This is a genomic window from Synechococcus sp. MU1617, from assembly GCF_020514235.1.
In the GTDB taxonomy this organism is placed as follows: domain Bacteria; phylum Cyanobacteriota; class Cyanobacteriia; order PCC-6307; family Cyanobiaceae; genus Parasynechococcus.
This window is the reverse complement of record NZ_VTLB01000004.1, coordinates 1-210,046: the sequence shown is the minus strand read 5'-3', so window position 1 is coordinate 210,046 and position 210,046 is coordinate 1. Positions and strand designations below refer to the sequence as shown.

267 protein-coding genes, 6 tRNA genes, 1 other RNA gene and 1 pseudogene (1 of these 275 cut by a window edge) are annotated in these 210,046 nt (G+C 59.7%); 134 read left to right on the top strand and 141 right to left on the bottom strand.

Going from position 1 to position 210,046, the window contains the following annotated elements; genetic code table 11:
* The 5 genes from ubiE to FZZ90_RS10075 all read left to right on the top strand — a co-directional run.
* A protein-coding gene (ubiE, locus tag FZZ90_RS10095) for a bifunctional demethylmenaquinone methyltransferase/2-methoxy-6-polyprenyl-1,4-benzoquinol methylase UbiE (protein ID WP_226425652.1) crosses the window boundary here: on the top strand, nucleotides 1–511 show its 3' portion. 191 nt of this gene lie to the left of the window's left edge; the window shows 511 of its 702 coding nt (coding positions 192–702); its start codon lies beyond the left edge, outside the window; the stop codon is at nucleotides 509–511.
* A gap of 78 nt (nucleotides 512–589) precedes the next feature.
* Nucleotides 590–940, top strand: coding sequence for a hypothetical protein (locus FZZ90_RS10090; RefSeq protein WP_114988475.1), 351 nt, complete (start codon nucleotides 590–592; stop codon nucleotides 938–940).
* A 42-nt stretch (nucleotides 941–982) separates the two neighbouring features.
* The gene (gene glyQ / locus FZZ90_RS10085; protein WP_115008732.1) at nucleotides 983–1,873 is read left to right on the top strand and encodes a glycine--tRNA ligase subunit alpha; all 891 of its coding nucleotides are present in this window, start codon (nucleotides 983–985) and stop codon (nucleotides 1,871–1,873) included.
* 6 nt (nucleotides 1,874–1,879) lie between these two features.
* A complete protein-coding gene (locus tag FZZ90_RS10080) occupies nucleotides 1,880–3,775 on the top strand; it encodes a ComEC/Rec2 family competence protein (RefSeq protein WP_226425701.1) in 1,896 nt (631 codons plus the stop codon).
* A gap of 25 nt (nucleotides 3,776–3,800) precedes the next feature.
* A tRNA-Ser gene (locus FZZ90_RS10075) sits at nucleotides 3,801–3,887 on the top strand.
* A 62-nt stretch (nucleotides 3,888–3,949) separates the two neighbouring features.
* On the opposite strand, the gene FZZ90_RS10070 is transcribed toward FZZ90_RS10075, so the two are convergent.
* Complete coding sequence (locus FZZ90_RS10070) at nucleotides 3,950–4,540, bottom strand: CpaF/VirB11 family protein (protein ID WP_226425651.1); 591 nt, start codon at nucleotides 4,538–4,540, stop codon at nucleotides 3,950–3,952.
* 124 nt (nucleotides 4,541–4,664) lie between these two features.
* The gene (locus FZZ90_RS10065; protein ID WP_045172942.1) at nucleotides 4,665–4,934 is read right to left on the bottom strand and encodes a hypothetical protein; all 270 of its coding nucleotides are present in this window, start codon (nucleotides 4,932–4,934) and stop codon (nucleotides 4,665–4,667) included.
* A 65-nt stretch (nucleotides 4,935–4,999) separates the two neighbouring features.
* Between FZZ90_RS10065 and FZZ90_RS10060 the strand changes: the two genes are divergently transcribed.
* Nucleotides 5,000–6,229 carry a glycosyltransferase gene (locus tag FZZ90_RS10060; protein ID WP_226425650.1) on the top strand — a complete coding sequence of 410 codons (1,230 nt, stop codon included), beginning with the start codon at nucleotides 5,000–5,002 and terminating at the stop codon, nucleotides 6,227–6,229.
* A gap of 31 nt (nucleotides 6,230–6,260) precedes the next feature.
* The gene (locus FZZ90_RS10055; RefSeq protein ID WP_226425649.1) at nucleotides 6,261–7,019 is read left to right on the top strand and encodes a sugar transferase; all 759 of its coding nucleotides are present in this window, start codon (nucleotides 6,261–6,263) and stop codon (nucleotides 7,017–7,019) included.
* Between the two features lie 6 nt (nucleotides 7,020–7,025).
* Here the strand turns inward: FZZ90_RS10055 and cbiB are convergent, their stop codons facing one another.
* The 5 genes from cbiB to FZZ90_RS10030 form a co-directional block, all read right to left on the bottom strand.
* Nucleotides 7,026–8,045, bottom strand: coding sequence for an adenosylcobinamide-phosphate synthase CbiB (gene cbiB, locus FZZ90_RS10050; protein ID WP_226425647.1), 1,020 nt, complete (start codon nucleotides 8,043–8,045; stop codon nucleotides 7,026–7,028).
* A gap of 119 nt (nucleotides 8,046–8,164) precedes the next feature.
* The gene (ilvC, locus tag FZZ90_RS10045) at nucleotides 8,165–9,160 is read right to left on the bottom strand and encodes a ketol-acid reductoisomerase (protein WP_226425645.1); all 996 of its coding nucleotides are present in this window, start codon (nucleotides 9,158–9,160) and stop codon (nucleotides 8,165–8,167) included.
* Between the two features lie 62 nt (nucleotides 9,161–9,222).
* The gene (locus tag FZZ90_RS10040; protein WP_226425644.1) at nucleotides 9,223–9,825 is read right to left on the bottom strand and encodes an ATP-dependent Clp protease proteolytic subunit; all 603 of its coding nucleotides are present in this window, start codon (nucleotides 9,823–9,825) and stop codon (nucleotides 9,223–9,225) included.
* A 53-nt stretch (nucleotides 9,826–9,878) separates the two neighbouring features.
* Nucleotides 9,879–10,547, bottom strand: coding sequence for an ATP-dependent Clp protease proteolytic subunit (locus FZZ90_RS10035; RefSeq protein ID WP_226425643.1), 669 nt, complete (start codon nucleotides 10,545–10,547; stop codon nucleotides 9,879–9,881).
* Nucleotides 10,548–10,571: 24 nt separating this feature from the next.
* A complete protein-coding gene (locus FZZ90_RS10030; protein ID WP_226425642.1) occupies nucleotides 10,572–11,729 on the bottom strand; it encodes a PIN/TRAM domain-containing protein in 1,158 nt (385 codons plus the stop codon).
* A 39-nt stretch (nucleotides 11,730–11,768) separates the two neighbouring features.
* Between FZZ90_RS10030 and hemW the strand changes: the two genes are divergently transcribed.
* Nucleotides 11,769–12,950, top strand: coding sequence for a radical SAM family heme chaperone HemW (hemW, locus tag FZZ90_RS10025; protein ID WP_226425641.1), 1,182 nt, complete (start codon nucleotides 11,769–11,771; stop codon nucleotides 12,948–12,950).
* Here the strand turns inward: hemW and panB are convergent.
* Nucleotides 12,886–13,701, bottom strand: a complete 816-nt coding sequence (gene panB, locus FZZ90_RS10020) for a 3-methyl-2-oxobutanoate hydroxymethyltransferase (RefSeq protein WP_226425640.1) — start codon at nucleotides 13,699–13,701, stop codon at nucleotides 12,886–12,888. The two genes, hemW and panB, sit on opposite strands and share 65 nt — an antisense overlap.
* A gap of 43 nt (nucleotides 13,702–13,744) precedes the next feature.
* On the opposite strand from panB, the gene ffs reads away from it, so the two are divergent.
* Nucleotides 13,745–13,842, top strand: an RNA gene (ffs, locus tag FZZ90_RS10015) — signal recognition particle sRNA small type.
* A 41-nt stretch (nucleotides 13,843–13,883) separates the two neighbouring features.
* Here ffs and ftsZ read toward each other — a convergent pair.
* From ftsZ to miaB, 5 genes are all read right to left on the bottom strand, one after another.
* Nucleotides 13,884–14,993 (bottom strand): cell division protein FtsZ, encoded by a 1,110-nt coding sequence (gene ftsZ, locus FZZ90_RS10010; protein ID WP_226425639.1) that lies wholly within the window; start codon nucleotides 14,991–14,993, stop codon nucleotides 13,884–13,886.
* A 117-nt stretch (nucleotides 14,994–15,110) separates the two neighbouring features.
* Nucleotides 15,111–15,956, bottom strand: coding sequence for a cell division protein FtsQ/DivIB (locus FZZ90_RS10005; protein ID WP_226425638.1), 846 nt, complete (start codon nucleotides 15,954–15,956; stop codon nucleotides 15,111–15,113).
* A complete protein-coding gene (locus FZZ90_RS10000; RefSeq protein WP_226425635.1) occupies nucleotides 15,944–16,354 on the bottom strand; it encodes a hypothetical protein in 411 nt (136 codons plus the stop codon). The genes FZZ90_RS10005 and FZZ90_RS10000 overlap by 13 nt, the downstream gene beginning before the upstream one ends.
* Before the next feature lie 23 nt (nucleotides 16,355–16,377).
* Entirely contained in the window at nucleotides 16,378–17,430 is a 1,053-nt protein-coding gene (locus tag FZZ90_RS09995; RefSeq protein WP_226425631.1) for a D-alanine--D-alanine ligase family protein, read from the bottom strand.
* 51 nt (nucleotides 17,431–17,481) lie between these two features.
* Entirely contained in the window at nucleotides 17,482–18,876 is a 1,395-nt protein-coding gene (gene miaB, locus FZZ90_RS09990) for a tRNA (N6-isopentenyl adenosine(37)-C2)-methylthiotransferase MiaB (protein WP_226425630.1), read from the bottom strand.
* A 74-nt stretch (nucleotides 18,877–18,950) separates the two neighbouring features.
* On the opposite strand from miaB, the gene FZZ90_RS09985 reads away from it, so the two are divergent.
* Together FZZ90_RS09985 and FZZ90_RS09980 are read left to right on the top strand one after the other, a co-directional pair.
* Entirely contained in the window at nucleotides 18,951–20,042 is a 1,092-nt protein-coding gene (locus FZZ90_RS09985; protein ID WP_226425700.1) for a dipeptide epimerase, read from the top strand.
* Nucleotides 20,039–21,121, top strand: coding sequence for a DUF1611 domain-containing protein (locus FZZ90_RS09980; RefSeq protein ID WP_226425628.1), 1,083 nt, complete (start codon nucleotides 20,039–20,041; stop codon nucleotides 21,119–21,121). The genes FZZ90_RS09985 and FZZ90_RS09980 overlap by 4 nt, the downstream gene beginning before the upstream one ends.
* A gap of 4 nt (nucleotides 21,122–21,125) precedes the next feature.
* Here the strand turns inward: FZZ90_RS09980 and FZZ90_RS09975 are convergent.
* A tRNA-His gene (locus FZZ90_RS09975) sits at nucleotides 21,126–21,198 on the bottom strand.
* Nucleotides 21,199–21,282: 84 nt separating this feature from the next.
* Here FZZ90_RS09975 and FZZ90_RS09970 point away from each other — a divergent pair.
* The 3 genes from FZZ90_RS09970 to FZZ90_RS09960 are packed head-to-tail and all read left to right on the top strand — an operon-like array spanning nucleotide 21,283 to nucleotide 24,317.
* On the top strand, nucleotides 21,283–21,672 hold the full coding sequence (locus tag FZZ90_RS09970; protein WP_226425699.1) for a DUF4359 domain-containing protein: 390 nt from the start codon (nucleotides 21,283–21,285) through the stop codon (nucleotides 21,670–21,672).
* A complete protein-coding gene (locus FZZ90_RS09965) occupies nucleotides 21,672–22,949 on the top strand; it encodes an amidohydrolase family protein (RefSeq protein WP_226425627.1) in 1,278 nt (425 codons plus the stop codon). The genes FZZ90_RS09970 and FZZ90_RS09965 overlap by 1 nt, the downstream gene beginning before the upstream one ends.
* Nucleotides 22,950–22,967: 18 nt before the next feature.
* Nucleotides 22,968–24,317, top strand: a complete 1,350-nt coding sequence (locus tag FZZ90_RS09960) for an FAD-binding oxidoreductase (protein WP_226425624.1) — start codon at nucleotides 22,968–22,970, stop codon at nucleotides 24,315–24,317.
* A 3-nt stretch (nucleotides 24,318–24,320) separates the two neighbouring features.
* On the opposite strand, the gene FZZ90_RS09955 is transcribed toward FZZ90_RS09960, so the two are convergent.
* From FZZ90_RS09955 to murA, 5 genes are all read right to left on the bottom strand, one after another.
* On the bottom strand, nucleotides 24,321–24,794 hold the full coding sequence (locus tag FZZ90_RS09955) for a pentapeptide repeat-containing protein (RefSeq protein WP_226425623.1): 474 nt from the start codon (nucleotides 24,792–24,794) through the stop codon (nucleotides 24,321–24,323).
* Between the two features lie 68 nt (nucleotides 24,795–24,862).
* Nucleotides 24,863–26,077, bottom strand: a complete 1,215-nt coding sequence (locus FZZ90_RS09950; RefSeq protein ID WP_226425622.1) for a Mur ligase family protein — start codon at nucleotides 26,075–26,077, stop codon at nucleotides 24,863–24,865.
* Nucleotides 26,078–27,259 carry an aspartate aminotransferase family protein gene (locus tag FZZ90_RS09945; protein ID WP_226425621.1) on the bottom strand — a complete coding sequence of 394 codons (1,182 nt, stop codon included), beginning with the start codon at nucleotides 27,257–27,259 and terminating at the stop codon, nucleotides 26,078–26,080.
* A 13-nt stretch (nucleotides 27,260–27,272) separates the two neighbouring features.
* Nucleotides 27,273–27,355: transfer RNA gene (locus FZZ90_RS09940), tRNA-Leu, on the bottom strand.
* 33 nt (nucleotides 27,356–27,388) lie between these two features.
* Nucleotides 27,389–28,690, bottom strand: coding sequence for a UDP-N-acetylglucosamine 1-carboxyvinyltransferase (gene murA / locus FZZ90_RS09935; RefSeq protein ID WP_226425620.1), 1,302 nt, complete (start codon nucleotides 28,688–28,690; stop codon nucleotides 27,389–27,391).
* A gap of 149 nt (nucleotides 28,691–28,839) precedes the next feature.
* Here murA and FZZ90_RS09930 point away from each other — a divergent pair.
* The 6 genes from FZZ90_RS09930 to FZZ90_RS09905 all read left to right on the top strand — a co-directional run bounded on the left by FZZ90_RS09930 (nucleotide 28,840) and on the right by FZZ90_RS09905 (nucleotide 33,152).
* A tRNA-Leu gene (locus FZZ90_RS09930) sits at nucleotides 28,840–28,923 on the top strand.
* A 32-nt stretch (nucleotides 28,924–28,955) separates the two neighbouring features.
* Nucleotides 28,956–29,204 (top strand): hypothetical protein, encoded by a 249-nt coding sequence (locus FZZ90_RS09925; protein WP_226425619.1) that lies wholly within the window; start codon nucleotides 28,956–28,958, stop codon nucleotides 29,202–29,204.
* A gap of 62 nt (nucleotides 29,205–29,266) precedes the next feature.
* Nucleotides 29,267–30,064: an RNA methyltransferase gene (locus FZZ90_RS09920; RefSeq protein ID WP_226425617.1), complete on the top strand. Its 798-nt coding sequence runs from the start codon at nucleotides 29,267–29,269 to the stop codon at nucleotides 30,062–30,064.
* Complete coding sequence (gene lpdA / locus FZZ90_RS09915; protein WP_226425616.1) at nucleotides 30,061–31,503, top strand: dihydrolipoyl dehydrogenase; 1,443 nt, start codon at nucleotides 30,061–30,063, stop codon at nucleotides 31,501–31,503. The genes FZZ90_RS09920 and lpdA overlap by 4 nt, the downstream gene beginning before the upstream one ends.
* Before the next feature lie 39 nt (nucleotides 31,504–31,542).
* Complete coding sequence (gene trpC, locus FZZ90_RS09910; RefSeq protein ID WP_226425611.1) at nucleotides 31,543–32,430, top strand: indole-3-glycerol phosphate synthase TrpC; 888 nt, start codon at nucleotides 31,543–31,545, stop codon at nucleotides 32,428–32,430.
* A gap of 53 nt (nucleotides 32,431–32,483) precedes the next feature.
* The gene (locus FZZ90_RS09905) at nucleotides 32,484–33,152 is read left to right on the top strand and encodes a hydantoin utilization protein A (RefSeq protein WP_226425610.1); all 669 of its coding nucleotides are present in this window, start codon (nucleotides 32,484–32,486) and stop codon (nucleotides 33,150–33,152) included.
* Here FZZ90_RS09905 and sodX read toward each other — a convergent pair.
* From sodX to FZZ90_RS09885, 4 genes are all read right to left on the bottom strand, one after another.
* Entirely contained in the window at nucleotides 33,135–33,437 is a 303-nt protein-coding gene (sodX, locus tag FZZ90_RS09900) for a nickel-type superoxide dismutase maturation protease (protein WP_226425698.1), read from the bottom strand. The two genes, FZZ90_RS09905 and sodX, sit on opposite strands and share 18 nt — an antisense overlap.
* A gap of 80 nt (nucleotides 33,438–33,517) precedes the next feature.
* The gene (gene sodN, locus FZZ90_RS09895; RefSeq protein ID WP_114988428.1) at nucleotides 33,518–33,991 is read right to left on the bottom strand and encodes a superoxide dismutase, Ni; all 474 of its coding nucleotides are present in this window, start codon (nucleotides 33,989–33,991) and stop codon (nucleotides 33,518–33,520) included.
* A gap of 42 nt (nucleotides 33,992–34,033) precedes the next feature.
* The gene (locus FZZ90_RS09890; RefSeq protein ID WP_226425609.1) at nucleotides 34,034–34,633 is read right to left on the bottom strand and encodes an FKBP-type peptidyl-prolyl cis-trans isomerase; all 600 of its coding nucleotides are present in this window, start codon (nucleotides 34,631–34,633) and stop codon (nucleotides 34,034–34,036) included.
* A gap of 51 nt (nucleotides 34,634–34,684) precedes the next feature.
* Complete coding sequence (locus tag FZZ90_RS09885) at nucleotides 34,685–35,014, bottom strand: phasin family protein (RefSeq protein ID WP_226401159.1); 330 nt, start codon at nucleotides 35,012–35,014, stop codon at nucleotides 34,685–34,687.
* Nucleotides 35,015–35,067: 53 nt separating this feature from the next.
* On the opposite strand from FZZ90_RS09885, the gene FZZ90_RS09880 reads away from it, so the two are divergent.
* Entirely contained in the window at nucleotides 35,068–36,483 is a 1,416-nt protein-coding gene (locus tag FZZ90_RS09880) for an apolipoprotein N-acyltransferase (protein WP_226425608.1), read from the top strand.
* Here the strand turns inward: FZZ90_RS09880 and mnmA are convergent.
* Nucleotides 36,435–37,586: a tRNA 2-thiouridine(34) synthase MnmA gene (mnmA, locus tag FZZ90_RS09875; RefSeq protein WP_226425607.1), complete on the bottom strand. Its 1,152-nt coding sequence runs from the start codon at nucleotides 37,584–37,586 to the stop codon at nucleotides 36,435–36,437. The two genes, FZZ90_RS09880 and mnmA, sit on opposite strands and share 49 nt — an antisense overlap.
* A 51-nt stretch (nucleotides 37,587–37,637) precedes the next feature.
* Between mnmA and FZZ90_RS09870 the strand changes: the two genes are divergently transcribed.
* Nucleotides 37,638–39,161, top strand: coding sequence for an NAD(P)H-hydrate dehydratase (locus tag FZZ90_RS09870; RefSeq protein WP_226425606.1), 1,524 nt, complete (start codon nucleotides 37,638–37,640; stop codon nucleotides 39,159–39,161).
* A gap of 179 nt (nucleotides 39,162–39,340) precedes the next feature.
* Nucleotides 39,341–40,279 (top strand): RpoD/SigA family RNA polymerase sigma factor, encoded by a 939-nt coding sequence (locus FZZ90_RS09865; protein WP_226425605.1) that lies wholly within the window; start codon nucleotides 39,341–39,343, stop codon nucleotides 40,277–40,279.
* A gap of 45 nt (nucleotides 40,280–40,324) precedes the next feature.
* Here FZZ90_RS09865 and pdhA read toward each other — a convergent pair whose 3' ends face one another.
* A complete protein-coding gene (gene pdhA / locus FZZ90_RS09860) occupies nucleotides 40,325–41,410 on the bottom strand; it encodes a pyruvate dehydrogenase (acetyl-transferring) E1 component subunit alpha (RefSeq protein ID WP_226425601.1) in 1,086 nt (361 codons plus the stop codon).
* Nucleotides 41,411–41,511: 101 nt separating this feature from the next.
* Here pdhA and FZZ90_RS09855 point away from each other — a divergent pair, with 101 nt between their 5' ends.
* From FZZ90_RS09855 to FZZ90_RS09835, 5 genes are all read left to right on the top strand, one after another.
* Nucleotides 41,512–43,473 carry an IMS domain-containing protein gene (locus FZZ90_RS09855; RefSeq protein WP_226425599.1) on the top strand — a complete coding sequence of 654 codons (1,962 nt, stop codon included), beginning with the start codon at nucleotides 41,512–41,514 and terminating at the stop codon, nucleotides 43,471–43,473.
* A 68-nt stretch (nucleotides 43,474–43,541) separates the two neighbouring features.
* Nucleotides 43,542–45,047 (top strand): signal recognition particle protein, encoded by a 1,506-nt coding sequence (ffh, locus tag FZZ90_RS09850; protein ID WP_226425597.1) that lies wholly within the window; start codon nucleotides 43,542–43,544, stop codon nucleotides 45,045–45,047.
* Between the two features lie 78 nt (nucleotides 45,048–45,125).
* On the top strand, nucleotides 45,126–45,527 hold the full coding sequence (gene rpsP, locus FZZ90_RS09845) for a 30S ribosomal protein S16 (RefSeq protein ID WP_226425595.1): 402 nt from the start codon (nucleotides 45,126–45,128) through the stop codon (nucleotides 45,525–45,527).
* 8 nt (nucleotides 45,528–45,535) lie between these two features.
* Complete coding sequence (locus FZZ90_RS09840; RefSeq protein WP_226425594.1) at nucleotides 45,536–46,531, top strand: PhoH family protein; 996 nt, start codon at nucleotides 45,536–45,538, stop codon at nucleotides 46,529–46,531.
* A 68-nt stretch (nucleotides 46,532–46,599) separates the two neighbouring features.
* Complete coding sequence (locus FZZ90_RS09835) at nucleotides 46,600–47,331, top strand: Bax inhibitor-1 family protein (protein WP_226425593.1); 732 nt, start codon at nucleotides 46,600–46,602, stop codon at nucleotides 47,329–47,331.
* A 58-nt stretch (nucleotides 47,332–47,389) separates the two neighbouring features.
* Here FZZ90_RS09835 and FZZ90_RS09830 read toward each other — a convergent pair whose 3' ends face one another.
* On the bottom strand, nucleotides 47,390–47,911 hold the full coding sequence (locus tag FZZ90_RS09830) for a hypothetical protein (RefSeq protein WP_226425591.1): 522 nt from the start codon (nucleotides 47,909–47,911) through the stop codon (nucleotides 47,390–47,392).
* A 50-nt stretch (nucleotides 47,912–47,961) separates the two neighbouring features.
* Here FZZ90_RS09830 and budA point away from each other — a divergent pair, with 50 nt between their 5' ends.
* From budA to larB, 7 genes are all read left to right on the top strand, one after another.
* Nucleotides 47,962–48,813 carry an acetolactate decarboxylase gene (gene budA, locus FZZ90_RS09825; RefSeq protein WP_226425590.1) on the top strand — a complete coding sequence of 284 codons (852 nt, stop codon included), beginning with the start codon at nucleotides 47,962–47,964 and terminating at the stop codon, nucleotides 48,811–48,813.
* A gap of 17 nt (nucleotides 48,814–48,830) precedes the next feature.
* On the top strand, nucleotides 48,831–49,766 hold the full coding sequence (gene era, locus FZZ90_RS09820) for a GTPase Era (protein WP_226425589.1): 936 nt from the start codon (nucleotides 48,831–48,833) through the stop codon (nucleotides 49,764–49,766).
* A gap of 38 nt (nucleotides 49,767–49,804) precedes the next feature.
* Nucleotides 49,805–50,707, top strand: a complete 903-nt coding sequence (locus FZZ90_RS09815; protein WP_226425588.1) for a phytanoyl-CoA dioxygenase family protein — start codon at nucleotides 49,805–49,807, stop codon at nucleotides 50,705–50,707.
* 21 nt (nucleotides 50,708–50,728) lie between these two features.
* On the top strand, nucleotides 50,729–51,190 hold the full coding sequence (locus FZZ90_RS09810; protein ID WP_226425587.1) for a phycobiliprotein lyase: 462 nt from the start codon (nucleotides 50,729–50,731) through the stop codon (nucleotides 51,188–51,190).
* 6 nt (nucleotides 51,191–51,196) lie between these two features.
* Nucleotides 51,197–52,402, top strand: coding sequence for a tRNA (guanosine(37)-N1)-methyltransferase TrmD (gene trmD, locus FZZ90_RS09805; protein WP_226425586.1), 1,206 nt, complete (start codon nucleotides 51,197–51,199; stop codon nucleotides 52,400–52,402).
* Nucleotides 52,403–52,465: 63 nt separating this feature from the next.
* Complete coding sequence (locus tag FZZ90_RS09800) at nucleotides 52,466–52,846, top strand: TIGR03792 family protein (protein ID WP_370631054.1); 381 nt, start codon at nucleotides 52,466–52,468, stop codon at nucleotides 52,844–52,846.
* A complete protein-coding gene (gene larB / locus FZZ90_RS09795; protein ID WP_226425584.1) occupies nucleotides 52,843–53,517 on the top strand; it encodes a nickel pincer cofactor biosynthesis protein LarB in 675 nt (224 codons plus the stop codon). Before FZZ90_RS09800 ends, larB begins: the two co-directional genes overlap by 4 nt.
* Before the next feature lie 4 nt (nucleotides 53,518–53,521).
* Here the strand turns inward: larB and FZZ90_RS09790 are convergent, their stop codons facing one another.
* The 5 genes from FZZ90_RS09790 to FZZ90_RS09770 all read right to left on the bottom strand — a co-directional run bounded on the left by FZZ90_RS09790 (nucleotide 53,522) and on the right by FZZ90_RS09770 (nucleotide 57,110).
* Nucleotides 53,522–53,680 carry a hypothetical protein gene (locus tag FZZ90_RS09790; RefSeq protein ID WP_226425706.1) on the bottom strand — a complete coding sequence of 53 codons (159 nt, stop codon included), beginning with the start codon at nucleotides 53,678–53,680 and terminating at the stop codon, nucleotides 53,522–53,524.
* A 98-nt stretch (nucleotides 53,681–53,778) separates the two neighbouring features.
* The gene (locus tag FZZ90_RS09785; protein ID WP_226425580.1) at nucleotides 53,779–54,735 is read right to left on the bottom strand and encodes a DUF1517 domain-containing protein; all 957 of its coding nucleotides are present in this window, start codon (nucleotides 54,733–54,735) and stop codon (nucleotides 53,779–53,781) included.
* Between the two features lie 18 nt (nucleotides 54,736–54,753).
* Nucleotides 54,754–54,972, bottom strand: coding sequence for a sulfur carrier protein ThiS (thiS, locus tag FZZ90_RS09780; RefSeq protein ID WP_226425579.1), 219 nt, complete (start codon nucleotides 54,970–54,972; stop codon nucleotides 54,754–54,756).
* A 3-nt stretch (nucleotides 54,973–54,975) separates the two neighbouring features.
* Nucleotides 54,976–56,034 carry a thiamine phosphate synthase gene (locus tag FZZ90_RS09775; RefSeq protein ID WP_226425577.1) on the bottom strand — a complete coding sequence of 353 codons (1,059 nt, stop codon included), beginning with the start codon at nucleotides 56,032–56,034 and terminating at the stop codon, nucleotides 54,976–54,978.
* Nucleotides 56,035–56,168: 134 nt separating this feature from the next.
* Complete coding sequence (locus FZZ90_RS09770; protein WP_226425697.1) at nucleotides 56,169–57,110, bottom strand: bifunctional riboflavin kinase/FAD synthetase; 942 nt, start codon at nucleotides 57,108–57,110, stop codon at nucleotides 56,169–56,171.
* Nucleotides 57,111–57,164: 54 nt separating this feature from the next.
* On the opposite strand from FZZ90_RS09770, the gene FZZ90_RS09765 reads away from it, so the two are divergent.
* Nucleotides 57,165–57,725 (top strand): DUF3611 family protein, encoded by a 561-nt coding sequence (locus FZZ90_RS09765; protein ID WP_226413100.1) that lies wholly within the window; start codon nucleotides 57,165–57,167, stop codon nucleotides 57,723–57,725.
* On the opposite strand, the gene surE is transcribed toward FZZ90_RS09765, so the two are convergent.
* Nucleotides 57,710–58,519 (bottom strand): 5'/3'-nucleotidase SurE, encoded by an 810-nt coding sequence (surE, locus tag FZZ90_RS09760; protein WP_226425576.1) that lies wholly within the window; start codon nucleotides 58,517–58,519, stop codon nucleotides 57,710–57,712. The two genes, FZZ90_RS09765 and surE, sit on opposite strands and share 16 nt — an antisense overlap.
* Before the next feature lie 71 nt (nucleotides 58,520–58,590).
* Here surE and pheS point away from each other — a divergent pair, with 71 nt between their 5' ends.
* A complete protein-coding gene (gene pheS / locus FZZ90_RS09755; RefSeq protein WP_226425575.1) occupies nucleotides 58,591–59,598 on the top strand; it encodes a phenylalanine--tRNA ligase subunit alpha in 1,008 nt (335 codons plus the stop codon).
* A 112-nt stretch (nucleotides 59,599–59,710) separates the two neighbouring features.
* Nucleotides 59,711–60,322 (top strand): ferric reductase-like transmembrane domain-containing protein, encoded by a 612-nt coding sequence (locus tag FZZ90_RS09750; RefSeq protein ID WP_226425574.1) that lies wholly within the window; start codon nucleotides 59,711–59,713, stop codon nucleotides 60,320–60,322.
* Between the two features lie 26 nt (nucleotides 60,323–60,348).
* On the opposite strand, the gene FZZ90_RS09745 is transcribed toward FZZ90_RS09750, so the two are convergent.
* Nucleotides 60,349–61,269 (bottom strand): hypothetical protein, encoded by a 921-nt coding sequence (locus FZZ90_RS09745; protein ID WP_226425572.1) that lies wholly within the window; start codon nucleotides 61,267–61,269, stop codon nucleotides 60,349–60,351.
* A gap of 46 nt (nucleotides 61,270–61,315) precedes the next feature.
* Entirely contained in the window at nucleotides 61,316–62,821 is a 1,506-nt protein-coding gene (locus tag FZZ90_RS09740) for a hypothetical protein (RefSeq protein WP_226425570.1), read from the bottom strand.
* Between the two features lie 162 nt (nucleotides 62,822–62,983).
* Between FZZ90_RS09740 and FZZ90_RS09735 the strand changes: the two genes are divergently transcribed.
* The 9 genes from FZZ90_RS09735 (at nucleotide 62,984) to FZZ90_RS09695 (ending at nucleotide 75,205) form a co-directional block, all read left to right on the top strand.
* Nucleotides 62,984–63,187, top strand: a complete 204-nt coding sequence (locus FZZ90_RS09735) for a hypothetical protein (protein ID WP_226425569.1) — start codon at nucleotides 62,984–62,986, stop codon at nucleotides 63,185–63,187.
* A gap of 378 nt (nucleotides 63,188–63,565) precedes the next feature.
* Nucleotides 63,566–64,603, top strand: coding sequence for a neuromedin U (locus FZZ90_RS09730; protein ID WP_226425567.1), 1,038 nt, complete (start codon nucleotides 63,566–63,568; stop codon nucleotides 64,601–64,603).
* A 152-nt stretch (nucleotides 64,604–64,755) separates the two neighbouring features.
* Entirely contained in the window at nucleotides 64,756–65,877 is a 1,122-nt protein-coding gene (locus tag FZZ90_RS09725; protein WP_226425566.1) for a DUF1254 domain-containing protein, read from the top strand.
* A 55-nt stretch (nucleotides 65,878–65,932) separates the two neighbouring features.
* Nucleotides 65,933–67,075: a DUF1254 domain-containing protein gene (locus FZZ90_RS09720; protein ID WP_226425565.1), complete on the top strand. Its 1,143-nt coding sequence runs from the start codon at nucleotides 65,933–65,935 to the stop codon at nucleotides 67,073–67,075.
* 176 nt (nucleotides 67,076–67,251) lie between these two features.
* Nucleotides 67,252–68,820 carry a DUF1254 domain-containing protein gene (locus FZZ90_RS09715; protein ID WP_226425564.1) on the top strand — a complete coding sequence of 523 codons (1,569 nt, stop codon included), beginning with the start codon at nucleotides 67,252–67,254 and terminating at the stop codon, nucleotides 68,818–68,820.
* A 41-nt stretch (nucleotides 68,821–68,861) separates the two neighbouring features.
* Nucleotides 68,862–70,415, top strand: a complete 1,554-nt coding sequence (locus tag FZZ90_RS09710; RefSeq protein ID WP_226425563.1) for a DUF1254 domain-containing protein — start codon at nucleotides 68,862–68,864, stop codon at nucleotides 70,413–70,415.
* 83 nt (nucleotides 70,416–70,498) lie between these two features.
* Entirely contained in the window at nucleotides 70,499–71,800 is a 1,302-nt protein-coding gene (locus FZZ90_RS09705) for an NAD(P)/FAD-dependent oxidoreductase (protein ID WP_226425562.1), read from the top strand.
* Between the two features lie 148 nt (nucleotides 71,801–71,948).
* Nucleotides 71,949–74,345, top strand: coding sequence for an arylsulfatase (locus FZZ90_RS09700; protein ID WP_226425561.1), 2,397 nt, complete (start codon nucleotides 71,949–71,951; stop codon nucleotides 74,343–74,345).
* Nucleotides 74,345–75,205 carry a formylglycine-generating enzyme family protein gene (locus FZZ90_RS09695; RefSeq protein ID WP_226425559.1) on the top strand — a complete coding sequence of 287 codons (861 nt, stop codon included), beginning with the start codon at nucleotides 74,345–74,347 and terminating at the stop codon, nucleotides 75,203–75,205. Before FZZ90_RS09700 ends, FZZ90_RS09695 begins: the two co-directional genes overlap by 1 nt.
* Here FZZ90_RS09695 and FZZ90_RS09690 read toward each other — a convergent pair.
* Both FZZ90_RS09690 and FZZ90_RS09685 read right to left on the bottom strand, forming a co-directional pair.
* Complete coding sequence (locus FZZ90_RS09690; RefSeq protein ID WP_226425557.1) at nucleotides 75,202–75,627, bottom strand: hypothetical protein; 426 nt, start codon at nucleotides 75,625–75,627, stop codon at nucleotides 75,202–75,204. The two genes, FZZ90_RS09695 and FZZ90_RS09690, sit on opposite strands and share 4 nt — an antisense overlap.
* Before the next feature lie 28 nt (nucleotides 75,628–75,655).
* Nucleotides 75,656–76,738: a hypothetical protein gene (locus tag FZZ90_RS09685; protein ID WP_226425555.1), complete on the bottom strand. Its 1,083-nt coding sequence runs from the start codon at nucleotides 76,736–76,738 to the stop codon at nucleotides 75,656–75,658.
* A gap of 88 nt (nucleotides 76,739–76,826) precedes the next feature.
* On the opposite strand from FZZ90_RS09685, the gene FZZ90_RS09680 reads away from it, so the two are divergent.
* From FZZ90_RS09680 to FZZ90_RS09670, 3 genes are read left to right on the top strand one after another with little or no spacing between them, the layout of a single operon-like run.
* Nucleotides 76,827–77,735 carry an NAD(+) kinase gene (locus tag FZZ90_RS09680; protein WP_226425553.1) on the top strand — a complete coding sequence of 303 codons (909 nt, stop codon included), beginning with the start codon at nucleotides 76,827–76,829 and terminating at the stop codon, nucleotides 77,733–77,735.
* Nucleotides 77,732–78,409, top strand: coding sequence for a response regulator transcription factor (locus FZZ90_RS09675; protein WP_226425551.1), 678 nt, complete (start codon nucleotides 77,732–77,734; stop codon nucleotides 78,407–78,409). Before FZZ90_RS09680 ends, FZZ90_RS09675 begins: the two co-directional genes overlap by 4 nt.
* A 6-nt stretch (nucleotides 78,410–78,415) precedes the next feature.
* A complete protein-coding gene (locus FZZ90_RS09670) occupies nucleotides 78,416–78,859 on the top strand; it encodes a DUF192 domain-containing protein (RefSeq protein WP_226425549.1) in 444 nt (147 codons plus the stop codon).
* A gap of 7 nt (nucleotides 78,860–78,866) precedes the next feature.
* Here the strand turns inward: FZZ90_RS09670 and cbiE are convergent, their stop codons facing one another.
* A complete protein-coding gene (gene cbiE / locus FZZ90_RS09665) occupies nucleotides 78,867–80,126 on the bottom strand; it encodes a precorrin-6y C5,15-methyltransferase (decarboxylating) subunit CbiE (RefSeq protein ID WP_226425547.1) in 1,260 nt (419 codons plus the stop codon).
* A gap of 32 nt (nucleotides 80,127–80,158) precedes the next feature.
* On the opposite strand from cbiE, the gene FZZ90_RS09660 reads away from it, so the two are divergent.
* The 3 genes from FZZ90_RS09660 to FZZ90_RS09650 are packed head-to-tail and all read left to right on the top strand — an operon-like array spanning nucleotide 80,159 to nucleotide 84,029.
* Complete coding sequence (locus FZZ90_RS09660) at nucleotides 80,159–81,232, top strand: sulfotransferase (protein ID WP_226425545.1); 1,074 nt, start codon at nucleotides 80,159–80,161, stop codon at nucleotides 81,230–81,232.
* Entirely contained in the window at nucleotides 81,229–81,471 is a 243-nt protein-coding gene (locus FZZ90_RS09655) for a hypothetical protein (RefSeq protein WP_226425544.1), read from the top strand. Before FZZ90_RS09660 ends, FZZ90_RS09655 begins: the two co-directional genes overlap by 4 nt.
* 59 nt (nucleotides 81,472–81,530) lie before the next feature.
* Nucleotides 81,531–84,029, top strand: coding sequence for a GH116 family glycosyl hydrolase (locus FZZ90_RS09650; protein WP_226425542.1), 2,499 nt, complete (start codon nucleotides 81,531–81,533; stop codon nucleotides 84,027–84,029).
* On the opposite strand, the gene FZZ90_RS09645 is transcribed toward FZZ90_RS09650, so the two are convergent.
* Nucleotides 83,948–84,928: a helix-turn-helix transcriptional regulator gene (locus FZZ90_RS09645; RefSeq protein WP_226425540.1), complete on the bottom strand. Its 981-nt coding sequence runs from the start codon at nucleotides 84,926–84,928 to the stop codon at nucleotides 83,948–83,950. The two genes, FZZ90_RS09650 and FZZ90_RS09645, sit on opposite strands and share 82 nt — an antisense overlap.
* 71 nt (nucleotides 84,929–84,999) lie before the next feature.
* On the opposite strand from FZZ90_RS09645, the gene FZZ90_RS09640 reads away from it, so the two are divergent.
* The 4 genes from FZZ90_RS09640 (at nucleotide 85,000) to FZZ90_RS09625 (ending at nucleotide 87,599) form a co-directional block, all read left to right on the top strand.
* Nucleotides 85,000–85,488, top strand: a complete 489-nt coding sequence (locus FZZ90_RS09640; protein WP_226425539.1) for a DUF3122 domain-containing protein — start codon at nucleotides 85,000–85,002, stop codon at nucleotides 85,486–85,488.
* Nucleotides 85,488–86,552, top strand: coding sequence for a bifunctional diaminohydroxyphosphoribosylaminopyrimidine deaminase/5-amino-6-(5-phosphoribosylamino)uracil reductase RibD (gene ribD / locus FZZ90_RS09635; RefSeq protein ID WP_226425696.1), 1,065 nt, complete (start codon nucleotides 85,488–85,490; stop codon nucleotides 86,550–86,552). The genes FZZ90_RS09640 and ribD overlap by 1 nt, the downstream gene beginning before the upstream one ends.
* Before the next feature lie 161 nt (nucleotides 86,553–86,713).
* Entirely contained in the window at nucleotides 86,714–87,094 is a 381-nt protein-coding gene (locus FZZ90_RS09630) for a hypothetical protein (protein ID WP_226425537.1), read from the top strand.
* A 55-nt stretch (nucleotides 87,095–87,149) separates the two neighbouring features.
* On the top strand, nucleotides 87,150–87,599 hold the full coding sequence (locus tag FZZ90_RS09625; protein ID WP_226425535.1) for an MAPEG family protein: 450 nt from the start codon (nucleotides 87,150–87,152) through the stop codon (nucleotides 87,597–87,599).
* A gap of 102 nt (nucleotides 87,600–87,701) precedes the next feature.
* Here the strand turns inward: FZZ90_RS09625 and FZZ90_RS09620 are convergent, their stop codons facing one another.
* Both FZZ90_RS09620 and FZZ90_RS09615 read right to left on the bottom strand, forming a co-directional pair.
* Nucleotides 87,702–88,409 carry an ion channel gene (locus FZZ90_RS09620; RefSeq protein ID WP_370631051.1) on the bottom strand — a complete coding sequence of 236 codons (708 nt, stop codon included), beginning with the start codon at nucleotides 88,407–88,409 and terminating at the stop codon, nucleotides 87,702–87,704.
* Nucleotides 88,410–88,466: 57 nt separating this feature from the next.
* On the bottom strand, nucleotides 88,467–89,123 hold the full coding sequence (locus FZZ90_RS09615; protein ID WP_226425533.1) for an SOS response-associated peptidase: 657 nt from the start codon (nucleotides 89,121–89,123) through the stop codon (nucleotides 88,467–88,469).
* Nucleotides 89,124–89,207: 84 nt separating this feature from the next.
* Here FZZ90_RS09615 and ftsH point away from each other — a divergent pair, with 84 nt between their 5' ends.
* Nucleotides 89,208–91,082 carry an ATP-dependent zinc metalloprotease FtsH gene (ftsH, locus tag FZZ90_RS09610; RefSeq protein ID WP_226425531.1) on the top strand — a complete coding sequence of 625 codons (1,875 nt, stop codon included), beginning with the start codon at nucleotides 89,208–89,210 and terminating at the stop codon, nucleotides 91,080–91,082.
* 45 nt (nucleotides 91,083–91,127) lie between these two features.
* Nucleotides 91,128–92,084, top strand: coding sequence for an ornithine carbamoyltransferase (argF, locus tag FZZ90_RS09605; RefSeq protein ID WP_226425530.1), 957 nt, complete (start codon nucleotides 91,128–91,130; stop codon nucleotides 92,082–92,084).
* A 201-nt stretch (nucleotides 92,085–92,285) separates the two neighbouring features.
* Here argF and FZZ90_RS09600 read toward each other — a convergent pair whose 3' ends face one another.
* The 3 genes from FZZ90_RS09600 to FZZ90_RS09590 form a co-directional block, all read right to left on the bottom strand.
* Complete coding sequence (locus FZZ90_RS09600) at nucleotides 92,286–92,570, bottom strand: DUF427 domain-containing protein (protein ID WP_226425529.1); 285 nt, start codon at nucleotides 92,568–92,570, stop codon at nucleotides 92,286–92,288.
* Nucleotides 92,571–93,104: 534 nt separating this feature from the next.
* Complete coding sequence (locus FZZ90_RS09595) at nucleotides 93,105–93,272, bottom strand: hypothetical protein (RefSeq protein WP_226425528.1); 168 nt, start codon at nucleotides 93,270–93,272, stop codon at nucleotides 93,105–93,107.
* Nucleotides 93,273–93,514: 242 nt separating this feature from the next.
* Nucleotides 93,515–93,727 carry a hypothetical protein gene (locus FZZ90_RS09590; RefSeq protein ID WP_226425526.1) on the bottom strand — a complete coding sequence of 71 codons (213 nt, stop codon included), beginning with the start codon at nucleotides 93,725–93,727 and terminating at the stop codon, nucleotides 93,515–93,517.
* Between the two features lie 279 nt (nucleotides 93,728–94,006).
* On the opposite strand from FZZ90_RS09590, the gene FZZ90_RS09585 reads away from it, so the two are divergent.
* The 4 genes from FZZ90_RS09585 to FZZ90_RS09570 all read left to right on the top strand — a co-directional run bounded on the left by FZZ90_RS09585 (nucleotide 94,007) and on the right by FZZ90_RS09570 (nucleotide 95,381).
* Nucleotides 94,007–94,321 (top strand): hypothetical protein, encoded by a 315-nt coding sequence (locus FZZ90_RS09585; RefSeq protein ID WP_226425694.1) that lies wholly within the window; start codon nucleotides 94,007–94,009, stop codon nucleotides 94,319–94,321.
* A gap of 11 nt (nucleotides 94,322–94,332) precedes the next feature.
* Nucleotides 94,333–94,557: a hypothetical protein gene (locus FZZ90_RS09580; RefSeq protein ID WP_226425525.1), complete on the top strand. Its 225-nt coding sequence runs from the start codon at nucleotides 94,333–94,335 to the stop codon at nucleotides 94,555–94,557.
* Between the two features lie 67 nt (nucleotides 94,558–94,624).
* Nucleotides 94,625–95,248, top strand: a complete 624-nt coding sequence (gene lexA / locus FZZ90_RS09575; RefSeq protein WP_226425524.1) for a transcriptional repressor LexA — start codon at nucleotides 94,625–94,627, stop codon at nucleotides 95,246–95,248.
* Nucleotides 95,249–95,308: 60 nt separating this feature from the next.
* Nucleotides 95,309–95,381: transfer RNA gene (locus FZZ90_RS09570), tRNA-Ala, on the top strand.
* A gap of 100 nt (nucleotides 95,382–95,481) precedes the next feature.
* On the opposite strand, the gene FZZ90_RS09565 is transcribed toward FZZ90_RS09570, so the two are convergent.
* The 5 genes from FZZ90_RS09565 to gloB all read right to left on the bottom strand — a co-directional run bounded on the left by FZZ90_RS09565 (nucleotide 95,482) and on the right by gloB (nucleotide 97,827).
* Nucleotides 95,482–95,724 carry a hypothetical protein gene (locus tag FZZ90_RS09565; RefSeq protein ID WP_226425522.1) on the bottom strand — a complete coding sequence of 81 codons (243 nt, stop codon included), beginning with the start codon at nucleotides 95,722–95,724 and terminating at the stop codon, nucleotides 95,482–95,484.
* Nucleotides 95,725–95,890: 166 nt separating this feature from the next.
* A complete protein-coding gene (locus tag FZZ90_RS09560) occupies nucleotides 95,891–96,073 on the bottom strand; it encodes a hypothetical protein (protein ID WP_226425521.1) in 183 nt (60 codons plus the stop codon).
* Between the two features lie 274 nt (nucleotides 96,074–96,347).
* Nucleotides 96,348–96,575, bottom strand: coding sequence for a DUF3136 domain-containing protein (locus tag FZZ90_RS09555; RefSeq protein WP_226402716.1), 228 nt, complete (start codon nucleotides 96,573–96,575; stop codon nucleotides 96,348–96,350).
* Between the two features lie 45 nt (nucleotides 96,576–96,620).
* Nucleotides 96,621–97,046 carry a RidA family protein gene (locus FZZ90_RS09550; protein ID WP_370631050.1) on the bottom strand — a complete coding sequence of 142 codons (426 nt, stop codon included), beginning with the start codon at nucleotides 97,044–97,046 and terminating at the stop codon, nucleotides 96,621–96,623.
* A gap of 31 nt (nucleotides 97,047–97,077) precedes the next feature.
* Nucleotides 97,078–97,827 (bottom strand): hydroxyacylglutathione hydrolase, encoded by a 750-nt coding sequence (gene gloB / locus FZZ90_RS09545; RefSeq protein ID WP_226425520.1) that lies wholly within the window; start codon nucleotides 97,825–97,827, stop codon nucleotides 97,078–97,080.
* A gap of 40 nt (nucleotides 97,828–97,867) precedes the next feature.
* On the opposite strand from gloB, the gene hisG reads away from it, so the two are divergent.
* The 3 genes from hisG to FZZ90_RS09530 are packed head-to-tail and all read left to right on the top strand — an operon-like array spanning nucleotide 97,868 to nucleotide 100,784.
* Entirely contained in the window at nucleotides 97,868–98,518 is a 651-nt protein-coding gene (hisG, locus tag FZZ90_RS09540) for an ATP phosphoribosyltransferase (protein ID WP_226425519.1), read from the top strand.
* On the top strand, nucleotides 98,518–100,284 hold the full coding sequence (locus tag FZZ90_RS09535; RefSeq protein WP_226425518.1) for an ABC transporter ATP-binding protein: 1,767 nt from the start codon (nucleotides 98,518–98,520) through the stop codon (nucleotides 100,282–100,284). The genes hisG and FZZ90_RS09535 overlap by 1 nt, the downstream gene beginning before the upstream one ends.
* Nucleotides 100,281–100,784, top strand: coding sequence for a GNAT family N-acetyltransferase (locus tag FZZ90_RS09530; protein WP_226425517.1), 504 nt, complete (start codon nucleotides 100,281–100,283; stop codon nucleotides 100,782–100,784). Before FZZ90_RS09535 ends, FZZ90_RS09530 begins: the two co-directional genes overlap by 4 nt.
* 9 nt (nucleotides 100,785–100,793) lie before the next feature.
* Here FZZ90_RS09530 and FZZ90_RS09525 read toward each other — a convergent pair whose 3' ends face one another.
* The 3 genes from FZZ90_RS09525 to FZZ90_RS09515 are packed head-to-tail and all read right to left on the bottom strand — an operon-like array spanning nucleotide 100,794 to nucleotide 103,241.
* Complete coding sequence (locus FZZ90_RS09525; protein WP_226425516.1) at nucleotides 100,794–101,483, bottom strand: TIGR04283 family arsenosugar biosynthesis glycosyltransferase; 690 nt, start codon at nucleotides 101,481–101,483, stop codon at nucleotides 100,794–100,796.
* Nucleotides 101,471–102,112, bottom strand: a complete 642-nt coding sequence (locus FZZ90_RS09520; protein WP_226425515.1) for a TIGR04282 family arsenosugar biosynthesis glycosyltransferase — start codon at nucleotides 102,110–102,112, stop codon at nucleotides 101,471–101,473. Before FZZ90_RS09520 ends, FZZ90_RS09525 begins: the two co-directional genes overlap by 13 nt.
* A 1-nt stretch (nucleotide 102,113) precedes the next feature.
* Nucleotides 102,114–103,241 (bottom strand): trypsin-like peptidase domain-containing protein, encoded by a 1,128-nt coding sequence (locus tag FZZ90_RS09515; RefSeq protein ID WP_226425514.1) that lies wholly within the window; start codon nucleotides 103,239–103,241, stop codon nucleotides 102,114–102,116.
* An 83-nt stretch (nucleotides 103,242–103,324) separates the two neighbouring features.
* Between FZZ90_RS09515 and dnaA the strand changes: the two genes are divergently transcribed.
* The gene (dnaA, locus tag FZZ90_RS09510) at nucleotides 103,325–104,719 is read left to right on the top strand and encodes a chromosomal replication initiator protein DnaA (RefSeq protein ID WP_226425513.1); all 1,395 of its coding nucleotides are present in this window, start codon (nucleotides 103,325–103,327) and stop codon (nucleotides 104,717–104,719) included.
* Nucleotides 104,720–104,725: 6 nt separating this feature from the next.
* Here the strand turns inward: dnaA and FZZ90_RS09505 are convergent, their stop codons facing one another.
* Genes FZZ90_RS09505 through FZZ90_RS09495 form a run of 3 tightly spaced genes read right to left on the bottom strand, consistent with a single transcriptional unit; the run spans nucleotide 104,726 to nucleotide 106,870 of the window.
* Nucleotides 104,726–105,394: a ParB-like protein gene (locus tag FZZ90_RS09505; RefSeq protein WP_226425511.1), complete on the bottom strand. Its 669-nt coding sequence runs from the start codon at nucleotides 105,392–105,394 to the stop codon at nucleotides 104,726–104,728.
* Nucleotides 105,395–105,417: 23 nt separating this feature from the next.
* Nucleotides 105,418–106,650 (bottom strand): glutathione S-transferase family protein, encoded by a 1,233-nt coding sequence (locus FZZ90_RS09500; protein ID WP_226425504.1) that lies wholly within the window; start codon nucleotides 106,648–106,650, stop codon nucleotides 105,418–105,420.
* Nucleotides 106,625–106,870: a hypothetical protein gene (locus tag FZZ90_RS09495; RefSeq protein ID WP_041434546.1), complete on the bottom strand. Its 246-nt coding sequence runs from the start codon at nucleotides 106,868–106,870 to the stop codon at nucleotides 106,625–106,627. The genes FZZ90_RS09500 and FZZ90_RS09495 overlap by 26 nt, the downstream gene beginning before the upstream one ends.
* Nucleotides 106,871–106,985: 115 nt before the next feature.
* Here FZZ90_RS09495 and gorA point away from each other — a divergent pair, with 115 nt between their 5' ends.
* Together gorA and FZZ90_RS09485 are read left to right on the top strand one after the other, a co-directional pair.
* Nucleotides 106,986–108,344 (top strand): glutathione-disulfide reductase, encoded by a 1,359-nt coding sequence (gene gorA, locus FZZ90_RS09490; protein WP_226425503.1) that lies wholly within the window; start codon nucleotides 106,986–106,988, stop codon nucleotides 108,342–108,344.
* Nucleotides 108,345–108,443: 99 nt separating this feature from the next.
* Nucleotides 108,444–109,067: an alternative oxidase gene (locus FZZ90_RS09485; RefSeq protein ID WP_226425501.1), complete on the top strand. Its 624-nt coding sequence runs from the start codon at nucleotides 108,444–108,446 to the stop codon at nucleotides 109,065–109,067.
* Nucleotides 109,068–109,075: 8 nt separating this feature from the next.
* Here FZZ90_RS09485 and FZZ90_RS09480 read toward each other — a convergent pair whose 3' ends face one another.
* Nucleotides 109,076–110,176: a calcium/sodium antiporter gene (locus FZZ90_RS09480; protein ID WP_226425499.1), complete on the bottom strand. Its 1,101-nt coding sequence runs from the start codon at nucleotides 110,174–110,176 to the stop codon at nucleotides 109,076–109,078.
* 80 nt (nucleotides 110,177–110,256) lie between these two features.
* Between FZZ90_RS09480 and FZZ90_RS09475 the strand changes: the two genes are divergently transcribed.
* The 3 genes from FZZ90_RS09475 to FZZ90_RS09465 are packed head-to-tail and all read left to right on the top strand — an operon-like array spanning nucleotide 110,257 to nucleotide 113,222.
* On the top strand, nucleotides 110,257–111,906 hold the full coding sequence (locus tag FZZ90_RS09475) for a SulP family inorganic anion transporter (protein ID WP_226425497.1): 1,650 nt from the start codon (nucleotides 110,257–110,259) through the stop codon (nucleotides 111,904–111,906).
* A complete protein-coding gene (gene pyrC, locus FZZ90_RS09470; protein WP_226425495.1) occupies nucleotides 111,899–112,945 on the top strand; it encodes a dihydroorotase in 1,047 nt (348 codons plus the stop codon). Before FZZ90_RS09475 ends, pyrC begins: the two co-directional genes overlap by 8 nt.
* Nucleotides 112,920–113,222 carry a thioredoxin family protein gene (locus FZZ90_RS09465; RefSeq protein WP_025362365.1) on the top strand — a complete coding sequence of 101 codons (303 nt, stop codon included), beginning with the start codon at nucleotides 112,920–112,922 and terminating at the stop codon, nucleotides 113,220–113,222. Before pyrC ends, FZZ90_RS09465 begins: the two co-directional genes overlap by 26 nt.
* 7 nt (nucleotides 113,223–113,229) lie before the next feature.
* On the opposite strand, the gene FZZ90_RS09460 is transcribed toward FZZ90_RS09465, so the two are convergent.
* A tRNA-Leu gene (locus FZZ90_RS09460) sits at nucleotides 113,230–113,318 on the bottom strand.
* Nucleotides 113,319–113,357: 39 nt separating this feature from the next.
* On the opposite strand from FZZ90_RS09460, the gene FZZ90_RS09455 reads away from it, so the two are divergent.
* From FZZ90_RS09455 to trpA, 3 genes are read left to right on the top strand one after another with little or no spacing between them, the layout of a single operon-like run.
* Nucleotides 113,358–113,609 (top strand): NAD(P)H-quinone oxidoreductase subunit L, encoded by a 252-nt coding sequence (locus FZZ90_RS09455; protein ID WP_303533932.1) that lies wholly within the window; start codon nucleotides 113,358–113,360, stop codon nucleotides 113,607–113,609.
* Nucleotide 113,610: 1 nt separating this feature from the next.
* On the top strand, nucleotides 113,611–113,967 hold the full coding sequence (locus FZZ90_RS09450; protein ID WP_226425493.1) for a DUF3007 family protein: 357 nt from the start codon (nucleotides 113,611–113,613) through the stop codon (nucleotides 113,965–113,967).
* A 34-nt stretch (nucleotides 113,968–114,001) separates the two neighbouring features.
* Nucleotides 114,002–114,817 (top strand): tryptophan synthase subunit alpha, encoded by an 816-nt coding sequence (gene trpA / locus FZZ90_RS09445; RefSeq protein WP_226425691.1) that lies wholly within the window; start codon nucleotides 114,002–114,004, stop codon nucleotides 114,815–114,817.
* A gap of 72 nt (nucleotides 114,818–114,889) precedes the next feature.
* Here the strand turns inward: trpA and FZZ90_RS09440 are convergent, their stop codons facing one another.
* The gene (locus FZZ90_RS09440; RefSeq protein ID WP_226425491.1) at nucleotides 114,890–115,261 is read right to left on the bottom strand and encodes an AbrB family transcriptional regulator; all 372 of its coding nucleotides are present in this window, start codon (nucleotides 115,259–115,261) and stop codon (nucleotides 114,890–114,892) included.
* 98 nt (nucleotides 115,262–115,359) lie between these two features.
* Between FZZ90_RS09440 and FZZ90_RS09435 the strand changes: the two genes are divergently transcribed.
* Nucleotides 115,360–115,629, top strand: coding sequence for a YciI family protein (locus FZZ90_RS09435; protein ID WP_226425489.1), 270 nt, complete (start codon nucleotides 115,360–115,362; stop codon nucleotides 115,627–115,629).
* Here the strand turns inward: FZZ90_RS09435 and FZZ90_RS09430 are convergent.
* Both FZZ90_RS09430 and FZZ90_RS09425 read right to left on the bottom strand, forming a co-directional pair.
* Entirely contained in the window at nucleotides 115,605–115,961 is a 357-nt protein-coding gene (locus FZZ90_RS09430; protein ID WP_226425487.1) for a c-type cytochrome, read from the bottom strand. The genes FZZ90_RS09435 and FZZ90_RS09430 overlap by 25 nt on opposite strands.
* 19 nt (nucleotides 115,962–115,980) lie before the next feature.
* Nucleotides 115,981–116,214, bottom strand: coding sequence for a DUF3136 domain-containing protein (locus FZZ90_RS09425; RefSeq protein ID WP_226425485.1), 234 nt, complete (start codon nucleotides 116,212–116,214; stop codon nucleotides 115,981–115,983).
* Between the two features lie 90 nt (nucleotides 116,215–116,304).
* Between FZZ90_RS09425 and FZZ90_RS09420 the strand changes: the two genes are divergently transcribed.
* A complete protein-coding gene (locus FZZ90_RS09420) occupies nucleotides 116,305–116,835 on the top strand; it encodes a Nif11 domain/cupin domain-containing protein (RefSeq protein WP_226425484.1) in 531 nt (176 codons plus the stop codon).
* Nucleotides 116,836–117,310: 475 nt separating this feature from the next.
* On the opposite strand, the gene FZZ90_RS09415 is transcribed toward FZZ90_RS09420, so the two are convergent.
* The 5 genes from FZZ90_RS09415 to FZZ90_RS09395 all read right to left on the bottom strand — a co-directional run bounded on the left by FZZ90_RS09415 (nucleotide 117,311) and on the right by FZZ90_RS09395 (nucleotide 119,798).
* Nucleotides 117,311–117,805, bottom strand: coding sequence for a phosphate-starvation-inducible PsiE family protein (locus FZZ90_RS09415; protein ID WP_226425483.1), 495 nt, complete (start codon nucleotides 117,803–117,805; stop codon nucleotides 117,311–117,313).
* A 5-nt stretch (nucleotides 117,806–117,810) separates the two neighbouring features.
* Nucleotides 117,811–118,053 carry a hypothetical protein gene (locus tag FZZ90_RS09410; protein ID WP_226425482.1) on the bottom strand — a complete coding sequence of 81 codons (243 nt, stop codon included), beginning with the start codon at nucleotides 118,051–118,053 and terminating at the stop codon, nucleotides 117,811–117,813.
* 40 nt (nucleotides 118,054–118,093) lie between these two features.
* A complete protein-coding gene (locus tag FZZ90_RS09405; RefSeq protein ID WP_226425481.1) occupies nucleotides 118,094–118,414 on the bottom strand; it encodes a hypothetical protein in 321 nt (106 codons plus the stop codon).
* 24 nt (nucleotides 118,415–118,438) lie between these two features.
* Nucleotides 118,439–118,804: a YkvA family protein gene (locus tag FZZ90_RS09400; RefSeq protein ID WP_226425480.1), complete on the bottom strand. Its 366-nt coding sequence runs from the start codon at nucleotides 118,802–118,804 to the stop codon at nucleotides 118,439–118,441.
* Between the two features lie 67 nt (nucleotides 118,805–118,871).
* Nucleotides 118,872–119,798, bottom strand: coding sequence for a sigma-70 family RNA polymerase sigma factor (locus tag FZZ90_RS09395; protein ID WP_226425479.1), 927 nt, complete (start codon nucleotides 119,796–119,798; stop codon nucleotides 118,872–118,874).
* Nucleotides 119,799–119,978: 180 nt separating this feature from the next.
* Here FZZ90_RS09395 and FZZ90_RS09390 point away from each other — a divergent pair, with 180 nt between their 5' ends.
* Genes FZZ90_RS09390 through FZZ90_RS09380 form a run of 3 tightly spaced genes read left to right on the top strand, consistent with a single transcriptional unit; the run spans nucleotide 119,979 to nucleotide 121,838 of the window.
* Entirely contained in the window at nucleotides 119,979–120,470 is a 492-nt protein-coding gene (locus FZZ90_RS09390) for a DUF2214 family protein (RefSeq protein ID WP_226425478.1), read from the top strand.
* The gene (locus FZZ90_RS09385; protein WP_226425477.1) at nucleotides 120,470–121,135 is read left to right on the top strand and encodes a peptidase; all 666 of its coding nucleotides are present in this window, start codon (nucleotides 120,470–120,472) and stop codon (nucleotides 121,133–121,135) included. Before FZZ90_RS09390 ends, FZZ90_RS09385 begins: the two co-directional genes overlap by 1 nt.
* 46 nt (nucleotides 121,136–121,181) lie before the next feature.
* Nucleotides 121,182–121,838 carry a L,D-transpeptidase gene (locus tag FZZ90_RS09380; RefSeq protein ID WP_226425475.1) on the top strand — a complete coding sequence of 219 codons (657 nt, stop codon included), beginning with the start codon at nucleotides 121,182–121,184 and terminating at the stop codon, nucleotides 121,836–121,838.
* On the opposite strand, the gene hisIE is transcribed toward FZZ90_RS09380, so the two are convergent.
* Nucleotides 121,835–122,503: a bifunctional phosphoribosyl-AMP cyclohydrolase/phosphoribosyl-ATP diphosphatase HisIE gene (gene hisIE / locus FZZ90_RS09375; RefSeq protein ID WP_226425473.1), complete on the bottom strand. Its 669-nt coding sequence runs from the start codon at nucleotides 122,501–122,503 to the stop codon at nucleotides 121,835–121,837. The genes FZZ90_RS09380 and hisIE overlap by 4 nt on opposite strands.
* A gap of 67 nt (nucleotides 122,504–122,570) precedes the next feature.
* On the opposite strand from hisIE, the gene FZZ90_RS09370 reads away from it, so the two are divergent.
* On the top strand, nucleotides 122,571–123,047 hold the full coding sequence (locus FZZ90_RS09370; protein WP_226425471.1) for a 6-carboxytetrahydropterin synthase: 477 nt from the start codon (nucleotides 122,571–122,573) through the stop codon (nucleotides 123,045–123,047).
* Here the strand turns inward: FZZ90_RS09370 and clpB are convergent.
* On the bottom strand, nucleotides 123,033–125,621 hold the full coding sequence (clpB, locus tag FZZ90_RS09365; RefSeq protein ID WP_226425469.1) for an ATP-dependent chaperone ClpB: 2,589 nt from the start codon (nucleotides 125,619–125,621) through the stop codon (nucleotides 123,033–123,035). The two genes, FZZ90_RS09370 and clpB, sit on opposite strands and share 15 nt — an antisense overlap.
* A gap of 143 nt (nucleotides 125,622–125,764) precedes the next feature.
* On the opposite strand from clpB, the gene FZZ90_RS09360 reads away from it, so the two are divergent.
* Nucleotides 125,765–125,962, top strand: a complete 198-nt coding sequence (locus FZZ90_RS09360) for a hypothetical protein (RefSeq protein WP_226425467.1) — start codon at nucleotides 125,765–125,767, stop codon at nucleotides 125,960–125,962.
* Between the two features lie 12 nt (nucleotides 125,963–125,974).
* Here FZZ90_RS09360 and FZZ90_RS09355 read toward each other — a convergent pair whose 3' ends face one another.
* The 13 genes from FZZ90_RS09355 to FZZ90_RS09295 all read right to left on the bottom strand — a co-directional run bounded on the left by FZZ90_RS09355 (nucleotide 125,975) and on the right by FZZ90_RS09295 (nucleotide 135,786).
* Nucleotides 125,975–126,253, bottom strand: coding sequence for a hypothetical protein (locus FZZ90_RS09355; protein WP_226425465.1), 279 nt, complete (start codon nucleotides 126,251–126,253; stop codon nucleotides 125,975–125,977).
* Nucleotides 126,254–126,272: 19 nt separating this feature from the next.
* Nucleotides 126,273–126,668 (bottom strand): hypothetical protein, encoded by a 396-nt coding sequence (locus FZZ90_RS09350; RefSeq protein ID WP_226425463.1) that lies wholly within the window; start codon nucleotides 126,666–126,668, stop codon nucleotides 126,273–126,275.
* Entirely contained in the window at nucleotides 126,668–126,925 is a 258-nt protein-coding gene (locus tag FZZ90_RS09345; RefSeq protein ID WP_226425462.1) for a Nif11-like leader peptide family natural product precursor, read from the bottom strand. The genes FZZ90_RS09350 and FZZ90_RS09345 overlap by 1 nt, the downstream gene beginning before the upstream one ends.
* Nucleotides 126,922–127,290, bottom strand: a complete 369-nt coding sequence (locus FZZ90_RS09340; protein ID WP_226425460.1) for a c-type cytochrome — start codon at nucleotides 127,288–127,290, stop codon at nucleotides 126,922–126,924. Before FZZ90_RS09340 ends, FZZ90_RS09345 begins: the two co-directional genes overlap by 4 nt.
* Before the next feature lie 132 nt (nucleotides 127,291–127,422).
* Nucleotides 127,423–127,782, bottom strand: coding sequence for a plastocyanin (gene petE / locus FZZ90_RS09335; protein WP_226425458.1), 360 nt, complete (start codon nucleotides 127,780–127,782; stop codon nucleotides 127,423–127,425).
* 7 nt (nucleotides 127,783–127,789) lie between these two features.
* On the bottom strand, nucleotides 127,790–128,809 hold the full coding sequence (locus tag FZZ90_RS09330; RefSeq protein WP_226425456.1) for an NAD(P)-dependent oxidoreductase: 1,020 nt from the start codon (nucleotides 128,807–128,809) through the stop codon (nucleotides 127,790–127,792).
* Nucleotides 128,806–129,864 (bottom strand): uroporphyrinogen decarboxylase, encoded by a 1,059-nt coding sequence (gene hemE, locus FZZ90_RS09325; protein ID WP_226425454.1) that lies wholly within the window; start codon nucleotides 129,862–129,864, stop codon nucleotides 128,806–128,808. The genes FZZ90_RS09330 and hemE overlap by 4 nt, the downstream gene beginning before the upstream one ends.
* 81 nt (nucleotides 129,865–129,945) lie before the next feature.
* Nucleotides 129,946–132,243: a 1,4-alpha-glucan branching protein GlgB gene (gene glgB / locus FZZ90_RS09320; RefSeq protein ID WP_226425452.1), complete on the bottom strand. Its 2,298-nt coding sequence runs from the start codon at nucleotides 132,241–132,243 to the stop codon at nucleotides 129,946–129,948.
* Between the two features lie 60 nt (nucleotides 132,244–132,303).
* Entirely contained in the window at nucleotides 132,304–133,014 is a 711-nt protein-coding gene (locus FZZ90_RS09315) for a DUF3887 domain-containing protein (protein WP_226425450.1), read from the bottom strand.
* Nucleotides 133,015–133,025: 11 nt separating this feature from the next.
* A complete protein-coding gene (locus FZZ90_RS09310) occupies nucleotides 133,026–134,630 on the bottom strand; it encodes a CocE/NonD family hydrolase (RefSeq protein ID WP_226425448.1) in 1,605 nt (534 codons plus the stop codon).
* Nucleotides 134,620–134,901 (bottom strand): hypothetical protein, encoded by a 282-nt coding sequence (locus tag FZZ90_RS09305; RefSeq protein ID WP_226425446.1) that lies wholly within the window; start codon nucleotides 134,899–134,901, stop codon nucleotides 134,620–134,622. The genes FZZ90_RS09310 and FZZ90_RS09305 overlap by 11 nt, the downstream gene beginning before the upstream one ends.
* A gap of 46 nt (nucleotides 134,902–134,947) precedes the next feature.
* Nucleotides 134,948–135,349: a DUF4332 domain-containing protein gene (locus FZZ90_RS09300; protein WP_226425444.1), complete on the bottom strand. Its 402-nt coding sequence runs from the start codon at nucleotides 135,347–135,349 to the stop codon at nucleotides 134,948–134,950.
* Nucleotides 135,349–135,786 carry a Ycf51 family protein gene (locus tag FZZ90_RS09295; RefSeq protein ID WP_226425442.1) on the bottom strand — a complete coding sequence of 146 codons (438 nt, stop codon included), beginning with the start codon at nucleotides 135,784–135,786 and terminating at the stop codon, nucleotides 135,349–135,351. The genes FZZ90_RS09300 and FZZ90_RS09295 overlap by 1 nt, the downstream gene beginning before the upstream one ends.
* A 66-nt stretch (nucleotides 135,787–135,852) precedes the next feature.
* On the opposite strand from FZZ90_RS09295, the gene FZZ90_RS09290 reads away from it, so the two are divergent.
* Genes FZZ90_RS09290 through FZZ90_RS09270 form a run of 5 tightly spaced genes read left to right on the top strand, consistent with a single transcriptional unit; the run spans nucleotide 135,853 to nucleotide 143,484 of the window.
* Nucleotides 135,853–140,301, top strand: a complete 4,449-nt coding sequence (locus tag FZZ90_RS09290) for a translocation/assembly module TamB domain-containing protein (protein ID WP_226425440.1) — start codon at nucleotides 135,853–135,855, stop codon at nucleotides 140,299–140,301.
* A 3-nt stretch (nucleotides 140,302–140,304) separates the two neighbouring features.
* Entirely contained in the window at nucleotides 140,305–141,213 is a 909-nt protein-coding gene (locus tag FZZ90_RS09285) for an ROK family protein (RefSeq protein ID WP_226425438.1), read from the top strand.
* Nucleotides 141,214–141,221: 8 nt separating this feature from the next.
* Nucleotides 141,222–142,529, top strand: a complete 1,308-nt coding sequence (locus tag FZZ90_RS09280; RefSeq protein ID WP_226425436.1) for a glutamate-5-semialdehyde dehydrogenase — start codon at nucleotides 141,222–141,224, stop codon at nucleotides 142,527–142,529.
* The gene (locus tag FZZ90_RS09275) at nucleotides 142,529–142,900 is read left to right on the top strand and encodes a dihydroneopterin aldolase (RefSeq protein ID WP_226425434.1); all 372 of its coding nucleotides are present in this window, start codon (nucleotides 142,529–142,531) and stop codon (nucleotides 142,898–142,900) included. The genes FZZ90_RS09280 and FZZ90_RS09275 overlap by 1 nt, the downstream gene beginning before the upstream one ends.
* A complete protein-coding gene (locus FZZ90_RS09270; RefSeq protein ID WP_226425432.1) occupies nucleotides 142,897–143,484 on the top strand; it encodes an alpha/beta fold hydrolase in 588 nt (195 codons plus the stop codon). The genes FZZ90_RS09275 and FZZ90_RS09270 overlap by 4 nt, the downstream gene beginning before the upstream one ends.
* A gap of 2 nt (nucleotides 143,485–143,486) precedes the next feature.
* Here FZZ90_RS09270 and FZZ90_RS09265 read toward each other — a convergent pair whose 3' ends face one another.
* Genes FZZ90_RS09265 through thrS form a run of 6 tightly spaced genes read right to left on the bottom strand, consistent with a single transcriptional unit; the run spans nucleotide 143,487 to nucleotide 151,443 of the window.
* Nucleotides 143,487–145,589, bottom strand: a complete 2,103-nt coding sequence (locus FZZ90_RS09265) for a M3 family metallopeptidase (protein ID WP_226425430.1) — start codon at nucleotides 145,587–145,589, stop codon at nucleotides 143,487–143,489.
* A 1-nt stretch (nucleotide 145,590) separates the two neighbouring features.
* Nucleotides 145,591–147,126, bottom strand: coding sequence for an NAD(P)H-quinone oxidoreductase subunit 4 (locus tag FZZ90_RS09260; RefSeq protein ID WP_226425428.1), 1,536 nt, complete (start codon nucleotides 147,124–147,126; stop codon nucleotides 145,591–145,593).
* 57 nt (nucleotides 147,127–147,183) lie between these two features.
* Nucleotides 147,184–148,131, bottom strand: coding sequence for a homoserine kinase (gene thrB / locus FZZ90_RS09255; protein ID WP_226425426.1), 948 nt, complete (start codon nucleotides 148,129–148,131; stop codon nucleotides 147,184–147,186).
* A 14-nt stretch (nucleotides 148,132–148,145) separates the two neighbouring features.
* Nucleotides 148,146–149,180, bottom strand: coding sequence for a glucokinase (locus FZZ90_RS09250; RefSeq protein ID WP_226425424.1), 1,035 nt, complete (start codon nucleotides 149,178–149,180; stop codon nucleotides 148,146–148,148).
* 35 nt (nucleotides 149,181–149,215) lie between these two features.
* On the bottom strand, nucleotides 149,216–149,611 hold the full coding sequence (locus tag FZZ90_RS09245) for a DUF1824 family protein (RefSeq protein ID WP_226425422.1): 396 nt from the start codon (nucleotides 149,609–149,611) through the stop codon (nucleotides 149,216–149,218).
* Entirely contained in the window at nucleotides 149,608–151,443 is a 1,836-nt protein-coding gene (thrS, locus tag FZZ90_RS09240) for a threonine--tRNA ligase (RefSeq protein WP_226425420.1), read from the bottom strand. Before thrS ends, FZZ90_RS09245 begins: the two co-directional genes overlap by 4 nt.
* Nucleotides 151,444–151,446: 3 nt before the next feature.
* Between thrS and FZZ90_RS09235 the strand changes: the two genes are divergently transcribed.
* Nucleotides 151,447–151,803, top strand: a complete 357-nt coding sequence (locus FZZ90_RS09235) for a DUF2605 family protein (RefSeq protein WP_226425418.1) — start codon at nucleotides 151,447–151,449, stop codon at nucleotides 151,801–151,803.
* On the opposite strand, the gene FZZ90_RS09230 is transcribed toward FZZ90_RS09235, so the two are convergent.
* The 5 genes from FZZ90_RS09230 to FZZ90_RS09210 all read right to left on the bottom strand — a co-directional run bounded on the left by FZZ90_RS09230 (nucleotide 151,788) and on the right by FZZ90_RS09210 (nucleotide 155,695).
* A complete protein-coding gene (locus FZZ90_RS09230) occupies nucleotides 151,788–152,381 on the bottom strand; it encodes a muramidase (RefSeq protein WP_368506435.1) in 594 nt (197 codons plus the stop codon). The two genes, FZZ90_RS09235 and FZZ90_RS09230, sit on opposite strands and share 16 nt — an antisense overlap.
* Before the next feature lie 315 nt (nucleotides 152,382–152,696).
* Nucleotides 152,697–153,710: a tryptophan--tRNA ligase gene (gene trpS, locus FZZ90_RS09225; protein WP_226425416.1), complete on the bottom strand. Its 1,014-nt coding sequence runs from the start codon at nucleotides 153,708–153,710 to the stop codon at nucleotides 152,697–152,699.
* A gap of 3 nt (nucleotides 153,711–153,713) precedes the next feature.
* Entirely contained in the window at nucleotides 153,714–154,256 is a 543-nt protein-coding gene (locus tag FZZ90_RS09220; RefSeq protein ID WP_226425414.1) for a hypothetical protein, read from the bottom strand.
* A gap of 16 nt (nucleotides 154,257–154,272) precedes the next feature.
* Entirely contained in the window at nucleotides 154,273–154,800 is a 528-nt protein-coding gene (locus FZZ90_RS09215) for a hypothetical protein (RefSeq protein ID WP_226425412.1), read from the bottom strand.
* On the bottom strand, nucleotides 154,793–155,695 hold the full coding sequence (locus FZZ90_RS09210) for a cation diffusion facilitator family transporter (protein ID WP_226425689.1): 903 nt from the start codon (nucleotides 155,693–155,695) through the stop codon (nucleotides 154,793–154,795). The genes FZZ90_RS09215 and FZZ90_RS09210 overlap by 8 nt, the downstream gene beginning before the upstream one ends.
* Before the next feature lie 169 nt (nucleotides 155,696–155,864).
* Between FZZ90_RS09210 and FZZ90_RS09205 the strand changes: the two genes are divergently transcribed.
* From FZZ90_RS09205 to FZZ90_RS09190, 4 genes are all read left to right on the top strand, one after another.
* Nucleotides 155,865–157,148, top strand: coding sequence for a YcjF family protein (locus tag FZZ90_RS09205; protein ID WP_226425410.1), 1,284 nt, complete (start codon nucleotides 155,865–155,867; stop codon nucleotides 157,146–157,148).
* A gap of 141 nt (nucleotides 157,149–157,289) precedes the next feature.
* A complete protein-coding gene (psbA, locus tag FZZ90_RS09200; RefSeq protein ID WP_226425408.1) occupies nucleotides 157,290–158,366 on the top strand; it encodes a photosystem II q(b) protein in 1,077 nt (358 codons plus the stop codon).
* 176 nt (nucleotides 158,367–158,542) lie between these two features.
* Nucleotides 158,543–158,686, top strand: a complete 144-nt coding sequence (locus tag FZZ90_RS09195) for a hypothetical protein (RefSeq protein ID WP_226425397.1) — start codon at nucleotides 158,543–158,545, stop codon at nucleotides 158,684–158,686.
* 130 nt (nucleotides 158,687–158,816) lie between these two features.
* Nucleotides 158,817–159,014, top strand: coding sequence for a hypothetical protein (locus tag FZZ90_RS09190; RefSeq protein WP_006851951.1), 198 nt, complete (start codon nucleotides 158,817–158,819; stop codon nucleotides 159,012–159,014).
* 412 nt (nucleotides 159,015–159,426) lie between these two features.
* On the opposite strand, the gene FZZ90_RS09185 is transcribed toward FZZ90_RS09190, so the two are convergent.
* The 8 genes from FZZ90_RS09185 to FZZ90_RS09155 all read right to left on the bottom strand — a co-directional run bounded on the left by FZZ90_RS09185 (nucleotide 159,427) and on the right by FZZ90_RS09155 (nucleotide 163,009).
* Nucleotides 159,427–159,921, bottom strand: coding sequence for a hemagglutinin (locus tag FZZ90_RS09185; RefSeq protein WP_226425688.1), 495 nt, complete (start codon nucleotides 159,919–159,921; stop codon nucleotides 159,427–159,429).
* Between the two features lie 62 nt (nucleotides 159,922–159,983).
* Entirely contained in the window at nucleotides 159,984–160,385 is a 402-nt protein-coding gene (locus FZZ90_RS09180) for an OsmC family protein (protein WP_226425395.1), read from the bottom strand.
* A 17-nt stretch (nucleotides 160,386–160,402) separates the two neighbouring features.
* Nucleotides 160,403–160,585: a hypothetical protein gene (locus FZZ90_RS09175; protein WP_226425687.1), complete on the bottom strand. Its 183-nt coding sequence runs from the start codon at nucleotides 160,583–160,585 to the stop codon at nucleotides 160,403–160,405.
* Between the two features lie 67 nt (nucleotides 160,586–160,652).
* Nucleotides 160,653–161,192, bottom strand: a complete 540-nt coding sequence (locus FZZ90_RS09170; RefSeq protein WP_226425393.1) for an ATP-binding protein — start codon at nucleotides 161,190–161,192, stop codon at nucleotides 160,653–160,655.
* The gene (locus FZZ90_RS09165; protein ID WP_226425391.1) at nucleotides 161,185–161,631 is read right to left on the bottom strand and encodes a nuclear transport factor 2 family protein; all 447 of its coding nucleotides are present in this window, start codon (nucleotides 161,629–161,631) and stop codon (nucleotides 161,185–161,187) included. The genes FZZ90_RS09170 and FZZ90_RS09165 overlap by 8 nt, the downstream gene beginning before the upstream one ends.
* Nucleotides 161,631–162,530, bottom strand: a complete 900-nt coding sequence (locus tag FZZ90_RS09160) for a DUF481 domain-containing protein (RefSeq protein WP_226425389.1) — start codon at nucleotides 162,528–162,530, stop codon at nucleotides 161,631–161,633. The genes FZZ90_RS09165 and FZZ90_RS09160 overlap by 1 nt, the downstream gene beginning before the upstream one ends.
* A gap of 4 nt (nucleotides 162,531–162,534) precedes the next feature.
* The gene (locus FZZ90_RS12835; protein WP_255445744.1) at nucleotides 162,535–162,660 is read right to left on the bottom strand and encodes a hypothetical protein; all 126 of its coding nucleotides are present in this window, start codon (nucleotides 162,658–162,660) and stop codon (nucleotides 162,535–162,537) included.
* Between the two features lie 79 nt (nucleotides 162,661–162,739).
* Nucleotides 162,740–163,009 carry a hypothetical protein gene (locus FZZ90_RS09155; RefSeq protein ID WP_115024260.1) on the bottom strand — a complete coding sequence of 90 codons (270 nt, stop codon included), beginning with the start codon at nucleotides 163,007–163,009 and terminating at the stop codon, nucleotides 162,740–162,742.
* A gap of 97 nt (nucleotides 163,010–163,106) precedes the next feature.
* Between FZZ90_RS09155 and FZZ90_RS09150 the strand changes: the two genes are divergently transcribed.
* Nucleotides 163,107–163,337 carry a hypothetical protein gene (locus tag FZZ90_RS09150; protein ID WP_226400228.1) on the top strand — a complete coding sequence of 77 codons (231 nt, stop codon included), beginning with the start codon at nucleotides 163,107–163,109 and terminating at the stop codon, nucleotides 163,335–163,337.
* Here FZZ90_RS09150 and FZZ90_RS09145 read toward each other — a convergent pair.
* Both FZZ90_RS09145 and FZZ90_RS09140 read right to left on the bottom strand, forming a co-directional pair.
* The gene (locus tag FZZ90_RS09145; protein WP_226425686.1) at nucleotides 163,314–164,063 is read right to left on the bottom strand and encodes a sulfite exporter TauE/SafE family protein; all 750 of its coding nucleotides are present in this window, start codon (nucleotides 164,061–164,063) and stop codon (nucleotides 163,314–163,316) included. The two genes, FZZ90_RS09150 and FZZ90_RS09145, sit on opposite strands and share 24 nt — an antisense overlap.
* Before the next feature lie 17 nt (nucleotides 164,064–164,080).
* Entirely contained in the window at nucleotides 164,081–164,578 is a 498-nt protein-coding gene (locus tag FZZ90_RS09140) for a hypothetical protein (RefSeq protein ID WP_226425388.1), read from the bottom strand.
* 77 nt (nucleotides 164,579–164,655) lie between these two features.
* Between FZZ90_RS09140 and FZZ90_RS09135 the strand changes: the two genes are divergently transcribed.
* Nucleotides 164,656–164,826 (top strand): hypothetical protein, encoded by a 171-nt coding sequence (locus FZZ90_RS09135; RefSeq protein WP_226425387.1) that lies wholly within the window; start codon nucleotides 164,656–164,658, stop codon nucleotides 164,824–164,826.
* 148 nt (nucleotides 164,827–164,974) lie between these two features.
* Here the strand turns inward: FZZ90_RS09135 and FZZ90_RS09130 are convergent, their stop codons facing one another.
* Nucleotides 164,975–165,133 (bottom strand): hypothetical protein, encoded by a 159-nt coding sequence (locus FZZ90_RS09130; RefSeq protein WP_226400222.1) that lies wholly within the window; start codon nucleotides 165,131–165,133, stop codon nucleotides 164,975–164,977.
* A 188-nt stretch (nucleotides 165,134–165,321) separates the two neighbouring features.
* On the opposite strand from FZZ90_RS09130, the gene FZZ90_RS09125 reads away from it, so the two are divergent.
* The 3 genes from FZZ90_RS09125 (at nucleotide 165,322) to FZZ90_RS09115 (ending at nucleotide 166,399) form a co-directional block, all read left to right on the top strand.
* Complete coding sequence (locus FZZ90_RS09125) at nucleotides 165,322–165,540, top strand: CP12 domain-containing protein (RefSeq protein WP_226412441.1); 219 nt, start codon at nucleotides 165,322–165,324, stop codon at nucleotides 165,538–165,540.
* 79 nt (nucleotides 165,541–165,619) lie between these two features.
* Nucleotides 165,620–166,135 (top strand): DoxX family protein, encoded by a 516-nt coding sequence (locus FZZ90_RS09120; protein ID WP_226425385.1) that lies wholly within the window; start codon nucleotides 165,620–165,622, stop codon nucleotides 166,133–166,135.
* Between the two features lie 108 nt (nucleotides 166,136–166,243).
* The gene (locus FZZ90_RS09115; RefSeq protein ID WP_226425383.1) at nucleotides 166,244–166,399 is read left to right on the top strand and encodes a hypothetical protein; all 156 of its coding nucleotides are present in this window, start codon (nucleotides 166,244–166,246) and stop codon (nucleotides 166,397–166,399) included.
* Nucleotides 166,400–166,611: 212 nt separating this feature from the next.
* Here the strand turns inward: FZZ90_RS09115 and FZZ90_RS09110 are convergent, their stop codons facing one another.
* The 4 genes from FZZ90_RS09110 to rpsU all read right to left on the bottom strand — a co-directional run bounded on the left by FZZ90_RS09110 (nucleotide 166,612) and on the right by rpsU (nucleotide 168,093).
* Nucleotides 166,612–166,776 (bottom strand): hypothetical protein, encoded by a 165-nt coding sequence (locus FZZ90_RS09110; RefSeq protein ID WP_226425382.1) that lies wholly within the window; start codon nucleotides 166,774–166,776, stop codon nucleotides 166,612–166,614.
* Between the two features lie 104 nt (nucleotides 166,777–166,880).
* The gene (locus FZZ90_RS09105) at nucleotides 166,881–167,564 is read right to left on the bottom strand and encodes a hypothetical protein (RefSeq protein WP_226425381.1); all 684 of its coding nucleotides are present in this window, start codon (nucleotides 167,562–167,564) and stop codon (nucleotides 166,881–166,883) included.
* A 3-nt stretch (nucleotides 167,565–167,567) separates the two neighbouring features.
* Nucleotides 167,568–167,807 (bottom strand): hypothetical protein, encoded by a 240-nt coding sequence (locus FZZ90_RS09100; RefSeq protein ID WP_226425380.1) that lies wholly within the window; start codon nucleotides 167,805–167,807, stop codon nucleotides 167,568–167,570.
* A 109-nt stretch (nucleotides 167,808–167,916) separates the two neighbouring features.
* Nucleotides 167,917–168,093, bottom strand: coding sequence for a 30S ribosomal protein S21 (gene rpsU / locus FZZ90_RS09095; protein ID WP_009790002.1), 177 nt, complete (start codon nucleotides 168,091–168,093; stop codon nucleotides 167,917–167,919).
* Nucleotides 168,094–168,263: 170 nt separating this feature from the next.
* On the opposite strand from rpsU, the gene FZZ90_RS09090 reads away from it, so the two are divergent.
* Nucleotides 168,264–168,419: a hypothetical protein gene (locus tag FZZ90_RS09090; RefSeq protein WP_226425379.1), complete on the top strand. Its 156-nt coding sequence runs from the start codon at nucleotides 168,264–168,266 to the stop codon at nucleotides 168,417–168,419.
* A gap of 12 nt (nucleotides 168,420–168,431) precedes the next feature.
* Here FZZ90_RS09090 and FZZ90_RS09085 read toward each other — a convergent pair whose 3' ends face one another.
* The 3 genes from FZZ90_RS09085 to FZZ90_RS09075 form a co-directional block, all read right to left on the bottom strand.
* On the bottom strand, nucleotides 168,432–168,749 hold the full coding sequence (locus tag FZZ90_RS09085; protein WP_226425378.1) for a hypothetical protein: 318 nt from the start codon (nucleotides 168,747–168,749) through the stop codon (nucleotides 168,432–168,434).
* Between the two features lie 313 nt (nucleotides 168,750–169,062).
* On the bottom strand, nucleotides 169,063–169,560 hold the full coding sequence (locus FZZ90_RS09080) for an early protein (E6) (RefSeq protein WP_226425377.1): 498 nt from the start codon (nucleotides 169,558–169,560) through the stop codon (nucleotides 169,063–169,065).
* A 3-nt stretch (nucleotides 169,561–169,563) separates the two neighbouring features.
* Complete coding sequence (locus FZZ90_RS09075; RefSeq protein WP_226425376.1) at nucleotides 169,564–170,940, bottom strand: DUF2130 domain-containing protein; 1,377 nt, start codon at nucleotides 170,938–170,940, stop codon at nucleotides 169,564–169,566.
* A gap of 87 nt (nucleotides 170,941–171,027) precedes the next feature.
* Between FZZ90_RS09075 and FZZ90_RS09070 the strand changes: the two genes are divergently transcribed.
* Nucleotides 171,028–171,168: a hypothetical protein gene (locus tag FZZ90_RS09070; protein ID WP_226425375.1), complete on the top strand. Its 141-nt coding sequence runs from the start codon at nucleotides 171,028–171,030 to the stop codon at nucleotides 171,166–171,168.
* Between the two features lie 7 nt (nucleotides 171,169–171,175).
* Here FZZ90_RS09070 and FZZ90_RS09065 read toward each other — a convergent pair whose 3' ends face one another.
* The 4 genes from FZZ90_RS09065 to FZZ90_RS09055 all read right to left on the bottom strand — a co-directional run bounded on the left by FZZ90_RS09065 (nucleotide 171,176) and on the right by FZZ90_RS09055 (nucleotide 172,322).
* Complete coding sequence (locus tag FZZ90_RS09065; protein ID WP_226425374.1) at nucleotides 171,176–171,577, bottom strand: DUF1499 domain-containing protein; 402 nt, start codon at nucleotides 171,575–171,577, stop codon at nucleotides 171,176–171,178.
* Entirely contained in the window at nucleotides 171,574–171,699 is a 126-nt protein-coding gene (locus FZZ90_RS12830; RefSeq protein WP_255613767.1) for a hypothetical protein, read from the bottom strand. The genes FZZ90_RS09065 and FZZ90_RS12830 overlap by 4 nt, the downstream gene beginning before the upstream one ends.
* A 255-nt stretch (nucleotides 171,700–171,954) precedes the next feature.
* The gene (locus FZZ90_RS09060) at nucleotides 171,955–172,113 is read right to left on the bottom strand and encodes a hypothetical protein (protein ID WP_226425373.1); all 159 of its coding nucleotides are present in this window, start codon (nucleotides 172,111–172,113) and stop codon (nucleotides 171,955–171,957) included.
* Nucleotides 172,114–172,148: 35 nt separating this feature from the next.
* Nucleotides 172,149–172,322 carry a hypothetical protein gene (locus FZZ90_RS09055; protein WP_226425372.1) on the bottom strand — a complete coding sequence of 58 codons (174 nt, stop codon included), beginning with the start codon at nucleotides 172,320–172,322 and terminating at the stop codon, nucleotides 172,149–172,151.
* A gap of 227 nt (nucleotides 172,323–172,549) precedes the next feature.
* Here FZZ90_RS09055 and FZZ90_RS09050 point away from each other — a divergent pair, with 227 nt between their 5' ends.
* Complete coding sequence (locus FZZ90_RS09050) at nucleotides 172,550–172,711, top strand: hypothetical protein (RefSeq protein WP_226425371.1); 162 nt, start codon at nucleotides 172,550–172,552, stop codon at nucleotides 172,709–172,711.
* 105 nt (nucleotides 172,712–172,816) lie between these two features.
* Here FZZ90_RS09050 and FZZ90_RS12825 read toward each other — a convergent pair whose 3' ends face one another.
* Genes FZZ90_RS12825 through FZZ90_RS09040 form a run of 3 tightly spaced genes read right to left on the bottom strand, consistent with a single transcriptional unit; the run spans nucleotide 172,817 to nucleotide 174,826 of the window.
* Nucleotides 172,817–172,939 carry a hypothetical protein gene (locus FZZ90_RS12825; RefSeq protein ID WP_255613766.1) on the bottom strand — a complete coding sequence of 41 codons (123 nt, stop codon included), beginning with the start codon at nucleotides 172,937–172,939 and terminating at the stop codon, nucleotides 172,817–172,819.
* A 56-nt stretch (nucleotides 172,940–172,995) separates the two neighbouring features.
* Nucleotides 172,996–174,471, bottom strand: a complete 1,476-nt coding sequence (locus tag FZZ90_RS09045) for a glycosyl hydrolase family 57 (RefSeq protein ID WP_226425370.1) — start codon at nucleotides 174,469–174,471, stop codon at nucleotides 172,996–172,998.
* Nucleotides 174,472–174,484: 13 nt separating this feature from the next.
* Nucleotides 174,485–174,826: a hypothetical protein gene (locus FZZ90_RS09040; RefSeq protein WP_226425369.1), complete on the bottom strand. Its 342-nt coding sequence runs from the start codon at nucleotides 174,824–174,826 to the stop codon at nucleotides 174,485–174,487.
* A 158-nt stretch (nucleotides 174,827–174,984) separates the two neighbouring features.
* Here FZZ90_RS09040 and FZZ90_RS09035 point away from each other — a divergent pair, with 158 nt between their 5' ends.
* Nucleotides 174,985–175,323 carry a phenylpyruvate tautomerase MIF-related protein gene (locus FZZ90_RS09035; RefSeq protein WP_226425368.1) on the top strand — a complete coding sequence of 113 codons (339 nt, stop codon included), beginning with the start codon at nucleotides 174,985–174,987 and terminating at the stop codon, nucleotides 175,321–175,323.
* 82 nt (nucleotides 175,324–175,405) lie between these two features.
* Complete coding sequence (locus FZZ90_RS09030) at nucleotides 175,406–175,570, top strand: hypothetical protein (RefSeq protein WP_226425367.1); 165 nt, start codon at nucleotides 175,406–175,408, stop codon at nucleotides 175,568–175,570.
* 135 nt (nucleotides 175,571–175,705) lie between these two features.
* Here the strand turns inward: FZZ90_RS09030 and FZZ90_RS09025 are convergent, their stop codons facing one another.
* A complete protein-coding gene (locus tag FZZ90_RS09025; protein ID WP_226425366.1) occupies nucleotides 175,706–175,870 on the bottom strand; it encodes a hypothetical protein in 165 nt (54 codons plus the stop codon).
* 305 nt (nucleotides 175,871–176,175) lie between these two features.
* Nucleotides 176,176–176,331, bottom strand: coding sequence for a hypothetical protein (locus FZZ90_RS09020; RefSeq protein ID WP_226425365.1), 156 nt, complete (start codon nucleotides 176,329–176,331; stop codon nucleotides 176,176–176,178).
* 98 nt (nucleotides 176,332–176,429) lie between these two features.
* Between FZZ90_RS09020 and FZZ90_RS09015 the strand changes: the two genes are divergently transcribed.
* From FZZ90_RS09015 to FZZ90_RS08995, 5 genes are all read left to right on the top strand, one after another.
* Nucleotides 176,430–176,756, top strand: coding sequence for a hypothetical protein (locus tag FZZ90_RS09015; protein ID WP_226425364.1), 327 nt, complete (start codon nucleotides 176,430–176,432; stop codon nucleotides 176,754–176,756).
* A gap of 208 nt (nucleotides 176,757–176,964) precedes the next feature.
* Nucleotides 176,965–177,150: a hypothetical protein gene (locus FZZ90_RS09010; protein WP_226400180.1), complete on the top strand. Its 186-nt coding sequence runs from the start codon at nucleotides 176,965–176,967 to the stop codon at nucleotides 177,148–177,150.
* A gap of 108 nt (nucleotides 177,151–177,258) precedes the next feature.
* On the top strand, nucleotides 177,259–177,471 hold the full coding sequence (locus tag FZZ90_RS09005; protein ID WP_226425363.1) for a hypothetical protein: 213 nt from the start codon (nucleotides 177,259–177,261) through the stop codon (nucleotides 177,469–177,471).
* 56 nt (nucleotides 177,472–177,527) lie between these two features.
* On the top strand, nucleotides 177,528–178,193 hold the full coding sequence (locus FZZ90_RS09000) for an SDR family oxidoreductase (protein ID WP_226425362.1): 666 nt from the start codon (nucleotides 177,528–177,530) through the stop codon (nucleotides 178,191–178,193).
* Between the two features lie 15 nt (nucleotides 178,194–178,208).
* The gene (locus tag FZZ90_RS08995) at nucleotides 178,209–178,994 is read left to right on the top strand and encodes a J domain-containing protein (protein WP_226425361.1); all 786 of its coding nucleotides are present in this window, start codon (nucleotides 178,209–178,211) and stop codon (nucleotides 178,992–178,994) included.
* 250 nt (nucleotides 178,995–179,244) lie between these two features.
* Here FZZ90_RS08995 and FZZ90_RS08990 read toward each other — a convergent pair whose 3' ends face one another.
* Nucleotides 179,245–179,349, bottom strand: a complete 105-nt coding sequence (locus FZZ90_RS08990; protein ID WP_226425360.1) for a DUF4278 domain-containing protein — start codon at nucleotides 179,347–179,349, stop codon at nucleotides 179,245–179,247.
* Nucleotides 179,350–179,840: 491 nt separating this feature from the next.
* Between FZZ90_RS08990 and FZZ90_RS08985 the strand changes: the two genes are divergently transcribed.
* Both FZZ90_RS08985 and FZZ90_RS08980 read left to right on the top strand, forming a co-directional pair.
* A complete protein-coding gene (locus tag FZZ90_RS08985; protein ID WP_226400170.1) occupies nucleotides 179,841–180,032 on the top strand; it encodes a hypothetical protein in 192 nt (63 codons plus the stop codon).
* Nucleotides 180,033–180,041: 9 nt separating this feature from the next.
* Nucleotides 180,042–180,689 (top strand): ParA family protein, encoded by a 648-nt coding sequence (locus tag FZZ90_RS08980; RefSeq protein WP_226425359.1) that lies wholly within the window; start codon nucleotides 180,042–180,044, stop codon nucleotides 180,687–180,689.
* A 159-nt stretch (nucleotides 180,690–180,848) separates the two neighbouring features.
* Here the strand turns inward: FZZ90_RS08980 and FZZ90_RS08975 are convergent, their stop codons facing one another.
* Nucleotides 180,849–181,202, bottom strand: coding sequence for a hypothetical protein (locus FZZ90_RS08975; protein WP_226425358.1), 354 nt, complete (start codon nucleotides 181,200–181,202; stop codon nucleotides 180,849–180,851).
* Between FZZ90_RS08975 and FZZ90_RS08970 the strand changes: the two genes are divergently transcribed.
* Nucleotides 181,192–181,401 carry a hypothetical protein gene (locus FZZ90_RS08970; protein WP_226425357.1) on the top strand — a complete coding sequence of 70 codons (210 nt, stop codon included), beginning with the start codon at nucleotides 181,192–181,194 and terminating at the stop codon, nucleotides 181,399–181,401. The genes FZZ90_RS08975 and FZZ90_RS08970 overlap by 11 nt on opposite strands.
* 54 nt (nucleotides 181,402–181,455) lie before the next feature.
* Nucleotides 181,456–183,090, top strand: a complete 1,635-nt coding sequence (locus FZZ90_RS08965; protein WP_226425356.1) for an FAD-dependent oxidoreductase — start codon at nucleotides 181,456–181,458, stop codon at nucleotides 183,088–183,090.
* 2 nt (nucleotides 183,091–183,092) lie between these two features.
* Here the strand turns inward: FZZ90_RS08965 and FZZ90_RS08960 are convergent, their stop codons facing one another.
* Nucleotides 183,093–183,275: a hypothetical protein gene (locus FZZ90_RS08960; protein WP_226425355.1), complete on the bottom strand. Its 183-nt coding sequence runs from the start codon at nucleotides 183,273–183,275 to the stop codon at nucleotides 183,093–183,095.
* A 427-nt stretch (nucleotides 183,276–183,702) separates the two neighbouring features.
* On the opposite strand from FZZ90_RS08960, the gene FZZ90_RS08955 reads away from it, so the two are divergent.
* Nucleotides 183,703–183,849: a hypothetical protein gene (locus tag FZZ90_RS08955; protein ID WP_226425354.1), complete on the top strand. Its 147-nt coding sequence runs from the start codon at nucleotides 183,703–183,705 to the stop codon at nucleotides 183,847–183,849.
* A gap of 288 nt (nucleotides 183,850–184,137) precedes the next feature.
* Nucleotides 184,138–184,311 carry a hypothetical protein gene (locus FZZ90_RS08950; protein ID WP_226425353.1) on the top strand — a complete coding sequence of 58 codons (174 nt, stop codon included), beginning with the start codon at nucleotides 184,138–184,140 and terminating at the stop codon, nucleotides 184,309–184,311.
* Between the two features lie 234 nt (nucleotides 184,312–184,545).
* On the opposite strand, the gene FZZ90_RS08945 is transcribed toward FZZ90_RS08950, so the two are convergent.
* Genes FZZ90_RS08945 through FZZ90_RS08935 form a run of 3 tightly spaced genes read right to left on the bottom strand, consistent with a single transcriptional unit; the run spans nucleotide 184,546 to nucleotide 188,299 of the window.
* On the bottom strand, nucleotides 184,546–186,039 hold the full coding sequence (locus tag FZZ90_RS08945; protein WP_226425352.1) for a metallophosphoesterase: 1,494 nt from the start codon (nucleotides 186,037–186,039) through the stop codon (nucleotides 184,546–184,548).
* Between the two features lie 41 nt (nucleotides 186,040–186,080).
* On the bottom strand, nucleotides 186,081–187,388 hold the full coding sequence (locus FZZ90_RS08940; RefSeq protein ID WP_226425351.1) for a YegS/Rv2252/BmrU family lipid kinase: 1,308 nt from the start codon (nucleotides 187,386–187,388) through the stop codon (nucleotides 186,081–186,083).
* A 59-nt stretch (nucleotides 187,389–187,447) separates the two neighbouring features.
* Nucleotides 187,448–188,299, bottom strand: a complete 852-nt coding sequence (locus FZZ90_RS08935; RefSeq protein WP_226425350.1) for a phosphatase PAP2 family protein — start codon at nucleotides 188,297–188,299, stop codon at nucleotides 187,448–187,450.
* Nucleotides 188,300–188,593: 294 nt separating this feature from the next.
* Between FZZ90_RS08935 and FZZ90_RS12885 the strand changes: the two are divergent.
* A pseudogene (locus FZZ90_RS12885) lies at nucleotides 188,594–188,986 on the top strand (ATP-dependent zinc protease); the annotation flags it as partial.
* A gap of 57 nt (nucleotides 188,987–189,043) precedes the next feature.
* Complete coding sequence (rimK, locus tag FZZ90_RS08925) at nucleotides 189,044–189,994, top strand: 30S ribosomal protein S6--L-glutamate ligase (RefSeq protein WP_226425684.1); 951 nt, start codon at nucleotides 189,044–189,046, stop codon at nucleotides 189,992–189,994.
* A 196-nt stretch (nucleotides 189,995–190,190) separates the two neighbouring features.
* Here rimK and FZZ90_RS08920 read toward each other — a convergent pair whose 3' ends face one another.
* Genes FZZ90_RS08920 through phnC form a run of 6 tightly spaced genes read right to left on the bottom strand, consistent with a single transcriptional unit; the run spans nucleotide 190,191 to nucleotide 195,120 of the window.
* Nucleotides 190,191–190,793, bottom strand: coding sequence for an HD domain-containing protein (locus tag FZZ90_RS08920; RefSeq protein WP_226425349.1), 603 nt, complete (start codon nucleotides 190,791–190,793; stop codon nucleotides 190,191–190,193).
* Nucleotides 190,790–191,554: a phytanoyl-CoA dioxygenase family protein gene (locus FZZ90_RS08915; protein ID WP_226425348.1), complete on the bottom strand. Its 765-nt coding sequence runs from the start codon at nucleotides 191,552–191,554 to the stop codon at nucleotides 190,790–190,792. The genes FZZ90_RS08920 and FZZ90_RS08915 overlap by 4 nt, the downstream gene beginning before the upstream one ends.
* The gene (locus FZZ90_RS08910; protein ID WP_226425347.1) at nucleotides 191,551–192,552 is read right to left on the bottom strand and encodes a phosphonate dehydrogenase; all 1,002 of its coding nucleotides are present in this window, start codon (nucleotides 192,550–192,552) and stop codon (nucleotides 191,551–191,553) included. Before FZZ90_RS08910 ends, FZZ90_RS08915 begins: the two co-directional genes overlap by 4 nt.
* On the bottom strand, nucleotides 192,549–193,358 hold the full coding sequence (gene phnE / locus FZZ90_RS08905; protein WP_226425346.1) for a phosphonate ABC transporter, permease protein PhnE: 810 nt from the start codon (nucleotides 193,356–193,358) through the stop codon (nucleotides 192,549–192,551). The genes FZZ90_RS08910 and phnE overlap by 4 nt, the downstream gene beginning before the upstream one ends.
* Nucleotides 193,359–193,414: 56 nt before the next feature.
* The gene (gene phnD, locus FZZ90_RS08900; RefSeq protein ID WP_226425345.1) at nucleotides 193,415–194,311 is read right to left on the bottom strand and encodes a phosphate/phosphite/phosphonate ABC transporter substrate-binding protein; all 897 of its coding nucleotides are present in this window, start codon (nucleotides 194,309–194,311) and stop codon (nucleotides 193,415–193,417) included.
* Nucleotides 194,312–194,355: 44 nt separating this feature from the next.
* Nucleotides 194,356–195,120, bottom strand: a complete 765-nt coding sequence (phnC, locus tag FZZ90_RS08895; protein ID WP_226425344.1) for a phosphonate ABC transporter ATP-binding protein — start codon at nucleotides 195,118–195,120, stop codon at nucleotides 194,356–194,358.
* Nucleotides 195,121–196,120: 1,000 nt separating this feature from the next.
* Between phnC and FZZ90_RS08890 the strand changes: the two genes are divergently transcribed.
* A complete protein-coding gene (locus tag FZZ90_RS08890) occupies nucleotides 196,121–196,420 on the top strand; it encodes a hypothetical protein (RefSeq protein ID WP_226425343.1) in 300 nt (99 codons plus the stop codon).
* 144 nt (nucleotides 196,421–196,564) lie between these two features.
* Here FZZ90_RS08890 and FZZ90_RS08885 read toward each other — a convergent pair whose 3' ends face one another.
* From FZZ90_RS08885 to FZZ90_RS08860, 6 genes are all read right to left on the bottom strand, one after another.
* A complete protein-coding gene (locus FZZ90_RS08885) occupies nucleotides 196,565–196,885 on the bottom strand; it encodes a hypothetical protein (protein WP_226425342.1) in 321 nt (106 codons plus the stop codon).
* Nucleotides 196,886–196,934: 49 nt separating this feature from the next.
* Nucleotides 196,935–197,678, bottom strand: coding sequence for a fatty acid desaturase (locus FZZ90_RS08880; RefSeq protein ID WP_226425341.1), 744 nt, complete (start codon nucleotides 197,676–197,678; stop codon nucleotides 196,935–196,937).
* Nucleotides 197,668–198,624, bottom strand: coding sequence for an orange carotenoid-binding protein (locus FZZ90_RS08875; protein ID WP_226425340.1), 957 nt, complete (start codon nucleotides 198,622–198,624; stop codon nucleotides 197,668–197,670). Before FZZ90_RS08875 ends, FZZ90_RS08880 begins: the two co-directional genes overlap by 11 nt.
* A gap of 191 nt (nucleotides 198,625–198,815) precedes the next feature.
* Complete coding sequence (locus tag FZZ90_RS08870) at nucleotides 198,816–198,971, bottom strand: hypothetical protein (protein WP_226425339.1); 156 nt, start codon at nucleotides 198,969–198,971, stop codon at nucleotides 198,816–198,818.
* 103 nt (nucleotides 198,972–199,074) lie between these two features.
* Nucleotides 199,075–199,266, bottom strand: coding sequence for a hypothetical protein (locus FZZ90_RS08865; RefSeq protein ID WP_226425338.1), 192 nt, complete (start codon nucleotides 199,264–199,266; stop codon nucleotides 199,075–199,077).
* Nucleotides 199,267–199,293: 27 nt separating this feature from the next.
* Complete coding sequence (locus FZZ90_RS08860) at nucleotides 199,294–199,473, bottom strand: hypothetical protein (RefSeq protein ID WP_226425337.1); 180 nt, start codon at nucleotides 199,471–199,473, stop codon at nucleotides 199,294–199,296.
* Between the two features lie 197 nt (nucleotides 199,474–199,670).
* Here FZZ90_RS08860 and FZZ90_RS08855 point away from each other — a divergent pair, with 197 nt between their 5' ends.
* Nucleotides 199,671–199,841 carry a hypothetical protein gene (locus tag FZZ90_RS08855; protein WP_226425336.1) on the top strand — a complete coding sequence of 57 codons (171 nt, stop codon included), beginning with the start codon at nucleotides 199,671–199,673 and terminating at the stop codon, nucleotides 199,839–199,841.
* Nucleotides 199,842–200,138: 297 nt separating this feature from the next.
* Here the strand turns inward: FZZ90_RS08855 and FZZ90_RS08850 are convergent, their stop codons facing one another.
* A complete protein-coding gene (locus FZZ90_RS08850; protein ID WP_226425683.1) occupies nucleotides 200,139–200,366 on the bottom strand; it encodes a hypothetical protein in 228 nt (75 codons plus the stop codon).
* Between the two features lie 198 nt (nucleotides 200,367–200,564).
* Here FZZ90_RS08850 and FZZ90_RS08845 point away from each other — a divergent pair, with 198 nt between their 5' ends.
* The 8 genes from FZZ90_RS08845 (at nucleotide 200,565) to FZZ90_RS08810 (ending at nucleotide 204,459) form a co-directional block, all read left to right on the top strand.
* Entirely contained in the window at nucleotides 200,565–200,750 is a 186-nt protein-coding gene (locus FZZ90_RS08845; RefSeq protein ID WP_226425335.1) for a hypothetical protein, read from the top strand.
* Nucleotides 200,751–200,775: 25 nt separating this feature from the next.
* Nucleotides 200,776–201,486, top strand: a complete 711-nt coding sequence (locus FZZ90_RS08840) for a response regulator transcription factor (RefSeq protein ID WP_226425334.1) — start codon at nucleotides 200,776–200,778, stop codon at nucleotides 201,484–201,486.
* 119 nt (nucleotides 201,487–201,605) lie between these two features.
* Nucleotides 201,606–201,839 (top strand): hypothetical protein, encoded by a 234-nt coding sequence (locus FZZ90_RS08835; protein WP_226425333.1) that lies wholly within the window; start codon nucleotides 201,606–201,608, stop codon nucleotides 201,837–201,839.
* 174 nt (nucleotides 201,840–202,013) lie between these two features.
* Nucleotides 202,014–202,883 carry a phycobilisome rod-core linker polypeptide gene (locus FZZ90_RS08830; RefSeq protein ID WP_226425332.1) on the top strand — a complete coding sequence of 290 codons (870 nt, stop codon included), beginning with the start codon at nucleotides 202,014–202,016 and terminating at the stop codon, nucleotides 202,881–202,883.
* A 133-nt stretch (nucleotides 202,884–203,016) separates the two neighbouring features.
* Nucleotides 203,017–203,256, top strand: a complete 240-nt coding sequence (locus tag FZZ90_RS08825) for a hypothetical protein (RefSeq protein ID WP_226425331.1) — start codon at nucleotides 203,017–203,019, stop codon at nucleotides 203,254–203,256.
* A 37-nt stretch (nucleotides 203,257–203,293) separates the two neighbouring features.
* On the top strand, nucleotides 203,294–203,902 hold the full coding sequence (locus FZZ90_RS08820; protein WP_226425330.1) for a hypothetical protein: 609 nt from the start codon (nucleotides 203,294–203,296) through the stop codon (nucleotides 203,900–203,902).
* Nucleotides 203,903–203,914: 12 nt separating this feature from the next.
* Nucleotides 203,915–204,139 (top strand): hypothetical protein, encoded by a 225-nt coding sequence (locus tag FZZ90_RS08815; protein ID WP_226425329.1) that lies wholly within the window; start codon nucleotides 203,915–203,917, stop codon nucleotides 204,137–204,139.
* A gap of 65 nt (nucleotides 204,140–204,204) precedes the next feature.
* On the top strand, nucleotides 204,205–204,459 hold the full coding sequence (locus tag FZZ90_RS08810; protein ID WP_226425328.1) for a hypothetical protein: 255 nt from the start codon (nucleotides 204,205–204,207) through the stop codon (nucleotides 204,457–204,459).
* Here the strand turns inward: FZZ90_RS08810 and FZZ90_RS08805 are convergent.
* Nucleotides 204,441–205,679 (bottom strand): cytochrome P450, encoded by a 1,239-nt coding sequence (locus FZZ90_RS08805; RefSeq protein ID WP_226425327.1) that lies wholly within the window; start codon nucleotides 205,677–205,679, stop codon nucleotides 204,441–204,443. The two genes, FZZ90_RS08810 and FZZ90_RS08805, sit on opposite strands and share 19 nt — an antisense overlap.
* Before the next feature lie 61 nt (nucleotides 205,680–205,740).
* Between FZZ90_RS08805 and FZZ90_RS08800 the strand changes: the two genes are divergently transcribed.
* Nucleotides 205,741–206,019, top strand: coding sequence for a hypothetical protein (locus FZZ90_RS08800; RefSeq protein WP_226425326.1), 279 nt, complete (start codon nucleotides 205,741–205,743; stop codon nucleotides 206,017–206,019).
* A gap of 18 nt (nucleotides 206,020–206,037) precedes the next feature.
* On the opposite strand, the gene FZZ90_RS08795 is transcribed toward FZZ90_RS08800, so the two are convergent.
* Nucleotides 206,038–206,493 carry a lipocalin-like domain-containing protein gene (locus tag FZZ90_RS08795; protein ID WP_226425325.1) on the bottom strand — a complete coding sequence of 152 codons (456 nt, stop codon included), beginning with the start codon at nucleotides 206,491–206,493 and terminating at the stop codon, nucleotides 206,038–206,040.
* Nucleotides 206,494–206,903: 410 nt separating this feature from the next.
* Here FZZ90_RS08795 and FZZ90_RS08790 point away from each other — a divergent pair, with 410 nt between their 5' ends.
* The 5 genes from FZZ90_RS08790 to FZZ90_RS08770 all read left to right on the top strand — a co-directional run bounded on the left by FZZ90_RS08790 (nucleotide 206,904) and on the right by FZZ90_RS08770 (nucleotide 208,242).
* On the top strand, nucleotides 206,904–207,269 hold the full coding sequence (locus tag FZZ90_RS08790; protein ID WP_226425682.1) for an AbrB family transcriptional regulator: 366 nt from the start codon (nucleotides 206,904–206,906) through the stop codon (nucleotides 207,267–207,269).
* Nucleotides 207,270–207,341: 72 nt separating this feature from the next.
* Complete coding sequence (locus FZZ90_RS08785) at nucleotides 207,342–207,533, top strand: hypothetical protein (RefSeq protein WP_226425324.1); 192 nt, start codon at nucleotides 207,342–207,344, stop codon at nucleotides 207,531–207,533.
* Between the two features lie 27 nt (nucleotides 207,534–207,560).
* A complete protein-coding gene (locus FZZ90_RS08780) occupies nucleotides 207,561–207,782 on the top strand; it encodes a hypothetical protein (RefSeq protein ID WP_226425323.1) in 222 nt (73 codons plus the stop codon).
* Between the two features lie 81 nt (nucleotides 207,783–207,863).
* Complete coding sequence (locus FZZ90_RS08775; RefSeq protein WP_226425322.1) at nucleotides 207,864–208,046, top strand: hypothetical protein; 183 nt, start codon at nucleotides 207,864–207,866, stop codon at nucleotides 208,044–208,046.
* Between the two features lie 22 nt (nucleotides 208,047–208,068).
* Entirely contained in the window at nucleotides 208,069–208,242 is a 174-nt protein-coding gene (locus FZZ90_RS08770) for a hypothetical protein (RefSeq protein ID WP_226425321.1), read from the top strand.
* Here FZZ90_RS08770 and FZZ90_RS08765 read toward each other — a convergent pair.
* Together FZZ90_RS08765 and FZZ90_RS08760 are read right to left on the bottom strand one after the other, a co-directional pair.
* Entirely contained in the window at nucleotides 208,239–208,667 is a 429-nt protein-coding gene (locus FZZ90_RS08765) for a tellurite resistance TerB family protein (protein ID WP_226425320.1), read from the bottom strand. The genes FZZ90_RS08770 and FZZ90_RS08765 overlap by 4 nt on opposite strands.
* A gap of 110 nt (nucleotides 208,668–208,777) precedes the next feature.
* Nucleotides 208,778–208,939, bottom strand: a complete 162-nt coding sequence (locus tag FZZ90_RS08760) for a hypothetical protein (RefSeq protein WP_226425319.1) — start codon at nucleotides 208,937–208,939, stop codon at nucleotides 208,778–208,780.
* Nucleotides 208,940–209,045: 106 nt separating this feature from the next.
* On the opposite strand from FZZ90_RS08760, the gene FZZ90_RS08755 reads away from it, so the two are divergent.
* The 3 genes from FZZ90_RS08755 to FZZ90_RS08745 all read left to right on the top strand — a co-directional run bounded on the left by FZZ90_RS08755 (nucleotide 209,046) and on the right by FZZ90_RS08745 (nucleotide 209,623).
* Entirely contained in the window at nucleotides 209,046–209,198 is a 153-nt protein-coding gene (locus tag FZZ90_RS08755) for a hypothetical protein (RefSeq protein ID WP_226399519.1), read from the top strand.
* Nucleotides 209,199–209,263: 65 nt separating this feature from the next.
* Nucleotides 209,264–209,443 carry a hypothetical protein gene (locus tag FZZ90_RS08750; protein WP_226425705.1) on the top strand — a complete coding sequence of 60 codons (180 nt, stop codon included), beginning with the start codon at nucleotides 209,264–209,266 and terminating at the stop codon, nucleotides 209,441–209,443.
* A gap of 3 nt (nucleotides 209,444–209,446) precedes the next feature.
* Complete coding sequence (locus FZZ90_RS08745) at nucleotides 209,447–209,623, top strand: hypothetical protein (RefSeq protein WP_226425318.1); 177 nt, start codon at nucleotides 209,447–209,449, stop codon at nucleotides 209,621–209,623.
* An 8-nt stretch (nucleotides 209,624–209,631) separates the two neighbouring features.
* Here FZZ90_RS08745 and FZZ90_RS08740 read toward each other — a convergent pair whose 3' ends face one another.
* Nucleotides 209,632–209,778 carry a hypothetical protein gene (locus FZZ90_RS08740; RefSeq protein WP_186570036.1) on the bottom strand — a complete coding sequence of 49 codons (147 nt, stop codon included), beginning with the start codon at nucleotides 209,776–209,778 and terminating at the stop codon, nucleotides 209,632–209,634.
* Nucleotides 209,779–210,046 lie beyond the last annotated feature (268 nt).

The following is a 210,046-nucleotide window of genomic DNA, read 5'->3' as shown; positions in this document are numbered from 1 at the left end:
GCTGGGGCGCTGTGTTCGCCCCTCTGGTGCGGTGACCGGTCTGGATGCCGCCGCTGCTCCCCTGGAGCGGGCCCGCCAGCGTCAGCGTCAGCAGCCCTGGTTGCCTGTGACCTTCCAGCAGGGGGATGCTCTGGAAACTGGCATGCGCAGTGCCTGCGCTGATGGTGCGGTGATGGCTTACGGATTGCGCAATCTGGCGGACCCCATGCAGGGGCTGAAGGAACTGCGCCGGCTGCTGAAGCCCGGCGGGCGTGCCGGGGTGCTGGATTTCAACCGTCTGCCCCAAAGCGGAGCGGCGGCCGCCTTTCAGCGCTTCTATCTGCGTCGCTTGGTGGTGCCCGCTGCCGCCTCTGTGGGTTTGCGGGAGGAGTACGCCTACCTGGAAAAGAGTTTGGAGCGCTTTCCTGCGGGGCCTGAACAGGAGCGGCTGGCACTGCAGGCGGGTTTTTCTGAAGCGACCCACCGCTCGCTGGTGGCCGGACAGATGGGGACTTTGATCCTCAGGGCATGAATCTTTGCCTATGTCGCTTGCGACACCCCCCGATGCTGTTTTAGGAAAGTTGAAGAGAAGATGAAGGGGGAGTCCGGTTTGGCGTTTCCGCTGCCGAAGCTGCTGCCCCGCATCGAAGAGCTGCTTCAGGAAGTGCAGTGGCTGGATGGTCTGATCCTGATCACCGACTCGGACCGCGCCTGTTTTGTCTCCTTCTCGCAGGTGGATCCCTTGCTGCGTCGCCTGCGCCAGCGCCCTAAGGGGCCGGAGGTGGCTGAAAAGCTCTGCATGTCCTTGCTGGATTGCCACGGCAAGGGAGGTGCAAAGCCCGTCCTGGTCTTTCAAGGGGATGGCAGTTTCTGGCTCGGAATGATTGGTCCCAGCGGCAACAATCCGCATCGCCATCACGCCATCGCGCACCTGCATCGTTGCCTGGCCTTGGAGGGCTGACCGGCCACTGGGCAGAATCGGAACTCAGGTAGCCCCGGCCCAGTGCATTTTCAGGACATCATCAGCACGCTCAACCGGTTCTGGGCGGACCAGGGGTGTCTGTTGCTGCAGCCCTACGACACCGAGAAGGGTGCCGGCACCATGAGCCCCCACACGGTGCTTCGGGCGATTGGGCCTGAGCCTTGGGCCGTGGCCTATCCCGAACCCTGTCGACGCCCCACCGACGGCCGTTATGGGGATAACCCCAACCGGGCCCAGCACTACTTCCAGTACCAGGTGCTGATCAAGCCATCCCCAGACGGCATCCAGGAGACCTATCTGGCGTCACTGGAGGCGCTGGGCATCAAGGCTGCTGACCACGACATTCGTTTTGTTGAAGACAACTGGGAGTCGCCGACCCTCGGCGCCTGGGGTGTTGGCTGGGAAGTGTGGCTCGACGGTATGGAGGTCACCCAGTTCACCTATTTCCAGCAATGCGGCGGCATCGATTGCAAGCCCGTTTCGATTGAGATCACCTACGGCCTCGAGCGGCTGGCGATGTACCTCCAAGACGTGGAAAGTATTTGGGACCTCAGCTGGAACAGCGAGCGCAGTTACGGCGAGATTTGGCTGCCGTTTGAAAAGGGGCAGTGCCACTTCAACTTCGAGGCCTCCAATCCCGAGCGGCTCAAGCAGTTGTTCGCCATCTACGAGGCGGAAGCTGCTGATCTGATCGAGAAGCAACTGCCGGCACCGGCCTTGGATTTCGTTCTGAAGTGCAGCCACACCTTCAACTTGCTGGAGGCCCGTGGCGTGATTTCCGTGACGGAACGCACGGCCACCATTGGCCGGATCCGCAACCTGGCCCGCAAGGTGGCTGAGGCTTGGTTGGCGGAACGGGAGGCCCTTGGTTTCCCGCTGTTGAAGGGGGGAACTCTCGAGACAGCGGCCTAATGGTTTCTGCGTCGACGTCGTTCTGCTGATGCATTTGCCCTCTCTCTGCTGGCGCTCCTTGTGCTTCGAGGGATGCTGTGGGGGGCGCCGACGCCAAGCCGATCCGATCCGTCTCGCCTGACCCAAACGCCGCCTGCCGCCGTGGCGATCAGTGGTCGCTTGCTCGCCGATGTGCGCCGTTTTCCCTCGGGGTGTTCCTGCCTGTTGGAGGTGGATCGGATCGAGGCTCGCCGGGTCGAGGGGCGAACCGAGCTGCAGCTGCCTGACTGCTCTGCGCCGTTGCTGCAGGGCTGGCGTGTCCAGGCCATGGGTGTGCTGAGGCGTCCGCTGCCAGGAGCGCACCCGCTGTTGCCGGGGTCGGCAGAACGTCTGGCCCGCCAAGGCAGTTGGAGTCAGCTGCGGGTCGAGCGCATCGAGGTGCTGCAACGTCCATGGACGCCGTTGGCTGATCTGCGGCGCGATGTTGCCCATCGGCTGCAACAGGCCGTGGGGCCCCGACGGGGTGGATTTCTGGCCGCTCTGGTGCTGGGCAGCTCCCAGGTGCAGCTCCCGGATGACGTCAGAGAGGCGTTCCGCATGGCCGGCTTGTCCCATGCCCTCGCCGCATCAGGGTTCCACCTCTCCGTTTTGCTGGGCAGTGTGCTGATGCTGGCCCGCCGTTGGCCGTCAGGCCTACGGCTTCCCCTGGCGGCCATGGCGCTGCTGCTGTTTGTCTGTCTTGCCGGAGCCCAGCCATCGGTGGTGCGGGCGGTGCTCATGGCTGCGATGGCCTTGCTGATTCGTGAGTCAGGTCATCACAGCCGTCCTGTGGGGGTGCTGGTGCTGACGCTCAGCGGCATGTTGCTATTGCGCCCGGCCTGGGCCCTGTCGATTGGTTTTCAACTCAGTGCAGCGGCCACCGCTGGGTTGATCCTCACGGCTCCTCGCCTCGAGCAGGCTGTTCAAGCTTGTCTGCCGGGTCGCTGCCACGGCCTTGCCGCGGCCTTGTGCATCCCTGTGGCGGCCTTGCTCTGGACGCTGCCGCTGCAGTTGCTCCACTTCGGCGCCATGCCGTTGTATGCCCTGCTTGCCAATCTTCTCGTTGCCCCGCTGCTGGCACCGCTCACGCTGCTGGCCATGCTTTCGGCGTTGTTGGTTCTCGTGGGGCCTACGGGTTTGCTGCCCGTGCTGCTGTGGCCCGTCCATCAGTTGGCGGGCCTGGTGATGATCATGGCCAGTTGGATCAGCCACTGGCCTGGAGCCCAACTGCTCACCGGACGTCCCGAGCCGTGGGTGGTTGCCCTGCTGGTGCTGGGCATGTTGCCTTGGTTGCTGGGAGCAGAGCGCTGCTGCCGGCGCTGGGCGCTGCTCCCCATGGCAACCGCCCTGCTCGTCCATGGCCTGGTGCAGCTTGGCGATGGCCTGGTGGCGGTGGAGCGGTTCGGTCGCCACTGGTTGCTGGCTCGCCATCGTGGGCGTGCTGCGCTGGTGAGCACCCACGGCGATCCGCGCAGTTGCCGGATGGCACAGAGGCTCGCCGCCGTGCATGGCCACGCCCGTCTGGATTGGGTGATGCTCCTAGACCCTGTGGCAACAGACGTTCTTCCCTGTTGGCAAGCGCTGGCTCACCACGTTGAGGCTGCCCAGCAGGGTCTAGCCCCCATCGTCATCGGCCAGGTGTTGCAGAGCACTGGTTTATCGGTGCGGCGCCTGCCGCATCGCTCTGGAGCAATGGTGATGCGGGTGGGACGTCAGCGCTGGCATCTGTTTCCCAGGCCTCAGGCCTTGTGGGCACTGCAGGCGCAACAGCGATCCGACCCCCGGCAGGTGATCACCGGAACATGGCTTGGCTTCAAGCCTTCCGGTTCACAGCGGCGTTGGCTTCTGCAGCATGGGGCTGGCTCGCGGTTCATTGGCCTTTAAAGTGCTTATACGCCTTAGGGCGTGTGGAGAGGTGGCAGAGTCCGGTTGATCGCGCACGACTCGAAATCGTGTAGGGGTAACACCCTCGTGGGTTCGAATCCCACCCTCTCCGTTTTTGAATGAACGAAAACTGACCGATTGAGCGATATTGAATTCACTCTCGCGCAGATTTTCTTAGAAAGGGGGTATTGATCTCAAGAAAGACTGATCAAATGTATTCACCGTGCAGCAGCTGTGTGCGGCATAGTTTTTTATTTCTATCAGCCATTTGTTGTATTCCCTGTGATACAAGAAATTAGAAATTTTTCTGCTTACTTTTGCTGAAAGTGCAATCAGCGCTGCTCTCATCGATGGCTCATCTTCGGTGTGGAGACGATCAAAGATGCGTTTTCGCCATTCTTTCGGTGAGGTGTAGAGGGTGATCACGTCGAGCCGCTTGGTTCGCTTTGAAATCTGCCGCAACATCTTCAAATTGGTGTTGTGATTGATGCTCGTCAGGTCGACATGAAGCAGCAGGCAGTGTTTTAGCTTCCGTGTTTTTCGTTTTTTGAAGTTGGCTGGATCCATCAGTCTCTGCATTCGTTCAACTGTGGAGCGTTTCAGGCGTTGATTTGGATCACAGCCCAGTTGCTTCAGCACGTTCAAAGTGAACGCATCGTGAGGTGGCTGGCTCAGTTTTTTGATCAAATGCGTCTTGCCTGAGCCTGATGCACCTGCAATCACAATCACGTGGCGAGCCCTTCTGCCCTTGTTGCTCCTCCTCATTTCGCCCCTTGTCCCGTCTCCGGCTGCAATCTTGCATGCCAGAGATCTTTCATTCGCATGTGTAGTGTTAAAGCGCTTTGGGTGGCTTCCCGTCAAATTCTTTTAACAACCCCTCTTGATCTCCTCAGGAATGGAATAGAAGCACCAGTCCTTGTTCCACTTGATGGAACTCCCGTTCCTCGCGGCTGAGGTCGAGCCCCACATTGAGCCCTTCTTTGAGTGCGTCCTCAAAGGGTGGTGTTGATGGTGGAGCGCTGTCAATCCAGAGTGCTGCAATACCCACCGCCGTGGCATGCCAACGGAATCGACTCGTTGTGCCGATGTCCGGTTCATTCAACGCCTCTTCCAGGAGGATGTTGATGGTGAGGTTCGTGCTGGACATGTGCACCAGCATCGTGATCTTGTCTTGCTCCTGCAATGAGCTGAGAGACTTCGTATCGTTCGTTTCATTCCAGAGGGATGTCCTCGGCTTCGGACCACCTCCCGCAGCGCATCGCTCTGGTTCATGAGTGGTTCTCGCCTCGCTCCGTTGGAGGTGCAGAACAGGTTGTTCAAGAGGTTGATTCCCTTCTGCGCAACCTTGGCCGTGAGCCGCAGTTGGCCGCCCTGATCGATGCGGAATCCCGCCGGTTGGGCAGTTGGTTGCATGGTCGCTCTGTTCTCACCAGCCCGATACAGCGCCTGCCCTGGGGGCACAGCCACGTTCAGCAGTACCTGCCGCTGTTGCCCTTTGCGATCGAGCAGATCGATCTTGGCGCCGCTGAGTTGGTGATCAGCAGTAGCCATTTGGTCGCCAAGGGTGTGCTCACCGCTCCAGATCAGTTGCACATCAGTTATGTGCACACGCCGGTGCGTTACGCCTGGGACCAGATGCACGCTTATCTGCAGCGCTCCGCGCTGGTTCGGTGTGGTCTGGGCCCCTTGATTCGCTGGCAGCTCCATGCACTGCGCCAATGGGACCAACTCAGTGCCCAGCGGGTGGATCACCTCATTGCTAACTCCCGATTCACGGCGCGGCGAATCCGCAAGTACTGGGGGCGGGAAGCCAACGTGATCCATCCCCCTGTCGAGGTGGATCGCTTTCGCTGGAATGCAGATCGTGACGACGTCTACCTCTGCCTGTGCCGTTTGGTCCCTTACAAGCGGGTGGATCTGGTGGTGGAAGCCTTCAACCGGCTGGGTCTTCCCCTGCTGGTGGTTGGCGATGGCCCTGAGCGGGGAAGGTTGGAGGCTCTGGCCGGTCCCACTGTCACCTTGCTCGGCCGTCAGTCCCAGCAGCAGGTGGAAGAGCTCATGGCTCGTTGTCGGGCATTTGTGTATGCCGGTCTGGAGGATTTCGGCATTGCTCCGGTGGAAGCGATGGCGGCTGGAGCGCCGGTGATTGGGTTGGGGCGGGGCGGTTTGTTGGACACGGTGCGTTGTGCAGCGGCCGGGTTGCGCGAGCCCACCGGGGTGCTGTTCCCGGACCAGAGCGTCGAGTCGCTTGTGCAGGCCGTGGAGTGGTTTGAACAAGAACGGATTTGGCGTTCTCTGGATTCGGAATCCATCCGTGCGTGGGCTGAGCGCTTTCGGCCGGAAGCCTTTGCGGCGCGCTTTGATTCGGTTCTGCGAACGGCCTGGCGCGCCCATCAACGGGGCTGTGCCGTTGCAGCGAGTGACCCCGCGGAGATGCCAGGGCTCCAGCTGTGACGTTGAGTGTGGTGAGTCCCAGGTTGAGCCTTTGACCTCGGCCTCCAGGCCTTCCTTGATTCAGACCGCAGGGCGTGCAGCTCGCCGTGGCAAGTACAAGCCACACCTTGCGCTGATCTCAGCTCCGCCGTCGGTTCTGTCGACCGGCATGCTGATTCGTCATCAGAACCGTTGGGGCCGAGTCTTCAAGCGCACCGGAGATATTGTTTTTTCTCTCGCCGTTCTCAGCATCGGTTCACCGGTGTTGCTGCTGCTGGCGGGATTGGTGAAGCTCAGTTCGCCGGGGCCTGTGTTTTACGTCCAGCGTCGGGTGGGCCGGAGCTACCAGCGTTTTGGCTGTATCAAGTTCCGGACCATGCGGGCCGATGCGGATGACGTTCTGGCGCGTGTTCTGGAGGCGGATCCCTCGCTGCGTGACGAGTTCGAGCGTGACTTCAAGCTCAAGCGTGATCCACGGATCACTCCTATTGGTCGTTTTCTCCGCCGCTCGAGTCTCGATGAGCTGCCGCAGTTTTTGAACGTTCTTCGCGGTGAGATGAGCGTTGTTGGGCCACGTCCAATCGTTCAGAAGGAACTCGTTCGTTATGGCCCCTACATGGACGAAGTTGCCTCAGTTCGCCCTGGGTTGACTGGGCTCTGGCAAGTCAGTGGCAGAAACAACCTGAGCTACAAAAAACGCGTCAAGCTCGATCTGGCCTATGCCCGTGGTCGTTCGTTCGGCCTGGACTTCGCCATCATCCTTCGCACGTTTGGTGTGTTGCTCCTACCGATGGACCGTGGTGCCTACTGACTGAGCTCAACGGGTGATCGCCAATTGGATGATTCCCAGAGCACTGAGCCAGACGATCTCCAGCCGGCTAGATGCCTTTAGAACAGCTCTGACCAAAGTCACGTTTGCAGTTGGTTGGCCAGCTCCAAGCACCGGTTTCTGTACCAAGAGCTCTCCATACCTGTTTTCGCCGCCGAGTTGGATCCCGATGCAGTGGGCGTAGATCGCTTCCGAACGCCCTGCATTGGGGGATGGATCTGCAGACCCATCTCGTTCTGCAGCTTGCACCCGTTGCGCCCACTGCTTCCAGGGAGGGCAGACCAGGGGCAGCGTCAGCATGACCAGACGACAGGGCAGCCAGGTCAGCAGATCATCCAGGCGTGCGCCGGCTGTTCCTAGCCAGCGCAGACGACCGGTGCGGTACCCGAGCATGGAATCCAGCGTGCTGCTGGCCTTGAAGCCCCAGGCCAGCGCCAGGGGGCCAGGACCAGAGGGCATGACCATCCAAAGCAGCGCACCGATCCCCATCCAGAACAGAGGTGCGAACACGCCATCCACAGCATTTTCCGAGGCTGTTTCGGCTGCGGCCCTGAGCAGTCCCTCTCGATCCAAGCTCTGAACGTCTCGTCCGACGATCCAGCTCAAGTTCCTGCGGGCCAGCTCGAGGTCTCCTGCCGCCGCTGATGGCAAGGCATTCACCACCGCCAGCACGCTGTCCCTCAGGCTGCGGGCCGCCAGGGTGCTGGCGAGGCTCAGGGCCAGAACGGGGATGGAAATCCACTGCCATGGGGAGGGAAGCCACAGCAGCCGCTCCAGACACCAGCCCGTCAGCACGCTGCCAAGCACCAGGATCAGGGTGATCAGGCCTCCCCCGATCCTTAGCTTCATCGGATCGTCCCCAGCCCATGGCTCGACCCAATGGCGCAACTGCCGGATGCTCCACCCCATCACCACCACGGGGTGGAGTATCCGGCGCGGGTCACCGATCAACTGATCCAGCAGTGCTGCCCCAAGCACCAGCAGGCCTCCCATCGTTTCTGAGGTCATGGGAGGGGCATGGCCTGGAACCAACAAAAATCCCCGCTCTGCACCGTTAGGGCAACAGAGCGGGGGACGCGGTGAGTGATGGTGTTTGATCCCACCGGGTGTTCAGCGCTTGCGCTGGATCAGGCGTCCTTCAGCCAGCTGAACATCGAGCGAAGGCCTTTGCCCACTTTCTCGATCGGATGCTGAGAGTCACGATCGCGCACCTTCTTCATTTCGGGTTTGCCGGCTTCGCATTCGGCCACGAAGTTCCTGGCGAAGGTGCCGTCCTGGATATCAGCCAGAACACGCTTCATCTCGGCCTTGGTGTCGGCGGTGATCAAACGAGGGCCACTGACGTAATCGCCGTACTCCGCGGTATTGGAGATCGAATCGCGCATGGAGGTCAGTCCTCCCTTCACCATCAGATCAACAATCAGCTTCACCTCGTGCATGCACTCGAAGTAAGCCAGTTCGGGCTGGTAACCCGCTTCCACCAAGGTCTCGAAACCAGCTTTCACGAGTTCGGACAGACCGCCACACAGCACAGCCTGCTCACCGAACAGATCGGTTTCGGTCTCTTCCTTGAAGTTGGTCTCCAGGATGCCGGCACGCGTGCCACCGATTCCTTTGGCGTAGGCCATGGCCATGCCGCGAGCGTTGCCGGAAGCATCCTGTTCGATAGCGAACAAGGCGGGCACGCCCTGGCCGTTCTGATACTCCCAACGCACGGTGTGGCCAGGACCCTTCGGAGCGATCATCACCACATCCACATCAGCGGGGGGCTTGATCAGCTCGAAGCGGATGTTGAAGCCGTGGGCAAAGCTGAGCACCTTGCCTGCACTCAGGTGAGGTGCGATTTCCTTCTCGTAGACGTCCTTCTGGAATTCGTCGGGCAGCAAGACCATGATCCAGTCCGCTTTGGCCGAGGCATCGGCCACGCTCAGCACTTCAAGACCATCGGCCTTGGCTTTCTCTGCTGAGCGGCTTCCGTCGTAGAGGCCCACCACCACGTTCACACCTGAATCCTTCAGGTTCAGAGCGTGGGCATGACCCTGGGAGCCATAACCAATGATGGCCACGGTCTTGCCGTTCAGCAGACCGAGATCGGCGTCGGAGTCGTAGAAGAGCTGGGCCATCCGGGGCGGGCTTGCGGAACACTGCAGTGGACGAGCTTACGCAGTGGCCTGCCCCGTTCTGTTCAAGCCTCGTTCGGATGGGAGATGACGCGGTCGATCAGGCCGTATTCCTTGGCTTCTTCGGCACTAAGGAAGTAGTCCCGGTCGGTGTCCTTCTCGATCTTCTCGAAGCTCTGGCCACTCATGTCGGCCAGGGAGCGGTTGAGCATCTCCTTCATCCGCAGGATCTCCCTTGCCTCGATTTCGATGTCACTGGCCTGGCGACGGCTGGTGCCGCCGAGGGGCTGGTGAATCATGATCCGGCTGTGGGGTAGAGCGACCCGCTTCCCTTTGGTGCCAGCGGCGAGGAGAAAGGCACCCATGGATGCAGCAAGACCAACGCAGATGGTCACCACCTCGCTTTTGACGTACTGGATGGTGTCGTAGATGGCCAGTCCCGCTGTGACGGAGCCACCGGGGGAGTTGATGTACAGGTAGATCGGCTTGCTGCTGTCTTCTGAGTCGAGATAGAGCATCTGGGCCACCAGGCTGTTGGCGATGCTGTCATTGACCTCAGAGCCGAGGAAGAGGATCCGCTCCACCCCCAGACGGGTGTAGATGTCGACCCAGCGCTCCATCTGGCTGCCGGGCAGGCGGTAGGGAACGCTGGGGGTACCGATCGGCATGGTTCAGAACGTTGAAGAAAGAAGTGCAGGAGGGTTGGATCTGATGCCGTCGATCAGACGGGGGGATTGCCAGGCAGGTCTTTACGGCTGCTGAGCACGCGGTCAATGAGTCCGTACTCAACAGCTTGTTGAGGGGTTAGGTAGCTCATCCGGTCGGAGTCCTTGCTCAGATCTTCCACTGAACGACCTGTGTTGGTGGAAAGGATTTCGAGCATTGCCTGCTTGTTGTGCAGCACTTCTTTGGCCCGGATCTGGATGTCCGTCGCCTGGCCGCGGGCGCCGCTGCGGGGTTGGTGCAGAACGATGGAGGAGTGAGGCAATGCAGCCCGTTGACCTTTCGTTCCTGCTGAAAGGATCACCGCCGCCGTGCCCATGGCCTGGCCGATGCAGATGGTGTGCACCGGAGGCTTGACATAGCGGAGGGTGTCGCAGATGGCGAAGGCTTCGGTCTCGAAGCCGATGGCATCACCCGAGTACCAGCTCGTGCCTGTGGAGTTGATGTAGAAGTAAATCGGCTTCTCTGGGTTGTCGAATTCCAGATAAAGCAGCTGAGCAATGATCAGCTCAGTCACGTCGATGCCCATCTGACGCTTGGCGTCGTCGTCAGAGAACAGGGGCAAGCCCAGGTAAACGATCCGCTCCTTGAGCAGGAGTGAGGGAAGGTCAGGAGGTGGTGTGCGCATCACGGCGCTGTCGCCGTAGTACGGGGCCGAAGTTGTCATCTCCACCATCGCGGTGGGGCGAGCCTAGCCGGGGTCAGCGGGCTTGCGGTTGCTGGTTTTGGCCGGTTTCCCCTGACTTTTCGATTTCGTTGCAGGCTTGGTGTCGGTTGATGCATCCTTCTCGTCCAACCGTGCAAACACCATGCGACCGGTTGGGGTTTGCAGGGCACCGGTTACCACCACAGGTTTGCGTTGGCCGATTAGCGATTTCGCCTCGTTGACCACCACCATCGTTCCGTCGTCGAGGTAGCCGACACCCTGGCTGTCCTCCTTGCCTTCACGCACGATCTTGAGTTTGAGCTCATCGCCGGGTTGCACTTCAGGCCGCAACGCGATCACCAGCTCACTCAGATTCATCACCTTCAGGTCTTTGACCTGGGCCACCTGCGCCAGGTTGAAGTCTGCGGTCACCAGCGTGCCGCCGGTGTCAGACGCAAGCTGCAGCAGTCGGTCGTCGGTTCCCTTGCCGTCGTAACGGGTGCTGTTGATCACCAACCGCCGTCCGTAGGTTTCCCGCAGATCCTTCAGCAGCTTCAGGCCACGTCGGCCCTTGGCCCTCTTTTCGATGTTGGTGGAGTCCGACAGCTGTTGCATCTCATCGATCACCGATTCGGCAACGATCACCTGCCCTTCCAGCAAGCCGCAGGCGAGCATGCCGCGGATCCGGCCATCGATGATCACGCTGGTGTCCAGAATCTTGGCTGTGGCGGGGGTCAGCACCCCATCGGCCACCAGCAGGGCCTCTGTGCTGGCGGGATTGAACAGGCGCAGCAGCGTGCGGCCGTGAACTTCCGCCAGGTTGCTTCCCAGAATTCCGAAAAAGACGTTGCTCACCACCGCGAGAAGGGGTTTGAGCAGAACAATTCCCCCGGAGAACGGAAGCAGCAGAACGGGCAGCAGCAGCAGGTTGGCTACCAGCAGCCCCAGGATCAGGCCGACAGCGCGGCTCACCAGTAGATCGGTGGGCATGGTGCGCACCTGTTGCATCAGGCGCACCCGCAGCTTTTTGAACACCAGGCCTGCAATCAAGCCAACGCCACCGCCAGCTCCGCTGAGCTGGAGACGTAACTGTTCAGCATTGGTGGTTGCACTGACCAGGCCATCGGGCAGCAGATGAATCCCCATCCACCCGGCAGCTGCACCGGAAACGACAAACAGAAGCAGGATGAGCGGATCCACCATGGGTTCAGGTCGTGGCAGCTCGATCCGGATGCCAAAAGCATGCCTTATCCCATCCCGCCCCGCAGCGCCTACCTCCACATTCCCTTCTGCCACCGGCGCTGTTACTACTGCGATTTCGCCGTTGTTCCCCTGGGGGACCAAGCCCGCGCCGATCAGGGGCCTGGCAGTCGCTCGATCCGTGAGTACCTGACCCTGCTGCATCGGGAAATCGCCTCTGCCCCAAGCGGTCCGCCCCTATCCACGGTCTATATCGGTGGGGGAACTCCATCGCTGTTGTGCCCTGATCAGATCGGAGCACTGCTCGATGCCTTGGCAAACAAATTTGGTCTTCAGCCGGGTGCGGAAATCACCCTGGAGATGGATCCGGCCACCTTTGATTCCGCGCAATTGGCCTCCGTACTGGCCCATGGAGTGAATCGCATCAGCCTGGGGGGCCAGAGCTTTGATGACGCGGTGCTCGAACAGCTGGGGCGTCGGCACCGCCAGAGCGACCTCCATGCGGCGATCGACTGGATGGTGCAGGCCTTGAGCGATGGCACGCTTCGATCCTGGAGTCTCGATCTCATCCAGAACCTCCCGGGCCAGACCCTTTCCGGGTGGGATTCGCAGTTGGATCAGGCGATTGCCAGTCAGGCCCCCCATCTCTCGATCTACGACCTTTCGGTGGAACCGGGCACGGTGTTTGATCGCCAACGCTCGCTTGGCCTGTTGAAGCTGCCGGAGGACGACCTTGCCGTTGCGCTGATGGGGCGAACCACCCAACGACTCGCAGCTGCCGGCCTCAGCCGCTACGAGATTTCAAACCACGCCCGTCCGGGGCATGCCTCCCGACATAACCGGGTGTATTGGAGTGGTGCCGGTTGGTGGGGATTTGGCATGGGAGCGACATCAGCACCCTGGGGGGTGCGCTTGGCGCGACCCCGCACCCGCGCTGCCTATGCGGCATGGCTGGATCACCCTCCTGAGGAATCCATCGCCGAGGCTGGTCTCCCCCTGGATGATCAATTGCTGGTGGGTCTGCGGCGCAGGGAAGGAGTGACCCTTCAAGGTCTTGATGCCGATGCCCTGGTGCGACGTTGGCAACCGTTCGTTGAGCGTGGATGGCTGCAGCAGCGAGCAGGGCGTTGGTGCCTCACCGACCCCGAGGGCATGGCCCTCAGCAATCAGGTGTTGATTGAGGTGATTCTTTGGTGGGAGGAGTGTGGTTCCGGGTCTGGCTGACCCAACCCTTCAATGCGTCGATGAACAAGCGGCGGCCATCCACGAGCGCTGGGCTGAACGGAGGTTGTTTGGCGGTGAGCCCCAGCAGATCTGCCGTGACGCGCACCTGGCCGTCGCAGCCGTCACCTGCACCGATGCCGATCACCGGGATGGTTAGGGCCTGCTGCACCCGGCACGCCAGCTCCGATGGAACATGTTCCAGCACCAAGGAGAAGCAGCCCTTCTGCTCGAGGGTGCATGCCTGCTCGATCAGGCGTTCCTGGCTGATGGCGTCCGTGGCCTGGCGGCGATAACCCAAACGATGCACGGCCTGGGGGGTGAGGCCCAGATGCCCCATCACAGGAATGCCCATCCGCACCAGTCGGTCGATCACGGCGACGACCTCCGGTTCCGCTCCCTCCAATTTCACCGCTGCAGCACTGGACTCCTTCAGCAGGTGTCCTGCAGCCGCCACGGCGCGGTCTTCACCGCACTGGTAGCTGAGAAAGGGCAGGTCGCAGACCAACAGGGGCTGATCGGCGGGCATGCTCGTCAATCCCCGCGCCACCGCCTGGGTGTGATGGAGCATCTGGTCCAGGCTCACCGGCAGGGTTGTGGCATGGCCCAGCGCCACCATCGCCAGTGAATCACCGACCAGCAGCACATCGGCACCGGCGGCTTCAGCCAGAGCCGCAGAGAGGCTGTCCCAAGCGGTGAGCACGGCGATGGGTTGGCCCTTCTGCTTGAAGCGGGTCAGATCAGAAGGACGCATGCAGCTTCAGAACCCCTCGGGGGCTCATTGCTAGCATTCGATGGATTCGGGCCCATGCGGCTCTGACGCCCAAATCTGGTCAGGACCGGAAGGGAGCAGCCACACGGGATGCTCAGGGCAGGCGTGGGTTCCGGGTCACCACCTTCGAAAGAGTCGTCAGACCACAAGGCCTGACGGGACTCTCATACAGTGCCGTTGTCTTGTTGTTGACGGCGACGCAGGAATTCAGGAATTCTCGCGCCGTTCTCTTCGGGTTCAGCACGGTTTGACATGGATGGCATGGAGCGGCTGCGCTCGCTGCGGTAGGGCTGCTTGTTTTCGAATCCTGTGGCGATCACCGTGACGTGAATCTCGCCTTCGAGCGCCTCATCCACCACAGCTCCCACGATGATGTTTGCTTCGGGGTCGACGACGTCGTAGATCACCTCTGAAGCCGTGGTCATGTCCTCCAGGGTCATGTCCTTGCCGCCGCTGATGTTGATCACACAGCCTTTTGCGCCATCGATCCGCTCGGTTTCAAGCAGTGGGCTGGCGATCGCGGCCTGGGCTGCTTCCACGGCTCTGGAGCGACCGGAACCGATGCCGATGCCCAGCAGTGCCGTTCCCGCTTCTGTCATCACGGAGCGAACGTCCGCAAAGTCAACGTTCACCAGGCCAGGGCAGGTGATGATGTCACTGATGCCTTTGACGCCCATGCGCAGAACATCGTCCGCACTGCGGAAGGCTTCCTGAAGGGGAGCTCCGCCGATGGCATCACGCAGGCGGTCGTTGGGGATCACGATGAGGGTGTCCACGTGTTCCGCCAAGCGAGCGATTCCTTCGTCGGCCTGACGCATGCGACGACGGCCCTCGAAGCTGAACGGCTTGGTCACGATGCCGACGGTGAGAGCACCGACTTCACGGGCGACTTCGGCCACCACTGGTGCGGCACCAGTACCGGTTCCACCGCCCATGCCAGCGGCAATGAACACAAGATCGGAGCCCTGCAGTGCGTCGTGCAGGTCAGTACGGGATTCCTCGGCTGCTTTCTGGCCGATGGTCGGATTGCCACCGGCGCCAAGCCCTCGGGTCAGGGTCTGCCCCAACTGCAGGCGTTGCTGGGCTTGCGACTGGATTAGGGCCTGTGCATCGGTGTTGAGAACGCGATAGCCCACACCCTCAAGGTCACTGAGGATCATGCGGTTGACGGCATTACTTCCACCGCCGCCAACGCCGATTACCTCGATGCGGGCGGATTGGCTGGGCTGGATTCCCGCTGCCGTGTAAGACCCTGAGCCGCTCACCATCTCCATCGTCGAGGCAGAACCGTTTGGTTGCGATGCATTATGTCCCTGAAGCTTGGTCTCGGCTTTAACAGATCACAAACCAGGAACTGAGGTTGTGGTCTCCAGATTTTTAATCCTCTGGATTCAGGGTTGTGTTTTGACCTTTTTGGGCTCGGGTGGCGTCGGCAGTTGCAGTTCTGGTCGGTCCGGATTGCTGAGATCAAGGCTGCTCTGATGGGCCTGGCGCAGCTGCTTCGGCAACGTCTTGTTGAGGTGGACGATCGTCTCGATCTGGGCGTTCAGAAGGGCTGGTTCGCCACCTAGATCGATCTGGCCCAGTGCGGTGGTGATCAGGCTGACATTGCCGTCGGGGTGAAGCACGATGGCTTTCAGCCTCCCCTCGAAGCGATCCCGTTGTTGCAGCAGTGCAGCGATCTGGCTGCGTTGTTGGTCGTTCCAACCACGCACCACGATCTCCGTCAGTGGCTCTGGCAAAGCGTCGCTCAGGGGGATCCACTGCCCTTCGGCGTTCAGCAGCCCCCGTTCCCGTCCAAAAGGACCCTGACGCACCGCCTTGGCGACGGGAATCTCGGGCTTCAGGCTGATCAAGAGGCGAGCAGGCAGCATTCGTCGCTGCACATGAGCGCTTTGCACCGGCAAGGACTTGATCAGCTGTTGTTCAAGTGCCCTGGGACTGACCTCTAGCAGGGGTTGGGGAAAGCGCAGCTTGGCGGCCTCGATGACCTGATTGGCCTCAAGGGCAGTGCCACCGGTCAGGATCAGCGCCTCAGGGCTCCGCAGCGTCCAGCCATGGCGCAGCAGGATCCAGGAGAATCCACCACTGACAAGCAGCAAGGCCACAAAGCGCCAAAGTTGAATCAACAGGGTCTGGCGACGCTGCCGGCGCAATTCCCGGCGCCGGGCGACCTGAGTGGAAACCGGCTGTTGGGAGGATTTGTTGTTGGTCGAGACCCGGCTCAAAGGTCGCACCGGGCCCGTGCCATCAGTTGCTCACCCCAGCTGCGCGCTCGGTCGGCATCAGAGAAGGGCACATCCATCTTCAGATCTTTACCGATGAGGCGAAGACGACAGCGGCCCTGGGATTCCTCGGTGAGGGGAGCTTCGCCGGACGCCAGTGACATCAGTTCCACAAGCTCCAGCCTGCAGACATCAAACGAGCCCTGATCTTGAAAACTGCCCGCTTCGAAGCTGCTCCATTGCAGTTCACCGTCTTTCAGGCGGGCACCGCCACAACCGTCAAGCTTGGCGAGTTCGGAGCCTTCGGCCCAGGCACGAAACAGGTTTTGGCGCCGTCGTTCCAGCCATCCGAGCGACGCCAGCAGCACAAAGGCCAGCAGCAATGGAAACCAGAGCAGTCCGTGGCTCATGGGTCAGGCGAAGGACGCTGCGCTCATTCTCCTGCTGTTTGGATCAGTTTGTGCACCAACTGTTCGAGTGTTACGCCGCTGGCCGCCCAGAGCATCGGGAACATGCTCTGGGCCGTGAAACCAGGCAGGGTGTTGATTTCGTTGATCCAAAGCTGATCGTTGGCGTCGTCGTAGAAGAAATCCACCCGCCCCATGCCGTTAACGCCAACGGCAGCGCAGGCCTGCAAGGCCTGCGCACGGATGCGCTCACTCACCTGATCAGGCAGGGGCGCTGGAATCAACGTGCTGCTTCGCCCTGCGGTGTATTTCGTCTCGTAGTCGTACCAGTCCGCATCAAAACGAACCTCGCCGATCACTGACGCTTCGAGCGTGCGTCCTCCCAGGACGGCGCATTCCACTTCTCTGGCGTTGACGCCCTGCTCCACCACAAGCCTTGGATCGAGTGCTGCTGCCTGGTTGAGGCCTTCTTCCAGTTCCTGCCGGGAACGTACCTTGCTGATTCCAACCGACGAGCCGAGATTGGCTGGCTTCACAAAACAGGGGTAGTTCAGTTCGGTCTCAATCCGATTCAAGAGGGCTGAACGGCTGTTGGCGTCCTCGAGTTCGGACGCGTGAAGAGCCACATAGGGCACTTGAGACAGCCCGGCGCTGGTGAAGGCGGACTTCATCGCCTGCTTGTCCATGCTGACGGCGGAGCCGAGAACACCGGCCCCCACAAAAGGTTTGCCGGTCAGTTGGAACAACCCCTGAATCGTTCCGTCCTCGCCATTGGGACCATGCAGCACCGGGTACCAGATGTCGACAGCGTCACATCCCTCCGGGAACCCTTGGAATCCTGAGGGTGGCAGGGGTGAAGTGAGCTCCGGTGCGGTTTCGGAGACCAGGGTTGCCTCGGCCACTTCCGTTCCCCACCAGCGACCATCACGGTCGATGTAGATCGCCTGCACCGTATAGCGCTCTCTGTTGTGCCCGCTGCGCAGGCCTCGGACGACGGTCGCCGCAGAACGGATCGAAACGTCGTGCTCTCCAGAGCGGCCTCCAAAAACGAGCCCGACCGTGATGGGACTGGACGGCATGAATGCTGCGACCCCTGAGCAGTGGGAGCGCCAAAGGTATCAGCGTTGTGCTCAGCGGGGCAGGGGGGTGCCGCTGAGTGAAAAGGAGCGCACGGCATCGATGCGCACCTGCACGAGATCGCCGGCTTCGAAGGCCTCACCATCCGGTCCGGTGGCACTGAAGAAGGTCAGGCGATTGGTGCGGGTTCGCCCCATCAGCTGCGATGGGTCCTTGGGATTGATGCCCTCCGCTAGCACTTCTTCAGTGCGCCCCTCATAGCGGGCATTGGCCCTGCGAGCGCAGCGTTCGACCAGGGCATTGATTTCGCGCAGGCGTTCCACCTTCACCTCTTCCGGCAGTTGGTTGTCCCAGTCAGCCGCTGGGGTGTTGGGCCGGGGTGAATAGGCCGCCGTGTTCACCTGATCGAAGCCGATCTCTTCGATCAGGTCGAGGGTGCGGCGGTACTGCGCATCGGTTTCGCCGGGGAAAGCAACGATCACATCGGCGCTCAATGAGGCATCGGGCATGCGCTCACGGATGCGGTCGATGATCCGCCGGTAGCGCTCAACGGTGTAGCCCCGGGCCATGGCCTGCAACACGTCGTTGTCCCCGCTCTGAAACGGAATGTGGAAGTGTTCACAGAGCTTGGGCAGGTCGGCACAGGCATCGATCAGCCGCTCGGTGAAGTAGCGCGGATGGCTGGTGGCAAAACGGATCCGTTCAATGCCCTCCACGTCGTGGACGTGATGGAGCAGATCGGTGAGGGTGTGTTGGCGGCGACCCTCTGGTGTGATGCCCGGCAGATCACGGCCGTAGGCATCAATGTTCTGGCCGAGCAGGGTGATCTCTTTGTAGCCCTGGGCGGCAAGACCCTCCATTTCCAGCTTGATCGCCTGGGGCAGCCGTGATTGTTCTTTGCCCCGCACGGAGGGCACCACGCAGTAGGTGCAACGTTCGTTGCAGCCGTAAATCACGTTCACCCAGCCGCAGATGCTGCTGTCCCGGCGGGCCGTGGTGATGTCTTCAAGGATGTGGTGGTCTTCGGTGGCCACCACCTGCTGACCGCTGTCCACCTGCAGCAGCAGGGTCTCAAGCCGGTTGGCGTGCTGCGGTCCCATCACCAGATCCAGCTCCGGAACGCGCCGCAGCAATGATTCGCCCTCCTGCTGGGCAACACACCCCGCCACCACCAGGGTGAGATTGGGGTTGCTGCGTTTTCTCTGGGCTTGTCTGCCGAGGTAGCTGTAAACCTTCTGCTCGGCGTTGTCCCGAATGGTGCAGGTGTTGTAAAGAACCAGATCGGCATCCAGTTCGGCTGACGCCTCCTGGTAGCCCATGGCCTCCAGGATTCCCGCCATTCGTTCGGAATCCGCCTTGTTCATCTGGCAGCCGAACGTAGTGATCCAGTAGCTGCCGCGCTGGGGATTGGCAGTGGCGTCAGTGGCGAGGGGGGCGGAGGCGACCAAATCTCTGGCTCAAGCCTTCTCAGTGTGAGTCACAGCGGTGTTGTGTCAGTTTGGAGATTGACGGCCGGATGGCGATGGGCTGGGCCCTCACACGGTTTTCGCTCACCAAGGCCGTGCCCCTGACGATCAGCCGGGGCACCACAGCTGCCGTGGTGCGATTGGAGCTCAGGTTGGAACGTGATGGCCTGGTCGGCCGCGGCGAGACCGGTGGATTTGAAACCGGCCACCGTGCCTTTGCCCTGGAGGCTGTGGAACAGGAACTGCTGGCGCTGTTGCCGCACCTAGAGGCTCTGGATCCCAACCGTCCGCAACGGTTCGAGCCCCTGCTGGCAGGCCTGAGTCCACCGGCTCGTTGTGCCATCGACCTGGCTTTGTGGGACTGGCATGGGCAACGGCTCGGCCATCCGCTATGGCGGCTCTGGGGACTGGATCCAGCCGAGGGTGTGGCCACAAGCGTCACCCTGGGACTGGCTCCTGTGGATGCCGTGTTGGATCGTCTGGACCGCTGGTGGACGCAGCTGCCGGCGACGCGGGTGAAGCTCAAGCTGGGCAGCCCAGACGGGTTGGACCACGACCTCAGCCTGTTGGAGGCTGTGGCCCAAGCCATCACGGATCGATCCCAGCGGCAGGGTGTGGTGGTCGAACTGCAAGTGGATGCCAACGGTGGATGGACCGTGGATCAGACCAGGCGAATGCTGGAGCCCCTGGCCTCACACCAGGTGGTGCTGCTGGAGCAGCCCCTGGCTCCTGATCTGGATCCGACGCAGGACACAGCCGGATTCGCGGCGCTGCACCCGCACTGTCCGATGGCCTTGGTGGCGGATGAAAGTTGCTGGGATCTGGAGGATCTCCTGCGTCTGGCTCCGGTGGTGGATGGTGTGAATCTCAAGCTTCTGAAGACCGGGGGGCTCAGTCAGGCCCTGCTGATGGCCCAATTGGCGCAGAAGAAGGGGTTGGACCTGATGGTGGGGTGTTACTCCGACAGCTCCTTGTTGAACGGTGCAGCAGCTCAGATGTTGCCTCTGATCCGTTGGCCGGATCTCGACAGCCATCTCAACTTGGTGGATGACCCCTTTGTTGGCCTTGAGTTGCAGGACGATCGTTTGCGACCTTCGGCGATGCCTGGATTGGGGATCCGCCAGGCAGGAGGCACAGCAGCCTTATGAGCGGGATTCAGGCGCCGCCGGGATTTCGGGAGATGCGTTTGGTGCTGCTCCAACACGGCGGTTTGGCCAGCCTCACCGGCAAGACTGGTCTGGCCATGCTCCGCCACCGTGCCGGACCGATCGTCGCGGTGATCGATCCCGACCATGCGGGCCAGTCTCTGCAACACGTCACCGGCATCGAGCGTGACGTGCCGGTGGTGGCGGATTTGGCTGCGGCTCTGCCCTACAAGCCAGAGGTCGCGGTGGTCGGCCTGGCTCCCTCGGGGGGGCGGCTGCCTGATCCTGTCCGCCACGACGTCTTGGCGGCGTTGCGCGCAGGCCTCCATCTCGCCAGCGGACTCCACACTCGCCTGGCCGATGATCCGAAGCTCGCGGATGCCCGCTGGCCCGACCGCTGGATCTGGGATCTGCGTCGGGAGCCGGAAGGACTCAACGTTGGCCAGGCACGCGCCGCAGCGCTCCCCTGTCGGCGCCTTCTGGCCGTTGGCACCGATATGGCTGTCGGCAAGATGAGTGCATGCCTTTCTTTGCTGGAGGCGGCCCAGCGCACCGGCATTTCCGCGCGCTTTGTAGGGACAGGACAGGCGGGAATCCTGATCAGCGGGGAAGGGGTCGCTCTGGATGCTGTTCGCGTCGATTACGCCGCCGGTGCGGTGGAGGCGGCGGTGCTGCGGGCGGCGGATGCTCTGCCGGACCGTGGCCTTGTGCTGGTGGAGGGGCAGGGATCGCTCTGCCATCCGGCCTCAACGGCCACCCTGCCCCTGTTGCGGGGCACCCAGCCGACGGCCCTTTTGCTGGTGCATCGGGCCGGCCAGCAGACCATTGATCGACTGCCTCAGATCCCTCTTCCAAGCCTTGAGGCCTTGGTGGCCACCACCGAAACCCTGGCGAGCTGGGCTCGGCCTGATGGGGCAGGTCAGCCAGCCAAGGTGGCCGCTGTCGCCCTCAACACCGCACGTCTCGATGAAGCTCAGGCTCGAGAGGAGGTGGAGCGCGTCAGCCAAACGCTGGGTCTGGCCTGTACCGACCCCATCCGCTGGGGTGCTGAGCCTCTCCTGGGAGCTTTGATGAGTTGTTGAGAAGGGCGAGCGAGGGGATTCGAACCCCCGAATAGCGGCGCCACAAGCCGCTGCCTTAACCACTTGGCGACGCCCGCCGCGTCCGTGAGAATCTACCAACACGAGCTGCAGCCTGCCTGGTGTCCCCTTCATCGCGTCCGCAAGGTCGGCCTGCTCTGGCGATGTTGGCGGGGGGGGTTGCGGCGGCCGGTGTGCTGTCGCTTGTGGTCTCCAACCCGTCGATGGAGGACTATCAAGCCCATGCCGGAGACCAGCTGGTCAGGTTGGGCGCCAAGGAACTGTGCGACGAACCGACCCTTCCGATGGTGCTGCGTCTTTGGATTCGCAATTGCCCTGAACTGATTGCCTCCCAGCGGGATGCACTGGCGGCGTTGGCGGGGCAGTTCACCACCCGTCGCAACCTGGTGGTGGCCAGTTTGTATTCCACCCAGATGGAAGGGAAGGAACTGCTGCCAGGTCTGCGCCTGCCCGGCTTTGAAGTCCTCAGCCTTGGTGTGGCAGGTCGTTTCGTGGTCCTCAGCACTGATGCCAGCAACGGTGCTGAGGAGTGATGGACGCCCCGTCGCTTGAGGCCCAGCCGGGAAGTGGTGTTCTTGAGGCCTGGGCACCCCTTGGACTACTGGATTTCACCCCTTCAACGCCCCTGCCAGATGTCGCGAAGCAAGGGCTAACGCCCGTTCGCCTTGACTGGCATCAGGGGCGCTTGCGGGAGCCCAAGCCCCTGCCCGCCGGTCACGTGCCACCGTCTCGGATGGTGCTGCCGCGCTTGGTCGACTGCCATGTCCATTTGGACAAGGCCTACACCTGGCAGGAGCATCCCAACCTCAGCGGCAGCTATACGGGAGCCCTCGACGCCAATCTGCGGGAGCACAACACCCGAACCGTCGCCTCCGTGCTCCAACGCGGAGAGCGCGCCATGGAAAGGGCGTTTGCCAATGGGCTGCGGGCCATCCGCAGCCATGTCGACAGTGGTGGCCCCGGCGCTGAGCCCAGCTGGGATGCGCTGCTCACGCTGCAGCAGCGCTGGCGCAGCCGCATCGATCTCCAGCTGGTGGCGCTGGTGCCTTTGGCCTTCTGGGGGACAGCTGAAGCTGATGTTCTGGCGCGTCGCGTCGCCGCCAGTGGCGGCTGCTTGGGCGGTGTCGTGACTCCCCCCTGCGGATCTTCTGTGGTCACCGAGCAGCTGGAGGCGTTGTTGCGCTTGGCTGATCGCTACAGCTGCGGCGTCGATCTGCACATCGATGAAGCGGATCATGGTGCGGCGGAGGGCATGGTTCAGCTTCTGAAGGCTCTGCGGCGCGTACCAGTGCAGGTTGCAGTCACCTGCAGCCATGCCAGCAGTCTTTCCCTGCTGCCGGCGCCACGCCTTATGCGGTTGGCAGAGCGCATGGCGGCAGCACAGATCAATGTGATTGCCCTGCCTCTCACCAATGCCTGGTTGCTGGCACGGGCGGATCACGCCACACCACTTCAGCGTCCGCAGGCCCCAATCCGTCAGTTGCAACGTTGCGGTGTTCCTGTTGCGGTTGCGGGTGACAACGTGGCTGATCCTTGGTTCCCGGGAGGCGACTTTGATCCCTTGGCCCTGCTGTCTGCTTCGATGCCGTTGACTCAGTTGTTGCCCTGGCAGCGCCTGGGCCTGGCTCCCTTCACTACAGCGCCGCCCGCCATTCTTCAGTTGGAGTGGGATGGGGTGCTGCGGGCCGGTGCTCCAGCCGATCTGATCTGCACGGAGGGCCGGGGATGGTCCGATCTGATCCAGTGTTCTCCCCAGCGTCAGATTCTCGTGAACGGCCACTGGCAGTCGTCACCAAGCGCTAGACACTGACCAGTGTTCCGCCACGTCATGGGTCGCGCTGAAGCCTTAATTGCCCTGCGGCAAGCCCTCAGCGTTGTTCCGGATCTGGAGCTGTTGGAGGAACCGGGGGAGCTTCAGCGCCATTCCCGGGATGCCTTTGAGTACTCCCCCGTCCTGACGCCGCGGCTGGAGGCCTGCCGTGCTGAGTTGGTGGTCCGCCCCGGCTCGGTGGACGCCGTCGAACGACTGGCTTCGGCCTGCGCTGAGCACCAGATTCCCTTGACCCTGCGTGGTTCCGGGACGGGGAACTACGGCCAGTGTGTGCCTCTGCAGGGCGGCGTTGTGATGCTCACCACGGCCCTGCGGCAGATCCGTTCGATTGATCCGATCACTGGGGTGGTGACCGTGGAACCGGGCTGTGTGATGCGTGATCTGGATCAGGAGTTGCGCCGGCATGGACGCCAGCTGCGCTTGATGCCCAGCACCTGGCGCAGCGCCACTATTGGTGGCTTTGTTGCAGGGGGATCTGGGGGCATCGGTTCGCTGCGCTGGGGCTTTCTGCGGGATCCAGGCCATCTCCTCGGGTTGGAGATTGTGCCTCTACGCCCCGATGCCCAGCGCCATCAACTCGGCGAGATGGATGCCGAGGCCTTGAACCATGCCTACGGCACCAACGGCATCATCACGGCCCTCAGCCTGGCCACAGCTCCAGCGGTCAACTGGCACCAGGTGAGTGTGGACTGCGAGCACTGGGAGCAGGCAATTGAGCTGATGCAGAGGATCGCTGCCTCGGCCTTGGATCTCCATTTGGCGAGCCTGCTGGAACAGCCGCTGCTGTCGCGGATGCCCGGCTGGGGTGGTCCTGCCGTCTCAGCCCACCGGCTGCTGTTGCTCGTCGCACCCGATGGGCTCAAAAGCTTGCAAAGGATGGTTCAGTCAGCCGGGGCCAGCCTGCGGGATCTCGGCCCTGAGGATCTCTCCGGGGGCAATGGCTTGCGCGAGCTGAGCTGGAATCACACCACCCTGCATGTGCGGGCCTCCGAGCCGGGATGGACCTACCTGCAGATGCTGTTGCCGCAACCGGAGGCCCCTGCGATGGCGGCACTGAAGCAGCGCTGGGGTGATGCCCTGGTCTGGCATCTCGAGCTTGTGCGACAGCAGGGCTGTCCCCGCCTGGCTGCTCTGCCGTTGGTGCGTTGGCAGGGAGCAGATCAGCTGAACCGGTTGATGGACGACTGCAGGGCCGCGGGTGCCGTGCTGTTCAACCCCCACGTGATCACTGTGGAAGACGGCGGCCTTGGCGTCATCGATGCCGATCAGGTGGCGGCCAAGCAGCGCTTTGATCCTGCCGGTCTGCTCAATCCAGGCAAGCTTCGGGGTTGGGAGGAGCGCTCCTGAGGATCAGCAGCCAAGACTGTCGAAGGTGGCGACTCCCGTGCTGGGGTTGATGCCATCGGCCTCGCCGCATAGCCGGCGTTGATCATCACGATCGAGCAGGGCGTCAGTGAAGTCAGCCCCCTCGATCTGAGCGTTGCTGAAGCTGCTGCCCGAAGCAATGATCCCGGTTAGGACGGCATTGCGTAGATCGGTGGCGACAAAGTCAGCGCGATCCATCAGGGCATCGGAGAGGTCAGCGCCTTGGAAATCAGCCTCGGCGAAGGCCCCTTGGGTGAGGATCGCGCCATGCAGGTTGGCGCCCCGGAAATTCGCTCCGCGGCCCACAGCTCCGGCAAAGGATGTGTTGGCCAGGTTCTGCCCCTCGAAGTCACCGTTGCTCTGGTTGGTGAGCGTGTAATCCACTTTTTCCTGGAACAGGGCCCGGTCCTGCAGCCCCACCCCAGCTGAGGTGTCAAGGGCCTGGGCAGGCGTTGCCATGAGCAGAAGGGGCAGGAGAAGGCCCAGCAACCTGGAGATTCGCAGCACAGTCCACGCGCAAGCTGTGGTCACTCTGCCGTTACAACGCCACGAGCGAACAGGTCACCGATCAGATACAGCGATCCGGCAACAATCGGTACAGGTGTCGGCCATTCGTTGCTGCTGAGGTGGTTCAGCACGGTTTCAAGGCCGTCGGCCTCCTGCAGCTGGTGCTCGAGCTGAGGCAGTTCCTGGAGGAGGGCCGACCGGCTCCAGCTCTTGTGGCTCGGCACAGGAATGATCCAAGCCTGGTCCTGCGGCTGCAGCAGCGTCTGGAGCATGGCGACAGCGTCCTTATGGGCCTGGATTGCCAGGATCCACACCACGCCATTGGAGGCATCGATCCACTGGCTGCGTTCTTCGGCCAGCTGCACCGCTGCCGGTGGATTGTGGGCTCCATCCAGGCGAAGCTTTTGGTCCCCCCAATGCACGGTTTGCAGGCGACCGGGCCAGTGGGCTGTGGCAAAGCCCTCCTGGATTACGGCTTCAGGCAAGGTCCAGCCCAAGCCCGAGAGGGCTCGCAAGGCACCCAGGGCCACAGCGGCGTTGCTCCGCTGAATGGTGCCGGACAAGCCCAGTTGCCAGGTTGAATCCAGGGGCTTCACCCAGTGGAGCTTGGCCTGCTGGGTCCGGCAGGTTGTCTCCAGGACGTCCTGCACTTCAGGGGCTTGGACGCAACTGATCACGGTGGCCTGCGGCGGGATCGCTGCCGCTTTTTCGGTTGCGATAGCGGTGAGGCTGTTGCCCAGGTGCTCGCAGTGGTCCAGGCCAATGCTGGCGACAGCCACCACAGGGCGGCATGGGTGGGCCGTGGTTGCATCAAGCCTCCCTCCCAGCCCCACTTCCAGCACCAGCAGGTCGCAGGCGTGCCGTTGGAACTCCAAGAAGGCTGAGGTCACGAGCAGTTCAAATGGGGTGAGCCGATGCCGTTCGTTCAGGGGCTGGAGCGCCTGCAACTGGGTGCGCAGCGTTTCAGCGGCAATGGGCTTTCCCTTGATCCGGATGCGTTCGCACCAGCTCACCAGATGGGGGGAGGTTGTGACCCCGCAGCGGAGGCCGGCTGCACAAAGGGCTGATTCCAGAAAGCTGACGATGGAACCCTTGCCATTGGTGCCCAGCACCTGAATCGCGGGGATCGTCCGACAGGGATGGTCGAGCTCGTGCAGTGCCGCATGCATGCGATCCAACTGCAGATCCATGCCACGCAGATCGAAGCGTGGGATCAGATCAGACAGATCGTCCACTCAGCTGACGCTGGAGAGGGTTGCCGCCAGGCGGCGCAGCAGTTCGCGCACCTCGCGCTTGTTGATGGTCAGTGGGGGCACCATGCGCAGCACCGAGGGGCCGGCCGCCACCAGCAGCAGGCCGTGGTCGATGGCGGCTTTTGCCAGCGCAGGGGCCTTCCAACTGCTGCCCTCCCGGATCACGATGCCTTGGAGCAGGCCCCAGCCCCGCACGCCTTGCAGGTGCTCGGGGAAGCAGTTCACCAGCTCTTGGAGCCCATCGCGCAGTTGTTCGCCGCGGGCTGTGACGTTGGTTAGCAGTCCTCGTCGTTCGATTTCGGTGGCCACCGTCAAACCCGCCCGGCAGGCGAATGGATTGCCGCCGAAGGTGCTGGCATGGTCGCCGGGTTCAAACACATCCGCGGATGCGTTCACCAGCAAGGCACCAATGGCATGGCCACCGCCCAGGCCCTTGGCCAGGGTGAAGGCGTCAGGGCTGATGCCCAGCTGCTCATAGCCCCACAGGCGGCCGCTCCGTCCCATGCCCACCTGCACTTCATCAAGGATCAGCAGGATGTTGTTCTCTGTGCAGATCTCGCGCAGGCGTGAGAAGAAAACGCGGTCTCCAGGGTTGACGCCACCCTCACCTTGCAGGGGTTCAACCAGAACAGCTGCGATCGAGGGACCGGCCTGTTCGTAGCGGTTGATCAGGGCTTCGAGAGCCTTTAGATCGTTGTAAGGGAAGTAATCAAACCCGGTCACCATGGGCTCAAAACCCTTGTGGTACTTGGGTTGACCGGTGGCGGTGACCGCCGCGAGCGTGCGGCCATGAAAGCTGGCTGCTGCCGTGAGGATCACGGGCTGTTCGATGCCGCGCCGTTGATGTCCGTGTTTCCGGGCCAGCTTGATCGCGGCTTCATTGGCTTCGGCTCCGGAATTGCAGAAGAAGACGCTGTCAGCACAGCTGTTGTGCACCAACCAGCTGGCCAACTCTTCCTGTTCTGGAATCTGATAGAGGTTCGAAACGTGCTGGAGGCGTCCCAGCTGCTTGCGCAGAGCCCGCTGCATGGCTCTGTCGCTGTGGCCCAGGGTGCAAGTGGCGATGCCAGCGACTGCATCCAGGTAGCGCCGCCCTTCGGTGTCCTTGACCCAGCAGCCTTTCCCTTTGGCCAGAGCCAAAGGGAAACGGCCGTAGGTGTTCATCACAGCGGATGGATGGGAGCCGGGGGACTTGAACCCCCAAGACCAGTGGCCGGCTGATTTTGAGTCAGCTGCGTCTACCAATTCCGCCAGGCTCCCGCACGGGAATTGTATTGATTGAAGGGCCCCGCTTCAGTGGATGTTGCGCTTCACCTCAGCGCCGGCAGCGCTGAGCTTGGCTTCGAGGTCGTCGTAACCCCGATCAAGGTGCTTCAGACCAGCCACTTCGGTGATTCCTTTGGCGGAGAGACCAGCCAGAACCATGGCAGCCGCTGCACGGAGGTCGGTGCCGGTGACGGGAGCCGCGCTCAGCTGAGCCACGCCTTCAACAATGGCTGTGCTGCCCTTGAGACGAATGGATGCCCCCATGCGTTGCAGTTCGGCCACATGCTGCAGCCGGTTTTCGTAGATCTTTTCGCTGATCACACTGGTGCCCTTCGCGGTGCACATCAGGGCCATGAACGGTGCCTGAAGATCGGTTGGAAACCCAGGAAACGGCTGGGTGGTGATGTCCACGGCCGTGATCTCTCCCGGGGTGATCGTCACGGCCCTCCCCTTGATGTCGATGGAGCAGCCGCAATCCCGAAGTTTTTGGATTACCGCGCTGAGGTGCTCGGGAATGACGGGCTCCACCACGAGTGGTGAGCGCGTGATTGCCGCCGCCATCAGGAAAGTTCCGGCTTCGATGCGATCCGGGATCACCGGATAGTTGTTGCAACCATGGAGCCGCTCCACTCCCTTAACGGTGATCACCGGGCCGCCAGCGCCGCTGACCTGGGCTCCCATGCTGTTGAGCAGGTTGGCCAGGTCCTGCACTTCAGGTTCCTGAGCAGCATTTTCAATGGTGGAGACCCCATCGGCTAGAACCGCTGCCATCAGTAGGGTTTCGGTGGCGCCAACGCTGGGGCAGTCGAGCACGATCTGAGCCCCTGTCAGGCGTTTTTTGATGCCCGGGACTGACGCCGTGACAATCCCGTGCTCAACGTGGACGACGGCACCAAGGGCTTTCAGGCCGCGGATGTGCTCGACGACGGGACGTGCCCCGATGCGGCAACCCCCAGGCAGGGGGACCCGTGCGTGTCCCAAGCGTCCAAGCAGGGGGCCAATGCTGAAGAAACTGGCGCGAAGGCTGTTGACCAGTTCGTAGGGAGGAGCAGAGCCGCTGAGCTTGGCGGCGGTGAGGCGAATGCGGTCCGCCCTTCGGTTCACCTGAACCCCCAGAGATTCAAGGATGGCGCTCATGCCATCGATGTCTGTGAGGGAGGGAATATTGGTCAGCTCAATGGTCTCCTCGCTGAGGAGGCTGGCTGTCATCAGCACCAGAGCAGAGTTTTTGGCACCGCTGACGTGAAGCGTTCCCTTCAATGCCTGGCCGCCGCTGACATTGAGGCGTTGCTTGAGACCCTCTTGAGACACTTCTGCAACGGCCTTCATCGATGAGCTGATCCCCTATATCGGGATCTTGGCAACGTTCTTTGAGACCGTCTAGACGGCCGGCGTTCAAACTGGACAGTTTGTTACGGGGCTGGGGCAGTCACGAATCGGTGATGCCCTATGTTCTTTCGGTCGAACACGACACGCCAGCGGATGTGGCGGAATTGGTAGACGCGCTAGTTTCAGGTACTAGTGGTGGCAACATCGTGGGAGTTCAAGTCTCCCCATCCGCACTAACTTTGTCGGATAGCAACGCCCGACAATCATGATCGTTCTCAAGATCTCCAATGCATCGGAAGTGGTTGCTTCCAAGGTTGGCAAGTTCCTTGAGCTCCTCACTCCTGACTCCATCGATCACACAACCGTTGAGGATCAGGTGATCAAAAAGTTGATTGAGAATCTTGCGGCGGAAGGAATTAAAGGTGAAATCGCAGCCATCAACGGCCTCGATCTCGATGGCGAAAATCTGAGCGTTCACAAAGGCCTCAACGTGCGCAAACACGCAGCGTTCTGAGTCATTCTCTGGACTCCTTCTCTCCCCTGATCAGCAGCCGACGCAATCCCCTTGTCAAACGGTTGCGAACTCTGGCCACCCGTGCGGGGCGACAGGCCGAGGGGCTGTTGCTTCTCGAGGGCACCCACCTGTTGCAGGAAGTTCTCAGGCAGGGCAACGCACCCGAGGAAATCATCGCGACTGAAGCCTGGTTGCAATGTCATCCGGCCCTGGCTGAACGTTGTCCACAAGCTCGATGGTGGATCGTCACTGATGAGGTGTTGCGGGCTGCTCTCACAACGGTCACACCCGATGGTGTTGCCTGCCTGAGCCCCCTGGATCGACTGCCCACCGTCCCTCCAGAGCTGGACTTCCTCCTGGTTCTGGATCGGATTCAGGATCCAGGGAATCTGGGCACTTTGCTGCGCACGGCCCTGGCTGCTGACATCAACGCGGTCTGGATGGGGGCTGGCGTTGATCCCCTCGGCACGAAGGTGTTGCGGGCCTCTGCCGGTGCTCTGCTTCAACTGCCGCATCAACGCTTTGGCCCGAGCGAAGCGGTTGCGATTTCACAGCTTCAGCAGGAACTGACGCAACTGGTGGCCTTGGGTGTGCAGGTGGTGGCCACCCTGGTGCCCGATTCGAACAAGGCTGATCCTCCCTCGCCTTACTGGGATCTCGACTGGACGCTGCCGACGGCGCTGGTGCTGGGAACCGAGGGAGCAGGTCTGCATCCGGATCTGCAGGCCTGCTGTACCCATGCCGTCACGCTCCCCCACAGCGCACGGGTGGAATCCCTGAATGTGGCGTCTGCCGCTGTTCCTCTCCTTCTGGAGCGGCGAAGGGCGACAATGACCGCCACATCGCAGCAGTTCGGGTGAGCGACGCCAGCTTCGACTTCGACGTCATCGTTATTGGAGCCGGCTACGGCGGCTTCGACGCTGCCAAACATGCCGCCGAGCACGGCCTGAAGACGGCGATCGTTGAATCTCGCGACATGGGTGGCACCTGTGTGAACCGGGGCTGTGTTCCCTCCAAGGCGCTGCTGGCCGCCAGCGGAAAAGTGCGGGAACTCGCGGACGACAAGCACCTGTCGAGCTTCGGAATTCACGCTGCTCCTGTGCGGTTCGAACGGCAGAAAATCGCTGATCACGCCAATCAGCTCGTTCAGACCATCCGCACCAACCTCACCAAAACCCTGGAAAGGGCCGGGGTGACGATCCTTCGGGGGCACGGCCGTCTGGAGGGGAGCCAGAAGGTGGGGCTGCGGGAGCCCAGCGGGGTGGACAGGGTGCTGACCGCCAAGGACGTGATCATCGCCACGGGGTCTGATCCTTTTGTGCCGCCAGGCATCGAAACCGATGGCCGCACGGTGTTCACCAGTGATGAGGCCATCAACCTGGAATGGCTGCCCCGCTGGATCGCCATCATCGGCAGCGGTTACATCGGCCTTGAATTCGCTGATGTGTACACCGCCCTCGGTTGCGAAGTGACGATGATCGAGGCCATGGACAAGGTGATGCCCACCTTTGATCCCGACATCGCGAAGATCGCTGGGCGTCATCTGATTGATGGTCGCGATATCGATGCGCGTTCCGGTCTGCTGGCCCGCAAGGTCACACCGGGCTGTCCGGTGCAGATCGAGCTGGCTGATTTCAACAGCCGTGAACTGGTGGAGACCCTTGAGGTTGATGCCGTTCTGGTGGCGACAGGGCGTGTTCCCAGCAGCAAGGATCTCAACTTGGAGTCGCTGAATGTGGAGACGAACCGCGGCTTCGTCCCGATCGACGACGCGATGCGGGTCTTGGTTAACGACCAGCCTGTTCCCCATCTCTGGGCCGTCGGAGATGTGACAGGCAAGCTGATGCTGGCCCACACGGCAGCGGCCCAGGGCACCGTTGCCGTGGACAACATCCTTGGTCATGCGCGCGAGATCGATTACCGCAGCATTCCGGCAGCTACCTTCACCCATCCCGAGATCAGCTCTGTTGGCCTGACCGAGGCGGATGCCAAAGCTTTGGCAGAGAAGGATGGCTTCCAGCTCGGTTCCGTTCGCAGCTACTTCAAGGCCAATTCCAAAGCTTTGGCAGAGCTGGACAGCGACGGTCTGATGAAGCTGCTGTTCAACAAAACCAGTGGTGAAGTGCTGGGGGCCCACATTTACGGACTTCACGCCGCCGACCTGATCCAGGAGGTGGCCAATGCCGTTGCCCGTCGTCAGAGCGTGCGTCAGCTCGCCACCGAAGTGCACACCCACCCGACCCTCAGCGAGGTGGTGGAGGTCGCTTACAAGCAGGCTGCCGCCCAGGTGGCAGCCTGATCACGCCCAGCTTTTTCGTTCCAGCTTTTTCCCTGTTCCATGGAGATCCGCCGTCGTCCCCCCAACCCCAAGGTGCGGGTGGCCCATCTCGAATATGCGGTGCCCCATGACGACGAAGAACCGCGTCACATTCTCGAGAAAATTGTCTGGGCAAAAGACCGTGAGATCGATATTGCTCGCGACAAGGTTCCCCTCGACAACCTGAAGCAGCAGATTGCCAAGCTTCCCCCCACAAAGGATTTCCTGGGGGCACTTCAGGCGGCCGCAACGAAACCAGCGGTGATTGCTGAAGTGAAAAAAGCGAGCCCCAGCAAAGGGGTGATCCGCGAGGATTTCGACGCGGCGGCGATTGCCAAGGCCTACGCCGCTGGCGGTGCAAGCTGCCTCTCGGTGCTTACCGACAAGACGTTTTTCCAGGGCGGTTTTGATGTCCTGGTGGAAGTGCGTCAGGCCGTCGACCTGCCTCTGCTCTGCAAGGAGTTTGTGCTGAGTCCTTATCAGCTGTTTCAGGCCCGGGCGGCCGGCGCTGATGCGGTGCTGCTGATCGCTGCCATCCTGTCGGACCAGGATCTTCGTTATCTCAACAAGGCTGCGGCGGCACTGGGCCTCACGGTGTTGGTGGAGGTCCACGACGCCACCGAGATGGACCGTGTGCTCAGCATTGGCGGCTTCCCCTTGATCGGGATCAACAACCGTGATCTCGCCAGCTTCGAGACGGATCTGGCCACGACCGAGCGTCTGATGATCGATTTCAACGACCGGTTGAAGCAACTGGGGGCGCTGCTTGTGAGTGAATCGGGCCTGTTCAGCCGGGCCGATCTCGATCGGGTGCAAGCCGCCGGTGCGGGGGCTGTGCTGGTGGGAGAAGCCCTGATGCGGCAGCCGGATGTTGAAGCTGGTCTGGTGCAGTTGATCCAGGCCGTCTAAGGCCATTGCTATTTCACTGCTGATGCAGAATTGCGACATTCAGGCGGTTCTTTGTGCTGATTAGCCTTTTGACCGGTGTTGTAGCCGGGGCCGTTCATGTGGTCGGTGGTGCTGATCACTTGGTGGCGATGGCGCCCTTCTCTCTGAACAAGCCATGGGCTGCCTGTCGTCACGCCTTGGCTTGGGGTGCCGGTCACTCCACAGGAGTTGTGGTTTTGGCGTTGATCGCCATTGGTCTGAAAGACCTGGCCCATGTGGAGGCCATGTCGTCCTGGGCGGAATTCCTCGTGGGCGTGGCCCTTTTGGTGGTGGGTGCCCTGGCCGTGCGCACGGCCTTCGGGCTGGAACTGCACACCCATGAGCACCGCCACGACGGTGCCGCCGAGCATCGTCATCTTCACCTGCATGTGCACGGTGCCAGCAATCACCGTCGCCACGTCCATGCCTCCTCCGGTCTGGGTCTCCTGCATGGCCTGGCGGGGGCCAGCCACCTGCTCGCGGTGATTCCTGCTTTGGCTCTGCCGCCCCACGCCGCTGTGGGCTATCTGGTTGCTTACCTGCTTGGATCCATCGGCGCCATGGTGGCCGTGGTGTCGGTGGTGTCGTTCCTCACCCTCCGTAGTGGTGCCCGGCTGATGCCCTTCATCGTGGGCGGTACGGGCGCTCTCTCGATCATCACCGGGGCCATCTGGCTGCAGAAGACCTCACCGGCCCTGTTCTGATTCCCCGCGCGGGAGCCGGCCTACCACTTCGCCGATCAACAGGTTTGTTGGCACCGCTCCGAGTTGGCGGCTGTCGGTGCTTTCGGTGGGGTTGTCTCCCAGCAACCAAAGCCCCGTTTCCTCAACGCTCTTCAGACGCTTGATCAGGCGGAGCTTGCTTCGCTGTGGATGCCAGGTCACGACCACGGATCCCAGGCTGGGAGAGAGCTTCCGTCCCAGCCGTCTGACCAGAACCCGGTCTCCAGGTTCAAGGGTGGGTTGCATCGATCGTCCTTCGATCCGCAGCAGAAGCAGTCGCCCACAAAAAAGCAGCAGCAGGTCGCGAAGACCTGCTGCTGCGATGGGGGGATTGGTTCTGTTCGAACTCAGGATGCGGTGACCCAGGCGTCGGAACGGCCCTTGGACTGCCAGAACATGCCGTGGATTTTTTCAACGGCAGCCATCAGTTCTTCTGCCTTGGCCTGATCGATGTTCACCTTGCAGGCGCTGCAGAGCTTGGCTGCTTTCCAGAAGGTGTCGTGCAGGTCAGGGAAGGTGGCCAGGTGATCGGGCTTGAAATAGTCGGTCCAGAGGATCAACAGCTCTTTCTTGGTCTTCTGTGCTTCCTCTTCCTTGATGGCGACGTAGCGACCGAAGGTGTTGTTGTAAGCAGCCAGAGCAGCCGCGTCACCAGCGGCGGGAGCTTCCATCGCCTTCAGCTTTTTGGTCATCGACAGCACGGCTTCGGCTGCCACACGAGCGGAAGCCGGGTCGTACACGCCACAAGGACCGTCGCAATGGGCTTCTGCCACGGGAGCAGGAAGGGCACATGCAAGGGCGGAAAGGGCCGAGCGCAGCATCGGTTTAGAGCGGAATTGGCTTTGGATGAGCCTAGCTTCCGCTCACTTCTTCACGTCGAGCAGTTCCACCTCGAAGATCAAGGTTGCGTTGGGGGGAATCACGCCACCGGCGCCCCGGGCTCCGTAGGCCAGGTCGGAGGGGATCACCAGCTTGCGCTTGCCGCCCACTTTCATTCCGGCAACGCCTTCATCCCAACCCTTGATCACCCGGCCAGCGCCGAGGGGGAAGCTGAAGGGGGTTCCCCGGTCGTAGCTGGCATCGAACTGCAGTCCGTCTTCCAGGGTGCCGCGGTAGTGCACCACAACCGTTTGGCCGGGAGTGGCCTCTTCGCCGTTGCCCAACTCCAACTCGATGATTTTCAGACCACTGGCGGTGATGGTGGTGTCAGGGGCATCGAGGGGGCCGCCGAGGGCTGAGGCGTCGGCGGGAGCGGAATCGTTGGCCATGGCGAAAAGAGTTGGGTTGGGGTCGTCAGGGTCGAGTTCGAAGCTCAACGCTTTTTGTGGTTTCGAAGCCTCGGTGCGAATTGCAGCCGGCTGCGCCGGGGCTGCGGAAACGGTGGAGGGGGCAACGATCTGGCTCACCAGGGCCAGGAGCAGGCAGGCCACGCAGACCGTTGTGCTGATGATGATGTCGCGCACGGAAAGGCTTCTATTGCGTCGATTCTGACCTCCGGTCAGCGGCGTCGGCGTTCATTCAGGCCGGTTCATCTGCCGCAGCTGTTGCTCGAGGCGATCAATCCGGCCCCGCAGCTCATCAACTTCCTTCTGGCTGGGAACGCCAAAGTCCTGGAGCAGGTTGTCGCGGTTGCGTTCCAGGTTGCGCCCCATTTGCTGTTCCAGTTCGGGGGTTTCACCGCGGAGGGCTTTCAGCACGTCGTCCACCAGAGCGGACGCTTCATTCGGATCCAGCCGTCCACTGCTCACCCAGTTCTGGGTAACGCCGCGCAGACGGTCCGCAACGAGGGTGGTTGTCCCCAGGCCGCGGAGCAGCAGTTGCTGAAGAGGATTCGCGGCATCCATGGCGACAGGTGGGCGGGTCCGATCCAGGATGCCTTCGGCCGGGACTGCTGACCATGGGCAATCACCAACTGCAGGCCGGATCGCGGGCGCTGCTGGGCGGCGTCTTGGCAGGCATGGCTCCATCTCTTGGCGGGCCATTGCTGATGGTCCCCGCCCTGGCGCTGCTCTGGTCTGTGGCTGAGCGTCCACGCTGGTCGGCTGGCTGGGGACTGCTGGCTGTTTTGGTCAGCCACCGTTGGTTGCTAGCCCTGCATCCACTCACCTGGATGGGTGTTCCCGCCTGGCTCAGCCTGCCGGTGGCGCTGGGCCTCTGGCTGGCCTGCGGGAGCCTTGCCGCTCTTCTCTTGGCTGGATGGTCTGTGCTGGCGCGGCGGCTGCCTCGCCGCTGGCCGCGTCTTGTGCGGCTGATGCTGTTGGCCGGGCTTTGGGCCCTGGCTGAACTGGTGCTGTCAGGGTCGCCGCTGTTTTGGATCGGCGTCGGCGGCACCACCCTGCCCTGGGACCGCCCCTTGGCGGGGTTGGCCCGCTGGTTCGGCTCCGGAGGGCTGACGTTGCTGCAGTTGTGCTGGGGCTGTTGCCTGCTGGCCCTGTTCGAGCAACCAGCTGCCTGGCGTCGTTGGGGCTTGCTCGGATTGGCCAGTGTGCTTCTGGCCCATGGCTTAGGGAGCTGGCTGTTGTTGGCGCCGCCGCCGCCGGTCGGCTCCGTTGCTCTGGGGGTCTGGCAACCCGCCGTTCCCACACGAGAAAAATTAGATCTGGAGCGTCAACAGGCGCTTCCAGAAGCTCTGGTGGATGCGATGCGTCAGCTGGAGCCCAACAATCCAGCTGCTGTGGTGGCTCCGGAAGGAGCGCTGCCGGCGCGTTTTCAGCTGCCGGCCGATGCTCCAGCCATTCCCTTGATCAGTGGCGGATTTCGTTGGGTGCGGGGTCAGCAACGCAGTTCTTTGTTGCTGTACGAGCCGCCGGCCCGTTCTCCTGTTCCCTTGGCTGATAAGCACCGTTTGGTTCCGATCGGGGAATGGATCCCGCCCCTTCCTGCCGGGCTGACGGCGGGTCTGTCTGCGGTGGGTGGATTGTCTCCCGGTCCGGCCTCGAGAACGATGGCGGTGGTTGAACCCCCAGCGGCTGTGGCGATCTGCTACGAGATCGCCGATGGTCTGGCTCTGGCGCGCGCTGCTGCCGATGGTGCGACCTGGCTCCTTGCCATTGCCAATCTCGACCCCTATCCGCTGCAGCTGCAAAAGCAGTTTCTGGCTCTGGCGCAGTTACGGGCGATCGAGACAGGACGGGATCTGCTCAGCGTTGGCAACACGGGCCCCACGGCGCTGATTTCGGCCAATGGGTCGGTGCAGTGGCTGCTTCCGCCTGAGGCTCGGGGCGTCGCCGAGGCCGTCGTTCAGGTGCGCCAGCGCGTCACGCCCTATTCGCGTTGGATTAGTCCCCCACCCAGAACAGTTTCACCGTCGTAGAAGACAGCCGCCTGCCCTGGCGTGATCGAGAACTGCTCCTCTTCAAAGCTGAGACGGCAGCGGTGGGGCCGCTCTCGCTGCTGATCTGCCTCGGTTGCTGGGAGGGGTGAAAGCTGCGCAAGCACCGGCGAACTCCGATAGCGCACCTGCACCTCAACGGTTTGCGGCGCCTCGATCGGGTCAATCGAGACCCAGTTCACCGCGCCCACCACGCAGCCGTCTCGCCCGGCTTCGGCCCGGGGTGCGACGACCACTCGATTCATCGCAGCGTCAAGGCGGATGACGTGAAGGGGCTCGCGCCAGGCCACCCCGAGACCTTTGCGTTGACCGATGGTGAAGTGTTCGATGCCATCGTGCTCGCCCACAACGGTCCCGTCCGCCAGCACGATTTCCCCCTGCCGCGGTGGCAGATAGGCATCCAGGAACGCCCGCATTGATCCGTGGTGGTCTGCCAGGCAAAGATCCTGGCTCTCTGGTTTTTCTGCGGTGCGCAGACCGTGTCGAGCGGCTTCGAGCCGCGTGTCGGGTTTGGTCAGTTCCCCCAAGGGGAAAACGATGCGCCCCAAGACCTCTTGGGGCAGGTCATAGAGGAAATAGCTCTGGTCCTTGCGGGTATCGAGGCCCCGCAAAAGCTGATGTCGCCCTTGATCGCCGCCATGGCGGATTCGGGCGTAGTGGCCGGTGGCGATGCGGGGCAGCTTGCGCTCCTGTAGAGCCCAATCGAGCATCGGTCCAAATTTCACCGATCGATTGCACTGGGAGCAGGGCAATGGCGTGATCCCATCGCGATAGCCATCCACCAGCCGTTGAACGATCTCCTGTTGGAACGTCTCCCGCGTGTCCACCACATGGTGGGGAATGCCCAGCTGTTCACAGATGCCGGCCGCATCCACCAGCCCCTCGGCGCAACAGGCCCCTTTCCCGCTCATCAGCCAGAGCGTCAGGCCTTCCACCTGCCAGCCCGCCTCCACCAGCAGCGCAGCAGTGAGGGAACTGTCAACGCCTCCAGAGAGACCAACGGCCACGCGATGGTCCCCAGGCCATTGCCGGAGGCGCTCAAGAGCAGCCTCTCCAGCGCGGGTTGTGGTGGATCCGATGGCCATGGGCGGCGCAGGGAGTTCTCTCCATAGTGAGGTCCCGGCAACCTGTAACTGGTGTGGCCTCCCGCTGATTCCGATCACTTACTGGTGGATGCCGCGTCCATGGGCGCCGCGGAACAGAGGTTGTTTGACAGCGGAATGCCCGTCGCTGCCTTGATGGAGAAGGTGGGGCTGGCCATGGCGGCTTGGCTGCTTGCGCGCCGGGATCTGCTGCACCGTGGCGTTGTGGTCCTGGTGGGACCGGGTCACAACGGTGGCGATGGTCTGGTGGTGGCCCGGGAGTTGAACCTGGCTGGCATTGAGGTGTCGTTGTGGTGTCCCCTGCCGATTCGCAAGCCCCTAACCGCTGAACATCTGCGCCACGGGGAGTGGCTTGGTCTGCGTCGCTTGTCTGAAGAGCCCGATCCAGGTGGAGCAGCATTGTGGGTGGATGCGGTCTTCGGGCTCGGCCAGAGCCGGTCGATGCCTGAGTCGTTGGCGGATCTGTTTCGGCGTCGGCAGCAGCTGCGACCTGGGGCGTTGATCAGCCTGGATGTGCCGTCGGGCCTCTGTTCTGACCATGGAACTGTGTTGGGCGAGCAGGCGGCCTGTGCCGCGGTCACCCTCAGCGTTGGCTGGTTGAAGCGCGGGTTGTGTCTGGACCCGGCCCGTCCCTGGGTTGGTGCGTTGGTGCGGATCGATCTGGGGTTGCCGCCTGCGTTGGTAGGCAACGCCGCTGCGGTCTTGCCGCGCCGCCTGCCGGTGGGAGAGGCCTGTACGGCCCCGTTACCAGCGCTGCCGCCCACAGCGATGAAGTACGAACGGGGCCGCTGCCTGGTGGTGGCGGGCAGTGATCACTACCCCGGCGCGGCTCATCTCGCGCTTCGGGGGGCCATGGCCAGTGGCTGCGGCTGCGTTCAGGCTGTTGTGCCGCCCTGTCTTCAATCCAGCTTGTGGCAGGTGTTGCCGGAGGTGATGCAACTGGAGGAGGGGGTGATTCCAGACCGGCTGGATGCGGTGTTGGTCGGTCCCGGGCTTGGCAACCCTTCTCGGTGGTGGAACCAGTGGTCGGAGCAACTGCGCACTGTCGCTGGTTTGCTGGTGCTCGATGCAGATGGGATCAATGCCCTGGCGTCCAGTCCGGAGGGGTGGCGCTGGCTGCTGCAGCGTCAGGGTCCAACCTGGCTGACACCCCACGCTGCTGAGTTCGCGCGTTTGTTCCCTGATTGTGGTGCGGCTGATGCGCTGGAGAAGGCGATCGCCGCAGCACGCTGCAGCCGTTGCTGCATTTTGCTGAAGGGAGCGCATTCCGTGCTGGCGGATCCATCGGGTATGGCGGTGGTCCTGACAGGTACGACCCCTCGTGTGGCCCGCACCGGCCTGGGTGACCTGCTGGCCGGTTTTGCCACCGGTTGGGGCGCCCAGGCTGTTGCGGCTCAGCAGCAGCCTGGGCTGGAAAGCTTTACTGCCGCTGCGGCTTTGCATGGTTTGGCGGCAGCTCGTGCTCGCTCAAGTGATGCTTCAACGGTTGCGGATTGTTTGAAAATCAATACAGCGCGGTGTCAGAAAAAGCAAACAACGATGTTCAACGAAGTCTGAACAAATGCGTCTTTTTCATCGTCTCGGCTTGTAGGTCCCAAAAGAGCTTTCCTTGGTTTTTAAATCTTTCGCAAATCTGAAATGTTGCGGTTTGCTGTTCTGAATCTGAAGGGTTGCTGAAAACACATCGACATTCTTTCTGTTCGTAGGAAAGTCATTTCACTTCCGCAGCACCCAAGGTGTCCACAGCTTCCAAGCCGCTGGAGACGCAACGTCGGCGCAGCAGCGACCCCGTCAGTTGGTATCTCGCCACCATCGGCAGAATTCCACTGCTGACCCCAGCTGAAGAAATCGAACTGGGCAATCAGGTGCAGGCCATGATGGCCCTCACCGAAGACGGTTCCCGTGAGTTCGAGGATGGAGAACTCACCACGCCACAGCGCCGGCTTCTGAGAATCGGTCGCCGCGCCAAAGAGCGGATGATGAAGGCCAACCTTCGTCTTGTTGTCAGCGTTGCCAAGAAATATCAAGGCAAAGGTCTGGAATTGCTCGACCTGATTCAGGAGGGCTCCCTCGGACTTGAGCGTGCTGTAGAGAAATTCGATCCCACCCGGGGGTACAAGTTCTCCACCTATGCCTTCTGGTGGATCCGCCAGAGCATGACCCGCGCCATTGCCTGCCAGTCGCGCACGATCCGACTTCCTGTCCATCTCAGTGAGCGGCTCACCACGATCCGCAAGGTCAGTCTTGATCTGGCCCACAAGCTGGGCGCCATGCCCAGCCGTGTGGAGATCGCCGAAGCCATGGATATTCCTTTGGATGAACTGGATTCGCTGCTGCGTCAGGCCCTCACCACCAGCAGCCTGGATGCTCCCGTCAATGGTGAGGAGGGGCGCAGCTTCCTCGGGGATCTGATTGCTGATTCATCCCTTGATGAACCGCTCGAGATCGTTGAGCAGCGGATTCATCACGAACAGCTGGGCCGCTGGCTGAGCCACCTGAGCGAACAGGAGCAGCATGTCCTGCGCATGCGCTTCGGGCTTGAGGGCAATGAGCGCCACACGCTGGCTGAAATCGGACGCCTGATGGAGGTATCCCGAGAGCGGGTGCGTCAGGTTGAACTCAAAGCGTTGCGGAAGCTACGCAACCTCACCCGTCGTCTCCCGAGCGGCATCTGAGCCGCCTCGGGTGACGATGGCTCCAACAGATCCAATTCAGCTGAATCAGTCTTCCGCCCAGATGTAGCGGGTGAGTTCTGAGGGGTCTGGTTCGGGTGCGGAGAGGGCGAAGTCAACGCAGTCCTGAACGATGCTGTCGATTTCCTTCTCGATCGCGCGCAGCTCGTCGCTGCTCACCAGACCCGCTTCGGTCAGGTCCCGCTCGAGGGCTTTGAGGGGATCACGCTTGGCCCAGAACTGCTTTTCTTCCTCCGCCCGCAGTTCGTCAGGGTCGGCCAGGGAATGACCGCGGAAGCGATAGGTCAGGCACTCCAGCAAGGTCGGCCCTTCACCCGCTCTGGCTCGTTCGACTGCGCGTTGAGCCGCTGCCCGCACCGCAAGAACGTCCATGCCGTCCACTTCCTCTCCGGCCATGCCGAAGGAACTGGCCTTGCGCCAGATCTCCGGGTCACTGGTGGCCCGGTCGTGGGCCATGCCGATGGCCCACTTGTTGTTTTCGACCACGAAAATGATTGGCAGCTTCCACAGCTGCGCCATGTTCATGCACTCGAAGAACTGACCGTTGTTGCAGGTCCCATCGCCGAAGAACGCTGCTGTCACGGCGTTGCTGGAGGCATCACCGAGGGCGTCACGCTTGTAGCGGCTGGTGAAGGCAGATCCGAGTGCCACGGGAATGCCTTCGGCGATGAAGGCAAAGCCCCCCAGGAGGTGATGCTCCTTGGAGAACAGGTGCATCGAACCGCCGCGACCCTTGCTGCAACCGGTCTCCTTGCCGAAGAGTTCGCTCATGACTTCGCGGGCAGGCACGCCGGCACTCAAGGCATGCACGTGGTCGCGATAGGTGCTGCAGAACCAGTCGTGCTGCCGCTTCATCGCACCGATCACACCGGTGCTGACTGCTTCCTGACCGTTGTAGAGGTGCACGAAGCCAAACATCTTGCCCCGGTAGTACATCTCGGCGCATTTGTCCTCAAAGCGCCGGCCCAGGGTCATGTCCCGGTAGAGGTCCAAACCGGTGTCCCGGTCCACGGTGGCCCGTTGTGACGTGACCAGTTTGGAGAGCCGTTCGGCATGGGGACCAGCAGTCGCAGTGCCAATCGGAGCGGAATCGACAGCGAGGTCCTGACCCATGTCCACCTAAGGGATTGCGCTCAACTTTAAGGGCCAACGGATGAGCGATGGGCAAAACCCCAGACACTGACTAAGATCCGCGTCTCCTCGCAGCGCCGCTGTTGGATCTGCCCATCGATCATTTCCGACTTCTGGGCGTCAGTCCATCGGCAGCGCCTGAAGCGATTCTGCGTCGCTTGGAAACCCGCTGTGACAGTCCACCGGATCAGGGCTTTACCCACGAGGCTCTGCTCCAACGGGCCGACCTGCTGCGTCGCTCCGCCGATCTGCTGACCGACCCCTCCGACAGGGCTGAATACGAAGCAGCTCTGTTGCGGCTCAGTGAATCCCATCCCAACGGCACGGTGGGGTTGGACCTCCCCACCAGCAGTGAGGTGGCGGGCCTGATTCTGCTCTGGGAGGCCCATGGAGCTCTCGAGGCCTTTCAGTTGGCGCGGCAGGGTCTCCAACCCCCTCAGGCCCCTGCCCTCGGAAGCGGCCGTGAAGCGGATCTGACGCTCCTGGCCGCCCTGGCCTGCCGCGATGCTGCCCTGGAGGAACAAGACCAACGGCGCTACGAGTCGGCGGCCCAGCTTTTGATTGACGGCATTCAGCTGCAACAGCGGATGGGCAAGCTGCCCGACCAGCAGCGCCAGCTGGAAGACACCCTGCAGGGGCTCACTCCCTTCAGGATTCTGGATCTGCTCAGCCGTGATCTTGGTGATCAGGACTCCCATCAACGGGGTTTAACGCTGTTGGATGAGCTGGTCGTGGCCCGTGGTGGTCTGGAGGCCGCCGATGCTGATGTGGATCAGCCCGGCAGCCTTTGCCAGGACGATTTCGAATCGTTCTTTCATCAGATCCGTCGCTTCTTGACCGTTCAGGAGCAGATCGATCTGTTCAGCCGCTGGTTTGAGGGGGGCGCCGCCGATGCCGGTTTCCTCACGGTTCTGGCCCTCACCGCCGCGGGCTTCTCGCGGCGCAAGCCCGAGTTCCTCGAGCAGGCGCGCGACCGGATGCAGACGCTTGCCAATGCCGACCTTGATCCCATGCCGCTGCTTGGGTGTCTGGATCTGCTGTTGGGCAACGTCAAGGATGCGGATCGGCATTTCGCCGTTTTGCGGGATCCGGATCTGCAGGCCTGGTTCTTGAACCACCCCGGTGATCGGCTAGCCGCGCAATGCGAATACTGCCGAGCCTGGCTTGAACGCGATGTCTTGCCGGGATATCGCGACGTTGATGCCTCGGGCGCTGATTTGGATGCCTGGTTCGCTGATCGTGACGTGCAGGGCTTTGTCGATCGTCTCGATCGCAAGGCGTCGCGCCAGATCGGCGCTGAAGAGATGACCCTGGCCTGGGCATCTGCAGGGGATGCAGCTCTTGGTGCGTCGAGCGAACCGGCTGAATCGGACCAGGAGGTTGACTCCGAAGACGCGGATGCCACGCCGCTCTGGCAGCAACGCTGGGTTCGCCCCGCTGCTGCAGTTCTTGCACTGGTCGGGATCACCGTTGCAGGTTCCGTCTTGCTTCGACGCAACTGGAACCCTGCTCCGCTCTTGCCGGAAACCGCTTCAAGACCCGCTGAGGAGAAGCAGGTTGAAGAGAGGCTGGAGCTCGACGCTGTTTCATCCCCCGTGGATGACGAGCCAGTCGCGAGCCTGAAGGCCGGTCTTGAGCCTTCAGCACCGTCTGAGCCACTGGTCAGTGATGCCCCGACGGAAGCCGAGCTTCAGGCCTTGCTCCAGGGATGGCTTGATGCCAAGGCGTTGACGCTGTCTGGTCAGCAAGCTGATCTTTCCGTCGTGGCGAGGGAGCCCCTGGTGAAGCGCGTCGAGCTGGAGCGGGCCGCTGATCAGGCTGCAGGGCGATCCAAGTCGATTGACGCAGCCATCACCACCATTGAGGTGGTCGACCGCAAGCCTCAGAGGATTGAACTGCTGGCCCAGGTGGCCTACAGCGATCGCCTTCAGGCTGCCGACGGAACCGTCATTGAAGAGACAGCACCGACTGATTTCATCGTGACCTACGTGCTTGGCAGAGATGGAACCCAATGGCTTTTGCACGACTACATCCCGGGCTCCTGAGTTGCTCGATTGAGTGGCTTGACCGTCGCTTTTTACGATCACTCCATTGATCCAGGGGCGTAACGCCGATGTTCGACGAGCTTTCAGCCCGTTTTGAGGATGCGGTCAAGGGGCTGCGTGGCCAAGACAGCATCAGCGAAACCAACGTCGATGGAGCCCTGAAGGACGTCCGTCGGGCCTTGCTTGAAGCCGACGTCAGCCTGCCGGTGGTGAAGGAGTTCGTGGCTGAGGTCCGCGACAAAGCCGTAGGTGCCGAGGTGGTGCGCGGCGTCAGCCCGGATCAGAAGTTCATTCAGGTGGTCCATGAACAGCTGGTGGAGGTCATGGGGGGCGATAACGCTCCTCTGGTGAAGGCTGCTGACGCTCCCACCGTCGTGTTGATGGCCGGCCTTCAGGGTGCCGGTAAAACCACCGCGACGGCCAAGCTGGGCCTCCACCTCAAGGATCAGGGGCGTCGAGCCCTGATGGTGGGTGCCGACGTCTACCGACCAGCTGCCATCGAGCAGTTGAAAACGCTCGGTGCTCAGATCGATGTGGAGGTGTTCAGCCTCGGTGCCGAGGCCAAGCCGGAAGACATTGCGGCCGCTGGTCTGGCCAAGGCGAAAGAGGAAGGGTTCGACACGCTCCTGGTCGACACCGCCGGTCGCCTCCAGATCGACACCGAGATGATGGAGGAGATGGTGCGGATCCGCACCGCTGTGCAGCCCGATGAGGTGCTGCTGGTGGTGGATTCGATGATCGGCCAGGAAGCGGCCGAACTCACCCGTGCCTTCCACGACCAGGTGGGGATCACCGGAGCGGTGCTCACCAAACTCGATGGTGATTCCCGCGGCGGTGCCGCCCTCTCGATCCGCAAGGTGAGCGGTCAGCCGATCAAGTTCATCGGCACCGGCGAGAAGGTGGAGGCCCTACAGCCGTTCCATCCCGAACGGATGGCCAGCCGCATCCTCGGTATGGGTGATGTGCTGACGCTGGTGGAGAAGGCCCAGAAGGAGGTCGAACTCGCCGACGTCGAAAAGATGCAGAAGAAGCTGCAGGAGGCGACGTTTGATTTTTCGGACTTTGTGAAGCAGATGCGCTTGATCAAGCGCATGGGCTCGCTTGGGGGCCTGATGAAAATGATCCCGGGCATGAACAAGATCGATGACGGCATGCTCAAGCAGGGGGAGCAGCAGCTCAAGCGCATCGAGGCCATGATCGGCTCGATGACACAGCAGGAGCGGGAAAACCCCGACCTCCTGGCGAGTCAACCCTCAAGGCGTCGCCGAATCGCCAGCGGCAGCGGTCATCAGGCTGCAGATGTGGACAAGGTGTTGGCCGACTTCCAGAAAATGCGCGGCTTCATGCAGCAGATGAGCCAGGGCAACATGCCCGGGATGGGAGGCATGCCCGGGATGGGAGGCATGCCCGGGATGGGCGGCATGCCAGGTATGCCCGGAATGGGTGGAATGCCGGGCATGGGTGGAATGCCTGGTATGGGAGGCATGCCCGGGGGCGGTGGTCGCCCCGGTCGCGGTGGACCGCCGAAGCGGCAGCGACCCGCCAAGAAGAAGAAGGGCTTCGGGGACCTGTGAGGGTGGAACGGTATGGTGGTTGTTTGGCGGGCGTTTAGGCGTCGCCGGACCACCTCTTTCCTTCATTCCAGGGCCACGATGATCAAGCTCCGCCTGAAGCGGTTTGGCAAGAAGCGGGAAGCGAGCTTCCGCCTCGTGGCCTGCAACAGCACCTCACGTCGGGACGGTCGTCCCCTTCAGGAGCTGGGCTTCTACAACCCGCGGACGAAGGAAACGCGTCTCGACACCGAGGCCATCCGTGAGCGTCTGGGTCAGGGTGCTCAACCCACCGATGTCGTGCGCACGCTGCTCGAGCGCGGCGGTCTTCTGGAAAAGACCGTGCGTCCTGCTGAGACCGTCGGCAAGGTCAAGCAAGCGGCCAAGCGTGAAGCTGATGCCAAGCAAGCCGCCAAGGAGGCTGCTGAGGCCAAGGCTGCAGCAGCTGAGGAGAAGGCTGCTGAAGCTTCCGATTCCGCAGAATCCGAATCGACCGAGGGCTGATCATTCCGGTGTCTGACGACGGCGAACGCGGCCGTTTCGTTCTCGACCTGCCTGATCCTGATGCTGCACTGGCCCTGGCTGGTGAAGCAGAAACAACCCTGCATCGCCTTGAAGCTCTGACCGGAGCCTCCATGGTGCTGCGGGGTCTTCAACTGGTGATCACCGGGCGGCCAACGCAGATTGAGAGGGCTGCTGCGGTTGTGGAATTGGTGCGCCCGATCTGGCAGGACGGCCAGTCGGTGTCACCGGTAGACCTTCAATCGGCCCTGGGGGCTCTCAACACCGGCCGCGGCGATGACCACGCCGCCATGGGTGAGCAGGTGTTGGCGAAGAGCCAGAAGGGCAACCTGCTGCGCCCGCGCACGCTGCGCCAAAAGAAATACGTGGATGCCATGGAGCGCCACGACCTCACCTTTGCCCTCGGCCCTGCCGGCACCGGCAAAACTTTTCTTGCCACCGTTCTCGCGGTTCGGATGCTCACCGAACGCAAGGTGGAGCGCTTGATTCTCACCCGGCCGGCTGTTGAAGCTGGGGAGCGCCTGGGGTTTCTGCCGGGCGACCTTCAGCAGAAGGTGGATCCCTATCTGCGTCCGCTCTACGACGCCTTGCATTCCCTGCTCGGTGCGGAGAAAACCAGCGTGCTGTTGGAAAAGGGGGTGATTGAGGTTGCTCCGCTGGCCTACATGCGGGGCCGCACCCTCAGCGATGCCTTTGTGATCCTGGATGAAGCTCAGAACACAACGCCTGCCCAGATGCGCATGGTGCTGACCCGCCTCGGAGAGCGTTCTCGGATGGTGGTGACGGGAGACATCACCCAGGTGGATCTTCCCGCCACTGTGCAGAGCGGTTTGGTGGAGGCCTCCGATGTTTTGGATGGTGTGGAAGGGGTGGCTGTCTGTCGCCTCACCTCGGCGGATGTGGTGCGTCACCCCCTGGTACAGCGGGTAGTCGAGGCCTATGCCCGACGGGACGAACGCAAGACAGCCAAGCCTCAGCGTCGATAGGGAGATCCACACTCCAATCCCTTGCCACCGCTGGCAGGATGTGGGGAGTCTTTGGTGACCTGGTCAACATGCCAGCAAGCAGCAATTTCCAGGAGGCGATCCGTCAGGCGCAATCGAGCGCCCTTGTCGGGCCCAACGTTGTCAATAAAGCGCTGCCCTACGTCGGCGGCGGCATGGTGCTCACCTCGATCGGGGTGATCGGTGGTCTTTCGATGATGGCCACCCCGTTGTTCATGCCCCTGTTCTGGGTGGCCGTGATCGGCAACCTGGTTCTCTTCTTCGTCGCGCAGAACGTCGCGATGAAGGGGAACAACGCCACAGCCTTGCCGCTGTTGTCGATCTACAGCCTGATCACCGGATTCACCCTGAGCGGTCTCGTGGCGTTCGCTGGAGCTGTCGCCGGTATCGGTGCGGTCGGCACAGCTGCCCTGGCCACCGGCATCACCTTCGTGATTGCGTCGATCGTTGGTCGTCGCATGAGTGATTCCGTCGGTCAGGCGCTCTCCGGCGTGGTTGGTCTCGGCTTGATTGGCCTGATCCTGGCCATGGTCGTCCAGTTTGTTGGCGGCATTTTTGCCCCAGCCATCTTCCATGGCACCAGCTTTGAACTGATGATCGCCGGCTTCGGCACTGTGCTCTTCGTAGGCGCCGCCTTCGTCGACTTCTACACGATGCCTCGCTCTTACCGGGATGACCAATACCTGGCAGGTGCCTTGAGCATGTACCTCACCTACATCAACCTGTTCATCTTCATCCTGCGCTTGATCATCGTGCTCAACGGTGGTGGTCGTCGCGACTGACGATTTCAACGCAATCGAATCCGCCTTCGCCCCGGCTTGTCCGGGGTTTTTTTATGGCTCAACCTTCGGCCACGGCATAGACGCTGTTCCCGATCGCTTGTTTCTGCTCGGCGTCGTACCCCCACTTCTCCAGGAAGGAGACGTCTTCACCGCGGTTGTCGAGGGCGGCGGCCAGCAGTTGCTCCAGACGCTCTTTCACCTCTGCTGGTTCCAGCAGCCTGAGTAGTTCAATGCAGCGGTTGCTGACCCGCTCCGAGCCTGCCTGCTGCACTTCATCTCCCGTGCGCCTGTGATGAACGGCCATGGCGGTGCTCATGGCCAGATTGCGGACGCTCAGATCCACAACTCCAGCACCGGCGCCGCGCAGTTGGCCGACGACGGCATCGGGCAACCGATCCATCAGTACGCTCTCGCCCGCCAGGCTCACCACAAAAAATCCCCGGGCACCATCGCGGCTGGCCACCATTTCACCGATCCGGTCGGCCAGCACCTCATCGCTGATCTCCTCGTTATCCCACTGCTGCAGCCAGGCCGCTGTGATCTCCATGGCCTGCTGGAAGGTGGGCTGCTGATTGGCCATGGCAGCGTGGAAACACTGTGGCCAGGCTATGGGCAGGTGTGGCCGTTCCAATGTCCAGCGCTTCTTTCCATGATCTTCATCTGCGTCTTCCAGCAGGACATTGGAAAGAGCTTCAGCAGCACTGTGAGCGATCAGGAGAGAGTGCGAGTGCTGTGATCCGGAAGGCTCTTGGCGATTATCTCGATCTGGAGCACCACACCCTGTGGCAGCTATCCACCTCAAGTGCGGTCGTAAAAGGGGTGTTTGGTGAGGCGCTGCAGGTGAAAGATCTTGCAGACCACGGTGATTTCGGCATTGGCACGTTTGAGCAGCTTGATGGGGAGGGAATCCTCTTGAACGGTGTGTGTTGGCAAGCCGGTGCCGACGGCACGCTCATCCAGGCTCCAATGGACGAAGGGATTCCCTTTTGGATTGCCACCCATTTCGCCTGCGAACGCCAGATGCGTCTCGGCCCGATTTCGGATCTGGGGCAGTTTGCTCAGCTGCTCGACCCCTATCGCCCCAGTGCGAATTTGTTTGTGGCGATTCGCGTTACGGGCGAATTTGAAGAGGTGATGGTGCGCTCCGTTTCGCGCGTTGAACAAGGGGCCAGCCTGCTGGATGCAACGCGCGCTCAAACCACGTTCACCCATCACGCCATACGGGGAACGTTGGTTGGTTTTTGGAGTCCAACCCATGCAAGCAGCCTCAATATTCCCGGCTATCACCTTCATTTCCTTTCAGACGATCAGCGCCATGGTGGCCATCTGCTCGATTTGAAAGCCACCGCGTTGGAGGTGGAGTTTGATTTCCAATCAAATCTTCGGTTGGCGCTGCCTGAAACCAAGGAATTTTTGATGGCGGATCTTTCGGGTGATCCATCTGCCGCTTTGGAAGAGGCAGAAACGCGAGGAGGCCGTTGACGGCGCAGACTTGGCGTATGCAACCAACTCCTCTGCCAGAGGACTACCGCTCTGGCTTCATCGCACTGATTGGTCGACCGAACGTGGGTAAATCCACGCTGGTGAATCAGCTGGTTGGGGAGAAGGTGGCGATCACATCCCCTGTGGCCCAAACCACCCGCAATCGCCTGCGGGCAATCCTCACCACGGAGGTGGCACAGATGGTGCTGGTGGACACCCCTGGCATCCACAAACCCCACCACTTGCTTGGGGAACGCTTGGTGAAGAGTGCGCGCAGCGCCATCGGTGAAGTGGACCTGGTGGTGTTGCTTCTGGAGGGGTGCGAGCGCCCGGGGCGGGGTGATGCCTTCATCGTGAATCTGCTGCAGCAGCAGTCCCTGCCGGTGCTGGTGGCCCTGAACAAGTGGGACAAACTGGCGGAGGAGCATCGCTCCGAGGCGGAAGAGGCCTATGCCGCCCTGCTGCATGAGACGAATTGGCCGGTGCACCGCTGCAGCGCCCTTTCAGGCGATGGCTGCGAAGAGCTCACAGCAGCGATGGCGGCTCAGTTGCCCTTGGGGCCACAGCTTTATCCGCCCGAGATGGTGAGTGATCAACCAGAGCGGGTGCTGCTGGGTGAACTGATCCGCGAGCAGGTTCTTCTGCACACGCGGGAGGAGGTGCCCCACAGCGTTGCTGTCACCATTGATCGCGTTGAGGAGTTGCCGGCAAAGGGCAAAGGGGCTGGGCGAACAGCCGTTCTGGCCACGGTGCTGGTGGAACGCAAGAGTCAGAAGGGAATCCTGATCGGCAAAGGTGGGGCGATGCTCAAGACGATCGGCCAGGGGGCCCGGCTGCAGATGCAGGTGCTGATCGATGGCCCGGTGTATTTAGAGCTGTTCGTCAAGGTGGTGCCCGATTGGCGCAGCAAACCGGCCCGCTTGGCGGAGCTGGGTTACACGGGCAATCAATAACCGCGCGCTTAACAGCATCAGCGCGTAATGTCGCGCCCATGCTTTCGCTGCTGACGCGCCAAAAGAGCTTTCGGGATCCCTGGGTCGGTCACCCTGGCCTGAACCGGCGTTGGCAGCTGCATCGACACCGCGTTCAGCTGGCGGAGACGCTCTGTCTTTGGAGACGCCTGCTGCGACCGGCGCAGCTGTCCAGCCTGGAGAGGGACGGTTTTGTGGCGCTGGAGAACTTCCTGCCGCAGCAGGAGTTCGAGGCCTTGCGTGACGAGGTGGAGGCGGTTGTTGGTCGCGCCTCACGCCTGCATCCAGTACAGGACAACACTCGGCCTGGTTTTCGCCCCAAGCAACCCTTTGCTGGAGGGTTTGACCGTTTCGATGGAGGCACCCTCAACCGTTTCTTACACATCGATCCTGAGCAAATGCCTCGGGCCGCTGCCTTCTCCCATGACCAGCGGCTCAGTGCGGGATCCCGCCAGGTCATTGGCTTGCCGATGAATCCGCGCAAGCTGGACGTTTATCTCACGGTGCATGGCGAGGAGACCCGCACGCCGGATCTGCAGAAGGTGCTGCACCGCGACACGTTCTTCCGTGCCCTCAAGTTCTGGTTTTTTTTGCGGCCGGTTCAACGTCAGGACGGCCCTTTCGAATACGTGCCGGGCAGCCATCGTCTTGATCAGTACCGCTTGCGTTGGGAGCAGTCCACAGCCACCGCGGCGGCCGAACAACGGCGGCAGCCAGATGTGTCTGGATCCTTCCGAATTCAGGAAGAGTCCTTGGCTGAGCTGGGTCTGCCCAAGCCTGTTGCGCTTACTTGCCCTGCCAACACTCTGGTGTTGGCGGATGTGTTCGGCTTTCACCGGCGCGGAGCAGCCGTCCAGGGTCGGCAGAGGTTGGCGCTCTACGGCTGGAACCGCCCCTATCCCTTTTCTCCCATCAGCTGGTGATCCGGCTGAGAGGATGGGCGCATGAGTGAACAAGCCTTTCCCCCCGAAGACCCTGGCTCCTTTCTGAGCCTCTGCGACGGGGTGTGGATGAGCCTTCGCAGCTGCTTTGAGCTGGCTGCCGGTGGTGATGACGAGTGGCACAGCAGCGAACGGGGTGAACTCACCGTCCGCTGGGTGAAAGAGCAGGGAGCTCTCGGCCAACTGCAGGTGCAGGCCCCAGGTGGAACCAGTAGCACGCTCACCTTCGCCGCTGATGGACAGCTGATCCTCGATGCTGATTCCCAGGGCAACTGGAGGTTCTGGCCCGACGGCAGCATGGAGCTGAACCTCAGTCGGGCTGACGGCGTGCAGGTTCAGGAGAGGATCTGGTTCACGCGGGTCAACCTGCGCTTGCGCAGCACCACGGCGGTGGATGCGCAGGGAACACCAGTGCAGGGCAGTTTCTGCACGGACATCCGCAGGGTGTCCAAACCGGCGGCCTGAGGCGGAATGGCGCCCTATCGCCTTGATGTGGTGAGCCTGGCGCCGCAGGCGTTTGCTCCTCTGCTGGAGCTGGGGGTGATCGGTCGCGCCTTCAACGCGGGTATTGCTGAGTTGCATCTGCACAACCCCAGGGACTTCGCCACGGATCGCCATCGCAAGGTTGATGACGAGCCCTACGGGGGCGGTGCCGGCATGGTGCTCAAGCCGGAGCCGGTGTTCGCTGCGATGGAGGCGATTCCCCGCAGCCCCCGTAGCCGGGTTCTGTTGATGTCGCCGCAGGGGCGTCCCCTGCAGCAGGAGGATCTGCAGCGCTGGTCCACCGACCACGATCAACTGGTCTTCCTCTGCGGTCACTACGAGGGGTTTGACGAGCGGATTCGCGGTTTGGCCGATGAGGAGGTGTCGATGGGTGATTTCGTCCTCACCGGTGGTGAGCTACCGGCGATGACGGTGATTAACGGCGTTGTTCGCCTGCTGCCCGGCACGGTGGGGACGGCCGATTCCCTGGTGGAGGAAAGCCACAGTGCACTACTCCTGGAACACCCGCACTACACCCGCCCTGCCGACTTCCGCGGCATGGTCGTTCCGAATGTGCTGCGCAGTGGCGACCACGGTGCCATCGCCCGGTGGCGTCAGGAGCAGCGGGAGCAGCGCACCCGCGAGCGGCGACCTGATCTGTTTGCCCGCTGGCAGACCGCGACAATGAATGACCCTTCAGACCCCGGCATGGAGCTGCGCATCGGCAACGGATACGACATCCATCGGCTGGTGCCTGGACGGGCCCTCATCCTGGGGGGTGTAACCCTGGACCATCCCGACGGTCTTGGCCTGGATGGACACAGCGATGCCGACGTGCTGGTGCATGCCGTGATGGATGCCCTGCTCGGGGCCCTCGCCCTGGGTGACATCGGCAAATACTTCCCCCCCACCGATCCCCAATGGAAAGGGGCCGACAGCTTGAAGCTTCTGGATCAAGTCGTGAAGTTGGTGAAGGAGCGCGGCTGGTCGGTGGTGAACATCGATGCCGTGGTGATTGCCGAGCGCCCCAAGCTCAAGCCGCATATCGCGGAGATGAGCAGCCGTATGGCGTCAGCGATCGGCATTGCTCCGGATGCCGTGGGTGTGAAGGCCACCACCAACGAAGGCTTGGGTCCGGAGGGACGGGAAGAGGGCATCAGTTGCCAGGCTGTGGCCCTGCTGCAGCGGAGCTGAGCCTTGCATCATCTCCGGTCGCTACTGCTTAGGGTCGTCGCACCTTGTTTGGCGCTGGTTCTGTTGTTGGGCGGGCTTTCGAAGGCAGAGGTTCGGGCAGAGAACGCCCCGAGGCTTGGTGAAGCTGTGGTTGTGGTTGAGCACCTGCGGCTGCAGGTGCCCCAAGAGAGCCGTGAGCATTGGATGGTGGCGGAACGCGGCAGCTGGGAGCCTTGGTTGAAGCAACAGCCTGGGTTTCTGGGCCGTGAACTGTTCTGGGATCCAGCAACCGAGGAGGGAACGCTGCTGATTCGTTGGAGCAGTCGTGAGGAATGGAAATCCATCTCCATGGAAGAGGTGGAGACGGTTCAGGAGCGCTTCGAGACTCTGGCCCGCGAGCAAACAGGACAGCGCCAGGGCAACCCTTTCCCACTGGTGTTTGAAGGGGAACTGTTACCGCAGTGAACACGCCGGATGCTCGCCTCGATCTGCGGCGCCGCCAGCGCTTGGGCATGGTCGAGGCCGTTTGGGGGGAACACAAGACAGCCGATCAGATCGTCGCCATTCTTGAAAGCTTTGCCGCAGCAGGAGAACTGGGTTTTGTGACTCGGGTAGCTCCTGAAAAGGCGGCACGGGTGTGTGAGGCGTTGCCGGAGGTGGCGCGGCACCCCGATGCTCGCTGCCTCACCCTGGGTGCGTTGCCTCCAGTGCCTGCGCCACCAGCTGAGGTGGTGGTGCTCAGTGGAGGCAGCAGTGATCGCACGGTGGTGGCTGAGATCAGCGTGGCCCTGCGTTGCCATGGCATCGGCGTGGATCCTGTGATGGATGTGGGGGTGGCCGGATTGCATCGCCTGCTCGATCAACTCCCCCGCCTGGCCTCGGCTCGGATCCTGATCGCCTGCGCGGGGATGGAGGGTGCGTTGCCGACAGTGCTCGCTGGTTTGGTGCCGCAACCCGTGATTGGCGTCCCGATTTCCGTTGGCTATGGGATTAGCGCAGGGGGGCGAACTGCTTTGGAAGGAATGCTCGCCAGCTGTGCCCCAGGACTGACTGTGGTGAATATCGACAACGGCTACGGCGCAGCAATGGCTGCATTGCGGATGCTCAGGGGCTTTGCCCCAGAAGCTTCAAGCTGAGGTATCAAGCCCCCGCGGGAGGATCGATTTGGCCGAGGCGCTTCAGCTCAGCGCTGTTGTGGTCGCATTCCACCCGCTGAAGCGCATGGACAAGAGCATCAAGATCAGCCCGAGCTAGCTCACCGTCCTGTTGCCATTCCATGGAGCGGGGGTCGGGAGCCAACGCAGATAGTCCAAATTTGATTATCAACAAATTAAGGCTGATTCCTGAGAAGGAATACCCAGAAAACCTGAAAATCGGCGAAGAAAATCTTTAGTTCTTCAGAGGTGCTGCAGGTTGGGATAGGCGGTGACGAGGTCGTTGGCGCTGAGCACATCTCCGCGGCCCTCCGGTTGCCAGATCACCTCAAGGGCCATGAGTTCAGTGGAGGCTGTGGAACCAAGTATGCGCAGGGTTTGGCGCAGATCTTCTCCGGTATCGGCTCCAGCGAGCTTGGCCGATGCCGTCGAGGCCACCAGCAAGGTCACAACGATGAATTCGTTGGTGGCATCTGCCTCGCCAGCGCTGCTGCTGGTGTCGCTTATTCGCTGACCACCGACATTGCTGGTGAGCTCAGCGTCCAACTTGCTGCGCTCGTTCATCGAGAGGCGATTGAACGTCGATTCAGCTGAGCTGAAGGGAACACTTCCACTCTCGGCATTGGCGTAAACCCAGAGGTCCGGTTGGCGCAGCAGGGCCAGGGTTGTTTCCTGTAGCAGCCTCTGCAGACCAGCAGAACTGCTGGTGTCGGACGAGGAGGCCAAAGAGCGCAGATCGTCCTGCAGGGATTTGGCACTGGCCAGCAGCCCCACCTGCACCTGAATCATGTTCACGTTGCGCGGCATGGCTGGTGCAGCAGCGCTACCACCGATCGAGGGAGTATTGCCAACGCCACGAACGGCGTTCACCAGCACACCTGCGACCGCCATCAGGATCAGCAGCCCGAACAGACCACCACCACCGAAGCCGAAGATTGGAATGAGAAAGGGGAAGCCCATTCCGCCGCCGCGGTAGCCACCCCCGCGGTAGCCGCCGCCGTAGCCTCCGCCGTAGCTCCCACCGGATCGCGGCATCGAAGGAGCGCGGAAGCTGCCCCCTCCCATGCGCCCACCGCGGGCGGCATCAGCCGGCTGTGCCTGGAAGAGGCAGAGCCCCACAATCACCAGGGGCAAAAGTAGTGATGCGAGCAGTCGTTGGGGTCGTTTCAACAGTCGGGGGGTGGCCAAAGCAGCGCCCACAGCATCAGTCCGGCGACTCTAGGAACCACCACCAACGATGGTGACGATCTCAAGGGTGTCGTCATCCTTCACCACGATGTTGTCCCAACGGCTGCGGGGTGCGATCACCCCGTTGTGCTCGGCGACCACCAGCTGGGGGTTGTTGGCCAGCAGGGCAACAACGGCCGCCAGGCTGGCGGGGGTCGGTGCTGGATCCAGCACGCGGGTTTCACCGTTGACCATCAGGGTGAGAGGCATGGCTCAGAACGTGGCGTGGTCCAGCTGCTGGAGCAGTTGCCGCGAGGCCTGCCCGCTGTCATCTGCGTGCATGATCGCGCCGATCACCGCCGCACGCTGGCCGCCGGCCGAAAGCAGTGCCGGCAGGTTGGCTGCTGTGATTCCACCGATGGCAAAGACGGGGCGTTGGCTGATCGCAGTGGCCTGCGCCAAGAGCTCCACACCAACAGGGTTCCGCTCGGGTTTGACGGCCGTGGAGTGGATCGGGCCGAAGCCGAGGTAGTCGATCGGCTCCTGCTGAGCCTGATGAACCTGATCGATGCTGTGGGTGCTGCGGCCCAGCAGACGATCGGTACCCAACAAATCGCGGGCCACCTCACTGGGCATGTCCTCCTGGCCCAGGTGCACCCCATCCGCATCGACCGCCAGGGCCAAGTCCACACGGTCATTGATGAACAACAGAGCCCCGAAGCGGTTGCAGAGCTGCCTGAGCTGCTGGGCCTCCTGCAGACGTTCGCGGTCATGTCCCGCTTTGCAGCGGTACTGCACCATGCCCACGCCGTTTTGCAGGGCGGCCTGCACCCGATCGCTCAGGTCATCGCAGGGCGTTGTGATCAGGCAGAGGCGACAGTCCTGAAGCTTGTTGCGTCGCCTTGCTCCCAGGGTGGCGTTGAGGCAGGTCACCTCCAGGTCATAAAGGCCGTAGCGGATCGCAGCGGCTTCAGCAGCTAGGGCGGGATCGATGTTGCGGCCGTACTCCTCCAGCACCCGCAGCGCTTCCTGCACCCGGGCGCAGTTGGCCGCCACCACGTGGTCGGGGCTGTGGCGATCCAGTTGGGCTGGATGCTCCAGTCCGGCGCCGGTGTCAGTGCTGGTGGAGCGGGCCTGCTTGTAGCTGTCGTGGTGGAGCCGTCCGAGCCGTTGACGCCAATCCTTGAGGCGCACCACCAGATCCTGTTGCTCCAGCCCGAAGCGGCACCAGTCCTCAACAACCCTCAACCCTTCCCGGGCACGGTCGAGGTTGGCGTCGATCAGACGTGCCACCCGTGGATCCAGGGATGTCTCGTTTGGGGTTGGATTCATGGCACCCTGTGGGCAACGGTTTCTGCGTCGGTCATGGAGAACGGTGGTTCTGAGAGCACCATGCACGTTCTGGTCTGGGGAATCGTTCTTCTCGGCGGCATCGGCGTGTTCATCGTCTGGGGCCTAGTGAATGCCTATCCGACCGTGGCCTGAGAGCCGGTCTGAAGGATCTCGCGGGCTTGAGCTGCGTCGCGGCCGATCTGGCTGCTGAGCTCCTCGAGACCACTGAATTTGGTCTGGCCGCGCAGGCGCTGCACAGGCTCGACGCCCAGGTGCCGGCCCTCCAGCTCCAGGCTCTGATCCAGCAGGTGCACCTCAACGGCTGAGGGCGATGTGGGATCGATCGTGGGTTGGGGGCCGAGGTTCATCACGGCCGGCAGGCGATCACCCTCCCCATCCAGTTGGGCCCAGGCGGCGTAGACGCCAAGCCCTGGCAATGCCTTGCGTCCATCCACCTGGAGATTGGCGGTGGGCCAGCCCAGTTCACGCCCCAGCCCTCGGCCCCGAACCACCCGTCCCTGAAAGCGGTAGGCCCGGCCCAGCAGGGCTTTGGCAGTGGTTAGGTCGGCCTGGTCGAGGGCCGCGCGGATTCTGCTGCTGCTCATCCGGCCCTTTTTGTCTTCAACGATCGGCACCACCTTCACCTCAACGCCGTTCCGAGCCGCAAGCCGTTCCAGCATCTCGGCGTCACCGCGCCGCTGATGACCGAAGCGGAAGTTGGTGCCCACGGCAATGCGTTTGGCCTGAAGTGTGCCCAGCAGCACGCTGGTGACGAAGTCTTCCGCACTCAGCTGAGCGAGCTCGCGGGTGAAGGGCACCAGCACGAGCTGCTGGATCCCAAGGGGTTCCAGCAGGGCGAGTTTTTCGCTGGGTAGATCCAGCCTGAGGCGTGCTTCGCCGAACAGCACCTCACGGGGATGGGGCCAGAAGCTCACCACTGAGGCAATGGCCTCATCCGGGCTGCCCTGGATGGCCTCGGCGATCACGCTGCGATGGCCGGCGTGCAAGCCATCGAAACTCCCCAGCGCCAGGGCAGTGGGCCGACGGGCTTCCTCTGGAGAACAGAGCGGGATCAAAGAGGTGCAGAAGGTGCGCTTTGGTGGCAAGTTTGAACGACCGAGCACCAGGGCATGCCAGACCGCCTCGATTTCCAGAAGTTGTCGTTCGGCGTGCGTCGGATGGGATGGATCCGCTTTTGGATCCAGGTGGTCCTCGGCATCGTTGTGGTGGGCGTTCTGCTGTTCAACAACATCGGCGGCAGCCTGGCCCGCAATTCCGAACGTGCCGTGGGCCTGGGACCTGGCCTGTCGCTTACCTCCCTGGCCTTCCTTGTACTGCTGTTCAGCCTCTGGCAGGGCTGGCTGATCGTCCGTACCGGTCGGGCGATCGATAGTGGGGCCCGTCCCAGTCGGGGAGAGGTGGCACGGCTGATCAAACGGGGGCTGTTGGCGGATCTCCTGGGTCTCACCTTTGCCACAATCGGCTATCAGGCCCTCGCCGGCAGCCTGTTCGTGCAGGCCTCCATGCAGACTCCAGGCATTGCCATCGGCGGCCGCGGCATGGCCGACAACCTGGCGATCACCTCCCTGGAAATGCTGTCCGTGCTCAGCAACACCCAGGTGCTGTTCGCCCACCTGATCGGAGTGTTGTTCTCCCTTTGGTTGTTGCAGCGGGTTTACCGCACCAGTTGATCCTTGAGCTTGAGCTGCGGAAGTCCGCCGAGGGGCCCCCTCCAGAACAGGTCGGGCTGGATCGGCGTGAGTGAGGGTGAATTGGCATGAATCTGGGCCACATCACTGGGCCAATCCCGGGGACCTTCTCCGGCTGATTCCAGGTCCTGCACGGCTTCTCCGGCCAGCCAGTAGTAGGCGCGGCCACGGGGGTCTTCCCGACGGCTGAATTGCTCGTCGTATCGCCGGATCGAGAGTCGGGTCCAGCGCAGTGCTCCCATCTCCTCCCGGGCACAGGGGGGGATGTTGAGGTTGAGCAACAGGTTGTCGGGCCACTGGTCTGCGATGGCCTGTTCACTCACCTCCAGAGCAAGGTCGGCGGCCGCCTGGAACTGACGCCACTGGAAGCAGGCGCTGCTCACAGCCAGGGAACGAATGCCCTCAAGGGTGCCTTCCATTGCTGCGGCAACGGTGCCTGAGCAGAACACGTCTGTTCCCAGGTTGGGGCCGTGATTGATGCCGGAGAGCACCAGGTCCGGCTTCTCTTTCACCAGTTCGAAAAGGGCCAGCTTCATGCAGTCGGCGGGGGTGCCGCTGCAGGCCCAGGCGGTGACCCCTGGGGCGAACAATTCGTCGGCCCGCTCGGCACGGATGGGGGTCTGCAGGGTGAGGCCATGACCAGTGGCAGACCGTTCCTGATCTGGGCAGACCACCGTCACCTGATGGCCGCGGGCTGCAGCTGCGGCGGCCAGGGTTCGGATGCCGTCTGCGAAGACCCCATCGTCATTGCTGATCAGGATCCGCAGCGGGGCCATGGGGTTATTCGCACTGAGGTGAACCTAAGCGGCTTGGCTGCTTACAGTCAGCAGCTGTCTGTTTCATCCCTGTGAGCGCACCGGTCACCCTGCAGCAGCTCACCGATCAACTCGATGCCCTCGAGCAGCAGGCCGCGGCTGAGATCGCCGAGGCAGCCGATGCCGCTGCGCTCGAGCAACTGCGGGTCGGGCTGCTGGGCAAGAAGGGCCGCATCTCCGGTGTGCTGGGAGCCATGGGCAAGTTGCCCGGTCAGGAGCGTCCTCTGGTGGGCCAGCGCGCCAATGTGCTGAAAACGCAAGTGCAGTCGCTGCTGGGAGAGCGGCTACAGGCCGTGAAGCAGGCGGCCATGGCGGAGCGCATTGCCAAGGAAAGTCTGGATGTCACCGCTCCGGCTTCTGGGGTGCCGATGGGGCATCGCCATCCCCTGATCACCACCACAGAAGAGATCGTCGATCTGTTCCTGGGCCTCGGCTACAGCGTGGCCGAGGGGCCTGAAGTGGAGCGGGACCACTACAACTTCACCGCCTTGAACATCCCCGAGGACCATCCGGCCCGGGACATGCAGGACACCTTCTATCTCGGGGGTGACCTGCTGATGCGGACCCACACTTCGCCGGTGCAGATCCGCCATCTGGAAGACAACCCTCCGCCGGTGCGGATCGTGGCTCCCGGTCGGGTTTATCGCCGCGATGCCGTCGATGCCACCCATTCGCCGGTTTTCCACCAGGTGGAGGTGCTGGCCATTGATGAGGGACTGGATTTCAGCCACCTGCGCGGCACGGTGATGGCCTTCCTAAAGGCCTTCTTCGGCGACTTGCCGGTTCGCTTCCGGGCCAGCTACTTCCCCTTCACTGAGCCCTCAGCCGAGGTGGATGTGCAGTGGCGCGGCCGCTGGCTGGAGGTGATGGGCTGCGGCATGGTCGATCCCGCTGTACTGGAAGGGCTGGGCCTCGATCCCGAGCGTTACAGCGGTTTTGCCGCAGGCCTGGGGGTGGAGCGGTTCTGCATGGTGCGCCATGGCATTGACGACATTCGCCGGCTCTACACCAGCGATCTGCGCTTCCTTGAGCAGTTCTGATCGGCGCAGCAAAAGCCAACGACGCTCTGCCCTCATGGCCTTCGATGGTTGTTCAATGCCCTGTTGGCAAGGCTGAACAGCGTGTTTAAAAAAGAGATTTAGGGGAGTGTCGATGGCTCGTCTTGGCTGGCGACTGACGGCCTCGGTGACGTTCGCGATTCTGGCGGGCCTTGCGCTGCATTTCGGCGTGTCTGGATGGACGTCGACGTCAGTTGCGGCAGGCATCGATGCCACGGGGCGAAGCTCCCTGGCTCTCTTTTCGATGGCCTTCGTGGCTTCGAGTGTGCAACGCCTCTGGCCGTCATCCCTGAGCCAGTGGATGCTGCAAAACAGGCGCTGGATCGGGCTGAGTTTTGCGTCGTCCCACGGGATTCACTTGGCCTTGATCCTTGCGATGTCTCTGGATTTCCCTGATCCATTCCTGAGTGAGCAGCCCGCAGGGAAGTGGCTGGTTGGCGGTATGGCGTATCTGTTGATTGCCTTGATGGCCCTCACGTCGACGAATGCGGCCCAACGATGGATGGGCATGAAGCATTGGAAGCGACTGCACGTGATTGGCTCCTATTGGATATGGGCAGAATTCGCCCTCACGTATGTGAGCCATGTGAAGAAAGGGCCAGCTGATTTCTATGCACCTTTTCTTGTGTTCACCCTGGTTCTCCTAGTGATTCGCTGGGTTGGCCACATCAAACCCAAAAGCCCGTTAAGCCCAGTGAGTGGATAGACCCTCAGGTCTCTCTGGTTGAAGGCTCATTCAAACAACCAGCGAAATCCCATCGAAACACCGTGTTGTGTGGAGGAGTAGCCGTTCCGTCCGTTGTGGGCGGAGTAGTCGATGCCGAAGTAGCGATAGGCCAGGGAAATCTGAGCTGAATTGCCCAGGGCATAGGCCACACCCGCCTCGACGGTTCCCGACAGGTCCTGTTTGCCATTGATCCCAAAACCACCAGCATCCATGCCGAGGAAGGCTTGCCAGTCTTCGCCCAGAGCAAGGGTGGTGTTCATGCCGATGAGGGGCTGCACCCATGTGTTGTGCCATGTCTCACTGGCTTCATCGGCAATGTCGCGCTGAAGTTGCCTTGAGGGCAGGATTCCCTCGACGGTGACGTCGTCTTTGAACGACACGTCCATGTCCAGTGAGGCGTCGATCAATCGCATCCCTGCAAAGCCAATGAAGCTCACCGAACCAGGCGTCATCCGTGGTTTTTGAATCTCACCGGCTCGGTAGCGCAGGGCCAGATCAAAAATGGTTTGCTCGCTGTCGGTGACCGACTTGATCGTTCCCTTGGAGGTGACCCGGCGCTGCGGGAAGTGCGGGTGGCGTTCGTTCTGAATCGGGTTCGAGCTGTTCCAGGACGAGACCGTCTCGGATGTGCTGAAGCTGAGATGGTCCAGCCCTGCTTGCAGGCCAAACCGCCCTTTCTCAACAGCCACCTTGCCGCTGAACACACCGGTGAGCATGTCCAGCACATCGCTGAGATCCAGCGTTTCCTTGGTGGTGTTGTTGTCCAGCGTGGTTTTGGAGTGGGTTTCCAGCGGGAAGAACCCGTAGGCCTCCAGATACACCCGGGTGTTGCCATCCTCGTCAGGCACTTCTTCTGCGGCTGACGGCAGTGCAAGCGGAGCGAGCAAACAGGCCGTGGCGAGGCCAAGCAGGCGGTTGAGACGCATCGGGCTTTGGAGCGGAAGAATCAGGAGATCGAGAACAACGAAGCCATCAGCGTGGCTTGCGCACAGGACCCATCAGGGGGTTTTGAACCGGTCCGGCCACGCCATAAGTCACAACGAATCCCTGGCCCCCTCCAAATGTGGAGGTGCGGCCCCTGTAGGTGGGGTTAATGACGACATCACCGTCGAACCAGTTATTGGCGCTCCAGAGGTTTCCAGCGTCATCAACAATGACATCGGTGGTCATTTGAATAACGCCGCTTTGGTAGTTGTGAATCACATCCCCAGTGGTTTTTCCTGCGGGGCAATTGGCGGGATTGACGCCACAGATGTGAGTCAAGCTTTGACCATAAAGATTGCCGACCCAGACGTTGTCATTGCCGTCGATGGTCACACCCCAGGGGATATAAGCGGTGCCTTTGGCGATGTCTTGTTGGACGACTTCCATGTCGGGTGAAATCAGCCCAACCATTCCAGTTTGCGTGATGTTGGGGTTGGTCAAAAGGTATTCAGCACCGGCCTCAAACTCCTCCATGATGGTTTTGGGTTGTGGTGCATTGGCAGGGATATTGGGAGGCATTTTCGCGCCTGGAGGTAGTGCTCCTTGAGGAGAATTGGATTGCTGGGCAATCCATACATGCCCTGTTGAATCAACCGCAACACCACGGCCCCCAAGGTTCACTTCGATCGTTTTGGCTTGATCAGGAGCGTCCCCTGGAAACACGGTGAGTTTGTTGTTGTAACTGCTGCTCACCCACACTCTGTTCTGTCCGTCAATGGCGACACCGAAGGGTGCTTGGAGGTCATTAATTGTGATTCGTTTCCCTTGGGTGTAATCGCCACCGGGGAAATGAATCATGTGGTTTGCGGTGTTGTCGGCAATCCATACATCTCCATTGGCGGCTGTGGCGACGCCCTGAAGCTGACCCACTTCCTTATCAATGGTGGCTGGCCCAAGGGCTTTGCTGTCTTTGAGGTCGAACACCCCAACCATGTTGTTGAACGCGCCAACCCAAGCATATTTTTCTGATACTCCGGTCCCCCAGCCCACACCGTTGATGCCTTGGCCGTTGTAACCGCTAATCGCTGGTGAAAGAGGCGTGCCACCGGGGCCGAAGTGGGTCACGCCTCCGCCGATGTTGTTTACCACTCCGGATTGAGAGCCAGGCATCCAGTTGGTTCCACTCCACATGCTTCCTTTTCCGTCAAACATCAACTTCCCGAGGCCTAAAGCACCGCCACCGTTAAAAACCAGGGAAAGTGAAAAACTTTTGGGTTGAAACAACAAATAGGGAGCGGTTGCAGTTGGGCGCAGCTGTGAGGCTTTGTTGATCGGGTATGCGCTTTGGAACAGCTGATAGAGCGCGCCGGCGTTCTTCCAGGGTTGACGGGCAATGGACGTCATTGCCGAGAGTGTGTTCTCTGAATTTGTCAGTGCTAGCAGCTGATAGCACGCTTGAGACTGCTGGGGTTGCCCGCATAATGCAATCAGATCTGAGAGCACATTCATTCGAGCTGCAGTCTCGGAATTCAGCAGGTTGGTGCTTTTCAGCAACGTTGCTCCAAAGCGACCTGTGCTCTGGTCAACCAGGTTTTCCACTTGGCTCGATCCGATTGCTAAGGCGCTTTGGCTCCCTTCCAACGCTGTGCCTTCAATCAGTTGAGCATTGGGCCAAACCGAACCAACGGTTGTGAGCTCGTTGATGGCCACCTGCTGATGCTCATCCCCGCCAAGCACCGTGAGCATGGTGAGTTGGTCGGCGCTGGATCCGCCGATGTCGCCCCCCTTGGCCACGAGGTAGTGGACGACCCCTTGCGTTGCTCGAACCTTGACGCTGAACGCCCCGCTTTTGTTCGAACGATGGGTGCTCAGTTGTTTGGGGGATTGCCCAGCTTGGGTTTGCCAGAGGGTGATGGATGAGCCGCTCACCGGCTGACCCTTCAAGGAGATCTGCCCTTTTAATGTTGATTGCCCTCGGGCTTCGACAGACCCTGTTGCTGTCCCAACAGCCAGTGCACTAAGGGCGAGGACCTGTCCAAGCGTTTTGAAGACCTTCATGGACGTCGATACGTTTTTCTCTGTCTAGGGAGAGAGGGAGATCTCTGCCCTGCTTCGAACCCGATCACGTACGGATGGGCGCATGTCGGTCCCGTCGGACTGATCTTCAATGACGACAGGCCGCTGCCCAACTGAAAAGGTTCGGCCGGCAATTCTCTTGTCGAGTCTCGAGATAACCGATCGATTTGTACCACCCTGATTTTTCAGCCCGTCAAGATGAATTGATTTTGGTGATTGCCAGTGTTTCGTCGACTTCTGTTGGGCGTGGTTGCGTTTACAGCTTTTGCTGGCACTGGCGTGGTGGCGCAAGAGGTCAACGAGATCAAGGCTGAGTCAGGCGGTTTTGATTACAGCCCTCTGACGGAGCCTGAGCAAGCCGAGATCGCTCAGGCCCAGCTCATTGCGTCCGAAGACAAGGCACCTGGTGTTGTTGCGGCAGAGGCTGCTGGCCCGGACCAAGCCGCTCTGGCCAAAGCGGCACAAAATCCCATCGCCAGCATGATCAGCATTCCCTTCCAATGGAATGCCACTCCCGGGACTCAATGGGCACCGAATTCGGTTGACCCCGATGCCAAGCATGACAGGGTCATGAATGTGGTCAACGTTCAACCTGTTTTTCCGTTCAAATTGAGTGATGACTGGACGCTGGTGACGCGCACCATTGTTCCTTTCATTAATGCACCATTCGCTAAGCCAAAGTTTAACCTCACCCCAGCAGGTGAACCTTACTTTGATGGCTGGAGGGAGAAATACACGTTTGGTGTTGGTGATGTCAATCCCACCGGTTTTTTCGTGCCCACCCTGGAGGGTGATTTCACCTTTGGTTTCGGCCCGACCCTCAGTATTCCTTCCAATAAGATCCCGCTGAGCACCGGAAAGTGGTCTGTCGGTCCTGCACTCGTTGGTGTTTATACCAAGGGCCCCTGGGTTGTGGGCGGTTTGGTGAACAACATGTGGTCTTTCGCAGGTGAAGATGACCGAAAGGATGTGAATAAAATGTTGGTCCAACCCTTCATTAACTACAATCTGCCTAAGGGTTGGTACGTGTCATTTTCACCAATCATTACAGCTGATTGGGAGAATAAGGATCAAGGCTGGACTGTTCCAGTCGGTGCTGGAATTGGCCGAGTCTTTACGCTTGGAAAGCAGCCAATCAATGTCTCAGTTCATGGCTATTACAATGCAATTAAGCCAGAAATTGGTGGAGAAGAGCTGATGGGTGACTGGACAATTCGTACGCAGGTTCAGTTCCTAATCCCCTCGGCTGGCAAGAAATAGTCTTGACATATTTATCTGGACCTAGGGCGAATTTGCGGTTTATTCTTTTCTAAAAATTTAACTACGTGCCTAGGATTTGTTTTGGTTCAAGTCATTGGCTACAGCAATCGCTAGAAAGTTCTTCGCTTCATTGATTTTTTAATTCAAGTTTCATGACTCGTTCTTCATTTAAGTCGTTAGTTCTCGCTTCTGCATTGGTTTTTGGTGCTGTTGGTTGTGGTCAGACGCAATCCACAATTGGCCAGTCTGATCCCGATCAGGCGACATCCTCAGCTGCCGAATGTCCAAGTCCTGCGGTCGTGAGCAAGGCGACTGAGGTGACGCCTGTCACCAAGGCGAATTACGCTAATGCTGAAACGGAAGTGATCTTTGCTGATTACGTTCGCAAGATCGCCAAGGGCACGTGCGGTGATGGCGTCGGTGTTTTCCTGCACCAGCGTGCAGCGATGGATCCCAAAGAGCGCACGATCCTGCGCCCAAATTTCGACACTCTTTATTCCTTTGCGATTCTCGACCTTGAGAGTCCAGCCACAGTGGTTCTGCCTGAAACGGATCGATATCAGATTCTTGAAGTGATCGACGAGGATCATTGGATCCCACTCGTTAGCGATAAGCCCGGTCGCTACCAACTCAGCAGGGAGAGTGTTGGAAGTCGATATGCGTACGTGATTGTGCGCACTCAAGTGAATATGCAGGACCCTGCTGATCTTAAGGAGGCGGCAGAGATCCAAGGGAAAATTGCGCTGGTTCAGGATAAAGCCGGTGAGTTTGTCAGCAAAAATAAGTACGACATGGATGAAATTCTTGCTATTCGGGCTGGCTACCAGAAGCGGATGCAACCCGAGGGTTTGACCTCCGAAATGGTCTTTGGCAAAAAGGGTGAGATTTCAGATGAGATGCGTGATTTCGGTGTTGCTTTGGGCTGGGGTGGCCTTCCCAAGCAGGGGGCTGTGTATCCCTTCCCCACAATTGTCGATTCCACTGAGCCTCACGTGTTGGTGCTGAAGGATGTTCCCAATGACCCAAGGGCATTCTGGTCAGTCACTGTCTATGACAAGGATGGTTTTGCAGTGGGCGAAAAGTACAATGTAAATAGTGCTTTCGCGAAGAAAAATGATAAAGGTGAGTATGTAATGCACCTCGGAGGTGACAAGAGTCAGGACAACTACCTCGATATCTATCCTGGTTGGAATGTCGCGGTGCGGATCTATTCACCAACAGAAGCATATTTCAACGGCACGTGGACTGCACCACAGTTTGAGCCCGCAAAATGAATTAAATCATTATTTCCTTCTCTTTTTTAATTTCATCTAATTACTACCCTTAATCATGTCTTTTCAAAAGAAAGCTATCACTGGTGCTCTCGCTCTTGGTTTGGGTGTCTTAACCGTTGCCTGCGGCCAGCCCAAAAGTTCTTCGGATCAGCCTTCGTCGACTGCCAATCCTGAGCAGGCTCCTGCTTCAGTAGGCACAGCAAAAAAGGATTGCCCTAAGCCTGCTGTTTCAATTCAAAGCGACACAGTTGTGCCAGTTACCAAGGAAAACTATTCCGAAGCTGAAACGCAGACGATCTTTGCCAAATACATCGCCGATGTTTCAGCTGCAACCTGCACCGGAGGTTTGGGAACGATTTTGAATCTCCAGAAGGCTGCGGATCCCAAGGATCGGACGGTGATTCGCATTAATTTTGACACCTTATATTCCTGGTTGATTCTCGATCTGACCACTCCGGCGACATTTACGCTTCCGCAAACCAATGGCCGCTACCAGAGCGCCATGGTGGTTAATGGACAGGGGTACGTGTATGTGGAAAAAGAGCCTGGTGATTACACCCTTACAGAAGACGAGGTCGGGAGCCGCTATGCCTTAGTAGCATTCCGTACCGGTGTGAACATTCAGGATCCTGATGATGTAGCACAGGCCCAGGCTCTGCAGGCCAAGTTGTCGGTTACTCAGGCTAAGACAGGCGAGTATGTGCAACCCAACCAATGGGATCTTGAGCAGATGATGGCTCTCCGTGCGGCTTATAACGAAGAGCGAAACGAGAAAGGTGTGAAGTCGGAATCGCTCTTTGGTCGGCCCGGTGAAGTCACCCCGGAGCAAAATAATATGGGTGTGGCTGTTGGAATTGGCGGATTACCGAAGGAAGGTGCTGTTTATCTCTTCTACACGCCATCATCATCTGAGCCTCAAACGCTGAAGCTTAATGATGTTCCGAATGGAGATAATGCTTTTTGGTCGCTAACGGTGTACGACAAGGATGGATTCCCGGTTGGTGAGAATTTCAATGTGAATAGTGCATTTGCCGAGGCAGACGCACAAGGTGATGTGACGCTGCATTTTGGTGGTGATACTACACAACCCAACTATTTGGAGATTTACCCGGGCTGGAATGCCACCTTCCGGATCTACAATCCAAAACCCGCTTATTTCGATGGTTCGTGGGTTCGGCCTGAGTTGGAGCTCAAATGAGTCTCCGTGATTGATCCTTAATGGGATTGAATGCCCTTTGGGCTTGGCTTGCGTGGGTTTTCAAGCTCATGCAAGCCATCTTTCCCTTTGCTGGTAAATCAAGGCTTTTTCGTACCATCGACCGCTGACCGATCGCTTTTTGCTATCTAGCTTGAAAAAGCTGTCGATTGCATCTCATGGTGAGCGCAACGTGGATGAAGGGTGCCTCTAAGGGGCTGTCCCTTCTTGCCCTGTCAGGTGTTTTGTTTGGTTTGCCCACCAGAGCGCAAGCAGGGGCTGATGCCATCCCAGCCGGATACACCACTCCGATCCCATCAGAGCTGCTCACACCAGACAAGGTGCGCACGTCTGTTGGCACCTTCAATTTCTTCGATGGTATGCCCGATCCGGCCACGGTGAAGGCGACTTTCGACAATCTCAAATTCATCCGGGCTTACGAGACCTTCCTGACGATGATGCCTGCGGCGAGCATAGAAATGCTGCGGCACGGTCATGAACAGATCGGTGTGGATGATTACACCAAGGTGAATTTGATGTCACCGTTGAATTCCAATCCCCTGTTTTTAACCGGTAATACAGATACCGTTTATGGCTCGGCTTTTTTCAACTTGCAGCGGACGGGGCCGTTGGTGATTGAGGTGCCTGCTGGTCTTGGACCTGGCACGATCAATGATGCCTACTTTCGATTTGTGGCTGATACAGGAGGTCCCGGTCCGGACAAAGGCAAGGGTGGTAAATATTTGATTCTTGGTCCTGACGATAAAGAGCCTGCAAACACCGATGGCTACTTTGTTTTCCGCTCACCCACGTATTCCAACTGGTTGATTTTGAGGGCCTTCCTGGATGATGAGGGTAAGCCTGACCAGGCAGTTGCGAACTACGAGAATGGTTTGCGGATGTATCCGCTGTCGCAAAAAGACAACCCACCCAAGATGACCTTCATCCAAGGTGGGGACAAGGTTTTTAATACTGTGCATGCCAACAACTTTGAATTCTTCAACGAACTCAATCGTGTGATTCAGCGGGAGCCCATCGATTTCCTTGATCCGGAAATTCGCGGTTTGGCAGCTGGGATCGGGATGGAAAAAGGAAAACCTTTTAACCCCTCACCGGCTGATCGAGCCTTGATGGAGGAAGCTGTTCAGGTGGGTGTGGCGTATGTCCGCTCCGACATGGTTACCCCCCGTGCTTCAGATGCATACACCTATGAAGGTAATCCCCAATGGTTCACAGCCTTCGCGGGTGGAAGTTATGAGTGGCTCAAAGATGGTGGCCGGGGAGGTCGAAATCTTGACGCCCGTAACAACTTCTTCTGGGCTTACACCGTCAACACTCCGGCCATGGTGCTGGAAATGGTTGGCGTCGGCTCTCAATATGCGATTGCTGGGACGGATGAAAATGGTGCTGTTCTTGATGGTGGTAAAACATACAAATTAACCATTGATAAGAATCCACCTGCTAAGGATTTCTGGTCAATCGTGGTTTATGACCCACAAACGCGTTCTCAGCTGCAAACCAGTCAGCCCTTCCCTGCCAAGAACAACAAGCGCAACAAAGACATGGTTATGAATGCAGATGGGTCCGTGGATTTGTATTTCGGACCCAAAGCACCTTTGGGCAAGGAAACCAATTGGATTGAAACGGTACCTGGGAAAGGGTGGTTCACGGCCTTTCGGCTCTATGGCCCATTGCAACCCTGGTTTGACCAAACCTGGAAGCTGAACAATATCGAAGTGCTTGATTGACCGAACAATTCACGACTTCCACTTTTATTCATTGATTTGTCATGAAAGGCCTTAATTCTGTTTCAGCTCTCTTGGCTTCCACTCTCTTGATCGGAAGCTCTGCATTTCCAGTTCAAGCGAAGGATGTCACTCCCAAGGGTTACAACACGCCGATCCCTGAAGATGTCTTAACGCCTGATGTTGTTCGTACCCGCATCGGCACGTTCCGCTATTTCGATGGCTTCCCTGATGAAGCCACAAAAAAGGCAGCGCGCCGTCAAGTGGATCTCGGCCGTGGTGTGCAGACCTTCCTCAATTTCATGCCGGCAGCATCCATCGAGATGCTCTATGTCGGCCACCGCGATGGCTATGGCTTGAAGCCAAATCGAGATATCGGTTTGTTTGAGGAGTTGATGAGCTCCACATCGCTCTGGCTAACCGGCAATACCGATACGGTCTATGCCTCGGCTTTTCTTGATCTCAGTGATGGCCCTGTGGTGGTGGAAGTTCCTGCGGGAACAGGGCCGGGCACCGTTAATGACGCCTTTTTCCGCTTTGTTGTCGACATGGGTGGCCCTGGCCCAGACAAAGGCAAAGGCGGCAAGTATCTGATTCTTGGCCCAGGCCACACGCCACCGGCCAACACCGATGGTTACTTCATTGCGACGACTCCCAGCAAAATCAACTGGCTGATTCTTCGCGGCTTTCTTGATGACCAAGGCAAGCCTGATACGGCGAAGACGGCATTTAAAAATGGCCTCAAGGTGTATCCCTTCGCTCAAAGGAGCAACCCTCCTGCAAACACGTTCACCAACCTCACCGGGTCAGATGTGAACACCATCCATGCCAACAACTTCAAGTTCTACGAGGAACTGGATGAGGTGATCCAGCGTGAGCCCTCCGAGATGTTCTCCCCTGAACTCTTGGGCATGGCCTCGGCGATTGGCATTCAAAAAGGGAAGCCGTTCAATCCGACCAGGGAGCAGAAAGCCCTGCTGACTGAAGCGGTCGCCATTGGCAATGCGACGGCACGTTCGATTCTGTTTGCCCCGCAGGATCCCAAGGCATACATCTATCCCGGCAAGGCCGGCTATTGGCAGACCGGTTTCCCCGGCGGCAACCACACGTACCTCGTGGATGGCGGCAATGGTGGCCGTGACATGGATGGCCGCACGCTGTTCTTCTACCTGGCCACGGTGAACACGCCGGCGATGGTGCTGGAACTTCCTGGCGTGGGGTCCCAATACGCCTTCAGCTCGCGTGATGGCAGCGGCGCCTACCTGGATGGATCCAAGACTTACAAAGTCAACATCCCTGCCAATCCACCGGCTCAGCGCTTCTGGTCGTTCGTGGTCTACGACCCGCAGACCCGTTCCATGCTCCAGAGCAAGGAGATGCCCTACCCCAGCAAAAACAACAAGCGCAATCCCGAGATGGCGAAAAATGCTGACGGAAGCATTGATCTTTACTTCGGCCCTGAAGCCCCTGCTGGCAAAGAGGCCAACTGGGTGAAGACGGTTCCCGGCAAGGGTTGGTTCGGCATCTTCCGTCTCTATGGCCCAGGTCAGGAGTGGTTTGACCGCACCTGGAAACTCGGTGCGATCGAACAGCTCTGATTCTTTTGTCTTGATCCCATCGGTGGGTATCTATCCATCGATGGGTGTCGTTGCTTGTCCCGTTCTCCTTTCCCTCTGGTCCGATGTCTCGCACTGTTGATGTTGTTGTGATCGGTGGCGGTTTCGCCGGGATTACCGCGGCCCGTGATCTCAAACACCGTGGCTTCAATGTGTTGCTGCTCGAGGCCCGTGATCGCTTGGGTGGTCGCACTTGGTACAAGGAGGTGAATGGTTTCCATGTGGAGCTGGGCGGAACCTGGATTCACTGGACCCAACCCTTTGTTTGGGCGGAAAAGGAGCGTTACGGCTTGGAGGTTCAGGAAACTCCCGGTTGTGTTGCCGAGCGGGTTGCCATCAAGGTTGATGGGCAGGTAAATGACCTGCAGGAAGACCAGCTCGCTGAATTTCTGCAGGGCTTTGAGCTGTTCTTTGCGGAGGCCAAGCAAGTTTGGGAGCGCCCTTACGACCAAGATCACTGTTGGGATGCGATCTGTGCCCATGATTCGCAGAGCGTTGCTGATCGCTTTGCCGCCTTGGATCTCACCCCTCTGCAACGCACATCGATTGGCGGATTCCTCGAGATCCTCTCGATGAACCAACCCGAAAACGCGTCTTATGTGGAGATGATGCGTTGTTGGTCGCTGACCGGTTGGAATTACGAGATCTTCAATGACACCGCGGCCCGCTACAAGTTCACCAATGGAACGGGTGAGCTGGTTGATGCCATCGCTGAGGATGGTGGTTTCGATGTTGAGCTGAATACGTCTGTTGCTTCTGTTCAGCAATCGGAGGCCGGGGTTGTGGTCACCACAACCAATGGCGACGTCGTTAATGCCAAGCGTGCGGTCGTCACGCTGCCGTTGAATCTCCTCAACAGCGTCAGCTTTGATCCGCCATTGTCTGCAGCGAAGCAGGAGGCCTCAACGCTGAAGCATGTTGGTGGTGGCTACAAGGTGTTTTTTGAGGTGCAGGGAGATCCCGGCGCGGTGATGACCCTGTCGCGTTCAACGGATTCCCCCCTGATCGGCAGTTTCACCTACAAGCGCGGCGAACAACACTCTGTTCTGGCTGGATTCAGCCTCGAATCCGGTGCTTTGGACAAGTCGGTTGATGAATGGCAAGCCGTTCTCGAAGAATTTCTTCCAGGCGTCAAGCTGCTGTCCACCTTTGGCCACGACTGGGGTGGCGATGCTTTGTCCCAGGGATCCTGGTGCACCTATCGGCCCGGCACGATCGCAAGGTTTGCCAATGCCCTGCCTCAACAGGAGGGCAATCTTGTGTTTGCCTCCGGAGACCATGCCCAGGCTTGGCGCGGCTTTATTGAGGGAGCGATCGCCAGCGGTTCCTCAGCAGCATTGGGCATTGCCAAGAGTCTTCAGGGATGACACTGCCGATCCACAGTCCAAAACGATTATGGATGTTGGTACGAAAAAAACTTTTTCGAAATTTCTCTCTGGTTTGTTTGTGAAATTTTTGGTTCGTGAGTCTCATCCTGATTAGGCTTCATATGTTGACTATTTGATTCCTGAGTTCATGAAACTCCGTCAGATTGCTTTGGGAGGCGGCGTCCTTGTTCTTGCTGCCTGCTCAACTCAACTCGGGCTTCAAAATAAGGCTAACAGCGCTCAGTTTGATCGCACGCAGCTGCCGATCGCTGAGCCACGGCCTGAAAAGGTTACCAAGGTACTGCCGTCAGAGGTGCCATTGCCTCCCCAATGGGAGGTGACGGCACCTGCCGATGCACCCAATGTGGTGATCATCCTGCTTGATGATGTGGGCTATGCAGCACCCTCCGCCTTTGGCGGTGTGGTGAACATGCCGACGGCTGAAAAACTTGCCGAGAACGGACTTCGCTACAACAAATTTCATACCACTGCACTTTGTGCGCCAACCCGGGCGGCCTTGAAATCTGGCCGTAATCATCACAAAGTCAATACAGGATCTATCCCTGAAGTTGCAACTGGATATGCCGGCAACTCAACTGTGGTGCCTGATTATGCGGTGCCAGTTGCAGAAATCCTGCGACTGAATGGATACAACACTGCCGCCTTCGGCAAGTGGCATGAGACTCCCGGCCGTGAGACCACGGCAGCCGGTCCTCAAACCCGTTGGCCAACGCGTCAGGGCTTTGAGAAGTTCTACGGCTTTGTCGGCGCTGAAGACAACATGTGGGAACCCACCATCCACGATGGTGTCACCGTTGTCGATGCACCGAAGAAAGATCGGTATCACTTCACCGAAGATATGACCGATCAGGCGATCGGTTGGATGCGGCAACAGAAGGCGATCAAGCCTGATAAGCCATTTTTCATCTATTACTCCTCGGCCGGTGCCCACTCCCCACACCATGTGGGCAAAGAATGGATTGCTAAATACAAGGGCAAGTTTGATGAAGGTTGGGATGTTCTTAGGGAACGCAATCTTCAGAACCAGATCAAGGCGGGCATCGTCCCCGAAGGGACTCAGATGGCCAAGGCGCCAGACAGTATTCCCAAATGGGACAGCCTTACTCCCCAGCAGCAGAAAATTTATGCGCGTCAGGCTGAGGTGTTTGCTGCTTTCACGGAGCATTCCGATTATGAAGCAGGCCGTTTGATTCAGGCGATTGAAGATCTAGGTGAGCTTGATAACACCTTGGTGATCTATATCACTGGTGACAACGGCGCCAGTGTTGAGGGGGATCGGACTGGTCATTGGAACTGGAACCACTATCTCAACGGTGTTGGAGAAACGCCGGATGAACAGGAGGCCAAGCTCGATGAATGGGGCGGTCCAACCACCTATCCCATGTATCACATGGCTTGGGCAATCGCCTTCAATTCACCTTTTGCGCTTTCCAAGCAAGTCGCCGGTGATTTTGGAGGAACACGCAATGGCACAGTGATTCATTGGCCTGAGCGCATCAAGAAAGGTGGTGGTGTACGCACACAGTTCTCCCATGTGAATGATGTGGCTCCAACGATCCTTGAGGCAGCCAATCTACCGATGCCAAAGACAATTAATGGCATCCCGCAGATTCCCATGCAAGGAACCAGCCTGATGTATACCTTCGATAACCCGGATGCCAAAGAAAAGCACAACACGCAGTATTTCGAGATCATCGGCAACCGAGGTATTTATCACAACGGCTGGATGGCGCGGGCGACAATCATGTATCCCTGGATGGCGCCCGAAAGAATGAACACGGTTGCGGCAGATGATGGTTGGGAGCTGTACGACACCACCAAGGATTTCAGTCTTTCGAATAATCTCGCCGATCAGGAGCCTGAGCGCCTTGAGGCCATGAAGAAGAAGTTCATGGAAGAGGCGATTGAAAATCAGGTGTTGCCCCTTGATGATCGTCTTCTGGAGCGTCTCGTTCCTTCCGTTGCAGGTCGGCCGACGCTTCTAGGTGATCGGACATCCATTGATTTGTATCCCTATGCCTGGAACCTGGTTGAAGACTCGATTCTCAACGTGAAGAACGTGTCGAACAGTGTGACGGCATTTGTTGATGTGAAAGGTGGCGAAGAAGATGGTGTGATTTTCTCCCAGGGTGGTCGATTTGGAGGTTGGTCTCTTTACGTTGAAAACAACAGACCTTCCTACACGTACAACTACATGGGAGAGCTGTTCACGCTCACAAGCAACAAGCCACTACCAACTGGTAAGTCAGAAATCCGTTTCGAGCTCGACTACGACGGTGGTGGTACTGGAAAAGGAGCTGACGTTCGCTTGAAACTCAACGGCGAGGTGGTCGCAGAGGGCCGCATGGAGAAGACGATTGCATCGCGCTTCTCCATTGATGAAGGTGCTGACGTCGGTCTTGACCGTGGATCAGCGGTCACGATCAAGACCATCGGTCCTCGTCGTTACAGCGCCTATGGCGGTCAGATCGACAAGGTGACGATTCAGATCTATCCCAAAGACACTGACACCAAACAGGGCTGATGGTGTCGAGCTCGACGTCGAATTGCCGGGATGGAATGATTGCCATCCCGGCTGGGGACTATCAAGTTGGCTCCGATCGCTTCTATCCCGAGGAAGCGCCAGTGCGTCAGATTTCGATTGACTCATTCGAGATTGATCTGGCGCCAGTCACCAACGCTGAGTTTCAACAATTTGTGGACGCCACCGGCTATCAAACAGTTTCGGAATGTCCTCCTGATCCAACGCTGTACCCGGATCTTCCACCTGAAGAGCAGATTCCCGAGTCTGTTGTTTTCCTGCCTCCTCCGCCAACGGTGGATCGCAGTGAACCTCTTTCCTGGTGGGGCTTAATCGCTGGTGCCGACTGGCGCCATCCGCAGGGGCCTGACACCAGCCTCGAAGGATTGATGCAGCATCCCGTTGTTCATGTCGCCTTCGAGGATGCCCTTGCTTATGCCGATTGGGCCGGGAAACGGTTGCCCACGGCCGATGAGTGGGAGGTTGCGGCCCGGGGAGGCCTGGTTGATCAGGACTACGCCTGGGGGTCTGAAAAGACGCCTGATGGTCGTTGGCTGGCCAATGTCTGGCAGGGCCCGTTCCCTTGGGACAACAAAGAGACGGATGGTTGGTTCTGGACATCACCCGTCGGTAGCTTTCCTGCCAACGGCTACGGACTCGTTGACGTTTGTGGGAACGTCTGGGAATGGACGTCGACGCCCTACGCGGTTCCTGAAGGTGAGCAAGAACGAAGGGTGATTAAGGGCGGCTCGTTCCTTTGCGCCGACAACTACTGCCACCGGTTCCGACCGTCTGCCCTGATGGGCCAAACGCTGGATACGGCGACCTGTCACATGGGTTTTCGCTGCGCTGCAGATTGTTAGGGCTGGTTTGATGTCCGGCCCTTGATTTGTGTGCTGAGAAGGGCGACGCCAAGTGCGATGTGAAGGATGGCCGCAGGGAGTGCCACAGAGGGCCTTGCATCGCCTGAGAAGGCGAATATGGCCAGTAGGAGGCCGCTGATGATGTTGTATGCCGTCAGGCCGATGCCTGGCATCGCGTCTTGGCTTGACGATTGAGTAGTTGACCAACAGGACAACCCGAGGCAGATGATTGCAGCTCCAAACAGTTGGGCCATCTGATTCCCACCGTTGGGCAGGGATGATCCAACGATCAGCGTCGTTGCCAGCCCAGGCGTCAGCAGCAGTGCTGTGCCGGTTGCAAGTTCAACCAGACAGGACAATCTCCGGGTGTTGAGTTGAGGTTTATGCATCAAAATGACCTGAAAAAATGGATCTAGATGCAATTAGATTCATAGCCGATGTAATGAGCTATTAGTCGAAGAGAAAACGAATTCCAACGTTGGGGCCATGAGAGAAGGTCTTGTATCCGTTGTCATTGCCGTAGGCCGAATATTCCAGGCCGAAGACTTTGTACGACAGTGAAATCTGGGTTGAATTTCCAACTGCATAGGCGATGCCTGCCTGTGCGTTGCCACTGAGATCCTTTTCGCCGGCCAGGCCGAAACCAGCGGCGTCTGCGTACACAAAAGCTTGCCATTCAGGGCTGAATGCATAAGTGGCGTGCATTCCGATTAACGGTTGTACCCAGGTGTGTGACCAGGAATCGCCGAAGCTTTGCTTTTTGGAGCGCTCAGCCTGAAGAATTGGGCCCTCGTAGGACGGAGACAATTCAACGTCTATATCGGTTTTGATCGTGCCGTCCACGAGACGGGCTCCTGCAAAACCAACAAAGCTGAAGCTTCCTTGATCCATTTTTGGACGCTGAACATCACCCGCGCGGTAGCGAACAGCAAGATCGATCAAGGTTTGATCGAGGTGAAAATCTCCCTCGACATCACCTTTGAGGGTGAGTTTGCGCGTCACTTTGTCGCCGGTGAGTCTCCGGACACGTGAGTGATCACGAGTCACATATTTCGACCCACTGTCGTTGAAGTCCACAGCTCCGTGAAAGATGCCTGTCTGAAGGCCCCAGCGCCCTCGTTCCACTCCTGCTCGAACTGTCGCAATGCTGGAAACATTTTCAAGAATGTCGCTAAGACTCAGCTTGCCTGTGTTGCTGTTTCCATCCAGCTTGAGAGTTCCCTCATTCTCATGGGGCAAGAACCCATAGAGATCGAGGTAAAGCCGCCAGTCGTTGTCATCTTCTTCTGCCTCGGAAATAGCCTCATCACCCTCGGCTTGCGCGAGCAGATCTTGCGTCACCCAGGGGGTGTATGACCAAGCCAACTCTTCCGATGCTTGACCACCTGTACCGAGTAGTGCAGGGATGGCAAAAGCGAGCGGGAGAAGAAAGCGACGCATGCCGATTTGAAAATAAATCAAACTGAAAATAGGGGTTTTTTGTTGGCCGACAAATAAAAGCGCTCGAATCGTCCCAGGCGCTGTACCGCCCACGGAGAGCCTCTGTGTCGAATGGGGGCCAGCCTGATTCCGTTTCCTCCAAGACTCATAAAATGGCCAGGTTCTGCACTTGAGGCGGTCAGTGCCCCGCATTGGACTGATCGTCAATGACGGCAAGCCGCTCGCGGTTCAGACCGCGGACACGATTCAGCAGCGTCTGGAGGCAGCCGGCCATGCCGTGGAGCGGGCCAGCAGCTCCGGGGGCATGGTGGGCTTTGCCAACCCCGATCAGCACCTGCGGCTTCGGGGCTACAGCGCCTGTGTGCCAAAGGGTTTCGACCAATCGATGGTGTTGGCCATCGTGTTGGGGGGGGATGGCACGGTGCTTTCTGCAGCGCGTCAGACCGCCCCTGTTGGGATTCCGATTCTCACGATCAACACCGGCCATCTGGGGTTTTTGGCCGAGGCCTATCTCGATGATCTGGACCGGGCCCTCGATGTGGTGCTCACGCAGCAATGGACGATCGAGGAACGTTGCAACCTCGTGGTGAGTGTGATGCGGGGCGATCAGCGCCGCTGGGAGGCTTTGTCCCTCAACGAAATGGCACTGCACCGTGAGCCGCTCACCAGCATGTGTCACTTCGAGATCGCCATCGGCCGCCATGCCCCGGTGGACATCGCTGCCGATGGTGTGATCCTCTCCACGCCGACGGGATCAACGGCCTATGCCCTCAGCTCCGGTGGGCCAGTGATCACGCCGGATTGTCCGGTGCTGCAACTCACCCCGATCGCACCCCATTCCTTGGCCTCCCGCGCCTTGGTGTTCAGTGACCGTGAGCCTGTCACGGTGTTTCCCGCCACTCCAGAGCGCCTGATGATGGTGGTGGACGGCAGTGCTGGTTGCTATGTCTGGCCGGAAGATCGGGTGCTAATCCGTCGCAGCGATCACCCCGTGCGGTTTGTTCGTCTCGCTGACCATGAGTTCTTCCAGGTGCTTCGCAACAAGCTCGGATGGGGTCTGCCCCACATCGCCAAGCCCGAGCGGGAATGAACGCTGATCCCCTGTTGCTGCTGGCAGGTCCTGCGGCTGTGTCCCTGGCGCCCCGACTAGCCGCATCGGGCTACGCCACCCTCGATTGGCTTAGTGCAGGTCCCTCGGCCCATGCCCCTGAACCGGGTGAATCGCCTGTGGCTGCTGTGCTGGCGGCCGATCAGGCCGTATTGATTCAAGACCTGCGCAGCCGTTTCGGAGGTATGCCGATCCTGTTGGACCTGGAACGGGACAGCGTTGAGGCCCGCGCCGCCTGCCTGGGAACCGGCGCCGACGATTTCTGGCTTTCGGAGATCGGGCCCAGCGACCTGTTGTTGCGTTTGCGCTTGCACCGCACGATTCAACAGCGGTCAGGTCAGCGACCGGCGCTGCTTCAGCTCGACGATCTCAGCGTCGATCCCACCACCCGAACGGTGCAGCGGGGAGAACGTGTTGTGGCTTTAACAGCCCGGGAATTCATGCTGTTGCAGGTGTTGTTGCGAAGGCGGGGCCAGGTGTTGAGCCGCGAGCTTTTGCTTCAGGAGGTGTGGCAGGGGGAGAGCTCCAGCAGCAATGTTGTTGAGGTGTATGTGCGCTACTTGCGTCAGAAGCTGGAGGCCGGTGGTGAGCGCCGTTTGCTCCACACCGTGCGCGGCCGGGGGTACTGCCTCGGCCAGTTGATGCCGGAGGTTTGAGTGGCTATGGATGCTCTACCCCCTGAGCCGCCTCCGCAGTGGCTCTCGGTTGCTGCCCGCTGGTGCGTGGACCAGCAGCGTTGCATTGATCTCGAGGTAGCCCGCACTCCGGAGCAGCAGCGGCTGGGGTTGATGCAGCGGCCGGCCCTGTCGCCCTTGCGCGGGATGTGGTTTCCCTTCTCCACCCCGCAGCCGCAGCGCTTCTGGATGTTCAACACCCTCGCTCCTTTGGACATGATCTTTGTGCGCGATGGGCGGGTGCTCGATTTGGTGCGTGCCGTTCCAACCTGCGCTGCGCTGCCCTGTCGCTCCTACGCCGCCGATGCGGATGGCAATGGACGGGCTGATTTCGTTGATGCAGTGATTGAAATCGGTGCCGGGGAGGCGGAGCGGCTTGGGATTGCCATCGGCGATCCGGTTCGAATTGCTCCGCTCACGCCTTCGGAGTGAAGCCGCCTTAAGCCGGCTTCGTTCCCGTCACGATCAACGTGGGGTTCATCGGAGCCAGGCGCGTGCCATCCCCCAGCGGTTGTCCACGCCAGGCTTGCAGTTGCTGTACGCGCACCGCCAATCCGGCATTTTCGAGCAGTGGTCGAACGTTGGCCAATGCCTCAATGCTCGCCAGGGGGATCACCACAACGCCACCAGACCGCAGCCGTGCCAGAACGTCTTGCAGCAAGCGTTCGCGTTGGGCGCCACCGCCTCCAAGCAAAACCCGATCGGGCTGGCTGAGATGGCTGGGGAGCCCGCCGTTCAGTACCGCGGTGGCGTCGGTTTCCAGCACCGCTGCGGGGTTAACCCCGAGCCGTTGCGCATTGCGCTGGATCAGTTGCGCGCCGCCGGCGCGGCGTTCCACTGCCAGCAGTTGCAGCTCAGGGCGCAGGCGCAGGGCTTCAAGGCCGACGCTACCGGTGCCGGCCCCCAGATCCCAGAGCACGCCCTGCTTTGGCAGGGCGAGTTCGGCCAGTAGTTGGATGCGCACCTCCCGCTTGGTCATCAGTCCGGGGTGGTCGCTGTGCTGCAGGTAGAGCCCGTCATCGAGCCCGAACAACGGCAGCTGATGGGGATCTTGTGCGACAGGTTCTCGGGCGATCAGTAGCGCAATCAGCAGCGGATGCAGATCTGCTGGTAATGCGGTGCCGGGGGTGATCAGCTGAACCCGCTCATCGGCATGCCCGAGGTTTTCACAGAGCCACAGATCCGTGCTGGTCTCCAGGCCACTGCTGCGCAACATCCGCTGCACGCTGCTGGCGCCCCCCTGGTTTGGGTCCGTGAGCACCGCCAGGGCCGCCGGTCGTTTCTGCAAGGCGCTGGCAAGTATTTCGGGGTTCCGTCCGTGCAGGCTCACCCAGTCGGCGTCCTGCCAGGGGCGACCGATGCGGGCGAAGGCCAACTGCAGCGATGTGGGGGCGGGATGAAACCGCAGCCGCTTTACACCGATGCGATCGCAGAGAATGCGACCCAGGCCGAACCAGAGCGGGTCGCCGCTGGCGAGCACCACCACAGGCTGATCCGAAGGCCGTGATTGCAGAGCGTCCGCCAGAGCCCGCGGGTCATCGCTTCTGATGAGTTCTGGGCGTGCGTCCCCCAGCCAGGCCTGCAGAGCAGCTTGCAACCGCTGCGGCGCAGCAATCACCTCCGCAGCCTGCAGCAACGTCTGCTGCGGAACGGGCAACGAGGAGGGAGCCCCGGCGTCGGTGCCGATCACATCGATCATCCCGTCATTCTGGTGTGAGGGTTTGTGGGGCCATGGGACGGGGGGCTTTGCTGGTCGATCGCTTGGTGGCGGGAGGCTTTGTGCGACCTGCGGTGCTGCTTCGAGGTTTGCAGCTTCGTCGTCCGGCCCTCTCCTGCTGGAGGGTGAGCCTGGTGATGGGACTCAGTGGGCTGCTGGTGGAGCCCCTGGCTTGGGTTCAGTCCTGGCTGTTTGCTCGCCGGTTGCAGAAGGTCGAACTTCCAGACGACCCGATCGTGGTGATTGGCCACTGGCGCAGTGGCACCACCTATCTGCATCAGTTGCTGGCCTGCGACCCAACACTGGCGACGGCACGCAATTCGCTGACCATGGCGCCGCAGGTGGCGTTGCTGCTCAAACCCTGGATTCGTTCGGCACTCAAAGCCTTGATGACGCAGCAGCGGCCGATTGATGCAGTGCCGTGGGGGCCGGACGACCCCCAGGAGGATGAGCTCGGGCTGGCCCGACTCACCATGGATACCAACATGGCGGGCATGGCTTTTCCCCTGGCCTATCCCTGGTTTTTCCGACGCAATGTTCTGGGTTCGTCCGGTGCTTTCGAGCGGCAGTGGCTGCACTTCACCAAGCTCTCCTGGCTCCATGACGGCAAGGGAAAGACGGGACTGCTGATCAAGAACAGCGCCCATTCCGCTCGGGTGGAGCTGGTGCTGCGCCACTTCCCTAAGGCGCGCTTTGTTCTGTTGCGCCGTGATCCGCAGGCCTCGATCCGCTCGCTGGTTCAGGTGAAGCAGCGGTTGGGCGCTTTGGTGGGACTCCAGCCCCTGCCTGATGCTGTCACCCAGGTGGAGGAAACGGTGGCGGCCCATGGCCAGCTGCTTGATGCCTTTGAGGCCTCTCGGCATCGGATCCCTGCGGGGCAGATGGTTGAGCTGCCCTATGAGGCCTTGATTCGCCAACCCCTCGTTGCGGTGAGACGGATCTATGACGAACTCGGGCTCAGCAGCTGGTCGGTGGCGCAGGCTCCGCTGCAGGCTCGGATTGCCCAGGCCCGTAGCTACACCGCTGATCCGGTGACCCTGCCCTTATCAGCGCAACAGCGCCTGAACGACCTGATGGAGGAGGCATGACCCCAGCCCACGATCGCCGTCAACGATTGCACGATCTTGTGATTGCTCTGATTGCGCAGCAGGACGATCTGCCCCTGCTCGATCCCGATCAGCCCGACCTGGAGGGGACGGCCCCCGGCCGTTGGCTGGATCAGAACCGCAGGAGTCTGCATCGCTATCAGGCCTTGGTCCGCACGGCGGTCACCTTGGATGCCCTGCTGGATGCCGAGGACAATCCCTCACCATTGTCTGCAGGCTGATCTCAACGGCTGGCTGATCGCGCCAAACCTGGCAATCTGGGGCGACTCTCGGCCCCTGCATGGCTTCGTTCGGTTGGTCTGCTCTGAACTCCCTGCTGGGCCGCGGTAAGCAAGCCAAGCGATGGCAGCCACCGGAGGCATCCTGGATTCGCCCCTTCGGCCTGGGCTGGGACAAGCCCTACACGGTTCGCTATGCCAGCAACCTCGACGACGGCCCCAACCACGGCATGCCGCTTGGGGGGTTCGGGGCCGGGTGCTTCGGGCGGGCGCCCGACGGCAACATCAACCTCTGGCACCTTGATGGCGGCGAGCACTGGTTTGGTGTGCTGCCCGATTGCCAGTTCGCTCTGTTTGAGGGGAATGGCTGCGGCAAGCGCGCCCACGCTTTGGCGGTTCAGCCGGATCGGGATGCCTCGCGTCCGCAGGGCGGCCAGCCGCTGAAGGCCTGGGAGTGGTACCCAGCCAGCACGGCGGATCGCAGCACCGGCACCTATGCCGCCCGCTATCCAATCAGCTGGACGAGCTATGAGGGTGTGTATGACGCCGAGGTGCGTTGTGAGGCCTTCAGCCCGATCCTCCCGGGTGATTATCAGCGCACCAGCTACCCGGTGGCAGTGTTCATCTGGACGCTGCGTAATCCCACCGACCAGCCTTTGGATTTGTCGTTGTTGCTGAGTTGGCGCAACACCACCGGCTGGTTCACCAACACCGATGCCTCGGCCGAGGTTCACTTCCGCGATGACGGCAGCCCGGAGCACAACTACGCCCCGGCCATCGGCACCACTACCGGCCAGCGAAACCGTTGCATCGACGATGGCTCCCTCAAAGGAGTGGTGCTAGAGGGCAACGTCTCCGAGCCCGTTGCTGAAGGTGAGGGCCAGTGGTGCATTGCCACGGCTGAGCAGCCCGGTGTGACCATCCAGCGCTGCAGCCGCTGGAATCCCAGCGGTGATGGCCGTGAGCTCTGGGACAGCTTCAGTAATGATGGTTCGATCCCCGAGAGCAACAACGATCGACGCAGTGGAGTGGATGATCCACTCAGTGCTGCGCTGGCGGTTCAGTGTCAGCTGGCCCCTGGGCAGAGCATTGAGATTCCGCTGGTGATCAGCTGGGACCTGCCAGTGACGGCCTTTGCCACCGGCAGCCAGGCTCTGCGCCGCTACACCGACTTCTTTGGCGCAAATGCCAACCAGGCGGTTGCCATTGCCGCTGAAGCGCTGCGCGACTGGCGCAGTTGGCGCCAGCAGATCGAGGCCTGGCAGCAGCCGGTACTGCAACGCGAAGACCTGCCGGAACCGCTGCGGATGGCTTTGTTCAATGAGCTCTACGACCTTTGCAGTGGCGGCAGCCTCTGGAGTGCGGCCTCAGCCGACGATCCCCACGGCCGCTTCGGCGTTTTGGAGTGCCTCGACTACGCCTGGTACGAAAGCCTCGATGTTCGTCTCTACGGATCCTTTGCTCTGTTGCAGCTCTGGCCCGAACTCGACAAGGCCGTGTTGCGCAGCTTTGCCCGGGCGATTCCGGCGGCGGACGCCGCCCAGCGTCCGATTGGCTGGTACTTCACCCAGGGCAAGGGCCGGGTGGAGGCTGATCGCAAGGTGAAAGGAGCCACCCCCCATGACCTGGGGGCTCCCAACGAGATCCCCTGGGATGCGACCAACTACACCGCTTATCAGGACTGCAACCTCTGGAAGGATCTCGGTAGTGATTTTGTGCTGCAGGTGTGGCGAACCTTCAAGCTGGCTCCCAGCGGTAAAGACATCCGCTTCCTCGCCGACTGCTGGCCGGCGGCCGTGGAGGCCCTGCGCTACCTCAAAACTTTTGATGTCAACAATGACGGGCTGCCCGACAACGGCGGTGCCCCGGATCAGACCTTCGACGACTGGCCCTTGAAGGGGGTAAGTGCTTACTGCGGTGCCCTCTGGGTCGCTGCACTGGAGGCTGCTCTTGCCATTGCCCAGACCCTTCAGCTCAGGACTGGGCTCGACACCTCAGCCGAGCAGAAGGAATTCAGCGGTTGGCTCGAGCAATCCCGGGGCAATTTCGACAAGTTGCTCTGGAATGGCGAGTACTACGACATCGATGCCGAGAGCGGCACGCCAGTGGTGATGGCTGATCAGCTCTGCGGCGATTTCTACGCACGGCTGTTGGGCCTGCCGCCGGTGGTGAGTGATGCCAACAGCCGCAGCACCTTGAAGGCCGTTAAGGAGGCCTGCTTTGAAGCCTTTGATGGCGGCTGCCTGGGCGTGGCCAATGGCCTGCGCCGTGATGGAACCCCCTTGGATCCCAATGGCACCCATCCCCTGGAGGTGTGGACGGGGATCAACTTCGGGATTGCCAGTTATTACCGGTTGATGGGAGAGAAGCAGACGGCGGAAGCGATCTGCTCAGCCGTTGTTGAGCAGGTGTATTCCGGTGGTCTGCAGTTCCGCACCCCTGAGGCGATTACCGCGGTGAACACCTACCGGGCCTGTCACTACCTCAGAGCCATGGCCATCTGGGGGCTCTGGGCCACGGAGACCGATTGGACGCTGATCCCGGGAGCGGATGCCCGTTGAAGTGTGGCGCTTGGGGATTCGCCGAATTGGTTGCGGTAATCCCGGGCGAAGTGATTGCGGCTCTGAAAGCCGTGATGTGAGGCAATCGCCTGCACGGTGTAGCAGCCAATGGCGTGCTGCACCTCTGGGGAGCTGAGGGCGTGATGCACCTGGCTGAGCCGGATCTGTTTGAGCAGAGCCATTGGGCCAGTGCCGAAGGTCTGACGGCAGTGGTGAACGATTGCGGAGCGTGAGGCGAAGATCGTCGTGCACAGGTCGTCCAGGGTGATCGCTTGGCCGGTGTTCTCGAACCCCCAAGCGATCAGATCTTTCATCAGCCCAGCTCTCACGCCGAGGTCACCACTGGCTGTTCCCTGCAGATGATGGGGTGACAAGGCCTCCAGCGCCGCCACTTCCACCAGATCATCCTGGCCCCCTCCCATCAGCTGGGCCTGGATCAATGCGCTGATTTCTTTAAACCGCTGGGGATGAAGGTTGGCGGAGTTGGATCTGTGGATCACATCCAGCGTCTGGTGATCACCGGTGGCGGTGGCGAGCTGTTCAAACCGCGTTTGCGAGACAAGCGCCGCTTGGATGTGGGCTCCTGCGGGAAGCTGGAAAAAGACGTCGCTCAGTCCTGCATGGAACCCATGCAGAGAGCCCTGATGCGTTTCTTCTCCGCGAACCACTGGTTGCTGGTCGGAGATGTTCAAGGTGAAGGGCAAGACCCCAGGCCGTCGGTTGCCGTGAAGCACCAGGTCTTGATTGGTCTGGATCGACAAGACCGGCAGCTGCTTCGATCCACCCAGGCGAACGACGCCATGGAGAGTGCCGCGGCTCAATTGGGCGACACCCATCTCGAAGCCAACCCTTTCCAGGGTGGCGCTAAGGCCCAGAGCCGAATTAAAAGCAACCTCCATTTATTAATTCTCAGTGAAAATCCTCTGAAGGACAGTTTTGTTGTGAGAATTCGCGGACTGTCGTCCTCCCCATGCGCCGTTTGCTCTGCTGTTTCATGGCCGCCCTTGGGCTCTTGCTGCTTACGCCGGGCATGGCCTGGGCCCAGGTGCACCAGCATGAGAGTGAGGCAGGCGTCGCCATGGTTCGTTCGCTTGAGAGTCTGCGGGATCTCGATTACGACAGCTGGCAGGCGGTGGCCTACCGCGAAGGCCCTCCAGGCCAGCCGGTGGTGCTGCGCGTGGTGGGCTATCCCGGAAAGCTGAGGCTTGATCATCCGGTGACCCTCCAGGTGTTGGCGGGTCGCCGCGAATGGCAGCTGGACGACATCACCTTGGCCAATTCGGTGCTGGCCACCGATGGCCGCGACGCAGCGGCTGAATTTGCCCTTGATCCCTTGCTGAACGATCTCAGCAACAACCGACCGCTGCGCTTGGCGTTGCCGGGTGTGTTCACTGAGTTGCCGATCCCTCCATATGTCGTCGGGGAATGGCGCTCGCTGCAGGAGTTGCCTCTCAGCTGATGTGGGAGCTCTGGATGCGGCGAGCCCTGGCCCTGGCCGCCCTAGCTGAAGGACACACCAGTCCCAACCCTCTCGTGGGGGCCGTGGTTCTTGATCGCGATGGGCGCCTTGTTGGCGACGGCTTTCACGCGCGGGCCGGTGCCGCCCATGCCGAGGTGGGTGCGTTGCGGCAGGCCGGGGATGCGGCCCGAGACGGAACCCTTGTGGTCACCCTGGAACCCTGTTGCCACCACGGCCGCACGCCCCCTTGCAGTGAGGCGGTGCTTCAGGCGGGCATTCGTAGGGTTGTGATCGCTCTGGAGGACCCGGACCCCCGAGTGGATGGGGGCGGCATTCGTCAGCTGCGTGAGGCGGGTCTGGAGGTGATCAGTGGTGTGCTGCGCGAGGAGGCCCGCCAGCAGAACCGGGCTTTCCTGCACCGCGTTCGTACCGGCCGCCCGTTCGGGATTCTGAAGTGGGCCATGAGCTTGGACGGCCGCACCGCTTTGCCCAATGGGGCCAGCCAATGGATCAGCGGCCCATACGCCCGCGATTGGGTGCATCGGCTGCGCAGTGGCATGGATGCAGTGATCGTTGGTGGCGGTACGGTTCGTGCTGATAATCCGCTGCTGACTAGTCGCGGCAGACGTTCGCCAGAACCGTTGCGGGTGGTGCTGAGCCGCAGCTTGGATCTTCCGGATCAGGCCCAGCTCTGGGACACCGCTATCGCCCCGACCCTCGTGGCCCACGGTCCCGATGCCGATCCCCAGCATCTCCCTTCTGGCCTTGAGGGACTTGAACTTTCAGCCTGTGAACCGATGCAGCTGATGGAGGCTCTGGCGGGGCGTGGTTGCAACCAGGTGCTCTGGGAGTGCGGCCCTGAGTTGGCGGCCGCGGCGATCCGGCAGGGCTGTGTGCAGGAGATTGCGGCGGTGGTGGCTCCGAAGCTGATGGGGGGCATGGCGGCCCGCACCCCTCTAGGAGATCTGGACTTCAGCTCCATGGATCAAGCGCTGCAGGGGAGGTGGCATCAGTGCGAGCCGCTGGGGCACGACTGGCTGCTCCGTTGGCGCAGCGGCTCCTGAGTTCAGTCCTCTTCTGTGAGTCTTTCCCTCGGCTGCAAGACAACTTTGGGGTCTTGTAAGGGGAACGATCGGATTTTTCTCGAACGATGCAGCTGTGCAACGTGATTTGCATGCACAACTCGACATCAGGCCTCACAATGAAATTTGAATCCAATGAATGCATGAAGGGCACTCAGGCCATGGCCTATGCCATGGGAACAATTTTTATACTTGGAGAAACAGCACGTCGAGGCATTGATTACTTTTCGATCAATGCAACAACGATGCTTGAGGATTATGGGTCGGGAGTTTTGCTGATCCTTGCTGCTGCTGCATGCACGGCCAAGCTTGCACAGTCCACGATTTATTTGGCTGGTGCTTGGGGATATTCGGCAGGAGGAATGTTCGTGCCCTTCTTCGCGCATCTGGAAGCCTATCTACGTGGGTCAACGTTTCGACCAGATCATCCCATTGAAGATGTTAATGGGATTATTGTTAAAGGAGTGATATGGGGTATTTGCGTGGCTGCGTTCATCGCAAGCCTCCGCGATACATCAAATTAAGTTGCTTTTGCTGCCGAGGCCTCTAGCCTTAAAGAACCTTGATTTGTGAATGTTGATGTCAGATTTGTCGCAATCGATGGTGTCGAGTGCAGAGCCTTATCTGTGGTCGTTGGTGCTGTCGTTCGCCACGCTGCTGATCAGCATCATCCTGCTTTACATCGCTCGATTCAGCGCAAGCCTTGAAATCAAGGATCTGGCGGCTCTTCGGTCGATGTTTGATCGCTTTCCGGCTTGGGGCAAGCGCGCTAGTTGGGCACAGCAAAACAGTTTTGAAGCCTTCACCATCCATGCCCCTGCAGCACTGCTTGCTGTCGTTGCTGTTTTGAACGGACAAAGCCTTCCGTTCATCACTGTTGTAGTTGCCTGGGCACATCCAGCCCTTCGAATTGTTTACATCAGTGCCTATCTTTTTAATGTGCCTTTTGCTCGATCCTTGGCTTGGTTCCTGGGTCTGCTTTGCAGTGGCGTTCTTTATGGTGTTGGCTTGGCAGCTCTTGTCTGGTAATCGATTTGAGGCCTCTGGAGTTGTTTTAATCGATCAGTTTTAATGGATCACCTTTCATAGATCCAGGATGTGAGTGCTCAAGTTGATTTGTTGCTGTTTGGTTCACCGGCGTTCAAGGCTGTTGGCATAGCGGCCGATCAGAACGCCCATCACGGCCGCGAGGTAGAGCGGTCCGGCAACGCTGGTGGCCACGCTCACCATCCGTGACAGGGGGAGCATCGGGCTGATGTCCCCGAAGCCCACGGTGGTGAGGCAAACGAAGGCGTAGTAGTTCAGTGCTGAAAAGATGCGGGCGTTGGCCAGAACACTTGAATCGCCAACGTTCGTCATCTCCAGGGGTTGGAAGCTGCCCGGTTGGATCGTTTCCAGGGCACTCATCACCAGGCCGGCGACGAGCCCGATGTGTAGGTATCCGGCCGTGGCACCCATCAGCAGCGCCTCGGTGACGCGTCTGGTGCTGGCGAAGCGTGTCACTAGGCGGATCACGCTCCAGCCCACAAGCACACTCCAGCTCAGGGCCAACGGCATACCGCTGTAGATCAGCTCCAGGGGCGTGAGCAGCCAGAGCCACATGGTCACCACGGCCATCAGCCCCAGACTCCGATACAGGGCATCACTCCAATCCGGTGCCTTGCTGCTCCCCACCATCACCTGCGTCAGCAACAAGGCAACAAGGGTGTAGCCGATGTAGGTCACCCAGTCCAAGCGAGGAAAGGCGAAGCCCACGGTGGCGATCAGGGTGAAGAGCAGCAGCAGCTTCAGCTGCGTGTCATCACGCTGCAGGAGCCGCTGAACCAGACCCACCAGCACCTTGGATACTGCTGCTGCTCCCAGGGTCGGCAGCCAGCCACGGCTGTCAAGCCTTGTTCAATCAAGCAAGGAGAGTTGCTGGTGCTTGTTTGCAGGGGCAGCTGGCTTCAGTGCTCTGCAGTCCCATGGCTCCGCTGGTGATGGCGTGAGCATCGGCTCGAGGGCGCGTCGGTGGGCCCCATCACCGGGTTCGAGCCAGACGCTCTCCAAGCCATCGGGAATGATCACCGGCATTCGATCGTGCAACGGAGCGACCAGGCTGTTGGGCCGCGTCGTGATCACGCAGCAGGTCTCCACTTCACTGCCATCGGGTCCGATCCAGCGGTCCCAGACACCGGCCAACCAGAACAGCTGCCGGTCTCTGCGATGGATCAGGTGTCCTTTTTCAAAAAAGCCCGTGCTGGGCAGAAGGCAGCGGTGATGACGCCATGGACCGCGAAAAGAGGCTTTCTCCGCAATGGTTTCAGCGCGGGCATTGATCGGTCGCGGCGCTTGCAACGGGTCTTTGACCCAGCCCGGCAGGAGGCCCCAAAGCATGTGGGCGAGACGGTCTTCACCGTGCTCCCGCCGCACCGCCAGCACCGGTTCATGGGGACGGATCAGCTCGCGGGGGGCGTAATGCTCCAACCAGGCGCTGTCGTCCGGCCGCAGCCAGCTGCCCAGCAGCTGCTGCAATTCCGCGCGAGGCGTGTCGAGGCAATAGCGACCACACATCTGCAGAACCTAGGAGCCGTTCGGTTCTTACACCCGTTGATTGCCAGTGATCCCTCGTAGCGTGATTGGACTTTCAGGCCATCCATGCCGATCCGCCAGGACGACAACCAGCCGAACCGTCGCTTCGGGATCATCAACCTGGTGCTGATTGGTTTCGGTGTGCTGCTGCTGGCCAGCAGCTTCCTCCCCACCAACGGCATGCAGCAGGTGCCGCGGGTGCCCTACTCCCTGTTCATTGATCAGGTGAATGACGGTGCGGTGAAGCGGGCCTTCATTACCCAGGATCAGATCCGCTATGAGCTGAGTGATCCCGAGGAAGGCACGCCTCCGGTGCTGGCCACCACGCCGATCTTCGACATGGATTTGCCGCAACGCCTGGAGACCAAGGGCGTTGAATTCGCAGCAGCACCTCCGAAGAAGCCCAATATCTTCACCACCATTCTCAGTTGGGTGGTGCCCCCCCTGATCTTCATCCTGGTGCTGCAATTCTTCGCCCGCCGCTCGATGGGCGGTGGTGCACAGGGTGCTTTGAGCTTCACCAAGAGCAAGGCCAAGGTCTATGTGCCCGATGAGGAGTCGCGGATCACCTTCGCCGATGTGGCTGGCGTGGATGAGGCGAAGCAGGAGCTGACTGAGATCGTCGACTTCCTCAAGCGTCCTGAGCGTTACACCGAGATTGGTGCTCGCATCCCCAAGGGTGTGCTGCTCGTCGGCCCCCCTGGCACCGGCAAGACCCTGCTCTCCAAGGCTGTTGCGGGCGAAGCCGAGGTGCCGTTCTTCATTATTTCCGGTTCGGAATTCGTCGAGCTCTTCGTCGGAGCCGGTGCCGCTCGCGTGCGCGATTTGTTTGAAGAAGCGAAGAAAAAAGCGCCCTGCATCATCTTCATTGACGAACTCGACGCCATCGGCAAGAGCCGCTCGGGGTCTATGGGCGTTGTCGGCGGCAACGACGAACGGGAGCAGACCCTTAATCAGCTGCTCACCGAGATGGATGGCTTCGCAGCGCAGGACAAGCCGGTGATCGTTCTTGCGGCCACCAACCAACCCGAAGTGTTGGATGCGGCGCTGCTGCGCCCGGGTCGTTTCGACCGGCAAGTTCTGGTCGATCGCCCCGATCTCTCCGGCCGCAAGACCATCCTCGAGATCTACGCCAAGAAAGTGAAGCTGGCTGCAGGCGTTGACCTCGACAGCGTGGCCCAGGCCACCAGCGGTTTTGCTGGCGCTGATCTCGCCAACCTCGTCAATGAAGCCGCGCTGCTTGCAGCTCGTGCCCAGCGCACCAGCGTCGAGCAGCAAGATCTCGGTGAAGCGATCGAGCGCGTTGTGGCGGGTCTGGAGAAGAAGAGCCGCGTCCTGCAGGACGACGAAAAGAAAGTGGTTGCTTATCACGAGGTGGGCCACGCGATCGTGGGCCATCTCATGCCTGGTGGCAGCAAGGTTGCCAAGATTTCGATCGTCCCCCGCGGCATGAGTGCCCTGGGCTACACCCTGCAGCTCCCCACGGAAGAGCGCTTCCTCAACTCCAAGGAAGAACTGCAAGGTCAGATCGCCACGCTTCTTGGAGGCCGCTCCGCTGAGGAGATCGTCTTCGGCAAAATCACCACGGGCGCTGCCAACGACCTGCAGCGGGCCACGGATCTGGCCGAGCAGATGGTGGGCACTTACGGCATGAGCGACACCCTGGGGCCTCTGGCCTACGACAAGCAGGGCGGTGGCCGTTTCCTTGGGGGAGGCAACAACCCGCGCCGTTCGGTGAGTGATGCCACGGCCCAGGCCATTGATAAGGAAGTCCGCGGGCTAGTGGACCAGGCCCACGACGACGCCCTCACGATCCTGCGGGAAAACATGGCGCTACTCGAGACGATCGCCCAGAAGATCCTTGAAAAAGAGGTGATCGAGGGGGATGACCTCAAGCAGATGCTCGAGGCGAGTGTGCTGCCGTCTGGAGTGACCGCTTGACGGCAGCGGCCCTCATCCCCGATAACAGTCCTTTGAACCGTCGCGATGGCTACCGCTTCTGCGGGCGTTGCTGCTGTCCTGTCTCCGCTGTGCGGACGTGACTTCCTCTCCTCAGCGGATTGTTCGGCTGAGGAAACAGCAGCGTTGCTGGACCTAGCCGCACAACTGAAGAGCGGCGATCGTCGGATCGATCTCGGTAACCGTGTGCTGGGTCTGATTTTCAGCAAGGCCTCCACTCGAACCCGTGTGAGTTTTCAGGTGGCCATGGCCCGCCTCGGCGGCCAGACGGTGGATCTCAATCCTTCTGTCACCCAGCTCGGCCGCGGCGAGCCGCTTGAAGACACGGCCAGGGTTCTCAGCCGTTACTGCGATGTGCTGGCGATTCGCACCTTCGCTCAGCAGGAACTGGTGGACTACGCCCACTGGGCTTCGGTGCCGGTGATCAATGCCCTCACCGATCTGGAGCATCCCTGCCAGGCCCTGGCGGACTTCCTCACCATGCAGGAAGCTCATGGTGCGCTTGCCGGCCAGACCCTGGCGTATGTGGGTGATGGAAACAACGTTGCTCATTCCTTGATGCTCTGCGGTGCGTTGTTGGGGGTGAATGTGCGGATCGGCTGCCCTGAGGGCTTCGAGCCGTTGCCGGGCGTGCTTGAACAGGCCCAATCCCTGGCGCAGCATGGTGCCTCGATTGAGGTGGTGAGCGATCCAGGTGAAGCGGTGGCGGGTGCCCAGGCCGTCTATACCGATGTTTGGGCTTCCATGGGTCAGGAAGCCGAACAGGCGCAGCGGGAGCAGGCCTTCGCTGGCTTCTGTGTGGATCAAGGCCTGATGGACAAGGCGGCAGCCGATGCGATTGTTTTGCACTGCCTGCCGGCCCATCGCGGTGAGGAAATCAGCGCTGAGGTGATGGAAGGAACGGCGAGCCGCATTTTTGATCAAGCGGAAAACCGCCTGCATGCGCAGCAAGCTCTGTTGGCGGTGTTGATGGGTGGTTTGTAGGGCTTAAGCCGCTGCCAGCAAGAGAGGGCGAGGGGTCTGGGCTGGGGTCCTTACAAACCAGCGCAGAAGTCATTGGATTACCAACGTTCACGACGCCACTACTAAAAAAACCGCCATTGCTGACGGGGGCTAAGTGTGAATAAAGCCGGGTTGAGTTGTTGCTTCTGCCTGAAGCACCCCACCATCGTGTTGCAGTGCTGATCAGACCAGCGTCACACCCTTGTTTCGGTAGAAGGCAAAGCGCTCGCGGATCTTTTCGGCATCGGGCTTTGGGCAGTCGTAGGCCCACACCACATTGGTGATCACTTGATCGCCAACCACCACATCCCAGTAACGGGCCGTTCCCTTCCAGCCGCAGACGGTGGTGAGTCTCGAGTCACGAAAGAACTCCGCATTCATCGCTTCACGGGGGAAGTAGGGATTGCCATCCACCATCACGATGTCGTCGCTCTCAGCAAGCACCGTGCCGTTCAAGGTCGCCTGCATGATTTCTGTGTCGAGCATTGTGGAATTGACCCTAAGAAGGCCATCCATCCACTGTGCACAGCACGCCGTTCCCACAATCGGCCGATTCGCCCCAGAAGGCAATGAGCACGACAGCTGATTGCCGGGTGCTCCACGGCTGCCGAGAGTGTGTGCATCGAGATCGGAGGAGCCCATGACGGCCGACACTCCACCTGAGCAAACAGCAGAAGCAGCCTGACTTTTCTGGCCCCTGCTCCAACTTTTCAACCCAACCGTGAGCGCCTCGTCTGTGACGACACTGATGTGCGTCTGATCAGTCGACACTCCTCTGCACCGTCCGTCTAGGTGCCCCGTAGGAGTCCCGCTTCACACCTGGACAAAATGGCCCCAGGGTTGCCACTAGCCAGACGCTTCGACCTTTCTCTTTCAGTTCACTGTCCTTCGATAAGCACTTCGCTTCACGGATACAGCTTCACTGATTAGGTCGACTGCAATGCATAAACGAGCGAGCTAGGCCGTCTTTCCATCGGGAGGGGCGGCCTTCCTCTTTGGCGGCTAGCTGCCCTCAAGCGCTTGCTCCAAGTGATCGACATCGCGCTCAAGCTCATTGAGCCTCTGCTGCAGCTCCTGCTCACGAATGTGTTCCTCATGTTCGAGCTGCTGACGGCCTCCATTCATCATTTCTGTGTAGGTCAGCGCCCTGGGCTGCGACGGTTCAGTCATCAGTTCGGAGAGTCAGTTGGGCTGATTGGTTGGTGGGTCACACCGATGAGCTTTGCGTCCTTGCGACATGCTTTCGTCGCATCAAGCCAATACTGGCTCACGCCCTTGTTTGGCGAGTTGACGGGCAACCCTTTTCAACTCTCTTCACGGATGGCCTCGTCTCTCGTGCGCTGAACCCACTCCTCCACACCTGCATTGCAAGTGGATGCTCAGCCTGTGATGGGTTGGTTTTGGCAACGGTGTTAGCGGTCCCAGCGACGCCGTAGCTGCGGGATCACCAGAAAATCCATCACCGCGAAGCTAATTAGGCAGGGCAGAAACCCCTTCTCCACGAAGCCGCACACCAGTCGCCGCGGGTCCAACACACAGATCACCAACTGAGCAATCCAAAAGATCGCCGCCTTGACGGCAAACGAAGTGAGGGCAAAACGCCTTTCAGCTGCGGTGAGACGCATGACGGCCAGCAATCAACACAGCTGCCACACAATCGGCTGATTCACCTCAGAAGGCAATGCGCTCCATTGCAGTTGTTTGGGCACGAAAGACAGCGGGTTCCCTCTCCACGCGGGCTGAGGGTGCAAGGATTCTGAGGTCGACCTCAGTTGCTCTGCTTTGCTACTTGCCGAGATGCAGCAACCTGCAGAACCGCTGCCATACCAGGTAATGAGTCCTTCAAACCGCCTGCATGCGCAGCAGGCCTTGTTGGCAGTGTTGATGGGTGGTCTGTGACGTTGATGCGCCGTTGGTTGGTGCCGTTGATCGTCACCGCCCATGCGGTGGCAGCGTCGGCTGATCAGGCCACCGACAAAAAACAGCAGAGCACCATTGCCCGATGGACGGCTGAAAAAATCTGTGAGATGGGTGTGGATGCCTTTTATGCGTTGCCAGATCCTGAGCTCAAAACCATGTTTGAGCGCGACACCTCGATGCGTTACGAGGACGTCCCCACTGCACCGAATGATCAGGAAAAGTCCCGCATCACCGGACAGTTGATGGGATATCTGATGGCGGCCTGTCCGCAACAGCTTGAGACTTACAAAAACCGCTGAAGTGAATCGCCATGCGTAAGGAACGCTGCTGGGTTTGGTTCAAAGGTGGACTCTCTGAGGAGGGCCACTGGATGTCTGGCTGGGTGGCCAGCACAACCGAGGAGCCTGGGCTGCTGATTGAACATCCCGGTTACGTCTCCTGCCGGGTTCCGGAATGGCGTGTGGTGTTTAAGGAGCCCAAAGACCTGAACCTGGCACCAAGCATTCCCGACGCTGCGGTGTGGAAGCTGGTTTGAACTGAGCCCGAGCTTGCGGCGCAGGACAAGGAACGGTACAAATGTATTGCCCGAACCTTTTCTTGCGGTGACCCGTGCCCCCCAGGAGCCCCTCACCACTGCTCAGCAAGAGCTTTACGACTGGCTGGCGGACTACATCGGCAGCCATCGCCACAGCCCTTCCATCCGCCAGATGATGCAGGCGATGGGGCTGCGCTCTCCTGCGCCGATCCAGAGTCGGTTGCGCCATCTTCAGCAGAAGGGATGGATCACCTGGCAGGAAGGCCAGGCGCGCACCTTGCAGCTCTTGGGCGACATGGTCGGTGTCGCTGGGATTCCTGTGCTTGGCGCAGTTGCGGCGGGTGGCCTTGTGACGGCTTTTGATGATGTTCAGGAGCATCTCGACCTGGCACCGGTGCTGGAGACCCGTGGCCTGTTTGCCCTGACGGTGAACGGAGATTCGATGGTCGACTCCCACATCGCCGATGGTGATGTGGTGTTGATGGAGCCGGTTCAGGATCCCCAGCGGCTTCGCAACGGCACCGTGGTGAGTGCTCTGGTTGCCGGCAGCGGCACCACGCTCAAGCACTTTCATCGCCAGGGGGCGACGGTGGTTCTTGAAGCTGCCAACCCTGCCTATCAACCGATTGAGCTCCCCGCCGAACAGGTGGAGGTGCAGGGTCGCTTGGTTGCTGTCTGGAGGCAGGTCTAAGGCTCTCGCGGTGTAAGATCTATCCCGACGACGGCGGTTCTGAAGCCACCACGTCGACATGGGGCCATAGCTCAGCTGGTAGAGCACCTGCATGGCATGCAGGGGGTCAGGAGTTCGAGTCTCCTTGGCTCCATTTCGTGATCAAGAGAGCTCTCGGTGTTCCGAGGGCTTTTTTGTTGCTTGACCCGGGCGGTGGAGGCCTCATTCATGGCAGAAGCAAGTGGGCTGGGTGATCAAAAACCGCGGCCGTCACGCTCCCGCATTTTTAGGCGGAGTTGCTGGTAGCGAAGCAAGGCTCGCTCCTCATCCAATTGAGGAAATAACAAACGCGCCTCTTCCAGGCTTGGGGGCTCCAAGAGCCAGTCATCAGAGCGATCCGGGGCCACTTGCTCAGCATTGCGATCCCAACGCTGGCGACCTGGCGCAACCCAGCCAAACCAGCGACGAAAGCGATCGAACAGCTCAAGTGGGTGCATCAAAGCACCCTAAGGAGATCACGAATCCAAGCACTTGGATTCAGTTGCTGGAGTGACTCCCCCAAATAGGGATGCGTGTGAGCTGGTTTGTAGCCGAGGGCAATTCTGTAACTGGGAGCCCTCCATTGGCATGCTCCCCTTGGACGATGTGTAAAACCAGCCCTGATCAGCTCGGGAAACCAGCCTGTTCAGAGCGATGAACTGACTCGTTCTGAGGCATCAAGCTTTCAGGACGTTGTTGCCGTGGATCCTCCCCATTGCGCCAGGGGGTGAACAACAGGAAATTTCCTGCCACCAGCCCTGCCGTCACGATCACCGCAGCGAGTTGCTCCAGCTGTTCAACATCCATCCCTTTATTTTCACGCTTTCTCCGAGTAGGGGCGATGCCTCAACCGTGGGCTGGTTGGGATTCGGCTCTGCCTGCAGTTCTAGGACCAGGGCCGCCCCCAGGATCACTGTGATCACAGCCAGCCCCTGACTCAGCTTGAGCCTTCGTTGGGGTTTGCGAAAAATACAGCGGGTCATGCCAGGACCTTGTTTCTAAGCCTGGTTTAACGCTTCTTTTCAGTTCAAATTGAAGCGTTTGCCACGAGAAAGCTGGGAAAACGCTGAGATGACTGGTCTTAATCTTCTTTTGGATTCTCCAGATCGCGTCGGATCAGGGCCAGCAGGTAGGAGGGCGATTTGTAGCGGGTTGGCAGGCAGCGGTTCAGCGTTTCTAGGTGCCCCCAGCAGACGGTGCGCTCAATGTCCTGTGCAGTTTTTCCTTGCTGGAGGAGACGCCGCAGCGCCTTGCAATACATCGGATATCCCGCCTCTAGTTCACCGATGGTGAGTTTCGCCTGAGGCATAGGACCACTGAAACCAGTTCCAACCTATGCCCCCGAGGGTCAGGCTCAGCTGCCGAGCCAGGCGACGCAGTCGATTTCCACCCGTGCTCCCTTGGGGAGGGCCGCCACCTGCACGCAGGCGCGAGCTGGGCTGACCCCCTTACCAAACACCTCGGCATAGATGCCATTGACGGTTTGGAAATCGCCCAGGTCGGCCAAGAAGACCGTGGTGCGCACCACCTGAGCAGGGGTAGCGCCGGCTTCCTTCAACACAGCACAGAGGTTGTTCAGCACCTGATGTGTTTCCGCCGCCACATCACCGTTGCCCACCATCTCGCCGGTGGCTGGATCCAGTGGAATCTGCCCGGAGCAATAGAGCCACTCGCCGGCAAGCACCGCTTGGTTGTAAGGCCCAACCGGTGCAGGGGCGTCTTGAGTGGTGATGGCCTTGGCGCTCATGGGGTGCTTCTGAACAGCAGTCACCACGATCATCGCCGTTGGTGATCCCGTTCTTCGCCATCGCTCATGCCGGCCGCCACTGATCCTTGTCCTGGCGCAGCACGGCCAACTCCGCGGCTGAACTGGCCTGCATAAACAGGTTGGTGCGGCGTTCCACGCCGATGCTGCTGGGCAGGCTTAGGGCGCCTTTGGCGCGAAGGCTCTGCACCTCTTGGTAACGATCAGCCAAAACCGTGTCGTTGGGGCGTTGCTCAACGGCCCATTGCAGATTGGACTCGGTGTACTCGTGGGCACAACACACCTTCGTGGCCTCGGGAAGTTCGGCCAGCTTCTGTAGAGCCTGATGCATCTGTTCAGCGCTGCCTTCAAACAAGCGGCCGCAGCCCCCGCTGAACAGCGTGTCCCCGCAGAACAGCAAGGGTCCGATCTCGTCGCCCTCCGCGTTCGGGATGAAGAAAGCGATGTGGGCTCTGGTGTGGGCCGCTACATCCAGCACCTCCACCTCTTCCCCAAGAACAGTGATGTGGTCCCCATCCCGCACCGGCATGGTCTGGAACGGAATCCGCTCCCGGTCATCAGCGGAGGCAATCACCGAAGCTTGGGGCCAACGGTTCAGCAAGTCCGGTGTGCCGCCGATGTGGTCGGCATGGTGATGGGTCTGCAAAACGGCGGCCAGGTTCAACCGCCGTTCTTCCAGCCACGCCTGCACCGGCGGCGCAACGGCGGGGTCGATCACCACGGCCTCCGCGCCCCTCACCCAGATCCAGATCACGTTGTCCTGGAGCACCGGTAAGGCATGAAGTGAGGAATGCATCGTTAAAGTCCTGCCTGGTTAACCGGTCAGCGCTGGACCCATGATCACCGTCGCGTTGGCCAAAGGAGCGCTGCTCAAAGACTCGGTGGCCCGCTTTGCAGCCGCTGGTCTTGATTTCTCCGCTGTTCTGGACAAGGACAACCGTCAGCTGATGGTGCCCACCCCTTGCGGGCGCGCTAGGGCCCTGCTGGTTCGCAACGGAGATGTGCCCACCTATGTGGCCTATGGCCAAGCACAGCTGGGGGTCGTGGGTTACGACGTGCTCAAGGAGCACCAGCTGCCCGTCGCGCAATTGGTGGACCTTGGCTTTGGCGGCTGCCGCATGGCTGTGGCGGTCCAAGAGAGCAGTGGTTACACCCGTGCCGCTGATCTGCCCCCCCATTGCCGGGTGGCCAGCAAATTCACCCACTGCGCTCGGGAATATTTTGATGCCCTCGACCTTCCCGTTGAGTTGGTGCACCTCAATGGCTCGGTGGAGCTGGGGCCAATCACGGGAATGTCGGAAGCGATTGTCGACCTGGTGGCCACCGGTCGAACCCTGCGGGACAACGGCTTGATTGCCATTGAAGACCTCTTCCAGTCCACGGCTCGATTGGTGGGGCATCCCCTGTCCATTCGCCTGGACAACGGTCCCCTGTCATCCATCGTCGAAGCGATTCGCGCAGCAACACCCGTCGGGAGCTTCAGCTGATGGGAGCTGTCGCGGACTGGCGCCGGGTTCGTCGTCTGGGCCGGTATCTCGTGCGGGATCGCCGGCGTCTTCTGGTCGCCCTGCTTCTGCTGCTTCCCTTGGCCTTTGCGGGAGCACTGCAGCCTGTCCTGCTTGGGCAGTCCGTCAGCGTCCTTCGCGGAGAGCCCAGTCTTCCCTGGTTGTCGGGATTGAGTCTGTCCGCAATCATCTGGCTCTATTTCGTCTCGGTGTTGCTGCGGCTCGGCCTGCAGGGCGTGCAGACCTTCAGCATCCAGGCCGTCGGTCAACGGCTCACCGCGCGCATCCGCGATGACCTTTTCGAACATTCACTGTCGCTGTCCCTTCGCTTTCACGACCGCATGCCGGTGGGCAAGTTGCTCACAAGGCTGACCAGCGATGTGGATGCCCTGGCTGAGGTGTTTGCCAGTGGCGCCGTCGGGGTGCTCAGTGATCTGGTGAGCCTGTTGGTTCTGGCCTCAACGATGCTGTTGATCGAGTGGAGGCTGGGGCTGCTGTTGTTGTTCACGCAGGTGCCCGTCACCTTGGCCGTGCTTTGGCTGCAGCGCCGTTACCGGAAGGCCAATTACCGCGTGCGTGAGGAGCTCTCCCAGCTCAATGCCGATTTCCAAGAGAACCTTCAGGGCCTCGAGGTGGTTCAGATGTATGGCCGTGAAACGGTCAACAGCGCCCGCTTCCTGAGCACAGGCAAGAACTATCGCAGCGCTGTGAACGGAACGATCTTTTACGACAGCAGCATTTCAGCCTTCTTGGAATGGGTGGCTCTGGCAGCCATTGCCCTCGTTCTGGCACTTGGTGGCTTGATGGTGACCAATAGTGCGATGGGCCTAGGCACCCTCACCACATTCATCCTTGCTTCTCAGCGTCTGTTCGACCCTCTGCGGCAGCTGGCGGAGCGTTTCACCCAGATTCAGGGTGGGCTGACGGCTGTTGAACGCATTGGCGAGTTGATGGAGCAGCCCCTCGAGATCGCCGAGGCCAAGGGCGCTCGCCCTCACCTGACGGGTGGTGGTGGCGAGGTGATCTTTGAGAACGTGAGCTTTGGCTACAGGCCGGATGATCCGATCCTCCGCAACCTTTCCTTCCGAATCGCCCCCGGTGAGCATGTGGCGCTGGTGGGCCCCACGGGCTCCGGCAAAAGCACGATTATTCGTTTGCTGTGCCGCCTTTATGAACCCCAGCAGGGGCGCATTCTTCTTGATGGAAGGGACATCCGCACGATCCCGATGGTGGATCTTCGTCGTGAGCTGGGCGTCGTGCTTCAGGACACGTTCCTGTTCAGCGGCAATGTGGCCGACAATCTGCGGCTCAATGCTTCCGTGAGCGATCGAGAGCTGGCTCAGGTCTGTGCTGAGCTTGGTCTCAACGACCTGTTGGCCAAGCTTCCCAACGGACTGGAGACAGAGCTGCGCGAGCGGGGCGGCAATCTCTCCTCAGGTGAGCGTCAATTGCTGGCGGTGGCTCGGGTGGCGATCCGCAATCCAACGGTGTTGGTGATGGATGAAGCCACCGCCTTCATGGACCCTTCAACGGAGGCGACGCTCCAGGCTGATCTCGATCGTCTTCTGCAAAAGCGCACAGCCATCGTTATCGCCCATCGCCTCGCCACGGTGGAAGCCTCGGATCGCATCCTTGTGCTGCGCCGGGGCGAGCTGATCGAGGAGGGCACTCATCGCGAGCTCAGGGCCCGAGGTGGGCTCTATGCCCAGCTCGCCGAGTTGCAGGAACGGGGGTTGGCGCGTCTGTGATCGCTCCTCTCCCCATCCCAGCTGAGTCGCTGTTGGAGCAGTACGGCCAGGGGGCGCGTCTCTGCACCTGCGCCAATGACCAGATCACCTTGGTGTTCAGCCAGGAGTACCCCTTCGATCTGGTGGAGCTCGAGCAGTTGCTGGAAGCGGTGGGCTGGAGTCGCCGGCCGATTCGCCGGGTGCGTAAAGCGCTCAGCCACAGCCTGCTCAAAGTGGGGCTCTGGCGGCACGACCCCCGGGTGCCCCGTCTGGTGGGTTTTGCGCGCTGCACTGGGGATGGTGTTTTTGAAGCCACCGTCTGGGACGTCGCCGTGCATCCCCTCTACCAGGGAAATGGTCTGGGCAAGCAAATGATGACCTACATCCTCGAGGCTCTCGATCAGATGGGAACCGAGCGGGTCAGCCTGTTCGCGGATCCGGGCGTTGTCAGCTTCTACCAGGGCCAGGGCTGGGATCTCGAGCCCCAGGACCATCGCTGTGCCTTCTGGTATGCCAACTGATCGGATCCTTCAGCGCCGGTAGATCCGCAACAGCTGCTCCGTTGATCGGCCCTGACGCCAGAGACAGCGCAGCCGGGCATTGCGCCAGGCCTGCACCAGCACGCTCCGCTTCTGCCAACGCTCCCCGCTGGTGATCAGGGCACAGTTCAATGAGCGCAGGGGCGCGACCTTGCTCAGGCGTTCCACCAGGTCCAGGTCTTCCATCAGCGCCAGGGGCCGGTAGCCGCCGACGCGCTCATACAGGTGGCGCTGAATCAACAGGCCCTGATCGCCATAGGGACGCTGCAGCCAACGGCTGCGCAGGTTCACCATTCGCTCCAGCAGCCACAGCATCGGCCGCCTCTCCGCATCCACGTTGAAGTCGAAGTGCCAGGCGCTCAGGTGAGCCTCCGGCGTGTTCAGAACCGTCCCTACCTTTTGATGCCAAGTCCCCGGGAGTCGGCTGTCGGCATGCAGCACCAGCACCCAGGCATGGGTGCTGTGGTCAATGCCCCAGCGCAGCTGTGGCCCACGTCCGGCTTTCGGGCTGTCGAGCACGGTGGCACCGGCCAGCAGCGCCACCTCTCGGGTTTGATCCCTGCTCCCGCCGTCAGAGACGATCACCTCCAACTCCCCCGGCCATCGCCGCAGATCCGCCAGCAGCAGCGGCAGCCTGCTGGCTTCCTCCAGGGTTGGAATGACAACACTCAGCCCTGCCATGGCCTCAGATCGCTCCAGTGATCCAGATCATTCCGTTGGGGAACGAAGGCGCATGAGAGCTGTTGCCTGCGCACCTCCCTCAGCGTTGCTTCCAGCACGGTCGGGCCGCCCCAGGGAATGCCGATCAGCGGCCAATGCTGCGGGCAGCGGATCAGGGATGCGCCGATTCCCAGCAGCCAGTACCCCCCATCGGAGGCTGGTCCCATCACCAGATCATGCCGTTCCAAGTGCTCAACGGCCTGCTTCACGTCATCGGGATTGAGTTCGGGCAGATCCGTGCCGATCACAAGGCAGGGCCTGTGATGGCGATGGCTGTGCATCAACTGCCGTCGCAATCGGGTGCCGAGTTGCCCCCTCCCCTGAAGCCGCACCTTCCTCAGCCCCAGCTGCTGCCCCCAGCGATCGGCCGCACGGGGCCCGAGCCCGCTCACCGCCAGCACCGGCTCGATCTCCATTGCGCCGGCGAGGCCGCGCACCACCGCAGCGGTGTGCTGCGTGAGCCGCCGCTGAATCCTTGTGGCGCGCTCGCTGCTGTTGGACAAGCCCAGCTCATTGTTGAGATCACGGCTCAAGCGGCGTTTGCATCGGCCGGGTGATGGCCAGCGGGCCATCACGACGATCTGCACCATCTCAGTTATTGCGAGGCAGTTCTCGCGGGCGCACCTGCACGGTCAGCTCCTCTCCGTTGCGCTGGAGGGTGAGCTGCATTGGTTCCCCCACCTGGCCGCGGTCAACGGCGAGTTGCACTTCGGTGGGTGTTTGAACGGGGTTGTTCTCCACCTTGAGAATCAGATCGCACTGGCGGATGCCTGCAGCAGCGGCCGGCGTGCCCTTGACCACATCTTTGACCAAAACGCCATTCAGCTCGGGAACCGTGCAGGCGCTGTTGGTGGCATTGATTTCTCGCGCCAGCTGCGGCGTGAGGTTCATCAGCTGCACGCCGATGAAGGGATGGGAGGCCTGACCGGTGCTGACGATCTGTTGTGCGATCCGCTTGGCCAGGTTGATCGGAACCGCAAAACTCAAGCCGCCACCGGGCGCAGTACGGATTGCAGTGTTGATGCCGATCACCTGACCGGTGGCATTGATCAGGGGGCCGCCGCTGTTGCCGGGGTTCACCGCTGCATCAGTCTGGATGTAGGGAACCCGTTGGCCGTCACCGATCGCATTCAGGCGGCCAACGGCGCTGATGATGCCTGCGGTCACGGTGTTGTTCAGGCCGAAGGGGTTGCCGATTGCAATGGCCCATTCCCCCGGCTTGAGCTGGTCGGAATTACCCAGGGCCGCCACTGGCAGGTTGTCGGCCACTACTTTCACCACCGCCACGTCGGTGAGGGGGTCGGTGCCGAGAACCTTGCCCTTGAAACTGCGTCCGTCCGGAAGGGTCACCGCCACCTGATCCGCACCACGGACCACATGCTCATTGGTGAAGATCAGCCCGCTGGCCCGGGTGATGAAGCCGGAGCCTTGGCCCTGCTGTCGCTGGCTGGAGGGACCCATGCCGAAAATCCCTCCGAAGGGATTCGAGATCTCCTTCACCACATCGATGCGCACCACTGCCGGTCCGACACGATCCACCGCCTTCACGATCACGTTTTCCCCAGGCTGCAGCGGAGCACTGCGGGGCTGATCGTGCACCACCGGCGGCGCTGTCATCGGTGGCTTGGGCGTCAGGCCCAGCTGGTCTCTCACCAGGCTGCAACCGGAGAGTGCGCTTCCGGCCAGGGCGATGGCGAGCCAATGCTGGGCGTTGGGCATCACGACGAGATGTGTGCTGATGCATTTAAGACGGCCTGAGCGGATCGGCATGCGTAGATTCAGCGCTCGGGCGATGGGCGGTTTTGGCGCAGACGGGCGAAGAGCTCTGGATCAAGGTGCGGGATGGGTTGCAGGCCAAGCTGAGCAAGCCCACCTTCGAGACCTTCATTCGCCCCACGGGTTGCAGCGGCTTTGCCAATGGTGAGCTGAAGCTTCTGGCCCCGAATCCCTTCGCCAGCGTTCGTCTGCGTGAGCAGCTGCTGCCCACGATCGCCGAGATGGCTAGCAGCATCAGCGGTCAGCCCGTTCAGGTGACGGTTCTGGCAGAAACAGCCCTGCCGCCGCCGGACGCCACCGATGAGGCCTCAGCTGCTGATGCGGCTCCGCCGGCAGCGGCTCAGGAGTCGGCGTCGGCTCCGGGCCGGAACGGCTCCCAACGGCGCTACCTTCCCGGGCTCAATCCCCGATATGTGTTCGGCCGTTTCGTGGTCGGTCCCAACAGCCGGATGGCCCATGCGGCGGCTCTGGCTGTGGCCGAAGCACCGGGCCGGGAGTTCAACCCCCTGTTCATCTGCGGCGGTGTGGGCCTGGGAAAAACCCACCTGATGCAAGCCATCGGCCACTACCGGCTGGAAATCGATCCCGGGGCTCGGGTGGCCTACGTCTCCACCGAAACCTTCACCAATGATCTGATCCAGGCCATCCGTAAGGACGGGATGCAGGCCTTTCGCGATCGCTATCGCGCCGCTGATCTGATCCTGGTGGATGACATTCAATTCATCGAAGGCAAGGAGTACACCCAGGAGGAGTTCTTCCACACCTTCAATGCCCTGCACGAGGCAGGCCGTCAGGTGGTGATCGCCAGTGATCGTCCCCCTAGTCAGATTCCGCGGTTGCAGCAGCGTTTGATCTCCCGGTTCCAGATGGGACTGATCGCTGACATTCAGTCGCCTGACCTGGAGACACGCATGGCGATCCTTCAGAAGAAAGCGGAGCAGGAGCGCATGTCGCTGCCCCGTGATCTGATCCAGTACATCGCCGGCCGCTTCACCTCGAACATCCGCGAGTTGGAAGGTGCCCTGACCCGGGCTGTGGCCTTCGCCTCAATCACAGGGTTGCCGATGACCGTCGAATCGGTGGCGCCGATGCTCGACCCCACGGGGCAGGGGGTGGAGGTCACGCCGCAACAGGTGATCGACAAGGTGTCTGAAGTGTTTGATGTCACGGCTGAGGAGATGTGCAGCAGCACCCGACGCCGTGCCGTGAGCCAGGCCCGTCAGGTGGGGATGTACCTCATGCGCCAGGGCACCGACCTCAGCCTGCCGAGGATCGGCGACAACTTCGGCGGAAAGGACCACACCACGGTGATGTACGCGATCGAGCAGGTGGAGAAAAAACTGGCCTCCGATCCCCAGCTCGCCGGTCAGGTGCAGAAAGTGAAGGATCTGCTGCAGATTGATTCACGCAAGAAGCGCTAGCGCTGATCAGCGGCAGGCTTTCTTATCGCCTTTCCAGCCCGGCATGTCATGTGCAGCTGCAGAGCACACCAGCTGGCGTGCAGCTGCGAGCGCTGGGTCCAGCCGCCTGGAGCTGAAGGGGGGTAAGGGGCGACTGCGCAGCCAGGCACCCCAACGAAACTCGTGATATGGGATCAGGGGCTGAGGCTTGATCCACCCCTCCTGCTTTAACTTCCACACGAGGCTCCGGTAGGGATCGTCGTCCAGCCCCAGTAGGCTTTTGGGCAGCTGCTCGACCGGGTGGGGGCCGTTGCCTCGCCCGTCGTAGAGGTAGAGCCAGCCCTGGTTGTGCAGATAGGCCAGCACAGCGCTTCGGTCGGCGGTTGGGAGCTCCTGCACCACGTAGGCCCAGGTGGAGGCACCTGGGTCAATGCCGATTAGACCCCGCAGCCGGTGGTGCCGGTCCAGCATCCACATGGCGCCATCGGCAGACCGAATTAAAGGGACCGGTTTGCCGCGCAGGTAGTCGAGACGCTGCTGACGGCTGTCCTGGGCGAAATCCTTTTCGCGCGACCAGATCTCCGCCAGTCCCACACACCACTGGGTCGGCTGCAGCTGCGCCGCCGACACTTCAATCAGATCGGTCCCCCGATCGGGGGCTGGGATCGGTTGGTAGGCGGGCAGTCGCAGGGGCACGACTCAGCTTTAACGCCCCCGCACTATGACCCAATTAAGAAGGGTCGGGGATCCTGATCAAAGCGATCCCGCACCGGCAGAGGCTTGGCTTGTTCAGGCCCATCCAGCTGGGCGGTGGCTTCGAGGGCCTGACGCAGCAGACGCGCTGCCGGGAGCGGCATGTCCCTTGGAACCGAAATGCGATCGCGCAGATAGCGGAGCCCGGCGGCACTCCCCGCTGGAGGGGGGCAGGGCGTGTTGCGGACCAACCGGGTGAGGGCACAGCGCAGGGGCTGATCAAAGTCTGCAGGACCCATGGGATTCACGTCCCGAAGCCGTTGCTGGTGACGCAGCACCCGGCTAAGGGCGATGACGTTCTGATTGGCTTGATGGTCCGCATCCCAGCAGGCTTCGTCCTCACCAAGGCCATCACCTCGGTCGATCCTTTCTGCCAAGCGTTGCGCGTCTGCTCCATCGTCCGACCAGCAGCCGCCCATCTGGGGAGGCAGGTCATGGGCATGGGTGTGGAAGTCGCTTTGGGTGCCGCGGTAGGTCTCCAGTTGTTCCAGGGCGCGGAACCAGCGGTCAATGGCTGGATGCTCAGCCCTCAGCCTGTATCCCTTGTAGTAAGCCAGCGAGGCATTCATCCGTTCCACGTAGGGAACAAAGATCAGATCCACGGTCTGCGGCTCCGGGCCCCGCAGCCACGGTCCTCCGTCCTGGTTCAGCTCCCGTTCGAAGCGCCGGGCGATGTCTTGAAACTGCTCTCGGGCCAGAACCTGTTGCCTCGGACTCAGCCGTGGTGAACACAGCCAGATGCACCAGGCCTGAAACAGCAGCCGTTCAAGGCGGCGCAGCTCCAGAGCTTCCGGCGCTGTCATCGCCATGCCGAGGGGGCCGAACTGCTGTTCGAGGGCCAACAGGATGTCGTCGCTTTCGGTGATCAGCCGCCCGTTGAGCTCCAGGGCCGGCAACATCCCCGAAGGCACTTTCTCCAGGAACCACGGCTCCTTAGGGCCGTAGCAGCGCATGGTGACTTTGCGGATCCGGTAGGGGATGCGCATGAACTCCAGCCAGAGCCAGATTTTTTGGCAGTAGGGGCACCAGGCGTGGTGGTCGCGGTACAGCGTGACCATCACGTTGGATTCAGGCTGTCCGAACAGGCGCAACGTGGCCTGGGCACTGGTCGGCCCTTCAATCCGATTCGGTTCCGGCGTCGCCAGGCTGGCCAGTTCCGACCAGCTCAGGGGTTCAGCTGATTCCGATGAAAGGGGCATGCAGGATCGGCGCAAGCGTGGCCCGTCCATAGGACTGCCAGTCGCCCAGTTCGTGCATCAGCGCCAGACAGTCCTGCTGGCGGCCCTGATCAGCCAACTGCTTCAGCCGTAGTTTCATGTCGTCGCTGGTGATCATCATCACGATCTCGCGGCGTTGCGATCGTTTGAGGCGCAGCTCAGGTTCAGGCGGCTGCCTGCGGCGCTTGGAAGAACGGTTCATGATTTAAGGACGCGGTTGAAATACGACCGACTCGTCTTGGGCCTTTATGACCCCCTTCCCCGGACCATAACGCCATCTTTACGATGACGCCCGTCGTCTCGAGCACCCTTCTGTTATGGGCGCTGATCTGGATCTGATTGTTCTTGGGGCGGGGTCCGGTGGGCTGGCCGCTGCGAAACGCGCGGCCCGTCATGGAGCCCGCGTCGCGATCGTGGAGGGAGATCGCGTCGGCGGCACCTGCGTGATCCGCGGCTGTGTTCCCAAGAAGCTTTTGGTGTACGGCGCCCAGGCCCGCCATCAACTGGCGGATGCCTCGGCCTACGGCCTTGAGATCGGTTCGGTGCGGTCGGATGTGCCTGATCTCCTGCGTCGGGTGCGCGCTGAAGTGGATCGGCTCAATGCGCTCCATCTCGGATTTCTGGAGAAGGCCGGCGTTCAGTTGATCTCCGGTTGGGGACGCTTCACGGCAGCAGATCGCATCGGCATTTCCGATCAACGCGGCGGGTCCGTTCAAAAGGAGCTTTCAGCCCCACGATTTCTGGTGGCAGTGGGTGGCCGTCCGGCCCGGCCGGAGATTCCAGGGGTTGAACACACCTGGGTCAGTGACGACATGTTTTTGCTGGAGGATGTCCCTCCCGCAGTGGTTGTGGTGGGCGCAGGCTTTATTGCCTGCGAATTCGCCTGCATCCTGCGGGGCCTTGGTGTGGCGGTCACCCAGGTGGTGCGTGGTCCTCGCTTGCTGCGCGGTTTTGATGTCGAGTTGGCCGATGCCGTGCTGGGTGGCATGCGTGAGCAGGGCATCGAGGTGCTGTTGGAGCAAACGCTGGTGGCCGTGGAGGGAGATCCCGGGGCGCTGACGGCGCAGCTGGGGAATGGTCAGACCTTGGATTGCGGGGGTGTGCTGATGGCCACTGGCCGTCGCCCCTGGCTTGCGGATCTTGGGCTGGACGCTGCTGGAGTTGCGGTGGACAACGGCCGCATCAGGGTCGATGCCAACTCCTGCACTTCGGTTCCCCACATCCATGCCGTCGGCGATGTCACCGATCGGGTCAATCTCACGCCTGTGGCCATTGATGAAGGTCGTGCTTTCGCCGACAGCATCTTTGGCTCGCGTCAGCGGCAGGTGGACCACGATCTGGTGGCCAGTGCTGTGTTCAGCGATCCAGAGCTAGCGACCGTTGGTTTATCGGAAGAACAGGCCATCGAACGCCATGGCGTGGACGGCGTAGTTGTGCACCGCGCCCGCTTTCGTTCCATGGCGCGGGCGTTGCCCGCTTCCGGCCCCCGCTGTCTGCTCAAGTTGGTGGTGGAGAAGCAAACCGATCGGGTGCTGGGCTGCCACATGGTTGGTGAGCAAGCCGCGGAAATCATTCAGATGGCGGCGGTTGCCGTGGGGATGGGCGCCACAAAGGCTGATTTCGATCGCACGATGGCGCTGCATCCCTCCGTTTCAGAGGAGTTCGTGACGATGTAGTGGTCCGGCAATCCTTTCGACAGTATGAAAGGTGCAAGACAATGCATATGTGGCGATCTAGACCACGATTAGATCGATATATATGACGTGGAATCATTCATGCAGACCCGAGGTCATAAGGCTGATTTTGCTCATTTTTTGATTGAATTAGGCGAGCAGTTGCTCAGTCTTCTTTGGCCTGCAGCTGATGCTCGTCGGGCAGCATCTTTAGAGATTATTGCTCGCACGGCCTATACGGCTGAGGAAAGTGCTTGTCATTACCTTGAAACGATTGGCCTTGATCAGAGCGGTGCTATCCGTAAGACTCTGGAGCTGGCACGTCGGCAGGACAGTAATGAGCAGACGCATGAAGACATTTTTTCTCGTGATCTTGGTGGATTGTCTTTATGGATAGATCGCTTTGTGGCAAGGCATGTGGCTGTCCTTGTTTATTGGATATTTGCTCTTACTACCTTGTTGGATCACGAGTTGGCCTCTTTGCTTGGAGAAGCTGTTGAGGCCGAAGCTGTCAAAACGTACCGGCGCATGCTTTTGGAGCAGCCAGAAGAGTGGTTGCAACAGCCCGTAACGCCGATTGCGACAGCCTATTGGAAAAAAGAGGGAAATATGTGGGCTGCCCGCGATGAACGCGAGCCAAAAACTCTTCGAGATGTAATCGAATTAATTGCCAAAGATGAGTTGGACCATGTGGCGGCCAATAGCCAAAAAGCAATTGCTTTCTAGGTATTGATTTAAATGGATGGGCTGTTCTGGTTGTTCCGCCAATAAAAAACCGCCTGAGTGAAAATCACGATCATCACGATTGGAATTACAGCGCAGAGCATCACAAGGCGAAATTCATCGGCCCAGCTGGCCATAGCCGTTCGGGGCAAAACATTGTCGACTAGATACAGCACATAGAGGCCGAGAAGTAGCCCTCCTTCCACGCGCGAGATGCGACCTTTCGTCCAAAAGATCGGCATGCAGGCCAGGCTGGTGAGCAGCATTACCGGCAAGTCGTCCTGAATCAGTTCCGGGTTGATTTCAAGTCCGTTGCCAGCTGCTGCTACAGCTCCGCAGCCCAGCACCAGCATCAGGTTCAACAGGCAGCTGCCCACCACGTTGCCGATGGCCAGATCGGTGCGTCCGCGAAGGGCCGCCACCAGGGACGTGATCAATTCAGGCATCGACGTTCCGGCTGAAACGATCGTCAGACCGATCACTGCCTCACTTACTCCCAGAAGGGTTGCGGCGCTCACCGCGCCATTCACCAGAACCCTTGATCCGATAGAGAGAACGGTGATGCCGGCAATTAATCGCACTGAGGCGGGGATCAATCCACCTTTGCTTGCTTCGACACTGATTTCGGGTTCAGCGCTGCCGCTGTCGTCCGGTTGTTCACGGGCGGTGCGGATCTCCCAGATGGTGTTGATCACGAGCCCCAACAGCAACGCCAGGCCCGCTTGCCAGGTGACCCGTCCTGCGGAGGCCATGCCCCAGACCGCCGCCGAGATCGCAATCATCAGAGGCACATCGCGCCTCACAAGACGGCTTTCGACGCGCAAGGGCAGCACAAGGGCGCTGCTGCCCAGCACCACCATTACGTTGAAGATGTTGCTGCCCACCACATTGCTCACGGCGAGGGCGTCAGCCCCCTGCAGCACCGAACTCAAACTCACGAACAGTTCCGGTGCGCTGGTGCCCAGGGAAACCACCGTGAGGCCAATCACGAGCTGGGGGATGCCGAAGATCACCGCCATGGCGACGGAACCCTGAACGAACAGCTCTCCGCCACCGAACAGCAGTCCGATGCCAAGCAGCACTTGGATCGAGGCCTGGAGAAATTCAGGCATGGGCTAGATCAGGTGTACGGGGATTGTGCTTTGAAGGGAATCAACCTAAGGTCTCTCACCTGGGTAATAGATAAGAAACCTTGTTGAACCGGATCAGCACCAGCAACCTGCGGGGTGACGCCTTTGGTGGCGTGACCGCCGCGGTGATTGCTCTGCCGATGGCCCTGGCCTTCGGGGTTGCCGCAACGGGTGACCCTGCCCCTGGGCTTTGGGGGGCCGTGATCATCGGCTTGGTGGCGTCTCTTTTCGGCGGAACGCCCACCTTGATCTCCGAACCCACCGGCCCGATGACGGTGGTGTTCACCTCGGTGATCCTGAGCTTCACCGCCACCGCTCCGGACAAGGAAACGGCGATGGCCATGGCCTTCACCGTGGTCATCCTGGCGGGTCTGTTCCAAATCCTCTTCGGCGTCTTCCGTCTGGGTCGATACGTCACACAGATGCCTTATACGGTGATCTCCGGCTTCATGTCGGGGATTGGAGCGATCTTGGTGATTCTCCAGCTGCCCGCCTTCCTGGGGCAGACCGTATCGGGCGGGGTGATGGGAACCCTGTCCAACCTGCCGGGCTTGATTGCTGGTATTCAGCCGATGGAGCTGGCGCTGGCTTTGATCACCGTCGCGATCCTCTGGTTCACCCCAGCCAGCGTGAAGCGTTTCTGTCCGCCGCAGCTGCTGGCTCTGGTGTTGGGAACGGTTCTGTCGATGACTTTGTTCCACGACGCTGGCCTCAAGACCATTCCGCCTTTCAACGCTGAGCTTCCCAGCCTGCATGTGCCCACCTTTTCGGGTGGACAGCTGCGTTTGATGTTCGTGGATGCAGCTGTGCTGGGCATGCTCGGCTGCATCGATGCGCTGCTCACGTCTGTTGTGGCAGACAGCCTCACCCGCACTGAGCACAACTCAAACAAAGAATTGGTGGGCCAGGGACTGGCCAACATTGCTTCGGGGGTGTTTGGAGGACTGCCTGGAGCGGGAGCCACCATGGGCACCGTGGTCAATATTCAGGCCGGTGGACGATCGGCCCTGTCGGGCATTGTCCGGGCGGTGATTTTGATGGTGGTCGTCCTGGCCGCTGCCCCTCTCGCATCCACGATTCCCCTCGCTGTGCTGGCGGGCATCGCCCTGAAGGTGGGCATCGACATCATCGATTGGGATTTCCTCCAAAGGGCCCACCATCTCTCGGTGAAAGCGGCCGTGATCACCTACGGCGTGATTGCGCTCACGGTGCTGGTGGATCTCATCACTGCAGTTGGCATCGGTGTTTTCGTGGCCAATGTGCTCACCATTGATCGGATGAGTGCATTGCAGTCCAGAAAAGTGAAAACGATCAGCACCGCCGATGACGATGTGGAGCTGACCGATGAAGAGCAGATGTTGCTGGATCAGGCCTCCGGCAAGGTTTTGTTGTTTCAGCTCGCCGGTCCGATGATCTTCGGCGTGGCCAAGGCCATCTCGCGCGAGCACAACGCCATCGGCAATTGCCAGGCGGTGGTCTTCGACCTCTCCGAGGTGTCACACCTGGGGGTCACCGCTGCGATCGCCCTCGAGAATGCCGTCAAGGAAGCGATTGAAGAAGGACGTCAAGTGTTCCTGGTAGGTGCAACGGGCAGCACGGAGAAGCGTCTTCAGAAGCTGAAGCTGTTGGAACGGCTCCCCCAAAGCCACATCAGTGGTGATCGCCTTGATGCCTTGCGCCTTGCCGTGAACGGTTTGCCGCTGAATGTCTGATCAGATCTCGATCATCGCTCCAGATGATTGGCACGTTCATCTCCGCGATGGAGAGATGCTGAACCAGGTTGTGGCCCATACAGCCCGCCGTTTTCAGCGGGCCATCGTGATGCCCAACCTGCGTCCCCCGGTGACCACGGTCGCTTCTGCACGGGCTTACCGCGACCGCATTCAGGCGTCGTGTCCCGCTGATCTGGAGTTCACGCCCCTGATGACGGCGTATCTCACGGATTCGATTGCCCCTGCCGAGCTGGAGACGGGGTTTCGAGAGGGCGTGTTTGCCGCGGCCAAGCTTTATCCCGCCAACGCCACCACCAATTCCGCAGCAGGGGTGACGGATCTGCTGCAGATCGATCCTGTGCTGGAAACGATGGCCCGGATCGGCATGCCCTTGCTGATCCATGGTGAAGTCACGGATAGCGAGATCGACATCTTCGACCGTGAGGCGGTGTTCATCGAACGCCATCTGGCACCGCTACGGGACCGCCATCCCGAGCTGAAGGTTGTGTTCGAGCACATCACCACCGAGCAAGCGGTGCAGTACGTCAGCTCAGCGGATCGTCATCTCGCCGCCACCATCACCCCCCACCATCTCCACATCAACCGCAACGCGATGTTTGCTGGCGGTTTGCGGAGTGATTTTTATTGCCTCCCCGTGGCCAAGCGGGAGTGTCACCGACAGGCCCTGCGCCGTGCGGCAACCAGCGGCGACCCACGCTTCTTTCTCGGCACCGACACGGCACCGCACGAGCGGGCATCCAAGGAAAGTGCATGCGGATGCGCCGGCATCTTCAATGCACCCTTCGCTTTGGAGAGCTATGCCCAGGTTTTTGATGAGGAAGGCGCTCTGGCCAATCTCGAAACCTTCGCCAGTCTGAATGGGCCGGCCTTCTACAACCTTCCGGTCAACAGCCGTCAGATCACGTTGCAACGTCGTGACCATCTTGTGCCGGAACTTGTGAATGGGCTGGTTCCTTTCCATGCTGGAGAGATCTTGTCTTGGGCCGTCGCCGATGCATCTGATCAAGTTCAGCTCTGAAGATTGCGGCACCTGTCACCGCATGAGTCACTACGACGGCAAGGTGGCCGAGGAACTCGGCTGCAGCTTCATCTCCGTGATGCTGCAGGACACGGAGATGTATCGGAAATATCGGAAGATCCTTCTCAAGCAATACCCCAACAAGGAGGGGATGGGCTGGCCCACCTATCTGCTGGTAAACGATCCTGATGGAGATTTTTCGATCGAAGGAGAACTGAAGGGCGGCATGCCCAAGGGAGATTTCCGCACCAAGCTCGCCGAGTTGCTGCCGTCTTGATGGCGGGTGGTGGGGGCAGGGGGACTTGAACCCCCACAGGCCTTTCGGCCCAAGCGATTTTAAGTCGCGTGCGTCTACCGATTCCGCCATGCCCCCGCCCAGACATCTTAGATTTCCCCAAGCTGTCCCCAAGTCTTGGACCTATCGTCCCTGCTTTCTCAAGTCCCACAGGACACGTTGTTGGCTCTGTTGGCCTACATCGTTCTGGGCGGCCTGTATCTCGTTGTGATTCCACTCGCCCTCTACGCGTGGATGAACAAGCGTTGGCATCGCATGGGCAAGCTGGAGCGTCTGGGGATCTATGGAATGGTCTTCTTCTTTTTCCCGGGGATGATCCTGTTTGCCCCCTTCCTCAATTTCCGGCTGAGCGGGCAAGGAGACGTCTGAATTGACGCGTGGCAAGGTTCTTCTGATCGGACTTGCAGTCCTCCTGCTTGGAGGGCTTGGGCAGGTCGGCTTTCAGGCTGCAGGCTTTGAGGGGTTTTCGGCAGGGATTGCTGCTGAGGCCCTGCTTGTTGTGATTGTGGTGGTGTGGACAAGTTCTTACCTGTTTCGTGTGGTCACCGGCCAGATGACCTACATGGACCAGCGGCGTCGCTACCGCGAGGTCTACGACAAAGAGGAAGCTGAGGCGCTTCAAGCCCGTTTTGACGCTCTCCCCGAGGAGGAACAGCAGGAACTGCTGCGCAAGATTGGAGCGGACGCTTCGGTTCCCACGGACGGTGATGCCCCCGTCGACTCATAGGCTTCCGAAGTTTGTTCCTGGTCGGTTGACCGAGATGCCCAATCAGCAGTCCTCTTCCATCGCCCAGCGCTTTGAGCAGCTGAAGCAGGACGGTCGCCTCGCCTTGATGCCATTCCTGATGGCCGGCGATCCGGATCTCGCAGTCACCGCTGATGTGCTCCTCAGTCTGCAAAGCGCAGGGGCTGACATGGTGGAACTGGGAATGCCGTATAGCGACCCACTCGCTGACGGGCCGGTCATTCAGGCTGCTGCTTCCCGTGCCCTTGCTGCCGGAACCACCCCTACGGGTGTTTTGGACATGCTTCGGTCGTTGAAAGGGCAGCTGCAGATTCCCGTGATCCTGTTCACGTATTCCAATCCACTGCTCAATGTGGGGATGGAGGCGTTTTGCCAGTCTGCAGCGGAGGCTGGAGCGGCGGGTTTGGTGGTGCCTGATCTACCCCTCGAAGAGGCGGAGCGGTTGTCGACAATCGCAGAGCGTCATGGCTTGGATTTGGTGCTCTTGGTTGCACCTACCACCCCCCAAGATCGGATGGGTCGGATTGCGACATGCAGCCGAGGTTTCACTTACCTGGTGAGTGTCACCGGTGTCACCGGCGAGCGAGCTCAGATGGAAAGCAGGGTTGAAGGTTTGGTCCAGCAACTCAAACAAACCTCGCCGGTTCCTGTTGCTGTTGGTTTCGGGATCTCTGGTGCGGAGCAGGTACGTCAGGTTCGGGGCTGGGGTGCCGATGGAGCGATTGTGGGCAGCGCACTTGTGAAAAGGATGGCTGCAGCATCGCCAGGAGAGATTGCTCAGGAAGCTGGTCGTTTTTGCGCTGAGTTGCGTGCCGCCGCCGATCAGCCCTAGTGGCTGCCATCCGGGTCAAGCCATGAAAAAACCCCGGCTTTGGCCGGGGTTGCACTGCTTTCAAAGGTTCAATCACTCTTCGTCTTCGTCAGTGGCACCTACAGGTGTTAGACGGATTTGTTTGCGACCCAGTTTGATTTCAAATTCATCTCCAGGCTTCAGGTCGAGCAGCGCTGTATAGGCCTTGCCGATGAGCAGATTGCCGTTGCCTTGCACAGTGGCCACATAGCTGAGTTTGCGGCCGCCTTTGCCCACGCCGCCAACACCACCTACACCAAGGCTGACGCCTTTGGCCTCCAGCAGTGCTTCATAAAAAGCGGTGAAATTCAGACGTTCAGCACCATCCTTTTTGTTTGAGACATAGCCACAGGCACGAACAAGATCAGACTTGCTGACGTCACCCAGGTCCTTGACTTTATTGAGAAGGTCGCTCCCAGTGAGCATCGCTTTCGAGAGAAATCAACCTTTACAACATAGCCTTTGTTCAAGTCGTTATGCCATCATTTTTCACTGAAAAGTTCTTCGTTGTTTCATCCTTCGCTATGGCACGTTTCGTCTTGTGGGGCACTTACTGCACGGATGCTCTTGAGAAGCGTGCTCCTTATCGTGATGAGCACCTTGCTCGTCTTCAGGCTCTGAAAGAGCAGGGGACGCTGGTCACACTTGGTCCCACCGAAGGAAGTACCCACGTTTTCGGAATCTTCGAAGCAGACAACATCGACGTTGTTCGCAAGCTGGTTGAGGACGACATCTATTGGAAGCAGAGGATTTGGACGGCGCTCGAGGTTTATCCCTGGGTCCAAGCGTTCTGAGCCTGGATGAGAATCCATTCGGCCACGAGCTGGTCCCCATCAGTCCCAAGAACGTCGGCATAACCGCTCATCTGGCCTCGCCCTTCCCGGGCGATGGCTGCGATGGCCGTCGCCGTTGCAATCTCATCACGCTCGAGGGTCTTGAGCTTCAGGTTTTTCCCACGGCGAATGATGTTGCCCCCGTTGATGTGGCATCCAGCGCAATGCTGTTCGAACAACAGAGCGCCGGGGCTGGTGTCCGCCGCGGCTGCACGCGATGTTCCGCTCGATCCAAGGCTCAGCAGCAGAACTAGAAACGCACCAATGCAGCAGCGCAGGACTTGGCTCAGCACAAGGATGGTGTGGCTTTGATCAGTCTGCTTGAGCAGGTGATGCTTCCTTTTGGTACCGCTGGATCAGTTCGTCGGGAGAGCGGTAGTCCTTCGGAAGCGAGGTGTGCAACCTGTTGAGGTAATCCCAGCAGACCGTCCGGCGAATGGCGTTGAGGTCGCGTCCATCGGCAACAAGGCGACGAAGGGCCTGGCAGTAGGTCGAGAATCCAGCTTCCAGATCTCCGATGGTGAGTGCCTTGGTTGCAGACGGCATGAAACAGAAGGTCAGGATCTTCTGACTTTTGCGTCCATCTCTGATTTGGTCTGTTGTCAGGATCACTGTTGAAGCTGTGTGGTGGTCCCCATGGCGGAGCAGGATCTGATCCGTTTCCTCAACAAGATTTCCCAACTTCAGCTCCTTGCGGAGCGTGTGCAGAACGACTCCAGCAGCCATGATCAGCTGGCGGCTTGTGCTGATCACAACCAGGTCGTTCAGTTGGCCCAATCCTGGGGCTTCAACATCGGTCGGCGCTGGGGTGAGCGTGACCACGCGCCGGGTGGAGAAGCCAACCTGCTGGCGACCCCGTGCCCTCCTCCCGGTGAAGAATCAACGCGGGTGTTGGCGTCTGCCGAGACGTGGAGATTGCTGCTGATTGCATCCAACGGCTACCTGTCACCTCATGACGAATGGATGGACCAGTCCGATCACGAATGGGTGCTTGTGTTGCGGGGAAGCGCCTGTGTTGCCCTGCAGAACCCCGATCGAATTGTGGATCTCAGCCCTGGGGATCATCTTTTGATTCCGCCCCATCAACGCCACAGGGTTGAGCGCACGGATCCCGATCCTGGAACCCTCTGGCTTGCCTTGCACTGGGATGCCACTTCAGCCCGCTGAGGCACACCACTCCCACCATGGGTTGGACTTGCCCAAAAAGGCAATGAGCACGACAGCTGATTGCCGCCGGCTTCATCGCTGACGAGAGTGAGTGCATCGAGATCGGAGGAGCCCATGACGGCAGACACTCCACCTGAGCAAACCCCAGAAGCAGACTGACTTTCTGGCCCCTGCTCCAACAGTTTCCACCCATTCGTAAGCGATTCGTCTGGCGCGACAACGAAGAGCGTCCAGCCAGTCGACTCCCCTCAGCATCGTTCGTAGGTGCCCCGCAGGAGAGCCGCTTCACACCTGGACCCGATGGCCCCAGGGTGCCTTGAGCCAGACGCTTCGACCTTCCTGTCTCAGTTCCATTGCTGGAGAAGATTTTCCAAGGCATCAGACACTGAAGTTGAGGTCGATTGCTATGCGCAAACGAGCGAGTTAGGCCGTCTTTCCACCTGGAAGGGCGGCCTTCCTTTCGGCTCGTCAAACCTCAGTCTGGGAAATCAAGCTTGGTGGCTGATCCTCCCCGTCCCAGTCGCTTACGGGAGGGAGTGGCATTGGCACGCTTCACCAACCAGTAAGCGGCTGAAAGTGAGACGACTGCGATGCCAAGGCCTACCAGAAGTTGGGGTTTGTTTTCAGCGCCCGAGGGCAACACGATCACCTTTCGAGCAACTGCCGTCAGCGCGGTGACCAGAACAAGTTCGATCTGCACCACGTGGCGCCTGAGGTAACTGGTGATGTTTTGCAGCACCTCCAGTGCGATCAAAACGGTGAGGAGATCGCCGAGGATCTTGATCAGGTCATCACCCAACCACGTTGCAGCTGACCCAGTCAGCAACTTGGAGCCCAAGGAAATCATCAGCTTGATGATGGCGGCGCTGATCACCACAGCCGTGATCAGGGTGAGCAGTCGGGCGACTTCACGCTCACCAGCATCAACGAAACCGAGGAAACTTCTCTTGGAACGAGTGGGTTCACTCACGGGGTTCAGTCGTTGAAGGGGTTGTAGTAAGGGCGAGCTTTGGTGTCGCTGGCCGGGTTGACCACCTTGGTGTCGCAGGTGACCGAGCCGTCTTCTGCCGTGACGCAATCGGCTTCAATTTTGCTGTCTTTTCCTGTAGTGCTGCCCGGTCCCCGCAGCCACCCCTCGGTTTGCGCAAAGGCCGAGGAACCGCTGAACACCGACATCATCAACAGAAAAGAGGCGCTGAGGAGTTGAGTAGGCGTCATCGCGGCGATGTCTGAGCCACCACTTTGCCCGTGTCGGCCCCTAATCGGTGCAGTCGTCTCGAATTTCCTGCAAAAGAAGATCAAGTTGGCCGAACGGATCGTCATCCGCTGTTGCGACACCGGCACTGTCGCTTGAGGGCTGGCCATGCCATTCGGCTTCAACGCTGCAAAGCCGATCAGCCAGTCCAGCCAGTCCACGCAGTTTGTGTTCTCGCTCCAGCACCTCAAGCAGAGCGGGCATTCGGGTCGACACAGCGCGCAAGTTTCGGCGCAGGTCGGCCTGCGTGCGCCCTTGCTGCTTCAACCAGTCCTTCAGCAGCAGAGTGAGATCCGCTTCAAATTCAGGGGTCCAGCCAGACATTGATCAGCGATTTAGTTCAGCGATTCAGTGCGCCAGGGGAAACCAGCGATCCAGTTTGCGTCGAGCCCGCATCCGGATTGCTGGAGTGACGTGATTGCTCCACAAACCAACCATGGCCGTAAGCGCCACCAGATCATCACTGAAACCGGCCACCGGCAGCAGGTCTGGAATCAGGTCGGCTGGCATCAGGAGGTAGCTCAGGGCAGCGAGCATCGTCAGCCGTGCGGCTGAGGGTGTCTCGGGGTCAAGCATCAACTCCAGGGCTTCCAGGGCTGGGGCGGCAAGACCTCTGCCGGCCCGTTGCAACAGGCGCCGCAGCAGGGTTTCGTCGATCACCTCCCGTTCAAGCACGTCGGCTTCAACGGTGGTACGCGCAGCATGGTCAGTCATGCAAGGGAACCGGTTGGACCCACTCTCCCCAGTTCCTTCGCAGGACGCCAGCGGGGCGGGCCGATGTTCAGGGTGTGGATTCCACGAGTCCGCTCTGAAGTCCCGTCTTGCGCAGTTTGCGCAGGGCCCGCTGCACCACCTGACGGCAATACTCCCGTGAACAGTTCATATGGCGAGCCACTTCAGCGAGAGTGCGCCATTCGTTGGTGCCATCCAGCCCAAAGCGCAGGGTTACGACGGTGTGTTCTTTCGGGGTGAGATTGGCTTTGGCCAGCAAGGACCAGACCGATGCGGTGCGTTCATCGATCTCGGCCCGTTCCATCGGCGGTAGCTCCTCGCTGGGCAGCACATCCACCAGCTCGGAGGGATCCGATTTTGATTTCACAACACCCTGCAGGCTCACGGTGACGCTGCGCAGTTCACAGGCCAGCAGATCTTCCACCTCAGCGATGGGGATCTCCATGAACTCCGCCAGTTGTTCACCGCTGGGGCTGAGGCCGTTTCGCTGCATCAAGCGTGCCTTGGCGGCCCGCAATTTGGTGAGCTTTTCGTTCACATTCACGGGAATGCGAATCGTGCGGCTTTGGGTGGAGAGCGCTCGGTTCAGGCCCTGCCGAATCCACCAGTAGGCATAGGTGGAGAAACGATGGCCGCGGGTGGGGTCGTATTTCTCGACGGCACGGGTCAGGCCCAGGGTTCCCACCTGAATCAGATCGAGCAGATCCAGACCTTTGCCCTGATAACGCTTGGCTAGATTGACAACAAGACGAAGGTTGGACGTAATCATCTGATTTTTGGCCCGTTCGCCACGGCGAATCACACCTTTTTCTTCATCGCTGTACTCACAGGCTGGGCCACTGCCGCCAGCCAGATGACAGCGTTCTGTGATGGCGACCATCGCCTGAACCTTTCTCCCCATCATGAGTTCCTGCTCTGGAGTGAGCAGTTGATGGCGACCAATTTCGCCGAGAAAAGCACTCAGAGAACTCGTCATGATGGCGATACGGCTGAATTGAACCTAGAACCAAAGTGTTTTTTTCTGGTGGTCATAATAAAGACTCCCGAATTAATACTTTGTGCGCTATTTCACTCTTTCTTCTTGTTGATGAAGTGAATCTTTCATTGTTAATTCAATTGGGTGGCTAAGGTCGCCGCACCTTCCTCTGCTTCGCCCATGCCCCTGGCCGTCGCTCTCACGTCCGACATCGCCAAAAACGCTGGCGTTGCCTACGTTCACTACCTCAGTTTCATGCTCTGTTTTGGCGCCCTGGTGCTGGAGCGGAAGCTGATCAAAGCTGATCCCAATCGCCAGGAAGCCACGGCGATGGTGATCACCGACATCGTTTATGGCATCGCTGCCCTGGCTCTTCTCGTGAGTGGAATCCTGCGGGTGATCCACTTCGGCCAGGGAGCTGAGTTTTACACCCAGAATCCGTTGTTCTGGTGGAAGGTTGGCTTGTACCTCTCGGTAGGGGGTCTGTCGCTTTACCCCACGATCACCTACATCCTCTGGGCGATTCCGCTGCGCAAGGGTGAGCTGCCGAAGGTGAGCGAAGCTCTCGCGACCCGTCTGGCTTGGATCATCAACGTTGAATTGGTGGGCTTCGCCAGCATCCCCTTGATGGCGACCCTGATGGCCCGTGGTGTTGGTCTTCCCGCCTCCTGATGCAGCCCGAGCTCTGTCCTCCACAACAGCAGGTTCGAACGTTGCAGGTGGCTTTGGAACGCCAGGCTCCAGGCCTGCGGCCGGGCTATGCCTCGTCCATCGCCAGCACCTCTTTGGGCCCGCCGGTGTTGAAGCACTGGTGCATCTGGATTCAGCCCGCTTCTGCCACACCAGCCAACCGTTGGGACCAACGCTGGCTTGATCAGGTCTCCTCGGCGCTGACCACCTGGGGCGCACTGGTTCCTCTCACGCTGGTGACCAGTCCTGAACAGGCCAACGTCTTGATTCATCGGCAGCGTCCGGCCCGTCGCCAGGTGGCTGGGGTGTGGCGGGCCAGCAACGGACGCACACAACTTCAGGTTGTGGACGTGCAGCGGCAGGGCCGCCGAAGGCTTGAGCCCCGGGTGAAGGTGATGGTGTCACCAGGGCTTCGGGCTGATGCATTGCAGGCCACGGCCCTGCACGAACTGGGCCACGCCTTCGGGCTCTGGGGCCACAGTTCTGAGCCCACCGATGTCATGGCGATTAGCCAAGGTGAACGTCCGGTGTTGGTGCCATCGGAGCGGGATCGCCTCACGTTGGCCTGGGTGATGGAGCAGACCACCCGTTTCGGTTCGACGTTTCGAAGGCCCAACGAACCGGCCGAATCCGAATCACCTGAGTGACGTCACCATTCGGGCGCGGCATGCTGCCGGCAGTCGTGGTCGATCCATGAACCTGATTCGTTCTCTGGCGCTGGCCGGCCTGCTGGTGAGCCTGGTGGGCTGTCGTTCCAACAACAGCCTGCCCCAGCAGGACCCACAGGTTCGGGAACCGATTCGGATCCAGCTAGACGGCAGCAATCCAGCAGCTAGTGAAGGTGTGTTGGATCGTGCTGAGGGACCGTTGCGTTTCACCGTTGGCCATGGTCGCCATGGCATCGGTTGTGAAGGCACCATCTTTGAAGAGGGTGTTACGCCGCTCGGAACGTTTCAGGTCAACGCGATCCTCAGCAACGACCGCTTCGAGATGAATCCCTCCCTGGTGGAGCAATCTGGAAAAACAGAGGAGGAGTTGCGCGAGAGCCTCTTCACCAACATGAACTCCATCGACTTCAAAGGTGATGGAGAAACCGGTGAATACGGCATCGGTTACATCAGCCTGGCTCCTGTGCCGGCCACAGATCAGCCCTTTCGCTTTAACACCTACGACGGTGTCTTCCGCTGGTACAGCTTCGCCATTCATGGCACCAATGATGAGTCCAGGATCGGCAAAGCGGTGACTGGCGGTTGCATCAACACCGGTCGACTCACCATGGGGGTGTTGTTGGACACCGTGGAGCTTGGCGATGAAGTGGTGATCAGCAGCGACAGCCCCTGCCTGCCTTAGTGCCGGCGCGGGGCACCCCGTCGCGCTGCCAGCACTTCCTGCACCTGTCGCCAGCTCACGCCGTGGTGGGCCAGGGCCACCTGCATGTGGAAGACGATGTCTGCAGCCTCCCCGGCGATCTCGGCGGCGTTGTCGTCTTTGCAGGCCATCACGAATTCAGCACTCTCCTCCCCGATTTTCTTGAGGATGCTGTTGTCTCCCCCCGCCAGCAGCTTGTTGGTGTAACTGCCTTCCTCCGGTTGCTCGCGTCTCCCCTCGATCACCCTGAACAATTCGGTGCAGGCATCCGTTGGCGGAGCTAAAGCCTCTGCTCCTCCTGCAGATCGAGCATCGCTGTTTTCGTAAAAACAGCTGCGGGAACCGGTGTGGCAGGCCACATCCCCTGCCTGCTCCACGGTCACCAGCAGCACGTCGGCATCACAGTCGTAGCGGATCTCCCGCATCGTCTGGATGTGGCCGCTGGTGCCCCCCTTGTGCCAAAGCTCCTGGCGTGAACGGCTCCAGTAATGCACCTCACCGCTGCGCAGGGTTGCTTCAATCGCGTCCCGGTTCATCCAGGCCACCATCAGCACAGCACCGTCCAGCCAGTCCTGGGCCACAGCTGGAATAAGCCCCGCTTCGTTAAAACGGAGTTGGTCAATGAAGGCGGGGCTGAGGGGCTGCATCAGGCCTCGGACATTCGGGCAACGCCTGAATCTTCCCGCAGCGTGCTCCATTCCGTGTTTTCACCCCTTGCTCGTTTCTCCGACCCCCTACAGCTGCACCAAAGCCTTCAGCGGCTATCCCTGCTGTCACCGGCAGTGGCGCCACCAAGGCCATTGCCGCTTCGTGCATGGGTACAGCCGCAGTTTCAACCTCTGGTTCGCCGCAACGGAGCTGGATGCCTGTGGTTTTGTTGTTGATTTCTCCAGCCTTCGCCCCTTCGAACAACGCTTGCGGCAGCAGTTCGACCACACCTTTCTGGTCAATGTCGACGATCCACTGCTGGCGGAATGGCAGCGGCTGCACGATCTCGAGGCCATTGATCTCCGTGTGATGGAAAACGTGGGCATGGAGGCCACGGCGGCCTTGATCTGGACCTGGGCCAACGAGCTGCTGCAGGAGCGGGATGGTGGTCGCACCTGTTGCTACGCCGTGGAGGCGAGGGAGAACAGCAGTAATGCGGCCACGTACAGCGCGGTTCCCTCTTGGTTTTCAGCGCAGGGCTAACGCGTCCGATTCCAGCTCCACGCTGATCGCTTGTCCCTCGCTGTAACGACCCGCCAGGATCGCCTTGGCAATGGGTGTCTCCAGTTCGCGTTGTACAGCCCGTTTGAGCGGTCGTGCCCCGTAGACGGGGTCATATCCGGCGTTGGCGAGCCAGTCGGCGGCCCCATCACTCAGGCTGAGCTCCAGCTTGCGCTCAGCCAGCCGTTGGCGCAGACGTTCCACCTGGAGGGTGACGATCTGGCGCAGTTCCTCCCGCCTGAGGCTGTGGAAAATGATCTGATCGTCGAGGCGATTGAGGAATTCCGGCCGGAAGTGGGCCCGGAGAGCTTCATTCACCCGGCTTTCCATCGCTCCATGCTGCTCGGGATCGCCGGCCAGCTCAAGGATCGACTGGCTGCCGATGTTGCTGGTGAGAATCAGCACGGTGTTGGTGAAGTCCACGGTGCGGCCCTGCCCATCGGTGACGCGACCGTCATCGAGGATCTGCAGCATCACGTTGAAGACATCCGGGTGGGCTTTCTCCACCTCGTCGAACAGGATCACGGCGTAGGGCCGACGGCGTACCGCTTCGGTGAGCTGGCCACCAGCCTCATATCCCACGTAGCCGGGAGGCGCACCGATCAAACGGCTCACGGTGTGCTTCTCCATGTACTCCGACATGTCGATGCGCACCATGGCGTCATCGCTGTCGAACAGCCGGTTGGCGAGCGCTTTGGAGAGTTCCGTCTTGCCGACACCGGTGGGGCCGAGAAACAGGAAGCTGGCGATGGGGCGGTTCGGATCGCTCAGACCAGCCCTGGACCGTTGAATTGCATCCGCGACGGCGGTAACGGCCTGGTGCTGGCCGATCACCCGCTGATGCAGGTCATCCTCTAGCTGCAGCAGCTTTTCCATTTCGCTCTGCACCAGCCGCGCCACAGGGATTCCGGTCCACTTGGCGATCACCTCGGCGATGTCGTCTTCACTCACCTCCTCCCGCAGCAAGCCTTTCTCGCCAGGCTCCTCTGAGGCGATTTGGGCTTCCTGCTCGAGCAACTGCTTCTGCAGCGAGGCCAGGGTGCCGTATTCCAGTTCCGCCGCTTTGTTGAGGTCGTAGCTGCGTTTGGCCTGTTCCACCTGCAGCTGCACCCGTTCGATCTCCTCTTTGAGCGACGACAGCTCATCGATTGCGCCTTTCTCCTGCTGCCATTGGGCATTCAGAGAACTTTGCTGTTCGCCCAGGTCCGCTAGCTCCCGTTCGATCCGTTGCAGCCGTTCTTGACTGGCACTGTCGGATTCACGGCCGAGGGAGAGCTTCTCCATCTCCAGCTGCAGAATCTTGCGATCGATTTCATCGATCTCCTCCGGTTTGGAGGTGATCTCCATCTTCAGGCGAGCGGCTGATTCATCCACCAGATCGATTGCCTTGTCGGGCAGAAAGCGATCGGCGATGTAGCGGCTGCTCAAAACAGCCGCCGCCACCAGGGCACTGTCGGCGATGCGGACGCCGTGGTGCACCTCGTAACGCTCTTTCAGACCCCGCAGGATTGAAATCGTGTCTTCCACAGTGGGTTGATCCACCAGCACCTGCTGGAAGCGTCGCTCTAGAGCAGGGTCTTTTTCGATGTGCTGGCGGTGCTCGTCGAGGGTGGTTGCGCCAATGCAGCGCAGTTCCCCCCGGGCCAGCATCGGCTTGAGCAGATTGCTGGCATCCATCGCTCCACCGGTGGCTCCAGCGCCTACCACCGTGTGGATTTCATCGATGAACAGCACGATCTGGCCTTCCGAGGAGGTGACCTCTTTGAGCACAGCTTTGAGCCGCTCCTCGAACTCACCGCGGTATTTCGCACCGGCGATCAGGGCACCCATGTCGAGGGCGATCAGCTGACGGTTCTGCAAGGCCTGGGGCACATCGCCATTCACGATTCGCTGCGCCAGACCTTCAACAATGGCGGTCTTTCCGACTCCTGGTTCGCCGATCAGCACGGGGTTGTTTTTGGTGCGCCGGCTGAGGATTTGGATGGTGCGCCGGATCTCTTCGTCGCGACCGATCACAGGGTCCAGCTTGCCTTCACGGGCTGCTGCCGTCAGGTCCCGTCCGTACTTCTCAAGCGATTCATAGGTCCCTTCCGGGTTCTGATCGGTCACCGTCTGGTTGCCTCGCACAGCTGTAATGGCTTCTTTGAGTTTGCTGGTGTCAACGCCCGCCTGGCTGAGCAGTTGCCTGCCGCAGCGGTCATCGTCGGCCAAGGCCAGCAACAGATGTTCGATGGCGATGTAGCTGTCACTGAATCCATCGCGGGCTGTTTCGGCTCGATCCAGGCAGCTGTTGAGCGATCGTCCCAGAAAAACGGATTCCGGTGGAGAGCCAAGACTGGGCTGCTGCCTTAGATGGCTGTCGACGGCCGCCTGGAACGTGCCAACGTCGACCCCTGCTTTGCTGAGAATGCGTCCAGCCAGACCGTTCTGCTGCAACAGCGCAAGCAGCAGATGCTCCGTTTCAAGTTGCTGATGCTTGGCGCTCTGCGCCAGTTGCTGGGCGGCGACGATGGCGGCCCAGGCTTGTTCAGTGAACTGTTCCGCCGTGGGTTGCATCTCGGATGCGTTTCAAACTGGGTTCACCGTATGGGGCTTGTTCCGTCTTCAGTGGGGGCAAACCGAAGCCTTTGGATCGGTCCTCACTCCAGGGGGCGGCAAACCGGGGCGTCTTTTTAGAGTTTGCCGAACTTTTGATGCCAATGCCTGATCAGCCGCTGGTGGATTCCCTCGTGCAGCAGGGCTTGGCCCTCGCTGCAACGGCTGGCGGTGAGCTGGAACGCAGCTGTTGGATGGTGGTGCATGAGCACCACCACGGGGTGAAACCCACGGAGTACGACATCCGGGAAATCGACGAGGACCTCTATCTGGCTGTGTTGCAGGCGGCCAAGCAGGCCTAGTCCGCTGCTTAATCAGCCGTTGAGCAGTTCACGCAGAAGAGCACGGTGAGAGTTTTCGGCTTCGATGGTCTCCCGCATCTCTTTGGGAAGGCGGGCCTCCAGGATGTCCTGCTTTTTCATCTCAGTGGCGTAGCGGATGCTGAACTCGCTGAAGCGATTGAGATAAGGCGTGGCGGTCTCTGGGGTGAAGGCAATCACCTCCAGGGCATGTTTGAAGTGGAGATAGGAAACGGTCCATTCGACCAGTGCGTCAAAACTATGGAGGCCAAGCGGGTTGTCAGGGAGTGTCATCGCTGCATCGCCCATGGGTTCAACCAAAACCCTCGGCCTTGGCCTGGGCCGTCAGGCCTCTCAATTGGCCGTTGAGCAGGGCATCGCGTTCACGGTCTGCTCCCACATGGGGGGCGATCTCCACCCCAGCGGTCTTCATGGCCTGCATCGCTGCAGCTTCCTCTGCTGAGCCCGTGTCACTGCTGAGATAACGCTCCACGGCCGCAGCTCCTGGGGTGTCCGCGGCAAAGTAAACCGTTCCCGGACCACGCCGTTCGATCGTTTGTCGTCGCTGCCGCCGGCGCTGCTGCACGCTCGCCCAGAGCCGGCCTTGATTGGCGGTCATGAAGGCGTTCAGATCGGCGGCATCGGTGTCTTCTGCCAGGGCCATGCTGGTGCCGTCGATGAAATCACTGAGCAGGGTGACAACGGCCATCAGGACTGTGGTGATTGAGACGGTGGTGATTGAGAGGGTGTTGGTTGGAAAGAGTGCTGGATCCGGCTGGTTTCGAACCAGCGGGTGATGGCTGATTCCCGGGCGTCGTCGCAAAGATCCCGCTGGATCACATTGAACCCATGGCGGCGTGCCAGGGCTAACAGTTGATCGTCATTACTGCATTGGGCCGCATCGCGCCGCAAGCCCTGGTGATGCTCCACAGCCCGCAGAAAATCTCGAAGAGCTTCACGACTCATCGCCTGGACCAGCCCAATTCGGCCCGTTGTTCGACATAGGTGGCCACCGCAATGATGTCCTCTTCACTCAGTTTGTCGGCATAGCTGGGCATGGCGTTTAGCCCATCCTCGATCTCATGCTCCAGGGCCTCCAGCGGGGAACTGGAGTAGGCCTCCACATGGTTGTTCAAGTCGCTGATTTTCAGTGTTCGGTTGGCGCGGATCACATTGCCGCCCCCCATGTGACAAGCCGCACAGTTGCTGTTGAAAATCTGCTCGCCTCGCTCCAAAGCAGCGCCGTCGACCGCCATTGCCGGCGCAGACAGCAGACCTGCCGCGCCAACGATCAACAGCAACGTCAGGATCAGACCTGATACGCGTGCCATCGCAACCCCTTCAATGCCCCAAGGTATCCATCGTTGCCAACAAAAAAAAGAACCCTGAGCTGTGGTTGATACACAGCTCAGGGTTATGAGTTGAGTTTGAAGTTTCCGGTGATTTCGTGAGAAATCCTGGTATCACTCAACGATCACTTTGCCGACCATGCCAGCACCACGGTGGGGCTCGCAGTAGAAGTCGTAGGTGCCAGCGGTAGCGAAGGTTTCTTCCCAAGCTTCGCCGGGGTTGAAGGCGAGATCGGAATGGCTGTACTCATCGTGGCCCTCGAAAACAGCGTTGTGAGGAGCCAGTTTGTTGTTGACGAACTTGACGGTGTCGCCAGCCTTGATGTTCACGGTGGCGGGCTCAAAGGCGAGCATGCCGCCGTCGGTGCCGAGCTTCACTTCAACGGTGGCGGCTTGAGCACTGCCGACGTTGAGGCCGATCAGCATCAGGAATGCGCAGCAAGCAGCTGCAATGGTGCGGATCACGGAGCGCATGAAAGTGCTAGGTCGATACAAAGACCTTACGCGCGGGTCTAGGGGTTCCGCGATTGGGTAGGCCGGAATCGCTAAGAACTGTTGCCAAGTCAGGGGCATGACTGCTGCCACCGAAACGTTCCGGCTGCGTCACCGGGTCGTGAATGAAGTGGCGTTGTCGAATGCTGAACCGGTCCCAGGCATTCACTTCGATTGGCAGAACGTGGATCAGCGTCTCGATCAGCCATGGCCAGAGAGGAATGCCAGGGGTTCGGGCCACACCACGCCATCGGCAGAGCGTTTTCACGGTGTCGTTCACCGAGATCGCTGGTTGCCCCATCACCACTCGGCGCAGGGCGCCTTGCCCAGGTTCACGGTTCGGTTCATGGGGGCGTGTGGCCAACAGACCACAGATGCGGGCGATGTCTTCGGCATGGATGAAGTGGAAGCTCGCATCCACCCGAAGCCAACGGGCCAGCCAGAGCCAACGGCTGGCTTCAGCCAAACCCTCGGTGAGGTAACTGGTGGGGAAGGGGCTGGTGCCGTCAACCCGTCCGCCGAATACCAAGGTGGGAAACACCGCGACGATTTTGCTGGCCAGGTGGTGCTGCTCAAGATCCCTGAGGCAGCGAGCCTTGGTTTGGATGTATTCCGTGCCGTAGGCCAGCGCTTCAGGCAGGGGGCGCAGGTGCCGATCGAGCACGCTGGCCGTTGAGAAATAAATGATCTGCTCCAGCTTGCTGGGATCCAGAAGAGCCAGCATCCGTTTCACCGCCACCACATTCACCTGCTCGGCCCGCTCGGGGTCACCCCAGGCAGTGGCGGTGTGAATTACCCGGTTCACCGATGCCAGCTCCTGGGCAAAACGGTCGGTGTCCCGCAGGTCCCCCACCAAAAGGCGGATACGAGGATGGTCTGCTGGAACAGCGGTGAGTTTGGCGGGGTCCCTCAGCCAGAGCAGCAGCTCCGCATCGGAGTGGTCCAGCAGCCATCGGGAGATGTACTGACCGACGCATCCACTGGCGCCGGTCACCAGGATGCGGGTCAAACGACAGCCCCGAGACGGTCCATCACGCTCTTGCCGGACCGGAAGAAGGCTTCACCGTTCTCTTCCGGAGTACCCGGAAGGATTCCGTGGCCGAGGTTGAGGATGTGCTTCCGGCCGCGGGCCTTGCGCACGCAGTCATCGATGCGGGCCTCAATCGCCTCCGGGGTGCCGAACAGAAGGCCGGGATCCACATTGCCCTGAACACCGATGTGCTCCGGCAGACGTGCCAGGGCTTCAGCCATGTCCACGGTCCAATCCAGAGAAATGATGTCAACACCAGTGTTGGCCATCCGCTCGATCACGCCGGCACTGCCGGAGATATAGAGGATGAAGGGGGTGTCGGGGTGCGTCTGCTTGACCAGATCCACCACCTTTTTCTGATAGGGCGCAGCGAAGGTGTCGTAGTCCGCCGGGCTTAGTTGACCAGCCCAGGAATCAAACATTTGCACCACCTGGGCGCCGGAATCAATCTGATAACGCAGGTAATTGGCGATCGACTCTGCAAAGTGGTCGAGCAGCTTGTGCAGGATCTCGGGTTCGCGGAAGGCCATGGCCTTGATCACCGCGTAGTTCTTGCTGCTCTTGCCCTCCACCACGTAGGCAGCCAGGGTCCAGGGGGCACCAACGAATCCGAGGACAGCTGCTTCGTTGCCAACGCTTTGTCGGAGACGACCCAGCACCTCACCCACAAAAGGCATTGATTCGGCTGGGTTCAGCGGGCGCAGAGCATCCACCTGGGCCATGCTCCGGATTGGATCGCCGATCTGGGGGCCTTTGCTCTCGATGATGTCGAATTCAATTCCCATCCCCGGCAGGGGCGTGAGGATGTCCGAGAACAGGATCACGCCATCGGGCTTGAAGGCGTGAAACGGCTGCATGGAGATCTCATAGGAGAGATCGGGGTTTTCGGAACGCTCACGGAAGCTGGGGTACTTGTCCCGTAGATCCCGGTAGATCTTCATGTAGCGACCGGCTTGGCGCATCATCCACACCGGAGGACGCTCCACCGATTCACCTCGCGCAGCACGCAGGAGCAGGGGTAAAGAGTCGCTCATCAAGCCCGGTCAGGTCAGCCGAAAACCTACCCGAATCCAGGCCTTGGCTAGAGCTTTACCCCCTCTTTGTCATCACGTTCGTCACACGATGTTGTCCGGAACGCTGCTGCTCAGGCTGCGTTTCGGGTCGTGCTTGAACACCATCAGGCTCAGCGGCGGCAGGCAGAGGTCCAGGGAGTTCTCGTAGCCGTGGATGCCCCACTCGTCTGTTGGTTTGCCGCCCATGTTGCCGAGGTTGCTTCCGCCGTACTTCGCTGCATCGGAGTTGAAGATCTCCTCGTAGAAGCCGGAGAGGGGAACGCCCACGCGGTAGTGGGAGTGGCTTTGGGGCGTGAAGTTCGCCACCACCACCAGCCAGGTGCCGCTGGCACTCTCCCGACGCATGAAGCTGATCACGGAGTGGCGGTTGTCGTTGCAATCGATCCACTGGAAGCCGAACTGGTCGAAGTCGTCCCGCCAGAGGGCCGGTTCTGCCTTGTAGAGAACGTTGAGATCATCCACCAACCGCTGGATGCCCTTGTGGGGCTCGTAGTTGAGCAGATCCCACTCCAGATCCCCCCAAACATTCCATTCAGCGCGCTGGCCGAACTCCATCCCCATGAAGATCGTCTTCTTGCCGGGGTGCGTCCACATGTAGGCCAGCAACGCCCTGGTGTTGGCGTACTTCTGCCAGTCATCTCCCGGCATTTTGTGCAGGAGATGGCTTTTGCCGTGCACCACTTCATCGTGGCTCAGCGCAAGCATGAAGTTCTCGGTGTAGGTGTACCAGATCGAGAAGGTGATGTTGTTCTGGTGGAACTGGCGGAACCACGGGTCCAGCTCGAAGTAATCGAGCATGTCGTGCATCCAACCCATGTTCCATTTGAGGTTGAACCCGAGACCGCCGCTATCCGTGGGCTGCGTCACCATCGGCCAGGTTGTTGATTCCTCTGCGATGGAGAGGGCGCCTGGGAAGTGCTGGAACAGCACGTGGTTGGCCTGCTGAAGGAAACGCACAGCTTCGGTGTTCTCCCGACCGCCGTTCTCGTTGGGGAGCCATTCCCCATCGGGGCGCAGGTAGTCGCGGTAGAGCATCGAGGCCACGGCATCCACGCGGATGCCATCGATGTGGAACTGCTCGAACCAGAAGATGAGGTTGGCAACAAGGAAGTTACGAACCTCGTTACGGCTGTAATTGAAGATCAGCGTTCCCCATTCCTTGTGTTCCCCGATCCGGGGATCACTGTGTTCATAGAGGTGTTCGCCATCAAAGAAGGCCAAGCCATGGGCATCCTTCGGAAAATGGCCCGGAACCCAGTCGATGATCACACCGATGCCTTCGGCGTGGCAGCGATCCACAAACGCTCGGAATTCGTCAGGCGTTCCATAGCGGCTGGTGGGTGCATACCAACCCGTTACTTGATAGCCCCAGGAGCCATCGAAGGGGTGTTCGGTGATCGGCATCACCTCGATGTGGGTGAATCCCCTTTCCTTCACATAAGGAATCAGGCGATCGGCGAGCTCTGCGTAGGTGAGCAGCCGAGCGCCAGGCTTCATCTCCGCCGCGGGTACGGGCGGGCGAGGGGTGCCGTCGGGTTGTATCCAGGGCTCTTCCGCTGAGGCGTGAATCCAGCTGCCCAGGTGCATTTCATACACCGAGATCGGTTGATCGAGCGCGTTGCTGCTGTCGCGCTTCTGCATCCAGCCCTGATCGGACCACTGAAATCCGCCCAGACGAGCCACAACGGAGCTGTTGTCCGGGCGAACCTCGTGCTGGAAGCCGTAAGGATCAGCCTTTTGGTAGCAGTGGCCGTCTTGGGTACGGATTTCGTACTTGTAGAGATGTCCCTCCTCGAGTCCGGGAATGAACAGTTCCCAGATCCCCCCAACTCGCTGCTGCATGGGGTGGTGACGTCCGTCCCAGGAGTTCAGATCTCCGATGACGGAGACGCTCAGAGCATTGGGAGCCCAAAGGCAGAACATCACACCAGTGATGCCTTCACGCTCGGTGAGGTGGGCACCCATCTTTTGCCAGATGTGGTGATGGTTGCCCTCAGCAAACAGGTGGCGATCCATTTCGCCCATCCATTCACCACGGAAGGCCCAGGGATCGTTCTGTTCGTGCACGATCCCGCCGCGTTCAACCCTGACCCTGTAGGTGCAGCCAGGATCTCTGTTGAGCTGTGCCTCGAACACCCAGGGGTGGTTCGGGGTGGTCATGGCGATCTCTTCGCCAGCCTGAAGAAGGGTGACCGTTTGGGCTTCCGGCATCCACATCCGCACGGTCCAACCCTGCTCTGAGGGTTGAGGACCAAGCACCGCAAACGGGTGGTCATGGCGACAATTCGCCAACCGTTCGCCGTCCTGCACCATCCAGTCGAGGACTGCGGCGACACCCATGGGAGATCTGAGAATTGGGCGCGATGTTAAGCCTGTTTTACGAAACAGATCCGTTGATGATCAGACGAAGTCTCGGGAAATGTCGACGTTGATGATCCGACCGCTTTCGTCAAAGATCACAAACAGGTTGGTTGTGGCCTTGCCGAAGGCAACTGCCACCAGCACGAGCTGCTGATCGCCGCCTTGATGGGCGATCACGGCGTCTTTGACCTTGCGGAACCCGCCTGACACCTGGCTGAGCTTGGTCCATTTGCGCTCCAGGTCGCCCGGGGCTAGCTCTTCCTGCAGCTGCAGGGACATCTTGGATCGCGCTGCAACCCAGCGTCCTGCCGCTAGGTCGCGGGTGAAGTCGAGGGCTGTTGTCTCGATCGGTTGGATCTGTTCGGTCCACTTCCAGGCGAGCAGCTTGCCGTCCTCATCCAGCACCATCAGCATCCCTTCATCACCGGATGCAGTGGTCACCACAGCGTCAACGGTTGTCGTGTTGTAGCCAGGGATCACGCTGACGACGCGGGTTGCATTAATGGCCACGCGTTGGTCCAGGCGTGCCTGGACGCTCTTCACATCAACACTGACCTGAACCGGGGCGGCGAGAGCGTCATGCATGACGTCTCCTTGGCGGTTTTTGAGCGCCTCCAGCAGCAGTTCAGCCGCCGCTGTCGCTTGGGCAGGACTGAGTTCGGTTCTGGTGAGTTGCTCCGCTGCTGCGGGACTGATCAACCCCATGGGAGCTGACAGAGCGATGGCCAGCAGAGCAGCGGAGAGCTTCAAACCACAAACGATCAGTCGAGCTTCAGTCTGCCGGAATCAAAGGGGTTCAGCTGCAGGGTGGAGTCAGTAAGTTCCAGTGTCAGCGTCACCACACGATGCTCTGGGCTTGGTGCTCCGCAGGGCACGGCGTCGTGGCCCGGGTTGACGCCAATGGCGGGCCAAGCTGCTGCGGCAACGGAGATCCGCAGTCGATCGCCTTTGGCCAGGGTCGCGTGCAGCGGCTGGAGGGTCACGGTGCGTCTGGCCGGCTGCAACGCCTCCTCTCCTCGAACCCGCACGATTCCCGTGCTCAGTTGTTCAACGCTGTTGGCGTCCGCAGGCAGGCGCGACAGGCTGATACACAGATCAAATCCGGGCTGGTCCGCCTCGGCGTTCAGCAGCAGCAACGGTTGACCCGACAGAAGAAGCTCGTCAACCAGGGTTGGAGAGGTGAAAGTCGCGACGTCGCTGCGTTGATCGACGGCCATGCGGTCCGCGGGGCCAGGGGTTATCCCAAGGTGTCCACCGATGGCCGGGACCGGTCGCCAGGGGTCATGCACGATGACCACGCTTCCCTCTCCTTCCCCATCCGCCACGAGGGCACCCTCGCTCGGATCGATGCAGGCCAGTCCATGGCTCCTCAGACCCCATGACGCCGGCCCGCTGGTGCCGGGTGCGGGGATCGCGTCCCACTGATGCTGTGTGATGTTCCAGAGCTGGTGGTTGGGCTTCGGCTCCTGCAGGGGGCGCTTCTGCAGATGCTGTTGGAAAAACTGCAGCATCAGCTGTTGGGTTTCCGGCCACCACTCCAGGTGAGTGGCCGGCCCAATGTGAAGGGATGGCTGGCCGCCGGCGACCTGGCTGCGATGCCAGAGGTCCAAAAGACCCACCAAATGCGGATCCCACCATCCACCGATCAACAGCATCGGCCGTTGAAGCCAGCTCTCCGGGGGGCGATGAACCATCCACTGCTGATCGTTGTTGGGGTCGCTTTGTAACCAGCGCAAGGCCATGCCATCGGGGTCATGGCGTCGCAGCAGTGAAAGCCCGTCCCGCAGATAGTGGTTCTCCTCCAGGCTGCGGCGGATCTCCAGCCAAGCCGTTGCATCTCCGCGTCGCTGGGCCTGGAGGGCGGCGAGCTGGAGCCCCCAGCCAAGGCCCAGGTGCCACCAGTGGGCACCGCCCTCACAACTCCAGTGGCGTCGTTCGTCCAACCCGGTCATTGCTGGGGCGGTGCAATCCGGTGGTGGGGCTGACTCAGCGGCAGTGAGCTGGGTCAGTCCCTGATACGAAAACCCGTAGACCCCCAAGCGACCATTGCATTCCGGCAGCTGCCGCACCCAAGCGTGGGTAGCGCTGGTGTCGGCTGTTTCCTGACCAAACCCTCCGAAGCTGCCTTCCGACTCCCCTTGTCCCCGTACGTCTTGAACGACCACCAGGAATCCATGGGAGGCCCACCAGCTGGGGTGGGCGTAGGTGACGGTTGAGGCGATGCGGTTTCCGTAGGGCTGCCGCATCAGCAGGGCAGGCCAGGGACCTTCACGATTGGGATGCCAAAGCCGTGACTGCAGCACGACGCCATCGGACAGGGTGAGTGCCGCAGGGCGGCAGGCAATTCCGCTTGTCTCAGCGGACATCGTCGCAATGCATCCCCACCGTGTAGGTCATGAGAATTTCTGCATCCTGAAAACTCAGGTTCTCACTGGCAGCGACCTGGTTGATGTACGCCTTGGAGAACGGCGACCGGCCGTTGGCGTTCATCTGCCGGAACGTGCGGCACATTGCCTTCGCCTTTTCAGGATTGCGCTTGACGCTGTTGAGCAAATCCGAGTCAGCGGCAACCACGAGCAAAGGTGACCCGAGCAGGGCCAGTGCGACCAGAGCCGTGCGTAGGAGTTTCAAGCTCATACACGGTTCATACGCAGGATTGGATGCCAAGGCAGGGCTGCTGGGGTCAGTTCCCCAGTTGCCTGGCGCGTCGGATCCAATCGCCGGCCACCTGCAGATCCACCACGACAGGCCGTTTGGTTCCAAGGCTGCGCTCCAGCCGCCCGGTCTGGCGGACGAGACGTTCGGGGGTGCATGCCGCCAGAGCAGCGGGTGTGGCAATGCCCGCATGCATCAGCAGCGCGGCGTCCTGGGGAGGCAAATCCAAACTGCAGACCAAGTTGGCCATGCCCCTCAGCCGTTTCAGGTTTCGGGCCGAAGCCTGGCCACTGCGAGCGAGTTGGCTTAGCTGCACATCTGTTAAGTCACAGATGCTGGACCAGCGGTTGATGCCGGCCCGATCCAGTTCCTGTTTTTCCCTGCGAAACGACTGGGGGAGCTCCTTAATCGCGTCGTTGAAGTCCGGCATCAACGCAAGGTCTTGCTCACCTCGCCCAGGATGACGGGGCGTCCAAGCCCATCGCCCTCCGCCTGGATGCCCCGCAACCGCACCAGCACAGTGCTGCTGGACCGACCGGAGCCGCGCAGGTTGCCCTCCAATTGCTCCAGGGTGGCTTGAACTGTGGTTGGGGCCAGGTCGGCGGGAACCTGCGCCACTACGAGGTCGTTGCCGTTGTCGAACACGATCGGTGCACGTACCGCACCCTCCACCACTACTGGCGGTGTGTAGCTCACGCCGAACGCCCAGCAACTCACGGCCAGCAGCAGGGTGAAGCTGCTCACACCGACCAGCCGAAACCGAATGCCCCAATTGGTCAGGAAGGCAACGGCTGTCAGCGCTCCGAGCCCAAGTCCAGACCAACCAAGCCAAGGAGCGGCAGTAAGCAGCAGCTGATCGAAGGACATTGGGTCTGGTGGACTGAAAACAGTCTCCTTATATTGCGCGAGATTCCGGGGTGACCGCCGCGTCTGATGGGGAAAACGCGGCGCAGGACCTTGTTGGTTGCTGGAAGTTTCGTTCTGATAGGGGGTGGAGCCGCAGGCTTAATCGCCCTTGACCGTGCTGCGGAACGCGTCCTGAGCCGCGTGCGCCCTGGTTTGGAGCGCACGCTTTCGGGTCCTCTGGGCCACAAAGTGGACATTGGTCCCTACGAGGGACTTCGCCCCTTGGGCTTGGGGATCGCCATTGGGCCGAGTCGGATCTTGCCGTCGGCGGCGGATCGCTCAGAGCTGAGCCTGGCGGGGCTGGAGGTCAGCCTTGCTCCCCTGGCGAGTCTTCGGCGTCTGCAGCCGGTTCTGCAGATCACACTGCACAAGCTGCGCGGCCAGTTGCAGGCCAATGAGGCTGGTCGTTACTGGACCTTTGGTGAGCTGAGCGGCGACGGCGCCCTGCCGCGACTTGGAGTGCAGTACCGGTTGGCCGACCCCGCCAAGCTTCGTTTCGGTCCACAGCAGCAGACCCTTGAACTTCGCAGCCGGGGCGCGGTTCGGCTCGGGGAAGCCTTTTTCAGCACCGCATCGGAACTTCGCTGGGTCGGCGCTGAAGGGGCGCTGCGGCTGGACGGACAAGGCCATTGGGATCGCCCGAGCTTCAGGCTGCGAACTCGGATGGATCGGCTCAACCTGAAACCGTTGGGAGCCGTCATCGCACCCGCTCAGGATCTGGACGCCTCAGGGACGTTGGAGGGAGATGTTCGGATCGGCTGGGCCGATGGCTCTTTGAACTGCCGAGGTGGGCTCAGCCTCAATCGTCTCAAGCTTGCTTCGCTGAACAGCCGTCGCCTCAGCGTCGCTTGCAAGGGCGATCGACTGACGCTGGAGCCCTCCACACTGCGTTTCTCAGCCTTTGAGGCTCGGGCCTCAGGCTCCGTTGCCTTGAACAAGAGTTTTGATCTCCGCGCTGACGTGCGCAGCACAGATCTCAGCCCCGCAAGCAAAGACCGGTTGAAGCTCAGGATCCAGGGCCCCTGGGAGGAGCCCCAGTGGAGTGCCGATGGACAGATCAAATTGCCTGAGGCCACGGGGCTGAACAAGGCCCTGACGCTGGAGGCTCAGGGGCGCACCCCCTGGTTGCAAGTGCAGCAACCGTCTGTTGCCGTGGACAGCCTTCGCCTCAGTGCCCCGGGACTGAAGTTCGGGCTGGTCGGAACGATCGGATCCAAGCTGGATCTGCGCAGTTCAGAGTTGCAGATCGATCCCCGCTTCTGGTCTGCGGTGCCGACCTTGCAGGCTGGATTGGGCCAAGCCGCTCCGATCCTTGGAGCCTTCGACGTCAGTGGTGCGTTGGCCTCACCGGAGCTGAGCCTGAAGCTTGGCCAGGCGGCCAACCCTCTGCTGGACCAATGGTCGTTGCAGACCCGATGGTCCACGGATGATTCCGCCCTCGTGCTGGATCGCTTCACCAGTCCGGTGTTGCGGGCCGAAGCGCGCCTGCCTTTGCAGCTGGCGCAGGGGCGGCTTCAAGTCGGTGAACTTCAGAGCGGCTTTGAACTCAAACCTCTCAACCTGAGCCGCTTCACCCCCTTGATTGGTACGCCGTTGGGGGGTCAGGTGGCGGCGCGGGGTCGCGTGAACGGTCTGCTGTCGGCGCTGCAGCCCGACATCAGCCTGATGCTGGATCACCCCCGCGTCGGGGTATTGCAGGTTCCTGAGCGCTGGCAAGGCAGCCTCAACGGCGAACTCGGTCGCGGTGCTCGCCTGGCGATGGCGCCCCAGCCTCCCGCTGTACCTGGCAGGCTCGTGGCTGAGCTCGATGCCGATGCTTGGCCCAAGACCGTGCGCTTGCGTCGGGGTGAGGGGCAGTTGCGCTTGGACGGACTGGCTCCGGCTGGGGATCAACGCCGCTACCGGTGGCGTGCAGCGGGATTCAACATCGATGGTCTGCGTTTCATCCTTCCGCCGGTCACCCAGCCCAAAGCGGTGGCAGGTCAGCTCACGGGTGCCGGGAGTCTTGCCATGGCCCCCCTTGCGATCCGGGGGTCTGCCGCAATCGCTGACCCCTCGATGGCGGGGGTTGCCATGCAGAGCCTCGAGGTGGAGGGCTCCTTGAGCAATGGCCGTTTTAAAGCCGATGCAGCGCTCACGCCCTTGCAGGGCAGCATCAGGCTGAAGGCCCGTGGCCATCTGGGTGGGCGGATGCACAGCTCAATCAAGGCCGAAGGCCTGGATGTGACCTGGCTGACGCTGCTGGCCCGTCAGTTGAGAGGGAGCGACCCCCATCCGGGTTTGGCCCCCGGGCGTGCTGAGGACCTCGGAACCCTGTTCATCAACACCTTCGGCGGCTCGCTTGATGGTCAGTTGCGAGCACTGGCGCAATCGCACCGGGCTCTCGAGGCCTATGCCCTGACTCATCCCCGCAAGGGCCCAGATCTGGATCGCCTGGAAGGGCGGGTCAATCTGTCTGGAACGATCGAGGGGCCCAATTCAAAACGTCTGAAAGCCGATCTGATCGCCAAGGCGCATCTATGGATTGAGGGTGATGACCAGGTCAAAGCACTTCAGCTTGAACCGGTGGTTGCAACGCTTCGCGGCCCGCTGCTCGGAGGATCCGGTGACCTTTCCCTGCTGCAGGTTCCGATCTCGCTGCTGGCGTTGTTGGCTCCTGTACCGCCGCAGCTCCGCGGCAGCGTTGGCATCCGCGGCCGCTACGACCTCAGCGGAGCGGCTCCTCTGCTGGTTTCCGATCTGGTGCTCGATTCCGCCAGCCTGGCGGGGCAGCCCCTGCAGTTGGAGCAGCGATCACTCGTTGTTGATCGTGAGTTAATTCGACTGGATCTGTCCTTGAAGGGAGGCGAGAGCAAAGAAGCCGTCAATGTGTCTGGCACGGTTCCCTTTGATCCCGAAGCCGATCTGAATCTGAGGCTGGACAGCCATGGGGATGCCCTTGGCGTGTTGACGCTCCTCGCCGGGGATTCGTTCACCGTTAAGCAGGGGAGCACCAATCTGCGGCTGCTGCTGCGCGGGCCTTTGAACCAACCCCAAGCCAATGGCTTTGTGGTGGTTAGCAATGGAGATCTCAGCATCGGTGAACAGGAGCTGAGCCGGATCAATGCCTCGATCCTGTTCGATTTCGATCGCGTCTTGGTGCAACGACTGGAGGCCGAAGTGGGCCGCGGCGGATCGCTGCGCGGTTCAGGAACCCTTGGCTTGTTCACCCCCCAGAGCGGCGCTTCACCGCTCACCTTGCAACTCAGCAAGGGTCAGATTCGTCAGCCGATCGTGCAGTTCCAGGCCGATGGCGAACTGCAGGTTTCTGGTGCCTTGGTGCAACCCGTTCTCTCTGGAAATCTGGCCCTGTCGCGAGGAACGCTTCGGCCTCAGTCCGGATTCTTCGGACGGCTGCGGCAGCGCGGACTTAAAACCCTGGTTTCCACCGGTGTTGAGGGCCCCTCAAAGGAGGTACAGCCCGGTTCCGAATCGGTGATGCAACTCCTGGCGGAGAAGTGGGACTTCCAGGAACCTCTGGTCCTGATGGGCCCCAACCGATCCATCCAAGGTCCGGATCAGCTGCAACGGTTCATGCCGACACTGCCGGCCATCCGCTTTGAAAATCTTCGACTGGCCCTGGGCCCTGATATCGAGGTGCTGATGCCCCCTTGGATCAGCTTCAAAGGGGGAGGCACCGTCACGTTGAACGGCCCCTTGGATCCCTCTCTGGAGGCGCGAGGCTTGATCCGGCTCAAGTCCGGCAGGATCTGGATCCCTCCCCTTGCTCCACTGCGTTTGGATCCGCAGGCGGCGAATGCAGCGGTGTTCACTCCCTCGCTGGGTCTGGTGCCCTACGTGGATATCGCCATGCAAGCCAGGGTCTCCGACACCGTCAGCGCGGGCACCAGCGATCAGATCACCAGTGCCAACCTATTTGCTTCCAATGGCACGGGCAGCGCTTATGCCGAGGGTGGTCAGCTCCGCTTGGTGAAGGTCATGGTCCAGGCCACGGGGCCGGCCAACCGTCTGGTTGACAAAGAAAATCTTGTTCTACGCAGCACACCGCCGATGAGCGAGCAGCAGCTGTTGGGTCTGATCGGTGGTAATTCCCTGGCCTCTTTGGGCGGAAACGGTGGTGCTGCTTTGGCCACGATGCTGAGTCAGTCGCTGCTCTCACCGGTGCTGGGCACCTTGACCGATGCCATGGGGCAGCGCCTCCAGGTGGCGATTTTCCCGACCTACGTCAACCCCGATGTGAAATCAGAGAAGGAGCGCACCTCCGGCCAGATTTCGCCAACACTCACAGTGGTAACGGAGTTCGGTGTGGCGTTGACCGACAAGTTCGACCTCTCTGTTCTGATGGCACCGAACACAACCGATGTCCCTCCGCAGGCCACGGTCTCCTATCGGCTGACGCCGACCACGTCTGTGTCTGCGGCCATGGATGCCAATGGCACCTGGCAGAGCCAGTTGCAGGTGTTCTTCCGGTTCTAAGGGATGCCTGACGCGCAGGTGATTGGGGTGGATCTCGGGGGCACGGCGATCAAGCTGGCTCGGATTCGTGCTGACGGCACGGTGCTAGCGGAGGCGCAAGTGCCCACGCCTCAGCCCGCAGTGCCTGGCGCCGTGACGATGGCCCTCTGTGAAGCCATTGAACAGATTGACCCGGAGCATGCGGCTGAGGCGGTCGGCATCGGACTCCCTGGTCCGATGGATGTGGCGGCCCGGGTGGCCCGGGTATGCATCAACCTGCCTGGCTGGGAGGACGTGCCGCTGGCGGATTGGCTGGAGTCCAGGCTTAATCGTCGGGTCACCCTTGCCAATGACGGCAACTGTGCGGTGGTCGGAGAGGCCTGGCTCGGTGCTGCCCGTGGTGTTGATGATGTGGTGCTGCTGACCCTCGGAACCGGTGTGGGGGGGGGAGTGCTTTTGAGAGGTGAGCTATTTACTGGCCACAACGGTGCTGCAGCGGAACCCGGTCTGATTGGGGTGCAGCCCGATGGTCCGGCCTGCAACAGCGGCAACCGTGGCTCACTGGAGCAGTTCGCCAGCATCACGGGGTTGCGGCGGTTGTGTGATCGCGATCCCCGCGAGCTCAGTGCAGAGGCTGATGCCGGTGATCCGGCGGCTCTGGAGGTTTGGAGCCGTTACGGCGAGCGCCTCGGCTGTGGCGTTGCTTCGCTGGTGTACGTGTTCACACCGCAGTTGGTTCTGTTGGGTGGCGGACTGGCGGGTGCCGCCCGCCACTTTTTGCCATCGGTGCGTCGAGAGGTGGAGTCTCGGGTTCAGGCCGTCTCACGGGAGGGGTTGCGGATCGAGGCCGCCTGCCTCGGCAATGGTGCTGGACGCCTGGGGGCAGCGCGGCTCGCTCTGCAGCGGCTGAACGGGATGATGGCTCCAGATTGATTGCGTTGATGTCCAGCGTTCCAGAGCCCTCCGCCGCGCTGTTGCAGCGTGCCGCGGCTGTCCGCCGTGCTGCTGTTGATCTTGGGCAGACCGATGACGGCCAACGGGCCCTGGCGCTCCAGGCGATGGCGGACGCGCTGACCGACCGCGCATCAACCATCCTCGCGGCCAACCGTGAAGACCTCGAACGCTCTGCGGCCGATGGGCTGTCGCCGGCTCTGATGGCTCGGCTGAAGCTGGATGACACCAAGTTGGCCGCGGCGATTGATGGCGTTCGCAAGGTGGCCAGCCTCAGTGATCCGCTGGGCTGTCGTCAGTTGCACCGGGAGCTGGACCAGGGCTTGGTGCTGGAACGGGTCTCCGTGCCGCTTGGGGTGGTGGGTGTGATCTTTGAAGCCAGGCCTGATGCTGTGATGCAGATCGCCTCGCTGGCGATCCGTTCGGGCAACGGTGCTCTGTTGAAAGGGGGCAGTGAGGCCCGCTGCACCAATGAGGCTGTGATGGACGCCCTACAGGCAGGCCTGGCGGCCAGTCCGGTGTCTGCCGATGCCCTGGCGCTGCTTACAACACGACAGGAAAGCCTGGCGTTGTTGCATCTCGATGGGCTCGTGGATCTGATCATCCCCAGGGGAAGCAACGAGCTGGTGCGCTTCATCCAGGACAACACCCGCATTCCTGTGCTGGGCCATGCCGATGGGGTGTGCCATCTCTACGTGGATGCTGCCGCCGACGTCGATAAAGCCGTTCGGGTGGCGGTGGACAGCAAGAGCCAGTACCCCGCCGCCTGCAACGCCATCGAGACCTTGCTGGTGCACCGCTCCATTGCCCAGCCTTTCCTTACCGCTGCGCTGCCGGCATTCGCCGCTGCCGGGGTGCAGCTGCGGGGTGATGCCGCGAGCGTCGCCCTCGGCGTGGCAGAAGCTGCCACCGAGGAGGACTGGAGCACGGAGTATTTGGATCTGATCCTGGCGGTGAAGCTGGTGGACGATCTCGAGGCAGCCACCGATCACATCCGTTCCTATGGCTCACGTCACACCGAAGTGATCCTGACGGAGGATGCCCAGGCGGCTGATCGTTTTCTTGCGGCGGTGGATAGCGCCGGGGTTTATCACAACTGTTCCAGCCGCTTCGCCGATGGGTTCCGTTATGGATTCGGCGCTGAGGTGGGCATCAGCACCCAGACCCTGCCTCCCCGGGGACCCGTTGGCCTTGAGGGGCTGGTGACCTACCGCTATCGGTTGCGGGGCGAGGGGCACATCGCTGCCGACTATGCCAACGGCAGCCGCGTTTTCACCCATATCGATCGGCCGCTCTGATGGATTGCATCGGTCTGCGGGAGCTGCGGTTGTGGGCCCATGTCGGGGTGTTGGAACACGAACGCCGGGATGGCCAATGGTTCAACCTTGATTTCAGTGTTCAGCTTGATTTGAAGGCTGCTGCCGTGGCCGACGACCTGAGCCAGAGCCTCGACTACAGCGTGGCGATTCAGGCCCTGCAAGGGTTGTCCCAGCAGGTTCGTTGCCTAACGATCGAGCACTTCAGCGAGCAGATGTTGGATCGGCTGGAAACCCTCTACGGGCCCATGCCGATGTGGTTGCGGTTGACCAAATGTGCTGCACCGGTTCCGGGATTTAACGGTCGGGTGTTTGTGGAACGCTCGCGCCATGGCGGTCAATCAGCCCTGTGAACATCCCTTTGGTGTTGGTGCATGGTCTCTGGGACTCGCCCCGTCTCTTTCACCGATTGATTCAGGGGTTGGACCAGCCTGATCTCCCGTTGCTGGCGCCACACCTGCCCCATGGTCTGGGTTGGGTTCCCCTGCGGCAGTTGGCCTTGCGGCTGGATGAGCACATTCAGCGGCGCTTCGGTGCAGAAACCAGGGTCGATCTTCTGGGTTTTTCGATGGGGGGCGTGATCGGCAGAATCTGGCTGCAGGAGCTGGGGGGGGCGCAGCGCACCCGGCGCTTCTTCAGCGTGGGAAGCCCGCAGCAGGGCACCTTGGCTGCTCAGATGATTCCCCGTCCGCTACTGGCCGGTGCGGCCGACATGAAAGTGGGCAGTCACCTGCTGCGGGACCTGAATCGCCAATCCGATGCCCTGGCTGGGGTCGACTGCTCCAGTTTCTTTTGCCGCTGGGATCTGATGGTCTGCCCCGGCTGGAGGGCTGTTCTGCCGCTGGGCCGGTGTGAGGAAATCCCCGTCTGGACCCATCAGCAGCTGATCAGCCACCCCGCCGCGATTCGACGGCTCAGCAGCAGCTTGCGCGCCTGAGCTCAGGCCGCGGCCACCAGGCCGGAATGGCGAATCAGTGCTTCGGTGCTGGCCGGACGGCCTCGGAAGGCTTCAAACACTTCTGCTGGGGAGCGACTGCCACCGAGGCTGAGCACGGTGTCGCGGAAGCGGGCTCCCGTTTCGCGAACCTGATCCTCCTGATCCAGACCCACCTCCTCAAAAGCGGAGAAGGCATCGGCACTGAGCACCTCAGCCCATTTGTAGGAGTAGTACCCAGCGGAGTAGCCCCCCGCGAAGATGTGGCCGAAGGCGCAGAGGAACTGATCCTCTGGGATGGGAGCCATCACCGTGGTGGTGGTGGCAATCTCACGGCGCAGTTCGTCTGGGGTAACGCCAAGTTCCGGGGTCCACTGGCTGTGGAGGCGAAGGTCACTCAGAGCAAAGTGAACCTGCCGCAGGGTGGCCAGGCCTGCGTTGAAGGTGCGGCTGCTGCGCAGCTTGTTGAATTCCTCCTCGGGCAGGGGTTCACCGGTCTGCCAGTGGCGCGCCATGCCCATCAAGGTGGCGTGATCAAGGCACCAGTTCTCCATGAACTGGCTGGGGAGTTCCACGGCATCCCATTCCACGTTGCTGATGCCGGCTGCTTCCGGTTCCTCAACGGTGGTGAGCATGTGTTGGAGCCCATGGCCGAATTCATGGAAGAGGGTCTCCACTTCCTCGAAGCTCATCAGGCTGGGCGTGTCACCCACAGGTGGGGTCTGGTTGCAGACCAGGTAAGCCACCGGCAGCACGACAGATCCATCGGGTTTCTTGCTGAGGCCTAAGCATTCATCCATCCAAGCTCCACCGCGCTTGCTGGCGGGGCGGCTGAAGGGGTCGAGGTAAAAGCCGGCGATCGGTGTGCCATCGGAGCGCTTCACCCGGAAGAAGCGCACATCGTCGTTCCAGGTTGGTGCCTCGCCGTCGGCGGCGACGATCTCGACCTCGAACAGCCGTGAACAAAGGCTGAACAGGCCTTCGAGCACCTGCGGCAGCGGGAACCAGGGGCGCAGCGCTTCTTGGTCCAGGTCATACCGGGATTGACGCAACTTCTCCGACCAGTAAGCGATATCCCAGGGAGCTAGCTCATCAGCTTCAGGGGCCTTGTGCTCCCTGGCGATGGCTTGGAGATCCCGCAACTCTTGCTCAGCTGCTGGGTATGCCGCAGCACGAAGTTCGTCCAGCAGTGCTTCCACGGCCGGAACATCGTCAGCCATCTTGGCGCTGAGGCTGAGGTCAGCCCAATGGGCATAGCCCAGGCGGGAAGCTTGTTCGCGCCTCAGGGTCAGGATCTCCTCGATCAGTGCCCGGTTATCGAGTTCTCCTTCACTGGCCCGCCCCACATGGGCGCGATAAGCCTTTTCTCTCAGGGATCGGTTGTTGGCATGGGTGAGGAAGGGCAGATAGCGGGGCATGTCCAGTCCCAGCAGCCAGGGGCCTGACTCCGCAGACGCATCAGCGTCCCCTGCTTCGCGCGCTGCTGCGGCCAACGCCTCCAAAGCCCGCTGCGGCAGGCCTTCCACGTCGCTGGTTTGGCTGAGCTTCAGGGTCCACTGCTGCGTGGCATCGAGCACGTGGTTGCCGAACTGGGTCGAGAGAGCGGCCAGGCGTTCACTGGTGCTGTTGAAGGCTTCCTTCTCGTCGCCACTGAGGCCAACACCGCGCTGCTGCATCGAGAGCAGCTCTGATTTCAGAATCCGCTCTTGGGTTGGATTGAGTGGTTCGGCGGGATCGCTTTGAAGGGCCATCAAGGCCCGATGAAGAATCTGGCTTTGGCCAAGGCGGTTGCTCAGGCGCACAACATCGGGTTGCTGGGCGGCATGGGCATCGCGCAGTTCAGCGGAATTGCAAACGCCATTGAGGTGTGACACCACACCCCAGCTCCAACGCAGCCGTTCGCCGATGGCCTGCAGCGGTTGCATCACCCCATCCCAGGACAGCTTCGATGGTCCTGCAAGGGCTTTCTCCAGAGCCTGCTCCAGCGCGCTGAAGTCCTGATCCAGCTGTGCGAGCAGAACCGGGATGTCTGTACTGACGAGCTCTGGGGAAATGGCACGGAACTCGGGAAGCCCTTGGCCGCGCAGAAGGGGGGAAACAGTCGACATCTCAGCTGGCAATGAACTGCAGGGCAAGAGCGTTGGTGGAGGCTTCGTAAAGGTCCATGGCTACGCGGGGCCAGATGCCGATCACAAGGGTTGGCACCAGAAGGCTGAGGCCAATCACCAGTTCCCTGGGCCGCATGTCAGCAACGCTGGCCAGGGCAGGAATCCTGGGGCCGAAGAACACCCGGCGGCACATGGAGAGGAGATAGATCGGTGTGAGCACCAGACCGATGGCGGCCATCAGCACGGTGATCGAGCGGAACACCGAGGTGAAGGCTTCCTGGCTGGTGATGCCAAGGAACACGGTGATTTCACTGATGAAGCCACTCATGCCAGGCAGCGCCAGTGACGCCAGGGAGCTGGCCAGGAAGAAGGCAAAGGTGATCGGCAGGGCCTTGGCCAGTCCGCCCATGTTGGGGATCGAGAGGGTCTTGGTTCGCTCGTAGAACACACCCGTTACGAAGAACATTGCTGCAGCGATCAGACCATGGCTCACCATCTGGAGCATGGCTCCGCTGATTCCCAGGGCATCAACGGCACCGATACCGACCAGGACAAAGCCCATGTGGCTGACGGAACTGCAGGCGATCCTGCGTTTGACGTTGTCTTGGGCGAAGGCGTTGAGGGCGCCATAAACGATGTTCACGATCCCAAGGATCACCAGTGCCGGCGCCAAGGTGGCGTGCGCTTCCGGCAACATCTGCACGTTGAAGCGCAGCAGTGCGTAGCCGCCCATTTTCAGGAGTACCCCGGCCAGCAGCATCGACACCGGCGCGTTCGCCTCGCCGTGGGCATCGGGCAGCCAGGTGTGGAGCGGGAACATCGGCAGTTTCACGCCGAAGCCAATCAGGAAGCCCACGTAACACAACAAGCCAAAGCTGCCGCCGGGGGAGCGAGATGCAAGTTCGGTGAGGTTGAAGGTGAAGGTGTCACCAGAAAGAGCCAGCGCCAGGCCGCTGATCAGGATCAGCAAAGAGGCCAGGGCTGTGTAGAGGATGAATTTGGTCGCGGCGTACTGGCGGTTTTGTCCGCCCCAGATAGCGATCAGTAGGTAGACGGGAACAAGTTCCAGCTCCCATGCCAGGAAGAACAGCAGGAAATCCTGCGAGAGAAAGACCAGGCCCTGGGCCGAGGCCTGAACCAGCATCAGGGCGAAGTACAGCCGTGATTTGCGCTGCACCGACCAACTGGCAGCCACAGACAGAAAAGTGACCAGCCCGCTGAGCACCACAAGAGGTGCTGAAAGACCATCAACACCAAGGGACCATTCGAGGCCGAGTGCTGGGAGCCAGCTCACCCGCTCCACCAGCTGGAGCCCTTCAGTGCTGGGGTCGAAGCGGGTGGCCAACACCCCCATCATCAACAGGAGATCGACCAGCAGGACGACCAGGGTGATGATTTTCGGGGCGGGGGATGGATTTTCTTCGCTGCTCGGAACCAGTGGCAACACCAACGCTGCTGCCGCCGGCAACAGCACAATCAATGACAACCAGGGGAAGGGACTGCCCGAGACAGCAAGCTCTGCTAACCCAGCATCCATTCCATGTCCGCAATCTTTAACAAAGCTAACAGGGCTGAATGCCCTGTTTAGGTGGATCTACTCATCCTCGGCCGGTTGCCAGTGGCTGCCTGACGTCTGCAAATTCAGCACCGGTGCGCGGCTGGCGACTCCTGCCGCTTCCCAGGCTTTGACCATGGCGCGACTGACGGCTGGGCCCTTGTCTTCCTCACAAAGAGCCAGGACGCTTGGTCCGGCTCCGCTGATGGCGCAGCCCCAGGCTCCCGCGTCCATGGCCGCCTGTTTGACCTCGTCACCGCCTTTGATCAGCCGCCAGCGGTAAGGCTCGTGCAAACGATCGTGCATGCCGTCGGAGATCAGATCACCATTTCCGGTGCGCAGTCCCTGCAGCAGAAGCGTCAAGGCACCCAGGTTGACAACAGCATCGCCAACGGGAATGGCCTTGGGCATGGCCCGGCGGGCTTCGCTGGTGCTCAGGCGAATCGATGGAATCGCCACGACGGCCTTCACGCTTGGCGCCCATTCGCAACGCACCACGCGCCAGCGCTGAGAGGCGGCCTTTGCGGTCATGCAGAGGCCCCCCAGAAGGGAGGGAACAACATTGTCGGGGTGCCCTTCGATGTCGATGGCCAGCTCGAGCAGCTTCTCCTTGGAGAGGGGCTCACCGACGAGGGCATTGGCTCCCATTAATCCCGCCACGATGGCCGTGGCACTGCTGCCCAGCCCCCGTGCCGGCGGCACGGCAAGACGCACCCGTGCCTCAAGGGCAACGGGTTCCAGGCCAGCCGCTTTCCACACCCGTTGGGCCGCGCGGTAGACGAGGTTTTCTGGACCACCGCGGAGGTGGCTCCCCTCCGATCCCTCAATAATCAGCTCAAACCGTTCACCGCCCCCTTCGATCCGCCGCATCGCGAATCGGTTGTTCAGGTCGAGGGCTGCACCCAGGCAGTCAAATCCGGGGCCGAGATTGGCGGTGGTTGCCGGGACGTCCACGACCACTTTCTGACCGATGCGCGGCTGCGCCATCGCTGATCCTCTTCTCAGGCCAGTGTCCCACCTGACTCTGCCAGCATCCTGGCGCGACAGGCTGCACTGAACAGTCCGGCATCGGGATCAATCACCGCTGTGACCTGCATCCCTTCGATCAGTTCGCGGAAGCGTCCCTTATCGCGCATCGCGTTGAGAAAGCTGGCGGATTGCAGTCCCTTCAATTGTTTTGATGCTGTGCCACCACCAACCCAGAGGCCTCCTGTGCAGAGTTCTTGAAGGGCTAGATCGCCTGCCGCTGCGCCATAGGCCTCCAGCCACAGCTGTAAAGCGCGTTGCATTAATGGATCACCCCCTTCAGCCGCGACGCTCACCTGAGCAGGAAGATCGTTGGAACTGTTGCGCCGCCACGCCTCAGCCACGCTGCGTAGGGGGTGCATGGCGGCATCGGGTTTCTGAAGCAGCCAGTGGGCCACATGCCCAAGGCCGGTTCCACTCACGATGCGTTCAATCGACAGCCGGCTGACGCTGAGGTCTTGTTTGAGCCAGCAGGCCAGCTCCCATTCCGCTTCATTGCGCGGGGCAAATTCGCGGTGCCCTCCTTCGCTCGCCAGGGCTACCAGTCCCTGCTCGCTCTGCAGTCCTCGTGCCATACCGAGACCGGTGCCGGCACCAAGAATTGCCAGAGGGCCCGCGTCTTGGTGGCCGTTCTGAAGGATTACCTGCTGGTTGCCGTCGAAATGGGGCAGCCCGTAAATCAGAACGCCGAAATCATTCACCAGCTCGAGGCGTTCAGTACCTGCTGCCCTCGCCAGGTCGGCCTCCCGTAACCGCCAGGGAAGATTCGTGATCCGGGCCTCCTTATGACGCACCGGGCCGGCAACGGCGATGCAGGCATGCGCTGGAGCCGGGAGATCAGCTGGGCGATTGTTGAGGAAGGCCTCGAGCATCGGCTCAAGGGATGACCATTCTCCCGAGCGGAAGCGTTCTTGATGCAGCAGGCGCATTTGACCCGACTCACTCCCATAGAGAGCGAGCAGGGTCTTGGTGCCTCCCATGTCCCCCGCCAGGAGTGTGGTGGTGGCCATCCATGGCCTCAGCATCTCCTAACAGCGTGGTTCGCTCAGGAGAAGAAGTCCAGAGGAAGCGGTCCCCAGGTGGTGCTTGGCGTGGTGTCGTCGTCGCCGTGGCCACTGATCAGAATTCCCTCGCCGAGGCCGTGCTCGATCCGAATGCGGATCGTGCCCCCCTTCTGATTGGCTTTCAGAAAAACAGGGCCCGGCTCCTCTGGGCTGTCGACGAGCTGGAGGGGCTCCCACTGTTGGCTTTGCTCGAGGCTGCGCAGCGCTGTGAGGGCCTGCTCCATGGACGGGGCCATGACGCCGATGGTGAACCAGCTGACGTTGGCCATCGCCTGATCGAGTTCTCCGCGCAGTTCGTTTCTGATCTGGGGAAGCAGGTCCGGTGCTCCGCGCAGATGCGCGAGATCGGCAAGCTTCTGCACGGGGGAGTCCGTCATCGGTTCAGCTCCAGGCCTGCGGCGCGCTGGCTGTTGGCCATTTGAGCAGCACTGAGCAGGTCGGCCACCGATGTGACCCCGATGTCACCGTCTCGTCGGCTGCGCAGGCTTACGGCGTTCTGCTCAGCTTCCTTGGCACCGATGACCGCCAACACGGGGATCTTCATCTGTTCGCCGGTGCGGATCAACTTGCCCAGACGGTCGCCGCTGCGGTCGATGGTGGCGCGCACACCAGCTTGGGTGAGCTGGTTCAGCAACTGTTCCGCGTAGGGCTGCACCTCGTCGGTGACGGGCAACAGGCGCACCTGTTCCGGAGCCAGCCAGAAGGGGTAATCGCCTGCGTAGTTCTCGGTCATGATCCCGAAGAATCGCTCCAGCGAACCGAAGATGGCGCGGTGGATCATGATCGGCCGCTGCTTGCTGCCGTCGGCGGCGATGTAGTCGAGCTCAAACCGTTCCGGCAGGTTGAAGTCCAACTGGATGGTGGAGCACTGCCACATCCGGCCAATGGCATCTTCGATCTTGAGATCAATTTTCGGGCCGTAGAAGGCGCCGCCGCCCTCATCGATTTTGTAGGCCCAACCCTTGCGCTCCAGGGCTTCAATCAGTCCCTTGGTGGCCAGGTCCCAGACGGCGTCATCGCCGATGGACTTCTCAGGGCGGGTGGAGAGGTTGATCTCGTAGTTGCTGAAATCGAAGGCGGAGAGGATCCGCTCGGTGAGATCGAGGATTTTCAGGATCTCGTCGCTGATCTGCTCGGGCAGGCAGAACACGTGGGCATCGTCCTGGGTGAAGCCCCGGACCCGCATCAGACCGTGCATCACACCGGGGCGCTCGTAGCGATACACCGTTCCAAGCTCCGCCCAGCGGATTGGCAGTTCCCGGTAGCTGCGCAGTTTGCTGGCGTAGGTGAGCACATGGAACGGGCAGTTCATCGGCTTGAGCTGGTACTCCCGCTCGTCCACCTCCATCGGGCCGAACATGCTCTCGGCGTAGAAGTCGAGGTGGCCTGAGGTCTTCCAGAGGCTGATGTCCGCCACGTGGGGGGTGTAGAGGAGCTCGTATCCGCCCTCGAAGTGGGCCTGCCGCCAGAACTCTTCGATCAGAAGACGCATGCGGGCACCGCGGGGGTGCCAGAACACCAGGCCAGCCCCGGCCTCGTCCTCGATGGAGAACAGGTCGAGATCTTTGCCGATCCGGCGATGGTCGCGGCGGAGAGCTTCTTCCTTGCGATGTTTGTGCTCCGCCAGCTGTTCCGAGGTTTCCCAGGCCGTGCCGTAGATGCGTTGCAGCTGCGCTTTGGTCTCATCACCACGCCAGTAGGCGCCTGCCACGCTTTCCAGCTCGAAGGCCTTGGCGTTGAGTTGGCCGGTGTGATCCACGTGGGGGCCAGCACAGAGGTCCCACCAGTCCTCGCCAAGGGTGTAGAGGGTGATCGGCTCCTGCAGTCCTTCAAGGATCTCGAGTTTGTAGGGCTCGTTCTGGGCCTTGATTTTTGCTTCGGCCTCGCTGCGGCTCACCTCGACCCGCTCCAGGGGCAGCTTCTTGTTGATGATCTTGATCATCCCTTTCTTGATGGCCTTCAGGTCGGCCTCGGTGAAGGGATCGGGATTGTCGAAGTCGTAATAGAAACCGGCTTCGGTCCAGGGGCCGATGGTGACGCGTGCCTTGGGGAACAACTGCTGCACAGCCATGGCCATCACATGGCTCATCGAGTGGCGAATCTTGAGCAGTTGATCGCTTTCGCTGGTCTTGGGCAGAACCACTGGTGCTGAAGGGGCTGGGGTGGTTGCTGCAGCGCTGCTCACCGGTTCAGGTTCGGGGCCCGCCATCCTATGGGCGAGACCCGAGGGCAACACGTGGGTGAGTCAATTAATCGCGATGCTGGCGCACTGTTGGATGAATTGCTGGCATCCCTTCTCGATGACTTCGAGCACTGGTTTCAGCGCGGGGAGGAGCTTCTGCAGGCCTGTCCGGAGGAGGTGATGCCATCAGAGGAGCGTCAGCGCATGGAGGAGCGGCTGCAGGACGGCAAGAAGGCAATTGCTGCAACGCGCTCTCTTGTGGCTGCATCAACGCAGCCCATGGCGGTCTCGATGGAGGTGATGAACCCGTGGCATGGCTTGGTCACGGAGGTGTGGGCCTTGGCCGCGAAGTTGGGTTCGACCCGTTCGTCTCAGGCCCCCAGCTGATTGCGCAGCTGGCGCAGGTTGCTGCTGTAAAAGCTCGCCAGTTCCTGATGGCTCTTCACCGGTTGCCCGTAGGCGGAGCGGCCAGTCCAGGTGGGGAAGGATGCCCATTCGGGAGCCAACTTCGCCATGGCGTTCTTGGTCAGACCTTGCCGGTCAATTTCTTTGAGAGCACCCCGACGCTCAACAAGGTGCAGAGCGGCTTGGTCCTGGTGCCTTGGCTCGAAGCTGGTCAGCTTCAGCTCCTTGGCCACTCCTTTCCAGGTCTTCGGCAGGAATTGATAGGCCCCAGCTGCAGCGCTGGTGTAGCGCTTCACGATCACCCGCTCGGGATGACGCGAGAGGTCCTGAAACTGCCCGCCGCCATACGTGATTTGGTAGCCCTTATCTTCACCGTCCTTCCAGGTCCCCTCGGCGAAGCGAATGGTGTTGAGCAGGGCGCGGCGCTCAGGCGTCAGCTCATAACGCCCACCTTCGTTGCCGGTGGCCAGATGGGCGCGGCTGCTGGTTTCGCCATGCGCGGCATGGTCTGAAGGCGTGTCTGTTTTCTGGGGTAGCTGTGTGGCTCCTGCGGACAGCACCAATCCTGCGGTCAGGGCAGCACCGACGACAGGTCGGTTCCAATGCGTGACTGGGCTGAACGCAGAAAAAAGACGACGCACAAAGAGCAATCAGGTGGACGGTCACAGTGCTGGCCCACGAGGCCTGCGCGCGAGATCGGTGCTTGAGGGGTTGACGCGCAGTCTGCGCTGTGTATATGCAACTGAGAGAAGGGTGAGAGTCTTGCGAGACTCGCTGCTGCGACTGAGGTTGTCTCCGTCAAGTCTTAGGGGGTGTCGCTCAAAACGAAATCGGCCGTATTGATAAGAGCAGTTAATGCTTTTCTTTGGCGGCGATCAGGCTGGTCGGGCGAAGCCCAAGGCGTCCCGAACCCGTTCGAGCGTGGCGTTGGCCACGTTTTCGGCTTTCTCGCGGCCTGTGCTGAGCACCTGATCGAGCTCCGTGGGGTCATCCATCAGCTCGCGGTAGCGGGCTTGGATGGGTTCCAGCGCGTTCACGGTGGCTTCGGCCAGCAGCGGCTTGAACTGTCCCCAACCCATCTCGGCGCACTCGTTGGCGGCCTGCTCACGCCCCTTACCGCTCAGGATCGCGTAAAGCCCTAAGAGGTTGTCGGTTTCTGGCCGATCAGGGTTGCCGAATTCGAGACCACGCTCTGGATCGGTTTTGGCGCGTTTGATCTTTTTGGTGATCAGCTCAGGAGGGTCCAGAAGGGTGATGCGACTCCCTTCGTTGGGGTCGCTCTTGCTCATCTTGCTGCGGCCATCCGTCAGGCTCATGACCCGTGCCCCTTCCTTGAGGATCATCGGTTTGGGCACTTTGAGCACCGGGGTGTCCTTGCCACCGAAGCGGGCATTAATGCGCTGTTGCGCGATGTCACGCGCCAGCTCCAGGTGCTGCTTCTGATCTTCGCCGACGGGCACCAGGTCAGCGTCGTAGAGAAGGATGTCGGCGGCCATCAGTACCGGATAGTCCAGCAGGCCCAGGGAGACGTTGTCCCCCTGCTTCACCGCTTTCTCCTTGAACTGAATCATCCGCTCAAGCCAGTTGAGTGGCGTGACGCAATTCAGCAACCAGCACAGTTCACTGTGGGCTGCCACCTGGCTCTGCACAAACACTGCGCAGCGCTTGGGGTCCATGCCACAGGCCAGGTAGAGCGCTGCTGTGGAACGGGTGTTCTCAGCCAGGCGGCTGGGGTCATGGGGAACGGTGATGGCATGGAGATCCACAACACAAACAAAGGTGTCGTGGGTCTCCTGCAGGTCAACCCAATTGCGGATGGCACCCAGCCAATTGCCGAGGTGCAGTGCTCCGGTCGGTTGCACCCCGGAAAGAACCCTTGGCCGGCTCATCAATCAGACCTCGGTTGCTTCGGTTTTGGTGTCGTCGCTGGGGGCTACTTCTGACTCCACCACCGGCTCCACCACCGGTTCCACCTCTTGCTCGTCAACCGGTTCAGCCTGGACTTCCGGCTGAGGTTTGGAAGGTCGGGCGAAGGGGTTCGGGCGGGATCCGCGGCTGCCGCGCTCGTCGTCAAAACGGCGCCCGCGACCTCCACCATCGCGACCTCCACCATCGCGGCTACCACCATCACGCCGGCCACCCCGGGCAGGCTGATTGCGTTGCTGCTCGATCAGGGCGTCGAGTTGGCCTTCTTCCAGCATTTGGCCGAGGCTGCGGACTGCGAAACCCAGAACGGCAACGGTTGAGCGGAGATTGAAGGCCTCCTGCAGTGCCCTTGCCGAGCGCATTTCGTTGTCACTCAGGCGAATCCGGAAGCCTCCGCCTTCACGGCCGCCTTCACGGCCGCCGCCACGGTTGCCACGACTGCGCTGACCGTCTCGGCCGCCGTCTCCCTGTCCCGCCTGTTGTTGGGGATCGCTGTAGGAATCACTCATGGCCCATGGCCTGGAATCAGGCGCAAGTGTGACGCATCACCGGGGTGTTTTCGGTGATCCAGAGCAGCTGGTGGCATTCAACGCTGTTCTTCCGAGCCAGCACGAGCATCGGAACCGCTGTGATTCCCCGATCAATCCGTTCGCGATAGCTGCTCACCAGTTGTCGGTACCGCTCGGCTGTCCAACCGTGGATGGCAGTGTCACGACTGTTCCAGTAGTCCCGCAGCGCTCTCTGGCAGTCCTCGATGCCGAAGTCATGCCAGCAGTTTTGTTGGGCCATCAGTGGATCCATTCCCTGCCGCAGCAACCGCCGGTACTGCATCAGTTCTGGCGCCTCATCGCGTCCATCCGGAGGGAGCAAGCGGTGCAGCTCGGTCAGGGGAGTGCGAGATAGCCGCAGCCAGCATCGTTCCCGCAGCAACACCGGAAGTTGCCAAGACCAGCCTTCGGCACGGCGAACTTCATCGAGCACCTCAATCAGCCCCCGCTGCTGACGCACGGTCAGTCCAGCGAGCTCATGTGTTGCGGTGTCGACATCAGCCATGGGCGCCGGTGTAGGTGATCCCGTCCTCCACGTAGTCCTTGGGTTCCAGATGGATGGTGCACCGCACCGGCCCGAAGCTTTCGTCCAAGCGCTCTTCCACCTCCTCGGTGATCCTGTGCGCCTTGGTGAGGTCGTCTGCGTCGACAACCATATGCATTTCGATGAACACCTGCTGGCCCAGAACGCCCCGGCTGGCGATGTCGTGGCAGTTCATCACTCCGGCTGTGGCCATAGCTTCGGCATAGATGGCTTCAGGGGCAACCGCCATGTGGTCCACCAACCAGGGCAGGGTGCCGCGCAGCACCTGCCAGCACACACGGATCAGCAGGAGCGCCATCGGGATGGCCAGCGCGACGTCGAGCCAGCTCACCTGCAGCCAGACCGCCCCCGCCATGCCCACCAGCACCACCACGGTGGTCCAAACGTCGCTCGCCGCATGCTGGGCATCTGCTTTGAGCAGGTTGCTGTTCAGTCGCCGACCTTCTCGAAGCTCATATCCCGCCAGCAGGAGATTGAATCCCAGCACGAGCGTTAGCAGCACGAGCTCCTGGCTTGTCACACGGATGGGTGGCAGGCCCTCGAGGAGCCTCTCCCCTGAACGCAGCAGGATTTCGATTGCTGTGAAGAGGATGAACCCAGCGATACCGAGGGCTCCTACAGCCTCGTATTTACGGTGGCCATAGGGGTGATCCCGGTCGGGCCGTGGATCGGAAAGTTTGTTGGTGACCAGTCCCGTGAGGCTGGACAGCGCATCGGTGGCGCTGTGCATGCCGTCAGCGATCACCGCCAGGGAGCCACTCATGGCCCCCACCAGAAGCTTCAGCAGCGACATGGTGATGTTCAGGCCCAGGGCCACCATGAGAACCCTGCGCACCCCCCGGCGGTTGTCGACCATCGCGATGGGATGACTGTGTGTCACGGCTGACTCCGGCCTGTTCCCAACTTATGGAGAAGTCGTCCTTCTGGCCTGAAGTTCTGGTGTCAGGTGGTGGGTTGAGCTAAGAAGGGCCACTGCTACAGCAGCCTTACTGTTGAAACTCCCGGCTTCATGGCCAGACCTGGTGATGCCACCGTCGTCGCTGCTGCGGCCGCTGGCTCTGGCTGGGGCTGGTCTGCTTGCTGGACAGTGGCTGGTCAGTGATGTGATGCACATTCCCGGCGGGGGGCTGGGGCTGCTGGCCGCCGGTGGCGTTGTGATCTGGCTTGGGCGCAAGCCAAGCCAACCGCGTTTCACAGCACCGGTATCGCTGAATGGATGGATGGCTCGATGCCAGGAAGTGTTGGATCAGTTCGCGGGTTTTGAGCAGCAACCCTCCGCGGATCTGGCCCGTCGCGCTGAACTCAAGTCAGTGCTGGACCGCAGCGGTCCTGTGCGCATGGCAATGGTCGCCTTGGGAGCTTCTCAGGGACCGAATGAAGCAGACCTCAGCAGCTCTCTGGCTGGCCCGGTGCCATTGACGCTGTCGCTCTGCCATCCCCTGACCACCGATGACGGCAGCCGTTGCTGGCCCCGCGGCCTGCTGGATCAAGATCTGATCCTGTTTAGCCTGCAGGCGCCACTGCTGGCCTCAGATCTGCTCTGGCTTCAGCAGGTGCCGGACGATCAGCCGGCTTGGCTGCTCGTGGCGACAGAAGTGCAGGACGCGTCGACCGATGCCATCGATTCAGTTCGGGATGACCTTCCCGAGCGCTGGCGCGAGCGGATCCTGGTTCAGGAGCCTTCGATGAAGCTGAGGGCTGCCCTGGCACCGTTGCGCAGTTCGCTGAAACAGGCTGCGATCGAGACGCGGCCGCGGCTGCTGGCGGAACTGCATCGCCGTTGGCAGCGTGACCTCGAATCGCTTCGGCGTGAGCGCTTTCTGCAGATCCAGCAACGCACCCAGTGGGTGGTGGCTGGGTCTGTGATGGCATCCCCCATCGCCAGCCTTGATCTTCTGGCCGTCACTGTGGCCAACGGTTTGATGATCAAGGAGATGGGTGAGATCTGGGGGGCGTCGCTGCAGCCCGATGTGCTCAGGGAAGCGGCGGCACAGCTGGCTCGGGTGGCGCTCGCCCAGGGCGTGGTGGAGTGGACCGGTCAGACCTTGCTTGGACTGGCCAAGCTGGACGGGGGGAGTTGGCTGATCGCTGGTTCGATGCAGGCCCTCAGTGCGGCTTACCTCACCCGTGTGGTGGGCCGATCCATGGCGGATTGGCTGGCGATCAATGCCGGTGTTGATGAGCTCGATCTTGTGGCGTTGAAGCAGCAAGCGCCGTTGTTGGTGGCTCGGGCTGCTGAGGAGGAACGGATGAACTGGAACGGCTTCGTTCAGCAATCCCGTGACTGGCTGCTTCATGCAACTTCATGAATGCTTCGTAAAGCGCTTAATGAAGTTTTTTTGAGAGCTGATTCCGATTATTGAGTTGCCATGTAACGGAAGGTTCTCTCCATAAACTTGTTTCACCTGTCCCATTTTTTTGGGAGAGGTTTATCCGTCTTCTTTTCTTCCATGTCCACCGCAATTCGCAGCGGACGCCAGAGCAATTGGGGAGCCTTTTGTCAGTGGGTGACCGACACCAACAACCGCATCTATGTGGGTTGGTTCGGCGTGCTGATGATTCCCTGCCTCCTGGCGGCCACCATCTGCTTCACCATTGCTTTTATCGCCGCTCCCCCGGTTGATATCGATGGCATCCGCGAGCCTGTCGCTGGCTCCCTGATCTACGGCAACAACATCATCTCCGGTGCTGTTATTCCGTCTTCCAACGCCATCGGCCTGCACTTCTATCCCATCTGGGAAGCTGCTTCCCTCGATGAGTGGCTGTACAACGGCGGCCCTTATCAGTTGGTCTGCTTCCACTTCCTCATCGGCATTTCCGCCTACATGGGTCGCCAGTGGGAGCTCTCCTACCGCCTGGGCATGCGCCCCTGGATCTGCGTTGCCTACAGCGCTCCGCTGTCTGCAGCGATGGCTGTTTTCTTGGTTTACCCCTTCGGTCAGGGCTCCTTCTCTGATGGCATGCCCCTGGGCATCTCTGGCACCTTCAACTTCATGTTGGTGTTCCAGGCCGAGCACAACATCCTGATGCACCCCTTCCACATGCTGGGCGTCGCAGGTGTTTTCGGCGGCAGCTTGTTCTCCGCCATGCACGGCTCCCTGGTGACCTCCTCCCTGGTGCGTGAAACCACCGAGAGCGAGTCCCAGAACTACGGCTACAAGTTTGGCCAAGAGGAAGAGACCTACAACATCGTGGCTGCCCACGGTTACTTCGGTCGCCTGATCTTCCAATACGCCTCCTTCAACAACAGCCGTAGCCTTCACTTCTTCCTGGGCGCCTGGCCTGTTGTCGGCATTTGGTTCACGTCCATGGGCATCAGCACCATGGCCTTCAACCTGAACGGCTTCAACTTCAACCAGTCCATCCTGGATAGTCAGGGCCGCGTCCTGAACACCTGGGCTGATGTGCTGAACCGCGCCAACCTCGGCATGGAAGTGCAGCACGAGCGCAACGCTCACAACTTCCCCCTCGACCTGGCTGCTGTTGAGTCCACTCCTGTGGCTCTGCAGGCTCCTGCCATCGGTTGATCTGGAATCAACCTGTTCCTTCTGGAACAGACCAAACGATTCAGATCAACTGAATCGGAAAGCCCCCCTCCTCGGAGGGGGCTTTTTTGTTGGTGTGTTGGCTGTGAAGGATGGGCGGCGAATCAGGTCCCTTCAGGACACCAGCCGATCTCTTTCTCTAGCCGTTGCATCCATTGGTGGCAGCGGTGCGTGAGGTGTGCTCCTTGGGGGAGGCGCTGTTGGTGGTGAGCGCAAGCTGGCTGGGTGACTCCTCCCTCAGTGAGGGTGTGCTGAAAGTGCTGGCAGGTCAGGCACACCATGAGCGACCGGCTGGGTCTTAGCTGAATCGAGCCCATCGGCGGCCAGGTGCTTGCCGGCGGAGCGTTAACGATGCCCATCTTTTGCTTTTAGTATTTATGTACTATGCATTTCCTTCCCTGCTGTCAGCGTGTTGTTGGGGAGAATGGGGAGATGAGTGAGCCCCGCCCCACCCTCCAGTTCGATCTGGACCTTGAAGCTGTTCGCCTGCTCCACCGCTCGGTGAGCTTTCACCTTGAGAAATGGCCGGGGGGGCCTGATCCCAGGGAGCAGGAGGCGCTGCAGTCGATGAAGACCTTGCTCACGGCAGCATTGCTCGAGTTCAGCCTCGATCAGGATGGTCAGCGCTGAAACCCGTCGCCTTCACTCCTCTTTACGGAAGCAGCGACAGCGACCGATTGGCGGCCTACAACGCACTTAGTCGGTTGAGAAGGCTATGGAGCAACAACAGGCTGGAACCTGGGATTCGGTTGAGGCATGCCTGGAGTGCATCACCACCTGTTCGATCGATGATGGCGAGTGCGTCACCACCTGCGTTCGGACGCATCTTGGTGATGAGGAAGAGCTGTGGTCCAGCAGTCTTTGCCTCTGAGTTGTTCTCTTGAGCCGTTGTCCTTGTGGGTTGGTTGATCGCCATTGCCATCGTCGTGGCGCTGTCCTGGCTGGGATGGCGTTGGAATCGGTTCGAGTGTGCTGAAGATCGTTCCGTCAGCGGCCGCTTGGTGAAGCGCATGCATCGTCATTCACGGCGACGTAAGCACCATCACTGAGCGTCGTGGTCTCTGCAGATGTGCCCATCTTTCCAGCTCCAAATCCATGGAATTGTTGCTTTTGCCTTAAGGAGATCCTCTCGTTCTTCAAGCCTTACTGGAATGAATTCTGTTCTGTAATCAAATCCCTGATCACGCATGGACTGGTTCAGAACCAGGCTTCCTTCGTCGCTGGAAACTGAGCGGTGATAGGTGCCGATAGGGATTTGGAGAGCACCCATCGCTCGGATCAAATGAATGATGTGATGTGGGTGATCCCAAGCCGGATTGAGCAACGTGAAGGTTCGAGAACCCTCAAGTACAAGGTTGTTGTCTACCTGATGTCGGTGCACGTAGTACTGCTCTGAACCGTTTTGGTCGGGGGGTGACGTCGCGGCGCCATGGTGTGCGACCACGTCAGTACCATTGCTTCCTGGAACCCCAGCATCAAAGAATGTCACCGATGGGGTTTCTCGGAAGACATGAATTGGTATGAAGTGAAGTCTCACCATGCCTCCTCTTGTTCTTCTTCTTTCTGCTTTAAATCCGTCCTGCGAGAAAACCTGATGGATCAGCACCAGATCAAATCAATCGTCATGGATGACTCCAAATTGCGTTTCACCGGGCAGTCATTCGCAACACGCCTGAACAACTGAATTTGATCCTCCGATAAGCCTTGGGGCAGGGTGATCCACACCCGAAGTGTTTCGATCTTGCGGGGCCCCGTTTGGGTCATGATCTTCTCGACAGATGCTTCTGCGCCGGTGACAGACCAGTTTCGGCGTTTGGCCGTGATTCCCATCACGGTCAAGATGCAAGTGCCCAGGGCGGTGGCCAATAAATCTGTTGGTGAAAAGCTTTCCCCCCGACCCTCATGATCGGGCGGAGCATCGGTGCTCAACGACACACCGGAGGGCCCATGTTCGGCTGAACAGTGCAGATCGCCGGTGTAGCGGCAGGACATGCGCGTCATCAGAGCCCTGCCATCAATCAGGCCACAGGCATGCGACAACCCAGCTGAATCGTGCCTTCATCGATCAACCGGCCGAGCCGTTGCGCAACAGCTTCCTCAGTTCGTGTGAATTGATCTTGTCGGGCGGTTACCCATGCCATCTCTCCGTTTGTGATCACGCCGGTGGACATGGCTTCGAGAAAGAGCTCGCCGAGCTTCATGACACGGATGCGGTTGGAATCACGTTGATGGGACTCCATAGGGGGTGCATGACCTGCTCACCTTTCTTCATGGCGACCGATGATGGATGGCTTGGATCGCACGGCTGATCTCTTCGTTGAGGTGTGAGCCGGCGGGATTGAGGCGGATCAAGCTTGTGAATCCTTCGCTGAGTTCTGGCCTGTCAGGTGGGCTGCTCAGCCTGCAGTGCATTGCATGAATCACGGACTCTGGAACGGATCGTTGGCGGGACCGGTTCCAGACAAGACACTGATCCAAGGGTGTTTGCAGCCACCAGCCGGTCCATTGAATGTGTCCAGCCCCCTGGCTTCGGTGCATCAACCGTTGGCGCCAGTTGAGTTGCGCATGGGTCGCATCCACAAGCACGTTGTCGCCATGGGCGACGGCGCTGTCGATGGCGCCATGAAGATGGGGCTCCAATTCAGACCAAGGGCCCTGCACCTTCGGGTCCCCCCATAACTGTTCCCTCAGAGCGTCATTGCTGATCACCCGTGCAGGGAGAAGCGGAGCGAGGATCGCGGTGAGGGTGGACTTTCCGCTGCCCGGTGGGCCGATCAACAGATGGCCCTGTGGCCGTGGTTCAGGCAACGAACCGTTTGTAGAGCCACCGCACCAGTCCACCAATCACGGGCACCGGAGCGAACGTGGGGCCGACAAAATCAAAATAATCACGGTGATCCCCGATCTTTCCATCCGGATTGAAGCTGAGTCGGGTTGCGCCGGGGTAGATGAATTCAATCCCTTTGATTTTGAGGCCCATGCGCCATTCAACAAAGGCTGTTTCACCATTCACCACCACTGATTCTGTTTCCAGGAAAACGTCATCACAGCGCTGCATCAGACCATCCTGGGCAAGGATGTAGGCGTCAATTCCCTGCCGTTCCTGGGTCGGATCGGTGAAATGCACGTCGTTGGCGTAGACCGCCTTCCATTGCGCTGCTGTGGGGCCGGGCTTGCCGTAAGGCTTGGTGAACAGGGCACGGATCTGTTCTGCATCCAGCGGGGGGTGAAGTATGGGTGTTGTCATCAGAAGTCGGCGCCCACCTGAGCGGTGATGGTGTTGTTCAACTCGGGTGTGTTCATGCTTTGGTAAATCGATTGCACCCGCAATGTTGTGAACAACTTGCTGTTTTCTGCGGGGTAGTAGCGCACCTCAGCGGTCAGGGTGTTGGCCGGTTGAACCTCATTCGCCCAGACCGTCGTGAACTGGTTTTGAAGCCCGAACTGGAGCGAAGGCCAGGGTTTCCAGCTGAGATCGGCCGTCAGCGTTGCGCCGCCATAGCTGTTGCCGCAAAACGTGTCACTGAAACAGGTGATGCCTCCCCCGCTCCACTGCAACGACGGACCAATGGAGACGGTGAGTTCAGTTGTGTCTGACTTCAATAGCGGGAATGCCACACCGATGTTCCCCAGAACGGTGTTCACCCCGGAATCATTGGTGCCGTTGTATTGGTAACTGCTCAGAGCAAACAGATCGAGGTTGGAACCGATCGGTTTGTCGTAGCGGAGTTCCGCAGACCCTTTCTCCGTATCGATGGAGAGTGCCTCTCCTGCATCCTTCGACTTGCTTGCGTTGAAGCTGCCGCTCAATGACAGCTTCTGTTGTTCGTCCTTGTAGCGCGTTTTTCCGGTGAAGCTGACCGAAAGGGAGGTGTCGCCGTCCTTTTCATTGCCGATCACACCGGCGGACATCGAGCTGACCCAAAGGGGCTTGGTGGTGGCTGGTTTGAGTTGCTCTGCAGTGACTTCCAACCGTCCCAGCTGGGGATGGTTCAGCACCGTGGTTCCGTTGTTTGGATTTCGCTCAATCAATTCCCCGTGCAGGCTGTCGCCGTTGCGCAGGGTCAAGGTGATGGTCTCGGCCCAGCTCACGCTGGGAACCAGGCAAAGGCTCAGAAGTCCAGCCGTGGCGAGGGAACGGTGCATAGCGTCAGCTGAAAAAACCCTTGGACTGAAGCCACAGGCCGATGGCGAGCAGTGGCCCGAAGCCGGCGATCAACACGGTGATCTTCAGGCGCAGTGGCGACACCTGAGGTTTGGTCTCTCGAAGAGCCATGGCAAGGCACAAAGGCAAGTGAACTTAAACGCTGTGCTGCGCCGGCGCCTGTTCCCATGCCAACCAGTACGAGCTCCTCCTAGAGCTCGTACTCCTCTTCAAATTGCTGGATCAGCCCCTTGTAAAGCGCGAGCAGGCCTTCTGTCTCTTCGCAGAATCCGTCGGTGGTGTATTTGGCGATGAGATTCACCACGGCGCTTCGGATCTGCGTGAAGGCGCCGAGGTACTCAGCCTGGATGTCTTCATTCCGGATGTCGTTGATCAGCGCGCCCACTAGCTCAATCTTTCGCTTGGCAGCGGCCATTTCCGCTTCCATGTCCTTGTTGAGCTTGCGGCGTTTCTTCGGCATCCCCTCAATCGGATCAATCACCGACATTACGGGAGCCGACGGCCTTCCTCGTTCGAGCGGCTTCCCCTAGCGTCGGGTTCGCTCGACCCATGGCTTTGTGAATCGGACCTTTCGCGGTGTTGCTTACGTGTCCGTCTGGGTGGTGATCTGGGGAACGGTGGCGTCCTTGATGGACTGGATGCTGCTGACGGGTGAGGTCTACGAAACGGCCAGCTCTGGACAGGCGGTGACGTTCATCGCCTACGGGGCCGCAACAGTGGTTTTGGCCACACGGTTCTCGGGGCGTTTTCTTGCAGACGCCGATTCAGAAACTGCGGATCAGGAGTGATCCGCCCATGAGCAGCGCCAAGATCTCAAAGGATCGTTTGACCACGCGGCTGCCTTTCACCAGGGAATAGTGGGCTCCCAGGAAGCCTCCGACCAACGATCCGAGAACCAGGGCAGGAAGCCAGTCCCAACGGATTTCTCCGCTCAGACCCAGCACCAGCGCACCGGTGCCATTCCATCCCAGGCCCACCAGCACCAGGGTGTGGGCGACGGCTCTGGAGTAACTCAGCCCGAACCAGCGCACCAGCCAAAGGGTGACGAACAACCCCGTGCCTGAGGTGAGTGAGCCGTTGAGAATGCCGATGATGAACAGCCCGCAGCTGCCAAGCCCGATGGTGCGGGCTGTCAGCGGGCGGGGCTGGTCTGTCGTTCCCAGATCCGGTTTCCGAGCCGAGTAAAGCCCAAGCCCCAGGGTCAGCAGCCCAAGGCTGGCGGTGGCCGCTTGATCGGGCAGCGCAAGAACCATGCTGGCCCCCACAAACACTCCTGGAAGACCGGCGGCCAATACCAGCGCCGAGCGTCTTAGGTCAAGGCTGCTGGCACGCCAATGACGCCCTGTAGCCCCCAGCCCCAGGGCAACGCTGGCCACTTTGTGGGTGGCCAGTGCCATGGCAAAGGGCAGGCCGAGAAGGATTAGTGCGGGCAGTTGAACCAGTCCCGCCCCACCTCCCGCCAGAGCTGAAAGGGCATTGGCGCCAATGGCGATGCCCAGCAGGGCGATTTGCATCAGCAGTTCGGACACACTCAATCTCGTGTCAGGAAGGCGATGGGCACCGAAAACGTGAGGATGCGATGGGGCTCCCCCGGAAGAATGGCGACGCAGGCCACTTCACGATCAGCGTGGGCGTCGCGGGATTGCACCACAAAGGCCGTCGCGTCCTCGATGCTCCACATCGGGGCATCACCGCAACGGCGTTCATCCCTGTAGGCCTGCCAGACCTCGCAGAACGCCTCTCCATCTTCACCACGTTTCATTTCCGTCAGCGCCTCTTCCAGGCCCACGTCTTCGAAACGTTCGAACAGGCGAACCATCAACGGGTGGGCAATGGTGGATGAGGCTTTCAACGTTGAGTTGATGGTGCCGATGGCGCTCACCATCAGCTTCGGTTTGGAGCGTCGTGCATCAATCACCCCCACTGGCAGGTTGAGGTCCCAGCTGGGGTGTCCGCTGACGGCACAGGCCAGATCGAACAACCCCAAACTGCATTGCTTCATCAGGCTCTGAATGGTTTCTCGATCCATGACTCAGTTCCGCGCGGCCCGATTCACCGTTTGCACTCCAGTGTTGCCAGGATGGCCGTCGGTTGGTGCCGGTTTGGATGTCCTTGGTTCAGATCTACCTTGATGCCGTCACCCACCAGGTGATCACGGATGAAGAGCTTGCCTACGTTGCCGGCAATCAGGATCAATTTGATCGAACCGAACTGAAACTCACTGCACGCCTCGCACATCTGATTGGCGCTGGCAATATCAGTGTCGGAACACGCTAATTATCCGAACAGAAAACGTTGAAGCCGATTGAGGAATTGCCGCATCGTTCTTCTGTCACGACTGAAGATCATTCGATCACGTGTCAGCATCGTGCGACTCACCCGATCTGTGACCCTGATAGACAGGAATTGAGGCGAAGTCAAGTTTTCAAGGCAGGGCAACAACTCCCGACCAGGTCTGGAGAACATCGGGTGCGCCCTGGGTAAGGGCGGCAACAGCACTGGCTGAGCCAATCCCGATTCCAACCACAACTCCTATGGCAAAGACGAGCAGTCCCGTGAGAACACTGCGTTCTGAAAATGGCATCCACTCAATGATCAGCCAACCTGACTTTCCTTCGGCCAACGTCAAATGGCCACTGCGGTGTCACAGGACGTGATGGGCGCCGGAGCGGATCTGTTGTGTGGTTTTGGCCATAAAGGTAGATCTACCGACTGATCGATCGGGCTTGTCTTCGCTAACAACCGAATGTCAGCCAGATGACAGTTTCAGTGATGAAAACGATTGACGAGCACATCCAGAAGGACCAAGAGGAGTTTCTCAAGGCCCTGTCTGAGCACAACGATGGCAAGGTGCGTCATCTCACAGAAGAGCTCCAGTGGCTGTTGGATCACAAGAAGGAATTTCCTGATGATCCCCATGACCCTTCCCCCCTTGAGCTGTTCTGCGAGCAGAACCCCGATGAGCCTGAGTGCCTGGTGTACGACGACTGAGTAGAAGTACCCATTCCTGGCTTTGACGAGGCGCGATGCCGCGCCTCAACACACAACTTATTTAAGTTGTGTGTAGTCGATGTGTTCTGCAGTGATTCGCGCCATCCTTTCCCGTCCCATTGCAGGCGACCTTGGTCTGCTTGTGCTTCGGGTGTTCACGGGGGCTCTGCTGATTCACCACGGCTACGAGAAGCTCGCCAATATCGAAAATTTTGCCGATGCATTCGTTCGTCCGTTGCATCTCCCCTTTCCGATCTTGCTCTCCTACGTCGCTGCCTTCTCGGAGGTGATCGGAAGCTGGTTGCTGATCACTGGATTGTTGACGCGGATGGGAGCGTTGGCAGTAGCGGGGACGATCTCCGTCGCCATCTATCACGCCATCGTTACCGCCGGCTTCAACATCTACCTGCTTGAGCTGCTTGGGCTTTATTTCGCGGCTGCTGTGGCTGTTCTCGCCTGTGGCCCTGGCGTCTTCTCCATCGATGAGCTCATTGCTCGCCGCCTCGAGCCCGACATGCAATTCTCTGCTGAGCAAGACACAGATTTCGCCAATGGCGAGGCTGCTGTTCTTGAAGAGGCCGTGGCCAGCCGCTGAACCTCAGCGTGATCATTTGCGAAAGCCCCGCAACTGCGGGGCTTTTTTCATGGTTGCCGACGGTGCGGGGTGAAGACGCGTCAGAATCGTCAAAGTTGGTTTAACGCGATGAAAGAGGTCAGCCTGCTCGAGATGATTGGCCGCTCATTGGCGAAGGTTGCCGCAGGCGCTGGTGTTGCAGCAGTGTTGATCTGGTTGACCTACGTGATGCTGGATTTTGGCCATATGCAGTCGGGCTTTACCCTGCCTCAATCCAGTTATTGAGCTGAGATGCAGTGGAATGATGCTGAATCACCATTCCTGCTCGTCGCTTCGCTGCTGATTGCTGTTCAGGTTTGTTGGATTGGAGCTGCGCTGCGGCGCAACCAACGCAGGCGTCTGGGAGAACCTCTCAGCGCAATAGCGTTTCAACGTGAACTCCAGCGGATTTTTTCAAGAGCGAATGGGTTGTCCTGAGCCATGAAGCAACTTCCAGGTCAACGGAGCAGAACCCTGCCGCGATGGCTGAAGTCGGTCACGGCGGGGCTAATCACCGTCATGGCCACCATTTGGCTGCTGTCGTTGCTTCCCTTTCTGCTCCTCGCAGCGTTGGTGCTTTCAATCGCACTCATCCCTGTCACCCGTCGTCTGAGACGGGACATGGAAAAAGCTGGATACAACGTTGACGAACCCTGGAGGTCTAATCAGCGCCGTGATCTCAATATCACTCCCTGGCACCGACAGCTTCGCAATATCTGGAGAGATTTCAGCTCTTAAATAGGTCGTTAGCCATCGAGCGGTATCGGCCAAGGGAACGTCCGCCGCGTCGAGTTCTTGTGGACAAACGTTGGCCAGGCAAAAGATGCAACGGAGCGAAATTCACCAATTGTGTTTCAGGACGGTCCTTCTGTTCGGCCGCCAACAGTTCGGCGATCGCTTCTGCCGTGGTTTGTGGGGAAGCGGTTTGCGAGACGGTTTCGATTGATTCAACCTGTTCTGCTTGCAAAGTGCTGCTGGCAGCAGCGGGGAAAGCATTTTGCTTGGCGGGCTTGGCTGCGCCGAGGGGCCACAGAAAAACGAAGCTCAGCAGAAAAGCAACGGTGGCCGTGAGGGTTCCGGTGAGTCCTAACGCCAGACCCTGAAAGTTCCACAGCAATCCCGAACCCGCCATTCCGAAGGTGCCCAGGGCGGCCAGCATCAGGCCGAGGATGGATGCCTGTGGTGCTTTGACCTTGAGTGGCTGGCTGGCTTCAGGGACTTCAAGGGGCGCGAGTCGCGGTTCAGGCCGAAGCAGAACAAAACTGATTCCCAGCAGAACCAATGCCGTGACGGTGCTGCCGAGCCCCAGGGTGCGGCCCTGAAAATTCCAAAGCAAACCTCCGCCAGCAAGACCTGAAACCCCGAGGGTTGCCAGTGCAAGTCCGCTCAAGAAGGGCAAACGATTGCGCATGACTCAGTTGCTCCCGTTTTGCGTTGCGGCGTAAGCAACGGCTCCGCCAGCGATCACGGTGAGAAGGCCTGTGGTCAACAGAAAGCCAACCAACATGGCGAATCCAAGAACAGAACCCAGGAGGGACATCTTGATTCGCAGCAATTTCGACTTCATCAACATCACCAACAGCAAGACCACGGTGGTCTTCAGGCCAGCGATCTTTGCAGCACTGATGGGACAAAAAGGATTGATCAACACCATCGACTGCTCTAGGTCGTCTTAAGCGTTTCTGAAGTCTGGCGAAAACAAGGGCACACCGTGAGCAAAAAAAAACGGGCCCAGTGGCCCGTTTCTTGAATGAAGTGCTCGATCAGCGACGACGGTTGCGGGAACGCTGCTTCAGCTTGCGCTTGTATTTCTCAACGGGGGTCTCATGGTGACGGATCCGACGCAGATCAGAAAAGATGCCGGCTTTGGCGACGGAGCGTTTGAAGCGCCGCAACGCGGATTCAATACCTTCGTTTTCGCCGACTGTGACCTGACTCATCCGTTCCCCGAAACAGAGCAATAAACAACAACCTTACCAGCCGCCCTCTACCCGAGCACCGCCGCCCGCCTGCTGTGGGCTGAGCGTCTTGCATGACGCTTGTTGAAGAGATCGTGGCGCATCCCAGCTTCTGCTTTGGGATGGGTCCATCACTCCGGTAGGCACCCGTCTTGACCCTCACGCACTGCCCCCTGTGCATTGGTCTGGCTGTTCTTTCGGCCGTTCGTTTCATGGCCCACTGCGTTATGGCCGTTCAGCTTGAACGCGGCACGGCAGGTGAGTCGACCCATCCCGCCATGCTGTTGGGAACTCTGTTTGAGCTCTGAGGGAGTTCCGCGTCAGGGATCCTTCGGATCAACTAGCTGCAGATAGGCCATGTCGGCGTTCTGCATGGCCTCCTCATCGTGATGAGCTTCAACGCTGTACAAGAGGTGAAGCAGCCGGCCGCGATCCATGCCACGCTCAACAACTTCTTTCCAGAGGCGTGAGCTCAGCTCCGCATCACGCCACTCGAGTTGGGCATCCACCAGCGCCCGCGTCATGGCGAAGTAGCTCTGACGGTCGTTGCGGAGCCTGTCTTCCGACAGGCTGTGTAGAACTGCTGGCTTGAGCAGATTGCGAATCGTTTGTGAGGCTGCCCTCAGTACCTTTGGCATCGTCGTTGTCCGACTCAGTTCAGTCTGATTCGGTCGTCTGGGCTGACAACGGAGTGAAATGCCTATGCCTGGATCCGAAATGAGTATTTGAACTCACTCCAATTGAACGGTATTGCTCATGACTTTTTGTAAAGTCAAATCCGTTAGGTTCAGTCATCTGATCTCAATACCGTGGAAATACTTGTGCTGGCAGCCGTATTTGTGCCCTTATCTGCTCTCGTGATGAATGCATTTTCCGGCGATTCGGAAGACGATTTCGATTTCCTCTAAATGGAAGCCAAGCTCCTGGCAATGTTGGCCTTTGGCGCCGCCGTCATGACCCTATGGGCTTGGTTGATCGCGAATTTGCCGCTGATGGAGTCTGACCGGAGCAAGCCTGGCAACCGCCGTTAATGCGGTATGGCGCTAAGTGTCCACGCAGACAAGTGGTGCCACGGAAAAAGAGTTTTTGTCCCAGCTCTCGTGCGTGGGCATCGGTAAGCGGTAGAGAAAGCCAGCGTTTAGGCACCTGACCTGTCAGCTTTGATCTGGCTTCGAGTGCCGCCTGTCGCCGTTGTTTTTCCTCACGATCGTTTTTGCGATACACCCCTTCAATTTGAAGTTCGCGAGCACAGGTTTCACAGGCATTCACGGTGGGCTTGCGGCGGGCAGTGTTCAGCGACAACTTGTCGCTGGGCACTTCTCGCTCGGCCCCACAGCTGCAGCGGCACCACCAAAAGGCGTTTCCTGCTTTGGTTCGCCGTTCGGATGAGCGCACCACGGTGAGTTTGCCGTAAACCTCGCCGATTCGGTTGCGTGGACTGGAGGGCATTGCTCAGGCGGATTTCTGATCAGCGGCGTTGTCCAAATCGGCGAACTTGGCAGCCATCGTTGGGTTGCGTCTGGTCAACTTTTTAACGGTCACATCCTGTGCCTTGTCATTGGCGAGCCGCAGGTTTCGGTCAGCGCCCAACAGGGCGTCCTTGGTTTTTTGAAGGTGATCAATCGACTTATCGATTTCATCAATTGCCGTTTGAAAGCGTCTCGAAGCGAGGTCGTAGTTGCGTGAGAAGGATGTTTTGAAGGTTTCGAGGTCGTTCTCGAAGTTGGTTACATCAATGTTCTGGGCTTTCACCAGAGCAAGCTCTGCCTTGTATTCCAAGGATCTCAAAGCAGCATTGCGGAGCAATGTGATGAATGGAATAAAGAATTGTGGGCGAATGATATAGGTCTTCGGGAAGCGATGAGACATATCGACGATGCCTGAGTTGTAAAGCTCGTTTTCAGGCTCCAGGAGGGAGACGAGTACCGCATACTCGCAATTTTTTTCGTTTCTGTCTTTGTTCAGCTCTTTGAGAAAATCTTCATTCTTCTTCTTTGTGGCCGTTGTGTCGGCCTCATTTTTCATCTCAAACATGATTGAGATGATTTCGTTGTTGAGGTCGTCTTGGTCGCGAAAAATGTAATCACCCTTGCTTCCACTGCGCGCGTCGTTGTCTTTTTCGAAATAGGCTTTCGGAAAAGCAGCTGCACGAATCCTGTTGAATTCGGTTTCGCAGTGTTGTTCAAGGGTTTCTCCCACCATTTTGGTGGAGAGCCGCGCTTTCATGTCGCGCAAGCGTTCAATGGCCTGATCCCGGTCACTGAGCTGTGCTTCGTAGCGGTCCTTCAGTGATTGTGATTCCAGTTGATGCTTCAGTTCCGCTTCTTTTAAGCCGCTCTGTAGTGCATCCCGTTGTTTCTCTATGGAGCTCACCGCTTCATTCACGGCTAGCTGGCGCTGCATGGCCCCAGCCTGGAGCTGCGCTTGCAAATCCCTCACGTCATTGTCTTTTTGCAGCGTTATCGCCTGCATTTCTTTGGCGAATTTGGTTTCTGCTAGGCGCAGTTCTGTTGCCTGCTGCTCACGCATTTGCTGGAGTTCAGTGGCAATACGATCCCGCTGCTTCTCCGCTTTGTTGACGGCATCTTTAATCGCAAGTTCCTGATGCAGTGCACTTTGCTTGAGTTGGCCCTCAAGTGTTTGCATCTCCCTGTCTTTTTTGGCAATGGCCAACTCGATGGCATTGCGTTTGTCTTGTTCTGCCAGGGCTAGTCGCTTATTCAGTTGCTGCTCAAAATCTCGATCCCTCACCTGTTTGAGGATGTCGGCATACCCTGCTTCATCCACCTTGAAGGCTGTGTTGCAGTGAGGGCAGATGATGTCGTGCATGTCTGACGATTTGTGTTGAACGTTCGCGCTACGTGCTGGGATTTTATCCGGCTCTGGCTAATACGAGATCAGCCCACGCTTCATGCCATGCCCGATTGGATCGATCCACGCTCAATGCTCGATACGGTGATCATCTTGAGCATCGTGGCCCTGGCCGCCATCGGATTCGTGGTTGGCATCAAGGAAATGATCACCGATCTGAGCAAACTGCGTCGCGCCAAGGTTTAAGCAGGCTTCAGCCTTCCAGCCCGGACCGCAGCGCTGCCAGTCTTGCGGCGTTCACACCAAGATCCGAGTCGCCGAGGCGCGACTCGGACCGTGCCTGGATCTGGCTGTTGTCGCGATCAGCGAACAGTTCGAGGTCATCCACAAAGCCAAAGAAAGCGCTGCTGGCTTCGGCATGGAGGTACGTCTCGGTTTGATCCACGACAACCGTCCGCGGCGATTCCTGCACCAGTTCACTCAGCCTGTTGAGTTCAGCCATCGGGTTGGTGCTTTCCCACGTTTGGCTGGTGCAGTGAGCTGTTGTCGGGCAGTTGCGTAATGCCCCGTTGCTCACGCCAAGATCAGCAGGGACGGGCCCAACAAGATGGAACAGCATCAAGACGGGCGCCAGTAGGCCGGCAAGAAAGGTCACTGGTCTCTGCGGGAACGACCGCTCCAGTTGAGCATCCAAAGCCAGAGGCCGAACAGAGTCCCGACCGGTAGTGCGATTACCACCAGCTGGCTGATCACGAACTGCCGCACCTCAGCATCCACGGTTGCACTGTTGGCAGGTCATGCAGGCCCAATTCGCTGTTCGTTCGCCATCATGGAATGCATTGCTGGGCAACGATGACGAATCCGGGCTGGATTGTGCTCGCATGGATGGTGGTGGCGCTCGCTTCTGCCTTCAAGTTTTGGTCGATTACGCGCCCTTATCGAGACAAATCCACAATGCCCAGTGCGCAAACGGTTGATGAGGCCCGTCAGCGCTTGGAACGTCGTTGGCGAAACGACAGCAAAGTGTGACGCTTATTTCTCGGCGATCACCCAGGCTGTTGCAGCCCTCTGGCGGATGTAGAGATCAGCAAGTTCCCGTGCCAGAGCTTTCAACGTATCGAGATCGTCCGTGTCGTCGATGGACCGTTTGATCGATTCAGCTTCGAATTGCTGAGGCAGGCTCAGATTCACAACTCATAAGCGAGTCAACCAACTGTAACGAAGCGTTATTTCAGGTGTGGGCTGGCTGCTGCGCGTGAACGAGCGATCTCTTCTTGCCAAGCCAAAAGAAGATCTTTGCTGATCTTCTGCAGCTGTTTGACATCGGTGATCGCACTGATATCGCGACTGCGCTGTTCGATGTCGAACTGTTGGCCAAGTGTCAGAGCGATGGGCTCCATGGTGACTTCGACAGGCTCAACTCAAGGTATTGGCTTGATTCTCTGATGTCGTAACAACGGGTACGTTTTGTCTCCGATGTGAGCTGTCGCATACTTGGTTTTGACGAAAAACATTGCGTCTCGTTATTTATAGATTGATTTTGATCAAGCGCTGATCGTTAAATGTTGACATCCCCAACGATCTCAATCTGTACTTCCTAGATTTAACGGAAGACGCTTGTAAAACTTTGGACGGTTCCGGACAAAACCTCGAGCGCCGTTATCGCCTGGAGATTTGGAGGGAAACGGTTTATTGGATGCAAACGCGATGCAGCGACCTCGAAGATCTGGATCGTGAGCGCGATGCCGCCTCGATTTACACGGAGTTCCGTTTAAAAGGCGTGGCCTGATTCGAAATTAGTTTTGGGATTCAGCAACGGGGAGGGAAACGGCCACCAACAGAGCAATTCCGATTTCGGTGGCGGCAATCAGTAGTTCAGTAGCGATTCCCATGGTCAGTTGCGATTTTCACCGATGGGTGGCATGTCGCTGGGTCGCATCAGGGCAAACACCACAGCAGCCGTCATCACGATGCCAATGCCCAGCGTGGCAATGATTGCAGTTGTGTAATCGCCCATCCCGTCAGCCCGAACAGGCTCACGTTACACGAATGTAACGCTCTGTAAAGCGCTTCTCAGTTTAATCTCCCTGGCTGGGGGGGATTCGTGAAATCCGGCTGACTCAGCAGCTCCTTGCCGCGACGGTGGATTTCCTGGGCGTAGTCGGTCCAGGCACCTTGCCCCCAGTACCGAAAACAACTGGTTTCCAGCAGCAGCACATGCAGTAACGACTCCTGATATTCCTTGGTGCTGGTTGTTGTGGGGTCTGCTGCGACTGATGGATCGAACAGCGCATGGAACTGAGCACTGAGCTGATTCATCGGGCCCAGCACATTGGTGTAGCCCTCGACCCAGCTCAGGTTGTTGGTCCAGGACGCACCCTCCATGCTGAAGCTGGAATCGTCAGCACTCAGTCTGCTGATGGCCTCCTCAACGCCTTCTGCAGAGGCGTTGAGGCCAATTTGATTCCAAAGGCGGTGTTGCTGTACCGCCTGGATGGTGGGGAACTGGTCGGCATTCACTCCGATGCGCTCTAGGGCTTCGATGTATTCACTGCCGTTGATGGCCACGGTGCCGTTGGGGTTGTCACGGATGTGGCGGTTGGCCTGCCGGAAGGCTTCAGGGAATTCATTCATCATCACCCCACCGTTTTCTCCATCGGCAATTTGGCTCACCAGTGTTGGCACCTCGACGTCATCCAAGCGTTGCCGTTCGCAACCCAATGCCTCGTAATAAGGTTGCATCTGGCCTACAAGTTTGGTGTCAGATCCCTGGGTTTTGATCAGCGCAGTGATGCTGATCTCCTCGCCTTGGCTGTTCCTGGCAAGAAGCCGATTCGGCACAAAGCATTGGCTGCGCCGCAGTGGACTGCCGTCCATGCACTCAACGCTGTGCTCTTGAACCAGGAGCCACTGATACCCCGCTTCTTTGAGGGCTTTGACGAATTCGAACAGGGTGTCGGGATGGTTGGGTAGCGCCATCTCCGGTGGAGAGAAACCCTTGACCCGTTCCAGTGCAGCGCTGCCAAAACAGGCCACGAACTGTTGTTGCCAGGCGCTGATTTGCAGTTTCAGGTCTGGGATGGGTGTGGATGGAGCTACGGCATGGCTCCAGAAAGTTCCAAGCCACTCCACGTGCCTCTGCATCAAAGGATCACAGGCGAGGTAGTGGAGTGCATCGCCAATGTCGTGACGCCCCATCTGCTCGATCCCCCAGAGCAGATTGCCCGAGTAGTCGAGCATGATTCTTGGGCTGCAGCCCTCGTTGATCAGTTCAGGCAGCAGTTCAGCAAGACGCCGGTAGCAGTGGGCGAATGGTTCTGCGTTGTGGTTATCACCCTCATTGGGGTGATCCAGCATGTGTTGAAGATGGGAGATCAAGTTGTTGTTCACTCCCGCCGGCACCGTCGGTTGGTGCATGTGGAGAGCGCAGGCAAAGCCGGAACGCACTTGTTCAAGCTCGATCCCGCTGTTCGACCAGACCTGCCGTGGTTTGAGCATCACAGCGGCGACGTCCGCTTCTCGTCCGCTGATCGGTGGACAGCCTGTCATTGCACTCCGCTCGTTATGACCAGCCGGCGCGCGGTGTTTGGCGCAGCAAGCCTTCCCAATGATCACGCCAAGTGTGCTGATCGCCAATGCCGGCCAACAGTTCAACCTCAGCAGGTGCCTGACTCAAACAATTCCTCCAGCGGGTGATGTCTTCGGCTTGATCAAGCCAAGTGCTCAGCACGTCGTGGCGAATTGCCTCGCCATCCCATTGGTTCTGGTCGGCCATGTTTTGCGACCAGTGCATCAATTCATCCAGGCTGAGTGGCCTGAAACCTTGGATTGCCAGGCCGGTAATCTGCTCGAGTTCATAGCGACGCAGAACGTCTCCGAGGCCAAAAAAGTGAAGAAGGATCATTGAGCTGATCACTTTTGTGTGCAATTTATGAGCCTTTCTCTGTTCGAATTGTTCAGGTTGATGGTCTTTGCTTTTGGAAATATTTCAATTTGATCAACAGCTAGGTCTTGGCACTCATGGCTTGAGAGTGCCAAGCTTCTGCCAGCATTCTTGAGCCGATGCCTCTGATCAATGTGCGCACGTCGCTGCCAGCGTTGAAGGATGGATCAGCGTTATTGCAGGCCCTTTCGTCCGAGTTGGCCAACCAGACGGGCAAGCCGGAGGCCTACGTGATGACGCTCCTGGAGACAGGCGTGCCGATGACCTTCGCCGGCAGCCTCGAGCCCTGTGCCTATGTGGAGGTGAAGTCGATCGGTGCCCTGCGTCCGCCTGCGATGACAGCTGCGTTCTGTGAGCTGATTCATGCACGCACCGGAATTCCTGCCAACCGGGTGTACATCGGTTTTGAGGATGTGCAGGCGAGCTGTTGGGGGTGGAACGGCACCACCTTTGGGTAACAACAGCTGCTAACAGCACGTAACAAGCCAAGTCACGCCCTCGATCACCTTGCTTAGCGTTTTCCCAGCACGGATGATTTCTGTGAGTGAATCCTTCGGTGGTCTGCCCAACAAGGAGTTGGGTTCTGGTGTGTCGCAGTGGTGGCGTGAGCGGGTCCAGCACCTGATTGATTGCGGTCGTGCTGAAGATGCCCGCTGCCTTTACCTGGAGTTCGGGGAAGACAGTGCAGGAACTCTGAATTTCTAAAAACGCCCCATAAAAAAGGAGGGTTCCCTAGGCCCTCCCGGAGTCGACGCATTACCCCTCACCGGGGTGCGCCAATTGTTACGTGCTGAACACTCAAGCGCTGTAAGTGTTGATACTTATTCCTGGCCTCAGCAATCAACTTAGGGATTGTTCCTGACGCCGCAGGATTTCATAGGCCTGCCAAAGACCTTCAACGTCAGAGCACACCGCATGGCGACTGCAGACGCGGTAGCGGCCCTGGCCGATGGCATCAATGGTTGTGCCCTTGGACGTGGCGCAGATGCGACTGATGCTCTCCATGGGTATCGCTCAGTGGATCAAGGATCTAAAGCCGCAAGGGGGCGGCTTGCACATCTGATTTGCAGTTCTAAATCTCTTTGGTGGGAGAAAAGATCCATGGCTAAAGGTTCACCGCCACAAAAAAACCGGGGCTGGCCCGGTTTTTGTTCAGATTTGCACCGGCGTTTCAAACGCTCAGGCTTTCGAAGGCTTGGTGGTGAGTGCAGCAGACATGGCGGAAGCCAGGAGCACGCATCCGGCGACGGCGAGGAAACCCATGGATCAAGGGGGAGGGAATGACAAAGGCATCATTCCCACAGCTGGCGTCAGCTTTTGTTGCTGTTGGCACGGAATTCGGAAGAGCCTTGCTTTTGGCCGTTCTCGGTCGTTTTCAGAGGCATCTCCTGGCGGTCGAGACATGATGAACACAGCAATTTTCCCTTGTTGCGCCAGTAAGCCGCCATCGAGCGTTCGATGCGCATGGAGCATCCCTCACAGCGAAATAACGGCATCGGCGGCTTCGCGAGGATGCTCTTCTAACGCAACGGTGCGGCTGAACAGGTGTTCTCTGTGACGATGGGTGCGCTTCGCTCGCCCAAGCCTTGTGATGCAGGCCTTGCGTTTGTTGCTGCTCACCCTGATGGCGCCTGTGGCTTCTGCCTCAACGGCCTTTCAGCCCTTGGATCGGGTGGAGAGTTGGTTGATCGAGCGACGTTTGGACGAAAACCAGGATCCGATCTGCCGTGCGTCTGTGCCAGGACCTGGCACCTGGTTCTCGGCACGGGTTCATCTGGATGCGGATGATGTGATGGTGGTGCCTGCCGGGCTGCAGCGGCCGGACGAGACGAGGCTGGAAGCTGTGCGTGATGCGCTCCGTCGCTGTCGCGCCAGTGTTCTTTATCTGTAGTGGATAAAGCTTTGTGGCTGGGCCCGCTGCTGATCTGAAATCGGGCTATGAAATCAGGGTCGGCAGTTGCAAAATCGTCGACTCCTCACACCACCCGAGCCTCCGCAAATCGCGGGGGCTTTTTTTTGATTGATCCCGAACAGCACCTTTTGATTTTGTGCTCAGCAAATGGTTTGCGGTTGTGATGTTTTTAACTGCTTTATCTCTGATGTATTGCATCGAGAGGCTTGATACGGGAGGTCAGTGGATCCAGGAGATCTGCTTCAAAACGGAGTTCAAAGCCTTTGTGAACGCCCGCACCAAATCACGCGCCACTTTGAAGACCTATCGCGTGGTGCATGCCACCTGGAATCAGGTGGTCACCGTTGTGCAGGGGGCAGCTGAATCCCATTGATCAGCCTTGCTTCGGCCTTCTCGGGCCGTTGCGATCCCGAAGACTTCAAGGCACTTCCTGGGATGCGGAAAGTTCTGAGCCATAACCAGTGGCCCAGGCGTCTTGGACATGATCCTCACGCGGTATCTCAGCAGTGAAGGTTGGGTGGAGGAGTGTTCCCATGCCAATGCTTTTGATGCCTACATCGATGCACGGCGGTGCTGCGTGCTCCGAGGCTGTCCTTACCTTCTGGTGGATTCAGAGACCGGCAGCACGGTTTCGGTGCTCACGGTGAAGCAGTGTTTGCACCAGTACGGCATCGATGGAGATTTTTTGGCGTGATTCATTCGGTGGTGTGACGCAAGAGCCGGCAGGATGGCGGTTGCTGAAACCTCCCAATGGCGACGTTTCTGGTGACCGGCGCAAACCGTGGGATCGGCTTGGAATACTGCCGCCAGCTCAAGGCCCGAGGCGATGATGTGGTGGCGGTTTGCCGGCAAGCCAGTGATGAACTGGAGGGCCTGGGGGTGAGGGTGGAAGCCGGCCTTGAGTTGAGCGATAGCCAAGCCATTGATGACTTGGAGCAGCGTCTGGATGGCTTGCCCCTCGATGGCGTCATCCTCAATGCCGGGATTTTGCAGTCGATGGGCCTAATGGATTTGGATCCCGATGGCATTCGTCGACAGTTTGAGGTGAATGCCCTTGCTCCTTTGCTGCTGGCCAGGGCTTTGGTGGATCAGATGCCCAGCGGAGCCAAGTTGGTGCTGATGACTAGCCGCATGGGGTCCATCGACGACAACAGCTCGGGAGGCTCCTATGGCTATCGGATGTCGAAGGTGGCCCTCAACATGGCTGGAAAATCGTTGGCGATTGATCTGGAACCGCGGGGCATCGCTGTGGCGATTTTGCATCCCGGATTGGTGCGCACCCGCATGATTCGTTTCAATCCAAGCGGGATTCCGCCCGAGCAGTCGGTGAAGGGGCTGTTGGCCCGGATTGATGGCTTGACGCTGGCCACCAGCGGCAGCTTCTGGCATGCCAATGGTGACTTGTTGCCGTGGTGAGACGGGAGACATGCTTTGGGATTTGATCCGCGTCATTGGTCAGGCGGACGCCCTGAACAACGGGTCACCAGCAATGTTGAGGCGTTGCTGGCGGAGAACGACGCCTTACGCCGCGAGCTGTCGCGGCTTAACCGTGAGTTGGAGCGACTGCAACGTCCGCAACGCCAACGCATTCGTACGGAACCCAGATCCCATCGCCCTTGGAGCGAGCCATCGGCGCAAGCTCAACCGCGCATCAGCAGCCAACAGGTGCGGGTATGGGGGCAGGCCCTCGCCCAGCAGCCGGGATGGACGGCACTGCGTCAGAGCGGGTTGGAGGTCTTGGTTGATCAGCTCAACCGCAGTAGTTTCCCTGCCCACTTAACTCTTGATCAGCGACTGGACCGACTGGTTCCTGGCCTGGGAACAGATCTCCTTGCAGCGGTGGGAGCCAAACCAAACAAGCAAACAACGGCAGTTTTGGCGGCGTTTGCGTTGTTTGGAGTTCGCGCCAGTGAATGGCTGGATGAGGATCCACGGCGGGTGGTGGAGCAGCTGCGTCAGCGCCAGGACCGATCAGGTTCCAGAAGGCAGGGTCGCCGCACCCGAACGGATCAACGTCAAACGGATCGTCAGGACGATGGCGATGCCCGTGATCCACGCCGTGCAGCTTTAAGGGTGTTGGGCTTGGACGCCAATGCGTCTCTGGCGGAGATCAAGCAGGCGCATCGAAAACTGGTGAAGCAGCATCATCCCGATCTCGGTGGTTCGGCGGAAGCTTTTCGACGCGTCAATGAGGCCTACCAGTCGTTGGTTCAATAACGCGTTGGTTCGATAGCGCAGCCCTGATCGTTTTGATGGGTGTTGTCCGATGATTTGAGGCAGTAATCAGGTCGCGTTGATGCCGGTCGAAGTTGGGGTGGTGCTGATTGGTGCTGGATTTGCCGTGGGTGTGTCCCTCGCCGTCGCGGTTTGGTTTGAACGTTGGAAGGCAAAGCAGCCAGATCCTGAAGGCGAATGAGCCATAAAAAAAGCCCCGCCGAGGCGGGGCTTGAAAGAGGTTGTGCTGTTGTCAGCGGGATACTTTCTGACCGCGATAAACAAGAACAGGACGCTGGGCGTTGGATGCGGCAGCGTTGTTCTGGTTGTACTTCTGGCCGCGATAGGTCAGGGTCATGATGAGTTCCTCGAAGCAAGCTCAGGTCCCCGTTCCATGGCCTGAATCGAACTGCGCCTCGCCGAAGACGAGGTGAACGTGAATGCGTAGCAGTTGCTACAGATCCTTTATAGGAGTGGTGCAATCCCACGTGTCGTTCGCGCTGTTACAGAACAAGAATTTTGTTCGGCTCAGGCCTTCAAAGGCTTCAAGCACGTTTGGGAGGTGTATGCACCGGACGCGGCTTGAGTTCTGGTGTTTTTTGAGTCATTACGGCTGAAGGAGAATTGAATCGATTCTGTCGCCGCTTGACTGGTGGAAATGATGGATCGGCTACCGATCTCGAGGCTCAAGCTCTGAACCTTCTGGCCCGGACTCAAAGCTTCCATTAATTCGTTGTTCTGCTGAACAGTTCGTCTGCGATTGGGTGATCTTTGATGCTTACTCAGTGTGAAGCTAATGGCGCCCATAGACGCCATCCGTACGGTAAGTGCAGATCAGTTTTGGCGGTCATGAACAGCGCTCAGAGCAAGGATGATTGGGTGAAGGCTCAGCAGCACAAGTTCCATAAACCTATTGATGTGGACACCTTGATGTGGGTGCGCAATCGCTTGATGCGTTTGGAAGTGGAGGCCCGTTGGGCCGACCGCATTTGTGTGTTTGAAGAGTTTTTCCCGAATGACGCGATCATTCCGCGCATTTAAACCTTCGCCATGTTTTTGACTGTCTTTGGCCAGAAGGGTGGTGTGGCAAAAACCTGCACCAGCATTCATTTGGCTTGTGTCTGGGCCCAGCAGGGTCTGTCGGTGTGTGTTGTTGATGCGGACCGCAATCGGTCAGCAACCGCTTATGCCGCCCGGGGGATGCTTCCGTTTGAGGTGGTGCCGGTGGAGGCTGCAGCGAAAGCCACCCGCCACGCCCAGGTGATCATCACCGACGGGCAGGCCAGCAGCCACGAGGATGAACTCAAAAATCTTTCGGCGGGAGCAGATCTTGTTTTGCTGCCAACCACGCCGCAGGCGAGATCAGTGGAGCTCACCGTTGAACTCTCTTCAATCCTCAGACAGATGGACACCATGCATGCCGCGTTGTTGGTGAAGGTGGACAGCCGAAAACAACGGGTTGCGCAGGAAGCACGCCAGATTTTGGAGGGTTTTGATGTGGATGTGATGCAGGCGGAAATCCCCTTGTTAGCGGCGTTTGAAAAAGCTGAGGTGGAGGGTGTATGCGTATCGAATGCTGTGGATGATCGTGGTCGTGCCGATCTACGGCGCATGGGGGGCTGGGCGGCCTATCGCCAGGCAGCTGTTCAGATCCGTGATCGCTTGACGGCAGCAATGCCTGACGCGATTAGTGCTTGATCAAGAAACACCTCACTTCCGGCGTCGGTCGCCAATCAGACAGATCTTCTGCGCTTCATCCGTAATCCTGGTCACAGCTGATTGAAGGTTGATGGGACGCAGTTCTTGGTTGAAAAATCCCACCCGTTGTTCAGCAGCATCCACCTGGCAGCCCCAATCTCAATCTGCTCTTTCTGGCCAGGTCACGGTGAAGCCCTCCACCGCGGCTGTTCTGCTCAAGAAGCCAAGCGTCTCCAATAAAGCCGCATGATCGAAGCGGTTGTGATGCTTGCCATCGGTTTGTCGATGGCCGGCATGGTTCTTGGCAATCTGAACAACGACCAGTCCGTTTAAGTTCAAAAGCGGTTGCTGCTTTGGATGATGCCATTGCTTGCCTTCATGCTCGGGCAGCTTGAGATCAGCAATCTCACAGCGGCCTTCCTCGTCCTGGTTGCGGTTGTCTTTGTGGGCAGCTTCGCTGTGGTGTCGTTGCAGACCGGTGAGCTGATCAAACCACCCAAAAATGACTGACACGTTTGAGTTGAATGGTCGGCAGATCGTTCTGAAAGCATCCAGTGACCGTGTCGTCGCTGAACGGGTGATGCGTCACATTCAACGGCGCATTGATGAAGACGACTGGCGGCCTTACCGCTCCCAAACTGATGCCTTGCGGGCATGGGCCCGTCTCGGTGGCATTCGGGTCCAAGTGCTTGAGGCTCTGAACTTGCTCTGATTGAGCACTAGAGCTTCATGATGCATTGATCATTCACGGAACTTTCAAAGGGTGATGCCTGAGCAACCCAAGGCCATGAACGCTGAGGCCTCCCATGTGGTGGTGATCGGCGCTGGCTGGGCCGGCTGGGGTGCCGCCAAAGCTCTCTGTGAAGCAGGCGTTTGCGTCACCCTGATCGATGGGATGTCGGATCCCACGGGGAGGACGGCGATGCGCACCGCCACTGGCAAACCCTTTGAAGCCGGCACCCGGGGCTTTTGGAGGGATTACCCCAACATCAATGCGCTGACAGATGAGCTTGGGCTCACTGATGTGTTCACTGAATTCACCACCAGCGCCTTCTGGTCCCCCGCCGGTCTGGAGGCCACTGCGCCGGTGTTCGGTGATGGGCTGCAGCTCCCCAGCCCCCTGGGGCAGGCCATGGCGACGATCAAGAACTTCAAGCGCCTGCCTGTTGCCGATCGCTTGAGCATTGCCGGCCTACTGGTGGCGATGCTTGATCTGAATCGAAACGAGGCGACATTCCGGCGTTACGACGCCATCGATGCGTTGACCCTGTTCCGCCAACTGGGAATCAGTGAGCGGATGATCGACGAGTTTTTGCGTCCGATTCTCCTGGTGGGGCTGTTCAAGCCACCGGAGGAATTATCGGCAGCCGTCACCATGGAGCTGCTCTACTACTACGCCCTGGCGCATCAAGACTCCTTTGATGTGCGGTGGATGCGTTCCGGCAGCATCGCCGAGCAGTTGATCGCTCCCCTGGCTGAACGCTTGCTGGACTCTGGCCTGCTCACTGTCTTGGCAGGAACGTTGGCTACGCGCCTCAATCTTGATCACTCCAGTGAAGCGACCCAGTCGGTGGAGGTCCGCTCCCAAGCAACTGGACGCTCCAGCGTTATCGATGACGTTGATGCGGTTGTGCTGGCGGTAGGTGCCAAGGGCATGAATGCCCTGATGGCACAGTCGCCGGGCTGCAGGGATGTGCTGCCGGAGCTGGTGGCCGCTGGCAGCTTGGGCGCGATCGATGTGGTGTCGGTGCGGTTGTGGATGGATCGCTACGTAGCGGTCGCCGACCCCGCCAATGTCTTCTCGCGCTTTGGCGCCTTGCAGGGTGCTGGCGCCACTTTTTTCATGCTGGACCAGCTGCAGAACGCGGATCAAGATGCACTCTGGGGTGGTGGTGAGCCCCAGGGCTCAGTGGTGGCCAGCGACTTCTACAACGCCACGGCGATCGCAGCGCTGAGTGATCAAGAGATCGTCGAAACCCTGCTGGATGAGCTGTTGCCCGAGGCGGTGCCGGGCTTTCGGTTCGCCCAGGTGCTGGAGTTTGAAGTGCGGCGTTACCCGGGCTCTGTGTCGTTGTTCTCCCCCGGGAGTTTCAACCAACGGCCGCCGCTGAAAACAGCACTTCCGTCGGTGGTCTGCGCTGGCGATTGGGTGCGGATGGGCGAACGCGAGCATGGTGCCAAGGGGCTGTGCCAGGAACGGGCCTACGTCTGCGGTCTTGAGGCGGCCAATGCCCTGCTGCGCAGTGGGCTGGTGAGGGGGGCGAATGCATCGCCCCGTCATGAGCATCCGGTGCGTCCGATCCGTCCCGAAGAGCCCCAGGTGCTTTTGGGCCGGGCCCTCAACAAGCTCGTGATGGATCCCTTGGAGGCTTTGGGACTCCGTTGGCCTTGGTTGGCCTGAGCTCAGAAATTAAGGTGGCCTGAGAGCCAGAGTTCCTGCCAAGACCCCGCGGCTGAGGCATTCAGCGCCATCAAGATCGTCACGCTGATGCCGCCCAGGGTTAGCCCCACCCCCATCATGATGAGGGCGGTCAGTCCTTCCGCTTCGGTGAGCGGTTGCTTTTCGAGAAAGCGACGCTTGGTCATGGCTGCTGATCCGATGCACCCGTTCTGCATCGGCCTAAGGGCACTTGGCAACTGGCCGTATCACTCATTCATGCAGAGCTGCGGGGGATGCCTCAGCGTTGCTTAGGTTGCTGTCCTGCGCTTGACGCTGCCCCGATGGGTTTCATCATGCAGCCATGACTGGTTTGATCTGTGGCATGACCGCCCTGTGGCTCCACGCCTGGTGGTGTTGCAGAACAACCAATTCGCCTGCAGTCAAACGCAGCTGGCCCTACCCACGGTCGTGGAAAAACAGCGCCGATTTGTATGAAAGGCCCTGTCGCCGCCACCGTCATCTCAGAGCGCGCACGCAACTCAGTGCACGCAGCCTCCGAATCGCTGGCAGCGCTCCAGCCTTAGTAGCGCAAGCTACAGAAAACGCGTAAGTTGAGCCGTCTGGATTTTTTCGTTGAACGGCAGCCAATCGGTCGAGGCCAAGAGTGAGAAGCGCCGTCAGCAGCTGATGGGACTTTCGTTTGTGTCTGCGGCGCTTGGCGTTCTGGCGTTGTTGGCGATCCGTCTCGGCACCTGTTGCTCCTGGTTCGGTTCGCACTGACCTTTTCGGTTTTGCAGCTGGTGGTCAATGGTGTCAGCTGCCCGGGCAAGGCTGTATCAGCCACCAGATGTGGTGTCCAAAGCCCTTGATTGTGGCTGTAGGGCCGATATGTTTCGCTTGTTCCCCATCACCTGGCTTCAGCCCGTGCGGCTGGAGCTTTTTTATTGCCTCATCGCAAGATGTTGTATCCATGCAAACCATATTCCGATTGTCTTAAGTGACATCGCTTGGTTGCAACGGCCACATCGATACCGCGTTCCTTAAGTTGGATCACCTCGTCATCCCTTGATGTCTCCTGCCGAATTGTCGAGCATCAAATGGGAGCAAGATGGGGAAATGTCTGCGCAAGACACCTGGAATCTGGTGAAAAGGCTCACCAAGGTGGAAGAACAAGACAAGGCATCGAGCTTGTTGCATTTGTCGTCGAAACACAGCCACTCCAAGCGACCCAATCGTCGCTGAACTGGCCTTTTACCCCCATTGCAGGAATGGAGATGGTCTGAACACTCCCTCCATTGAGGGACAGTTTTGCGTTGATGGTGTTGGTGATTTGGCTTGCTTCGATCTCATGGCGTTTGTCGAAGAGGTGTTGAGATAGCAGTTTCAGTACGCTTGTTGTCTGCCTGGGATCGTCATTGCCTTGGTGCTCTTTTGCGTCGGGGGTGGTGCCTCTAAATGTTGGTTCTCCCCCTTGATTTATCGCCCCAGAGTGATTGGTCCAGGTTCTGCATCAACCCATCCTTTGCTGGTTCGGGATGACACCAACGGTCTCAAGGTCATGGTGAGTGGCCTCCCTTCAGCAATGTCAACGCGCATGCCGCTGTAGGCATCTCCTTCAGCGCAGCCATTCCAGTTGCGTCCGATGAAGAGATTGTTGCTGGCGATCACGCTGCTGTTTCCTGCGTTGTCCTCTTCGATCAGCTCAGCCCCCTCACGCCGTTGCATGCGGAGCCCATAGCCGCTTCCTCCGCAGATCACCCAGTTGATCTCGCGATCAGCATGTCCGGTTTCATGGGTGCGCAGCACCTCCAAACAGTGGGCATGGCCACTGAGTACAAGATCCACAAGTGGCGAACTGAGGCTGTCCCCAAGAGATGACGCAACCTCGTCGAAGACATCCCTTAGGTGGTTGCGAACCGCCTGTGTATCGGCCTGATTCCATTTGGTTTTTTCTGTGACATAAGCGGGGTGATGCATCGTCAAGATGCGTCCGCGTGCATCGGGATCACGATGCGATGCGATCAGCCCTTCCTTAAGCCAGGTCAGTTGCTCGTGATCAACCGACGCACTGGGCCTGAAATGGCGTTGAAGATCGAAGCATTCCTCCTGCAGCGTTTCAAGTTCATCGAGGAGCGCATCGCGCTTCTCTTCACTGAGATTGCTGTTCGCCAAATCTCTGTAGAGAGTGGCCTGTTGTTGTTCAAGACTGCGAAGCTCTTGCCGACACTTAACGCTATTTGTTGACGGGTTGGATGTTGTCAACAGTGTGTTCGAATCGATTGCAAACACGTCAACACCGGCATGCCGGAAGCGGTAGTAGCGGTTGGGTAGTCGAGTGTTGATGCCGGGTTGGTAGCGCAGGCATCGCTTCCCGTTCCACGAAACGTCGTAGTGCTTATCCAGGTGATCGCCGAGATGGGCTAAGGGGATGTCAGCGAGAACATCAAGGAAGGCGCGGGCATAGGTTTCACCCTGCCGTGAGCCGCGCCAACCAGCGTCGATGTCGTGCATCCATTGCAGATGCCGTCGCAATGGCAGGGTGAGACCTGCGAGCAATGCCACGGGAATTGAGAGGTCGTAGTAGTCGTGATTTCCCGGAACCGGAAGGAAGGGTTGATTGAAGACCAGTCCCTCGTGGCTGATGGTTTGCCATTTCTCACTGTGCTGGAGCCATTCCCTGTAGGGCTTCAGAAAGTTGTCGCGGTACTGATCAGCAGCCCCAATCAGATACACCACGTCTCCGGTGTGAAGCAGAAAGGCAGCGTCTGTTTTGTGGGGCAGAAGACGTTCGGCAATGCGACGGGGTGGGCTGTGGTGCCGATGACGACCCGTGCCACTGTCGCCAAGCACGAGGAAGTGAAAGGCATCGTGCGCAGCGGGGTTGCCATTGGCGTTGTTAATCACGAGTCGGGTTTGATCGATCCCGCGACGCATCAGTTCCGGATGCTGCCAGCGCACGCGCTTGCGCATCTGGCTGATCTTGCGTTGAAGGGAAGGATCGCTGGCGAAATTCAAAATTTCAGTGGGATGGGTGCCACCACTTGCAAGGCTTGAGGGTTCACGCTCACCGTGACCGTTTGTGCATCAAGCACTTCGCCATCAATCACCAGTTTCTGAACGTCATTCAACTTGATTTGAATCTGCTTGGTTCGAAAACAGGCAATGTTGCTGTGGTTGGCATTGCTGCTTTTAATAGCCGACCAGGCGAGGCTGGATAGCACCGAAAAACCACCAATGCGGTCTTTGGGGGTGGCCACAATCACTTCAAGAAGCCCATCATCGGGAATCACTTCCCCGAACCCCTGGGCCATCACGGAGGTGGCTGGTGCAGCATTGGCCACGGTGATGGCGCTCGTATCCAGCTGGTATTCGTTGCCATCGATTTGCATGGTGGCTTGGAATGGTTGTTGGTCCACCAGCTGCCTGGCACCAGAAAAGATGTAGGCCATGGGGCCAAGGATGTTTTTCAGTTCACGACTGGCTTTATCCACCATCCCCGCTTCAAAGCCAAGGCCAGCGAGAAGGATCATGGGTCGGTCGTTGCAAACGGCGACATCGACACGTCGCAGATTGCCCAGAAGCAAATTGGTGCAGGCGGCCTTCACTCCTGTGGGGATACCCAGGGCAACGGAAAATGCGTTGGCTGTGCCGCGGGGAATGATGCCCAGTGGAATATCACTGCCCTGCAGGGCACTGGCAACAGCTCCAACGGTTCCGTCCCCTCCCGAGGCAATGATGATCGACTCGCCCTCTCCTTCTTTCTCGAATGCTTTGATCTCCTTGATCAATTCTTTGGCTTGGTCTGCAGGATCAAGGTCAGGCTGGGTTTTCCAAACCTGCAGCATGAACTGCGGTTCGAGATAGCTACGAATCTCTGCGAGTTCTACCTCAGGATCCCCTTGTCCGGCGATTGGATTGAAAATCAGATAACCCCGCCGACTCCGTTTCACGCCCTGCAACAGGGCGGATGCCGTGGCTGGATTCAGTGCGATCGGTAAGTCGCAGAGCAGGGCCGCTCGTACCAGTGGTTCGGCGAGCACATCCCTGCTCATTTGTTCAGGTGGAGCAGGGAAATGGATCAGGCCACTGATCTCTCCTTCGAGGACCTTGGCGGCCATGCTGATATCCCCACCGTCACGAATGGCACGACAGGGAATGATCGAAAGCCCACCTAATTCATGGCGCAGGGTGAGCTCCTCGATCACGTCTTCGGCGATGAGAAGAGAAAAACCCGAGAGCAGCTGGGTGTTATTGGTGATCCAGGTCCCCATGGCGGGGCAAACATCTGGATCGGCATTCAAGACAATGTTGGAGGGCATGGCTCAACCTTGGAGATGTTGTCTCTCTGTGTTGTTGTTGGTTGTCTCTTCGTGGTTGGTTAGGGCTGTAATGCCGCTTGCTCCCGCTTGCAGCTGATCGAGTTCGCACTGTTGTTGGCGGCTTGCTGCGCCTTCACTTCTTTGCGTGCTGCCCGCAGATCAGCACGGAACACGGGGTTGGCATGCAGTTGTGCCACCGTTGCTGCGCCAATGAGCTGCCCCGCTTGAACGTCGCTGTGCCAGTGAACGTTGCAGATGTTTCGGCTCCTTCCGTAATCCATTCCCCGTTGGAGGATTTGATCCTGTTGGTTGGGGGCAATCTCACTGAGGATCAGAGCCCAGGCCCAGCCCACAGAGGTGTGACCAGATGGGTAGGAGCCGTCGGTTCGCAGAGCATTCTCATCATCAGGGGTGCAGATCGACTCCCCATTGCTCATGAACGGCCTTGATCGCTGGTAGTGGTTCTTGGCTTTGTAAGACGCCAATCCCGCATCGGTGAGTGATCGACGCAGGAGCGTGTAAAGCCTCGGTGTGCGTTCTTCTGAAATTTCGATGCCCAAACTGCAGGAAAAGATCGATGCGGCGGCAGGAAAGTTCAGATCGGCATCCGTTGCTGCTTGGCTCCAGCGTGCAGTGCCTTCATGTGAAAAATTGGCCTTGGCGATCTCTTCATCGAGTGCCTGTGCTGCTGATCCAGGTACCGGTGGAGGAGCAAGCAGTTTGAGGGAGTCGGGAAGCGTTTTCGGATCGAGGTAGCCCTGCAGGAGACCGTGTTTCAACTCCTTCAGATCACTTGGTGATCCGACGTTGGATTCGCAGTAGGTGGGTTGTCCTGCTTCTGCCGGGAGACCTGTGATGCCTCCTAGTCCGAAAAGCGCCAACACCAAAAGACCCAGTTCAATCCGACGCATTAGGAGGCACCAGCCTGGCATCTTCAGAAATAGCTATTTCGTTTCATGAGAGCCATATAAACGACTGGATGCCGTTCGAATCGGCTCATCTCACCTCTTTTTGATGGTCATCGAGCTTTTTTCTGAGACGTTGGATAGTGAACCTGGGTGATTTCCCCATTTGAGGGAGGGCCAAGCCCGGAAAGTTCACCCATTTGGTGGATGGGGATGGATCCGTTGGTGCCAATCAGTTGGTTGAAACGGCTACAGGAGTTCTATGATTTCGCGCTCTCTCGATAAGGACCCACAGCGGCCTTGACCAACAAACTCATCGTCGGCAGTGAGGAGTGGTGCTCCCTGCCAGGGCTTGGATTGCCGGCGATTAAGGCACGCGTCGATTCCGGCGCGGCGACGTCGTCGTTGCATGCCTTCAACATTGTCCCCTTCCAGAGGGATGGTGAGCTGTGGATCAGTTTTGAGGTGCATCCGCTCCAGAACGACCGCAGTGTGGTGGTGCGCCATGAGGCGCCGGTGCTGGAGCAACGCGGCGTGCGCAACACCAGTGGCATCTCGGAAACCCGCTATGTGATTCGGGAAGAGTTGGTGCTCGGCGAGAAGCGTTGGCCGATTGAACTCACCCTCACGAACAGGGATGCGATGGGCTACCGGATGTTGCTCGGTCGCGAGGCAATGGTGGGGCGCGTGCTTGTGGATCCTGAGGGGAGCCATCAACTGGGTGACGTTGAACCGGCCCACCTGGAAGGGATGTATGCGGCCTTGCGCACCGAACGCACGGGCCTCCGCATTGCTCTGCTCGCCTCGGATCCAGAGCTTTACAGCAACCGTCGACTGCTGGAGGCGGGTGAGGAGCGCGGACACCGCATGGAATTCCTCAACGTCAAGCAGTGCTACATGCGGCTCGATCCGCAGAACCCCGAGATGCATTACCGGGGTGGCAATGTGCTCGAGCGCATCGATGCGGTGATCCCCCGCATTCGTCCGAGCGTCACCTTCTACGGATGCGCGATCACCCGTCAGTTTGAGGCGATGGGCATTCGTGTTCTCAATGCTGCTGAGCCGATCAAACGATCCCGCGACAAGCTTCTGGCGTCACAGCTGTTTGTGCGCCATGGGCTGAGCATGCCGGTTACCGGTTTTGCCAGTTCTCCGCTCGACACCAAGGATCTGATCAAGATGGTGGGCGGCGCACCGCTGATCCTCAAGCTTCTGGAGGGCGCCCAAGGGCGTGGCGTCGTTTTGGCGGAAACCCAGAAGGCTGCAGAGAGTGTGATCAATGCCATGAAGAGCCTGAACGCCAACTTGCTGGTTCAGGAATTCATCAAGGAGGCCGGTGGAAAGGACCTGCGTTGTTTCGTGATTGGCAACAAGGTGGTGTCGGCCATTGAGCGGACAGCTGCAGTGGGCGACTTTCGCTCCAACATTCACCAGGGTGGTTCAGCTCAAGCGGTGCGCATCCGGCCTGAGGAGCGCAAGCTGGCTGTGGCGGCGACACGGGCGCTCGGCCTTGACGTGGCCGGTGTAGACATCATCCGCTCGGAGCGTGGGCCCTTGCTTCTGGAGGTGAATTCCAGCCCTGGGCTCGAGGGAATTGAAACGGCGACGGGTAAGGATCTCGCCGGTCAAATGATTCAGGAAGTGGAGCGAAAACTGGGTTGGGTTCGTTCCTGTTCGACCCCCGCTCTGGTCGCTTCTTGATCTGGTGTGTTGGGCGGGAGCCTTGGTTTTCTGCCCTAACCGATGTTCACCTTTTACTTAAATGTTTCGATGCTGGCTCTGCTGGTGTTGCTGATTTGGCTTGCTTCGATCTCCTGGCGATTGTCGAAGCGACGTTGAGATCAACCAGGCGGTGCGGATTTGCATCGCGATGCTCTGATTACGTTCGGTTTCTGCTTCACACCAGATGGTCCAAGACCACCTGCCTGTAGGCATCCAAGTCGGGCACTTCAACCCCATCAACCTTGGCACGGTCGTCCCAGCGCCGTAGTGCCATGGCATCGTCCATCCCCTCTAAGGCCAACAGCCGCATTGCTTCAGAACGGCTCAGCTCTCCGCCTTGCACGGCAAAGCTGCGTTTCGATGCTTCCGATAGTCCCGCGTAATACGTCTCATCCAGGGAGCACAGCAGCCGTTTGGCTGAGACATGCCGCTGTACGGGGGCAACGACCTGCGTGGGGAAGAACACTGAGAGTGCTCGGGCTGCGACGGCCTCATGGGCACAGTCTTGATCGAGGAAATCCCCCCGCTCATCGTGTTCATCAATCATCAGATGGCCGATGTCATGAAGCAGTGATGCCACCACCATGTGGGGCTGGTGCGACTCCTGTTGGGCCAGATGCGCTGTCTGTAGAGCATGCTCCAGCTGCGTCACCGATGGGTCGTAGCTGGATTGCCCATGGGTGTGCAGATAGGCGAAGAGCAGATCAACGCGCTCTTCGCGACTCCCCGCTTGCATGGATTTCATCCATTCCATGGCGTGGTCGGCCAGTGCGGTCATGAGACGTCCTCCCCGAGAAAATGGTTGATCAAGCTGACGCGCCCTTCAGCCAGCGCCTGCTTTTTGTGGTCGTAGTACTCCGATCTCAGATCGCCTTCGGAGCTGGCGTTGTAGGTGACGTACAGCGCGCGGCGTGAACGATCGGAGCGGTTTGTGCCGCTGCGGTGCGGTGCAAAGGAGTTGAAGAACACAGCGTCGCCAGCAGCCACAGGCATCGGCGTCCATTCGAGTTGGGATGCCTGCTCAATCGGTAGACATCCATCGGCATTCACGCCAATCACCCCGTTGTGATGGGCCCCCTTGGCGAATTCCAAGCAACCATTGTTGGTATCAGCTGAATCCAAGGCCAGCAGCATCGTGATGTGCAGGGAGCCATACGGATAGGCCGGTGCATCCTGATGGGGGGCATACCCGGCTGCACCGGGGTGCTTGTAGTTGATCTTTTCCTTGAACAGCACCGGTGGCTCGCCAAACAATGCTTCGAGTACGTCGTGCACCCGCCCTTGGGTTAGGAACTGATGCAGGGGAGGGTGATCCTTGGCGAAGTCTTCGGTTCGCGCTTTGACCCGGCCGTGGGCTGTGCTTTCGAAGTAGTGGCGCCCCAGGGTTGACGCGTTGGAAATGTCGTCAACCCAAGCCAACAGCTCGGCCATGGCGTCGCTTGCCACCAAGCCAGGCACATGAACGACACCGTCTTGCTGATGAAGCCCTTTGAATTGAAGGAGATCCTTCGGATCCCAGTGCGTTGTGATGTTGGTCATTTGATCGGCAACAAGGTGGTCTGAACAAGTGCCTTGAGATTGCGGGCCGCTGTCATGGCGATGTCATCGCGGATCGATTGAACGGCCGAACCGATGTGCGGCGTGAGCACGGTGCGATCGCGTTGATCGAGCAAGGCCTGGGGAATGGATTTGGGGTGGTCCTGTCGGGCCCAGTCCTCCATCTCAAAAACATCTGCTCCGTAGCCCCCCAGCTGGCCCGATTGCAGTGCCCGCACAACAGCCTGTTCATCCACCACCGAGCCGCGGCATGGATTGATCAGCACCGCTCCCGGCTTGCATCGGGCCAACACATCCGCATTGATCAGATGCAGCGTGTCGTTTGTGAGCGGCACCATCAGCACCAGGTGATCACTGCGTTCAATCACGTCGTTGAACTCCACATGCTGCAGCTCAAGACGTTGCTCAGATTGGCGATCAAGACGAACGGGATCGCTGTAGAGGAGCGTTGCGCCGAAGCCCCGCATGCGCTCGGCGAATTCAAGGCCGAGTTGCCCCATTCCCACGATGCCAACTGTGCTGTTAATCACTCCTTTGGAGTAGAAGTTCGGCCGCCATCCAGGGAACTGACCTGTGCGCACGAAGGCATCCCCTGCCGGGATGGATCGCGCCAGGCTGATCAGCATCGCAACGGTGAGTTCTGCCGTTGGTGCCGCCAACAAATTGGGGATGAATTGATAGCGAATCTCCCGTGCATCACAGGCGGATAGATCAAAGTTGTCGAAACCACGCAGGGCTCCGGCAATCGAGCGCAGCCGCGGGCAGTGATCAAGAAAGTCGGCATCGACGCAATCCGGCATGAACATCAGCAGGCCGTCGGCGTCCGCTGCTGCCTCCAGCAAAGATCGACGGCTCCAGGGTTCCCGGCTGCGATTGGCGGTGACCCGTGCGAATTCGGAGAGGAAGTCAATGACCTCCTCTTGCACATAGTTCGTGACCACCAGATGGGGCCGGTGTTGATGGCTCACGAGGGTTGTCATTGCACCATCCAATGGCGCAGGGCATTGCTCATTGAATCGAGCGCCGTAACCACCACGAGCACCACCAACAGCAGGGCTGAGACCTGTTGGTACTCCATGATCCGCAGGGCACTGATGATTTCCAAGCCAATGCCACCGGCACCCACGGCGCCCACCACCATCGAAGCCCGGAAGTTGTATTCCCAGCGGTAGAACGTGACATCCGCCATGGCTGGGAACACCTGGGGAAGGATGCTGTGAACGATCACCTGCAGTTCAGATGCCCCTGAGGAGCGGGCGGCTTCGATCGGTTCTTGATCACACAGCTCGATCGCCTCGGCGTAGAACTTGCCGAGCATGCCAACGGAGTGAAGACCGAGGGCCAGCGTTCCGGGCAGTGCTCCGAAGCCCACGGCGGCCACAAGAATCATGCCGAGAATTAGCTCGGGAACGGCTCGGGTCACGTTGAGTATTGCGGTGGCCATGACGTACAAGCCACGGCTGGGGCTGGTGTTTCTTGCTGCGAAGAAACAGAGCAACAGTGAGAAGAAAACAGCGATTGAGGTGCCCGCGATGCTCATGGCCATCGAGTCGATCAAGGGCTTGATCCAGAACTGCCACCGCCCGAAATCCGGTGGGAACATTTCAGGCAGCAAGTTCAAAATCGCCGGCACCCCGGTAGCGATTCGATTCGGATCAAACAGGCCCACAATGGCCAGGGAACCAACCACCGCCGTGAGAATCACCAGAACACGGAGGAATTGCTGCCGCCATCGCAGCTCATGGCGCCGAAGAATGGCGCGATAGGAATCAACGGAAGCACTCATAAAGGAAAAACAAAAAAGGTCCCGATGGTGTGAACCATCGGGACAGAGGAACGTGTTCAGTTGACGAACTTGCCGAGGTCGAGGCCCAGAAGATCACCCGCCTTGCGGATGCCGTCATAGTCCTGATCGGTGATCACGGCGAATCCATCGGCCTTGAAGGGCTTCAGGACGCTCTCGTCGTTCAGCTCAATGAAGGTGGTGCTGATGGTCTCCTTCAGTTCGGGCTTCAACGACGAGCGCATCGTCCAGGGGTACTGCGGGATCGGTGCTGATTTGGCGATCAACGTCACTTTCGTGTCGTCGATTTTGCCCTTCTCCTTCATCGACTCAAAAATCGGGCAGGCCATCCCACCGGCTTGAGCATTACCGTTCTGAACCGCCAAGGCCACAGCGTCATGGGCGCCGAGGAACACCCCCTCGTAGTCCTCACCCTTGGTGAGGCCATTCTCTTTGAGGGTCAGTTCCGGGAACATGCGACTGGAGGTTGAAGCTGGGTCTCCAAAGGCAAAGGTTTTGCCTTTGATCGCTTCAAAGTCGGTCACACCGGCTTCGGTGTTGCCGATCAGACACGAGTTGTAGGTCTTGGTGCCACCCTTGATCCGTGCGGCGAACGGTTCGATCTCGCTCTTGGTTTTGGCCAAGACGTACGACAGCGGTCCGAAATAGGCCAGGTCGAGGCGATCGTTGCGGGCCGCCTCGATCATGGAGGAGTAATCGGTGGTGACCACCAGTTCGATCTCCTTACCGAGTTTCTGATTGAGGAAATCCTTGAGCCCCTGATTGTCCTGAATCACCGTTGCGGCATTTTCATCCGGAATCAGGGCAACAATCAGCTTGTCGGGATCACTGGTGTCGGCAGACTTGCCAGTTGTTGTTTGGCTGGAGCAACCAACCAGAAAAATCGCAGCAGATGCAAAAGCAACGGCTGAAAAACGCGCAGCTTGGGACAACATGGGGATGAAATGAAGAGCAAGCCTGAATTCGAGACGGCGGACTTTTAGGTGACCGCTGCCTCGAGCTTGTGGCGATACAGGGCGTGAATCTCGCTCTCGTCCAGGGTCATGGAGTGCTGGTCGCAAATGATGCGGCCAGCCGCCATGCCAATGATTCGATCAGCAAACTGGCGTGCGAATTCCACCTGGTGAAGGCTCACCAGAACAGCAATTCGGTCGCGCTGGCAGATGTCTTTCAACAGCGAAAGAATCTGCACAGAACTTTCTGGATCCAGGCTGGCGATCGGTTCGTCCGCGAGAATGAGGCGAGGCTCTTGAACAAGCGCTCGAGCGATTCCGACGCGCTGCTGCTGGCCGCCGCTGAGGTCTTTGACGCGGGCCAGTGCTTTGTCGATCAAGCCGACCCGCTCGATGGCTGAGAGAGCTTTTTGGCGATCGCTCTCGGGAAGTGGAAGCAGTGAACGCAGGAAAGAGTGGTATCCCAATCGCCCCATCAGCACGTTGTCGAGCACGGATAGGCGGTCAATCAGCTGGTGCTGCTGGAACACCATTGCCGTGTCGCGACGGTGGGCGCGAAGCTGCCGGTTTTTGCTCGCGCTGATCTCTCCGTGGTGGCGTGATTGGATCCTTCCCGAGTGGGGTTCAACTAGTCCGTTCAGGGAGCGAAGCAGCGTTGATTTTCCGGCTCCGGAGGAGCCTAGAAGAACTACGAATTCTCCATCTTGGAGCGAAAAATTGATATCTCGAACAGCAAAATTATCTTCCCCGAATGATACTGATAACTGCTCGACTCTTAACAGGTTATTCATTTCAATGTTTTGCCAAGGCCTTGCTTTCAAATCTAACCCTCGCCTGGCGCTACTAATTAACAAATGGATAAGAATTGGTTGAGCTTTACTTATCGCCTTTCAATTTATAATTATCGTTGACCTGCTGTTATTGATTTCATAACTTTTCGCTTCTTCTTTCTCGTTGATTTGGTGTGGCGACAAAGTCGCCATTAGCTGCTCTTGTCAGAATTCCTTGATGGTTGATGGGCATGTTCGCTGCGAGGAGAACAAGCAGCGTGAGGCAAGTCGATTTGTAAGCCAACAGGGCCCGGCCGGAGCCAAAACACTCTCCTTCCAGGCCTGGTGTTCATGCATCACCCTGGTGTATTGGTGATAAGCCCTCGCATAACGAATTACATGTTCCGCTGGCACAAGAGCGCCACGAAGCAGTTCAGGAAGGCGCTTGGACTGAGCAAGTACCAGTTCCTTTGGCTCACGTTCGGAAATGGCCTACTGATCGGATACGTCCTGGCTTTTCTGGCTCGCCGTTAAGGGTTGATCAGAGGCAACCGGCACTACGCCGTTTTGTTGCAGGTGCAGGGCCAGCAACCCCGGGCCCCACACGATTCCTGCTGCGAACAGCCATGACCAGAAGGGGGATTTCGAGAGCAGGTCTTGCACAGGTGCTCACCTTGATCAATGCAATGTCTACGGCTTAAAGGTCAAGGCTTGATTGCAGGCTGATTAAGAAATCCGAATAGGCGTGAGTGCCCTGGAGCCTTGAGGTGCTACAGGTTAAGAATGGTTTAAAGGGAGGTCGTTATGAATCCGCTAAAGCAATTTCTGAAGCTGCACAGCCTTGAGCTCCAGGCTCGAGCTTGCGTCGATCGCTCTTCTGCGCAGAAGCTGATCAGGAAAGCCGACAAGGCCAAACAGAAGCTTGAAGGCAGCCGCTGTCGTTGAGCTCAGGTTCCTTAAGCAAAGATCCCCGCGACAACCGTTGGGATCGGGTTAAACTGTATCAGGCGATACACAAAGGTTGGTGCAGCTGTCTGATCAAGCGCGCAAGGAAATCCGGAGCATGGTTGATGCAACCTTGTCGGTGATCATGCGCGAGCATGATGTGGATGAATGTTTTGTAATCACTGAAATCAAGGATTACATCCAAAGCTCTGAATTGATTTACCAAAATAAAAAGGGTCTGAAAGTGATTCAATACGCCCCAAAACAAGTGCTCAGCCGGGGCGGGTTTGGCTCAGTTGTGAAATCGATTCGTACGAAAGTGCATAAGATCACTTCGATCCGTCTCCCTCCGTGGCCGCCTGAGGACTCCAACTAGTAGAACAAGTCTTGATCTCTGCTTTCTTTCGTCTCGAAGAGCGTTTTTGTGCTCGTGTGGTGAGCCAAGGCTTTTCTCTTCAGCCTTGGTTTCTTGCAATCGCCAGGGTGCTGGGCACTCAACGTGATTCCCCATTGCTGCTGATCAGAACATCGACATGGCTTTGATCTTGCTCAGCTTCAGTTGATTGAGGCCGTTCAGGTCGTCGTAATTGATCAGCTTCTGCTTGATCATGTCGGCCAAGGTGAACAGGATATTGCTGAAATCGAATTCCATTCGTCCTTCGTATTGATAGCGCTCTGTGCTCAGATAGTCGTGGAACTGCCAGATTGATTCGGGTGTGTCCAGTTTGGTGCTCAGATCCTTGAGGTTGCCAATCAGGGTCAAGATGGATCGCTGCTTGCCCAGATCAAAAGCATGCCGGGCAACCGCTTCTTCTTCAGAGGTCCAATCGGTTGCAGACATTGAGGTGAGAGGGGGAGGGAGCGTAGGGAAACTGGTTCTGATTCAGAACTCAGAGAACCAATCGACCAGTGCGTAGTTCCGGCAGCAGGAACCAGGGAGCCTTGGGATGGTTGTGGTGCTCGAGATGGTAGCCAAAATGGTAACAAGCGAGCAGTGATACAAACGGATGAAGATTCAAGCTTTTAATTGAAACTTCGTGGCCTGTTTGTTTGTATTCTTTGCGATGGGGCAGGTAAGTGCCAACAAAGAAAAGTTGTGCGGTGCTGATCAGCAAAGGAAGCAGGAATATCACAGAAACTGTGATAAGTGGCTGGCTTTGATGGGGTTGCGCTGCCAACAGCAGAACCGTGAGAACGAGGATCAGTCGGCTGAGTTGTGCTGGGTTGAGATAGTTGCGCAGGAAGCGAACCAACCAAGCCAGCAGTGATCGGTTGTGGGTGGGGCAGAAGTCGGGATCGGCTTCTGATTCCGGCATCTGGTGATGGCGATGGTGGTTCCGTTTGCAGATGTCGTAATTGAGGCCGGCGTAGAGCCACAAACACACCCGACCGATGCGTTGATTGATCAACCCATGCCCCGGCACCAGGCTGTCGTGCATGGCGTCGTGGGCCAGGATGAACAGGCCGGTGTGCAAAAAACTGCGGACCAGGACCCAGGTGGTGATTGCCAGGGGATGCCACTGATCGAGGTCAAACCGCAGGCCGATGACCAGCGTCACCAGCCAGGAGATTCCGATCAGTGCTCCCAGCTGGAGACCCCGTTGAGGGCTGCTCGTCAGGCTGTCACTTGGCACCAAGCTTGAGCAGTTCAGCGGGTGAGGCGAGCAGGTCGATGGCAACGAAATAGATTTTGTCGTTCTCATCGAGCAGGAAACGCCAGGCCACGTTCATGCCCACTTCGCGGCCGAACCACGGGGTCTGCACCTTGCCGGTGACCTTGATCTGGTTGAAGCCGCCTTCTGCCGGTTCGCCGAAGCCGCCTTGGGGCATCAACTTCAGGTTCTGGCAGTCGCGCTTGAAGAACTTCAGGATGGCTTCGCGGCCCACGATTGGACGTTGGAAGGGGGGCTGAAGTGCCCCATCGTTGAGGAAGAGATCGATCAGCTGATCAAAATCGTTTGCATTCAACAGCTGCATGTAGCTGAGGATCGTCTGGTTCAGAACGCCGGGGATGAAAATCTCCTCGCGCTCTTCCACTGGGGTCGGGGCGACGATCGGCTCGGTCACGATCTTGTCGTCGTCGATGTTGGGATCGAATCCCATGTCGACAACGAAATTCCGCAGCAGGGTGATTTGCTGGCCCTGCTCCACCTTCTTCACCGCTTCCAGCACGGAGTTGGCGTTGGCGGAAAGCTTGTAGCCCTGGGGGATGGGGGCGACTTTGCCCTGACGCATGTATTCGCCCAGCTCGTACCAGAAGCAGAGCTTCACGTTTACTGACCAGTAGGCGTAGGTGCTGGAGATCGGGCTATTGATCTTGGAGGCCAAGTCGCACATGACCTTGGTCTGCTCGTCGAAGCTCATGGCCACGATCTGCTCGAGGATTGGGCGAGCCAGTTGCATCCGAGCAGCACCGGGGGCTGCCACGGTGATGGTCTGGCCCATCTCGAGGTAGGCGAACCAGATCAGGGCGAGCTGGTCTTCTGCTGACAAAAGCTTGAAGCGTGCCGTGATGGCCGGAACGGCATCAGCGGTGAGGGTGTCCGGGAAGATCTGGCGGGCTTTATCGAGCGTGAACATCCAGGACGGATCAAGGGGTTTACAGACTGTAACACTATGTTTCGTTATGTAAAAAGGTCCCTCTGTCCGGTTCCCTGCTCGTTAGTGAGCTCTTGCCCCTGCAGGGTTTTGTCCACGTGCCTCGCCCGCTGATGGTTCCGTTAGCGATGCGGGTCTTTTCTTTTCTTCTTTGGTCGGTTTGATGCGGCGGCCTACGTCTGTTGATGCAGTTTCTTGAGTTGATCCGCGAGCTGAAAGCGCAGCTGTCTCAGATTTTCAACATTGATCTCGTGTTCGCCAGCACTCCAGTGCTGTGGGTTGGCGACACGAATCTCCAGTTCACGCAGGCGGGAGCGATCGGATTGCATGGCGAACTCCACAGCCGGGCTAAGTCTGTTGCCGCTGTTGATGCTTCAACATGAGTTTTTTTGCTGGTTAGGGGAAAAACACTGTTTTCCTACCGAATAAACCTCAGATGGAACCCGATTCGAGCAGATGGTCCATCAAGGCTGCATAGAGCTGGGTCTTCATGTTCAACAGGCAGGCCTGTTCGTTGGCGTCACCGCCGGGCCAGTTGATGTAGGCCTCTGATACTGCCCGGTGCAGGACACGCAACGCATCTATCTCCACCGAAATGGTGGTGACCATTTGGTTGTCTTCCATCGTCGTTGTGAACGAAATGAGCTGACTTCAGAGGCCCTGGGATTGCTGGCGCACGATCCAGGCTGAGGCGGCTTGCTGTTGTTTCCAGGCCACTAACAGCTCTTTGGCAATGCTGCGCAGGGCCGCAAGATCATCTGAGCTGTCGATCTCGCGTGAGAATTTCTCGATTTCAAATTTCTGGCCCAGAGTCAACGCGATCGGTTCCATTGGCTTGTGGCTTGGTGAGCGGAACGTACCCGAGAATTTTTTTTGCTGCAAATCAATAACGTAGTAGTTGCAACCGATTTGAGGAAAGAATGCTCATCTCAATGCATTGCTTCCATTACAGAACATTTCTGAATGCCGCTGATCATTCGGATCGCAAAGGCTTATGGCCTTAGAAAGCATGTACAGGCCTGGAACTGATGCATTTCTCCTGGGAAAAACATCTGGAATTGTCCCGGAATGTAGCTGTTGCTTCAGACGAAAATCAGGGCATTGCTCTTGCGCTGATGGGTGTTGCTCTCACCATGCTGGCGACAGATCTTCTGACCCATGAGTTGAAGACTTCGGCCTTGCCGTCCTCCAGGGCTTGATTCAGAGGAAATCCATTTCATCTTCGTTGGTGTCGTCTTCCTGGGATTGAATCCAAAGGGCTGAGAGCGGAAAAATGAAGCAGCTGGCAATCAGGAATTCCATGGGATTTAGAAGGTGCTGAAGCCACGTTCGTGTGGATTCGAATCGATATCTGTATCAACGGCTGTCGTGTTTTTTGAATTTGGTTGTCGATCGATCCGTTTGATCCTGTTGAGTGTTTGTGCTTAATCAGCCCAGGCTCACCAAGGTGACACCTGCAACAAACAGCAGAACAGACAACACCAGCAAGCCACTGTTCATCGGTTGCTGGCTCGTTTGATTGATTCCATCCCCAGACGTGCCGCCTGGCGGCCAAGCCCGATCGCTGCTTGAGCGGTGCTTTTGATCAGATCCTTGGCGGTGCTGCGAACCCGGCGGGGGCTGCGTTGCATGGCATCGGGCCAGGATCCTTCCGGCCAGCGCGGCACACGGCGGGTGACTCGGTCACCAAGTTGAAGCAGGGATCGACGCAGCCGGCTGGCCACAGCTTTCAAGCAACAGCATCAATGTGCTGGCTCTAACTCAATGCTGTTGTGCCAAATGACACGAAGGTGGTTTGGGACTTTTTTTCGTTGCTCTAAATCCCTCAGTTGAGGGAAATGACCATCCGCATGCCTCCCCCAACTGAGGGATGTGGAATCCATTTCCTTGTTGCTGAATAAAAGAGCGCGTCGTGGGTTGTTATGTCTCCTCTGTACGACCTGATTCTTCAGCGCAAGGGCGAGCTGCAGACCGAAACGGTCCAAGTGACCGATGCCGCCCAGGCCTGGCGCCTGGGGCGTGAGCGCTATCCCCACTGCATCCGCGGTGTTGTCCGTCGAGATGCTGGGCGTGATGGCTCCACGGCTGAGCCATCCAAACGCCGCTAAAAGAAAGACATCCGAATTGCTTGGGATGGAGCTGCGGCTCGAGTCGCGCGCGTTGCATGAAGCCATCGAAGCGACGGCTGAGTTTTTCAAGACCCAGCGGGTGGTGGCCTGCTGCGGTGATCGGCTCACCCTCACCTGCCTCTGCTTGGCGGAGCCGATTCGCCGTGCCGTGGTGGGTGCCGCCACCACCGAAGAGGAGGGGTTTGAGCTGGTGCTGCGCCACAAGCCGAGCCTGTTGATCTGCACGTCGGATCTGGAGACCGGCTACGGCATGAACCTGCTGCGACGGGTCAAGGCGGAGCTGCCCACCTGCCAGCTGTTGATCGTGCTGGTGCGTGAAACCCAGGCCGTGGTGCAGGAGGCGATGCAGGCCTATGCCGATGCGGTGATCTTCAAATCAAGCCTGGGCACCGGCAAGGGCGATTTCATCCAGGCTCTCCACACCCTTTCCGAAGGCGGCGTCTATTTCCCTGAGGAGATTCGCAAGCTCGGTGCGGCCGAGGCTCCGAACCCGCACCTGCCGCCCTTGATTGAAGAGCTCACCGAGCGAGAACTGGAGGTGGTGGCTGGCGTCGCCCGCGGCCTCACCAACCAGGGCATCGGCAGCAGCCTCGGTATCTCGGTGGAAACGGTGAAGACCCACGTGGTGAATGCCAAAGACAAGTTGGGTGCTGCTGATCGCACCCAGTTGGCTGTGATGGCGTTGCTCTACGGCCTGATCGATCCCCTCGGCTGAGTCCTGGGGGGTTGTTCGGTGATCGCCTGTTTGGTGATTGGCTGTTCGGTGATCACGGTCGTGATCGTGCTTCGGTGACCAACGCCCGATCCATAGGGTCTCGGCGTTGCTTTGTTGTTATGTCCGAGGAAACCACCAACCAGCAGTCCTGCGGCGGCAAGAAGCGGGCGATGCTCGCCTATGGCCTGGTTCAGATCTCCGCCACCGTGGTGTCGGCTTTGTCGTTGGCGGCCATCGCCGTTGGCCTTTGCGCCGTGAAGCAGGAGAGCCGCCTGTTCAACGGCTGCGTTGAAACCGTTGTGGCTGATGGCCGCTCCCAGGCTGAAGCCGTTCGCTTCTGCAACGGCGGTTGATTCCGCAAGAGTTCAGTTCAGACCTGGCTTTTCAGCCGTTTCAAGTTGTGACGATCGCGCTGCAGTCAGTGGCTTTGATTGCGCCATGTAACGCTCACTTTGAACTATTTATAAGTTCATCAGCGCGCATGAAGTCATCGCCATAACTTGAACTGAATTTCATTGGTCTTTCGGATGCCAGCTCTGAAGTACAAGCGGGATTTCACCCACGATCAACGGGTGTCCTTCGCCTTTGCGAACTCCGCGACTGCCACCAAGAGCGCCAGCTCCAACGCCGGCAAAGCTGCATCCAGCACTGCTGAATACAAGCAGAACCAATGCGCCTCGATGGGCATCGGCATGGGTCCTCGGATCCATGAGGTCTGCCCCTTCTCGGCGGTGAACCACTCCTATGCCTCCACCGGCAGTTCGGCCCTGGAAGCAGCCATCGCTTCGGCCTACAAGCAGGTGTTCGGCAACATCGGCATCTCCGATAGCCAGCGTCTCACCTCCTTGGAAGCCTTCCTCTGTGATGGCCGCATCAACGTGCAGGGCTTCATGGGCGGCCTGGTCAAGTCCGACCTCTACAAGCAGAAGTTCTTCCATGCCGTGTCGCCCATGCGCGGCATTGAGCTCACCACCAAGCACCTGCTTGGTCGTCCTCCTGTGAGTCAGCAGGAAATCAGCGCTGGCATCCAGTTGATTGCTGACCAGGGCTTCGATGCCTTCGTCGACAGCCTCACCCACTCCGAGGAATATCTCGAGACCTTCGGTACCGACACGGTTCCCTACCTGCGCGGCTTCAAGTCGGAAGCCCGGGCCGCCTGCTCCACCTTCGTGGGCATGGCTGACATCACCCCAGCCAACGCCAGTGCCGAGCACGTGATGTACACCGGCCCTCTGCTGGTGAAGCGTCTCACCAAAGACCTCAGCGGATTCTCTGCTGGCGGCGCTGCCTTCTCCGGCGATGGCAGCGGCTTCTCGTACACCAACGCCGTCAAGAACGCCCGTAACAGCGCCCACCGCCGCATGTATGGCGGCAAGTTCAACTACGGCAGCTATTGATTCTCTGCCTCAGGCAGCAACCAACGGATCAGTGAACGGCAGGAGGGGCAACCTTCCTGCTTTTTCATGAGTATTCCTACTCATTGAGAATGATCCCCATTCCCGTAAGGTCGGCAAACTGTTTGTTTTGGGTATGCATTACTTCGGGATGTTGGTGCACGAGAGCGGCAAAGTGACGCCGCTTTTTGTCACTGAGCTTCTTGAAGTTGCGGTCTCTAAGTTTTTCGAATGCTGTCTGAGAGCTGGATACAAGCCAATTGATGTTCATCTACGTCTGATTAAATCGGCGTCGCCAAAATTCCCTGATGAGATTTGTCTGGATAAAAATCTGTTGGTGTCGGGCTACAACCTGCAGGTGGAGAACTACCAATAACCCATGACATCTTGGGGTTGATCTCGCCTGATGTTTCGTGGCCAGCCCCGCCGACGCCGACGCCAACCTCAAGCGGGCCCTCGAGCAGCTCAACGAGAACGAGGCGGCCGTTGCCGAGGCAATCAATGAAGCTCGCGCCGAGCACGCCCGCAGTGAACCGCCCCTCGCCGGATCGGCCCTGCTCGAGCGCATCGACCAGCTGACCGGCCAGCGCTCCCTCGACAGTCAGGACGCCGCGATCCTCTGTAACTGGCCCGATGCCGCCTCCATCGGTCAGGCCTGGTTCGAGCTCAAGCACCCCGGCAAGAGTGTTCCCAGTCCGATGTTGGTGCTCGATGCCTATCTCGTTGGCGCCCCGCCGTTCCTGAGCAAGGCCCAGCGTGATCAGGTGGGTGATTGGTACCGCAGCAAGGTGAGTGCCAATCCCGAATACACCGATGCCGTCACCGGAGCGGCCAAGGCCTTCGTGTTGATCGGTGATCTCAATGCCAGTGCCGCCGGCATGGCTTGGCAGACGATCATTCCCGACCTGCTCGAGCAGGGCCACGATCTGGAGTTCAACGTCACCAAGGAACAGGTGACGGCAGCGGCGGCTCGCTGGATTGTTGCGGTGGCCGACACCTTCACGCCACCATCGCTGGATTAACGCGAGCGATTGATGGGTCTGCAGCTGGTTTCCGCTGATTACCTCCACGACGACGGCATCACCTACCGGATTCGCCGCGACACTCTGAAGCAGGACTTCACGATTGAGGAGAAGCGTGATGGTGCCTGGGTGGATTGCGGTCTGGATCAGGCGGTGAAGGATGTGAACTTTGCGGAGTTCAAGCGGCTCGGCCTGCTGATCAAGAAGGTGATGGACGCTGATCAGTGGCTCGCTTGAGCGGCATCGATCCACGGCCACCGGCCACACGCGCCAGGATGTAACGAATCCGTTACAAACCTCTCATGACCGTCGGAGAAATCTTTTTGGAAAGCCTCTCAACAGGGGTGATCACCGAGCACGAGGTGAGCTGGTTGGCCTCGCACCAGACCAGCTTTGATCGGCCCGAGGAGGCGGCCGCCATCCGCCTGGGGCGCTTGATGGACCAAGGCGAGATCAACCTCGGCTGCCGCCTGCCGGAGCCGATGCTGCGTCACCAGGAGGTGCTGGTGGACTGGATCGAACCCCTGGGCCGTCGCCGTCACCGCGCTGCAGCCTGAACCAGCAGTCCATCTTTAGGAGTGGGGCTGGGGATCAGCTGCAGCGTCAGGTCTTGTTCCGGCTGCAGCTGCAGCTCCACCGCCTCCAGCAGTCCCACCGCCATCAGGCGAATCTCCAGTTCCGCCAGGGCCTTGCCCAGGCAGACCCGTTCGCCGCCGCCGAAGGGCAGCAGCGTTTGCTTGAACGACCCATCCAGGTGACGTTGCGGCCGGAATGTCTCCAGATCGTCGTCATCACTGATCGAGGTGGGGCTTAGCACCACTTGAATCACGCTACTTGCGGGAACGGCCACCCCAGCCAGCTCGATTGGCGCCAGGCTGCGCCGGAAGAATCCCCCCACCGGAGGCGTCAGCCGCATCACCTCCAGCACCGTTGCATCCAACCGTGGTGATGCCGGGTTGTCCGCTAATCCCTCACGCAACCAGCTCTCCACCTCCGGGTTGAGCAGCAGGGCCCGGAACAGGCAGCTCAAGGATGAGGCGGTGGTCTCGTAGCCGGCAAACAGCAACAGCAGCAGCTGTTCGGCCAGGTCGTCATCGTCCAGGGGAATGCCGGCTTCATCCAAGCCTCCGCTCAGCAGATCCAGCCCGCCCTGGTTGCCTCCCGCTTTAAGAACGCCTTTGATCCTGTTCAGCAGCCGTTGGCGTGCCGCCATCGCCTTGGCGAAGGGGGTGCCCGGAATCGCCAGCGGAATCGAGAACAGCGCCCGGGTCCAGATCTCAAAGTCGGCGAACAGGGCGTCACGGCTGACACCATCCAGTCCCAGCACCGTGCTGGCGATCACCGCAAAGGCGAAGCGCCGCATCCGCGCCGCCAGTGGCAGCGGTGTGTTTGTGCTGATCAACTCCTGGCAGAGCTCCTCCACCAACTGCTGAATCGACGGGGTGTAGCGCACCAGCGCTGCGCTGGAGAACAGTTGCCCCACCACTCGCCGCCGTGCTTTGTGGCCGGGGCCTGTTCGGTTGGCCAGCGATTGGCTGCCCAGCAGTTGCCGCACACTCTCCGGCCACCAGCCCTCGAGGGAGTCGCTTTGCCCAAACAGATCGCCGATGGCCCGTTCGCCGCGGATGAACACCATCCGTTGGGCCAGCAGCTTGGTTTCGAACACATCGCCGTGGGCGTGGAAGCGCCGTTGGGCGAAATCCGCCTGGGTGAAGAAGGCCAGGGTTTCCCCTAGTCCGCTGACGGCGCCCGTGCTGGGGAGGGGGGTGGTGGCCATCACAGCTCGGCGTGAGCTGCCGTTCTAGGGCTGACAGTCCTTCAGGCGCTGGCTATCTCAAGTGGTGTGCTGCGCGTTCTCTGTGGAACTCAAGTCCCTGGTTGTGGTGCTGGTTGCTCATCTGATCAGCGCCGGTTTGTCGAAAACCGTTGCCGCCCAGAAGGCGCGCAACAGTAACCGCTGGGCTGTTGCGGGTTTTCTCTTTGGGCCGTTGGGTCTGATTGCTGCCGTGGGCATGCCGGATCGTCATCAGATCGTTTATCTCCGCTATCTGGCCGAGCAGCAGGGCTACCAACCCCGCCATGCCTGTGGGGGCCAGAAGGGCGAGACCGACGCCTGAGCGTTCGCCGTAACCAGTTCAGCGGCAGCGCTGAAAGCGAACAATGCTGCGGGTGAGGCCTTTCTCGGGCCAATTGGGCATCACCCGCCAGGGGGTGTGCACCGTGAGCAGGTCGCCGTCGATCGCAAAAAAGCGGGTCTGTTCCGTGCCCACCCATTCCGGGTTCCATGCCCCATCCACCTGGGTGATCCAGCGGTCACCCTCGAGTCGGTAGATGCCGGTGTAGGCGATCATGCTGCTCAGCAGGGCAGATCGCTCCTCAGCGGTGCTGCCCGGTTGGCGACCTTCCGCCGAGAGCATGAAGGAGAGACGGCCCTCCGGCGTGAAGATCACATAGCCCGTGGGGTTCTCGCCCATCGGTGCGAAGGTTTTGCTGTTGGATTTTTCTTCAACGTCGTAGCTCAACAGTTGCCACGCGCCATGAACGGTGGTGGAGGGGATGGCTTGGGCGGGCTGAACCGAACTGACGCTCACAACTGAACCTGTTCCTGAGCGGCAACCTATCGATCGTGATCTGGCTTTGAAGCCTCAATCGAGGCATTCCTGCGTAATTGATGCCATTGAATGCCGATCCAGTAGCAACAACAACGAAAGCGATCAGCACATACTCCAAGTGGCGATGGTGCTCTGATGCAGAACCCGGGGATGGCTGAGGGGGTTTCGGCTTGAAATGCACCACCCGCTGTTGGCTTGTATTCACCAACCATCGGCGGCTCATCTCAACGCATTGTTTGGTGCCAACTGTTTGATGCTGAGGGCTGTGTCGAACCATCCACACATGCTGGATTTTTGATTTCACCGCCAATCAACTGAATTCAGTTTCTTTTCCCCTTGTGACCAGCACATTATTTGTTCTAATAGAGAGGTCACGACCTCAAAGACTCATGCTTACCGGAGCTGAATTGCTCAACCGTGTCAAGGAACTTGGCGATTGCGCCAAAACAGATCTGGCCAAAGGTTGTGGCTACGTCGTCAAAAAGAAAGACGGCTCTGAACAGGTGAAATTCACCGCGTTCTACGAGGCTTTGCTGGAAGCCAAGGGCCTGTCGTTCTCTACCGGCGGATCCGGTGTGGGCAAAGGTGGTCGCAAGCTTTCCTACAAAGCTGTGGTTCAGGGCAATGGCAATCTGTTGATCGGCAAGGCCTACACCGCCCTCTTGGAACTGCAGCCCGGTGATGAATATGAGATCAAGCTCGGACGCAAGCAGATCCGCCTGATTCCAGTTGGCGGCTCTGAAGAAGAGGATTGATCACCGGTTCAGCAGAAACATCACGTTCCCCGTGGTTCCCTTAGGTTCCACGGGGATTTTTTTTTGGCTCCGATGCCCTATCAACCCACCAAGGAGCATCTGGACCATCACATTCCAGACGCGTTCAAGAGCATCAACAGCCTGATGCGTCAGCTGAAGCATGACATCGGCATGGATGACCGCTACATCGCCCTGATGCTTGATGCTCTATCTCGGGAGTATTCCGCCAAGCAGCCGAGCCGTGATGGTTTCGGCTTTCGCTGAACGTCAAGCGGCTGGCTGAGCAACCCGTTGCCACCAAGCTGTTGCTATCAACCGGTGGAATGGCGTCTTCTTCCAACAATGAAACGACTGCTGCTCGTCCACAACCTGGTGCACGGTCAGAGCGTTGTGCATGAACTGGACGACAAGGATTTCGCCGTTGAGTTGGTGGAGGGTGATCCGGAGGAGGTCGATGAGCAGGGCGAGATGGATGTTGAAAGTCGCTTTTTTATCCGCGTCGACAACGAATAACCTCCTGTTTGCAGCTCAGCACAGAGATGATTGGTAGGGCTGAATCAGCGCTATTGGGAAGGAATCCGTTGGTGGAAGGTGATGGCAACGCGTTACGTGCTTCGGACTGGGGAGGTCATCCACTCCAACCGCAACCCTGAGGAGCTCGACGTCTACTGCTACCGAACGGGCGCCAACGACCGCACCTGTCTGTTGCTCTCCGATCAAACCGAAGCAGATTTCCTGCTCCGCTACGGATCAGACGAGTTGAATGTGGCCTATTGACGCCGCTCGGATCGTGGCCTGAATGGGTCTGCATCAAGGCAACGCCATGGACGACGTCAGGCTGCAACAGTTGCTTCAAGAGGCAGAAGAGCACCTTCGTGCCCGAAGCTGCCGCCAGCGCTATGAGCGCGCCGTTGTTCGCCTGCCCGACAGCCGCCGGGGCATCTGGTTCGGTGATGACAAGCGTGCGGCCTAGGTCGCGCCGTTGACGAGGAGGGCTGGCTCCAGGGGGGCGTGCAGCAACTCAAAGACGGAATCGATGCGCTCAGCCTCCACTTGCGAAATCGAGAGCATCAAGGCCAGCAGGTCGAGCCGCCGCCGCTCCTCGGCGGAATAGGGCCCATCGGAGCGCATCAGTTCTGAGGCCATGGCGTAGGCCGTGAGCGCTTGATCGGTTGTGAGCACCTTGGCGGCCTCCAGCATCAGCGCCTTGGTCCCCCGCTCAAGCCGCATGGCCAGCACCGCATCCATCAGCAGCACTACCTCGTTCTCACTCATCCGGCAGTAGGGCTCGCGGTAGTCGAGGGCATGCCGGAACGCCCTGGCCCCAGCTCGGCTGAGGGTGTCGTCCCATGACACTGCGGTAAGGCCAACGGCTGCAAAAGCAGTGACGACATTCATCGGGAATGGCGCAAGTGTTGCCCAACTGTTGATGAATGGTCTGGGTCGCCGTTGTTAAAAGCGCAACAGCCCGTTGCAGATGAGTTGTTTGACCTAGTCGTCCCCTGGAGTTATTCCGGCAGTCGCTCCACGGCCACATGCATGAACCGCTTCACCATGGAGATTGGCCAGCCTTCCCGCTGCAGGCTTTCAGCGATCTGATCGATCTGAATACCGATCTCTTCAGCAACCAGCTCTTCAAGCAGCTGGTTTGAATGTTGCGTGGTGGTCATGGGTCGACAGCACTGCACCGGGCCTAACCCACCCAGGCTGTGTTTTGCCACATTAATTTCGTCGCGTCCGGTTGCAGGCTTGCGGCGCTGTTGCCAGCTTGAGGGGATGAAACAGGCTTCCTTGCTCCGGCGCATCGGCACCTACCTGCTCGGTTTGGTGGATGAGTACTGGGCCATGCGTCGTCCCTGGCAGTACGGCGCCAAGCAACCCCAATGCGGGCTGCAGTGCGATGGCGACCATTGCGAGCGCGTCGACTGAGTCAGCCCAGCGCAAAATGCGCGTTTACACGGGTTGCCGCTGCTTCATGCCCCCACAACAGTGAGGTGAGCACTGGAGATGAGATGGAGTTCAGAAGCCGCATTTTTGCCACCTCGCGCGGGTCCACCATCGACGCCATCGGCGAAGGCAAATATCTGGTCTGCAATCAGGCCTATTGCTTCATGGTGCATGGCCTCCGCCAGGCCCATGAGGCTGTGCAACGTCAGGAAAAGCCCGCGCTCTGAGCCATGGCGGAGTACCGGATTCACTGCAAGCACTGCGGCTATGAGGGGCAGGCCAACTCCCGTTGGATCCCCTTCGTGCAGGTGGAGAAGCGGGGGCAGGATTGCCCCCATTGCGGTCGCCCCACCCTGCTTGAGCCCTGGTGCACGTTGCGGGATGAGGCGTCGATGCCCGACTACTAGCCCGTCTACTAGAAGGTCTGCCAGCTGCTGGTGAGCCACTGGGGAGCCACGCTCCACCAGATGGCGGTTGCCACAAAAATCGCGGTAAGGCCGATCAGGCTGGTGATCAGCTCCTCCTGCCGGTTGTCCGAGCGAAGTTTCTTGGCTTTGCCCACGGTTCCTCTTGCATGCTTCCCTCGGTGTAGGGCCTCTGTTCAGCATTGGCCATCGGTCAAAACACCCGGCCGCAGCTCTGGCGATGATGGGTTCAGCGTCAAGGCCCGATGAGCACCGCCACGTTTGCTGAGTTCGCCGAACGGGCCGACTACTCCCTGTTGGAATCCCTCACGCCTGATCCGGAGGCGACAGCGGATGGGGAGGACCACCGTCCCCGCCAGGTGCTCTCCGGTCACTACGTGCCGGTGACGCCCACCCCGATCCCCG

Bases quoted from the DNA above. Each gene is read 5' to 3' on its own strand.
- FZZ90_RS09215 (WP_226425412.1), bottom strand. From the start codon at position 154,800: ATGGCTGATGTCGACACCGCAACACATGAGCTCGCTGGACTGACCGTG.
- rimK (WP_226425684.1), top strand. From the start codon at position 189,044: ATGTATGCGGCCTTGCGCACCGAACGCACGGGCCTCCGCATTGCTCTG.
- FZZ90_RS09070 (WP_226425375.1), top strand. From the start codon at position 171,028: ATGCCCGATTGGATCGATCCACGCTCAATGCTCGATACGGTGATCATC.
- FZZ90_RS09245 (WP_226425422.1), bottom strand. From the start codon at position 149,611: ATGACGGACTCCCCCGTGCAGAAGCTTGCCGATCTCGCGCATCTGCGC.
- surE (WP_226425576.1), bottom strand. From the start codon at position 58,519: ATGGCCCCGCTGCGGATCCTGATCAGCAATGACGATGGGGTCTTCGCA.
- FZZ90_RS09105 (WP_226425381.1), bottom strand. From the start codon at position 167,564: ATGCGCAATCGTTTGCCCTTCTTGAGCGGACTTGCACTGGCAACCCTC.
- psbA (WP_226425408.1), top strand. From the start codon at position 157,290: ATGTCCACCGCAATTCGCAGCGGACGCCAGAGCAATTGGGGAGCCTTT.
- trmD (WP_226425586.1), top strand. From the start codon at position 51,197: ATGGCGCCCTATCGCCTTGATGTGGTGAGCCTGGCGCCGCAGGCGTTT.
- panB (WP_226425640.1), bottom strand. From the start codon at position 13,701: ATGCGTCCTTCTGATCTGACCCGCTTCAAGCAGAAGGGCCAACCCATC.
- FZZ90_RS10060 (WP_226425650.1), top strand. From the start codon at position 5,000: ATGTCCTCGGCTTCGGACCACCTCCCGCAGCGCATCGCTCTGGTTCAT.
- FZZ90_RS09160 (WP_226425389.1), bottom strand. From the start codon at position 162,530: ATGCACCGTTCCCTCGCCACGGCTGGACTTCTGAGCCTTTGCCTGGTT.
- FZZ90_RS09880 (WP_226425608.1), top strand. From the start codon at position 35,068: ATGGGCAATCACCAACTGCAGGCCGGATCGCGGGCGCTGCTGGGCGGC.
- FZZ90_RS09550 (WP_370631050.1), bottom strand. From the start codon at position 97,046: ATGATCGTGGTGACTGCTGTTCAGAAGCACCCCATGAGCGCCAAGGCC.
- FZZ90_RS08940 (WP_226425351.1), bottom strand. From the start codon at position 187,388: ATGCCCTCCAACATTGTCTTGAATGCCGATCCAGATGTTTGCCCCGCC.
- FZZ90_RS08785 (WP_226425324.1), top strand. From the start codon at position 207,342: ATGCCCTATCAACCCACCAAGGAGCATCTGGACCATCACATTCCAGAC.
- FZZ90_RS09555 (WP_226402716.1), bottom strand. From the start codon at position 96,575: ATGCCTCAGGCGAAACTCACCATCGGTGAACTAGAGGCGGGATATCCG.
- phnE (WP_226425346.1), bottom strand. From the start codon at position 193,358: ATGAGTGCTTCCGTTGATTCCTATCGCGCCATTCTTCGGCGCCATGAG.
- FZZ90_RS09410 (WP_226425482.1), bottom strand. From the start codon at position 118,053: ATGACGCCTACTCAACTCCTCAGCGCCTCTTTTCTGTTGATGATGTCG.
- FZZ90_RS09600 (WP_226425529.1), bottom strand. From the start codon at position 92,570: ATGCAGGCGACCTTGAACGGCACGGTGCTTGCTGAGAGCGACGACATC.
- FZZ90_RS09250 (WP_226425424.1), bottom strand. From the start codon at position 149,180: ATGGCCACCACCACACTCCTGGCGGGGGACATGGGAGGCACCAAGACC.
- FZZ90_RS09715 (WP_226425564.1), top strand. From the start codon at position 67,252: ATGGTGAGCGCAACGTGGATGAAGGGTGCCTCTAAGGGGCTGTCCCTT.
- FZZ90_RS09005 (WP_226425363.1), top strand. From the start codon at position 177,259: ATGATCCTCACGCGGTATCTCAGCAGTGAAGGTTGGGTGGAGGAGTGT.
- ftsZ (WP_226425639.1), bottom strand. From the start codon at position 14,993: ATGGAGATGGTGAGCGGCTCAGGGTCTTACACGGCAGCGGGAATCCAG.
- hemW (WP_226425641.1), top strand. From the start codon at position 11,769: ATGCCTTATCCCATCCCGCCCCGCAGCGCCTACCTCCACATTCCCTTC.
- FZZ90_RS08765 (WP_226425320.1), bottom strand. From the start codon at position 208,667: ATGAATGTCGTCACTGCTTTTGCAGCCGTTGGCCTTACCGCAGTGTCA.
- FZZ90_RS09650 (WP_226425542.1), top strand. From the start codon at position 81,531: ATGGCTTCGTTCGGTTGGTCTGCTCTGAACTCCCTGCTGGGCCGCGGT.
- FZZ90_RS09155 (WP_115024260.1), bottom strand. From the start codon at position 163,009: ATGCCGAAGAAACGCCGCAAGCTCAACAAGGACATGGAAGCGGAAATG.
- FZZ90_RS12835 (WP_255445744.1), bottom strand. From the start codon at position 162,660: ATGGCTCTTCGAGAGACCAAACCTCAGGTGTCGCCACTGCGCCTGAAG.
- FZZ90_RS09260 (WP_226425428.1), bottom strand. From the start codon at position 147,126: ATGGATGCTGGGTTAGCAGAGCTTGCTGTCTCGGGCAGTCCCTTCCCC.
- FZZ90_RS09595 (WP_226425528.1), bottom strand. From the start codon at position 93,272: ATGACTGAACCGTCGCAGCCCAGGGCGCTGACCTACACAGAAATGATG.
- FZZ90_RS09235 (WP_226425418.1), top strand. From the start codon at position 151,447: ATGGGCGAGACCCGAGGGCAACACGTGGGTGAGTCAATTAATCGCGAT.
- mnmA (WP_226425607.1), bottom strand. From the start codon at position 37,586: ATGGCCATCGGATCCACCACAACCCGCGCTGGAGAGGCTGCTCTTGAG.
- FZZ90_RS09750 (WP_226425574.1), top strand. From the start codon at position 59,711: ATGGCTCGTCTTGGCTGGCGACTGACGGCCTCGGTGACGTTCGCGATT.
- FZZ90_RS09350 (WP_226425463.1), bottom strand. From the start codon at position 126,668: ATGGCCGTTGTCACCCTGCTCAGTGATTTCATCGACGGCACCAGCATG.
- FZZ90_RS09735 (WP_226425569.1), top strand. From the start codon at position 62,984: ATGCTCATCCCCGCCAAGCACCGTGAGCATGGTGAGTTGGTCGGCGCT.
- FZZ90_RS09205 (WP_226425410.1), top strand. From the start codon at position 155,865: ATGCCACCGTCGTCGCTGCTGCGGCCGCTGGCTCTGGCTGGGGCTGGT.
- FZZ90_RS09130 (WP_226400222.1), bottom strand. From the start codon at position 165,133: ATGCCATTTTCAGAACGCAGTGTTCTCACGGGACTGCTCGTCTTTGCC.
- FZZ90_RS08805 (WP_226425327.1), bottom strand. From the start codon at position 205,679: ATGGCCACCACCCCCCTCCCCAGCACGGGCGCCGTCAGCGGACTAGGG.
- FZZ90_RS09525 (WP_226425516.1), bottom strand. From the start codon at position 101,483: ATGGCAGGGCTGAGTGTTGTCATTCCAACCCTGGAGGAAGCCAGCAGG.
- FZZ90_RS08965 (WP_226425356.1), top strand. From the start codon at position 181,456: ATGCCTGAGCAACCCAAGGCCATGAACGCTGAGGCCTCCCATGTGGTG.
- argF (WP_226425530.1), top strand. From the start codon at position 91,128: ATGGCTACCGCTTCTGCGGGCGTTGCTGCTGTCCTGTCTCCGCTGTGC.
- FZZ90_RS09710 (WP_226425563.1), top strand. From the start codon at position 68,862: ATGAAAGGCCTTAATTCTGTTTCAGCTCTCTTGGCTTCCACTCTCTTG.
- FZZ90_RS09035 (WP_226425368.1), top strand. From the start codon at position 174,985: ATGCCTCTGATCAATGTGCGCACGTCGCTGCCAGCGTTGAAGGATGGA.
- FZZ90_RS09515 (WP_226425514.1), bottom strand. From the start codon at position 103,241: ATGCCCAACGCCCAGCATTGGCTCGCCATCGCCCTGGCCGGAAGCGCA.
- FZZ90_RS09400 (WP_226425480.1), bottom strand. From the start codon at position 118,804: ATGACTGACCATGCTGCGCGTACCACCGTTGAAGCCGACGTGCTTGAA.
- FZZ90_RS09480 (WP_226425499.1), bottom strand. From the start codon at position 110,176: ATGCCTGAATTTCTCCAGGCCTCGATCCAAGTGCTGCTTGGCATCGGA.
- FZZ90_RS08775 (WP_226425322.1), top strand. From the start codon at position 207,864: ATGGCAACGCGTTACGTGCTTCGGACTGGGGAGGTCATCCACTCCAAC.
- murA (WP_226425620.1), bottom strand. From the start codon at position 28,690: ATGAAGGCCGTTGCAGAAGTGTCTCAAGAGGGTCTCAAGCAACGCCTC.
- FZZ90_RS09305 (WP_226425446.1), bottom strand. From the start codon at position 134,901: ATGAGCTTGAAACTCCTACGCACGGCTCTGGTCGCACTGGCCCTGCTC.
- hisG (WP_226425519.1), top strand. From the start codon at position 97,868: ATGATCACCGTCGCGTTGGCCAAAGGAGCGCTGCTCAAAGACTCGGTG.
- hemE (WP_226425454.1), bottom strand. From the start codon at position 129,864: ATGAGCGACTCTTTACCCCTGCTCCTGCGTGCTGCGCGAGGTGAATCG.
- FZZ90_RS12825 (WP_255613766.1), bottom strand. From the start codon at position 172,939: ATGGGCGATTACACAACTGCAATCATTGCCACGCTGGGCATTGGCATC.
- FZZ90_RS08745 (WP_226425318.1), top strand. From the start codon at position 209,447: ATGGCGGAGTACCGGATTCACTGCAAGCACTGCGGCTATGAGGGGCAG.
- FZZ90_RS09125 (WP_226412441.1), top strand. From the start codon at position 165,322: ATGAAAACGATTGACGAGCACATCCAGAAGGACCAAGAGGAGTTTCTC.
- FZZ90_RS09180 (WP_226425395.1), bottom strand. From the start codon at position 160,385: ATGACGCGCATGTCCTGCCGCTACACCGGCGATCTGCACTGTTCAGCC.
- thrB (WP_226425426.1), bottom strand. From the start codon at position 148,131: ATGGCGCAGCCGCGCATCGGTCAGAAAGTGGTCGTGGACGTCCCGGCA.
- FZZ90_RS09815 (WP_226425588.1), top strand. From the start codon at position 49,805: ATGCTTTCGCTGCTGACGCGCCAAAAGAGCTTTCGGGATCCCTGGGTC.
- FZZ90_RS09500 (WP_226425504.1), bottom strand. From the start codon at position 106,650: ATGCCCCTTTCATCGGAATCAGCTGAACCCCTGAGCTGGTCGGAACTG.
- FZZ90_RS09360 (WP_226425467.1), top strand. From the start codon at position 125,765: ATGCCTGATCAGCCGCTGGTGGATTCCCTCGTGCAGCAGGGCTTGGCC.
- FZZ90_RS10000 (WP_226425635.1), bottom strand. From the start codon at position 16,354: ATGAGCCACGGACTGCTCTGGTTTCCATTGCTGCTGGCCTTTGTGCTG.
- petE (WP_226425458.1), bottom strand. From the start codon at position 127,782: ATGCGCTCCGTGATCCGCACCATTGCAGCTGCTTGCTGCGCATTCCTG.
- FZZ90_RS09765 (WP_226413100.1), top strand. From the start codon at position 57,165: ATGCCAGACCGCCTCGATTTCCAGAAGTTGTCGTTCGGCGTGCGTCGG.
- FZZ90_RS10035 (WP_226425643.1), bottom strand. From the start codon at position 10,547: ATGACAACTTCGGCCCCGTACTACGGCGACAGCGCCGTGATGCGCACA.
- ribD (WP_226425696.1), top strand. From the start codon at position 85,488: ATGTGGGAGCTCTGGATGCGGCGAGCCCTGGCCCTGGCCGCCCTAGCT.
- FZZ90_RS09520 (WP_226425515.1), bottom strand. From the start codon at position 102,112: ATGGTGCAGATCGTCGTGATGGCCCGCTGGCCATCACCCGGCCGATGC.
- FZZ90_RS09810 (WP_226425587.1), top strand. From the start codon at position 50,729: ATGAGTGAACAAGCCTTTCCCCCCGAAGACCCTGGCTCCTTTCTGAGC.
- FZZ90_RS09175 (WP_226425687.1), bottom strand. From the start codon at position 160,585: ATGAAGCTCGGCGAGCTCTTTCTCGAAGCCATGTCCACCGGCGTGATC.
- trpA (WP_226425691.1), top strand. From the start codon at position 114,002: ATGCCCAATCAGCAGTCCTCTTCCATCGCCCAGCGCTTTGAGCAGCTG.
- FZZ90_RS09395 (WP_226425479.1), bottom strand. From the start codon at position 119,798: ATGACGAGTTCTCTGAGTGCTTTTCTCGGCGAAATTGGTCGCCATCAA.
- FZZ90_RS09380 (WP_226425475.1), top strand. From the start codon at position 121,182: ATGAACCTGATTCGTTCTCTGGCGCTGGCCGGCCTGCTGGTGAGCCTG.
- FZZ90_RS09625 (WP_226425535.1), top strand. From the start codon at position 87,150: ATGTCAGATTTGTCGCAATCGATGGTGTCGAGTGCAGAGCCTTATCTG.
- FZZ90_RS08920 (WP_226425349.1), bottom strand. From the start codon at position 190,793: ATGACCGCACTGGCCGACCACGCCATGGAATGGATGAAATCCATGCAA.
- FZZ90_RS09645 (WP_226425540.1), bottom strand. From the start codon at position 84,928: ATGGAGGTTGCTTTTAATTCGGCTCTGGGCCTTAGCGCCACCCTGGAA.
- FZZ90_RS08950 (WP_226425353.1), top strand. From the start codon at position 184,138: ATGTCTCCTGCCGAATTGTCGAGCATCAAATGGGAGCAAGATGGGGAA.
- hisIE (WP_226425473.1), bottom strand. From the start codon at position 122,503: ATGCAGCCCCTCAGCCCCGCCTTCATTGACCAACTCCGTTTTAACGAA.
- gorA (WP_226425503.1), top strand. From the start codon at position 106,986: ATGGGCGCTGATCTGGATCTGATTGTTCTTGGGGCGGGGTCCGGTGGG.
- FZZ90_RS09885 (WP_226401159.1), bottom strand. From the start codon at position 35,014: ATGGATGCCGCGAATCCTCTTCAGCAACTGCTGCTCCGCGGCCTGGGG.
- era (WP_226425589.1), top strand. From the start codon at position 48,831: ATGCAACCAACTCCTCTGCCAGAGGACTACCGCTCTGGCTTCATCGCA.
- FZZ90_RS09970 (WP_226425699.1), top strand. From the start codon at position 21,283: ATGTTGGCGGGGGGGGTTGCGGCGGCCGGTGTGCTGTCGCTTGTGGTC.
- trpC (WP_226425611.1), top strand. From the start codon at position 31,543: ATGGAGATCCGCCGTCGTCCCCCCAACCCCAAGGTGCGGGTGGCCCAT.
- rpsP (WP_226425595.1), top strand. From the start codon at position 45,126: ATGATCAAGCTCCGCCTGAAGCGGTTTGGCAAGAAGCGGGAAGCGAGC.
- FZZ90_RS09700 (WP_226425561.1), top strand. From the start codon at position 71,949: ATGAAACTCCGTCAGATTGCTTTGGGAGGCGGCGTCCTTGTTCTTGCT.
- FZZ90_RS09560 (WP_226425521.1), bottom strand. From the start codon at position 96,073: ATGGATGTTGAACAGCTGGAGCAACTCGCTGCGGTGATCGTGACGGCA.
- FZZ90_RS09465 (WP_025362365.1), top strand. From the start codon at position 112,920: ATGCATCTGATCAAGTTCAGCTCTGAAGATTGCGGCACCTGTCACCGC.
- FZZ90_RS09440 (WP_226425491.1), bottom strand. From the start codon at position 115,261: ATGCTCACTGGGAGCGACCTTCTCAATAAAGTCAAGGACCTGGGTGAC.
- FZZ90_RS09675 (WP_226425551.1), top strand. From the start codon at position 77,732: ATGAACGCTGATCCCCTGTTGCTGCTGGCAGGTCCTGCGGCTGTGTCC.
- FZZ90_RS10070 (WP_226425651.1), bottom strand. From the start codon at position 4,540: ATGAGGAGGAGCAACAAGGGCAGAAGGGCTCGCCACGTGATTGTGATT.
- FZZ90_RS10065 (WP_045172942.1), bottom strand. From the start codon at position 4,934: ATGCTGGTGCACATGTCCAGCACGAACCTCACCATCAACATCCTCCTG.
- FZZ90_RS09390 (WP_226425478.1), top strand. From the start codon at position 119,979: ATGCCCCTGGCCGTCGCTCTCACGTCCGACATCGCCAAAAACGCTGGC.
- FZZ90_RS09085 (WP_226425378.1), bottom strand. From the start codon at position 168,749: ATGCCAAAGGTACTGAGGGCAGCCTCACAAACGATTCGCAATCTGCTC.
- FZZ90_RS09955 (WP_226425623.1), bottom strand. From the start codon at position 24,794: ATGGCAACGCCTGCCCAGGCCCTTGACACCTCAGCTGGGGTGGGGCTG.
- FZZ90_RS09285 (WP_226425438.1), top strand. From the start codon at position 140,305: ATGCCTGACGCGCAGGTGATTGGGGTGGATCTCGGGGGCACGGCGATC.
- FZZ90_RS09775 (WP_226425577.1), bottom strand. From the start codon at position 56,034: ATGAATCCAACCCCAAACGAGACATCCCTGGATCCACGGGTGGCACGT.
- FZZ90_RS09725 (WP_226425566.1), top strand. From the start codon at position 64,756: ATGACTCGTTCTTCATTTAAGTCGTTAGTTCTCGCTTCTGCATTGGTT.
- FZZ90_RS09535 (WP_226425518.1), top strand. From the start codon at position 98,518: ATGGGAGCTGTCGCGGACTGGCGCCGGGTTCGTCGTCTGGGCCGGTAT.
- ilvC (WP_226425645.1), bottom strand. From the start codon at position 9,160: ATGGCCCAGCTCTTCTACGACTCCGACGCCGATCTCGGTCTGCTGAAC.
- FZZ90_RS09000 (WP_226425362.1), top strand. From the start codon at position 177,528: ATGGCGACGTTTCTGGTGACCGGCGCAAACCGTGGGATCGGCTTGGAA.
- FZZ90_RS09080 (WP_226425377.1), bottom strand. From the start codon at position 169,560: ATGCCCTCCAGTCCACGCAACCGAATCGGCGAGGTTTACGGCAAACTC.
- FZZ90_RS09025 (WP_226425366.1), bottom strand. From the start codon at position 175,870: ATGGAGAGCATCAGTCGCATCTGCGCCACGTCCAAGGGCACAACCATT.
- FZZ90_RS09835 (WP_226425593.1), top strand. From the start codon at position 46,600: ATGCCAGCAAGCAGCAATTTCCAGGAGGCGATCCGTCAGGCGCAATCG.
- FZZ90_RS09420 (WP_226425484.1), top strand. From the start codon at position 116,305: ATGGCGGAGCAGGATCTGATCCGTTTCCTCAACAAGATTTCCCAACTT.
- FZZ90_RS09580 (WP_226425525.1), top strand. From the start codon at position 94,333: ATGCGTAAGGAACGCTGCTGGGTTTGGTTCAAAGGTGGACTCTCTGAG.
- FZZ90_RS09985 (WP_226425700.1), top strand. From the start codon at position 18,951: ATGGGCTGGGCCCTCACACGGTTTTCGCTCACCAAGGCCGTGCCCCTG.
- FZZ90_RS08790 (WP_226425682.1), top strand. From the start codon at position 206,904: ATGCTTACCGGAGCTGAATTGCTCAACCGTGTCAAGGAACTTGGCGAT.
- FZZ90_RS09265 (WP_226425430.1), bottom strand. From the start codon at position 145,589: ATGTCGACTGTTTCCCCCCTTCTGCGCGGCCAAGGGCTTCCCGAGTTC.
- FZZ90_RS09590 (WP_226425526.1), bottom strand. From the start codon at position 93,727: ATGCGTCTCACCGCAGCTGAAAGGCGTTTTGCCCTCACTTCGTTTGCC.
- FZZ90_RS09290 (WP_226425440.1), top strand. From the start codon at position 135,853: ATGGGGAAAACGCGGCGCAGGACCTTGTTGGTTGCTGGAAGTTTCGTT.
- FZZ90_RS09425 (WP_226425485.1), bottom strand. From the start codon at position 116,214: ATGCCGTCTGCAACCAAGGCACTCACCATCGGAGATCTGGAAGCTGGA.
- FZZ90_RS08915 (WP_226425348.1), bottom strand. From the start codon at position 191,554: ATGACCAACATCACAACGCACTGGGATCCGAAGGATCTCCTTCAATTC.
- FZZ90_RS09220 (WP_226425414.1), bottom strand. From the start codon at position 154,256: ATGAGTGATTCCTACAGCGATCCCCAACAACAGGCGGGACAGGGAGAC.
- FZZ90_RS08990 (WP_226425360.1), bottom strand. From the start codon at position 179,349: ATGACCCTGACCTATCGCGGCCAGAAGTACAACCAGAACAACGCTGCC.
- clpB (WP_226425469.1), bottom strand. From the start codon at position 125,621: ATGCAACCCACGGCGGAACAGTTCACTGAACAAGCCTGGGCCGCCATC.
- FZZ90_RS09190 (WP_006851951.1), top strand. From the start codon at position 158,817: ATGAGTGAGCCCCGCCCCACCCTCCAGTTCGATCTGGACCTTGAAGCT.
- thiS (WP_226425579.1), bottom strand. From the start codon at position 54,972: ATGCCTCTCACCCTGATGGTCAACGGTGAAACCCGCGTGCTGGATCCA.
- FZZ90_RS09640 (WP_226425539.1), top strand. From the start codon at position 85,000: ATGCGCCGTTTGCTCTGCTGTTTCATGGCCGCCCTTGGGCTCTTGCTG.
- FZZ90_RS08865 (WP_226425338.1), bottom strand. From the start codon at position 199,266: ATGGAAGACAACCAAATGGTCACCACCATTTCGGTGGAGATAGATGCG.
- FZZ90_RS09660 (WP_226425545.1), top strand. From the start codon at position 80,159: ATGGGACGGGGGGCTTTGCTGGTCGATCGCTTGGTGGCGGGAGGCTTT.
- FZZ90_RS09385 (WP_226425477.1), top strand. From the start codon at position 120,470: ATGCAGCCCGAGCTCTGTCCTCCACAACAGCAGGTTCGAACGTTGCAG.
- cbiB (WP_226425647.1), bottom strand. From the start codon at position 8,045: ATGACCTCAGAAACGATGGGAGGCCTGCTGGTGCTTGGGGCAGCACTG.
- FZZ90_RS10030 (WP_226425642.1), bottom strand. From the start codon at position 11,729: ATGGTGGATCCGCTCATCCTGCTTCTGTTTGTCGTTTCCGGTGCAGCT.
- budA (WP_226425590.1), top strand. From the start codon at position 47,962: ATGTCCAGCGCTTCTTTCCATGATCTTCATCTGCGTCTTCCAGCAGGA.
- FZZ90_RS10040 (WP_226425644.1), bottom strand. From the start codon at position 9,825: ATGCCGATCGGTACCCCCAGCGTTCCCTACCGCCTGCCCGGCAGCCAG.
- FZZ90_RS09965 (WP_226425627.1), top strand. From the start codon at position 21,672: ATGGACGCCCCGTCGCTTGAGGCCCAGCCGGGAAGTGGTGTTCTTGAG.
- FZZ90_RS09020 (WP_226425365.1), bottom strand. From the start codon at position 176,331: ATGCGCATCGAACGCTCGATGGCGGCTTACTGGCGCAACAAGGGAAAA.
- FZZ90_RS09355 (WP_226425465.1), bottom strand. From the start codon at position 126,253: ATGACACTCCCTGACAACCCGCTTGGCCTCCATAGTTTTGACGCACTG.
- FZZ90_RS09055 (WP_226425372.1), bottom strand. From the start codon at position 172,322: ATGGAGCCCATCGCTCTGACACTTGGCCAACAGTTCGACATCGAACAG.
- FZZ90_RS09670 (WP_226425549.1), top strand. From the start codon at position 78,416: ATGGATGCTCTACCCCCTGAGCCGCCTCCGCAGTGGCTCTCGGTTGCT.
- FZZ90_RS09565 (WP_226425522.1), bottom strand. From the start codon at position 95,724: ATGCACCCACTTGAGCTGTTCGATCGCTTTCGTCGCTGGTTTGGCTGG.
- FZZ90_RS08755 (WP_226399519.1), top strand. From the start codon at position 209,046: ATGAAACAGGCTTCCTTGCTCCGGCGCATCGGCACCTACCTGCTCGGT.
- FZZ90_RS09165 (WP_226425391.1), bottom strand. From the start codon at position 161,631: ATGACAACACCCATACTTCACCCCCCGCTGGATGCAGAACAGATCCGT.
- pdhA (WP_226425601.1), bottom strand. From the start codon at position 41,410: ATGGGTCAGGACCTCGCTGTCGATTCCGCTCCGATTGGCACTGCGACT.
- FZZ90_RS09980 (WP_226425628.1), top strand. From the start codon at position 20,039: ATGAGCGGGATTCAGGCGCCGCCGGGATTTCGGGAGATGCGTTTGGTG.
- sodN (WP_114988428.1), bottom strand. From the start codon at position 33,991: ATGCTGCGCTCGGCCCTTTCCGCCCTTGCATGTGCCCTTCCTGCTCCC.
- FZZ90_RS09115 (WP_226425383.1), top strand. From the start codon at position 166,244: ATGAAAGAGGTCAGCCTGCTCGAGATGATTGGCCGCTCATTGGCGAAG.
- FZZ90_RS09585 (WP_226425694.1), top strand. From the start codon at position 94,007: ATGCGCCGTTGGTTGGTGCCGTTGATCGTCACCGCCCATGCGGTGGCA.
- FZZ90_RS08825 (WP_226425331.1), top strand. From the start codon at position 203,017: ATGCATTACTTCGGGATGTTGGTGCACGAGAGCGGCAAAGTGACGCCG.
- FZZ90_RS08810 (WP_226425328.1), top strand. From the start codon at position 204,205: ATGACCGTCGGAGAAATCTTTTTGGAAAGCCTCTCAACAGGGGTGATC.
- FZZ90_RS09040 (WP_226425369.1), bottom strand. From the start codon at position 174,826: ATGATCCTTCTTCACTTTTTTGGCCTCGGAGACGTTCTGCGTCGCTAT.
- FZZ90_RS09695 (WP_226425559.1), top strand. From the start codon at position 74,345: ATGGTGTCGAGCTCGACGTCGAATTGCCGGGATGGAATGATTGCCATC.
- FZZ90_RS08815 (WP_226425329.1), top strand. From the start codon at position 203,915: ATGGGTCTGCAGCTGGTTTCCGCTGATTACCTCCACGACGACGGCATC.
- thrS (WP_226425420.1), bottom strand. From the start codon at position 151,443: ATGGCGGGCCCCGAACCTGAACCGGTGAGCAGCGCTGCAGCAACCACC.
- FZZ90_RS09405 (WP_226425481.1), bottom strand. From the start codon at position 118,414: ATGTCTGGCTGGACCCCTGAATTTGAAGCGGATCTCACTCTGCTGCTG.
- FZZ90_RS09495 (WP_041434546.1), bottom strand. From the start codon at position 106,870: ATGAACCGTTCTTCCAAGCGCCGCAGGCAGCCGCCTGAACCTGAGCTG.
- FZZ90_RS09110 (WP_226425382.1), bottom strand. From the start codon at position 166,776: ATGTCCCGTCTCAGACGACGGGTGACAGGGATGAGTGCGATTGAAAGC.
- FZZ90_RS08985 (WP_226400170.1), top strand. From the start codon at position 179,841: ATGAACAGCGCTCAGAGCAAGGATGATTGGGTGAAGGCTCAGCAGCAC.
- FZZ90_RS09995 (WP_226425631.1), bottom strand. From the start codon at position 17,430: ATGCCGTCCAGTCCCATCACGGTCGGGCTCGTTTTTGGAGGCCGCTCT.
- FZZ90_RS09300 (WP_226425444.1), bottom strand. From the start codon at position 135,349: ATGCCGGACTTCAACGACGCGATTAAGGAGCTCCCCCAGTCGTTTCGC.
- FZZ90_RS09310 (WP_226425448.1), bottom strand. From the start codon at position 134,630: ATGTCCGCTGAGACAAGCGGAATTGCCTGCCGCCCTGCGGCACTCACC.
- FZZ90_RS08935 (WP_226425350.1), bottom strand. From the start codon at position 188,299: ATGCGTCGGATTGAACTGGGTCTTTTGGTGTTGGCGCTTTTCGGACTA.
- FZZ90_RS09485 (WP_226425501.1), top strand. From the start codon at position 108,444: ATGCAGACCCGAGGTCATAAGGCTGATTTTGCTCATTTTTTGATTGAA.
- FZZ90_RS08770 (WP_226425321.1), top strand. From the start codon at position 208,069: ATGGGTCTGCATCAAGGCAACGCCATGGACGACGTCAGGCTGCAACAG.
- FZZ90_RS09615 (WP_226425533.1), bottom strand. From the start codon at position 89,123: ATGTGTGGTCGCTATTGCCTCGACACGCCTCGCGCGGAATTGCAGCAG.
- FZZ90_RS09100 (WP_226425380.1), bottom strand. From the start codon at position 167,807: ATGGTGTTGATCAATCCTTTTTGTCCCATCAGTGCTGCAAAGATCGCT.
- FZZ90_RS08960 (WP_226425355.1), bottom strand. From the start codon at position 183,275: ATGACCAAGCGTCGCTTTCTCGAAAAGCAACCGCTCACCGAAGCGGAA.
- phnC (WP_226425344.1), bottom strand. From the start codon at position 195,120: ATGAATAACCTGTTAAGAGTCGAGCAGTTATCAGTATCATTCGGGGAA.
- FZZ90_RS08885 (WP_226425342.1), bottom strand. From the start codon at position 196,885: ATGTCTGCAACCGATTGGACCTCTGAAGAAGAAGCGGTTGCCCGGCAT.
- FZZ90_RS08870 (WP_226425339.1), bottom strand. From the start codon at position 198,971: ATGCAATCCGATCGCTCCCGCCTGCGTGAACTGGAGATTCGTGTCGCC.
- pyrC (WP_226425495.1), top strand. From the start codon at position 111,899: ATGTCTGATCAGATCTCGATCATCGCTCCAGATGATTGGCACGTTCAT.
- gloB (WP_226425520.1), bottom strand. From the start codon at position 97,827: ATGCATTCCTCACTTCATGCCTTACCGGTGCTCCAGGACAACGTGATC.
- FZZ90_RS09120 (WP_226425385.1), top strand. From the start codon at position 165,620: ATGTGTTCTGCAGTGATTCGCGCCATCCTTTCCCGTCCCATTGCAGGC.
- phnD (WP_226425345.1), bottom strand. From the start codon at position 194,311: ATGTTGTCCCAAGCTGCGCGTTTTTCAGCCGTTGCTTTTGCATCTGCT.
- glgB (WP_226425452.1), bottom strand. From the start codon at position 132,243: ATGGGTGTCGCCGCAGTCCTCGACTGGATGGTGCAGGACGGCGAACGG.
- rpsU (WP_009790002.1), bottom strand. From the start codon at position 168,093: ATGAGTCAGGTCACAGTCGGCGAAAACGAAGGTATTGAATCCGCGTTG.
- FZZ90_RS09925 (WP_226425619.1), top strand. From the start codon at position 28,956: ATGATCGTTCTCAAGATCTCCAATGCATCGGAAGTGGTTGCTTCCAAG.
- FZZ90_RS09630 (WP_226425537.1), top strand. From the start codon at position 86,714: ATGAAGGGCACTCAGGCCATGGCCTATGCCATGGGAACAATTTTTATA.
- FZZ90_RS08860 (WP_226425337.1), bottom strand. From the start codon at position 199,473: ATGGAACCGATCGCGTTGACTCTGGGCCAGAAATTTGAAATCGAGAAA.
- FZZ90_RS08835 (WP_226425333.1), top strand. From the start codon at position 201,606: ATGTCCGAGGAAACCACCAACCAGCAGTCCTGCGGCGGCAAGAAGCGG.
- FZZ90_RS09830 (WP_226425591.1), bottom strand. From the start codon at position 47,911: ATGGCCAATCAGCAGCCCACCTTCCAGCAGGCCATGGAGATCACAGCG.
- FZZ90_RS09010 (WP_226400180.1), top strand. From the start codon at position 176,965: ATGTATTGCATCGAGAGGCTTGATACGGGAGGTCAGTGGATCCAGGAG.
- FZZ90_RS08855 (WP_226425336.1), top strand. From the start codon at position 199,671: ATGCATTTCTCCTGGGAAAAACATCTGGAATTGTCCCGGAATGTAGCT.
- FZZ90_RS09145 (WP_226425686.1), bottom strand. From the start codon at position 164,063: ATGCAAATCGCCCTGCTGGGCATCGCCATTGGCGCCAATGCCCTTTCA.
- FZZ90_RS09435 (WP_226425489.1), top strand. From the start codon at position 115,360: ATGGCACGTTTCGTCTTGTGGGGCACTTACTGCACGGATGCTCTTGAG.
- FZZ90_RS09720 (WP_226425565.1), top strand. From the start codon at position 65,933: ATGTCTTTTCAAAAGAAAGCTATCACTGGTGCTCTCGCTCTTGGTTTG.
- FZZ90_RS09340 (WP_226425460.1), bottom strand. From the start codon at position 127,290: ATGGCACGCGTATCAGGTCTGATCCTGACGTTGCTGTTGATCGTTGGC.
- FZZ90_RS08760 (WP_226425319.1), bottom strand. From the start codon at position 208,939: ATGACCACCACGCAACATTCAAACCAGCTGCTTGAAGAGCTGGTTGCT.
- FZZ90_RS09075 (WP_226425376.1), bottom strand. From the start codon at position 170,940: ATGCACGACATCATCTGCCCTCACTGCAACACAGCCTTCAAGGTGGAT.
- FZZ90_RS09705 (WP_226425562.1), top strand. From the start codon at position 70,499: ATGTCTCGCACTGTTGATGTTGTTGTGATCGGTGGCGGTTTCGCCGGG.
- FZZ90_RS08830 (WP_226425332.1), top strand. From the start codon at position 202,014: ATGCCAGCTCTGAAGTACAAGCGGGATTTCACCCACGATCAACGGGTG.
- ffh (WP_226425597.1), top strand. From the start codon at position 43,542: ATGTTCGACGAGCTTTCAGCCCGTTTTGAGGATGCGGTCAAGGGGCTG.
- FZZ90_RS08910 (WP_226425347.1), bottom strand. From the start codon at position 192,552: ATGACAACCCTCGTGAGCCATCAACACCGGCCCCATCTGGTGGTCACG.
- FZZ90_RS08980 (WP_226425359.1), top strand. From the start codon at position 180,042: ATGTTTTTGACTGTCTTTGGCCAGAAGGGTGGTGTGGCAAAAACCTGC.
- FZZ90_RS09280 (WP_226425436.1), top strand. From the start codon at position 141,222: ATGTCCAGCGTTCCAGAGCCCTCCGCCGCGCTGTTGCAGCGTGCCGCG.
- FZZ90_RS09345 (WP_226425462.1), bottom strand. From the start codon at position 126,925: ATGAGTCGTGAAGCTCTTCGAGATTTTCTGCGGGCTGTGGAGCATCAC.
- FZZ90_RS09295 (WP_226425442.1), bottom strand. From the start codon at position 135,786: ATGTCCTTCGATCAGCTGCTGCTTACTGCCGCTCCTTGGCTTGGTTGG.
- FZZ90_RS09960 (WP_226425624.1), top strand. From the start codon at position 22,968: ATGGGTCGCGCTGAAGCCTTAATTGCCCTGCGGCAAGCCCTCAGCGTT.
- ftsH (WP_226425531.1), top strand. From the start codon at position 89,208: ATGCCGATCCGCCAGGACGACAACCAGCCGAACCGTCGCTTCGGGATC.
- FZZ90_RS09210 (WP_226425689.1), bottom strand. From the start codon at position 155,695: ATGGTCGACAACCGCCGGGGGGTGCGCAGGGTTCTCATGGTGGCCCTG.
- FZZ90_RS08845 (WP_226425335.1), top strand. From the start codon at position 200,565: ATGTCTCCTCTGTACGACCTGATTCTTCAGCGCAAGGGCGAGCTGCAG.
- FZZ90_RS08875 (WP_226425340.1), bottom strand. From the start codon at position 198,624: ATGTTCACGCTCGATAAAGCCCGCCAGATCTTCCCGGACACCCTCACC.
- cbiE (WP_226425547.1), bottom strand. From the start codon at position 80,126: ATGATCGATGTGATCGGCACCGACGCCGGGGCTCCCTCCTCGTTGCCC.
- FZZ90_RS08840 (WP_226425334.1), top strand. From the start codon at position 200,776: ATGGAGCTGCGGCTCGAGTCGCGCGCGTTGCATGAAGCCATCGAAGCG.
- FZZ90_RS08970 (WP_226425357.1), top strand. From the start codon at position 181,192: ATGACTGACACGTTTGAGTTGAATGGTCGGCAGATCGTTCTGAAAGCA.
- FZZ90_RS09655 (WP_226425544.1), top strand. From the start codon at position 81,229: ATGACCCCAGCCCACGATCGCCGTCAACGATTGCACGATCTTGTGATT.
- FZZ90_RS09945 (WP_226425621.1), bottom strand. From the start codon at position 27,259: ATGAACACCTACGGCCGTTTCCCTTTGGCTCTGGCCAAAGGGAAAGGC.
- trpS (WP_226425416.1), bottom strand. From the start codon at position 153,710: ATGAGCCGGCCAAGGGTTCTTTCCGGGGTGCAACCGACCGGAGCACTG.
- FZZ90_RS09135 (WP_226425387.1), top strand. From the start codon at position 164,656: ATGTCCTTGGTTCAGATCTACCTTGATGCCGTCACCCACCAGGTGATC.
- FZZ90_RS09140 (WP_226425388.1), bottom strand. From the start codon at position 164,578: ATGGATCGAGAAACCATTCAGAGCCTGATGAAGCAATGCAGTTTGGGG.
- FZZ90_RS09275 (WP_226425434.1), top strand. From the start codon at position 142,529: ATGGATTGCATCGGTCTGCGGGAGCTGCGGTTGTGGGCCCATGTCGGG.
- FZZ90_RS09045 (WP_226425370.1), bottom strand. From the start codon at position 174,471: ATGACAGGCTGTCCACCGATCAGCGGACGAGAAGCGGACGTCGCCGCT.
- FZZ90_RS08945 (WP_226425352.1), bottom strand. From the start codon at position 186,039: ATGCGCAAGCGCGTGCGCTGGCAGCATCCGGAACTGATGCGTCGCGGG.
- FZZ90_RS09745 (WP_226425572.1), bottom strand. From the start codon at position 61,269: ATGCGTCTCAACCGCCTGCTTGGCCTCGCCACGGCCTGTTTGCTCGCT.